The organism is Serratia proteamaculans, from assembly GCF_013337185.1.
Taxonomy (GTDB): Bacteria; Pseudomonadota; Gammaproteobacteria; order Enterobacterales; family Enterobacteriaceae; genus Serratia; species Serratia proteamaculans_D.
The window spans coordinates 1-230,686 of record NZ_SWDE01000004.1; the positions used below are offsets into that span (position 1 = coordinate 1).

The window sequence follows — 230,686 nt, forward strand, 5'->3', positions numbered from 1 at the left end:
TCCCCATGCGAGAGTAGGACACTGCCAAGCATCAAACAAAGTACGAAGCCTCATGCGAAAGCATGGGGCTTTTTACTTTTTCTGTTATTCGGTGTTCAGTTCGAGCATGGATAGGCGAAAAGCCCGTCGGGAACGGGCTTTAACGCCGCTTGCGGCGGCCCCAAAGGGGTGAGTCTCAGGATGAGACGAGTATTGCAGGACACTGCCAGGCATCAATTAAGCCAAGAGGCCATCCGAAAGGATGGCCTTTTTGCTTTGTACCTCGCTAAAACGTGCGGATCCTGCCTATGCCAAGGCAATGAAACATTTTCACCTTCCGGTTGAATGCTCGACATTATGCTAAAAAGACGCTATCTTCGGGCATCTAGAAGTCTAAACGTTTAAATGGATGTGTGAGGGTTAAGCAATGCCGATTCGTGTTCCTGATGAGTTACCTGCAGTCAGTTTTTTGCGCAATGAGAATGTCTTTGTGATGACATCCTCTCGGGCAAAAACACAGGAAATCAGGCCGTTGAAAGTGCTGATCCTCAACCTGATGCCAAAGAAGATTGAGACGGAAAACCAATTTTTACGTCTGCTTTCCAACTCTTCGCTGCAAATTGATATCCAACTGCTGCGTATTGATAGCCGTGAGTCGAAGAACACGCCGGCGGAGCATCTGAACAATTTCTACTGTGATTTTGAAGATATTCAGGATGAGAATTTCGACGGATTGATTGTCACCGGGGCGCCGCTGGGACTGGTCGATTTCTGTGACGTTGCCTACTGGCCACAGATCGAACGGGTGATTGACTGGGCCAAGAATCACGTCACCTCCACGTTGTTTGTATGCTGGGCGGTGCAGGCTGCCTTAAACATTCTGTACGGTATCCCGAAGATGACGCGTGAAGTGAAACTTTCGGGGGTTTATCAGCACCAAACGCTGCAGCAGCATGCCTTACTGACTCGCGGTTTTGATGAAACCTTCCTGGCGCCTCACTCACGCTATGCGGACTTCCCTACGGAAATTATCCGCCAGTATACGGATCTGGATATCCTGGCCGAATCAGAGCAGACCGGGGCTTATTTGTTCGCCAGCAAGGACAAGCGCCTGGCGTTTGTGACCGGCCACCCGGAGTATGATGCGCTAACGCTGGCTGGCGAGTATTGTCGTGATAACGAGGCCGGTCTTAACCCTGTGGTACCGCTGAATTACTTCCCCGATGATAATCCCGAACTCACCCCCAAAGCCTCCTGGCGCAGCCATGGCCATCTGCTGTTTGCCAACTGGCTCAACTACTATGTTTACCAGATCACACCATACGATCTGCGTCATATGAACCCGACTCTCGAGTAACTTTTTTCCCCTTGTTGGCGGCTGAATCGAGGCCGCCGATGTCATCTCTTCCCTATCTGTCTTCCTCATTCCACCCTCTTTTTTAGTAAAAACCATTGTCTTACAACTACTTAAATTTATTTTATCTCTACTGTGGAACCGGTTTCCTTAACAGTTTCTGTTGTTATGTTTATTAACCAATTGATAATAAAAGGTTAATAAAATATTTTTCAATAAAATGGAAATGGTTTTTGATTTTTATTTTTAGTTGAGTATTCTTAGATCCAGAGAGAAGAGATCTGACCAGTTGAGGATCGTTTTATACGCCCTGATCCACACTGATTTCTGATGAAGATGCGCCGGCTTAATGGCAACGGCGGTGCGCAACGATAGGAAGGAGCAAGACAATGACGCAACAGATAGTAGGCACGGAATTAACGTTTACGCAGGGTTTTAGCGCTGCTGAGCGACAGGTGTTGACGGATGACGCGGTCGAATTCCTGGCGGAACTGGTGAGTAAATTTACTCCACAGCGCAACAAACTGTTGGCTGTGCGTGCCTGCTGGCAGCAGAAGATCGATCAAGGCGATCTTCCAGACTTCATTTCGGAAACTGCTTCCATTCGTGAGAGTGAGTGGTCGATCCGCGGCATACCAGAGGATCTTCGCGACCGCCGGGTGGAGATCACCGGCCCGGTTGAACGCAAGATGGTCATCAACGCCCTGAACGCCAATGTGAAGGTGTTTATGGCTGATTTCGAAGACTCACTGGCGCCGAGCTGGGACAAAGTCATCGACGGCCAAATCAACCTGCATGACGCGGTGAACGGCACCATCTCTTACACCAATGAAGCCGGCAAGATTTATCAGTTGAAGCCGAACCCGGCGGTATTGATTGCGCGCGTACGCGGCCTGCATTTACCGGAAAAACACGTGCAGTGGCAGGGGGAAGCGATCCCCGGCGGCCTGTTCGATTTTGCGCTGTATTTCTTCCACAACTATCGTCAATTGCTGGCTAAAGGCAGCGGCCCTTATTTCTACCTGCCAAAAACCCAGTCCTGGCAGGAAGCGGCCTGGTGGTGCGAGGTCTTCAGCTTTGCCGAGGATCGTTTCTCCCTGCCACGCGGCACGATCAAAGCCACGGTGCTGATCGAAACGCTGCCGGCGGTATTCCAGATGGACGAGATCCTGTACCACCTGCGCGATCATATCGTCGGTTTGAACTGCGGCCGTTGGGATTACATCTTCAGCTACATCAAGACGCTGAAAAATCATGCCGACCGGGTATTGCCGGATCGTCAGTCGGTCACCATGGACAAGTTATTCCTTAGCGCCTATTCCCGGTTGCTGATCAAGACCTGCCATAAGCGCGGTGCCTTTGCCATGGGCGGTATGGCGGCGTTTATCCCGAGCAAAGACGCCGAGAAAAATGCCTGGGTGCTGAACAAGGTGCGGGCGGATAAAGAGCTGGAGGCCAATAACGGCCACGACGGTACCTGGGTGGCCCATCCAGGGTTGGCGGATACCGTAATGGAAGTCTTCAGCCGGGTACTCGGTGAGCGCCGTAACCAACTGGAAGTGCTGCGTGAAAATGACGCGCCAATCAGTGCTGCGCAGCTGCTGGAACCTTGTGACGGTGAGCGTACCGAAGCCGGCATGCGCGCCAATATCCGCGTGGCGGTGCAGTACATCGAAGCCTGGATCTCCGGCAATGGCTGCGTCCCGATTTATGGCCTGATGGAAGATGCGGCGACGGCGGAAATTTCCCGTACCTCTATCTGGCAGTGGATCCACCATGAAAAGAGCCTGAGCGATGGCCAACTGGTCACCAAGGCGCTGTTCCGTCAGATGCTGAAAGAAGAAATGTTGGTAGTACGTGAAGAGTTGGGTGAAACGCGCTTTAACGCCGGCCGCTTCGAAGAAGCTGCACGCCTGATGGAACGTATCACTACGCAAGACGAATTAATCGATTTCCTGACTTTACCGGGCTATGAGCTGCTGGCCTGAATCCGTTCCTGACCATTAACCCTACATTATTGAAAAGGATAAAAATTATGTCTACCTCTCGTGCTCAACAGATCCAACAACTGGAACAGGAATGGAAATCGGCTCGCTGGGAAGGTATCACCCGCCCATACAGCGCGGAAGACGTCATTAACCTGCGTGGTTCAGTTAACCCGGCCTGCACCCTGGCACAGAACGGTGCCGCCAAACTGTGGGAACTGCTGCACGGTAAATCACGCAAAGGCTACGTCAACAGTCTGGGGGCGCTGACCGGCGGCCAGGCGCTGCAGCAGGCCAAGGCAGGTATTGAAGCGATTTACCTGTCCGGTTGGCAGGTGGCGGCGGATGCCAACACGGCGTCGGCGATGTACCCGGACCAGTCACTGTATCCGGTCGATTCCGTACCCGGCGTGGTTGAGCGCATTAACAACACCTTCCGCCGCGCCGACCAGATCCAGTGGGCCAACAAAATAGAGCCGGGCAGCAAAGGTTACACCGATTACTTCCTGCCGATCGTCGCCGATGCCGAAGCCGGCTTTGGTGGCGTGCTGAATGCTTTCGAACTGATGAAGGCGATGATTGAGGCCGGTGCTGCCGGGGTGCACTTCGAAGATCAACTGGCGGCGGTGAAAAAGTGCGGTCATATGGGCGGCAAAGTGCTGGTGCCAACCCAGGAAGCGATTCAGAAATTGGTTGCTGCGCGTCTGGCGGCCGATGTGCTCGGCGTGCCGACGCTGGTTATTGCGCGTACCGATGCTGACGCCGCCGATTTACTGACTTCTGACTGCGACCCGTACGACCGCGAGTTTGTGTCCGGTGAGCGCACTGCCGAAGGTTTCTTCCGCACCCACGCCGGTGTCGAGCAGGCGATCAGCCGTGGTCTGGCCTATTGCCCTTACGCTGACCTGGTGTGGTGCGAAACCTCCACGCCGGATCTACAGGCGGCCAAGCGCTTTGCCGATGCAATCCATGCCAAATTCCCGGGCAAACTGCTGGCGTACAACTGCTCGCCGTCATTCAACTGGAAAAAGAACCTGGACGACCAGACGATTGCTCGCTTCCAGGAAGAGCTGTCGGCGATGGGTTACAAGTACCAGTTCATCACGCTGGCGGGCATCCACAGCATGTGGTTCAACATGTTTGACCTGGCGCATGCCTATGCGCAGGGCGAGGGCATGAAGCACTACGTCGAAAAAGTGCAGCAGCCAGAGTTCGATGCCGTGGCTCGCGGTTACACCTTTGCCTCACACCAGCAGGAAGTAGGCACCGGTTACTTCGACAAGGTGACCACCATTATTCAGGGCGGTGCTTCATCGGTTACCGCGCTGACCGGTTCGACGGAAGAACAGCAGTTCTGAGGCGGCAACGCTGACAAGTTGTAACCTGGAGCCTGCTTATGCAGGCTCTATTTTCTGGCGGGAGGTAAGGATGGCGGCAAAACTGGAGCTGTTGATCGCGCAGACGATCCTGCAGGGCTTTGATGCACAGTACGGGCGCTTTCTGGAGGTGACCGCTGGTGCGCAGCAGCGTTTTGAGCGGGCGGACTGGCCGGCAGTGCAGCAGGCGATGAAAAAGCGTATCCATCTGTATGATCACCACGTCGGCCTGGTGGTAGAGCAGCTGAAGTGCATCACCGGGCAACAGTATTTTGATGCAGACTTCCCCAGCCGGGTGAAGGCGGTGTATACCGATCTGCTGCCGGAGTACCCACGTTTTGAGATTGCCGAAAGCTTCTTCAATTCGGTCTACTGTCGGCTGTTCAGGCATCGCGATCTGACGCCGGAAAAACTGTTTGTTTTCAGCTCCCAGCCAGAAGGGCGCTTTCGCGATATCCCACGTCCACTATCACGCGATTTCACCGCCAACGGTGACGTCTCGGCAATGCTGTACAACCTGCTGACCGACTTGCCTCTGCGGTTGCCGTGGGAAAATTTATCGCGCGATATTGATTACATCACGCTGGCCTTGCAGCAGAGTTTCAGCGCGCAGCAATTGGCAGGCGCGACTTTCCAGATCGCCAATGAGCTGTTTTACCGCAACAAGGCGGCCTGGCTGGTGGGGAAATTGCGTGTGGCAGACCGGGTCTATCCTTTCCTGCTGCCGATCCATCACAGTGATTCCGGCGCCTTGTTTATTGATACCTGCCTGACCAGCAAGGCCGAGGCCAGCATCGTATTCGGCTTCGCCCGCTCTTACTTTATGGTTTACGCGCCCCTGCCGGCGGCAATGGTCGAGTGGCTGCGTGAAATACTGCCGGGCAAAACCACCGCCGAGCTGTATATGGCGATTGGTTGCCAGAAGCACGGAAAAACAGAATGTTACCGTGAGTACCTGACGTTTATGAGTGGCTCGCAGGAGCAGTTCATCATCGCGCCGGGGGTGAAGGGCATGGTGATGCTGGTATTTACCCTGCCGTCTTTCGATCGGGTATTCAAGGTGATCAAGGATGAGTTTGCGCCACAAAAAGAAGTGACGCAGGCGCAGGTGATGGCCTGCTACCAACTGGTGAAAGAACACGACCGCGTAGGGCGGATGGCGGATACCCAGGAGTACGAAAACTTTGTTGTCGACAAGGCGCGACTCAGTCCGGAGCTGCTGGCGGAACTGCAGCGCGAGGTGCCGGATAAGCTGGAGGATCTGGGCGATCGCATCGCGATCAAGCATCTGTATATGGAACGACGCATGACACCGCTGAATCTGTATCTGGAACAGGCCGATGAACAGCAGATGCGCGACGCGATAGAAGAATACGGTAACGCCATCAAGCAACTGGCCGCCGCCAATATTTTCCCTGGCGATATGCTGTTCAAGAACTTTGGCGTGACCCGGCACGGGCGGGTGGTGTTCTATGACTACGATGAGATTTGCTACATGACCGAGGTCAACTTCCGCGATATTCCGCCTCCGCGCTATCCGGAAGACGAGTTGGCGAGCGAACCCTGGTACAGTGTGTCACCCAATGATGTATTCCCGGAGGAGTTCAGGCATTTCCTGTGTGGCGATCGGCGCATCCGACAGGTGTTTGAAGAGATGCATCGTGACCTGTTCGAGGCCGATTACTGGCGCGGATTGCAACAGCGCATCCGCGATGGGCATGTGGAAGACGTGTTTGCTTACCGTAAAAAACGGCGTTTCAGCCAGCGTAGTGGTGCGGCGCTGCCCGCGACATCGGCGACTGCATAAGGGCGCGGTTGATTACCGCGCCCGATAAGATTACGCTTTCGCACCCGCAACGGCGGCGCGCGCCAATTCGGTGATGCGGGCGTAGTCACCGCTTTCCAGTGCCTCTGCCGGTACCAGCCAGGAGCCGCCTATGCACAGCACGCTTTTCAGTGCCAGATAGTCACGGTAGTTGTTCGGTGAGATGCCGCCGGTTGGGCAGAAGCGGACCTGTGGGAACGGGCCACTGATGGCCTGTAGCGCTTTCACGCCACCGTTGGCTTCCGCCGGGAAGAATTTAAACTCGCGCAGGCCGTGATCCATGCCCAGCATCAGTTCCGATACGGTACAAATACCGGGAATTAACGGAATCGAACCGGCAGTGGCCGCTTTCAGCAGATCGGTGGTCAGGCCTGGGCTGATGGCGAACTGGGCTCCTGCCTCGGTCACTTCCTGCAGTTGCTGTGGATTAATGACCGTGCCGGCACCGATAATCGCGTCAGGCACTTCTTTGGCAATCGCACGGATCGCGTCCATCGCGCAGGGGGTGCGCAGTGTCACTTCCAATACCCGCACGCCACCGGCGACCAGGGCTTTTGCCAACGGCACCGCATGTTCCAGCTTGTTGATGACGATTACCGGGACCACAGGTCCGGCCATCAGGATCTGCTCTGCGCTTGTTTTCCAATTGTTCATTAACGGTTTTCTCCAGTTATGGCCGCCGCCGTCGGGCTGCACGGCCATGCTATCGGTTAAAATTTAATGCAGCAGGCGCCCTGTTCGGCCCCGGAAAGCTGGCTGCGCAAGGCGCCGAACAGTTCACGGCCACAGCCGATATGTTCTGCGCTCAGGTCGGGTTGATAAGGTGCGCGCTGGGCCAGCAGGTCGGCATCGACCAACAATGCCAGCTCGCCAGTGCGGCCGTTCACGCGGATCAGGTCGCCGTTTTGCACCTTGGCCAGCATGCCACCGGTGTAGGCTTCCGGGGTCACGTGAATGGCGGACGGAACCTTGCCGGAAGCGCCGGACAGGCGGCCATCGGTTACCAGGGCCACTTTAAAGCCACGGTCCATCAATACGCCCAGCGGCGGCATCAGCTTGTGCAGCTCTGGCATGCCATTGGCCTGTGGCCCCTGGAAGCGCACCACCACCACACAATCGCGATCCAGTTTGCCGGCTTCAAACGCCGGAACGATGTCATGCTGGCTTTCAAATACCACTGCCGGCGCTTCGATAATCTGGTTTTCGGCGGGGACAGCCGAGGTTTTCATTACCGCCCGGCCGAGATTACCGGCCAGCACCTTGGTCCCGCCGTGGTGCTCGAAAGGCTCGGCCACGCTGGCGATAACCTTGGCGTCGAGCGACGTTTCCGTGCCCTCACGCCAGGCCAGTTGGCCGTTATCCAGCCAGGGTTCCTGGGTGTAGCGCGTCAGGCCAAAACCGGCCACTGTATGCACGTCTTCGTGCAGCAGGCCGTGTTTCAACAGTTCGCGTACCACCAGGGCAACGCCGCCCGAGGCCTGGAATTGGTTGATATCCGCCGGGCCGTTCGGGTAGATGCGGCATAACAATGGCACCGCGTCCGACAGTTCGGAGAAATCATCCCAGTTGATAATGATGCCGGCGGCGCGAGCCATTGCCACCATGTGCATGGTCAGGTTGGTGGAGCCACCGGTAGCCAACAGCGCAACGATACCGTTCACCACCACCTTCTCATCCACCAGTCGGCCGATCGGCAGATAGTTACCGGCGGTTTCGGTCAGGCGAGTGACCTGACGTGCGGCCGCGTCGGTCAATGCATCGCGCAGGGGGGTATCAGGGTGGACGAAAGAGGCCCCCGGCAGATGCAGCCCCATCACTTCCATCACCATTTGGTTGGTGTTGGCGGTGCCGTAGAAGGTGCAGGTGCCGATGCCATGGTAGGAGGCGGCCTCGGCCTCCAGCAGTGCCAGACGGTCGGCCTTGCCTTCGGCATACAGTTGACGCACCCGGACTTTCTCTTTGTTTGGCAAACCGCTGCTCATCGGGCCGGCGGGGACAAACAGCGACGGCAAATGGCCAAAGGACAGGGCGGACATCACCAGTCCCGGTACGATTTTGTCGCAGATGCCGAGGAACAACGCGCCGTCGAACATATTGTGTGACAGGCCGATGGCGGACGACATGGCGATCACGTCACGACTCATCAGCGACAGCTCCATGCCGTCCTGTCCCTGAGTCACACCGTCGCACATCGCCGGGACGCCACCGGCTACCTGGCCGACAGCCCCTACCGCGTGCAGTGCCTGTTTCAGCTTTTGCGGGTAGTTTTCGTAGGGCTGGTGGGCGGACAACATGTCGTTGTAAGCGGTAATGATGGCGATATCGCTGCGCACCATATTTTTCAGCGCAGTTTTGTCATCCGGCTGGCAGGCGGCAAAGCCATGGGCCAGGTTACCGCAGGCCAACTGCGCCCGATGCACGGTTTGTGAACGCGCGGCTTCAATACGTGCCAGATAGGCGGCGCGGCTCGATTTGGAACGGTCGATGATGCGTTGTGTGACACGGGATAGGGTTGGATTAATCATACCTTCCTCACATGCTATTTGTTATAGACGCCGCCTGTGGCGGTGCCCCCGGTGGTGAATTGCAGCCCTGATGTGCAAGGCCGGGGGCGCTGTTATGTCGTTATAGTGTTTTAAAACAGGGTGAAAGCAATCATGCCGATAATCCCGCCCACGCTACCCAGAATGGTTTCCATCACCGTCCAGGTTTTCAGCGTTTGCAGCTCATTGGCACCGGTAAATTTGCCGAACAGCCAGAAACCGGCGTCGTTGACGTGACTGAGGACGATAGACCCACCGGCAATACAGATAGCCAGCGCGGCCAGTTGTCCGCCGCCAAGCCCCAGTTGGCTGGTCACCGGTAGCACCAGGCCGACGGTAGTCAGGCAGGCCACGGTGGCAGATCCCTGGATCACTCGCACCATGGCGGACAGTACAAAGGCCGCGACGGCGATCGGCAGACCGGTGCCAATCATGGCGTCACCCAATGCCGGGCCGACGCCGGAATCCACCAAAATCTGTTTGAATACGCCACCGGCACCGGTCATCAGCAGAATGATCCCGGCGGGCTGCACTGCCGCAGAGCAGATGGCTAGCGTTTGTTCGTTGGTCATGCCGCGTGGTTTTGCCAGACCATAAATCACGATCAAACAGGCGACCAAAATGGCGATAAACGGGTGGCCAATAAATTCCAGCCACTGTTGTAACTGTGAGCCAGGCGTGACCAGGCGGGCACCAATGGTCTTCATGCCGACCAGCACCAATGGGCAGAGTACCAGCGCCAGGCTAAGGCCAAATGACGGCAGTTTGGCGGTGTTCAGCACCGGTTCGTTTTCATCCGCCGGCATTGACCAGTTAACATAGCGGCTGATAAAGCTGCCGTATAACGGGCCTGCAATCAGCATGCCGAGCACTGCGGCGACCAGACCGATGGCAATCATCCAGCCGAAGTCGGCCTTCATTTGTGAAGCCAGCAACATCGGTACCGGCCCCGGCAGCAAGAACGAAGCGGCGGCGGCGACACCCGCAAACAGCGGGATGGCCAGCTTAACGATGTTGCCGTCGGTGCGGCGCGCCACGGCAAACACGATGCCGATCAGCAGCACCACGGCCACGTCAAAGAACAGCGGCAGGGCGCAGATCAAACCGGCAATACCGAGCGCGTAATGGGCCTTGCTTTGGCCGAAACGTTTCAGCAAATGTGCCGCAATTTGGTCCAGCGCACCGACCTCATGCAGTATCTTGCCGAACATCGCGCCCAGCGCCACCACGATCGCCAGGAAACCCAGCGTATCGCCCATGCCTTTTTGCATGGTATCGGCAATGCGGTCCAGCGGCATGCCGGAGAAGATACCGGCGGCGATAGACACCAGCATTAATGCGACGAAGGCGTGCATACGCGCCTTCATCACCAGAAACAGCAATAAGAGAACAGAGCCGACTGCGGTACCGACCAGCGTTACAGTATTCACGCGCACACGTCCTGTGGCAGGAAGCTTTGGATATGTTTCACCGTATCGGCGATCACCCCTTCCAGCGGCTGGTTGATGTCCACAGACATCACGTCGCTTTCATCTGCGCCCGGTTGTTCCAGTGCAGCAAACTGTGTCACCAGCATCTGCGGTTTGAAGAAGTGACCGTTGCGGGCTGCCAGGCGAGCTTCAATCACCGGGAAGTCACCGTGCAGGTAGATAAACGACAGGTTTCCGTTACCGGCACGCAGGCGATCGCGGTAGTGTTTTTTCAGCGCTGAACAGACGATAACCGAAACATTGTTGGTGCGCTGCATGGCGAAGGCGGCGTCGTTGAGTGCGGCCAGCCAAGGGGCCCGATCGTCATCATTCAACGGTTCGCCAGCGGCCATTTTCAAGATATTACTGCGCGGATGCAGAAAATCACCGTCGAGGAACCCGGCAGACAATTGGCGGGCCGCTGCGGCGGCCACAGCGGACTTGCCGCTGCCGGAAACGCCCATAATGACGTAAATACGGTTCTGATTATTGGTCATGGCTTAGCTCCAAAACGATGAGAGACGTTACCTTATTTTATTTGTTACCGGTAACATGTTATCGGTAACATTGTCGAAGGAACTTTCGTCGGTTGCAATGGGCTTTAGCGGCCAGGATCGTTATCTGTGATCGGCTTCAAGTTTTTATTGAGGGAGAGAAACAGGATCGGTACAGCGATTTACATGCTGACAACAGCAAGGCAGAAGGGGGCAGGGTGCAGAAACTGCACCCTTGGCAAGAGTGATATGCTTAACGCACGCCGCCATATTCCAGGCTGATCTCTTTCGCCGCGTGGATCACCAACGCGCCCAGCTCAGTCACGCGGTTGTCGGTGATGCGAGACACCGGGCCGGAGATGGAGATGGCGGCGAAGGCTTCACGGTGCTCGTCGAAGATGCAGGCCGCTACGCAGCGCAGGCCGAGCGCATGTTCTTCGTCGTCAAAGGAAAAGCCCTGCTTGCGAATTTGCGCCAGCCCTTCCTTCAGGTTGTGCGGCGTCAGGGTATGTTGGGTGTAGGTTTGCATGCCCTTTTTATGCAGCAGTTTGGTGACCTGTTCATCCGGCAGGGTGGAAAGAAAGGCCTTCCCCGCGCCGGAAGCGTGCATCGGCAGTTTACCGCCGATCGGTGCCGACATGCGCATCAACGCGGTGCACTGTACCTGATCGATAATAATCGCCTGATACTCGCTGGTATCCAGCACCGCCAGATTAACCGTCTCGCCGGACTCTTCCATCAGGCGACGCAGCGTTGGGTGCACCATCGCCAACAGATTACGACTCTGTAAAAAGCTGCTGCCGACCACAAAGGCGTGTGAGCCGATGGTCCACAGGCCCAGATCGCCCACCTGCCGCACGAATCCTTGCTGTTGCATGGTGGTCAGCAGGCGGTGGGTGGTGGAGTTTGGCAAGCCGGCCTGTTGGGCCAGATCGGTTAGCGCGACATTGCCCTGGGCTTCGGCAATGTATTCCAATAATTTCAGACCACGGGTCAGCGACTGTACCTGGCCGGTCGCCGCACTGGCGGTCGGGGATGCAGCACGGGGCTTTTTGCCACGTTTGGCAGGAGCAGGGGTGACCATAATTCACATTCCTTTTTCCGTATGATGGAATTCATTTTCGTTTTTTACGTGTGAATTGCAAGCCGTCTATCAGCTCATCGGATCTGTTGCCCAACAACCTGAAAAACTCTCAATCAGCACTCACCCCTTTGCCAGTTCAACCTGTGCTAGGATGGCTCGTTGGTTTTTGCAGCAATTGAGCGATGGGCTGGATCGGTAATTGAAGGGGCTACAGTGACAAATCGAGTAGAACAACTGCGCCGGCAGTTAGCGCAGCGAATTTTAGTGTTGGACGGCGGCATGGGCACCATGATCCAGAGTTATCGTCTGGAAGAAAGTGACTTTCGTGGCGAGCGTTTTGCCGACTGGCAGAGCGATCTGAAAGGCAATAACGACCTGCTGGTGCTGACCAAGCCGGAAGTGATCACCGCCATTCACTACGGCTACCTGGAAGCGGGGGCCGACATTCTCGAAACCAATACCTTCAACTCCACGTCCATCGCCATGGCCGACTACCATATGGAGTCGCTGTCCGCCGAAATTAACTATCAGGCCGCCTGCCTGGCACGAGCCTGCGCCGATGAATGGACCGCACGCACCCCCGAGCAGCCGCGTTACGTGGCCGGGGTGCTTGGGCCGACCAACCGTACCGCCTCTATTTCACCGAACGTCAACGATCCGGCGTTCCGTAATGTTTCTTTTGATGAGCTGGTGGAAGCCTACCGTGAATCAACGCGCGCACTGGTGGAAGGCGGTGTCGATCTGATCATGATCGAAACCATCTTCGATACCCTGAACGCCAAAGCCGCCGCCTTTGCGGTAGAAACCGAATTTGAAGCCCTGGGCGTGGCGCTGCCAATCATGATTTCCGGCACCATCACCGACGCCTCCGGCCGCACCCTGTCCGGGCAGACCACCGAAGCCTTCTATAACTCGATGCGTCACGTCAAGCCGCTGAGCTTTGGCCTGAACTGTGCGCTGGGCCCGGACGAACTGCGCCAATACGTTTCTGAGCTGTCACGCATCTCGGAGAGCTACGTTACTGCCCACCCTAACGCCGGTTTGCCCAACGCCTTCGGTGAGTACGATCTGGATGCGCAAGAGATGGCGAAACAGGTCGGCGAGTGGGCGCAGGCCGGCTTCCTGAATATTATTGGTGGCTGCTGCGGTACCACGCCAGAACACATTGCCGCGATGGTCAAGGCGGTGGCGGGCGTGCCACCGCGCCAGTTGCCGGAGATCCCGGTAGCCTGCCGTCTGGCCGGTCTTGAGCCGTTGAATATTGACGCCAAAACGCTGTTCGTCAACGTAGGCGAGCGCACCAATGTCACCGGTTCCGCCCGCTTTAAGCGGCTGATCAAAGAAGAGAAATACAGCGAAGCGCTGGCCGTTGCCCGCCAGCAGGTGGAAAGCGGCGCACAGATTATCGATATCAACATGGATGAGGGGATGCTCGACGCCGAAGCGGCGATGGTGCGTTTCCTCAACCTGATCGCCGGTGAGCCGGATATTGCCCGCGTGCCGATCATGATCGACTCCTCCAAATGGTCGGTGATCGAGAAAGGCCTGAAGTGTATTCAGGGCAAAGGCATCGTTAACTCAATTTCGATGAAAGAGGGCGAAGAGGCCTTTATTCACCACGCCAAGCTGGTGCGTCGCTACGGTGCGGCGGTCGTGGTGATGGCATTTGACGAAGCAGGTCAGGCGGATACCCGCGAACGCAAGTTCGAGATTTGTCGCCGTGCCTATAAAATCCTGACCGAGCGCGTCGGCTTCCCGCCGGAAGACATTATTTTCGACCCGAATATTTTTGCCGTCGCCACCGGTATTGATGAGCATAACAACTATGCCGTCGACTTTATCGAAGCCTGTGCCGACATCAAAACCCACCTGCCGCATGCGATGATCTCCGGTGGGGTGTCCAACGTGTCGTTCTCATTCCGCGGTAACGATCCGGTGCGCGAGGCGATCCACGCCGTATTCCTGTATCACGCGATCCGCAATGGCATGGATATGGGCATCGTTAACGCCGGGCAGTTGGCGATCTACGACGATCTGAGCGCCGAACTGCGCGATGCGGTGGAAGATGTGATCCTCAACCGTCGCGACGACGGTACCGAGCGCCTGCTGGAGCTGGCGGAAAAATACCGTGGCAGCAAAGATAACGAAGTGGCGGTACAGCAGGCGGAGTGGCGCGGCTGGCCGGTCGAAAAACGGCTGGAATATTCACTGGTCAAAGGTATTACCGAGTTTATCGAACTGGATACCGAAGAGGCTCGCCAGAGGGCGGATCGCCCGATCGAAGTGATCGAAGGGCCGCTGATGGCAGGCATGAACGTGGTCGGTGACCTGTTCGGCGAAGGCAAGATGTTCCTGCCGCAGGTGGTGAAATCCGCCCGGGTGATGAAGCAGGCGGTGGCCTATCTGGAGCCGTACATCGAGGCCAGCAAAGAGAAAGGCACCACGGCGGGGAAAATCCTGCTGGCGACGGTGAAGGGCGATGTGCACGACATCGGTAAAAACATCGTCGGCGTGGTGTTGCAGTGCAACAACTATGAAATTGTCGATTTGGGCGTGATGGTGCCGACGGAGAAAATCCTGAAAACCGCGCGTGAGCAAAACGTCGATATCATCGGCCTGTCGGGGTTGATTACCCCGTCGCTGGACGAGATGGTCAACGTGGCGAAAGAGATGGAGCGACAGGGCTTTACCCTGCCGCTGCTGATCGGCGGGGCCACCACCTCCAAGGCCCATACCGCCGTGAAGATTGAGCAAAATTACAGTGGCTCAACCACCTACGTGCAAAATGCCTCGCGCACCGTGGGGGTAGTGTCGGCACTGCTTTCCGCCACCCAGCGCGATGATTTTGTGGCGCGTACCCGTAAAGAATATGAAACCGTGCGTATCCAGCACGCGCGTAAAAAGCCGCGTACTCCGCCGGTAGATCTGCAAAAAGCGCGCGATAACGCCATGGTGCTGGATTGGGAAAATTACCAGCCGCCGGTGCCGAAAAAGTTGGGGGTTTATCCGGTCGAAGCCGGCATCGAGACGCTGCGTCATTACATCGACTGGACGCCATTCTTTATGACCTGGTCGCTGGCGGGTAAATACCCGCGCATTCTGGAAGATGAAGTGGTGGGTGAAGAAGCCAAACGGCTGTTTGCCGACGCCAACCAGATGCTGGACATGCTGGCCGCCAACGGCAGCCTCAACCCGCGCGGCGTCTACGGCCTGTTCCCGGCCAACCGCGTCGGCGACGACGTTGAGGTGTACCGCGACGAAAACCGTGACGAGGTGCTGGTGGTCAGCCGCCACCTGCGCCAGCAGACCGAAAAAACCGACTTCCCGAACTACTGTCTGGCGGACTTTGTCGCGCCGAAAAGCAGCGGCAAGGCCGACTACTTTGGTGCCTTCGCGGTGACCGGCGGTCTGGAAGAGGATGAACTGGCGGCGGCCTATGATGCGCAGCACGATGATTACAATAAAATCATGGTGAAAGCGCTGTCGGATCGCCTGGCAGAGGCTTTCGCCGAGTACCTGCATGAGCAGGTGCGCAAGCTGCACTGGGGCTTCGCGGCCGAAGAAAACCTGAGCAACGAAGAGCTGATCCGCGAGAACTATCAGGGCATCCGTCCGGCTCCGGGCTATCCGGCTTGCCCGGAGCACACCGAGAAAGCGGAAATCTGGCGCCTGCTGGATGTGAACCGCCACACCGGCATGGTGTTGACCGAGTCCTTTGCCATGTGGCCAGGGGCGGCGGTGTCCGGCTGGTACTTTAGCCATCCGCAGAGCAAGTATTTTGCGGTGGCGCAGCTCCAGCGCGATCAGGTGGAAGACTATGCGGCGCGTAAGGGCATGAGCGTCAGCGAGGTTGAACGCTGGCTGGCGCCCAACCTCGGCTACGACGCCGACTAAATGGCTGATGGGCGCAACATGCGGCGCCCTACCGGCTAATTTCTCTCTCAGGGGCCAACATGTTGGCCCATTTTCTTACCCCTCGTCATTCGCCACCGCCTCCACGTCAATGTGCAGCGCGTCATAACGCCAATATTCCAAATCACAATCAATCACCCGATCGTGCTGATCGCGGTTAACCCGGGTAATAAACAGCGCCGGGCTGCCGTAGGTCACTTTCAGCATGGTGGCCGCTTCCTGCGGCAGCAGGGTGGGCAGCATATCGAAGCGCACTCGCCCATAACGAATGCCGTAGCGTTCGGCGTACAGCCCGGTCAGCGACTGGGTCAAATCTTCGTCCAGGATACCGGCAAAATAGGCGGGATTGAGGTAGTGCTCGCAGTACAACACGGCACGGCCGTCGATATAGCGCAGCCGACGAATGCGGTAGACCTCGCTACCGGGGGGCAGACTCAGCCGTTGGCACAGGCTGCCGTACAGCGGCAGCGTGGTGGCGTCTATCACTTCGGTATGGGCATCACGCCCTTGCTGCTGCGCCATGGCGTGGAAATGGCTGCGTTGCAACGGGTTGTACACCAGCCGGGGCGGCGAAATAAACCAGCCCCGCCTGACCTGACGGTAAATCACCCCCTGCGCCTCTAACTGGCCGAGCGCTTCCTGCAGCGTAATGCGGGTGGTGGAAAACTGTTCGCTCAGGGCTCGCTCGGAAGGCAATTTGCCGTCGGCGTTGAACTCCCCGTCAGCGATACGGTTAGCCAGAGTCTGGCAAATGGTCGCCACGGTTGTTGTTCCTTCACTCATGTAACAGTTGCCCCAATTGAGTGCGCTTTGCCCCGCTAAAGGTAGACCAACGGAAGCTTCGGTGATGCCCGAATGCAATAAAAATGCTGCTTTTTTAGACTGACATATAATTATCACATTCGTCCGTTAGATTGGCTTGGTTCTTGCTGGACTAGTCCAGCCACTTCCACACTACCACCCGGAGCATCAGTTATGAAACGTTTGTGCGCTTCTGTGTTAACCAGTGCCATTATCCTGTCCAGCCAAGCGAGCTGGGCTGCCGATTCCGATCTGGCGGCGCTGGCACAGGCTGCCAAGAAGGAAGGGGAAGTCAACAGCGTCGGCATGCCGGACAGCTGGGCCAACTGGAAAGACACCTGGCAGGATCTATTGAGCAAGTACGGCCTCAAGCATGCCGATACCGACATGAGCTCGGCGCAGGAAATCGCCAAGTTCGATGCTGAAAAGAGCAACGCTACGGCGGATATCGGTGATGTGGGCGCAGCATTCGGCCCGATCGCGGTACAAAAAGGGGTGACCCAGCCGTACAAGCCATCCACCTGGGATCAGGTGCCTGACTGGGCGAAAGACAAAGACGGTCATTGGGCGCTGGCCTATACCGGCACTATTGCTTTCATCATCAACAAGCAACAGGTGAAAGAGATCCCGCATAGCTGGGCGGATCTGCTGAAAGGAACTTATCAGGTCACTATCGGTGACGTGGGCACCGCCTCGCAGGCGGCCAGCGGCGTATTGGCGGCAACTTACGCCATGGGCGGCAATGAGAAGAACCTGAAGCCGGGCCTGGAATTCTTCGGCAAGCTGGCGAAAGCCGGACGTCTGAGCCTGAGCAACCCGGTGATCGCCTCACTGGAAAAAGGCGAAGTGCAGGTCGGCGTAGTCTGGGACTTTAACGGCCTTAACTACCGCGACCAGATCGACAAAACCCGCTTTGAAGTGCTGATCCCGTCCGACGGCTCAATCACCTCCGGCTACACCACCATCATCAACAAATACGCCAAGCACCCGAACGCCGCCAAACTGGCGCGTGAATACATCTTCTCCGACGCCGGCCAGATCAACCTGGCGCGTGGCTACGCCCGCCCTATTCGTGCCGAACATCTGACGCTGCCGGACGATGTCAAAGCCAAGCTGCTGCCGGCCGAACAGTATAAAAACGCTCACCCAATCACCGATCCAGCGGCCTGGGAGCAAAGTGCCAAAACGCTGCCGCGTATGTGGCAGGAAAACGTCATTATGTTTATGCAGCAGTGAGTTAAGCCTTTATGAAAACGATCCTCGTACTGCTGGACGGTTTGAATTATCAGGTGGCGCATGACGCTATGGGCTACCTGCAGGCCGAATGTGCGGCAGGGCGTGGGCGGTTGTATCAGTTGGAGAGCGAGCTACCCTCGCTCTCCCGGCCGCTGTATGAGTGCATCCTCACCGGCGTGCCGCCGGTGGAGAGCGGCGTGGTACATAATCAGGTATCACGCCTCTCGCAGCAGCAAAGCGTGTTTCACTATGCGCGTGCAGCAGGCTTGACCACCGCTGCGGCGGCCTACCATTGGTTCAGTGAGCTGTATAACCGCACCCCGTTTGATGCCGCCCGCGATCGCCATACCGACGATACCGCGCTGCCGATCCAGCACGGCCATTTTTATTACGACGACCGCTACCCGGATTCGCATCTGTTTGACGATGCCGAAAGCCTGCGCCGCCGTCATCAGCCCGATTTCTTGCTGATCCACCCAATGAACATTGATGATGCCGGACACCGCTTCGGCCTGTCTTCGCCGCAATACCGCAATTCGGCGCGCAATGCCGATGGCGTACTGTCGCGCTATTTGGCCGATTGGTTGGCCGACGGCTATCAGGTGATGGTCACCGCCGATCACGGCATGAATGACGATCGCAGCCACGGCGGCGTGCTGCCGGAAGAGCGTCAGGTACCGCTGTTTGTCTTCGGCAGCGCATTTAGCCAAAACGATGCCGACCCGCAACAAACCGACCTGTGCGGCACGTTGTGCGAAGTGCTTCAGGTGTCGCATAACAAGCCGCGTTGCCGTGCGCTGTTGGCATAAGGGTAATTAATGAAAGCCAAGTGGATTGCCGCACTGTGCCTGTTGCCGTTCATCCTGCTGTTTGGGGCGTTCCAAATCGCGCCGCTGGTGTGGATTGCGGTCAGCAGCTTTTTCAGCCAGAGCAGCGGCTGGGGGCTGGGCAACTATGTTGATGTACTGACCTCGCCGTTCTATCTGCAGGCGTTTCAGTTCTCGCTGGAGATTTCCCTCTGGTCGAGCGTCTATGGGCTGCTAATTGCCCTGGTGGGCAGTTACTCACTGCGCCAACTGGGCCAGACGCGGTTCCATGATTTTGTGATGTCGTTTACCAACATGACCAGCAACTTCGCCGGAGTGCCGCTGGCATTCGCCTTTGTCATCCTGCTGGGGTTAAACGGCTGCCTGACGCTATTACTGCGCAAATACGGCCTGATGGAGAGTTTTAACCTTTACTCCAAAACCGGGCTGATCGTGCTCTACACCTACTTCCAGATCCCGCTCGGCGTGCTGCTGCTGTACCCGGCGTTTGATGCACTGCGTGAAGACTGGCGCGAATCGGCGTCGTTGCTCGGTGCCAGCCCGTGGCGCTATTGGCGGCATATCGGCCTGCCGGTGTTGGCACCGGCATTGATGGGGACCTTTGTCATCCTGTTGGCCAATGCGTTGGGTGCCTATGCCACGGTCTATGCGTTGACCACCGGCAATTTCAACGTGATACCGATACGTATTTCGGCACTGGTGGCGGGGGATATCTCCCTCGATCCTAACCTGGCCAGTGCGCTGGCGATGCTGCTGGTGGCGATGATGGCATTTATCACGCTTATCCATCAGTGGCTGCTGCGCAGGAGTTACCTCAATGCACGCTCATAATATTGCGGAGGGCGGCCATGTCGCGTTTTGAAACCGGCTATCACCGCGTAGTGAGCGGCTTGCTGTTGCTGATCCTGCTGTTACCGCTGGCGGCGACGCTGATTTATGCGCTGGCCACCCAATGGGGCGCGACCATAGTGCCGGACGGTTTTACCCTGAAATGGCTGGTGGCGTTATGGAGCGATCCGCGCTTCCTGCTGGCGCTGTGGCACTCGCTGCTGATCTGCTTTGGCACTCTGGTGCTGGCGGTGGTGGTGATTTTGCCGATGATGTTTGTGATTGCTTACTATTTCCCCAAGCTGGATGCGGTGATGAATGTGCTGATCCTGCTGCCCTTCGCCGTGCCACCGGTGGTATCGGCGGTGGGGCTGATGCAGCTGTTCGCCGCCGATCCGCTGCCGTTACTGGGCACGCCATGGATCCTGATCGGCTGCTATTTCTCGATTGCGCTGCCGTTTATTTACCGCGCTATCAGCAACAATATGCAGGCGATTAACCTGCGTGACCTGATGGACGCCGCTCATTTGTTGGGTGCCAGCACCTGGAAAGCGGCGCTGTTGGTGGTGCTGCCGAACCTGCGCAAGGGCGGAATGATTGCCGTGCTGCTGTCGTTCTCTTTCCTGATTGGCGAATTCGTCTTCGCCAACCTGCTGGTGGGCAGCCAGTACGAAACGCTGCAGGTTTACCTGTTTAACATGCGCAACGGCAGTGGCCATTTCACCAGCGCACTGGTCATTTCATATTTCGCCGTGGTGCTTATCGTCACCTGGTTGGCGAATTTGCTGAATAAAAATAAGGGCTAACCCATGGCTTATCTCAACGTTACCCGCCTTAACAAACATTATGGGCAGACCCAGGTGTTTCAGGATATCGATTTCACTGCCGAAGAAGGCGAGTTTGTCACGCTGCTCGGGCCGAGCGGCTGCGGCAAGTCTACGCTGCTGCGCTGTCTGGCCGGGCTGACTTCGGTCGACAGTGGGCAGATCCTGCTGCAGGGGCAGGATCTGGTGCCGGTATCCCCGCAGAACCGCGGGATCGGTATGGTGTTTCAGAGCTATGCGCTGTTCCCGAACATGACGGTTGAAGGCAATGTGGCGTTTGGTCTGAAAATGCAAAAGCTGCCGACCGGGCAGATCCAGCAGCGGGTACAGGAGGTGCTGGCCCTGGTGGAACTGACCGAACTGGCCAGACGCTATCCGCATCAGCTTTCCGGCGGTCAGTGCCAACGGGTGGCGCTGGCGCGATCCCTGGTGACCCGTCCGCGCTTGTTATTGCTCGATGAACCGCTCTCGGCACTCGATGCCCGCATCCGCAAACACCTGCGCGAACAGATCCGCCGGATCCAGCGTGAACTGAACCTGACGGCGATCTTCGTCACCCACGATCAGGAAGAGGCGCTGACGTTGTCGGATCGCATCGTGCTGATGAACAAGGGGCAAATTGTACAAAGCGGCGACGCGGAAACCTTATACACCCAACCGGCCGACGTTTTCGCCGCCGGGTTTATTGGCAACTACAACCTGCTGAGCGCCGAACAGGCGTCGGTTTTGACCGGCAGCACTTATCGCGGTAAGGTGGCTGTTCGCCCGGAATCCATGACTTTACTGCCTGCCGGGCAGGGTATTGCTGCCACTATCCTCAACCACAGCCTGCTGGGTAACGTGGTGCGCTATCGGATTCAGGCCCGCGGTGTGGAGTTGCTGGTCGACGTGCTCAACCGCTCGGTCGAGGATTTGCGGCCTGACGGCAGTGAAATTGGACTACACTTAGAAACTGTTACATTACGGGAAGTTGCATGACATTTTCCCGCTGACAAACGGAATTTTCCTTCCCTTCAGCGGCAGTCTGCACCCCGTTGCCGCTGTTCTGTTCTTTAACGCCCGGCAGAACGGTTGCCTTGCTGGCGTTTAGGGAGCGTATTTTTCGTGTTGACCCTTCTTCATCTGCTTTCTGCGGTGGCGCTGTTGGTGTGGGGTACCCACATCGTGCGCACCGGGATTATGCGGGTCTATGGCGCTAATTTGCGTCGGGTATTGAGCGACAGCGTGCAGAAAAAGCCGCTGGCGTTCGTCTCCGGTATCGGTGTGACCGCGCTGGTGCAAAGCAGCAACGCTACTGCGCTGCTGGTGACCTCTTTCGTCGCACAAGGGCTGGTGGGGCTGACGCCTGCACTGGTGATCATGCTCGGTGCCGACGTCGGTACCGCGCTGATGGCGCGAATACTGACCTTTGATCTCTCCTGGCTGTCTCCGCTGCTGATCCTGGTCGGCGTATTCCTGTTCCTCAGCCGCAAGCAAACTCGGGTGGGCCAAATGGGCCGGGTGTGCATTGGCCTGGGGCTGATTGTTCTGGCGCTGGAGCTGATCGTAGCTGCCGCGACGCCAATCACCCAGGGCGCGGGGGTGAAGGTCCTGTTCTCGTCACTGACCGGCGATGTGATGCTCGATGCCCTGACCGGCGCATTGTTCGCCATTGTCAGCTATTCCAGCCTGGCAGCGGTGCTGCTGACGGCAACCTTGACCGCCTCCGGCGTGATTTCACTGAAAGTGGCGCTGTGTCTGGTGATCGGTGCCAATCTTGGCAGCGGCCTGCTGGCGGTGATTAACACCAGCGGCCAAAATGCCGCCGGCCGTCGGGTGGCGCTCGGCAGCCTGCTGTTCAAGCTGATCGGTTGTGTGCTGGTGTTGCCCTTTGTCTCTTATCTGGCCGATGCGATGGCCCGGCTGCCCGGCGGCAACGAAGAGCTGGTGATTTATTTCCACGTGTTCTACAACCTGATCCGCTGCCTGGTATTGATCCCACTGGCCGGACCGATGGCGCGGCTGTGCGAAACGCTGATCGCCGACGTGGAAGCTGACGATCCCCGCTTGCGACCACGGCATCTGGATGCCAGCGCTCTGGATACGCCGACGCTGGCGTTGGCCAATGCGGCGCGTGAGACCCTGCGCATGGGGGACGTGGTGGAACATATGATGATCCTGCACCGCGAAGTGCTGCACGGCAAGATTGGGCAGGATAAAGAGGTGCGCCGGTTGGACGATGACGTCGATGTGCTGTACACCGCCATCAAGCTGTATCTGGCGCAGATCCAAAAAGAGGAACTGGGCGAAGAGGATTCGCGACGTTGGGCGGAAATCATCGAAATGGCGCTCAACCTGGAGCAGGCCGGGGACATTATCGAACGTATGACCGGCGACATCGCGTCGAAGTCACTGGCGGCGCGGCGGGCATTTTCGGCCGAAGGATTGGCGGAGCTGGACACGCTGTATGAGAGGTTGATTGGCAACCTGCGGCTAAGCCTGTCGGTGTTCCTGTCCGGTGACCTCACCAGCGCCAAGCGGCTGCGACGCTCCAAGCACCGGTTCCGTATTCTGGATCGCCGCTACGCGCATGCGCACGTCGATCGCCTGCACCAACAGAACGTGCAAAGCATCGAAACCAGTTCACTGCATCTGGGGTTGCTGGGTGACATGAAACGTCTGAACTCCCTGTTCGCCGCGGTGGCGTATAACGTGCTGGATCAGGATGAGAAGGATGATGAGCGTGAGTGGGAGGACACCCCTAGCACGCTGTAAAAAATGCCCCCGGCTGAAACCTGCTGCCAACGACATTGCTTAAATAAGCGTCTCCCTCTCCTGGGGGAGAGGGTCGGGGTGAGGGGCTTTCGTGTCGGTGTGCTTCCCCTCACCCTTACCCTCTCCCAAAGGAGAGGGGACCATTTACCGCCAGTTATTTACCCGAAAAAATACCTGCCTTGGCATCGGCGGCCTGGCTATTGATATAGCCGCCGACCGGGGTCTCCAGATTCGCCACGCTTTTACCGGCGATCCCCAGCAGGCCACCGGCAGAGGCTGCCGCATCAAGGTGACCGCCCCCCTGATAACGGCTGCCTGCCACGTCCTGCTGTTCCAGCTTGCCGTTACCCAGCATTACTTCACCCTGCTGGCTGCGGATCTCCCCACCGTTCAGTTGGGTGTTGCCCTGCACGTTCAGCGCCACGCCATTTTTCCCGCTGATAGCGGATTGCACGCCCACCGCATCGTTATTGACTACGTCGGCTTTGACCTTGAACTGGCCCTGTAACCCGGCGGGGCCGGTCAGACTCTCTTTGGACTTGTTGCCGAGGAAGCGAGCGCCGCGATCCCACAGCGGTGCCTGTTCTTTTTCGCCGACCAGAGTTTCCGGCAACGTTACTTTGCCCTCGGCCTTGTTGAAGCTAACCGCGCCGGTGGTGTCCTGTTTGGGATCGAGACGACGGGCCACGCTGTTGTACTTGTCGGTAGTGGCGTCAGCAACCTTGTTGATACCGTCCTCCAGTTTCTCCTTCACTTTACCGGCATAGCGCGGCGTGCCGACTTTCGACAGTTTGGAGGTGATGCTGCTGGCCGGATCGTTGGTGTGGTTCAGACCGACGTCCACATTGACCTTCACGCTGCTTTCGCTGTCTTTGCGGCTCTCGACGCGCAGGTCACCGCCGACGTTGCCTTGTAAGCTATCGGCATCGACCCGGGCACCGGCCAGAGTGGTGTCTTTACCGCTGTTGATCGTCACTTCGTTGGCGTTAATCAGGCTGTTACCCTGGGTAGTTTTCTGCAGCTTATCGACGCCGACTTTTACCCCGGCACCCAGAGTGTGGGTGTCGCTGCCGCTGGTGGCGTCAACCTTGCCGCTGGCATCCTTGTTGAAGGATTGGCCACCTTTGGCGTTCGCTTTCAGCCCCAGATTCCAGTTGTTTTTCTGCTCCTGATTTTGCGTCGACTCCAGCACCACACCGCCATGCTCGGCATTCAGGCCGACGCTGCTGCCCTGGACTTCGGTCCCTTGCAGATGCAGTGCCTGGTCGCCAGTGCCTTTGGCGGTAATGTTCACTGCGCCACCGCTGGTGATTTTACCGCCCTGGTGGGTGGTGGAGGATTCATCGACCCTGGCGATGTCAAATGCGCCGCCGAGGGAAACGCCGCCCGCACTCTTTTTGTCGCTGTCGGTGCTGTTACCGCCAATATCGATATTGCCTGACAGCGTATCGTCCTTGCGCGTCTGGTGCGATTCGGCTGCCTGTAGCGCCACCTTGTCGCCTGCTTTCAAGGTGACGTCCCCCTGACTGGTGACATGACTGCCTTGCAGCGTCAACCCACGACCGGCTTCCAGCTCCACGCCCTGTTGGCCGCTGATCTGGCTGACCTGTGCGCTGCTGCTGTCGCTTTCCCCCACGCTGCGACCGCCGCCCAGCCCGCCGCCGAAGTTTTTGGTTTCCGGAGTGGAGCCGCCTTTGGCCGACACTTTGACATTAAAGTCGTTGTGGCTCTCGTGACTGCGGTCGGTAGCCTGCTCGAAACGCAGGTTGCCGTCTTCAGCTTTCACCTGTGTTTTGCCCTTGCCGGCATCGAGTGAAGTGCCCTGATAAACCGCGTCTTGCTTAACCTGGATGTCGATGCCGTTGGCCGCGGTAATGCCACCGGTGACCGCCTGGCTGGCGCTACTTGCACTGTGTTTGTTGCCGCCGTCACCTTTGGCGTCGACGTTCAGGTCATTGCCGGTGTTGGTGTAAACGCGCACGCTGGCGTTGCCACGGCTATCGCTTTGGCTCTGCTGCTGGTGGTTTTCCGCCGCTTCACTGCGGTGGCTGTCTGCCTTCAGCGTCACACTGCCCTGAGTGGCCTGATATTGGGTCCCGCGATCCTGCAGTTCCCCGGCAGCTTTAACCGCAATCTCCCCGGCCTTGATGTTGCTGACCACCGCCTGCGAATTGCTGCTGCGCTGTTCGCTGCTGCCGCCGTTGGCAGCGACGTCGATGCCGACGTTCGGCAAGCCGATGCTGCCGATATCGTTAATCACACCGTTGGCATCCAGTTTGGCGGCTTTGCCCACTGCGCGTTCAACCGGACGGGTGATGGCGCTGTAATCGACGTTGGCACCGATATCCACGCCAACCTCGGTTTTGCGGGTGTTGCTGCTGGTGCTGTCAGTGGCGGCCAGGTGGGCAACGTTGTTGGCATTCTCCTGATATTTGCCGGCGACCTGATGCTGCGCACCTTGCTGTGTCAGCTGGTCTTTGGCGTTAATGGTCAGATTGCCCTTGATATCGCTGCCCGAGGTAACGGCCTTGCTGCTTTGCGCCTGAGTTTTGCTGTTCTCATAACCGCCTTCAATGCCCGAACCCACTTTATCGATGCCGCCGGTGTAATAGAACCCACCGCCAATTTTGGTTTGCTCGGTGTCGCTGGTGGTCTTGTTGTTTGCTGCCAGGAAGGCGACGTTGTTGCCGCTGACGCTGGCATCACCCTGAGTGGTCACCAGTTTGGAGCCGCTGAAAGTCACGTCTTTATCCGCTTGTAACGCTACGCTGCCGCCACTGAGTATTGAAGACTGCTGCTCACTGCGGGTGGTTTTCTCGCTGTCACTGGTATGTTCAATGCGCAGACCGGCGCGGTATTGCTTATCGCCTTTCTCGTTGGCATAGCCGTTGATCGCCAGCGCCGTTTTCTGCTCATCAATGCGTTGCTGCTGCTCTGCCGCGCTGACGTTGATATTGCCACCGGCCTGGATGTCCAGCTTGCCGGTGCTGGTGACCTTGCTGCCCACCACGTCGGTATCCTGTTGGCTGACCAGTTGCAGGTTGGTATCGGAAACCAGTTCACTGGCGGTGGACTGCTGGTGGCTGTTGTTGGACTTTTGCGAACTGCTGGTGATGTTAAAAGCGGTACCGGTGCGGGCATTGACCTTGTCGATGTTGGTGCTGAGCGCGTTATCAATCCGCAGGCCACCGTTGCTGGCGGTAACAAAACCGCCCTGACTGCCTTTGACCTTGCTGCCGGTAATGGTCACGCCCTGTTTACCGTTCAGCCACAGGGTGCCGTCGGCGGTCAGCTCGGAAGCGTTGCTGACCTCGCGGCGGTGGCTGTTATCTTTATTATCGCCACCGCCGATACCGCCCCAGGAAGTTTTATTGTCACGCACCGATTTGGCGTTAGCGGTTTTTTGCACGTCGATGTTGATCTGATCGTTGGCATTTACCTGCAGGTTGCGTGCGGCATACACTTTTGCTCCCTGGGCCACCAGGCTGTTACCGGCGCTCAGCATCAAGTCGCCACCGGCATGCAGGTCGCTGGCCTTCAGGCTTTCGGTTTCATTGCTGTTGTTCCAACTGCCGGTGCGCAGACTGGAGGTATGGTTACGCTGATAGCCGCGCTCGCTGGTTTTATCCTTCTCGACCAGTCCGGCGATCTGTACATCGCGTTTGGCATCGATTTTCAGCGAGTTACCGGCCCCGACCGTGGCCCCGAGCAGTTTCACATCCTGTGCAGTGGCGGTCAGCGTGGCGTTTTTGCTGGCGCTGACGCTGCTGCCGACCTGCTGGTGCTGCTCATTTTCACGGGTGACGTCGTACTGCCAGGAGTAGAACCATTGGTCGTTGGTATGCCCCTGGGTCTGCTTGAGTTGCTGACCGTCGAGCGTCAGGCTGGCGCCCTGCAAATTAACCTCTTCGCCGCGAATATCGGTGGCGGTCAGGTGGTTGCTGTTATCGGCCAGCAGGCTGATATTTTTGCCTGCCAGCTCGGTGCGGGCCAGCTTTTGGCTGGTGCTGCGGTCGTTGATATAGATACCGCCACGATAGTTTTGGTAGTTCTCACCGCCGTTGCGGCTGCTGCTGTCGTCACTCACCTGGCTTTCTGCACGGATGTCGTAGGCTTTCACCCGGATCTCATCGCTGCCCTGCAGTTTGCCCGCGAGTTTCACGCCGCTGCCGGCTGCGGTGTTAATGATGTTGATGCGTCCGGCCTGCATGCTGCCAAGATAGTAGCTGTCCAGCGCGCTCAGGGGTTGCTCGCTGCTGAGCACTTTCGCTTCGCGTGAGACCCGGTTATTACCGCTGATGGCGTTGATATCCGCCACCATGTTGCCACTTTTCTTATCGAATACCGGAGTGACGATCACCTCGCCCCGGCTGTCGATGCGCGGGGCGATCAAATCCAGCACGCCTCCGGCATTCAGCTTGCCATCCAGACTCAGGGTGTTGCGATTACCCAGCGTGCTGTAGCCCTGCAGCATGCCGTTTTCTACCAGCGGGTTGCCCACCACCAGTGACGAACGGCTGGTATTGATAAAACCGCAGCCGCTGCAACTGATGCCGTTCGGGTTGGCCAGCACGTAGTCGGCTGCCATACCGAAGATTTCCTGCTGACCGTGCAACAACGATGGATTGCGGCTGATCACTTCGTTGAGGATTACGCTGGCCGCCTGGTTGTTCAGGTTCGGGTTGGCCCCCAGCTGACCGGCCAACTGAGACAGTCCGGGGTCGCGCGAGTTATTCAGCACCGCGCCGGGCTGGTTGACGTTGAAATCCTGATATTGGTTATGCGATAGCCCGTGGTCATTCGGCGTGACAATATTGACCACCTGCGCGCCGTTACCGGCGGTGGAAACGCCGGGGCCGTTAGCCCCGTTGGCCGCCACGATCTCGCCGGCATAACCATTGCCAAGTGAGGCGAGAATGATCGCCAGTGAAGCGGCCAACTTGCCCGCTGCCGAAAGCCTGAAGTTATTATTTTTCATCCATGTATCTCCATATATCGCCGTGTGGTACTGCAAAAAATGACTGACTAAAAGGTGTACGAGAAGCGGGCCAGCACCTGGATCGGATCGTCCGGCATGGCGTGGCTGGACAGTAGCCAGCCGCGGCTGGCCTCGATGTCGATGATGGCGCGCTGATAACGCAGGGTGGCCCCGGCACTCAACCCGGCGCTGCTTTGCCAACCCGAGGGGCGGTTATCGCGCGGCAACACCCGGCCGACGTCGCCGCCGAGGCGTGGGGTGAGGGTGCTTTGGCCCAGGTTGAAGCTGCGGGACAGGGTATTTTGCAGGTACCAGCCGTTATCGCCGGACAGCGTGCTGCGGCTGAAACCGCGGATCGCGCTGCGGTCGGTCAGGCTGAGCCATTCCACGCCGGGCAGCCGATCGCGGCTGTATTGCCCATACAGCAGGTTGCTGAGCTGGTAACCGGAACCGGCCAGGGTGAAGCGTTGGGTAAGGTTGGCGAACAGCTTGCCTTTGGTGAATTGGGCATCGGGCAGGCCGGCACCGCCGTGGCTATCGGCCCCAAACCACGGCAATCCTTGTTCTACGCTGAGGTTGGCGCTGACCAGCCCGGTTGGCAGGATCTGCAGGTGATTCACCCCCAGTTCGAACAGGCTGAGCGTCGGGCTGCCGAGGCTGATGCGCACGGTGTCGAAGTAGTTATTGATACGCTTATGGGTCAGTTGGCCGCTCAGGGCATTGATTTGATCGCGATCGCGGTAAAACACATAATCGCCGCGCAGGCCGTATTGCTGGGTCTGGCCATGCAGCTTATAGCTGTTGAACACCAACTGCTGGCGGTTCATGTATTGCGAATAGCTGGCAAAACCGCTGAAGGTGAAGGCGCCATAGGGCAGAGAATAGAGCAGGGTATAGGCGCGGTTGTAGCGCTGCGACGGCTCTTTCAAGGTACCGGCGACGTTCAGGCTGACAAAGTCCGACAGACCGAACGGGCTGTCCAGCGTTGCCGTGCTGCGAGCCAACCACTGGCCGGTATTTTTCTGGCCGTAATTGTCCAGGGTGGCGGACAGCAGCCAGGGCTTGGCATGTTGGTTATGCAAGCGAATAATGGATCCGCCGGTTTGGTTGCCCGGTAATATATCCAGGCGAGTTTTGTTCGATTGCAAACGATTGGCCTGATCCAATCCCTGATCGAGCTGGGTTAATTTCAGCGGCTGGCCTTCCAGTCCGGGGAATAATAATTTGCTGTTAACCCAGCGATCGCCGCCCTCTATTTTCTCGATAAATCCTTCGGTGACCCGCAGACCCAATTCCCCTTCGGCATTAGGGCGAATAAACTGTACGCGGGCGGTGATATAGCCTTTATCAAGGTATAAACGGGTTAATTCGCGTGTCAGACGGTTGATGTCATTACTGCTGATGCAACGCGGTGGCAGTGCGCTGAGCGCCGCCAAATCTTTCGCTGACAGCAGGGTAATGCCTTGCAGATAGACACCATCAATCGGCAAACATTGGGCTGAACGCGGCAATGCCGGGGGCGCGGGTTCGGGGTCTGCCAGTAATTGCTGTTGTTTAAGCTGTTGGTAGCGTCGTTGCTCGATCTGCTGATTCACTTCACGCGTGCCGTCTTGCAGGGCGCGGCGTGATTCGCCCATCGGCGAAAAATGCTCCATTTCCGGCAGGGTAGCGGCGGGGAGCGCAGTGCTGAACAGCAGCACCAGGGCGGCGGTTTTTTTAATCATTTTAATCCATTATGAGAAGCCAGCGGGTGGCCTGCTCAATCCATGAGGTCAAGAAACGGACGGCCAGAGGCCGGCCCGAAACAGCGAGCGACAAGCACATTGCGTGATATCTCGATTTGCCGCAGGCAAATTAAGACGATGGGTATATATCTAAATAATAATTAGGCTGCTTGTTTTAATTTTCAGTTCCGTTGAGTTAATTAACTAAAAAAAGTAATTAACCTGTCCGCTATTTAAACTTTATCGGCACGGATAGGAAGAATCTGAATTTTATTTTGTCCGGGGATAATAAAGGGTGAGGGTAATTCTGACAATCCGACCAGTGGGAAATACGAAATTTCGCAGAAGGTTTGGGGCGCACTCATTTGCGCCCCAGGATGAGATTATTTTTTGCCGATCGGCCGACCGGACCAGTAACCCGCCAGCAGCGAACCGGACAGGTTATGCCACACCGAGAACAGGGCGCCCGGCAGCGCGGCCAGCGGTGAGAAGTAGATTTTGCCCAGCGTTGCCGCCAGTCCGGAGTTCTGCATGCCGACTTCAATCGCCAGCGTACGGCAGGTGGACTCGTCAAAGCCAAACAGCTTGCCGCCCCAGTAACCGCTCAGCAGCCCGATGGCGTTATGCAGGATCACCGCGATGATCACCACCAGCCCGACCGAGGCGATATGGCTTTGGCTGCCTGCGACCACGGCACTGATGATCGCCAAAATGCACACCATCGACAGCGCCGGCAAAATAGGCTCGATGCGTTTGACGGTTTTGGTAAAGGTGTGATGGACGATCAACCCCAGACCAATCGGGATCACCACGATCTGCAGAATGCTCAGCAGCATGCCCATCACATCGACGCTGATCTCGGTATCGACGTATAAGCGGGTCAGCAGCGGCGTGGCGAACACGCCCACCAGAGTGGAAACCGCCGAGATGGTTACCGACAGCGCCACATCGCCTTTAGCCAGATAGATCATGACGTTGGAGGCGGTACCGCTGGCCACGCTGCCGACCAACACCATGCCGGCGGAAAGATCAGGCGGCATATGGAACAGCATCGCCAGCAGCCAGGCGGCCAGCGGCATGATCAGATAATGCAGAAAGATCCCGGCGGCTACCGGGCCAGGCCGGGACAGCACGCGCTTGAAGTCATCCAGCCGCAGCGTGACGCCCATGGCGAACATGATCAACATCAGCAGCGGGCTGACGTAGGGGCCGATACCGGTAAAGCTGGTGGGGGTGAAGTAGGCGGCGACGGCGAGCAGCACCGCCCACAGGGGGAATAATCGGGTAAATTTTGCCAGCATGAATGAGGTTTTCCTTAGCCAAATAGAACGATGGGGTGGAGTTGTGTTTTTTTGCGAGTTCAGCGGACTGAACTCCTACGGTTATGAACTGATTTTTTAGATGTAGGGGCGCAGCATGCTGCGCCCGCAAGGGATGATAATAGTTTATTCGAACAGATTGTGATGCAGGGTGCGTACCACTTGCTCAGCGTCGTTGCCGGGCACCAGGAAGCACAGGTTATAGCTGCTGGCGCCGTAGCAAATCATGCGGATATTGAACGGGTCGAGCACGCCAAACACTTCCTTGCCGACGCCGCAGGCCTGGGAAAGTTTGTTGCCAATCAACGCCACCAGCGCCAGATTTTCTTCCACTTCCACCCGGCACAGTGATGACAGGTCGGTCAGCAACGAGGTGGTCAGCGGGCTGCCACCGGTGTTGGTAGAGCCGGTGGTGTCCATGGTTAGTGCGATACTGACTTCAGAAGTGGTGATCAGATCCACCGAGACATTATGGCGTGCCAGAGTGTTGAACACTTCGGCCAGGAAACCGCGTGCGTGCAGCATGTTGAGGCTGTGCAGTGTCAGCAGGGTTTGCTTGCGGCGCAGTGCCAGTGCGCGGAACAGCGGCGGATTCTCGGTGGTATTACACACCAGGGTGCCCCCGGCGGCCGGATCCTTGCTTGAGCCGACAAACACCGGAATATCGCAGCGCACGGCCGGCAGCAGGGTCGCCGGGTGCAATACTTTCGCACCGAAGGTCGCCATTTCTGCCGCTTCTTCGAAGGTAATTCTGTCAATGCGTTTTGCCGCCGGAACCACGCGTGGATCGGTGGTGTAGATACCCGGCACGTCGGTCCAGATATCCACCCGGCTAACGCTCAGCGCTTCGCCCAGCAGTGCGGCGGTGTAATCGCTGCCGCCACGGCCCAGCGTGGTGGTTCGGCCTTTCGGCTCGCTGCCGATAAAGCCCTGAGTGACCACCAGCGCTTCTTGCAGACGCGGTTTGAGCAGCGATTGGGCTAATTGGCTCAGCGCTGCGCTGTCTGGTGTGGCACGCCCGAAGTGATCATCGGTGTGCATCACTTTACGTACGTCAAACCATTCCGCCTGCACCTGGCGAGCGCGCAGGATCTCCACAAACAGCAGGGTAGACATCAGCTCGCCATGGCTGACCAGTTCATCGGTCAATGCCGCCGAATTTGCCAGCGATGCCGCTTCGGACAGCATGGCGATGTTTTCCAGCATGCGGTCGATTTCTTCGCGCACCACCGCCGGATTGTCGAGACGATCAAGGATGGCGTATTGGATGCGACGGATTTCATCGAGCTGGAAATGGCGTTTGTCGGCATCGCTGCCTTCGGCCAGAGCCACCAACAGGTTGGTGACGCCCGCAGAAGCGGACAAGACCACCAGGCGTACGTCCGGATTGGCGAGTACGACGTCGGCGCTGCGGTTCATGGCTTCATAGTCAGCAACGCTGGTGCCGCCGAATTTGGCGACAACGGTGGAATTCTGGGGTGCTGCTTGGTTCATGTAAAAACCTCGTGTCAGGGTGGCTCTATTCAGAGAGCGCTTTTTTCATAGCCTTGGCACAAGGGAGGAGCGATAAGCAGGGGGCAGACGTAGAGGTTAAAGCTACGATACACCCAGAAGCGCCCCACCTTGCTGATTGCCCCTACGGACAATCCCTGGTGACAACTCAGGGGATTCAGCCCCTGTAGTCGATACGATGAATGCCGCACATCACCTTACCTCGGCGTCGCTCCCCCTCAAGCGTCGTCATTGGACAACGGCTCCTCTGACACTCTACCTGGGCGACGCACCTCTTCTGGCTTGCGCACCGGGTGCGCAAGTAGGCTGTTAGGAATAGCCGGTAATCGCGCTGCTGTCAACGTCCGGACGTTGAGGGATTTTCATCTTGTACCAGCGCAATCAGCGTACAGGGCATCGCCGGAACGAAACCGTTTCCGATGGGGTGCAGTGCGCCGTCCTCCCGTTGGCTGAATAACGGAATAATGCCCTGATTTTTTTCAATATATTCCAGCCAGCCAAAGTTTTCGTTCAGCTTGGTGGCCTTGATGGTGGCGCCATGGGCGATCAGACTGCTCAAGCGGGCGTAGGTGGCTTCCTGATTAAATAAAACTTCATGCCGACGAAAGCGCGAGCTTTCCCCACTGTTGCCGCGGCCTTTCAACGGTGCGCCGGAGCGGATGGCAAACACCTTTCCCTCACCAAAAATATGGCCGAAGTGGTAGACCGCCAGCGCATTTTGATGGCGGTTGGGTGACAGCGCCAACACCTGCGCGGTATCGCTGAGATCAAGATAGTTCTCGGCATGTTCGGAGTAAGCATGCCCATAATAAGCGGGGATGCCTTCCATGCGTGCCTGGCGGTAATATTCCCAACTGCTGTCGGTGACCAGCACCGGGATATTCATTTTGATCAACGCCTGCGCCAGCATGCGCGCCACGCTGTTGGCACCGACAATCAGCACGCCGCGTGGTTTTTGCTGCTGTACCCGCAACCAGCGTGCCATCAGGCTACTGGTCAGGCTTTGCAGCACCACGGTACCGATGATCACGGCGAACACGACGGTCACCAGGCGATCGGCCCCTGGGTAACCGCTGCGTTGCAAGGTCAGGGCGAACAGAGAACTGACCGCCGCAGCGACGATACCGCGCGGCGAGATCCAGCACAGCAGCAGCCGATCGCGCCAGTGCAGGGAGGAGCGCCAGGTCGATACCGCAATACACAGCGGCCGGGCGATAAACTGCACCACCAACAGCAGGCCCAGCAGCGGCCAGCCCATGTTCCACAGTGCCTGGATATCAAGCCGTGCCGCCAAAATGATAAACAGCGCCGAAATCAGGATCGCCGACAGTTCTTCTTTAAACGCCAGGATGTCGCTGGTATCGACATCGCGCATATTGGCCAGCCAGATCCCCATCACCGTGACGGTCAGCAGGCCGGACTCGTCGGCAATGGCGTTTGATACGCCAAAAGCGGTGAGCATAATTGCCAGTACCGCCAGGTTTTGCAGGTAGCGAGGGAGCCAAACACGGCGCAATGCCAGGCCCAACAGGTAACCGAATAGCGCACCGGCCACCAGGCCGACGGCGGCGGTAATGCCCAGGGTGTAGAACAGGTGGGTGTAAGACTCCGAATGCTGTTTCAGGACGATAAATTCAAACACCAGCAGGGTGAAGATAGCGCCGACCGGGTCAATCACTATCCCTTCCCAGCGCAGCACCTGGTTGATATTGGCGTTGGGCCGTACTACCCGCATCAGCGGGGCGATCACCGTTGGGCCGGTGACCACGGTGACTGCGCCGATCAGCGCCGCCAGTTCGGGGGGAAAGTCCAGCAGCCACCAGCAGGCCACACCAATCACCAGGAAGGTCATCAGCATGCCGATGGTCACCAGGTTGCGTACCACGCCACCCAGGCCACGTATTTCCTCGACCCGCAGCGTCAGCGCGCCTTCGAACAGAATAATGGCCACCGACAGCGACACCAGTGGGAACAGCAAATCGCCAAACAGCGCGTCCGGTTGAACCAGATGCACCACCGGCCCCAACACCACGCCAAACACCAACAGCGGCAGAATGGCCGGCAGGCGCAACAGCCAGGCCAACCACTGCGCCAGCAGTGAACTCAAGCCAATAACCACTAACATCAACGGGGCAGATAATTCCATAGTCATGTCCTTCGTGTTTCAAAGCGCAGCCTGCTGGCCGCGCATCCTTCGCCTAATTACGTCAATGACGTGGTGATAATCTGACACAGTTTGGTGACAGTTAACTAACCCTGATAACAGGCTGTTATCCAAAAGTATAGGGGAAGAGCTGAAACGATGCGGCGGCGTTTGACAGTTAGCGCCTATCGCAAGAAAAGAGATCATAATCACAGTCGAACAGGCTACAATCGGACAACCACGTCATCTTTATTCTCAAGCCTAAGAGTGTTGCTATGAAAAATATCAATCCTAGTCAAACCGCTGCTTGGCAAGCCCTGCAGCAACATTTCGAACAGATGAAAGACGTCCAAATCAGCTCACTGTTTGCTCAGGACAAAGAGCGTTTCTCCAAGTTCTCTGCCACCTTCAACGATCAGATGCTGGTGGACTACTCTAAAAACCGCATTAGCGCGGAGACCCTGGAGAAGCTGCAGGCACTGGCGAAAGAAACCGATCTGCAAAGCGCGATCAAATCCATGTTTGCCGGTGAGAAAATCAACCGTACCGAAGACCGTGCGGTGCTGCACGTTGCTCTGCGCAACCGCAGCAATACCCCGATTATCGTGGACGGCAAAGACGTGATGCCGGAAGTGAACGCGGTGCTGGCCAAAATGAAACAGTTCTGCGACCGCGTGATTGGCGGTGACTGGAAAGGTTACACCGGCAAAGCCATTACCGACGTGGTGAACATCGGTATCGGCGGTTCCGATCTCGGCCCTTATATGGCGACCGAGGCGCTACGCCCATACAAAAACCACCTGAATATGCATTTTGTCTCCAACGTTGACGGCACCCATATCGCCGAAACGCTGCAGCCACTGAACCCGGAAACCACCCTGTTCCTGGTGGCGTCCAAGACCTTCACCACCCAGGAAACCATGACCAACGCCCACAGTGCGCGCGACTGGTTCCTGAGCACTGCCGGCGATCAAAAACACGTAGCGAAGCATTTCGCGGCGCTGTCGACCAACGGCAAGGCAGTGGGTGAGTTCGGTATCGATACCGCCAACATGTTCGAATTCTGGGACTGGGTCGGCGGTCGTTATTCCCTGTGGTCGGCGATTGGCCTGTCGATTGCCCTGTCACTGGGCTTTGATAACTTTGAACAGCTGCTGAGCGGCGCGCATGCGATGGACCAACACTTCGCACAAACCCCGGCAGAGAAAAACCTGCCGGTGCTGCTGGCGCTGATTGGTATCTGGTACAACAATTTCTTCGGTGCAGAAACCGAAGCCATCCTGCCTTACGACCAGTACATGCATCGTTTTGCTGCTTACTTCCAGCAGGGCAACATGGAATCCAACGGTAAGTATGTCGATCGCAACGGCAACCCGGTGGATTACCAGACCGGCCCGATCATCTGGGGTGAGCCAGGCACCAACGGTCAACACGCGTTTTACCAGTTGATCCATCAGGGGACCAAACTGGTGCCTTGCGACTTTATCGCACCGGCCATCAGCCACAACCCGCTGAGCGACCACCACGCCAAACTGTTGTCGAACTTCTTCGCACAGACCGAAGCGCTGGCGTTCGGTAAATCGCTGGAAGTGGTAGAGGCCGAGTTTGCCGCGCAGGGCAAAACGCCGGAAGAGGTCAAGCATGTGGCGCCGTTCAAGGTGTTTGAAGGCAACCGTCCGACCAATTCCATCCTGCTGCGTGAGATCACCCCGTTCAGCCTGGGCAGCCTGATTGCCCTGTATGAACACAAGATCTTCACCCAGGGCGCGATCCTGAACATCTTCACCTTCGACCAGTGGGGCGTGGAGCTGGGCAAACAGCTGGCTAACCGCATTCTGCCGGAACTGGCGGGTGACGAAGCGGTCAGCAGCCATGACAGCTCAACCAATGCGCTGATCAACCGCTTTAAAGAATGGCGTTAAGCACTACCCCGAATTGATGCCAATAAAAAACCCGCCGCGGCGGGTTTTTTTACATCTGAATGATTACAGATTGATTGGCACTTCGAAACTGATGCCTGCGCCCACGTCATCGGCGGTGCTGGCGTTGTTATCGGTGTACCACAGGCTGGTATCGAACTTGACCTGCGAGTCGAAGTTGTAGCCCCAGCCCAACTGAATGCCTTTCAGCGTGTCGGATTTCGGGAATGCATGGTTGATAGACTGATTATTTGGGTTCACTTTGGCGTACACCAGGCGGGTGCTCCAACGCTGACCATCATCCAACACCATTTCTACTCGGCCGGACAGCATTTGCCCGTCGCCACCCATTGCATGACCCAGTGGGTAGCCTTGCTGGTAGTAGCCGCCTTTGTAAATGTAGTGATTGTACATAACGTTGTTGGCATTGCCGTTGGAGCGAGTATCAGTGCCCTCAATGTGCCAGTTGATGGTGGTTGGGCCCCATTCCGGGTGGCCTTCCAGACCTAAAAGATAGGCATTGTGCGACGGCAACATGCCGGCTTCATCTTCACCGGTGATTTGGCCGTAGAAGCTGACCGGCAGACCAATCAGCGGCTGCATTTTCAGCTTGAAGTCAAACCCGCCAAGCTGGTTACCCGGATCGTTTTTCGGGTCGCCGGTGTTGTCGTTGCCGGTCACACCGTCCCAGAACGAACTCCAGGAGTGCGGACGGCCATCGCCACCCCACATCATGACGCGTGAAGCGCCCAGCTCAAGGAAGTTGGTCGGCATCATGGTAAAACGACCGCCAATCAGTTTGGTATCAGGCACGGCAGTGTATTGCGACAGCTGGCCGGCGGTAAGCTGGTACTGCCAACGGCCAATCCATGAAAGCCATGGGGTTTCAAACGGCGATTGGTCGGCGCGCTGCAGCATAAAACCGGCTACCGGACGTGCGGCGTCGGAACGGATCAGGCTGCCATCATAGCCCGGGCCCCACCATTGGGACACCTCACCGAAGGACAACCATTGGTTCCAGACTTTAACTGCGCCATAGGAGCCATTCAGGTTGAATTTGGAGCCGTCGCTGACGCGTTGATCGCCCTCGACTGAGCCTTGAACGCGTACGTCCCAGAACTCGCCGTTGGCACCGGCACCGATAGTCAGACTTTGGTCAGCATATTGGTTCTGGCCGAAACCCTGCGGCGTGCCCGGTTTGTCGGTGGCTGCATAGCCGCTGACGCGAATATTGGCTTTTAAGTCACCGACGCGACGTTGAACGCGGTCGAGAACGTTTTTCTCGGTATTGGTTACCGGTTTGGCCTGTGAAATTACGGAGCTGATTTCTTCCTGACTCAGTGGCCAGGTAGACAGGCTGACGTTGATGACGCCACGGTCAGACAGCCAGGCGAGGTCATTACGCAGGTCATTATCAGGGGTTACCAATCCGCTGGCATGGCCGCTCAATGCACAGGTAAACAGGCCTGCGGCGACCAGTCCGTTAAGTTTAGCGCGCATAAATATTCCCTTGTTAATTCGAGTTGTTTGTTTTATGTAAAGATCTATGACCCATCATAGTGGACATTTCAATTTGCTACAAATATATCCATATGAAACATTAAAATGTAACTAATTGAATAATATTTATTTTTTTTAAGTTTCACGCAGATGTTAATTTTTAAGATAATGCCTATGTTAGGATGCGCGAATAATTATAGTGGTATTGATGGGGAATATTTATGGCAAAAACCTCCCGCTCGGTGATGATCGCCAAAGGGTTACAACGGGTGTTGAACGTCGGACTGTTGCTGCTGGCGGCGATCCTGATCGTCTTTTTGGTGAAAGAAACCATTCATTTGGCGAAAGTCTTATTTGTAAACAACGAGGAATCGACGTCCTATTTGCTGATTGAAGGGATAGTGATTTACTTTCTCTACTTTGAGTTTATCGCTTTGATTGTGAAGTATTTTGAATCGGGTTATCACTTCCCGCTGCGCTACTTTATTTATATCGGCATTACCGCGATTATTCGTTTGATCATAGTGGATCATGAAAACCCAATAGACACGTTAATTTATTCTGCCGCGATACTGTTACTGGTGGTGACGCTGTATCTGGCGAATACCGACCGCTTAAAACGAGAATAAATGACATAAAAATGGCGGCCCGTAGGGGCCGCCGAAGACACAGGTATTGATCGGAAAGAACTGAAGTACATCAAGCGCTGTAGGGGCTCCACATGTTGAGCCCGAGAAAAACTAACCTTTCACTCCACCAGCCGTCAGGCCACCGACCAGCCAGCGCTGCGCCAGCAGGAAGACGGCGGTAATCGGAATCGCAGACAGCACCGCCGCAGCGGCAAAATCGCCCCACAAATAGTTCTGCGGGTTCAGATATTGCTGCATCCCAACCGCCAGCGTATAGCTGTTGACGTCGCGCAACAGCAGTGAAGCTACCGGCACCTCGGTGATGGCGGCGATAAACGACAGAATAAACACCACCGCCAGAATCGGTACCGACAGCGGCAACAGCACCAAACGGAAAGCCTGCCACGGGCTGGCGCCGTCCAGTGCCGCCGCCTCCTCCAGAGAGTTATCGATGGTTTCGAAATAGCCCTTGATGGTCCAGACGTGCAGCGCGATGCCGCCCATATAGGCGAAAATGACCCCGCCGTGGGTGTTCAGGCCGATAAACGGAATGTACTGGCCCAGGCGATCGAACAGGGCGTACAGCGCCACCAGTGACAATACCGCCGGGAACATCTGGAAAATCAGCATGCTTTTCAGCAGGGTGCTTTTACCGCGAAAACGCATGCGGGCAAAAGCATAGGCACAGGTGGTAGACAGCGTGACGATGCCAATGGCGGTGATCACTGCGATCTTGATCGAGTTCCATAGCCACAGCAGGACCGGGAACGGCGGTGGAGTGACGCTGCCATCGGCGTGCGTCACGCTCATGCCGAGCGCCAACCGCCAGTGATCCCAGGAAATTTGTTCCGGTATCAGGCTGCCGGTGGCGAAGTTGCCAGATCGCAGTGAGATAGTGACCACCATCAGCAGCGGGAACATGATCAGGGCGATAAAGCACAGCATCAGAGCATGGGTTATCCACAGACGCAGACGCTGGGATTTGGGTTGGACCATAGCCATTATTTTTCTCCCTAGTCGAAGTTCATCTTGCTGGCTTTCAGATTCAGGATCGCCAGAGCGCCTACCAGCAGGAAGATCAGTGTGGCAATTGCTGCCGCCAGCCCGAAGTCCTGTCCGCCGCCGCCTTCAAAGGCGATGCGGTAGGTGTAGCTGACCAGCAGGTCGGTATAACCGGCCGGCGTGGTGGTACCGATCATGTCCGGCCCGCCGTTGGTCAACAGTTGGATCAGCACGAAGTTATTAAAGTTGAAGGCGAAGCTGGCAATCATCAGCGGCGTCAGCGGTTTAATCAGCAGCGGCAGAGTGATGCGGAAAAAGTTCTGCATCGGGGTCGCTCCGTCCATCGCCGAAGCCTCGTACAGGTCGTCCGGGATGGCTTTCAGCAGCCCCATGCACAGGATCATCATGTACGGGTAACCCAGCCAGGTATTGACGATCAAAATCATGCTTTTGGCGGTGACAGGATCGCTGAACCAGGCCGGTTTGATACCGAACAGATGGCTGAGCATCATGTTGATTTCACCGAAGCTTTGGTTGAACAACCCCTTGAAAATCAGAATCGAAATAAACGACGGCACCGCGTAGGGCAATATCAGCATCACGCGATAGACAGCCTTGCCTTTCAGCGCTTCCCACTGCACCACGCAGGCCAGCACCATGCCTACCGCTACGGTGAGGATCACGGTCATCACCGAGAACACGATGGTCCAGATAAAGATCGACACGAATGGCTTCTTGATACCTTCGTCCTGCAACACACGCAGGAAGTTTTTTCCGCCAATGGTAACGGTGTAGCCCGGACTTAGCGTTTCTTTGGCCCAGTTACCGTCGGCATTCACCGCCTGATAAAAGCCAATCTCCGGGTTGGGGCGATATTGAATATGGGTCTGTTGGTCGGTCAGCGCATTGCTGTCCTTATCCAGAGCGTAAAGCGGACTGGTACCAGAAAACTGGCGCAGGGAACTCATGCGCAACTCGCCCCCGTCCGGTAACTGTGCTACCAGTTGGCTCAGTGCCTGACGGTTTTGAGTGATTACCCGCAGCGTGGCGCGTTCGCCTGCCGGTTCGGCGCTTTCTTCGACCAGCTTCAGCGTTTGCGGTGCGTTGGCATCAAAGCTGAAAGGCTGGGAAATCAGCTGTTGGCCGCTGTCCGGGTGGGTTAGCTGCAAAAGCCAGCGTTGGTTTTCCGCCGGATACAGGCCGAAGGTAAAGGTCTTGCCGGTCTGGAATTGACGCTGCATCAGCACCGACTGGGCGCGCTCAAAGGTGAGCTGATTGGTGCTGCTGTAGTTGGTAAAGGCGATGGCGATGGTGCAAATCAGCGGAAACAGGACAAACAGCCCCATGCCGGCGATGCCAGGGTAAACGTAGCGCCAGGCGTAGGCGCGGCGGTTGGCGAAGACGTAAAGCCCGGCGCTGACCAGGATCAGCGTCAGAATGGCAAACAGGTATTCACCCTGTGCATACATCAACACAATCAGATAGCAGGTAACCAGGCTGAACAGGCCGATAACCAGCCATTTCAGTATGTCACTCTGCCACCACTTCGACTTTTTGCGCGCAGGTGAACCGGCGTGAGCTAATTGCATAGGGCGTTCCTTTCTGTGAAGCCACAGCGGGGTGCCTGTCTGCACCCCGCACAACATAGTGTGTTACTTGGTGATACGGGTCTGTACGTCATCCAGCGCGGCCTTCACCGTCTGGCGACCGCTGACGGCGTTGATCACCGCACTGCGTTCGGCATACCAGAAGGCGCTCATCTGCGGGATGTTAGGCATGATTTCGCCGTTCTGGGAGTTCTCCATGGTGGCGGCAATCTTCGGATCTTTCGCCAGTTGTTCCTGATAAGACTTCAGCGCCACCGCGCCCAGCGGTTTGTCTTTGTTGACGTCCGCCAGCCCTTCGTTGGTCAGCAGGTAGTTTTCCAGAAATTCGGTCGCCAGTTCTTTGTTCGGGCTGGCGGCGTTGATCCCGGCGGTCAGTACGCCGACGAAGGGTTTGGAAGGCTTGCCTTTAAAGGTCGGCAGCAGGGTCACGCCGTAGTTGATTTTGCTTTGTTCGATGTTTGACCAGGCCCATGGACCATTGATGGTCATCGCGGTCTGGCCTTTATTGAACGCGGCTTCGGCAATCGAGTAATCGGTATCGGCGTTGATGTGTTTGTTTTTCACCAGATCGACGATGAACTGCAGGCCTGCCTGCGAACCGGCATTGGCGACGCCCACGTCTTTGATGTTGTACTTGCCGTTCTCATACTTGAAGGCGTAACCGCCGTCGGCAGCGATAATCGGCCAGGTGAAGTAGGGTTCTTGCAGGTTCCACATGATGGCGCTTTTACCTTTGGCGCGCAGTTCTTTGTCCAGAGCCGGGATCTCTTCCCAGGTTTTTGGCGCCTGTTTGATCAGGTCTTTGTTATAAATCAACGACAGCGCTTCCACTGCAATCGGGTAGCCGATCAGCTTGCCGTCGTAGCGCACCGCGTCCCAGGTGAAGGGGAACAGTTTGTCCTGGAAGGCTTTGGAAGGATGGATCTCGGCCAGCAGGCCCGACTGCGCGTAGCCGCCAAAGCGGTCATGAGCCCAGAAAATAATATCCGGGCCGTCGCCGGTGGCGGCAACCTGCGGGTATTTCTCTTCCAGCTTGTCCGGGTGCTCAATAGTGACTTTGATACCGGTGTCTTTCTCAAACTTTTTGCCGACCTCGGCCAGGCCGTTATAGCCTTTATCGCCGTTGATCCAGATAACCAGTTTCCCTTCCTCGATCTTGGCGAAGGCGGAAGAGGAAAGCACCAGGGTGGTCAGAGCCGAAAGCACCAGTGTGCGGGCGGTGGTAAAGCTGCGAGTCATAATCCAATCCTTCTTTTTTATGGGCACGTAAATCAAGGAGAGAGGTTTCGCGGTAATAGTGGGTCACAAAGCGACACATTCTCATCCTCCCCCCCTCTACGCCCCACGTCTGTGTAGTGTGATCCAGTTAACATTGCTCTCTATTCTGTGGCGTCAGACACAAAATAGGGGGACGATTTTTGCCAGGCAGATCACAGATTTGTCTTAAGCGTGGAACTTCTCACCGCCGCGGTCGTTCTCTCATCCTCCCATCTCCTCCCCCATGAAAAATCCTGTTACGGATGATTACCCTTTGTGGGGTTTACCGCACTATCGGCCACATTGATTTTCATCGCCACGAGCAGCAGGGAACCGGATTTATGTCGCCAATGCCTACCGCCACTCAGCCCACCCTGTACCGGATCCATCCGGTCAGTTTCCGCGATGGAAACGGGGATGGCGTGGGTGACACCCACGGCATGATTGCGGCGTTGCCCTACCTGAGCACGCTGTCGATTGACGGCCTGGTGTTGCCGCAGGGCTTGGCGGCCCAAGAGGCGGCGGCGGTCGCTGCCCAGGGTTTGGCCCTGTGGTACTGCGACGGGCCAAACCACATTCGTCGCGCCGCTGCTGCGCAACAGTATCTGCGCAGCCCACTGGCGTTGGAGGTCGTGCCCTTCAGCGTGGAGAGGCTGGTTGAGGTGTTGAATGCTCGCCGCACCACGTTGGCAGAAAGCCTGTGGAGCACCGGTGATGCCGACCAGCCTCGGGTGGTCAGCCACTGGGGGCAGGGCAACTTGCGCTCCGCCGATGCCTTTTTGACGCTGCTGGCAATGCTGCCCGCACCCATTTGCCTGTATCAGGGGGAAGAATTGGGCTTGCCGCACGCCGCCGGCCTGCAGGATCCGCTCGGCGCGCAAACGCCGATGCCATGGCATGAAGCCCCTGAGCAAGTGACCGCCGGTGAAATCCACTGGTATCAGCAGGTGGCGATTGAGCATCGCGCGCTGGCTATCAGCCGCCAACAGCATGACCACCAATCCACCTTGCGTTACTGCCAGTCCTTGCTGTCGCTGCGCCGCTTGGCGGTGATCCAGCAGGGGGAACTGAGCGCGGTCAGCCAGAGTAATGGTATCGTTAGATTACTTATTACCCATCAGGATCAATGCCTTGAAGCGCTGATTAACCTGCAGCCTTATACTCAGGCGGCCGCACCGTCTGAGGCGACCTTGCCACTGGCTTGGCAGCACGGTGCGCAGCAAGAGGGTCATCAATGGGTTTTGGCGGGTTTTGCGTCCGCCATTTTTACACGAAATGTTAACTGCGAAAGCAGGGGAGTAACGCATGGCTAGCGTCACATTGCGCAGCGTTTATAAGGCTTTCGGCGAAACGGTGATTTCCAAAGACGTCAATCTGACGATCAACGACGGTGAATTTGTGGTGTTTGTCGGGCCATCGGGCTGCGGCAAATCGACGCTGCTGCGCATGATCGCCGGGCTGGAGGACATCACCTCCGGTGAGCTGATGATCGGCGATAAACGGATGAATGAGGTGCCGCCGTCCGAGCGCGGCATCGGCATGGTATTCCAGTCTTACGCACTGTATCCGCACCTGTCGGTGGCCGACAACATGTCGTTCGGCCTGAAGCTGGCGGGGGCTAAAAAAGCGGAAATCAATCAGCGGGTCAATCAGGTATCGGAAGTGCTGCAACTGGCTCACCTGCTCGACCGGCGGCCGAAAGCGCTGTCCGGTGGGCAGCGTCAGCGGGTGGCGATCGGTCGTACGCTGGTGGCGGAGCCGGACGTGTTCCTGCTCGACGAACCGTTGTCCAACCTCGACGCCGCGCTGCGGGTGCAGATGCGCATTGAGATCTCCCGTCTGCACAAGCGCCTGCAGCGCACCATGATTTACGTCACCCACGATCAGGTCGAAGCGATGACGCTGGCCGACAAAATCGTGGTGCTGGATGCCGGACGCGTCGCTCAGATCGGTAAACCGTTGGAGCTGTACCACTATCCTGCCAACCGCTTTGTCGCCGGCTTTATCGGATCGCCGAAAATGAACTTCCTGCCGGTCAAAGTGACCGCCGTAGAGCCTCAGCAGGTCCAGGTCGAACTGCCTAACAACCAACTGGTGTGGTTACCGGTGGAAGGCACGCAGGTGCAGGCCGGCTCGAATATGTCACTGGGCATTCGCCCGGAACATCTGTTGCCTGGTGATGCCTCTGAAATTCGGCTGACCGGTGACGTACAGGTGGTGGAGCAACTCGGCAACGAGACGCAAATCCACATCCAAATCCCGGCAATTCGTCAAAACCTGGTTTACCGCCAGAACGACGTGGTGCTGGTAGAAGAAGGTGCAACATTCGCCATCGGCCTGCCGCCTCACCGCTGCCATTTGTTCCGTGAAGACGGTACGGCATGTAAACGGCTGCACCAGGAGCCGGGCGTTTAAAGCATCACAGTCTGTATAACAGGAGAATAATGATGACTATCTTGCGCAAACTTCCTCTGGCACTGGCAATCGCCGCTGGTGTTCTCACCACTCAGGCCATGGCCCTTGATTTTAAAGGCTATGCCCGTTCCGGCATCGGCTGGACCGGCAGTGGCGGTGAGCAACAGTGCTTCAAGGCCACCGGCGCCGACAGCAAATACCGTCTCGGTAACGAATGTGAAACCTACGCCGAACTGAAGCTGGGTCAGGAAGTGTGGAAAGAGGGCGACAAAAGCTTCTACTTCGATACCAACCTGGCTTACTCGGTTTCACAACGCTCCGACTGGGAAGACGTGACGCCAGGCTTCCGTGAAGTGAACGTGCAGGGTAAAAACCTGATCGAATGGCTGCCGGGTGCCAATATGTGGGCCGGTAAGCGCTTCTATCAGCGTCATGATGTTCACATGATTGACTTCTACTACTGGGATATCTCCGGTCCGGGCGCCGGTCTGGAAAACATCGATCTGGGCTTCGGCAAGCTGTCTGCCGCCGTGACCCGCAACTCCGAATCCGGTGGCTCTTACGGTTATCTGGATAATGAATGGAAGCAGCGCCCAACCGTCAACGATACCTTTGACGTGCGCCTTGCCGGTCTGGAATTGAACCCGGGCGGTACCCTGGAGCTGGGTCTGGACTACGGCCGTGCTAATGCACAAGATGGTTATAGCCTGGCCGATGGCGCCAGCAAAGACGGCTGGTTGGTGACTGCGGAACATACCCAGAGCATCCTGACTGGCTACAACAAGTTTGTACTGCAATATGCCACCGACTCTATGACCTCACAGAACAATGGTCGTAGCCAGGGCGCCACTATCGACAACAATGGCAAGATGATCCGCGTGCTGGATCACGGTGCCATCGACTTCAACGACCAATGGGCGATGATGTATGTCGCCATGTTCCAGGACATCGATCGCGACAACAACAACGGCACCACCTGGTACACCGTGGGCGTGCGCCCAATGTACAAATGGACGCCTATCATGAGCACCCTGCTGGAAGCCGGTTACGACAACGTGAAATCCCAGCGTACCGGCGATCGCAACGGTCAGTACAAGGTCACCCTGGCGCAGCAGTGGCAGGCGGGCAACAGCATCTGGTCACGTCCGGCTATCCGTGTATTTGCGACCTACGCCAAGTGGGATGAGAAATGGGGTTACGCTACTGCCAGCGATGCAGAGGGCACTCCGGGTCTGAATGCCGGTACCGCCTATAACGACACCAGTATGCACACCTTCAGCCGTGGCAATGACGATGAAGTCACCTTCGGCGCCCAGATGGAAATCTGGTGGTAATGAGATAACGGGGGGAGCCAGGTGCTCTCCCCAACCTGTATTCGCCGACATCGTCTCTCTTGCCTGAGCCACGTCGGTTAGCTTGGGGTATAACAATGAAAAAGAATCTGCTGTCACTCTGCCTGTCACTGGCTCTTACCGTTGGTGCGCCACTGGTGGCCAATGCCGATACGCCAGCCAATGTTTCCGTTGCTCCGGCCATTAGCACTGCCACGCTGCAAAGTTTGCCATGGCAACCGCTGGTGCCGCCGGTCAGCCAGGATGTGAAACTCGATAATGTCAGCCCGCAAATTAATCAGGGTGATATTCAGGGCGCTATCGCCGCCTATACGCTGCCGGCCGATCGCGGTTCGCTGGAAGTCACACTGAGCAGCATCAGCAAGAACAACTCAATTTACGCACCGAGCGTATTGGTACTGGATGAACACCTGCGCCCGGCAGCCTATTACCCGAGCAGCTATTTCCCTTATCAGCCACCGGGTGCGATGTCGTCCGATCGCCTTGAGGGCACGCTGAAACTGACCCCGGCGCTTGGTCAAAAGCAGATTTATTTGCTGGTGTACACCACCCGTCAGGATCTGGCGAAAACCACTCAATTGACTAACCCGGCCAAGGCCTACGCTGCCGGTGTGGGCAACGCGGCGCCGGATATTCCGGATCCGATCGCCAGCCACAGCACCAGCGGCACCATCAAACTGAAGGTCACTGCAGAACAGGGCAGCGGCAATATCATGATTGGCATGCTGCAACCGGCACCGGCGGCGACGCCAGTGGTAGTGGGATCAACCGCGGCGGTTGCTGCAGCACCGACTCCGGCACCGGCTCCAGCCAAACCGGCAGAACCGATGTTGAATGACACCGAAACTTACTTTAACAACGGCATCAAACAGGCGGTGAAGGCGGGGGATATCGATAAAGCGCTGAAACTGATGAATGAGGCTGAAAAACTGGGTTCCACCACAGCGCGTAAAACGTTTATTGGCAGCGTGAAAGGCAAGGGGTAGTACCCGACGCTGCCGATGCTGGCTTGATGATTGGTGCGCCCCGGCGCACCTTTTTTCATTCGCGGGCCAGCGTTTCACCGATCAGCGCCAGCAGGCGAGCATTATCCACCTGCTGCATTATCCGCACCGGCCGACCTTCGGCTTCCGGCATGCCGACCGTCAGGCGCAAACTTTGCGGTCGCCAGCGACGAGAGCTGCCGCGCGTCATGGCACCTTCCAGCGCTACATCGACAAAATACTCTTCCGTGCTGACCAACTGCGGCTCCAGCAACCAGGCAATCACCAGTGCGTCATGGATCCAGCAGCCCGGCAGATGGCGGGTATGGCGGGAGTAGTCGATCCAGGGCTGAGTGGTGGTTCGCAGGTAGCGGCACAGCGGCGTGTCCGGCTGAGTCATCTTTATCAGATCGGCCTGAGTCAGCATGGTTTGCGTGGTGACGTCCAGCGGGGCGAGCGTGATATTGGCACCGCTGGTCAGCACCTGCCGGGCGGCCTCCGGATCCAGGCCGAAATTGGTGTCCTTGATGTAGCCTTCTACGTTGAACACCCCACCCATAATCACGATTTCCTTCACCGCCTGCGCCATCTGCGGGTACAGCTGCAGGGCATGGGCGACGTTGGTCAGCGGGCCGATTGCCGCCAGGGTGATCTCGCCGGGGTGATTGCAGATCAACTCCCCGATCGCTACGGCGGCGTTGGGTGCGGGTATTGTGGTGGCTTGCGGATAAGGCGTATTACGCCACAGTGCGGCTAACTGCGGATCGGTAATCGCCCGATCCAGATGAGTGCGCCAGGGTTCTGGCGCTTCGTTCAATGCTCGCGTTGCGCCTGCCACCACCGGCACCTGATAACCGGTTTGCTGCAACAGATGGCTGGCCACGGCAAAGCCGACGTCGCGCGGCGTATTGCCGGCCACGATGCTGACAAGCTCCAGTGAGAGCTGAGGTTTGGCCGCCAGCGCCAGGGCCAGGGCCAGCCCGTCGTCAACGTTGGCACCGGGAATGCCGTTGCCGGGATCGCAATCAATAATCAAACGCATAGCGGTTACCTGAGTCAATAAACTAGCAGCCGCACGATCGGCGGATATGCAACTGGAAGGTGAATTCGTGTAGCTCCGGCTGCGAAGTACCGGCGGCCAGCATGGCGATGGCTTTTCTGGCCATGGCGTCGATCGGCTGTTCGACCGCGCTGAGCGGCGGCACGCTGAATTCGGATTGCTGGGTGCCGTTAAAGCAAATGATAGCCAGATCGTCCGGCACCCGCAGCTGATGTTCCGCCAGCGCTGACAGACAGCCGAGTGCCTGCTGCTCATTGGAGGTGAATATGGCGCGTGGGCGGGGGCCTTGCAGCATTTTCTGGCTGGCCTGATAGCCGCCCTGGCGGGTATAGGGGGCTTCAAAAATCCATTCTTCACGCGGCGTAATACCCGCCTCAATCAGCGCGTCACGCCAGCCGCTCAGGCGATCTTGTGCGTTGAGCATGGTCAGCGGGCCCACAAAAATGCCGAGCTCCCGGTAGCCGTGCTGCAACAGATGGCGGGTGGCCTGACAGGCGGCGTCGCGTTCATTAACGCGGATGGCACTGATGCCGGCATGGCGGTCGATGGTGTCGATCATCACGCAGGGAGTGCCGGAATGGCGGATCAGATCAAACCAGGGATGGCGATCGACGCTGGTATACAGCAGGCCGTCAACCTGACGGCGTAGCAGGTGGTTAATCAAGTCGTGCTCGTGCTGGCGGTCGTCGCCGGCGTCACCCAACAGCAGCACACGGCCATGATTGAAGGCCTCGCGCTGTAATGCTCGCGCCATTGCGGCAAAAAACGGGTTGGAGATATCGGGAACCACTAATCCATAAGTCAGGGTATTGCCGGAAGCCAGCGCCCGGGCGATGTCGTTCGGCCGGTAACCGGTTTGCTCGATCGCCGCCAGCACCCGCAGACGGGTGGCTTCTGCCACCGGGCGCGGGCCGTTGTTGATCACATAGCTGACTACCGCGACCGAGGTGCCCGCTACGCGGGCGACGTCGGCGCGGGTGATGCGCCGCGCGGATTGATTATCCAAGTTGGGTTCCTGTACGCCCTGATTACACCGCGTCCTGCGGCAGATTAAGATCGCGGCCGCGGGTTTCCGGTGCAAAGAAGGTGGTGATTAAGCCAATGCCTGCCATTACAACAAAATAGCAGGCGACAGGCCACCAGTGACCGAAACCGGCCAGCAGCGCGGTCGCGATCAGCGGTGCGGTCCCGCCGGAGAGGATCGACCCCAGTTCTTTGGCGAAAGCCATTTTTGAGTAGCGGTTTTTGACGCCGAACAGTTCCACGCCATAGGCCGCCTGCACGCCAAAAATGCCCAGGGATGCGATGCACATGCCGACTACAATCACCGAAATCACTATCGCCGGCTCACGGCTGTCGAGCAGCCAGAAGGCCGGGAAGGCGTACAGCACCAGCAACAGACAGAACCAACGGTAGGTGACGCGGCGGCCGAAGCGGTCAGAAAGCCAACCCGCCAGCGGGATCACCAGAAAACCGCACAGTGAGGCGATCATCACCGCCAGTGCCGGCACCGACTTGTCCACCATCAGCACCTTGGCGACGTAACCCACGATAAAACCCTGGCACAGATAGGACGGGCCATTTTCGCCAATACGCAGGCCGAGCATGATCCAGAAGGCTTTGGTGCGTTGCAGGTAGCTGCGGTTATCCGCTGCCACGGGCGTGTTGTCCAGCATGCGCTGACGGTTTTGCTGCAGTTCGCGTTCAAATACCGGGGTTTCGCGCACGTGACGGCGCAGGTACAGAGCGCCCCCGGCGATCAGGATGCTGGCGAGGAACGGAATACGCCAGCCCCAGGCGATCAAATCTGCCTTGTCCAACTGCAACACCAGCAACCAGACCAACGAGGCCAGCAGAGTACCGCTGTTGGAGCCGATCGCAATGATCGAAGCGACCAGACCACGGCGTTTGGCCGGTGCGTATTCTGCCAGCATCACTGCGCCACCGGAAAGCTCGGCCCCGGCCCCGAAGCCCTGAGCAAAACGCAGGATCACCAGACAAATGGGGGCCCAGACGCCGATTTGGGCGTAGGAGGGGATCAGCCCAATCAAGGTGGTAGAGACGCCCATCAGTGCTACCGTGGTGAGCAGCACCACGCGGCGGCCCTTACGGTCGCCAATCCAGCCGAAAACCAACGCGCCGATAGGCCGGGCAATAAAACCGACGGAGTAGGTGGCAAAGCTGGCCAGCAACGCCACCATCGGGGTGGCTTCGGGGAAGAACACGTCGCCGAACACCATGCCGGCTGCCAGGCCATACAGGGCGAAATCGACATATTCCATCGCCGTGCCGAGCCAGCACGAGAAAGTGGCGCGCCAGAATTGACCGCGCCCTTCTTTGGTGGTCAAACGTTCATCGGCCGCCAAGGTTTCGTCGATGGCCTGTGGGGTTGCAAGCGTTGTTTCGCTCATGGCATTGATATCCTCTTTTAGTCTGCGCCACACCTGTAGCGTGATCGCGGTAAAGATGGTTTCCCTGGTGTCGGCAAGAAGGTTTGCTGACAAAGTTTTGGACTGATGGCGATTCAACGCTGCAGTACAAGGGTATCTACGCGCGTAGATAAAACAATGCTGCAGAGGTGAAATTTTGCTGAGGATCACACAATCCCCATCGCGCCGGAGAATGAAGGTAAAGAAAACAGATGGCAGAAAGATGACAAGGCGGTGTTCTTAAGGTGTGAGTTTTGCCGTGCGGCATCCCTCGAATCAGCCTGCCGCTTTTGAATTTCTGCGTTACAATGGGCGCCTGTTAACAGATTGTCTGGTCTGGCACAGCCGCAGGGCGCGGCGTCAGGCATGGAGTAGAACAATGTCAGGCAAGAGGGATTCGATCCTACCGCCGTTGGAGTGGTTATCCGCGCAACATCCTCCGGCACCCGCCGCCGTCAGCGACTGGTTGATGGAGCCAGGATCTATGACGCGCCGCTTTGAACGCCACTGTGGGCGGGTGCACGTCGAACCACAGCGCGAATGTTTTGTTACCCGCGACCAACTGGGGGAAGAGGCAGAACACCTGCCGGACAGTCCGCGCTATTGGCTGCGTGAAGTTGTGCTGTTGGGCGACAACCAGCCCTGGCTATTGGGGCGCACGGTGATCCCGCTGGAAACGCTGACCGGCCCTGATCTGGCGCTGGTTGATTTGGGCACCTTGCCACTGGGCCGCTATCTGTTCAGCAGCGATGAACTGACTCGCGATTACATTCATATTGGTCGGCAAGATGCCCTGTGGGCGCGCCGTTCCCGCCTGCGGCTGGCGGGTAAACCGCTGTTGCTGACCGAACTGTTTTTACCGGCTTCACCGCTGTACGCGACAGGAAGTTCGGTTGCCGAATGATGAGGAGAGAAAAGACCTTGGAAGGAAGCGTGATTCAAAGCAAATGGCAGGCTTATAGCCATCTGATGCGCATTAATAAACCGATTGGTACCTTGTTATTACTGTGGCCGACGCTGTGGGCACTTTGGATAGCGGGACAGGGCGTGCCGTCACTGTCTGTCCTGGTGGTGTTTGTGGCTGGGGTCTTCATGATGCGTGCTGCCGGTTGTGTGGTGAATGATTACGCCGACCGCGCGGTAGATGGCCACGTGAAGCGTACTGCCGGACGTCCAATGCCGAGTGGTCGGGTGAGCGAGAAAGAAGCCAAGGTGCTGTTTGTAGTGTTGGTGCTCGTCTCGTTCGGGCTGGTGCTGACGCTCAATGCGATGACCATCTGGCTGTCACTGGCGGCGCTGGCGCTGGCGTGGGCCTATCCGTTTATGAAAAGGGTCACTCATCTGCCGCAGTTTGTTCTTGGCGCGGCGTTTGGCTGGGGTATCCCGATGGCCTATGCCGCCGTCAGTGAATCCTTGCCATTGAGCTGCTGGGTGTTGCTGCTGGCCAATATTTGCTGGACGGTGGCTTACGACACGCTGTATGCCATGGTTGACCGTGACGATGACCTGAAGATTGGCATTAAATCTACCGCCATTTTGTTTGGCCGTTACGACAAGCTGATTGTCGGTTTGCTGCAGTTCGCTACGCTGCTGCTGCTGCTGTGGGTAGGTTATCTGACGCAGATGAGCGGGGCCTTTTACTGGTCGTTGTTGCTGGCGGGCGCCTTGTTTATCCATCAGCAAAAACAGATTGCCAGCCGTGAGCGTGACGCCTGCTTCAAGGCGTTCATGGATAACAATTATGTCGGGCTGGTGTTGTTTATCGGTATCGCGCTGAGTTACTGGCAGGGTTAAGGCGTCACCGCAATAAAAAAGGCACCCGAGGGTGCCTTTTCATTTTGTATCAATGGATTAGTCTTCTTTCTCTTCCGCTGCGACCGTTTCCGGCAACGCGTTGGTTTCCGCCGGCATACTGACGCTCTCGATGGTCAGCTTGATTTCCGGGGTAATCAAATCGCTCAGCATGTTGTAGACCTCCATGGTGTGCTCACGGACTGCATCGCCGATGTCATTGATGTAGCCTTCTGCACGCAGCGTCGCCACCAGGGTGGAGAACACCGCCTTGTCGAAGAACTCCGGCGCGTTGATGCCATGCAGCACCGACAGACGCTGGGCCATAATGCGGCTCTCTTTCTCCAATGCCCCACGGTTGATGCTTGGGTTGGCACTGAGGATCGACATGGTGATGGCATAGCGCTGCAGCGTTTCACGGACACCGGCGGCCAACAACTGTAGTGGACGGATGCGGGCTGGATTCAGTACCAGACTGTCACCCTTGTCGCAGATCAGTTGCTGGCGGATCATTTCGTCGATCAACGGTCGCAGCACTTCCGGCAGTTGTTCCTTGTCGTTATGCAGGAACAGTTCAGCCTTCAGCATCGGGTAAATCAGGCCAATCTGCCGTAGCAGTTCGGCGCGCGATACCCGGCGGTGGTGCATCACGATAGTGGCGATCAGCGACGGCAGAACCAACAGGTGGTGGATATTGTTACGGTAATAGGTCATCAACACCGCCTGCTCGCGCGGCAGGATGATGATATCGCCGATGTTATCCTTCTCCACCTCGAACTTGTTCATGTTCAGCGCGTGGTCCAGCAGCTCATCCGGCGTCTGGGTTGGAACGGTAACGTCGCCGGCATAAGGCACATTGCGCATCAGTTGCAGATAGCACTCCAACTGCTCAAGCAACTGCTCACGGGTCAGCGAGCGCTGGCGTGAGGCCAGCAGCGCCGTGGAACACAGGTTCATGGCGTTGGCGGCGGCGGCATTGTTGATTCGCACCATAATCTTGGCCGCCAAATCGTTGACCGTCGGCGTTAACCAGCTTGGACGCTGGGCTTCGATCGGGTCAATGGATTCGCGCCACTGTGGCACATTCTGGTTCAGATAAGCGGTCAACGGCAGCGGGTCGCCGAAGTTGACGTAACCCTGGCCGAGATTGCGCAGCTTACGCAGGCCGCGCAGCATCTGCAGCAGGCTTTCTTTTTCCTTGGTCGCGCCACGCAACTCTTTAGCGTAGGTACCCACTTCCATCACGTGTTCGTACCCGATATAAATCGGCACCAGGGTGATAGGACGGCTACCGCCGCGCAGCATCGCCTGAATGGTCATCGACAGGGTGCCGGTCTTCGGCTCCAGCAAACGTCCGGTTCGGGAACGGCCGCCTTCAACAAAGTATTCCACCGAGTATCCGCGGGTAAACAGCTCGCCGAGGTATTCACGGAATACCGTCGAGTACAGCTTGTTACCTTTGAAAGTACGGCGAATAAAGAAAGCGCCCAGGCGACGGAAGATCGGCCCGGCCGGCCAGAAGTTGAGATTGATACCGGCAGCAATGTGCGGCGGGACCAGACCCTGGTGATACAGCACGTAGGACAGCAACAGGTAGTCCATGTGGCTGCGGTGGCAGGGCACATAAACAATCTCGTGGCCGTCCTGCGCCAACTGACGCACGCGTTCGGCGTTAGTGACGTTGATGCCTTGATACAGTCGGTTCCAGGTCCAGCTCAGCACGCGATCGGAAAGGCGCACCGTCTCGTAAGAGAAGTCGGCAGCGATCTCTTCCATCAGCGCAATGGCGTTCTGCTGGGCTTTTTCGTGGGAGATTTTCTTGCTGCGTGCTTCGTCTTCGACCGCTTTTTCGATCGCCTTGGAGGCCAGCAGTTTGTTGAACAGGTCCTGACGGGCCGGCAGGCTTGGGCCGACGGCGGCCAGACGCTGACGCGAGAAGTGCATGCGTGCTACGCGAGCCAGTTTCTGCGCAATGATTTTGTCCGTACCGTGCTCGGTGGCCATGCGGCGCAGCGAAACGGTATTGGAGAAACGGACAAAGCTGTCGCGGCCGAGCCACAGCACGGCGAAGAATTTCTGCACGCCGTTCAGCAGACGCAGATGCGGGGTGCCGTGACCTTCGCGCCCCGGAGAGCGGCCGAACATCACCGAAACCGGCAACATCTGAATGTCGAGATCCGGATTACTGCGGTGCAGATCCAGATAGTCGTGGAACAGTTTTACCGACTCTTCTTTCGGCGTGTAGTAGCGGAATACGCGCGGGCCGTCGTGAATAAACACGTGGCTTGGCAGCACGGTGCCGTCTATCTCCAGCGGATCGAGGGGATCGGGCAGATCTTGCGCCAGGCACTGGGTGCGCAGCGTCAGCAAATCCGCCTTGGAATTATAAGGTAAAACATACAAAATCGGCCGTGAGGGATCCAACCCTAACTCCGTGACCGGATCTGAAGGGATAACCTTACTTCTTACCAACAGTTTAAGTGGTAAATTCAATAGTTTATAATAAATTTTACGCCAACCTGACATAACAACGTGAAGCCTCTTGTTAGCAATGCGTCGCAAGCATACCAGAAACCGGGTAGCAGATCTGTGGTGTTGGAAAACCGAGAGCCGGGAGAGTTTCCTGGCCTAGACTGTTTAATTATGACTTATCTCTGCTAAAGGCACTAAAAAACATGGCAAACCAAGCAACCGGCCTGACCCGTATTATTAAAGCCGCCGGCTACTCTTATAAAGGCTTTTCCGCTGCCTGGCAGCACGAAGCGGCGTTCCGCCAGGAATTGGTGGCGACCGTGCTGGCTATCATACTGGCGATTTGGCTGGACGTGGGTGCGATAGCGCGCATTTTACTGATCGGATCTGTGCTGTTGGTGATGATTGTCGAGATACTCAACAGCGCGATTGAGGCGATTGTCGATCGGGTGGGGACCGAGCATCACGAGCTTTCCGGTCGGGCAAAGGATATGGGCTCGGCGGCGGTCTCACTGGCGATTATTTTGGCGCTGTTCGTCTGGGGTTCGGTGCTGTGGCAGCACTTTGCCTGAGTGGTGGCGTTGCATTGCGACCCGTGTCGCTAATCCCTGATTTTTATTCACTCTTCGGTTCCCAAGCCGCAGTTACCTGTATATACTCACAGCAAGACTGTATAAACAAACAGGGGGGCGGAATGAAAGCACTAACTACCAGACAGCAAGAGGTCTATGATCTGATTCGCGATCATATTTCGTCCACTGGCATGCCGCCAACGCGCGCCGAGATCGCCATGCGTCTGGGGTTCCGTTCGCCAAATGCCGCAGAAGAACACCTGAAAGCGCTGGCGCGTAAAGGCGTTATCGAGATTATCTCCGGCGCTTCGCGTGGCATTCGCCTGCTGATGGAAGATGAAGAGGGTTTACCGCTGATCGGCCGTGTCGCCGCCGGTGAGCCGCTGCTGGCGCAGCAGCATATCGAAGGGCACTACAAGGTCGATCCTTCCCTGTTCAAACCGAGCGCGGATTTCCTGCTGCGGGTCAACGGTATGTCGATGCGTGACATCGGTATTCTTGACGGCGATCTGCTGGCAGTGCATAAAACTCAGGACGTGCGTAATGGCCAGGTGGTTGTGGCACGCATTGAAGATGAAGTCACGGTCAAACGCCTGAAAAAACACGGCAACGTGGTTGAGCTGCTGCCGGAAAACAGTGAATTCCAGCCGATTGTGGTCGATCTGCGTCAGCAGAATTTCACCATTGAAGGTCTGGCGGTCGGTGTGATCCGCAATGGCGACTGGGTTTAATCCTCACGCCTAAACATCGTCCTCTGATTCAAGTCGCCCCAGCTCTGGGGCGATGTCATTTCTGACTGATTAAAACCGCACTGCCACGGGAACATTTCACTATGCGCCTGCTTTCTGCCTTCACCAGCGATACCGATAAAGCCCTGTGGCGCCTTGCGCTGCCCATGATTTTCTCCAATATCACCGTGCCGCTGCTTGGGCTGGTGGATACCGCAGTCATCGGCCACCTCGACAGCCCGACCTATCTGGGGGGCGTAGCGGTTGGTTCCATGGCCACCAGCTTCCTGTTTATGCTGTTGCTGTTTTTGCGCATGAGTACCACCGGGCTGACCGCACAGGCGTTGGGGGCGCAAAATCCGCAGGGTCTGGCGCGAGCCTTTATGCAGCCGTTGTTGCTGGCCGTGTTGGCCGGGGCGGCTATTGTGTTGCTGCGTTATCCGCTGATCGAGTTGGCACTAAAAATCGTCGGTGGCGATGGGGCAGTGCTGGAGCAGGCTCGTTTATTCCTCGAGATCCGCTGGCTGAGCGCTCCGGCGGCGCTGGCCAATATGGTGATCCTGGGTTGGTTGCTCGGTGTGCAATACGTGCGTGCACCGGTGATCCTGCTGATTGTCGGCAATCTGCTGAATATCGTATTGGATATCTGGCTGGTGATGGGACTGGGCTGGAATGTGCAGGGGGCCGCGACGGCGACCGCCATTTCTGAATATGCCACACTGCTGTTGGGATTATGGCTGTCCTGGCGCGTGATGCGCATACGCGGCATTACTGTGCCGATGCTGCGCCAAGCCTGGCGCGGTAATTTGCGGCGTCTGCTGGCGTTGAATCGCGACATTATGCTGCGTTCATTGCTGCTGCAACTGTGTTTTGCCTCGCTGACCATCTTCGGTGCCCGGCTGGGTGGCGAGGTGGTCGCGGTCAATGCGGTGCTGATGAATTTGCTGACCTTCACCGCTTATGCGCTGGACGGTTTTGCCTACGCGGTAGAGGCGCATTCGGGGCATGCCTATGGGGCCCGTGATGATAGCCAACTGCGCAAAGTATGGCGTGCGGCTTGTCGGCAAGCCTGTCTGGTGGCGTTGGGCTTTGGCCTGATCTATGCCGTTGCCGGACAGCAAATTATAGCGGCATTGACCTCTTTACCTGAACTGCGCGCATTGGCGAGCCACTATTTGCCGTGGCAGGTGGTGTTGCCATTGGTGGGGGTATGGTGCTATTTGCTGGACGGCATGTTTATTGGTGCCACCCGCGGCGCAGAAATGCGTAACAGCATGGCAGTAGCCGCCGCCGGTTATGGGCTGACACTGTTTACCCTGCCTGTTCTGGGCAACCATGGATTGTGGCTGGCGCTGGCGGTGTTTCTTTCGCTACGTGGCCTTGCGCTCGGGTGGATTTGGCATTGCCACAGGGTGCGGGGAACCTGGTTTACAGCGGATGCGGTACAGTCAAAAAACGCATAAACATTAATTTTGTTTATGTTTTTATTTATATTAAGTTACATTTTCCTGGACGAATTTGTTTCCGCTTACTTGCTGTTCTATTGGGGTTTTTACTGAATTTTATTGGTTTTGTGAATTTTTATCCTGACTTTTTATTTGTTTTCGCTATCTGTAGCTATAGTTAATCATGTGGCTGGCGGAATAAATTGGAACTGACAATCCTTTTATTCAGGTCAATTGACCGAAATAATTACTCAGTTAAGTCCGGCCACAGGCGTTTAAAACTGACTAATCACAGGTAACGGAGAGGTTATGAACAAAGATCAAGCCGACGGTAACTGGAAGCAGTTTAAAGGGAAAGTGAAGGAACAGTGGGGCAAGCTGACCGATGACGATCTGACGGTCATTGAAGGGAAACGTGAACAGCTTGTCGGTAAAATTCAGGAACGTTACGGCTACCAGAAAGAGGCGGCCGAGAAAGAAGTTAAATCCTGGGAAGACCACAACAAGTATCGCTGGTAGCGCGCTGGGCCGCAGCGGATTGCGGCCATAAGCTACTTTTAAAGTAAAGGCCCGGCGTTTTTATCCCCTTGACGCCAAGCCTGCAGGTACAGGGAGGTACCTGAAAACCCAACCTATTTCTTCTTGATGGCGATGCTGTGATCGTGTTCGCCGCAATCATGCTTGCTGTCACAGGCTTCTACTTCAACGCACCCTGCACACAGGCCATGCGCCTCCACCACGTTATGACGCAGGACAAAACCAGACTCTTTCGCCAGTTTCTGCAACGTCTCTTCGACCCCTTCGGTAGTGCGTTCGGTCACCTGACCACAGCGATCGCAGATAAACAGCGCGGAGGTATGCGTCGGCTGTTCGAAGTGATGGCACAGCACGTAGCTGTTGGCCGACTCCACCCGGTGAATGAAGCCCTGTTCCAGCAGGAAATCCAGCGCACGGTACACCGTCGGCGGTTTGGCCTGGGGTTCGGCGACGCGCAGCAGATCCAGCAGGTCGTAAGCGCTGATGGCACCGGGCTGCTGTGCCATCAGGCGTAACACTTCCAGCCGCTGCGGTGTCAAACGCACATTGCGTTGCTGACAGAGTTGTTCAGCCTGCGCCAGCAGCTTTTCCTGGGTGCTTGAGTTCATGGCAAATTTCCCGGTACGTAAAAAAGCCGATTTTACCATGCTTCAGTCAAATCGCCGAGAGTCGGCCCCTTTTCCGCTGATATGGCGCACTAATCGACTGGTTTACCGCCTGCCGCCGGTCACGAGTGTGACGATGTTCACACTTGGAGAGCCAGAGGCAGTGGATCCTTAGCCGGCAAGTGAGCGTTGCAAGCGCTCTGCCAACGCGGCCATTTCCGGCGCAGGATTATGCCCAATCAGCATAAAACCATGACGGCCGTCGGCCCAGTAGACCACGTTCATCCCCTGGCGACGCTCGCTTTGGGCGGACTGAGGCTTGCCCGGTTGCTGAACAATACACAGCGCCAGCGCGCCGAATTGTGCATCCAGCCAGGTTAATTGAGCGATACGCCGATCGTCGTAAGCCAGCACGCGGGCGTTTTTCAGTTCGGCGCCGCTTAACATTAACTTAGGGACCGAGAGTGCGATGCCCAGCCGATCGCCGGTTTGCTGTAACTGATGGGTAATCTGCGTCGCGGTATCGTCGAAGCCTGCCAGCGTTTCCGGCGTGTAAAGTGCCATATACTGGGCGACTAAACCGCGCCAGTTGTCTTCCGGCTGGCTGAGCTGTAAATAGGCGCGATCGCCTGCGATGCCAAGTGCCAGAAAACCAACCGCGGCGGCGATCAGGCCACGCCGACTGACACCGCGCTGCGGTACTGGGGCGGTAAGGGGGCCTGAGGCGCGCAGACGTTGTACCGGCGCTTCATCAAGCAATGGGGCAAATGCCTGCTTAAAAGGCAGGCTGCTGCGTGCCAGTAACGACAAACGTTCGGCCAGTGCGGGTTCCTCGGTCAGGCGCTGTTCCAGAAGCTGGCGCTGTCGTGGATCCAATTGATTGTCGAGGTAGGCGACCAGCAGCTCGTCCGCAGCGTAGGTTGAGCTCATGATTGTTCTCCTTTTGCCTGGGGTGAACGGGTTTGCAGCACGCTGTCGTTTGCCAATCTCAGGCGTGCCGCTGCCAGACGACTCATGATGGTGCCGATGGGCACGCCAAGCACCTCGGCTGCCTCACGGTAAGACAGCTCTTCCACATACACCAGAAACAGTGTATTGCGCTGCGCCTCCGGCAGCCGGTTAACCCGCTGCATCACCTCATTAGCCCAAATCGGCTCTTCGCTGTTTTCCGACCCGCTCAGTTCGTCGACGTCGACAAAACCCTGTCCCTGGCGGATATGCTGGGCGCGGATCTCGTTAAGCCAGATAGAGTGAAGGATCGCAAACAGCCAGCGGTCCATCCGCGTGCCCACGGCAAACTGTGCGGCGCGTTCCAGCGCCCGCACGCAGGTGGCTTGAACCAAATCGTCGGCAACATCCCGCCGGTGGGAAAGCACCAGGCCATAGCGCCACAGGCGGGAAAGATACTGGCCGATTTCGTTACGGATCGCGTCGCTACTGATGTTTGCCTCCGGGTCAGGCTAGATCATGATTCTGGGTGATGATCGATGGCTGCCGCCAAATCGCGGTACTCTTCACAACCGGTACCGCATAGCGACTGGATCACCTTCAGTTGTTCTTTCGCCAAATCCTGACGGCCCTTGACCATATAGGCTTCACCCAGATATTCACGGACTTTTGGGTATTTCGGATCGAGCGCTACTGATTTTAAATAGTAGCCGATCCCTTCATCGGTGCGGCCGAGCTTGCGGGTGGCGTAACCGCGGTAGTTCAGCGCCACCGCAGTGTTAGGATCCTTCAGGGTATTAAGCACATCCAGGGCTTCCTGATAGCGACCGCTTTTTGCCAGCGCATAGGCATAGTTCGCTCTATCGTTGTCGCCGATCATGCTGCCTTTATCCACCATGCAGGTCTTGGTTTTGGTATCGTATATCTGGCCTTTCGGGCAGGTGGGGGTGGTCTGGCCGCTACCGTCACCGCCCATCGCCAGAGCCGTACCGGAGAACAGCAGAGAGCCGGCAATGACCGGCAGCAGCAGGCGTTTAACGAAACTGTTCATGGTTGTTTCCTCATTGATAAAGGTGCACAACTGCACCCGTGTTGAGAGAACACCTGACCACGCTTTTTTATTCGTTTTTTCGGGGACTTTTTTAACCGGGGGTACAGCGGTTTTCCCAACGCCGTCGATTGTCGTTATAATAGCCGTTTGCGGCAGTACGCCGTTCGTTGAAACCAGACAGAATCAGGTAGCCAGTAACCCAGCATGACGACAGATAACAACGCTTCAAAATACGCCGCCAATCGTTTCTCCATCGCGCCGATGCTCGACTGGACCGATCGTCATTGCCGCTACTTCCACCGCCTGCTGACCAAGGAAACGCTGCTGTACACCGAGATGGTGACTACCGGCGCGATTATCCACGGCAAGGGCGACTATCTGGCTTACAGCGAAGAAGAACATCCGGTGGCGCTGCAACTGGGCGGCAGCGATCCGGCCGCGTTGGCGCACTGTGCCAAATTGGCTGAGCAGCGTGGCTATGACGAGATCAATCTTAACGTCGGTTGTCCGTCCGATCGGGTGCAGAACGGGATGTTCGGTGCCTGTCTGATGGGGCAGGCAACGCTGGTTGCCGACTGCATCAAGGCGATGCGTGACGTGGTGTCGATCCCGGTGACGGTGAAAACCCGTATCGGTATTGACGACCAGGACAGCTATGAATTTCTGTGTGATTTTATCGCCACCGTTGCCGGCCGCGGCGAGTGCGATATGTTCACCATTCATGCGCGCAAAGCCTGGCTGTCGGGCCTGAGCCCGAAAGAGAACCGCGAAGTGCCACCGCTGGACTATCCGCGCGTCTATCAGCTAAAACGTGATTTCCCAGAACTGACCCTTGCCATCAATGGCGGGGTGAAAACTCTGGAAGAGGCTAAGCAGCATCTGCAGCATCTGGACGGCGTAATGATGGGGCGTGAAGCCTATCAGAACCCGGGCATTCTGGCGCGGGTCGACAGTGAACTGTTTGGCCGCCAGACCGAGGTGATGGACAGCGTGGCGATTATTGAGTCGTTGTATCCTTACATCGAACGCGAGCTGTCGAACGGTACCTATTTGGGCCATATCACCCGCCATATTCTGGGCCTGTTCCAGGGGGTGCCAGGTGCGCGCCAGTGGCGCCGCCACCTGAGCGAAAATGCCCATAAGCCAGGAGCCGATGCGCGCGTGGTTGAACAAGCACTGGATTTGGTGCGCTTACCCCGTACCGAGATGGCGTAATCGAAATAAATATCTGACTAAAAGTTAGCGTTTTTGACCAGGCATGTCGCATTATGTGATGTGCCTTTTTTTTAATTTCAATCACTTAGTCTCTACGCCGTTCTGGCACGCTTCTTGTAATAGCTCAGCAGATACTTTGTTTTGCGAAGGAGCAAAATCATGTTGGAACTCTTCTTTCTGGTCGGTTTTGTTGTGATGCTGATGGTGACCGGGATTTCACTGCTGGGCGTGTTTGCCGCGTTACTGGTGGCGGCGGCGTTTATGTTACTCGGTGGGCTGTTTGCGATGGTGATTAAGCTGTTGCCATGGTTAATTCTGGCAGTGGTAGGTGTCTGGATCTATCGTTCGATGCAGAAACCACAAATACGCCGCTACTGATTTTTTGTTGAATAATCAGTCGGTCACACTGAAATCTACGCAACAGACTTGTTCTGAATGCGGCCGCGATCACAGCTTGGTGCTTTAAATGCTAATGCGGCGCATTAGCCATGTTTTTTGCGTTTCTGGGCTGTTAGGATATTTGTCGATGCAGCGATGCGACCGATTTCATCACCGCAAGAGACATTGACCTAATACGAGTGTTGCTCAAGCAACCCGCTGTCTCGGGCGGACTCTGCTCTACCCCTACAAACGCAGTAATAGAAAAGGCTCCGCAAGGAGCCTTTTCTATTGGGCATAATCCAGCATTATCAGGATCTTGGCCAGGTATCGCTTTCGAGTTGCTGAGTACGTTCTATGGTCATAATCAGGTTGCATGATGCCGCATCTGTTGCGTCGCCAGAGCCATGGGGGCCAGCAATCAGTGCATTACACTGACTGTCTTTAAACTTCAGCCAATCTCGTTGCGCCTGGCGCCAGGCTTTCGGTTCTGGGGCGGTAAGCTTGAGAGATTCTTTATAGGCTTTGTTCAGCCGTGCATCCCAAAACTTGAATTCCGCTGCGATGCAGGCCTCAGCACCGCCAGTGCTACCGCCTTGTTTGTCCATGCACTGCAGGTAGGTGGCAGAGTAAGGGTATTTCACCCCTGCACCTTTCTCTGCGTTCTGGGTAGCGGCCTGCGCTGCGGTGACGAATGCAGGGGCTGCGGCGAAAACCAGTGCTGCGGTCAGCATTTTTATTTTCATTTCAGCGTAATTTCCTTATTGAACAACATTAATTGCCAGTGGATCATATTTCATCTCCACTGGTTTTTCGATGCTGCGCAGCACTTTATACTACCTGTTAATTGTAAGGGTATTTGTCTCAGCGACCGGGGATCAACAAGCTTGAACCGCTAGTGTTACGGCTTTCCAGCACCTGATGCGCGCGCTGAGCATCGGCCAACGCAAACTTTTGCTCTTCCTTCACATCGACTTTAATAGCCCCGCTGCCGATCAATGAAAACAGCTCATTGCTGGCATACTGCAGTTCAGCACGGTTGGTAATGTAGCCGTTAAGCGAAGGGCGGGTGACGTACAGCGAGCCTTTTTGGTTCAGCAACGCCAGATCAACCCCGGTGACCGGGCCAGAGGCATTGCCGAAGCTCACCATCAGCCCACGGCGTTTCAGGCTGTTAAGCGAGGCCTGCCAGGTACTTTGACCTACCGAGTCGTAAACGACGCCGACTTTCTCGCCCTGGGTCAGTTCAGACACGCGCTGGGCGATATCTTCTTTATGGTAATTGATGGTTGCCCAGGCGCCGGCGTGCTTCGCCAGCTCGGCCTTTTCGTCGGAGCCAACGCTGCCGATCAGTTTTGCCCCAAGCGCTTTAGCCCACTGGCAGGCAATCAGCCCGACACCGCCCGCGGCGGCATGGAACAGGAACACTTCACCCGGTTGCACCTCATGGGTTTGGCGCAGTAAATAATGCACCGTCAACCCTTTCAGGAAAGAGGCCGCGCCTTGCTCAAAGCTCAGGTTATGCGGCAGCAATGCCACCTTATCCTGCGAAACGTTGTGCACTTCGCTGTAGGCTCCCAGCGTCGACTGGGCATACACCACCCGGTCACCCGGTTTTAGCACGCTGACACCGGCACCGACCCTGGTAACTACCCCGGCTGCCTCGGTGCCCAACCCGCTCGGTAGCCTGGCGGGCGGGTACAGACCGCTACGTACGTAGGTGTCGATATAGTTGATGCCGATCGCCTTGTTCTCGATCTGCACCTCACCGGCTGCCGGGTCTACGGGGGTAAAATCAACGTATTGCAAGACTTCCGGGCCGCCGGTGGCGGAGAATTGAATGCGCTTTGCCATTTCATTACCTCGAGTGGGGGTCTGATTTCACCCTACGCGTTTTAGCATCGGCGATCCAGTTTGCCCTGGGGTGGCTTGATACTTTTTGCATCTGTTATGCGCAGGAATCACAGCTAAAAATCACGTATACTCTCGCGTCAGGATCCTCCATTCGCCACCGGATAAAGAATACGTTTCATGGCAGGAAAAAAACCAACCAACAGAACAAACGCAGACGAAGCCAAAGAGCGCCCAAGAGACCGCCAGATGGAAGGGCTGAAGATGCCGCCACATTCGCTGGAGGCGGAACAGTCCGTGTTGGGCGGTTTGATGCTGGATAACGAACGTTGGGACAACGTGTCCGAACGCGTAGTCTCCAACGATTTCTTCAGCCGCCCGCATCGCCTGATCTTTACCGAGATGCAGCGCCTGCTGGAAATGAGCCGACCGATCGACCTGATCACCCTGTCCGAATCGCTGGAACAGCGCGGTGAACTCGATTCCGTCGGTGGCTTCGCCTACCTGGCCGAATTATCGAAAAACACCCCAAGTGCTGCCAACATCGGAGCTTATGCGGATATCGTGCGTGAACGTGCGGTAGTGCGTGAGATGATCTCGGTGGCCAATGAAATCGCCGACGCCGGTTACGATCCACAGGGTCGCAGCAGTGAAGACTTGCTCGATCTGGCCGAATCCCGGGTGTTCCAAATCGCGGAAAACCGTGCCAGCAAAGATGAAGGCCCGAAAGGCATTGAGCGTATCCTGGAAGACACCGTTGCGCGCATAGAACAGCTGTATCAGCAGCCGCACGATGGCGTTACCGGGGTAGATACCGGCTATCAGGATCTCAATAAGAAAACCGCCGGTTTGCAGAAATCGGATCTGATCATCGTCGCCGCCCGTCCTTCGATGGGTAAAACCACCTTCGCCATGAACCTGTGCGAACACGCCGCGATGACGCAAGAAAAACCGGTACTGATCTTCAGCCTTGAGATGCCAGGCAACCAGATCATGATGCGTATGCTGGCGTCGCTTTCGCGTGTAGACCAAACGCGCATTCGTACCGGTCAGCTCGATGACGAGGACTGGGCACGAATCTCCAGCACCATGGGTATCCTGCTTGAGAAGCGCAATATGTACATTGATGACTCCTCCGGCCTGACGCCAACTGAAGTCCGCTCCCGCGCACGCCGTATTTTCCGTGAACATGACGGCCTGAGCCTGATCATGATCGACTACCTGCAGCTGATGCGCGTGCCGTCCTTGTCTGACAACCGTACGCTGGAGATCGCTGAAATTTCCCGCTCGCTCAAGGCGTTGGCGAAAGAACTGCAGGTGCCGGTGGTGGCGCTGTCGCAGTTGAACCGAAGCCTGGAGCAGCGTGCCGACAAGCGCCCGGTCAACTCCGACCTGCGTGAGTCCGGTTCCATCGAGCAGGATGCCGACCTGATTATGTTCATCTACCGTGATGAGGTTTATCACGAGAACAGCGATCTGAAAGGGATTGCCGAAATTATTTTAGGTAAGCAACGTAACGGCCCAATCGGTTCCGTACGCCTGACCTTTAACGGCCAGTGGTCGCGTTTCGATAACTACGCGGGACCACAATATGATGACGAATAATCAGCTAAGGAACTGAAATGAAAGCGGCAACCGCTGTAATCGACCGCCGCGCTCTGCGACATAATCTGCAACAGGTGCGCCGTCAGGCGCCGCAAAGTCGCCTGATTGCCGTTGTGAAAGCAAACGCTTATGGACATGGCCTGCTGGAAACAGCGCATACTCTGCAAGACGCCGACTGTTACGGCGTGGCGCGTATTGGCGAGGCGCTGATGCTGCGCTCCGGCGGTATCGTCAAACCGATCCTGATGCTGGAAGGCTTCTTCTGTGCCGAAGACCTGCCGGTGTTGGTGGCCAATAACATCGAAACCGCCGTACACAGCATCGAACAGCTTGAAGCGCTGGAGCAGGCCACGTTGGCGCGTCCGGTACCGGTATGGATGAAGCTCGATACCGGTATGCATCGTCTGGGTGTGCGCCCGGAGCAGGCAGAGGCGTTCTATCAGCGTCTGAGTGCCTGCCGTAACGTGGTGCAGCCGGTCAATATCATGAGCCATTTCAGCCGCGCCGATGAGCCTGAGTCGGACACTACGCTCAAGCAAATTCAGTGTTTTGAAAGCTTTGCCGCCGGTAAACCGGGGCAGCGTTCGATCGCCGCCTCCGGGGGCACTCTGCTGTGGCCGGATGCGCACAACGAGTGGGTTCGCCCAGGCATTATCCTGTACGGTGTTTCACCGATGGAAGGCTCTCAGGGCTGTCAGTATGACCTGCAACCGGCCATGACGCTTAAATCCAACCTGATCGCGGTGCGTGAACACAAAGCCGGTGAATCGGTGGGCTACGGCGGCACCTGGGTTAGCGCAGCGGATACCCGTTTGGGCGTGGTGGCAATGGGTTATGGCGACGGCTACCCGCGCAGTGCACCTACCGGGACACCGGTGTGGCTTAACGGCCGTGAAGTGCCGATAGTGGGCCGGGTGTCGATGGACATGATGTCGGTCGATCTGGGGCCGGAGGCTACCGATAAGGTTGGCGATGAAGTGGTGCTGTGGGGCCAGGCTTTACCGGTCGAACGCATTGCCGACTGTACCGGCATCAGCGCTTATGAACTGATTACCAAACTGACGCAGCGCGTGTCGATGGAATACATCGGCGAATAGCCTGTGAGGGGCCAGCGCCTGCCGGCCCCAATCAATAACGCGTTATTTCTTTACCGCCAGCCACCGATCGATAATGCTCTGATACTCACCGGTCGCTTTGGACAGGTGCAGCCACTGATCTACATACAATTTCCAGCTTAAATCATCACGCGGCAGCATGTAGGCCTTCTCGCCGTACTGCATCGGTTTTTTAGGGTTCACCGCGCACAGTTTCGGAAAACGTTTTTGCTGATACAGCGCCTCGGAGGCGTCGGTGATCATGACATCGGCTTTCTTGTCGACCAACTGCTGGAAAATGCCCACGTTATCATGGGTCAGCGTCAGCTTGGCCTTGGGCAGATAGGCATGCACGAAGGCTTCGTTGGTGCCGCCCGCCGGCTCCAGCAGACGCACCGACGGTTTATTGATCTGATTGATGGTGCGATATTTCTTCACGTCAGTGCAGCGTACCAATGGGATCTTGCCGTCGGTATCCAGCATGTCGGCGAAAAATACCTGCCTTTGCCGCTGCAGCGTGACGGAGATACCGCCCATGGCGATGTCGCATTTACCGGCGACGAAGTCCGGCGTCAGGGTTTTCCAACTGGTTTTGACCCATTTCACTTTGGCGCCCAGGCTTTTGGCCAGCGATTCCGCCATGTCGATATCAATGCCTTCATAGCTCCCGTCTTCTTTCAGGAAGGTATAGGGCTTGTAATCGCCGGTGGTACACACTTCCAGTGTGCCCTGCTGGATCACCTTATCCAGGTGCGATTGGGCGCTGGCGCTCCCGGCGGCGACCAGCAGTGCGAAAGGTAATAACTTTTTCATCGGCGTCCTTTTTATACATTCGTGGTTTTATGCGCTCTTTAGCCGTTAATTGTTGCTGACTTGCGCGAGTTACCCATTTTTTATGCCATTAGCAAGGGGAAACGTTCGGCATTGCTGCTGCGCGCTTCACAACCTCGGTGGGGGAAGGGTATCCACAGTCAAAAAACTGATAGGCTGTAACGTCAACATTTATTAACACAGTTTACAGGTGGCTATGTACAACATTGACGATTTTGATATGAAAATCCTGACGCTGCTACAGGCCAATGGCCGTCTGACCAATCAGGAACTGAGCGATCTGGTGGGGTTGTCTGCTTCCCAGTGTTCCCGGCGGCGCATCAGTCTGGAGCAGGCACAGCTGATCCGCGGCTACCATGCACGGCTGGCACCGGAGGCCGTCGGGCTGGGGCTGGTGGGGCTGATAGAAGTGAGCCTGACACACCATGCTCAGGAGCAGATCGACAGTTTCCACCAGATGCTGGAAGAAGTGGACGCCATTCTTGACGCCTATAAAACTACCGGCGATGCTGATTATCTGCTGAAAGTGGCGGTGGCGGACCTGCCGGCGCTGGACGACTTTATCAGTCAGACGCTGTCGCGGCATAAAAGCGTGGCGCATATCAAAACGGCGGTGGTGCTCAACCGAATCAAGGAAAACGGTTTGTTGCCGGTTGCGCGATAAAGCTAAAACCGAACGCCGTTTTCCGTCTATATTAGAGCCTGATGCTGTGCCCCCGAACCCTAATAATCCAGGAGAACAACCCGTGTTTCAGAACGTTGATGCCTATGCAGGTGACCCGATCCTGTCGCTGATGGAAAAATTCAAAAAAGATCCCCGTTCGCACAAGGTTAACCTGAGTATCGGCCTTTACTATGACGAGCAGGGCATTATCCCGCAGATGAAGGCGGTTGCCGCCGCAGAAGCGCAACTGAGCAGCGTGGATCATGGCGCGTCAGTGTACCTGCCGATGGAAGGCCTGCTGCCTTACCGTACTGCCATTCAGCACCTGCTGTTCGGCGCTGAGCACCCGATGTTGCAACAGGAGCGTATCGCCACCATTCAGACCGTGGGCGGTTCCGGCGCGCTGAAGGTTGGGGCCGACTTCCTGAAAAGCTATTTCCCGGATTCGCAGGTGTGGGTCAGCGATCCGACCTGGGAAAACCACATCGCCATCTTTGGCGGTGCCGGCTTCAAGGTTAATACCTACCCCTACTTCGACAGTGAAAGCCTGGGCGTGAAGTTTGACGCCATGCTGAGCGCATTGAAACAGCTGCCGAAGCACAGCATCGCGTTGCTGCACCCGTGCTGTCATAACCCGACCGGTTCTGACCTGACCCATGCTCAGTGGGATGAAGTGGTCAAAGTGATTGCCGAACGTGAACTGATCCCGTTCCTGGATATTGCCTATCAGGGCTTTGGCGGCGGGATTGCCGATGACGCCTATGCCATCCGCACCATTGCTGCGGCCGGTCTGCCATGCCTGGTGAGCAATTCGTTCTCGAAAATCTTCTCGCTGTACGGCGAACGCGTCGGCGGCCTGTCGGTAGTGTGCGAAAGCGAAGAGGCGGCCGGGCGCGTATTGGGTCAGTTGAAGGCTACGGTTCGCCGCAACTATTCCAGCCCGCCGAACTTCGGTGCGCAGGTGGTGGCGAAGGTGCTGAACGATACCCAACTGAAAGCCCAGTGGCTGGCAGAAGTCGAAACCATGCGCACCCGCATCCTTGAGATGCGCAAAACGCTGGTGGAAGCGCTGAAAGTTGCTCTGCCGCAGCGTAACTTCGATTACCTGCTGGAACAGCGCGGTATGTTCAGCTACACCGGTTTCAGCGCAGCCCAGGTCGATCGCCTGCGTGAAGAGTTCGGTGTGTACCTGATCCACAGTGGCCGTGTCTGCATGGCCGGCCTGAACCATAACAACGTGCATCAGGTGGCCGAGGCGTTTGCCGCAGTGCAATAATGTTGTTAGGGTTTGAAGTTCGCAAGGGAGCGATAGCGATATCGCTCCCTTTTTGTTGTCGGTTTGCCGCCGGAGTTGCTGCAAACTGGATAGAGAATATACTGATTGAGGGGCGCTCACTCATGTGGCATCAGCAAACGCTAATCCTCAGCGCAAAAGCGCGTGGTTTTCATCTGGTTACCGAAGAGATTACCGACCAGCTAACCCACTTACACCGCCTGCAAACTGGCCTGTTGCATCTGTTGTTGCAACATACCTCAGCCTCGCTGACGCTGAACGAGAATTGCGATCCTACGGTACGAGCCGATATGGAACAGCATTTCCTGCGTCAGGTGCCAGAGAACGCACCCTATCAGCACGACTACGAAGGGCCGGACGACATGCCGGCACACATCAAATCCTCTCTGCTGGGCACGTCTCTGACGTTGCCTGTCGGTCACGGGCGGCTGATGCTGGGCACATGGCAGGGAATTTGGCTGGGGGAGCACCGCATCCACGGCGGTTCACGCCGGGTTGTGGCCACTTTACAGGGGGAATAACCCAATGAATAACACAGCACTGCTGGAGTACTGCATGGCGAAGCCGGGCGCGGAACAGAGCGACCAGAACCAGTGGCAGGCCAGTCAGATCAAGGTTGGCGACGTGATGTTCGCCATGGTGTGCGAGGTGCAGGGGCGGCCGGCGCTGGCGGTAAAATCCAGCCCGGAACTGGCGGAGAGCCTGCGGGAACACCATCCCGAGATCGTCGCCTGTGAGCGGCTGAACAAAGCGCACTGGAATACGGTGTTTCTTGACGGCAACCTGCCGAACTCGCAGTTTTATACCCTGATCGACAGTTCTTATCAGTTGGTGCTGGAAGGGTTACCTGAACACGTGCGTCAGGAATTGCGCGCTTAAGCGTTGAGGGCAGGCACACTGCCTGCCTTTTTGAGCATCCATCTCCCCATTTCCCTGTCATATTGTGATCGCCATTTGATGCTGGGAACGTTCCCGTTTCATTATTCCACGGGAACGACTAGGCTTTTGAACCATAAACTGCCAGACCAAAGGATGCCGTGAGATGGCCATGAGTGAACAGAAACGCAAGATGATTGCCGGCGAGTTGTATGATGCCGGCGACGAGCTACTGCGCAGCGAGCGTAAGCATGCACGTCAGTTGGTACACCATTACAACCATTCTTCCCCGGATGAGACTGACCTGCGTAAACAGTGGCTGGCAGAGCTGTTGGGTCAGTATCAGGGCGGAACCATCGAGCCGACGTTTCGCTGCGATTACGGTTACAACATCTACCTGGGTAAAAACTTTTACGCCAATTTTGACTGCGTGATCCTCGACGTGTGTGAAGTGCATATCGGTGATAACTGCATGCTGGCGCCAGGGGTGCATATCTACACCGCCACTCATCCGCTGGATGCGGAAACCCGCGTCGGCGGCGCGGAGTTCGGCAAGCCGGTGCGCATTGGCGATAACGTGTGGATTGGCGGTCGGGCGGTGATTAATCCAGGCGTGACTCTGGGGGATAACGTGGTGGTGGCATCCGGGGCGGTGGTCACTAAAGACGTACCGGCCAACTGCGTGGTCGGCGGCAACCCGGCACGGGTGATTAAACAACTGTGAGAAAAAATCGGGCGCCACAGTGGGCGCCCGAAGTGCTTAAGCTCGCAGTGAGTTGATATCCACCACGAAGCGGTATTTCACGTCGCTTTTCAGCATCCGTTCATAGGCCTGGTTGATTTGCTGCATCGGGATCAGCTCGATATCCGAGGTAATACCGTGCTGACCACAGAAATCCAGCATCTCCTGAGTTTCTGCAATACCGCCGATCAGCGAACCGGCGAGGCGGCGGCGTTTCATGATCAGATTAAACACCTGCGGTGACGGGTGATCGTGTTCCGGGGCACCGACCAGCGTCAGAGTGCCGTCGCGGCGCAGCAGATTGAGGAACGGGTTCAGATCGTGCTGTGCTGCGACGGTGTTAAGAATAAAGTCGAAGCTGTTGGTGTGCTGCGCCATCTGTTCTGGGTCGCGGGAAATCACTACTTCGTGGGCACCGAGGCGTTTGGCGTCCTCGACTTTGGACTCGGAGGTCGTGAACAGCACCACATGCGCGCCCATTGCCCGGGCCAATTTGACGCCCATATGTCCTAATCCGCCCAGCCCAACAATACCGACCTTTTTACCGGGGCCGGCACCCCATTGGCGCAACGGGGAATAGGTGGTGATACCGGCGCACAGCAGTGGCGCTACACCGGCCGGATCGAGGTTCTCCGGTACCCGCAGCACAAAGTCCTGGTCCACGGTCATCGCGGTTGAGTAGCCGCCGTAGGTGATGGCACCGGTTTGCCGATCCTGTCCGTTATAGGTGCCGGTAAAGCCGTTTTCACAGTATTGCTCCAGCCCTTCATCACAGCTCGGACAGCTACGGCAAGAGTCCACCATACACCCCACGCCGACCAAATCGCCGACCTGATAGCGTGAAACATGGCTGCCGACGGCGCTCACGCGGCCAACAATCTCGTGGCCGGGCACCACCGGAAAAATCGTGTTGCTCCATTCGTTGCGGGCCTGGTGCAGATCAGAATGGCAGACGCCACAGAACAGAACGTTGATTTGCACATCGTGGTCGCGCAGGGCGCGCGGCGTGTAATCAAAAGGAACAAGCGCTGACTTGGCGTCGTGCGCGGCATAGGCGTGCGTAATGTTCATGGTCACTCCAGTCATCAAAGGGTGGGGAACTACTTCCGGCAGCAGGATGCCGGTGAGGCGCGGCCTGGATACAGCGGGTGGCCACAGAGGGAACATTGATGATAAAAGCTGCGAGCGGGGAGGGAAATGCCTGAAAATGTCTAAATCTTGCCTGTTTCTGTTCAATTTGAGCGAAACAGGTAATAGCGCGGGCCGTCACCGGGACGGCCCGCCGGGCAGGGATTACTTCTTCTTCAGTAACGGCTTAAGGAAGCGCGCGGTATGCGAAGCCTCGCAGTTGGCCACGGTTTCCGGCGTACCGGCAACCAGGATCTCACCGCCGCCGCTGCCGCCTTCCGGCCCCAGGTCGACGATCCAGTCCGCGGTTTTAATCACGTCCAGGTTGTGCTCAATTACCACGATGGTATTGCCCTGGTCGCGCAGCTGATGCAGTACCGCCAACAGTTGCTGGATATCGGCGAAGTGCAGACCGGTGGTCGGCTCATCCAGGATATACAGCGTTTGGCCGGTGCCGCGTTTCGACAGTTCACGCGCCAGCTTGACGCGTTGCGCCTCGCCGCCGGACAGCGTGGTGGCCGACTGGCCGAGACGGATGTACGACAGGCCCACTTCCATCAGGGTTTGCAGCTTGCGTGCCAATGCAGGCACCGCGTCGAAGAATTCGCGTGCCTCTTCGATGGTCATTTCCAGCACTTCGTGAATGCTTTTGCCTTTGTACTTCACTTCCAGCGTTTCGCGGTTATAGCGTTTGCCTTTGCACTGGTCGCACGGTACGTAGATATCCGGCAGGAAGTGCATTTCAACCTTGATCACGCCGTCGCCCTGACAGGCTTCGCAGCGGCCCCCCTTGACGTTAAAGCTGAAGCGGCCTGGGTTGTAGCCACGGCTACGTGACTCAGGCACGCCGGCGAACAGTTCACGCACCGGGGTGAAGATACCGGTGTAAGTCGCCGGGTTGGAGCGTGGAGTACGACCGATCGGGCTTTGATCGATGTCGATTACCTTGTCAAAATGCTCCAGGCCAGTCACTTCGCGGAACGGTGCCGGTTCAGCCAGGGTAGCGCCGTTGAGCTGGCGCTGGGCGATTGGGAACAGCGTGTCGTTGATCAGCGTTGACTTGCCCGAGCCGGAAACCCCGGTAATGCAGGTAAACAGCCCCACCGGCAGCGTCAGCGTCACGTCTTTCAGGTTGTTGCCGCGTGCGCCGCTCAGTTTCAGCACCTTGGTCGGATCGGCCGGTACACGCTGCTCAGGGATGGCAATCTCACGTTTGCCGCTGAGGAACTGGCCGGTCAGTGATTCCGGCTTAGCCATAATGTCTTCGACGGTACCTTCTGCCACCACCTGACCGCCGTGCACCCCGGCACCGGGGCCGATGTCGATCACGTGATCGGCGGCGCGGATGGCATCTTCGTCATGCTCAACCACGATCACCGTGTTACCGAGGTTGCGCAGGTGGATCAGCGTTTCCAGCAGGCGTTCGTTGTCACGCTGATGCAGGCCGATTGACGGCTCGTCCAGTACGTACATCACGCCCACCAAACCGGCGCCGATCTGGCTGGCCAGACGGATACGCTGTGCTTCACCGCCGGACAGGGTTTCCGCCGAGCGCGACAGCGACAGGTAGTTCAGGCCGACGTTCACCAGGAATTTCAGGCGATCGCCAATTTCTTTCAGCACTTTCTCGGCAATCTGGGCGCGCTGGCCGCTGAGCTTCATATTCTGGAAGAAGGTCATGGCGTGGCCGATGCTCAGATCGGAGATTTCCGGCAGCGTGGTGTCTTCAACAAACACGTTGCGCGCTTCTTCGCGCAGGCGGGTGCCGTGGCACGAAGCGCAAGGACGATTGCTGATAAACTTGGCCAGCTCCTCGCGTACCGCGCTCGATTCGGTCTCTTTATAGCGGCGCTCCATATTGTGCAGCACGCCTTCGAACGGATGGCGGCGCACGGTGGTATCACCGCGATCATTGATGTATTTGAATTCTATGGTCTCTTTGCCGGAACCGCTGAGCACCGCTTTCTGCACGTTGGCATCCAGGCTGTTGAACGGCGCTTCGACGTCGAACGCGTAATGCTCCGACAACGAACGCAGCATCTGGAAGTAATAGAAGTTACGGCGATCCCAGCCGCGGATCGCACCGCCGGCCAGCGAAAGCTCAGGATTTTGTACCACACGTTCCGGATCGAAGAACTGCTGCACGCCCAGGCCGTCGCAGGTCGGGCAGGCACCGGCCGGGTTATTGAACGAGAACAGCCGCGGTTCCAGCTCGCGCATGCTGTAGCCGCAGATGGGGCAGGCGAAGTTGGCGGAGAACAGCAACTCATCGGCTTTCGCGTCGTCCATGTCGGCGACGACGGCCGTGCCGCCGGACAGCTCCAGCGCGGTCTCGAACGATTCCGCCAGACGCTGCGACATATCGTCACGCACCTTGAAGCGATCGACCACCACTTCGATGGTGTGTTTTTTCTGCAGCTCCAACTTTGGCGGATCGGAAAGATCGCAGACCTCACCGTCGATACGCGCACGGATATAGCCCTGGGTGGCCAGGTTTTCCAGCGTTTTGGTATGCTCGCCCTTGCGGTCTTTTACCACCGGTGCCAGCAGCATCAGGCGTTTGCCTTCCGGCTGGTTGAGTACGTTGTCCACCATCTGGCTGACGGTTTGCGCCGCCAACGGGACATGGTGCTCCGGGCAGCGCGGTTCGCCGACGCGGGCAAACAACAGGCGCAGGTAATCGTGGATCTCGGTGATGGTGCCGACCGTAGATCGCGGGTTATGTGAGGTCGATTTCTGCTCGATGGAGATCGCCGGTGACAGACCTTCAATGTGGTCGACGTCCGGTTTTTCCATCAGCGAGAGGAACTGGCGTGCATAGGCGGAGAGCGATTCAACGTAGCGACGCTGCCCTTCGGCATACAGAGTATCAAAGGCCAGCGAGGACTTGCCTGAACCGGACAAACCGGTGACGACGATCAGCTTGTCACGCGGGATAATCAGGTTGATGTTTTTGAGATTATGGGTTCGAGCACCACGAACTTCGATATTGTCCATTTACACTTCCCGTCTTGATGATACACCGCGCCTGTCTGGGTGATTTACGGACGATTTTGTGATCGAACGCGCAAAAAACCGGCACAGCCAGTACGAAACGCATAATTATGACACAAAAAAACCTGAATGAATATCCAGTATACGAATGCAACAAGGTCGATCGAAACGACAATTCTGGAATACAATACGCAGTTATCAACACGGGTGTCGTTTCGGGCTGAGCGTGTTAAACTTACTCGTTTATACTGTGTAAAAATCAATCTTCAGGAGAGTTCTCATGGCCAGCAGAGGCGTAAACAAAGTAATTCTGGTCGGGAATCTGGGCCAAGACCCAGAAGTCCGTTACATGCCGAATGGCGGCGCAGTGGCCAACATTACCCTGGCGACCTCCGAAAGCTGGCGTGACAAGGCGACTGGCGAGCAGAAAGAAAAGACCGAGTGGCACCGCGTTGTGCTGTTCGGCAAGCTGGCTGAAGTGGCGGGCGAATATCTGCGTAAAGGTTCCCAGGTGTATATCGAGGGCGCTCTGCAAACCCGTAAATGGACCGATCAGGCTGGCGTAGAAAAATACACCACTGAGATCGTTGTGAACGTGGGCGGCACCATGCAGATGCTGGGCGGCCGTCAAGGCGGTGGCGCACCTGCAGGCGGTGGCCAGGCTTCCGGTGGTCAGGGCGGCCAGGGCGGTTGGGGTCAGCCTCAACAGCCGCAAGGCGGCAACCAGTTCAGCGGTGGCCAGCAGGCTCGTCCAGCGCAAAACAATGCGCCGGCAGCCAGCAGCAACGAACCGCCAATGGATTTCGACGACGATATTCCTTTCTAGGATTTACCTAAGAACATTTAGTAATGAATTATCTATCAAGCCTCTGTTAATACAGGGGCTTTTTTGTTTCTGAAAGAGGCTACCTTCACGCCAAACTCACTGCCCGGCTGGCGCTTCTTGCGGCTTCTCTGCTGCTGGCGCACTTTTGGATTGGTCCATCGCCTGTTGCTTGCGAGTCCGCTGCTCCATGATCAACCGATAAGCGACGTAATATTTGTAGATGTTGCTGACATAGGTCACCGTCTCGGCACCAATCCGTTCGGCGGCCAGGTATTCCACATTGCCAAACCAGATATTGGGGTTAAAGCCACGCTTCTCGGTTTCGGCTCGCAAACGAGCGATGCGTGCTGGGCCTGCGTTGTAAGAGGCGAATGAGAACAGCACTTTGTCGAGGGGCGTCATTGGCTCGTCAGCGTAATAGCGATCTATCATCCAGCGCATGTATTTCACCCCGGCATTGATATTGGGATCCAGTTTGCGGATGTCGCCGACTTTCAGCTCTTTGCCGGTGCCCGGCATCACCTGCATAATACCGATAGCCCCCACCGGGCTGCGGACAGACTGGTTGAGGCGCGACTCCTGATAGCCCTGAGCCACCATCAGTAGCCAGTCCACGTTATAGCGATCGCCATATTTCCTGAACACGTCCACCATCGCCAGAAATTTGGCGCGCTCCTTCTCCGAGGCCGCATTTTTGACATATTTGGCATTTTTCAGGTAGCGCAACAAAATGGTGTTCCCCAGCTTGCTGCCCTGGCGATTCTTCTCTACGAAGCCGTTGAGCAAAGCGAGTAACTGCGGATTATTCTTGCGCACCGCCCAGGCGATATCGGCATCGTCACGCAGCACCACATTTTCGTGCAGCTGAATTTTAGGGAAAACCTGTTTCCAGAATAGCGCTTTATGGCGGTCAACCACGATAAGTGGAATCAGGCCGGCACTCAGCATCTCGATCAAATCCTCATCCTCGAGCGCTTCGGGCGCGGTCTCCAGGATAACGGGAGGACGTGATTCCTGGGCAAAGCGTTTATTCAGGGCTTCAAGGCTTTCGTAATAGCTCGATGAGCGGCGCACGAAGACCGTTTTACCGGAAAGTTGTTCCAGGTTTTCCACCTTGGGCGAGGAGGGGCCAGAAATCAGCAGTTCCTTAACTTTCGGATAAAGGGGCGTAGTGAACGTCACTTGCTCCTGACGTGCAGGAGTCACGGTGAGGTTGGAGGCAGCAATGTCTCCCCGGCCTTCATTGAGGGCATTGAGTAACTGGTCACGAGCTACCGGCACGAAGATGACGCGTACTTTGAGGTGGCGCTGTTTGAGCTTTTTATCCTTCATCAACTTGAGATTAAGGTCGCGCTCGAACTCGATAAATATGTCATGGGTGGCTCCACGCTGGGTGCCATTGGTGATAAAGAAAAAGGTCTTGCTGTAAGTCGTCAATACCCGAATCACCCGTCGGTCGAGCATGCCTGGCAAATCCCCCTGCCAGGGGCGCATGATGTCGTCCATATTGACCTGGAGCGTCTCGGGTTCCTCCTGATCCAGCGTTTTATCCTTTACCGGAGCAGCATAAACTGAACCGGCAAACAGCAGGGCTGTGAGACTCATCAGGCAGGCGATGAGCAATCGTTGGGAAGAGGTGGCGTTCATGGAAGACACTCCGAATGGTGCGTCTTTTCATTGTAGTCAAACCAGGATTATCTGGCGTAAATAGACGGTCGGTTGGATTATCGGGAACGTTAGCGAATCATCTAACGCTTTTAACGAATTTTTATTAATTATTATAAAGGTAGCGATTAAACTGATTACTGTCATGCGACATCAGTGTTGTCAGCTTAGGGTGTACAAAAAGCTTTTCTTTCCCAGCCTGTATTTCCTGTAATACACCGATATCACAGAGCTTTTTTAGGTAATCAGATGCGGTTTGTCGCTTGGCTATACCGCTGTCGACCAAGTTTGTTATTCGGCAGTAGGGTTGCTCAAATATGATATGCACTAGCTCGTGACTGTAGATTTTCGGTAAGCAGTGTTTAATGTATTCATTGGTATGTTCAATAAGAGATCTGACAGCAGCAATTTTCCCAGTAGTCCATTTAGCTGTTTGTTCTACTGCGGTCAGCATGTAAATAATCCAATCTTTCCAATTTCCAGCAATGGTGACCTGCATCAGTGAACGGTAATACTCGCTCTTATGTTGAACGATATAACGGCTTAAATAGAGAATAGGTAGAGTGAGGAGTTCCTGTTCTATCAAATACAGGATGTTAAGGATGCGTCCGGTTCGTCCATTGCCGTCGATGAAAGGGTGTATAGCCTCAAACTGATAGTGCGCAACCGCCATTTTTATCAGGGGGTCAAATCCATCTTCAGCATGAAGGAATTGTTCCCAATTACTTAATAAATCGCGGATTTTCTTCTCACCTACTGGAGGAGTATAGATTACATCTCCGGTACTTTGATTGCTCAATGTAGTCCCAGGTATTTTACGTATATCCATTTTGATGGCTTTTAATCGACTGCAGATTTCAATTGCCGTGTTGGTACATAGTGGCTTATGGGCTAAATGTACAAATCCCTCATAGAGCGCGCTGCGGTAACGTAAGGCCTCTTTAGTTGCAGGATCGGCCATGCTGTCTTCCTGGGAGTATTGAAACAGCCTGTCTGATGTCGTGACTATATTCTCTATCTCTGAGCTATCTTTTGCTTCCAATAGAGGTAATAAATTGATTAGTAAACTTTGGTTTGGCAATAACTCACCTGCCTGTTTAAGCTCAGCTAGCGCGGCTCTGGCGGGAATGCACGCCTTAAAAATCACAATGGATTCAATCAGTTCTACTGATGGGGGGAGTAAAGGTATTGTGTTGAACGGTTGTTCTGGTTGCCATGTCATGTTTGTTTTTCTCAATTTTGTCGACATGAATTTAGTATATGTCGACACTTTAAACACGTAAATAGAACGTGTCGATAAAATAAAAAAAAATCGACACGTGTTAATAACGTGTCGATAGCTTAAACATGATCGTTGAAATTAAGCCGAGAAGCCGCCGTCGATACTCAGGCTGGCACCGGTGATATAACCCGCCTCAGGGCCAACCAGATAGGCGACGAAGCTGGCGATCTCCTCATCCTTGCCGTAACGACTGATCGCCATCATCCCTTTCAACTGTTCGGCGAAATCGCTGTCGGCCGGGTTCATATCGGTATCTACCGGGCCGGGCTGCACGTTGTTAACGGTAATGCCGCGTGGGCCGAGATCGCGAGCCATACCTTTGGTCAGGCCGACCAGAGCAGATTTACTCATCGCATAGACTGCACCGCCGGCAAATGGCATACGTTCGGCGTTGGTGCTGCCAATATTGATGATGCGACCGCCGTCATTCATATGACGGGCGGCCTCCTGGCTGGCGACAAACACGCTGCGAACGTTCACCGCCAGCGTGCGGTCCAGGTCTTCCAGCGGCAGTTCTTCGGTGCTGCCCATCGCCAGCACGCCGGCGTTGTTCACCAAAATATCCAGATTGCCCAGGCTATTTACTGCCTGGCGCACCGCCTGCTGCAGAGCCGCAGCATCGGCACTGTCGGCCTTGATAGCCAGCGCCTTGCCGCCGGCAGCGGTGATTTCACCGACCAGTGCATCGGCTTTACCGGCGGAAGAGACGTAAGTGAAAGCCACGGCGGCACCTTCGCGCGCCAGGCGTTTGGCGATGGCGGCACCGATGCCGCGTGAACCGCCCTGAATGAATGCGACTTTGCCTTGCAGAGAGAGAGTTGCGGACATGATGTTTCTCCAGAGTGGGATTAGGTTAATAAAGCTACCGGTTCAGTATCGGAGAAACGCGGAACGGTAACTAGCCACAAAGAGCTATAATCAGCTTAAACCACTGGTTTGAAATCATCGGAGAAAAATCATGCTCGGCCATCTGGAATGTTTTGTCAGCAGCGCAGAGAGCGGCAGTTTTTCCGCCGCCGGTCGCAAATTGGGGATCAGCTCTGCGGCGGTGGGAAAGAACGTCACCAAACTGGAGACGCTGGTGGGCGTACGGCTATTCCAGCGCAATACTCGCAAATTAACGCTGACCGAAGAGGGCGAACGTTTTTTACAGGAGGTCAGCGGCGGTTTGCTGTCGATCCAGTGCGCATTGAAAAGTTTGAGTAGCAGTGGTGGGGTTGCTGCGGGAACCTTAAAAGTCAGTATGGGTACCGCTTTTGGCCTGCATTTTGTCTTGCCGATGTTGCCGGACTTTCTGGCGCGTTATCCGGCGATTATTCCAGACTGGCATTTTGATAACCGTCAGGTAGATCTGATTGGTGAGCATTTTGATGCGGCAATGGGAGGCGGTATCGAGCTGGCGCAGGGGATGATCGCCCGCGAACTGGCACCGGCACACGGCGTGCTGGTGGCTTCGCCGCAGTATTTGCAACAGCACCCGTCGCTCCAGCAGCCGGAACAGTTGGTGAGTCATGCGGGCATTTTTATTCGCTCACCGCAAACCGGGCGAGTCCGCAACCTGCCGCTGCGCAATGCGGATAACGAGCAACGGGCGCCGAGCATGCAGATAAAAATGACGGTAAACGAGCCGGAAGCGGCGGCACGGGCAGCAGAAATGGGATTAGGCATTGCGCTGATCAGCATGCCGAACGCATTACCTTATCTGGAGAGCGGTCGTTTGGTACGGGTATTGCCAGGCTGGTATGTCGATCGCGGTAGCGTGCATCTCTATTTCCCTACCACCAAGTTCCTTCCCACCAAAACCCGGGTATTTGTCGATTTTATTACCGAACAATTCCGCCTGCAGAAGCTGGCTGCTCGCTTTGATGCACGCTAGAAACAAGAAAAGCCCCTTGCGGGGCTTCATTTCTTCCGTCAGTGACTGTCTGACGATCAGTTGAAGATTTCTGCGGTGCCGTACAGTTTGTTCTGGCCACCGGCGGAGATGATACGGTAAGAGCTGGCGCCTGATGCTGCGGCTTTGTTGGCCAGTTCAGTTTCCAGTGCACTCAGGTTAGAGGCGCCGCTAACGGACACCACACCGATTTTCTGCGCGTCGGCAGCAGGTTGGCTGGTTGGCTGGTCGGCAGCAACGCTGGCGAAAGAGGCGGTAGTCAGCAGCAGTGCAGTAGCAAAAATTTTGATGTTTTTCATGATTCAATCCTCAGGGTATTTTTTAGGTGAGAGGTTGTTGCCTCTCGATGTGGTAGATAATAGGCTGACGCGACTGAATAGAAAATCGGAGAGTTTTGATAATCTCTATCAAATAAACTGACTTATTTTTGAACCCTACGGTTGACGCTGGCGTGCTGGAAAAATCGCCACTACCCTTTGAGTACGCAGCAACCTTAGAGGAGTAAATGGCATGTCAGTCAACGCGTTTATAGGTAGCTGGTCATTGGTGTCTTCTGTCTTCAAAGGGGAAGACGGCAAGGTCAATCACCCGCTGGGCGAGCAGGTGCTGGGTCGCATTAACTACGAACCCAATGGCACCATGGCGGCGCAGCTCTACAGCGCCACCCGGCCACGCTTTGCCGCCGACGATCTGGCGCAGGGCACCGGCCAGGAAACCCACGCCGCCTTTATCAATATGATTTGTTATTTTGGTCGCTATCAGGTGGATGAAAGCGACCAGCGGATAGTGCATCAGGTTGAAGGCAGCTCGTTCCCCAATTGGATCGGTAGCCGGCAGGTGCGCTTTTATCATTTCACCGGCGATCGTCTCCAGCTTCGTACGGTACCGCTGCAGCTAGGCAACGGCGTGCAGGTCGGTGAACTGGTGTGGCAACGGATAGGAGCGCCCTCATGATCATTGTTCACCATCTGAATAACTCGCGTTCGCAGCGCATTCTGTGGTTTTTGGAAGAGTTGGATGTGCCCTATCAGGTGCAGCGCTATCAGCGCGATCCGCAAACCATGCTGGCGCCGCCGGAGTTAAAGAAAATCCATCCGCTGGGCAAGTCGCCGGTGATTGTCGACGGCGATCTGACGCTGGCGGAGTCTGGCGCCATTATTGAATACCTGCAGGAAGCCTACGACGCGCAGGGGCAGTTTATGCCCACCGACTACCACGCCCGTCAGCAGTTCCGATATTGGCTGCATTATGCTGAAGGTTCGCTAATGCCGCTGTTGGTGATGAAGCTGGTATTTAGCCGGTTGGGACAACCGCCGATCCCCTGGTTGTTGCGGCCGGTGGCGGGGGCAATTGGCAAAGGCGTGCAGCGTGAATATCTGGACAAACAGATCGCGCCGCACTGTGATTATCTGGAACAGCACCTGAGCAAAAGTACCTGGTTTGTCGGTAATGAATTCAGCGCGGCGGATATCCAGATGAGCTTCCCGCTGGAGGCGATGGCGGCACGTGGCGCACTGGACGGTTGCCCCAAGCTGCGCGGTTATCTGCAGCGCATTCATACGCGTCCGGCCTACCAGCGGGCGCTGGAGCAGGGCGGGCCATATGACCTGCTGAGCTGAGGCGATGGGCTATACTCGATGAGGTCACCCTTCATCGGAGGTAGCCCATGGCTACGCAAATCTTTGTTAACCTGCCGGTGGGCAATCTGCCCGCCTCCATGACATTTTTCACCGAACTGGGGTTCAGCTTTAATCCCCGGTTTACCGACGATACCGCCGCCTGCATGGTGGTTAGCGACAGTATTTATGTGATGTTGCTGACCCACGACAAATTCAAAATGTTCACCCCGAATCCGATTGTCGACGCCAAAAAATCGACCGAGGTTTTGCTGTGTCTGTCGCAGCCCGACCGGGCGGCGGTGGATGCGCTGGTCCGCAAGGCGATCGCTGCCGGTGGCAATACCTATAATCAGCCGCAGGATTACGGCTTTATGTACGGTCACGGCTTCCAGGATTTGGACGGCCATATCTGGGAACTGATGTACATGGACGAAAAGGCCGCACAGCCCCAGTGACCCTGTTTGCCCTCCGAACGGGGGGCTTTCCCATCAGATTTCCCTATGTGACAAATTTCATATTTTCGATAATGATGGGCCCCAATACTTTTCTGCATAAATTGCCGCGATCTTTGGTTGATCAGAGGGCACAGAAGGCTGGATAATCGTTTGCCTTGAATAAACCACCATAAATCACCCGCCTCATGCCTTGAGAGTTAATCGTTTGCCTTAATAAGCGCCGCCAATGGGCGACGTGAGTGAAAGACCGAAAAGCAAACGATACCCTAGCAAACAGGTGTGGGCGGAATAACAAGCCTTGCAACGGGCTGGCAATGAAACACAGGGGACAGCAAGATGTCGAATTCTCAAGCGAACAACGCCGTTAAACCAAAAGGCGGGCTTGATGGTTATTTTAATATTTCTGCGCGTGGCAGCAGCGTGCGGCAGGAAGTGGTGGCGGGGTTAACTACCTTCCTGGCGATGGTTTACTCGGTGATTGTGGTGCCGAGCATGCTGGGCAAGGCGGGTTTCCCGCCAACGGCGGTGTTTGTCGCCACCTGTCTGGTTGCCGGTCTGGGCTCGTTGCTGATGGGGCTGTGGGCTAATTTGCCTATGGCTATCGGCTGTGCGATCTCACTGACCGCTTTTACCGCCTTCAGCCTGGTGCTGGGTCAGCACATCAGTATTCCGGTGGCGCTGGGTGCGGTATTCCTGATGGGCGTGCTGTTTACCATTATCTCGGTCACCGGTATCCGCGCCTGGATCCTGCGCAATCTGCCGATGGGCGTGGCGCACGGCACCGGTATCGGCATTGGCCTGTTCCTGTTGCTGATCGCCGCTAACGGTGTGGGCCTGGTAGTGAAGAACCCGCTGGACGGCTTGCCGGTAGCATTGGGCGCCTTCACCTCATTCCCGGTGGTGATGACACTGCTTGGGCTGGCGGTGATTTTCGGTTTGGAAAAGCTGCGCGTACCTGGCGGTATCCTGCTGGTTATTATTGCTATTTCGGTGATTGGGCTGGTGTTTGACCCGGCGGTGAAGTATCAGGGGCTGTTCGCCATGCCAAGCCTGGCGGACGCCAACGGCCATTCGCTGATTTTCAGTCTGGATATCATGGGCGCCTTGCAGCCGGTCGTATTGCCGAGCGTATTGGCGTTGGTGATGACGGCGGTGTTTGACGCCACCGGCACCATTCGTGCGGTAGCCGGCCAGGCTAACCTGTTGGATAAAGACGGGCAGATCATCAACGGTGGCAAAGCGCTGACCTCGGACTCCCTGAGCAGCATTTTCTCCGGCCTGGTGGGCGCGGCTCCGGCAGCGGTGTATATCGAGTCGGCTGCGGGTACTGCGGCGGGCGGTAAAACCGGCCTGACCGCGACCGTGGTCGGTCTGTTGTTCCTGATGATCCTGTTCCTGTCGCCGTTATCTTATCTGGTACCGATTTACGCCACCGCACCGGCGCTGATGTACGTCGGCCTGCTGATGCTGAGCAATGTCACCAAGCTGGACTTCGACGACTTTGTTGATGCCATGTCCGGCCTGCTGTGTGCGGTATTTATCGTGCTGACCTGTAACATCGTTACCGGCATTATGCTGGGCTTTAGCGCACTGGTGATTGGTCGTATCTTCTCCGGTGAATGGCGCCGGTTGAATATCGGTACCGTGCTGATTGCCGTGGCGCTGGTGGCATTCTATGCCGGCGGTTGGGCAATCTAATCATGTTGATGTTTCCCCCGTCGCTTTGGCGGGGGATGTTTTATCCCCATTTCTGCTTCAGATAAGTCTCCTTCTGCCGATACTGCATTTTGAATGGCACAACAAGCTTTAACCGCTGTAAAAAAAGTGATCTACTATCGGGCATATTCAGAGATATTTCTGAACCCTGGAGTCTAAGGAAAGCATGGAAATCTTTTTTACAATCCTCATTTTAATTTTGGTGGTCTCCCTGTCCGGGGTGGTGACGCGCATGTTGCCGTTCCAGGTGCCATTGCCGTTAATGCAAATCGCTATCGGGGCCTTGTTGGCCTGGCCGCATTTTGGGCTGCACGTCGACTTTGACCCTGAATTGTTCCTGGTCCTGTTTATTCCGCCATTGCTGTTTGCCGATGGCTGGAAAACCCCGACGCGTGAGTTTTTGCATCACGGCCGTGAAATCCTTGGCCTGGCATTGGTGCTGGTGCTGATTACCGTTGTCGGTGTTGGCTACCTGATTTACGCCATGGTGCCAGGGATCCCGCTGGTGGCGGCGTTTGCCCTGGCGGCGGTACTGTCGCCAACCGATGCCGTGGCGCTGTCCGGCATCGTGGGTAAAGGGCGTATTCCCAAGTCGATCATGGGGGTGCTGGAGGGCGAGGCGCTGATGAACGACGCGTCCGGTCTGGTCTCACTCAAATTCGCCATCGCAGTGGCAATGGGCACCATGGTGTTTACCGTGGGCGGGGCGACGCTGGAGTTCCTCAAGGTGGCGATCGGCGGCCTGCTGGCCGGTGTGGCGATCACCTGGCTTTACAGTAAATCGTTGCGCGTAATGAGCCGCTGGAGCGGCGACGACCCGGCGACGCAAATTGTATTCCTGCTGCTGTTGCCGTTTGCCTCTTATCTGATTGCCGAACATATTGGCGTCTCAGGCATCCTGGCCGCGGTGGCTGCGGGGATGACCATCAGCCAGTCCGGCGTGATCCGCAATGCCCCGCTGGCGATGCGTCTGCGTGCCAACAGCGTCTGGGCGATGCTGGAGTTTGTGTTCAATGGCATGGTGTTCATCATGTTGGGGCTGCAGCTGCCGGGCATCCTGGAAACCTCCATTTTGCAGGCAGAGCTGGATCCGACCATTCAGACCTGGTACCTGTTTGCCGATGTTGCCATTATCTACGCCGCGTTGCTGGTGCTGCGCTTCACCTGGCTGTGGCTGATGAAAAACGCCAGCCGTCGCTTTATGAAAAAACGGCCATTGCAGTTTGGCGATTTCACCACGCGTGAACTGTGGGTGGCGTCGTTCGCCGGGGTGCGTGGGGCGATTACGCTGGCGGGTGTGCTGTCTATCCCGCTGTTGCTCAGTGACGGTTCCGCCTTCCCGGCGCGCTATCAACTGGTGTTTATCGCCGCCGGGGTGATCCTGCTTTCGTTGCTTGTCGGTGTCATGGCGTTGCCGCTGTTGCTGCGCGGCGTACAGGTGGCAGACAAGAGCGTCAGCAAGAGCGAGGAACGGATGGCGATTGCCATGGCTGCCGAGGTGGCGATCGAAAGCATCAACAAAATGGAAGAACGCCTGGCGGTGGATACCGAGGAAAATATCGATCCGCAGGTGTTGAAAGAGATCAGTTCGCGGGTGGTCGGCACGCTGCGGCGGCGCATCACCACCAAAGACGATATCGAAAATGCGCTGATGCTGGAAAACCTCGAGCGGCGTTTTCGCCTGACGGCGCTGCGTGCCGAGCGCGGTGAGTTATATCATCTGCGCGCCACGCAGAAAATCAGCAACGAGACGCTGCAAAAACTGTTGCACGATCTCGACCTGCTGGAAGCGCTGTTGATTGAGCGCGAGGGGTAATGCCAACGGGGCCGCAGACGCGGCCCTGATTATTTGACGGGTGGCCAGAAGTCACGACAGCAGGCGATCCAGGCCTGGGCGCTGTGCGACAGATAACTGCCCTGACGCCAAATTAACCCCACCTTCCATTCCATGCGTGGCTCCAGCGGCAGCCAAATCAGGTTTTCCTTATCCAGCCATTGGCAAACCGGCTCCGGCAGGGTGGCGATGCCAACCCCGGCCTGCACCATCGACGCCAGAAAATCCCACTGCCCGCTGCGAACCGCAATCTGGGGTTCAAAACCGGCCTGGCGGAATGCCGTCATCAGCATCTTGTAGAGCGCGAAGTCCTCGTTATAAAGCAGGATCGGCCAATTGGCCAACTCGGAGATATGGATACTGGTGCGGTTCAGCCAGTGCGGCGTTCGTGGTGCGACCACGCACATGGGGTGGCCGAGCAAGGGCAGAAAGGTCAGTGGCTGAGCGGAGTCGACCGGCAGAATGGTCATCGCCAGATCCAATTCACCGGACATCACCGCCTGTTCGACCGATAACCCGCCCAACTCTGAGATTTTCAGTTCGATACCAGGGTAGGTGTGGCGAAACTGTCGGATCAAATCGGCAATCTGCCGGCCGACCATCGGCGGGATACCGAGCCGCAGCACGCCTTTTTTTACCGAACTGATGTCTTCCAGCTCGGCCTCCAACTGGCGGAATTCATCGATGATGGCCAGACCGCGCTGATACACCGCCTGACCGCTGTCGGTCAGGTGCAGCCTGCGGCCTTCGCGGATCAGCAAGGTGCATTCAAGCTCCTCTTCCAAATGGCGCAGCATTTTGCTGATGGTTGGCTGGGTGACGAACAATTTTTCCGCCGCGCGGGTAAAGCTTTGCTGACGTACCACTTCCACAAAATAGCGTAGGGTGCGGACATCCACGTTGGGTTCTCCTGAGGACATTACCGGCAGGAAATTATTCCCTGATGGCATGATATGGATGATTTTAATTCATTTCATGGGAGGTTTCCTGGCTGCGTATACTGTAAAACGCGAATTTTTGTTTAAGGTCATTTTCCATGTTACTGGCGTTACGCCACGCTGCTCCCAGTTTGCTGGCTCGCTTGCAGGTGCCGATTCAGGTTGTGTTGTACGCGGTGTTGTTTTTGATTGCCGACCGGTTGGTGCAACAGTTCCATTTGCCGCTGCCCGCCAATATTATCGGCATGTTGATGCTGCTGGCGCTGATCTTGCTGCGCATTCTGCCGTTGAGCTGGGTCCGGGCCGGTTCACGCTGGCTGCTGGCCGAGATGCTGCTGTTCTTCGTTCCGGCGGTAGTGGCGGTGGTTAACTATGCCCAGTTGCTGATGGTGGAAGGCTGGAAGATTTTCCTGGTGATTGCGATTAGCACCACGCTGACGCTGGGCGCGACGGGCCTGGTGGTCGATCGGGTCTATCGACTGGAAGTCTGGTTACAACGGCGAAAACAGCGCGATGAATGATTTTATCCTGAGCATTGCCTGCTTTGTGGCGACGTTGGCGCTGTATTTCGCCAATAAAAAACTCTACCGCCGCCGCCGTACCTTGTTGTTAATGCCCTTGGTACTGACGCCCATGATCCTGGTGCTGTTGCTGGTGGTGACCCATATTTCGTACCAGGACTACATTGGCGAAACGCACTGGTTACTTTGGTTGCTGGGGCCGGCCACCATCGCCTTCGCGGTACCGGTATACGAGAACCTGCATATTATCCGCCGCCACTGGCTGTCGCTCAGCGCCGGAGTGCTGACGGCCGTGCTGGTGGCGGTTTACAGCTCGGTGTGGCTGGCGCGCCTGCTGACGCTGCCGGAAGAGGTGCAGCGCAGTCTGGCAGTGCGCTCCATCACCACGCCGTTTGCGCTGGAAGCGGCCAAACAGATGGGCGGGCAGGCAGATCTGGTGGCGCTGTTTGTGGTAATCACCGGGGTATTCGGCATGGCGGTGGGGGATATGCTGTTCCTGCGGCTGGCGGTGCGCAGCAGTCTGGCGAAAGGAGCCGGGCTAGGGGCTTCGTCACACGGTGCCGGTACCGCGAAAGCTTATGAGATGGGGCAGGAAGAAGGCGTGGTTTCCAGCCTGGTGATGATGTTGGCGGGGATTATCACGGTAATTGCCGCACCGCTGATAGGGCAACTGATGTGGTAAGTTTCTGATAATAGGGCCATGTCGGCATGGCCCTCATTATCCGCAACTGTCAGATATTTGCGGCGGTCTTGATCAGTTCCACCACCAACGGGGAAAGCTCGTTACGTAATGCCGCCCGTTCAGACTGGAACAGCGTAGCGGCGTAAAAACGGTGCCCCGGCAACTCGATTGACCGCACGTCACCTTCGCTGTCGCGGCCGCTGATCATCAGCGGATGCTGCTGTAGATCGGCGACAAATTCCGGGTTAACGCCGAAGTTGCAGTGGTAACCTTCGTGCGTTTCCAGCTTGCCATAGACACGGGCAGCCAGCGTATTGGGTTGGAAAATAATGGCACCGCTTTTTTCGACCAGCGAACAGCTCAGTGGGGCAATCACCAGCCTGCCGCCATTGTCGGTTTCTGCATGTCCGGCGTCATGCCAACCCATAACGTTGCGCGCGTATTCCACAATCGCATACTGGAAGCCACCGCAGGAGCCGAGAAAAGGGACGTTCTGCTCACGGGCATGGCGGATCGCCATAAAGGCACCGTCGTCATGATTATACGGGCTGCCGGGTACCACCCAGATCGCATCATAGTCTTGCAGTACTGAGGGGGCGGTAATGGTTTCTGTGGGCAGCCAGTGGGATTGGATATCGACGTTAAGATGTGAGGCGGTAAGCTTGAGAGCAATGGGGATAGCCTGGTGAGAAACGGCCTCGGGTTTGTAGTCACCGACCAGAGCAATGCGAACTTGAGCTTTCATCATTTCCTTTTCCTGTGCGGGTAAAAAAGGAGATTACAGTAAAGCCGATCGCCAATCCGCAGTTTTTTTAAACGCGGCGCACAAAAAAGCCCTGTGTTGGCCGGGCTCGGAAAATCAGGTTTTGGCTTAGTACAGCGACGGCGCGCCGGCCGGGCGGGTTTTGAAGCGACGATGCAGCCACATATACTGCTCTGGTGCGCGCATGATCTCTTTTTCCACCACTTTATTCATGTAAGCCGCGGCGGCGATTTCGTCGCCGATAGGGTAATTTTCCAGTGCCGGTTGGATCAGCAGATCATAACCCCGGCCTTTTTCACGACGGATCAGCACCACAGGCACCAGCGCCGGTTTGGCCATGCGTGCCAGCATATAGGTACCGCTGGTGGTGGCGGCCTGATCGACGGCGAACAACGGAGCGAACACGCTGCCACGTGGGCCGTAGTCTTGATCCGGAGCGAACCAGACGGCTTCGCCACGCTTAAGGGCCTGAACCATACCGCGCAGGTCCTTGCGATCGAGCATCGCCTTGTTGGAACGCATACGGCCTTTGGTTTGCGCCCATTCCATCGCTTTATTGTTGTGCGGGCGGTACATCGCCATCATCGGCTGGCACAGCCCCATGGCACGACCACCCAGCTCCAGCGACATAAAATGCACGCCAATCACCAGCACGCCGCGTTGGTTTTGCTGTGCCGCTTTCAGGTGATTGATGCCGGAAACGTTGAACCAGCGCTTAACGCGTTTATCTGACCAGAACCAGGCCATGCCGGTTTCCAGCAGGCCCATGCCGAGGGATTCGAAGTTGCCAATCACTTTGCGCTCGCGCTGCGTCACATCCATGTCCGGGAAACACAGTTCCAGGTTACGGCGAGTAATGGAAACCCGACGTTTCAGGAAACGCATCGAGGTGCGGCCCATCCATATACCGAGCTTGTGCAGCAGCGGGTAGGGGAGTTGAACCAGTAAGAACAGACAGCCCAGCCCGAACCAGGTAAACCAGTAGCGAGGATGTAGCAGGGCCATTTTGAATTTTTGCGGACGCTTCATATGAACTCATTTATGCATTAAAAGGGGCAGCAATCTGTAACGCACAAAGATCCACTCAATTGCGATACGACCACTCAGACACCCAGACATCACTATCGTTTGGCCAGATTCCATAATTGACCAAATCTTTACACTCGAAGGGCGGTTCGCGTTGCTATCAGGCTTCGGAGGGATGGCTGCAGGCCCGCGAAGGCGGCTCCAGGAATGTATATTGTAACACACAATACGGCCCGACGAGGAGGAGTGGCATGCGAATATTCTCATTCGCATTGACCCGATTTTGAGAAAACCCCAGAAAAGAAAAAGGCGCCGCCCCTTGCGAGGTTGCGCCTTTTCAACATGCCAACTGACTAGTATCAGTTCATGCCGTATTTTTTCAATTTCTTACGCAGCGTACCGCGGTTGATGCCCATCATCAGGGCTGCACGGGTCTGGTTGCCACGGGTGTATTGCATCACCATGTCCAACAGTGGCTGTTCAACTTCAGCCAATACCAGCTCATACAGATCGTTAACGTCTTGACCATTCAGTTGAGCAAAATAGTTCTTCAGTGCTTGTTTCACCGAGTCACGCAGAGGCTTTTGAGTCACTTGGTCCTGTGAGTTCACGGTAGAAACGGTCAGTACGTCAGAATTTACGCGTTGTTCGAACATAGTTCTGTCAGCTCTTTTTTGTTACGCAAGATTTTCGAAATATGCCTCCAACGCCTCCAGCTGTTCGCTGGCATCCTCTATGGCGTTGAATGTGCGCCGAAACTGGTCATTCGGGGCGTGCTCCTGGAGATACCAGGATACGTGCTTACGAGCAATCCGGAATCCCTTGCCTTGGCCGTAAAAGCCGTGCAATTCCCGAATATGCCCTATCAACAAACGCTTAACCTCGCCAAGCGGCGGAGGGGGCAGCAGTTCCCCAGTGTCCAGATAATGCTGGATTTCCCGGAAGATCCAGGGTCTCCCCTGAGCAGCGCGGCCTATCATCAGGGCATCAGCCCCAGTGTAGTCGAGCACTGCTCTGGCTTTATGCGGGTCAGTAATGTCGCCATTCGCGATAATCGGAATGGAAACACTCTGCTTAACTGCCCGAATGCTGTCGTACTCCGCGTCGCCGTTGAACAGGCAGGCACGGGTTCGGCCATGAATAGTCAGGGCCTGTATACCACAGTCTTCGGCCAGTTGGGCAATCTCTACACAGTTACGGTGTTCGGGTTCCCAGCCGGTACGGATCTTAAGTGTTACCGGCACATCCACAGCGTTAACTACCGCGTGGAGGATCTGTTTAACCAGATCCGGGTACTGCAGCAATGCAGACCCTGCAAGCTTCCGGTTCACTTTCTTGGCCGGGCACCCCATATTGATGTCGATGATCTGTGCGCCACTGGCCACGTTAATCCGTGCCGCGGCGGCCATATCATCCGGATCGCATCCGGCAATCTGCACGGAACGGATCCCTGGTTCATCGCTATGGACCATACGCAGACGCGACTTATCCGTCCGCCACACCTCCGGATTGGAGGAGAGCATTTCGGATACAGCCATCCCAGCACCCATTGCATGACATAGGGCTCTAAACGGGCGATCTGTAATGCCGGCCATCGGGGCCGCAATCAAGCAATTTGTAAGCTGGTGGTGTCCAATGCGCATAGACAAAGAGTAACCATACTGTGTCCGCAAGGGCGCGTATATTACGCATTTTTGCGTTGAGATGAAAGGCCAAACTTTGACCAATCAGGCGCTATTCGGCAATAAAAATGCACCTCGTCAGGATCTATAAAAATATTATATATATTTAACAATGAGTTGACGAAAAATGGTCAATTAGTGCTCGATAAAATATTCCCCATACAACAGAATTTTATCTGTAATGAGTCTCGATTCAGCTGGATATCGTCAGCGATATAGGCCATTTGTCAGGGTATTGCGTTGAGAAGGGGCTCAATTACGCTGAAATCGCGTGACGAGGGTTGTAGCTAAAGAGGGGGATTTTCACCACCAGCTATCAAGCCAGCGGTGAAGTTATTCCGACAGCCTTAATCGATGATAACGCGGCCGTTGAGCGGCTGTAGCGGACGATTGTTCGCATGGTGAACTACGGCGCGGAATTGGGCGATCTGCTCGGCAGAGGCGCTGACAGGCTTATCCAGCACCATCCAGCTTACTCCTTCGGAACAAGGGGGCGTGGTTAACGAGCCGCTGAACCGATAGAAGTTAAAGTTTGCGGGGAGCAGCGCCTTGATATCCAGCGGCGTAGTTAGCACAGCGGTCTGATCGACGGTGGTCGGCATCTGCCGCCAGGCCTGCGCCAGTTGCGGGTTGGCTTCGCCTTGCTGGAACATCAATGCCAAGACTGCCAGTGCACCCTCTTGGTCTTTATAGACAAAGTGCGCCTCAAGGGGGAATTGTTTGCCGTCAATTTCGTTTTCGCTGGGGGCGTGGAAGTGAAATTGTTGCAGCGTGAAAGTGTCGTTATCCAGCACTAACGTATTGCCGCCGCTGACGTTTACCTGCACGGTATGGCCGTTATTGACGATCTGCTGCTTGCCCGGTTGGAAAGCCAGTTTCAGTTTGTGGTGCTGGGTTTTCAGAGCACCCTTAACATTAACCGGTGACTGGTTCTTACCGGTTTCGCACAGCGAAAAGTCCGGAGAGAGTTTCCCCCAGTGCGCGGGATCTTCCTGGCCTTCATAACCCCAATGGGCCTGCTCGGTGGCGCTAATTGAAAAACTGGAGACCAGTAAAGCGGCGAGTAGTAATTTCCCTTTCATTGCCAATCCTTATTGAAAAATAGTGAGTATCCTTTGGCGGGCAGCAGCTAAAAAAGCGGCTGTTAACGCGCCTGCAGCATACCTCTGCTTTTCGTCAGGATAAATCAGCGAAATCTCAGGCGGAAAAAAAAACCACCGTAACGGATTAGGTTATCGGTGGTTTTTATCAAAGCAACACTGTCATTATTTGCGTTGGCCGGTGATGCGACACCATTCTTCGCGTTCGGCTACCGGGTCGAGCGTGAATTTATCTTCATAGGCTTGCGCCACGCTCGCTGCCTGGGTAGCCAGCACGCCGGACAGGCCCAGATAGCCACCGGATTTCGGCAGGCAGCCGATCAGCGGGGCCAGTTCACGCAATGGACCGGCCAGAATATTGGCGACGACCACGTCAGCCAGCAGGTCAGCAGGTTGGTCTTTTGGCAGATACAGCTCCAGACGCTCTGAAACGCCGTTACGCTGCGCGTTGTCGCGACTGGCCTGAATGGCCTGGGGATCGATATCGATGCCGATAGCGCGTGCGGCACCGAGCTTCAGGGCGGCAATCGCCAGGATGCCGGAACCACAACCGAAGTCGATAATGGTCTTACCGGCCAGATCCAGGCCATCGAGCCACTGCAGACACAGCGCCGTCGTCGGGTGGGTGCCGGTACCAAACGCCAGGCCCGGGTCGAGCATCACGTTAACCGCATCCGGGTCGGGCACGTCACGCCAGCTTGGGCAGATCCACAGACGCTCGCCGAAGCGCATTGGGTGGAAGTTGTCCATCCACTCACGCTCCCAGTCTTTGTCTTCCAGCTGTTCAATCTTGTGGCGGAAACCGGCGCCCAGCAGTGGATGCTGTTCCAGCATTGCCACCACTTCGGCCATATCGGTTTCAGCGTCGTACAGCCCGATCACATCGGTATCGCCCCACAGCAGGGTTTCGCCCGGCAGCGGTTCGAACACCGGATTGTCGTGGGTGTCCTGAAAGGTCACCGATACTGCGCCGCTTTCAACCAGCGCGTCGCTCAGGTCTTCTGCCTGGCTGCCGGTGGTGTTCAGTTTGAGTTGGATCCAAGGCATAACAATTCTCTTTTAAGAGGGTAATGATGACGCCGTCCGGCGTTTTTCGCCGACGAGGTTACCGATATAAAACGCCAGCAGGCTAAGCAGCAACGAAGGCACAATAGGGTGCAGCCCCGCCAGTTGCAGCTTGACGCTGGCCAATAGCGTATAGCATACCGCACCCGTCACCATTGAGCTAAGCGCTCCCTGCGCGTTGGCACGTTCCCAGTACAGGCCCAGTACCAGCGGCCACAGGAAGACCGCCTCCAGACCGCCGAACGCCAGCAGGTTCAGCCAGATGATCATTTCCGGTGGTCGCCATGCCGCCAGTAGCACCAAAAGCCCGAGGATTAACGTGGTCAGGCTGGAGAAGCGTTTAATCAGGCGTTCGTTCTGCATTTGCTGCGGGCGTACGCCAAGGTAGAGATCTTTAATAATAGTGGCGGAAGATTGCAGCAGCTGGGCATTAATGGTCGACATGATGGCCGCCATCGGTGCGGCCAGGAAGATACCGGCGGCATAGGGTGGCAGCACGGTGATCATCAGCGTCGGGATCACCTGATCGGGGATCTTCAGATCCGGCAACACCGCGCGGCCCAGAGCACCGGCCAGGTGCATACCGAACATCAGCACCGCGACTACCATGGTGCCGAGGATGATGCCGCGGTGTACTGCCTTACTGTCTTTGTAGGAAATACAGCGAACCGCAGTATGCGGCAGGCCAATCACGCCAAAGCACACCAGGATCCAGAACGAGGCCATAAACGGCAGGCTGAGGATCTGCTCACCGCCCTGCGGCGACACCAGCGCCGGGTCAATTTGCTGGAGTTTGTCCACCGCGCTGTGCAGGCCGCCAGCGGCGTGGATCACTGCAACCAGCAACAGCACGGTGCCGATCAACATCACCAGGCCCTGCATGGCATCGTTCAGCACGCTGGCACGAAAGCCGCCAAAGGCGGTGTACAGCGCGATGCTGACGCCAAAGATCAGCAGGCCGGTGTCGTAAGGGATGCCGGCAGCAGTTTCCAGCAGGCGCGCGCCGCCGATAAACTGCACCGTCATCGCCCCCAGGAACGCCACCAACAAACTGAGACTGGCCAGCCAGACTAACAGACGGCTTTGATAGCGGCCGTACAGCATGTCGTTTAAGGTGATGGCGTTGTAGCGGCGCGCCAGAATGGCGAACTTCTTGCCCAGCACCCCGAGTGAAAGCCACACCGCCGGCAGTTGGATCATCGCCAGCAGCACCCAGCCAAGGCCATATTTATAGGCGGCGCCGGGGCCACCGATAAACGAACTGGCGCTGATATAGGTAGCGGTCAGCGTCATGGCCAGCACGAAGCCGCCCATCGATCGGCTGCCCAGGAAGTACTCGCTAAGAAAGTTGCCGGTCTGACGTCGGCTGTAAGCGTAGACCGACAGCCCAAACACCAGCAGCAGATAGCCGACCAGCGGCAGAACGACTTCAGTTTGCATCGCCGTCCTCCAGTGAAATATCACGGAATATGCCGCGTACCATCAGCCAGCACAGGCCGATAAACAGCAGTGGCACCAATAAGCAGGCCATTTCGAACCAGTGTGGCAGGCCGGTAATCCCGGATGCGCTGTCTGGCAGATAGGCCGCCAACGACCAGGCCAGCAGATAGAGCAGCGTCAGACCGAGCGCCCAGCGCGCCTCGCGGTGCGCTTGAATAAAGCGTGTGTCCATCAGTGTTCCCCATAGGTTTACGGTGATGGTTTTGCCAAAGGTAAGGAATTCTACGGCAAGGCCGGATTTTGCCAAGCCGTTACCGTGCCTGAGATGAAAAAGAAAAAGGCCGGTGATTAACCGGCCTTCTGTCAGGCGTTATGAATAGCCTGCCTTAGGTTTCCTGCAGACCGAGCTTCTTCTCCAGATAGTGGATGTTGGTGCCACCGTGCTGGAAGTTTTCGTCGCTCATGATCCGCTGCTGCAGTTCAACGTTGGTTTTGATGCCATCGATGATCAGCTCAGCCAGGGCGTTCTTCATGCGGGCAATCGCCACGTCACGGTTTTCACCGTAAGTGATCAGTTTGCCGATCATGGAATCATAGTACGGCGGTACGGTATAACCGGCGTAAATATGAGATTCCCAACGCACGCCGAAACCGCCTGGCGCATGGAAACGGGTGATCTTGCCTGGGCTTGGCAGGAAGGTGTTCGGGTCTTCGGCGTTGATACGGCATTCCACCGCGTGGCCGTGAACCTTCACTTCATCCTGTTTGATCGACAGCGGCTGACCGGCAGCGATGCGCAGCTGCTCTTTGATCAGATCCACACCGGTGATCATTTCGGTAACCGGGTGTTCAACCTGAATACGGGTGTTCATTTCGATGAAATAGAACTCGCCGTTTTCGTACAGGAACTCGAAAGTACCCGCGCCGCGGTAACCGATCTCAACACAGGCTTTCGAGCAGCGCTCGCCGATGTAACGGCGCATTTCGCTGGTGATGCCTGGTGCTGGAGCCTCTTCAACCACTTTCTGGTGACGGCGCTGCATGGAGCAGTCGCGCTCGGCCAGATAGATGGCGTTACCCTGACCGTCTGCCAAAATCTGAATTTCGATATGGCGTGGGTTTTCCAGGTATTTTTCCATATAAACCATGTCATTGTTGAAAGCCGCTTTGGCTTCAGCTTTGGTCATGGAAATGGATTGTTCGAGGTCTTTGTCGCTGCGCACGACGCGCATGCCACGGCCGCCACCGCCGCCAGATGCCTTGATGATCACCGGGTAGCCGATGCGCTTGGCGAAGGCACGGTTTTTATCCATGTCGTCGGTCAGCGGGCCATCGGAGCCTGGTACGCAAGGCACGCCGGCTTTCTTCATGGCGTTGATGGCAGAAACCTTGTCGCCCATCAGGCGGATGGTTTCGGCTTTCGGGCCGATGAAGATAAAGCCGGAGCGTTCGATCTGCTCGGCGAAGTCGGCGTTCTCGGACAAGAAGCCGTAACCCGGGTGGATCGCCACTGCGCCGGTAATTTCCGCCGCAGAGATGATAGCCGGGATATTCAGATAGCTTTTTACCGATGGCGCAGGACCGATACACACGGTCTCGTCAGCCAGCAGTACGTGTTTCAGATCGCGATCGGCTGTGGAATGCACGGCAACGGTTTTGATGCCCAGCTCTTTACAGGCACGCAGGATACGAAGCGCGATCTCGCCACGGTTGGCGATAACAATTTTATCAAGCATGTTCGCCTCGTTATTCGATGACGACCAGTGGCTCGTCAAATTCTACCGGTTGGCCGTTCTCTACCAGAATGGCTTTCACCACGCCGGATTTATCCGCTTCGATCTGGTTCATCATTTTCATGGCTTCAACGATGCACAGCGTGTCGCCGGCATTCACTTTCTGGCCAATTTCGATGAAGGCTTTCGCATCCGGGCTCGGCGTGCGGTAGAAGGTGCCGACCATTGGAGAACGGACGATGTGGCCACTCATGGCCGCTGGTGCTGCAGGGGTTTCGGCTGGCGCGGCAGCAACGGCAGTAGCCAGTGCTGGCTGCGGCTGTGCCGGCATTGCGTATGCCTGCGGCATCATTGGGTAAGCCTGTGCCGGAGCGGCACGGCTGATGCGAACCGACTCTTCGCCTTCAGAGATTTCCAGTTCAGAAATACCTGATTCTTCAACCAGTTCGATCAGTTTCTTGATTTTACGAATATCCATGAGTGTGATTCCGTACTCTTTTTGCGTAGCAATTAGTGGGTTTTCGACAGACGGTTAACCGCTGCCTGTAAAGCAAATGTGTAGCCATCTGCGCCGAGGCCGCAAATCACACCCACCGCAATATCGGAAAGGTAGGAGTGATGACGGAAAGGCTCTCGGGCATGCACGTTGGAGAGGTGGATCTCGATAAACGGGATCTGCACCGCCAGCAATGCATCGCGCAGCGCCACGCTGGTATGCGTGAACGCGGCAGGGTTGATCAGAATAAAATCTGTGTTGCCGCGTGCCTGATGTATGCAGTCGATAAGCGCATGTTCAGCGTTAGACTGCAGATGGCTCAGGGTAATATCCAGTGCGGATGCCTGGTTTTCCAATCCGTTAACAATCTCTGTTAGCGTCGTGCTGCCGTACTTCTCCGGCTCACGCGTCCCCAGCAGATTCAGATTGGGGCCGTTCAGAAGCAAAATGTGAAACTTATCCGCCATTGTGCTGGTATCTCCGGCAATAAAACCATCATCGTAGAAAATAACCCGATGTCACCGATTTGTCACCTGTTAAGGGGAAAATTCACCCTGAGAACAGAAACAAGGTCGGGCATTATAACGATATCGTAGCAATTCGCAGCTAAATACTGGTCTTATCAGCGAAGATATTCAACCCAAAACCTGCAAACAGACAGGGGTGTTATCGCATTATGAGGGGTAGAACACAGAAAAGTTCCGCCTTTTAACGCCACCAATTGCGGAATTTCTTGTAGCGTAGCGCTAGCAGCACGACGGCCAGCAGGGCATAAATGAAGGGCTGTGGTGAAAAGGTTTTGACCGACCACAGGTAGTGAATCGGTGCCAGGATGGCCACCAGATACACCAGATTATGTAACGTCTGCCATTTGGCCCCCAGTTTGCGCATGGCCCACAACGTCGAGGTTGCCGCCAACGCCAGCAGGATCAGCCAACTGATAATGCCGAGCGTCAGGTAAGGGCGGGTAACCAGTTCACGCCCCAGCAGGCCAATATTGCTCAGCCCCAATTCCAGCGTCGAATAGCTTATCAGATGCAGCGTGCCCCAGGCAAAGCACCACAACCCTACCAGACGGCGGCACCGGATCAACAGAGGCTGGCGGGTGTAGCGTGCCAGCGGGGCGATCATCAAGGTTGCCAGCAACAGTTTCAGCGTCATCCTGCCGGTAAAGTGCTGGATATCCTTGGCCGGATCGGCGCTGAACCAGCCCTGATCCACCGACAATACCAGCCAGAGAAAGGGCAAAAATGCCGCCAGATAAATGGCGACCTTGATCCCTTTGATATGGGTAGGAGTCAAACGCACTTAGAAGTTCTCCCGTAGATTCAGGCCGCGGTACAGCGATGCGACCTGTTCGGCATAGCCATTAAACAGCAGGGTGGGCTGGCGTTTAACGTCCAGAATGCCGCCTGAACCAATAAAACGCTCGGTGGCCTGCGACCAGCGCGGGTGATCGACGTGCGGATTCACGTTGGCATAGAAGCCGTATTCATTAGGTGCCGACTCATTCCAGGTGGTGGGCGGTTGATCGCGCACCAGGCGGATATGGACGATCGACTTTATACCTTTAAAACCGTATTTCCATGGGGTGATCAAGCGCAGCGGCGCACCATTCTGCGGTGGCAATGTTTTGCCGTATACGCCGACGGTCAGCAGCGCCAGCGGGTTCATCGCCTCATCGAGACGCAGCCCTTCGACATAGGGATACTTCAACCCGCCGCCGATAAAGCGGTCTTTCTGGCCGGGCATCTGTTCCGGGTCGTACAACGTCTGGAAGGCGACGTAACGCGCGTTGCTGTTGGGTTCTGCCAGCTTGATCAATTTACCCAATTCAAAGCCAATCCACGGCACCACCATTGACCAGGCTTCAACGCAGCGCATGCGATAGATGCGCTGTTCCAGTGGGAAGCGTTTGATTAAATCATCGATGTCCAGCGTGATCGGTTTGGCGACTTCGCCGTCGATACGTACCTGCCAACCTTCGGTTTTCAACCCGCCGGCATTGGCTGCCGGATCGGCCTTGTCCAGACCGAATTCGTAGAAATTGTTGTAGCCGGTGACTTTATCTTCCGGCGTCAAAGCCAACTGGGCCTGCCAGGCGGCAGGTTTGCTGAACTCCAGTGGTTTACCGGGCGGAGCCTTGGGCCGATCGTGGCCTTTAAACCATGACAGCAAATCGGCCTGCGCATTAAGCGGCAGGGCCAGTGATGCGGCGGTAATGCCTAACGCCTGCAACACTTTACGCCGCTGATAAAACACGCTCTCGGGCGTGACATCGGCCTCAGTTAATTTACGTTGTTTGCTCATACTGTTTTTCTCCACGTATCTGGAGTAAGCATGGCGTGAAACCTGGTCTTATGCGAGAGGCGGCGGGAAAATATGAAATTTCGCAGACGGGATAGGGGCCCCCGTTGTTGGGGGCCGTCAGGCTTAGCGGATTTTCACCAGGGTGCGGCCGGTGACTTTGTTATCCAACAGTGCGGCAGCCGTGGCCGGTGCCTGTTCCAGCGTGATTTCCTGGGTGGCTTGTTGGTAGAAACTGTCCGACAGGATACCGGCCAGACGTTCCCAGGCGGTTTGACGGCGATGCAACGGAGTGTGCACCGAGTCGACCCCTTGCAGACGAACATTGCGCAAAATAAATGGCATCACCGTGGTCGGCAGGTGATAACCGCCGGCCAGGCCGCAGGCGGCGACCGTGCCGTTATAGTTCATTTGCGCCAATACCCGCGCCAGCATAGTGTCGCCGACGGTATCCACCGCACCGGCCCACAGTTGCTTTTCCAACGGGCGCGGAGCTTCGAGATAGCCGTCACGCGACAGCACTTCTTTGGCACCGAGCGCTTTCAGGTAGTCAGTATTGCTTTCCCGGCCGCTGATGGCCGTGACGTGATAGCCCAGCGCCGCCAGAATGGCGACCGCCGTGCTGCCCACGCCACCGCTGGCACCGGTGACCAGAATGTCGCCGTCATCCGGATGTACGCCGCCTTCTTCCAGCGCCATCACGCACAGCATGGCGGTAAAGCCGGCGGTACCGAGGATCATCGCTTTACGCTCATCGAGTCCGTTCGGCAACGGCACCAGCCATTCCCCGGAGACCCTCGCCTGCTCAGCCAGGCCACCCCAGTGGTTTTCACCCACGCCCCAGCCGGTGAGCACCACGCTCTGGCCTTCTTTAAAACGATCGTCGCGGCTTTGGCGCACGGTACCGGCGAAGTCGATGCCTGGCACCATCGGGAAGTTACGCACGATTTTGCCTTTACCGGTGATCGCCAACGCGTCTTTATAGTTAATGCTGGACCAATTAACGTCTACCGTGACGTCGCCGTCGGGCAGTTGGTCACTGTTGATATCTTTGACGCGAGCCAGAGTTTGATCGTCTTGTTGTTCCAATAACAGTGCACGCATGTCACTCTTCCTCTTGTTTGCAATTTTGTCATGGATGGCTGGATCCGATTTAATTGACTATATGCATATAAGAAATTTATGTCCTGATAAAAGGCAAAAAAGGGTGATTGAAGGTTTTCTTCGTTGATGATGCTTGGTAGTTTTAGCGGCATGAACTGCCGGCGGTGATCGTCAAGGATACGCCAGCGATTAATTAAAAATCAGGGTATTGTGTTGGATTCATTTGAGCGAATTCGGGGCCTTTATACGACCAAAGGTGAAAATCCACGTAACCATAACGGACAAGGCACAGGGATGCGATTCACCACCAAGCTCTCTGCATTGATCACCCTGCTTGTTGCTCTGGCGATGTTTTTGATGCTGATGGGCTGCTCGTACAGTTACTTCTACGTCACTCAGGAGAGGCTGGATCGCCGCTTCGATTCGCTGATGACTTCGCTCGATCAGGCGATGTTGCATGAATCACCAGAGGAACAGGAGCAATGGTTACCGCTGGTGATGCGCCCGCTCGGTATTGTGGCCGTCAGTGTAGATACCAGCCATAGCAATCTCCTTTCTTATCATCTGCCAACGGTAAAGCCGTCCTGGGAGTCGCTCAACGACTACCGGCAGGTTTCTCTGCCGCTGATGCAGCATCCCGGCGCTTCGCTACGCATTACCTATATTGACCCTTTCGCCAGCGACGTGCGTTCGTTGCAATCTACTGCGGCTGTCACTTTATCGATCGTCGTGATGGTGGTTATCTTGCTGTTCAGTCTGCGTTGGTTGCGCGATCAGGCAGACGGAGAGGACCGGCTGGAGCGCCGTGCGCGCCGTATTCTTAACGGTGAACGAGAGAGCGTGATGCAGGGGGATGTGCGCGAATGGCCGGCGAACGTCAGCGGTGCGCTCGATCGCCTGCTGGCGGATCTGGCGGAAGCGCGCGAGGAGCGCAGTCGGGTCGATACGCTGATCCGCGCTTTCGCCGCGCAGGACGCCAAAACCGGGCTGAACAACCGGTTATTCTTTGATAACCAACTGACCACGCAGCTGGAAGAGGCAGGTTCGCACGGCATTGTCATGATGGTGCGATTGCCGGATTTCGACACGCTGCGGGAAACCCACGGCAACAGTGCGGTACAGGAACTGATGTATTCGCTGGTCAATCTGTTGTCGACTTTTGTGATGCGCTACCCGGCGGCGTTGTTGGCGCGCTATTTCCATAGCGATTTTACCGTCCTGTTGCCACATCGCACGCTGAAAGAGGCGGACGGCATTGCTTCACAGTTGGTTCATGCCATTGATGCGCTGCCTTCAACGGCGCTTATCGATCGCGAGGCGTTTTTGCATATCGGTATCGTGGCCTACCGCAGCGGACAAAGCACCGAACAGGTGATTGATTATGCAGAGCAGGCTACACGGCATGCCACGCTGCAGGGAGAAAACGGCTGGTATGTTTACGACAGCCAGGTGCCGGAGAAAGGGCGCGGTAGCGTCAAATGGCGCACTCTGTTGGAACAGGTACTGGCACGGGGCGGTCCAAGGTTATACCAGAAACCGGCGGTGACGGTGGAGGGGGAAGTCCATCACCGGGAGATCATGAGCCGGATATACGATGGAACCCAGGAACTGCTGCCATCCGAGTATATGCCGCTGGTCCAGCAGTTGGGCCTGGCGGAAAGTTACGACCGCCAGCATCTGAGTCGTATTCTTCCCTTGCTGGCGCTGTGGCCGGAAGAAACGCTGGCATTTACGCTGTGCGTAGACTCATTATTGCAGCGAACTTTCCAGCGTTGGCTACGTGATAGCCTGCTACAGTGTGAAAAAAGTCATCGTCGGCGAATTCTGATTGAACTTGCAGAGGCAGACGTGTGTCAACATATCGACCGTTTGCGCCCGGTGCTGAGATTGCTCTCAGGATTGGGGTGTCGTCTGGCCGTGTCCCAGGCGGGGTTAACCGTGGTTAGTACCTCCTATATCAAGTCCTTACCGGTGGAACTGGTCAAGCTCCATCCGGGGTTGGTGCGGAGTATTGATAAGCGGGATGAGAATCAGCTGTTCGTTCAGAGCCTGACTGGCGCCTGTGAAGGCACCAGTACCCAGGTTTTTGCCGCCAGCGTGCGGACACGTAATGAATGGCAGACGCTGAAAGATCGCGGGATCCTCGGCGGGCAGGGTGACTTTTTTGCATCGCCGGAACCAATAGATGTAGGGCGTAAAAAATATTCGCGTCGTTATCGCGTTTAACCTGAATGCCGGGCAAAAATTGACGTAGAATGAGCGCCAATTCATCTGGGCTATTTTATCTGTCTTTTTGGGATTATCCCCAAACTGCCTGCGACAATGACGCCTATTTGATATAGGCTCTTGTCAGTCCTTTTCTGTTGAGCGTTGGTAGGTGCTTACCACCAACGGCAATCAGGGAATATGTTAGATTTTATGAGCTGTGTTACGCCGTTTCGTGCGCTGACAGGGTGGTAAACTGAGCCTTTGTTCAGGGAATTCAGGCCTCATCCAATTTCCGTGCATTCGAGCAGAAACAATACAGACTATTTTTCACCGAAGTAGAACATTTTTGCGCCTTGTCGCTGCTTCGTGTGGTTGGTAAAGTAGGCGGATTTTATTTTCCGCCCCCAGCTTGCAGGATTATCCTTTAGTTATGTTTAAGAAATTTCGTGGCATGTTTTCCAATGACTTGTCCATCGACTTGGGTACCGCCAATACCCTGATTTATGTTAAAGGGCAAGGCATTGTACTGAACGAACCTTCGGTGGTTGCCATTCGCCAGGATCGTGCCGGTTCACCCAAGAGCGTTGCGGCCGTGGGTCATGAGGCTAAACAGATGCTGGGGCGTACCCCCGGCAATATCGCGGCTATCCGTCCGATGAAAGACGGCGTTATCGCCGACTTCTTCGTGACTGAAAAAATGCTGCAGCACTTTATCAAACAGGTTCACAGCAACAGCTTCATGCGGCCAAGCCCGCGCGTGCTGGTGTGTGTGCCGGTTGGCGCAACTCAGGTTGAACGTCGTGCCATCCGCGAATCCGCCCAAGGGGCCGGTGCGCGTGAAGTGTTTCTGATTGAAGAGCCAATGGCTGCGGCAATCGGTGCAGGCCTGCCGGTCTCTGAAGCTACCGGTTCAATGGTGGTGGATATCGGTGGTGGTACTACTGAAGTGGCGGTGATCTCACTCAACGGTGTGGTCTACTCTTCTTCCGTGCGCATCGGCGGTGACCGTTTCGACGAAGCCATCATTAATTATGTGCGTCGTAACTATGGCTCACTGATTGGTGAAGCGACTGCCGAACGCATCAAGCACGGTATCGGTTCCGCTTATCCGGGCGATGAAGTGCATGAAATTGAAGTTCGCGGCCGTAACCTGGCCGAGGGCGTGCCGCGCGGCTTTACTCTCAATTCCAATGAAATCCTTGAAGCGCTGCAGGAGCCGTTGACCGGCATCGTCAGTGCGGTGATGGTCGCGCTGGAACAGTGTCCGCCGGAACTGGCTTCCGACATTTCCGAACGCGGCATGGTGTTGACCGGCGGTGGCGCATTGCTGCGCAACCTGGATCGCCTGCTGATGGAAGAAACCGGTATTCCGGTCGTCGTGGCAGAAGATCCGCTGACCTGCGTAGCTCGCGGTGGCGGCAAGGCGTTGGAAATGATCGACATGCATGGCGGCGATTTGTTCAGCGAAGAATAGTCAGCCCCAGGAAGGAGGAATCGTATCGGATGAATGCGCAAAGCGAAAATCAGGTACGGTTCCTCTTTCTGTTGTCGAGGAACACGCATAATTTATGAAGCCGATTTTTAGCAGGGGGCCTTCCCTGCAACTACGACTTTTTTTAGCAGTGATTGTGGCTATCTGCCTGATCGTTGCCGACAGCCGTCTCGGTACGTTCGTGAAAATACGTAACTACATGGACACGGCCGTTAGCCCTTTCTATTTTCTGGCCAATGGGCCGCGTAAGGTTTTGGACAGCGTTTCAGAAACGCTGGCTACCCGCCAACAGCTGGAGCTGGAAAACCGTGCTCTGCGGCAGGAACTGCTGCTGAAAAACAGCGATATTCTACTTCTTGGCCAATTCAAACAGGAAAACGCCCGTTTGCGTGAGCTGTTAGGCTCGCCGCTGCGCCAGGACGAACACAAAATGGTCACCCAGGTGATCTCGACCGGCTCCGATCCTTACAGCGATCAGGTGGTGATCGACAAAGGTTCGGACAACGGCGTTTATGAAGGCCAGCCGGTCATCAGTGATAAAGGCGTAGTCGGTCAGGTCGTCGCGGTGGCGAAAGTCACCAGCCGCGTGCTGCTGATCTGCGATGCCTCACACGCGCTGCCTATCCAGGTGCTGCGCAATGATATCCGGGTGATCGCTGCAGGTAGCGGCTGTGCCGATGATTTACAGCTCGAACATTTGCCGAACAATACCGATATTCGCGTGGGCGATGTACTGGTCACTTCCGGCCTGGGCGGCCGCTTCCCGGAAGGTTATCCGGTGGCGGTGGTGTCCTCGGTTAAAGTGGACAATCAACGTGCTTATACCGTGATCCAGGCACGCCCGACGGCGGGTCTGCAGCGTTTGCGCTATTTGTTGTTGCTGTGGGGCGCTGATCGCAATGGCGATATGCCGTTGCCGCCGGACGAAGTGCACCGTGTCGCCAATGAGCGTCTGATGCAGATGATGCCTCAGGTGCTGCCACCGGCCGATGCCATGGGGCCACAACAGCCTCTGCCGGCACCGGCGACCGGCATTGCTGTGCCACAAACCGCCGCACCGGCCGCGGGAGTCACCCAATGAATCGCTACCGCAGTAATGGGCGCTGGATAATCTGGCTGTCATTCCTGGTGGCGCTGGTGCTGCAAATTATGCCGTGGCCGGAACAGATCTACATGTTCCGTCCCTCCTGGCTGGCTTTGATCCTGATCTACTGGGTAATGGCACTGCCACACCGGGTTAACGTCGGCACCGGCTTTGTGCTGGGGCTGATTATGGATCTGATCCTCGGCTCTACGCTGGGCGTGCGTGCGCTGGCGCTGGGGATCATTGCCTATCTGGTCGCGTTCAAATTCCAACTGTTCCGCAATATGGCCCTCTGGCAACAGGCGCTGATCGTAGTGCTATTGTCACTGGCGATGGATGTTGTGGTGTTCTGGGCCGAGTTTTTGGTGATCAACGTTTCTTTCCGCCCAGAGGTGTTCTGGAGTAGTGTGGTAAACGGCATTCTGTGGCCGTGGTTATTCCTGCTGATGCGCAAAATCCGCCGTCAGTTCGCCGTACAGTAAGGGTATATCAATGACTTCGCTTTATCTGGCCTCCGGTTCTCCCCGTCGACGTGAATTACTGACCCTGTTGGGTGTGCCGTTTGAAATTATCCTGACGGATACCGAAGAACAGCGGCAGGAAGGGGAAGCAGCAGAGGTCTATGTGCGCCGTTTGGCGCAGGATAAGGCCAGGGCAGGCGTGGCGCTGGCCCAGCAGGACTGGCCGGTGCTGGGCGCGGATACCATTGTCGTGCTCAATGGCCGGGTGCTGGAAAAACCCCAAAGCGAAACGCATGCGGCACAAATGCTGGCGGCGCTGTCGGGTAAACAGCATCAGGTGATGACCGCGGTGGCGATCGCCGATCGCCATGACGTTCTGTGCCAGCTAGTGGTGACAGACGTGACATTCCGCAACCTGTCACAACAGGATATCTGCGACTATATTGCAACGGGCGAACCGATGGATAAAGCGGGCGCCTATGGAATTCAAGGAAAGGGTGGTTGTTTCGTCAGGACGATAACCGGGAGTTATCACGCGGTGATGGGCTTGCCGTTGGTCGAAACACATGAGCTGCTCAGTAATTTTGTCGCATTACGTGATGTAAGAACCGGTTGATGGGCGCTGCCATTATCGACCGGCTCTGAGGAGAAGGCATGACAGCTGAGCTACTGGTTAATATCACACCGTCTGAAACGCGGGTTGCCTATATTGATGGCGGCATCCTGCAAGAGATCCATATTGAGCGCGAATCCAAGCGCGGTATCGTCGGCAATATTTATAAAGGACGCGTAAGTCGCGTGTTGCCGGGTATGCAGGCGGCATTCGTCGATATCGGCCTGGACAAAGCGGCCTTCCTGCACGCCTCCGATATCATGCCGCACACCGAATGTGTTGCCGGCGATGAGCAGAAAAATTTCCACGTGCGCGATATTGCCGAGCTGGTACGCCAGGGGCAGGATCTGATGGTGCAGGTGGTGAAAGATCCGCTAGGCACCAAAGGCGCACGCCTGACCACCGACATCACTCTGCCTTCGCGTTACCTGGTGTTCATGCCGGGGGCGGCGCACGTTGGCGTTTCGCAGCGTATTGAAAGTGAAGCCGAGCGCGATCGTCTGAAAAAAGCCGTTGCCGGTTACTGTGATGAACTGGGTGGTTTTATCATCCGCACCGCGGCTGAAGGCATTGGTGAAGAAGAGCTGTCGCAAGATGCCGCCTTCCTCAAACGACTGTGGACCAAGGTGATGGAGCGTAAAAAACGCAACCAGACCAAATACAAGCTGTACGGCGAGCTGGCGCTGGCGCAGCGTATTTTGCGCGACTTCGCCGGTGCGGCACTGGACAGGATCCGCGTGGACTCCCGTTTGACCCACGATCTATTGGTGGAGTTTACCGGTGAGTACATCCCGGATATTACCGCCAAGCTGGAGCTGTATACCGGCAGCCAGCCGATCTTCGACCTGTACGACGTCGAAAACGAGATCCAGCGTGCGCTGGAGCGCAAGGTTGAGCTGAAGTCCGGCGGGTACCTGATCATCGACCAGACCGAAGCGATGACCACCGTGGATATCAATACCGGCGCCTTTGTCGGCCATCGCAATCTCGACGAAACCATCTTCAATACCAATATCGAAGCGACCCAGGCCATTGCCCGCCAACTGCGGCTGCGCAATCTGGGCGGCATTATCATCATCGACTTTATTGATATGAATAATGACGAACATCGCCGTCGGGTGCTGCATTCGCTGGAGCTGGCGCTGAGTAAAGATCGGGTAAAAACCACGATCAACGGCTTCTCTCAGCTAGGCTTAGTGGAAATGACGCGTAAACGTACGCGCGAAAGCATTGAACATGTGCTGTGTCATGATTGTCCTACTTGTCATGGACGCGGCACTTTGAAAACTGTGGAAACCGTGTGCTACGAAATTTTGCGTGAAATTGTGCGCGTGCACCATGCTTATGATTCAGATCGTTTCCTGGTTTACGCCTCTGCGGCGGTGGGTGAGGCGCTGAAAAGCGAAGAGTCCCATGCGTTGGCCGAAGTGGAAATCTTTGTTGGCAAACAGGTCAAGGTGCAGATCGAACCCTTGTACAGCCAGGAACAGTTTGACGTTGTCATGATGTAGTCCGCCTGTTGCGGCCAAAGTCCGATATTGGTGGGGCCCAGCATGCTGGGCCCCCCATGCATAGATATCCCGTTGCCAGGCAGCGGAAGCAAGGAGAACTGCGTGAGGCGACTGCCTGGGATTTTGTTAGCTACAGGCGCCAGTCTGATTGTCATCGTGGCGTTGCTTGTCAGCGGGCTGCGTTTGGCGCTGCCTGAACTGAATAACTACCGCCCGCAACTGTTGGCCAAGGTCGAAAGCCTCTCCGGCGTGCCGGTGCAGATCGACTTTATGCAGGGACGTTGGGAAACCTTCGGCCCGCAGTTGGAAATGCGTAACGTGCGCGCCACGCTACCCAAAAGTAACCTGCATATAGAACGCGTTACGCTGGCGCTGGACGTATGGCAGTCGCTGTTGCACTGGCGCTGGCAGTTCCGCGATCTCACCTTCTACCAACTCCAGTTCGATCTCAACACCACTTTGGGTGGCGAAGAGCATAAGGGCAGCACCATCGAACCGGGTAAAATCAGCGATTTGCTGTTGCATCAGGTCGATCACTTCAACCTGCGTGACAGCCGCCTTTCCTTCCTTACGCCTGCCGGTGCGCGCGCCGAATTCGAGGTTCCACAGCTAACCTGGCTTAACGGCCGCGATCGTCACCGTGCCGAGGGGCAGATCAGTCTGTCGACGCTGAACGGCCAGCATGGTGTGGTTCAACTGCGGATGGATCTGCGTGATAACCAGGGGTTATTGAATGTGGGCACGGTCTATATGCAGGCCGATAATATCGACATGAAGCCCTGGTTCACCCGTTGGTTACGAGCCAATACCGGCCTGGAAAGCGCCGACTTCAGTCTGGCTGCCTGGTTGCAAATACAGAACGGTGAAATTGCCGGCGGCAGCGCGTTGCTAAAGCAGGGTGCGGCCAACTGGAACGTGGGCAAACAACAGCACCGCCTGGACGTGGACAATCTGGCACTGACGCTCAGCCGCCAGGGGACCGGCTGGCAAGTCGAGGTGCCGCAGCTCAACCTGGCCACCGACGGTCAGGCCTGGCCGCAGGGTAAGCTGTCCGGGCTGTGGCTACCGGAAAACACCGAGTTTATGGGGCCGGGACAAACCGAAGAACTGCGCGTGCGAGCGACCAACATTCAGCTTGAACGCTTGTCTGCATTGTTACCGACCTTCTCGTTCCTCAGCCCGGACGTGCTGGAGCGCTGGAACGATCTGCAACCGCAGGGCAAGGTCAATGCATTGGCGTTGGATATTCCGCTGAAACAGCCGGAAAAAACCCGCTTCCAGGCCCGCTGGCAGGACGTCAGCTGGCAGCCGTGGAAGCTGTTGCCGGGGATAAATCATTTCTCTGGCGCGCTGAGTGGCGGCGTAGAAAATGGCCGCCTGCAGCTTGATCTCAACGATAGCACCCTGCCGTACGGCGACATGTTCCGCGCCCCGCTGGAAGTCAGCAGCGCGCGCGGGGCGTTAACCTGGCTGAATAACCCACAGGGCTGGGAGCTGGCGAGTAAAAATCTGGACGTGAAGGCCAAATCGCTGTGGGTTAACGGTGATTTCCGCTACCAGCAGCCGGCCAAGGGTGACCCGTGGCTGAACATTCTGGCCGGTATCCGCCTGTATGATGCCGCAGATGCCTGGCGTTACTTCCCTGAACCCTTGATGGGCAAGCACCTGGTGGACTACCTCAATGGTGCCATTCAGGGCGGGCAGGTGGATAACGCCACGCTGATTTACAACGGTGACCCGCAGCATTTCCCTTACCGTAAACACGAAGGCCAGTTTGAAGTATTTGTCCCGCTGCGCCATTCGACCTTCCAGTTCCAACCGGACTGGCCGGCATTGACCGATCTGGCCATCGATCTCGATTTTGCCAATGAAGGGCTGTGGATGAATGCTCCGCAGACCAAGCTGGGTAAAGTCGATGGCAAAAATGTTACCGCCATCATTCCGGACTACCTGAAAGAGCGCCTGTTGGTTGACGCTGACGTGGCGGGTCAGGGCGCGGAGATTCATGACTATTTCGAGCAGACACCGCTGCATGATTCGTTGGGCGCTGCACTGAATGAGCTGCAGATTGGCGGTAATGTCAGTGGGCGCTTACATCTCGATATCCCCTTGAACGGCGAGCTGGTGCGCGCTACGGGTGAGGTGGCGCTGAACAACAATTCATTGCTGGTTAAGCCGATCGAAAGTGAGCTGAAAAAGGTCAGCGGCAAGTTCCGCTTCGATAACGGCAACCTGACCAGCGATACGTTGTCGGCCAACTGGTTCGGGCAGCCGGTTGCGGTGAATTTCAATACGCTGGAAGGTAAAAGCGACTACAAGGTCAATGTGGGTCTGAAAGCTGACTGGCAGCCGGGTAAATTCCCCGGTATTCCGCAGGAAGTCGCCGATGCCCTGAGTGGCGGCGCGCCCTGGCAGGGCCAGGTAGCCATTACCTTGCCGCATAAGGGCAACGCCAGCTATGACATCGGCATTGATGCGGACCTCAAGAAAGTAAGCAGTCACTTACCCTCTCCGCTGGATAAACCCGCGGGTGAGCCACTGCCATTGAGCGTAAAAGTGAAAGGTGGACTGAATGGCTTCATGCTGACCGGCAGCGCCGGCAAGCAAAACCATTTCAATAGCGAATGGACCTTTGCCAAACAGCAAGTGACGCTGGCACGAGCGGCATGGCAAACCGAAGGCGGTGGAACGCCGCCCTTACCGGCCGGTAAATCCTTGACGCTCAACCTGCCGCCACTGGACGGTGAAAAGTGGCTGGGGCTGATGGCTCCGGCGCTAAAACAAGGTGGCAGTTCGGGCCAGGTGGGCGGCTTCAACTTCCCAACCACCGTAGCGCTGAAAACACCGCAGCTGCTGCTGGGCGGCCAGGCCTGGCACAAGCTGACGCTATCGGCCGAAAAACAGCTTGGCGGCACCCTGGTCAGCGCCAAGGGAGAGGAAGTCGATGGCAGTCTGCGGGTAACGGATCGTGGGCCATGGCGTGCCGATATCAATTATCTTTATTACAATCCGCAGTTTAGCGACAGCAAGGGCACCCCGACCGCGGCAACCAACCCGCTGACGGTGGCAGATAAGGTTTCTTTCCGTGACTGGCCGTCGTTGATGCTGCGCTGCAAGTCGTGCTGGGTGATGGGGCAAAACCTCGGCAAGGTGGAGGCAGATTTGGCCAATCAGGGCGATACCCTGACTCTGGAGCATGGCTTGGTCGATACCGGCAAAGGGCGCATGACTGCCAGCGGCCTGTGGAAGCAGAATGCCCAGGAAGAACGCAGCTCGCTGAAAGGCAAACTGCTGGGTGGCAAAATTGATGAAACCGCCGCTTTCTTCGGCATCACCACGCCGCTGAAAGGCGCGCCTTATGACATTGATTTTGATCTGTACTGGCGTGGCACGCCGTGGAAACCGCAGATGAGTACCCTCAGCGGTGCACTGAAGGTCAATATGGGCAAAGGTGAGATCGACAGTATGGGCGGCGGGCGTGCCGGTCAGTTGTTGCGTTTGGTCAGCGTCGACTCCCTGCTACGTAAGTTGCAGTTCGATTTCAGTGATACCTTCGGCAAAGGTTTCTACTTTGACTCCATCCGCAGCACCGCATGGCTGAAAGATGGCATAATGCATACCGATAACCTGTTGGTTGACGGACTGGCGGCGGATATTGCCATGAACGGTCAGGTCGATTTGGCGCGCAGAAGGATTGATATGGAAGCGGTGGTTGCACCGGCCATTTCGACCACTGTCGGCGTAGCCACGGCGTTCGTGATTAACCCTATCGTCGGCGCGGCGGTGTTTGCTGCCTCGCAGGTATTGGGGCCGCTATGGAATAAGATCTCGCTGATTCGCTACCATATCAGCGGCGATTTGGACCAGCCGAAGGTCAACGAGGTCCTGCGTAAGCCAAAGGAGGATAAGGCGTCATGAAAAGTGCTAACGTTGCGTTGTTACAGTTGTGCAGTGGCGATCGGGTGCGTGACAACCTGGCCCAGATTGAACAGCAGATTAAGCAGCTCAATACCGGGGTAAAACTGGTTATGACGCCGGAGAACGCGCTGTTGTTTGCCAATTCTGCGGCTTATCGTGAACATGCGGAACACCAGGGCGACGGTCCGCTGCAAAATGCGGTGCGTGAGATGGCACGGCGTTATGGCGTCTGGCTGCTGGTGGGGTCGATGCCACTGGTCAGCCGTGAAAACCCTGCGCTGATCACCACCAGTAGCCTGCTGTTTGACGACCAGGGCGAGATCCGCGCGCGTTACGACAAACTGCACATGTTCGACGTGGACATTAACGACTCCCACGGCCATTATCGGGAGTCGGACACCTATCAGCATGGCCAGCAGCTCCAGGTGGTCGATACCCCGGTCGGGCGGCTTGGCATGACCATCTGCTACGATCTGCGCTTCCCGGCGCTGTTCCAGGCGTTACGGGCACAGGGCGCTGAGCTGATTTCCGTACCGGCGGCCTTTACTCGTGTGACTGGTGAGGCGCACTGGGAAATTCTGCTGCGTGCCAGGGCGATTGAAAACCAGTGTGTGATCCTGGCACCGGCACAGGTTGGCAGCCATGGCCCGACTCGTCGCACCTGGGGCCATTCGCTGGCGGTGGATGCCTGGGGCAAAGTATTGGCTGAAAACCCGGATGCGGTATCGGCGTTGAAAGTGCGGGTCGATATTACCGGCCTCAAAACCATTCGCGAGCAAATGCCGGTATTGCAACACAACCGATTCCAGACGTCGCTGACGGCGCCGTTTGAAAACAAATCCTCCATTAAAGAGTGAAAAAATTATGAGCCTGACGTTTGTCAGTGAGCAGTTACTTGCTGCCAATAAGCTGAGCCACCAGGATCTGTTTTCCGTCCTGGGGCAACTGGCCGAACGCCGCCTCGATTATGCCGATCTCTATTTCCAGTCGAGCTACCACGAAGCCTGGGTGATTGAAGACGGTATCATCAAGGATGGCTCTTACAATATCGATCAAGGGGTCGGGGTTCGCGCCGTGAGCGGCGAGAAAACCGGCTTCGCCTATGCCGATCAAATCACCCTGAATGCCTTGCAGCAAAGTGCCCATGCCGCGCGCAGCATAGTCCGTGACAGCGGTAACGGTCAGGTGCATACCCTGGGTGAAATCAGCCATAAGGCGTTGTATCCCCTGCTTGATCCGCTGCAAAGCCTGCCGCGTGAAGAGAAAATCGCTCTGTTGCACCGCGTTGACAAGGTGGCCCGCGCGGCCGATAAACGGGTGCAAGAGGTCAGCGCCAGCATCACCGGCGTGTATGAACAAATCCTGGTAGCCGCCACCGACGGCACCCTGGCGGCGGACGTTCGCCCGTTGGTGCGTTTATCCGTCAGCGTGTTGGTGGAGCAAGACGGCAAGCGTGAACGCGGCTCCAGCGGCGGCGGTGGCCGTTTCGGCTATGACTATTTCCTGGAAATCGCCGATGGCGAAGTCCGTGCCGATGCTTACGCCAAAGAAGCGGTGCGCATGGCATTGATTAACCTTTCTGCGGTGGCGGCCCCGGCAGGCAATATGCCGGTGGTGCTGGGAGCAGGCTGGCCCGGCGTGCTGCTGCATGAGGCAGTGGGCCACGGGCTGGAAGGCGACTTCAACCGTCGTGGCACTTCGGTCTTTAGCGGTCAGATGGGCCAGTTGGTGGCTTCCGAGCTGTGCACCGTGGTGGACGACGGCACTTTGCAGGGGTTACGCGGTTCGTTGGCGATCGATGACGAAGGCGTACCCGGCCAGTACAACATGTTGATTGAGAACGGTATCCTGAAAGGTTATATGCAGGACAAACTCAATGCGCGTCTGATGGGCGTTGCGCCAACCGGTAACGGCCGCCGCGAGTCCTACGCGCACCTGCCGATGCCGCGCATGACCAACACTTACATGCTAGCGGGCAAGTCAACGCCGGAAGAGATCATCTCCAGCGTCGAATACGGCCTGTATGCGCCGAACTTTGGCGGTGGCCAGGTGGATATCACCTCCGGCAAGTTTGTGTTCTCCACCACCGAAGCCTACCTGATCGAAAAAGGCCGCATCACCAAGCCGGTGAAAGGCGCAACGCTGATTGGCTCAGGTATTGAGGCAATGCAGCAAATTTCGATGGTGGGCAACGATCTGGCGCTGGATAAAGGCGTCGGTGTCTGCGGTAAAGAGGGGCAAAGCCTGCCGGTGGGGGTTGGTCAACCGACCCTGAAGCTGGACACCCTGACCGTCGGCGGTACCGCGTAAGTCATACCTTCCAGGGGCCGGTTCACGGCCCCTGTTAGCCTTCGTTTTTGAGGCTCTCATCGCACTAACGACAATTTTCTTCCGTCCGGCCAAAATTAAGAGTGATTCACTGTTTATTTCTGTCAGCGCAAATCAATAAGCTAATTTCACCATTTTCAGGTGACTTTCCGCTGCCTGCTTTAGGAATGTTCCTTCCTAAAGGGTCCAATCAGGGCCGTGGCTAATGGTTCGCATCTTGTTACATTTGCCGTTCTGTCGTTAAAATGCCGAAAAAACACACGGATGATCTTCTGAATGGATTCAGTCACTCAACGGCTCTCGGCAGCTTTGCTGTGCATTTTATTTTCCTCCGCCACCGGCGCTAACCTGCTTAGCCCGGCGGATCGCGACACCATTCAACAACAGCAGCGTGACTTGCTGGAGCAAAACCAGCAGCAGCGGCAGGAACTGCAACGCAGCCTGACGCCGACCCTGCCCGCAACCCCGGCACCCAGCGCCAACACGGGTGGCCCTTGCTTCACCATCAACCGTATTCAACTGGAAGGCGCCGAGCATCTGCCTGCCAGTGCGCAGCGTAAACTCACCCAGAGTTACCTGCAGCAATGCCTGAATCTGGGGCAAATCCAAACGCTGGTGCAGCAGGTTTCCGACTGGTACATCGGCCGTGGTTATATCACCAGTCGTGCATTCCTGACCGAGCAGGATCTGTCGCGCGGCGAACTGCGGTTACTGGTGCTGGAAGGGCGGCTTGAGAAAATCCTGCTGGAGCAGCACGACGACCGCATGCTGAAAATGGCTTTCCCAGGTCTGCAAGGCAAAATCCTCAACCTGCGCGATATCGAGCAGGGCATGGAGCAGATTAACCGTCTGCGCCAGCAACCGGTGCAGATAGAAATCCTGCCCGGCAGCCAACCGGGTTACTCGGTGGTCAATTTAAGCGCCAAACCCGAGTTTCCGCTGATGCTGGGGCTGGGGTTCGACAACAGCGGGCAAAAAAGTACCGGAACCGGGCAGCTCAACGGATCGCTGACCGGTAATAACCTGCTGGGGTTGGCGGATCAATGGTTTGTCGCCGGTGCCCGAAGCAGTGATTTCGCCAACGATCACAACGCGCGCAGTGTGCAGACCGGCGTCAGCCTGCCTTACGGTTACTGGACGCTGGATTACAACTATTCCTACAGCGACTACCTGACCACCATTAACAATCAGGGATTCGACTGGCGCTCCAGCGGTGACAGTCAGACCCATCGCCTGGGCGTTTCGCGGGTGCTGCTGCGTGACGGCGAAATGAAAACCGGCCTGTCGCTGGGGCTGACGCACCGCATCAACCGCAATTATCTTAACGATACCCGGCTGGAAAGCAGCAGCCGCAAGCTGACCAGTGTGACGCTGGGAGTCAGCCATAGCCAGAAACTGCTGGGCGGTTTCGCCACCCTGAACCCGGCCTACAGCCGTGGTGTCCCCTGGTTGGGCGCAGAAAATGACAGCGGAAAAATCAAGGAAGCACCCCGGGCCGAGTTTCACAAGCTTTCGCTTTCCGGCAGCTACTACCTGCCGCTGGCGCAAGATTGGACCTATCTCACCAGTCTTTACAGCCAGTGGAGTAACCACCGTTTGTACGGCAGCGAACGCCTGACGATAGGGGGGGAAAGCTCTGTACGTGGTTTCAAGGAGCAATACCTTTCCGGGGACAAGGGCGGTTACTGGCGTAACGAGGTCAACCGCACGCTGGTGACATTGCCGTACCTCGGCAGTATCAACGCCCTGGCGGCGCTCGACGGTGGCTATTTGCAGCGCGACAAGCTGGATGCCAACGCCTCCGGCACGCTGTGGGGCGGCGCTGTGGGGCTGGGTAGCCGAGGCCGCTATTTCAGCAGCCAACTGACCGTCGGCTGGCCGCTGGCTTATCCCGACTGGCTCAAACCGGATCGGGTCTCGGTTTATTACCGGGTGAATATCGTACTTTAACGCTAATGCACAGGAAGGTTTCAAGGATGAAGCGCACTAAAAATCAACCGCTTAATACATCTCAGCGTCTGTTGAGCTACACCCTGTGCATCTTGTTGGCCGGGCAGCCGCTGCTGCCTGCACTGGCCCAAGGCGTTAACGTGGCCGAGGGCAATACCCGTGTCGATCAGGCCGCCAACGGCGTGCCGGTGGTCAACATTGCCACACCGAATCAGGCTGGCATTTCTCATAATCAATACAACGATTTCAACGTTGGCAAAGAGGGGATGATCCTCAATAACGCCACCGGCCAACTCAACCAGACCCAGCTCGGCGGCCTGATCCAGAACAACCCCAATCTGCAGGCCGGCAAGGAAGCGCAAGGCATCATCAACGAAGTGGTGGCCCCGAACCCTTCACAGCTGCAGGGCTACCTGGAGGTGGCGGGCAAGCAGGCCAGCGTCATGGTTGCCAACCCCTATGGCATCACCTGCGACGGTTGCGGCTTTATCAACACCCCTAACGCGACGCTGACCACCGGCAAGCCGGTGCTGGGTGCCGACGGCAAGCTGCAGGCGCTGGAAGTGACCCAGGGGACCATCACTATTCAGGGCAAGGGGCTCAATGCCGACAGCAGCGACAAATTCGCCCTGATTGCCCGCGCGACCGAGATCAACGCGCAACTACACGCCAAAGACCTCAACATCACTGTTGGTGCCAACCGGGTGGACGCCACCGGCAAGGCCACGGCGATCACCGGTCAGGGCGAAGTTCCCAAAGTCGCCATCGATACCGGTGCGCTGGGCGGCATGTACGCCAACCTTATTCATTTGGTGTCCAGTGACAAAGGGGTGGGCGTCAACCTCGGTAACCTCACCGCGCGTGAAGGCGATATTCAACTGGAGGCCAATGGCCAACTGCGGCTGAACAAAACCCTGGCACAGGGCAACCTGAATGCCACGGCGGCGGGCATCACGCTGAGCGGCAAGCATAAGGCGGAACAGGCGCTTACCCTGAACAGCCGTGGCGACATTGTGATGGAACAGGCCACGCTGAGCGCCAAAGGGGATATGCAGCTGACCGCCGCAGGCAAACTGCAGGCGGGTAAAGCCGATACGGACGGTCGCCTGCAAGTGGATGCCGCCAGCCTGAGCAGCGATAAAAACAGCAGCCTGACGGCCGAAGGGGATATCAACCTGACGCTCAGCGGCGACGGCAACTGGCAGGGCACCCTGACCGCCGGACGCGATCTGCAGTTGCAGGCCAATCATCTGACCAACGCCGGCCAGTTGGCTGCCAATCGCGACAGCCGTGTTAACACACAAAACCTGACCAACAGCGGCCTGATCCAGGCTCAGGGCACGCAGAAACTGACCAGTACCCAACTCGACAATTCGGGGCAGTTGAAAGCGGGCACTGCGCACACCATTACCGCCAACGGTGTCGACAATCAGGGGACAATCACCTCCCTGCAACAACTCGATCTGCGTATTCGCGACCGTCTTAAGGTCGGTGGCTCACTGTCTGCCGATGGCCTGTTAACGGTACAGGCAGGCGAGTTTTTGCTGGCCGGAAGCGCCAGCGGCAAGCAGGGTGTCACCCTTGATCACACCGGCCGGATGAAAACCGAGCTGGGCTCATCGCTGCTGAGCGACGGCAACATCAGCCTCAACGCCGATGATATGCAGCTCGGCGGGCTGCTTTCCAGTGAGCAAGGCCTGACGCTGGAAACGCCAAACCTGCTGTCTACCGCCGGCGCCCGCATCCAGTCCAAACAGGACATGACGATCAAGGTTGCGCAAGACGCGCAGCTGGCCGGCGTATTCAACACGCTGGGGGATTTGAATTTCTCTGCCGCCACGGCGGATAACCGCGGTGACATTGGCGCCCGCTCGCTGGATCTGACGTTCACCAAAACCTTCAATAACGCCGGTAAGTTTGAGGCGGAAAATACAATAACCCTCACCACGCCATCGTTGATCAATTCGGGGGTTATGGTCGCCAAAGGCATCGAGCTTAATGCCGACAGCCTGGACAACAGCGGACGACTGCAGGCGTGGGAAAACGCGAATATCACCAGTAAAGATCTGCAAAACCGCCTGGTGGGCCAGTTGCTGGCCGGTGGCACACTGACGCTGCAGGGCACCGGGCTGAATAATGCCGGCAAGCTGCAGGGCAAGACTGTGGATATTGACGTGCAGCGTTGGGACAACAGCGGCAGTGCGCTGGGCGATGACGGCTTAACCGCCGTGGTTGAGCAGGCGCTGGAAAACAGCGGGCAACTGCTGAGCGAAGGGCCGATGAAACTGACGGCCGCCACGCTGAACAACCCTGGCAAAATACTGAGTGAGGGCGCGTTACAGCTTACTGCCGACAGCGTCAGCAATCAGGGGGAGGCGCAAGGTGCAACCACCACTGTCACCGCCAATTCGCTGAACAACAGCGGCAACCTGATAGGCATACAAAAGCTGGTGTTGCAGCTGGAAAAGGATCTGATCAACGCCACTGGCGGCAAGCTGCTGAGTGACGGTGAACTCACGGCCAGCGCAGCGACGGTTAATAACAGCGGATTATGGCAGGGCGATCTTATTACGCTGACGGCCCAGCAACTGGATCATAAGGGTACGCTAGAGGCGGGGAAAGGGATCTCGCTGGGTCTGAGCGGCGATCTTAATGCTGATGCAGGTAGCAAGATCCTCTCCAATGGTGAAGCGGCAATCAAGGCACTGGCACTGAATAACCAGGGAAGTTGGCAGGCGGGGGCGTTACGTCTGACAGGTGACAGTCTGAGTAATAGTGGAACACTGATTGGTGTTAACTGGCTGGATGCCGAAATAGCAAAAACGACTACGCAGCAAGCTACAGGACAGATGCTAAGTAACGGTGTGCTGAAGCTGAATGCTAATAACATCAGTAATCAGGGGCTGATGCAGGCGGGTGAATTGTTGTTGAAAGCCACCGACCTGACCAACAGCGGGAGGCTACAGGGGCAAACCCACTTCGAGGCCAAGCTGAGCGGCGTATTCAACAACCTGGCAGGCGGCAATGTGCGCAGTTTGGCCGGGCTGCGGATAGAGGCGGACGAACTGAATAACGCCGGAGAACTGCAGGGAGATGGCGGCAGCGTGCTGCAGTTGGATCGTCAGTTGATCAACTCAGGCAACCTGAAGGTTGGCGGTGCCTTGAGTCTGCAAGCGCCAACGCTGAACAACAGCGGTTGGCTACAGGCTAATAGCCTGACGTTTAACGGCACCGAATTGGATAACAGCGGCACATTAAGCACCACCGGTGATAACCAGCTCACGCTCGATAGTCTGAAGAATACGGGGACGTTGCAGGGCGGTAATTTAATCCTGAAGGCGGACAGCCTGGATAACGCCGGCACGCTGCTGGCCACCAGCCAGATGAACCTCAAAGCGCGGCAGATTGATAACCAGAACAGCGGCAAACTGCTCAGCGGTGGCGATACCACACTGGGGGCCAGCCTGCTGAATCAATACGGCCAACTGGTAACGCTGGGCAATATGACTTTGAGTCTGAAAGACGCCTTTACCCAGAGCGGCACCCTGGCGGTGGGCAAAGCGCTGGTCCTGACCAGTGACGGCGATATTCTGCTAAAGGGAACCACTCAAGGCCAGAGTCTGGATCTGCGCAGCGGTGGCCAGTTGACCAACGCAGGCACCTTGCGCGGCGGCAGCGGTGACATGCGCCTGGAAGCGGCCGGGATCACACAAAACGCTACCGCCAGCCTGCAATCGGGCGGGTTGGTGCAATTGCTGAGCCGGGGCGACATCAGCAATGACGGCTTTATCGGTACCGCGGGCGATCTGCTGCTGAGTGCCGCCAACCAGTTGATCAACAGCGGTATGCTGTACGCCGGTGGTGATATGAGGTTGCTGGCGGACCGTATCACCAACCAGCGTGGTGATATTCTAGCGGGCAAAAACCTGTGGATGCAGAAAGACGCCGACGGCAAGGCCAACAGCCAGATCGTCAATACCTCCGGCACTATCGAAACCGAAACCGGCGATATTCATATCAACACCGCGCATCTGCTTAATCAGCGCGATGGGCTGAAAACCTCGGTTACGCAGGAAGATCTGACCAAAAAATACGATTGGCTGAACGGGGCCACGGCCAGTATTCCGCTGAGCTTCTTTAACGATGATGAGTACGGCTACTACACCGTAGATACCATGCGTCAAATGGCGGGGGATGCTGCGCGTGAGGTATACAAGCGGTATACCTACGCCTCACCGTATGCCACCACCAAAGAGTTGGCGTTATCGACCAGCAAGGTGACGGTCAGCAGCACGGGCGGTGCGGCGCGTATTGCCGCCGGTCGTAACATGACGCTGAATGCCACAACGCTGGATAATCTGGCCAGCGATATTCTGGCTGAGGGGGATATTGCGCTCACCGGCAGCACGCTGAACAACCAGTCATGGGCTGCGGGTACAGAAACGCGTTATCAAACCTATACCTATCAAAAACCGCCGTTGCCGGGATCGGATAATAAGCCGAAGGTATCTGCCGTTTCGGCAATCAATGACTACGCCAAAAGCAAAATTGAAGATAAGAATATCCACTATAAAGCCAGCGGAGACGTGCGCACTGAACGCACCGACGACGGTGTCTATCGTTCGGTGATCCAGGCTGGTGGCGCGGTGAACGCCAACTTTAGCGACGATATCGGCAACACCACGCTGACCCCGAACGCCGGCAGCCTCAGCCACACTCTGGCGCGGCCAACGCTGGACAGCCTGCAGCAGCCGGAAGACGTCAAGGGTGTGGAACAACAAGCCCTGGCGAAGGAGCAAAGCGTCGTTTTCGGTACTCCGGAGTGGAAAGACAACCTGCAGGAGGCACTCGGCACGCTCGGCAATAACGCCGTAGACTTGTCAGATTACCCACTGCCAAGCGGTGGCAATGGCCGCTTTGTCGTCACTGAAGATCCGGGCAGCCCCTATCTGATCACCACCAACCCCAAGCTGGACGGTCTGGGGCAGTTGGACGGCAGCCTGTTCAACGATCTCTACGCCATGTTGGGCCAGCAGCCGGGCACTGCCCCGCGTGAAAGCGACAGCCGTTTCACCGATGAAAAGCAGTTTATCGGTTCGGCCTATTTCCTCGACCGCCTGAAATTAAACCCGGATTACGACTACCGCTTCCTCGGGGACGCGGCGTTCGATACCCGTTACATCAGCAACGCGATGCTCAATCAAACCGGCCAGCGCTATCTTAATGGCGTCGGATCCGATCTGGCGCAGATGCAGCAGTTGATCGACAACGCGGCGCGGGCGCAGAGCGGCCTGAACCTGCAGTTCGGCATCAGCCTGACACCGGCACAGGTTTCACAGCTGGAGCACAGCATCGTTTGGTGGGAGAAGGTAACGGTCAATGGTCAGACGGTGCTGGCACCCAAACTCTATTTGGCCAAAGGTGACGTCGCCCCACTGAGCGGCAGCGTGATTGCCGGCAACAAGGTTAACCTGAACGGTGGCAGCATCCGCAACGACGCCAGCACGCTGCAGGGCGGTGAGCGGCTGAACGTCAACAGCCAGGCAGGCATCAGCAATCTTAATCAGGGGATGATCAACGCTAACGATGGGCTGAGTTTGAGCGCTATTGGTGATATCAGCAATATCGGCTCGACCATCAGTGGGCAGCGGGTGCAGCTTGAAAGCCAGGACGGCAGTATTATCAATAAAACTCAGGCCCGCCAGTGGGATGCCACCGGAACCCAGGGGGGCCAGACGTTGACGCGTTCGCGCACGGAAGTCGGTGATACCGCCGTGATCCGCGCCGGGGATACATTGAATATGCAGGCCGGTAACAATATTGATGTTACCGGGGCGCAGGTTACCTCTGGCGGTGCAATGGATCTGCGGGCGGGCGGTGACGTCAACCTGCTTGCCAATAATACGTCTCGCGTCGACAAGTCTGACGGCGGCCGTTGGGGCGGTGGGCTAAAAGAAAGTGAAACCCATGGCAGCCTGGCCACTGAAATCAGCGCTGGTGGGCCACTAAACGTCAGTGCCGGGCAGGATCTGAACCTGACCGCCAGTCAAATCGGCAGCAAGGGCGATGCGGCATTAACAGCCGGACGTGACATCAATCTGCAAACCGCCGAACAGGGGAGTCGTCAGAAAACCAACAATAGCGAGCACATCAGCAGTGGCGCGACGCGTAGCACCCTCACCAGCGGCGGTGATCTGCAGTTGCAGGCCGGACGTGACCTGAATTCACAGGCCGCGGCGCTGGTGGCAGACAACGATGTCGGCCTGCGGGCCGGGCGTGACGTTAACCTCAATACCCAACAAAGCCGGGAATATCAGGAAAGCCACGGCGGTCGCCAACAGCGAGTGAACGAGTCCATACGCCAGCAGGGCACTGAGATTGCCAGCGGCGGCGACACGCGCATTCAGGCCGGACGGGACGCGACCCTCAACGCCACCCAGGCCCAGGCCAGCGGTGACGTGGCGGTGAGCGCCGGGCGTGATATCGCGCTCAATAGCGCCACCGAAAGCGACTACAGCTTCTTCGAAGAGACCAAGGTCAAAAAAGGCCTGATGTCCAAAACCACCACCCATACGGTGGAAGAGGACTACGCCACCCACGAGAAAGGCGGCTTGCTGAGCGGGAACAACGTCTCGCTCAATGCCGGTAACGATCTCAAGGTGCAAGGCTCGACGGTGGTCGGCGACGGCAAGGTAAACCTGCAGGCGGGCAATAACGTCGATATTGTCGCCGCCACCGAGGAGCAATCACGCTACCGGCTGAACGAGAAAAAAACCAGTGGCGTTTTCAGCGGCGGCGGCATCGGCGTGACCTTCGGCAGCAAATCTTCCCGCCATCAGTTGAACGAAGACGGCACCACTCAAAGCCAGAGCGTCAGCACCATCGGCTCTACCGGCGGCGACGTGAATATCGTGGCCGGCGGCAAGGCGCATATCGGCGGCGCGGATGTTATTGCGGATAAGAACCTTAACGTGGTGGCGGGTGAGATCAGTGTCGATCCGGGCAATGATCTGCTGCGGCGTAAAGAGCGTTACGAGCAGAAGCAAAGCGGATTGACGCTGTCGGTCTCCAGTCCTATCACCGATACGTTGCTGGCGATTAATGATTCGCTCAAGCGTGCGGACGATACCGGCGATGGCAGATTGAAAGCGTTGTATGCGGTGCAGGCTGCCCGTGCAGGATGGGTTAACTCGGAAGCCAGTGCCGATCAGGCGCAGGGGCTGGCGAAAGGTGAGCTTTCCAACAGTGTGAAGGTGCAACTGAGTGTTGGAGCAAGCAAGAGCACCTCCGAGTCTGAGCAGGCACAAAATCAGGTACGTGGCAGCAACCTGACGGCAGGCGGCGACGCAACTCTGGTCGCGACTGGGTCGAAAGGCACCAGCGGCGACCTGCATGTCAGCGGTAGCGGTATCACTGGTAACAAGGTGACGCTGGCGGCGAAAAACGATCTGTTGCTGGAGGCGGCTGGCAACAACCGAGAACAGACCAGCAAAAACAACAGCAGCGGCTGGAATGCCGGGGTGCATATTTCACTGGGGCAGGAAACAGGGATTGGCGCCTCGGCCAGTGGTTATCAATCGAAAGGTGCGACAGACGGCAAAAGTACCGATTATGTTAACTCTCGGGTGAATGCAAGGGACGAACTGAGCCTGAGCAGTGGACGTGATACGACGCTTTCCGGTGCGCAGGCGTTGGGTGACAAGATCAAGGTGGATGCCGGACGCGATCTGTCTATCAGCAGCCTGCAGGATACCGATGATTACCACAGTTGGCAGAAGGACGTGAGCGGTGGCGCGAGCTTTACCTTCGGATCGATGAGCGGCTCTGCTTCGGTAAGCATGAACCAGACTAAAATCGACAGTGAATACGCCAGCGTGGGTGACCAAAGCGGTTTATTTGCCGGGGATAAAGGCTTTGATATCAACGTCGGCAACCATACGCAACTGAATGGTGGGGTGATTGCTTCGACGGCGGACAGCATCAAAAACCAGCTCTCTACCGGTACCTTGGGTTGGGATGCCATTGATAACAAAGCGGAGTATAACGCCAGCAGCAGTGGATTCGGTATTTCGACCAGTGGACCAACTGGCGGCGGGCTTGCCAAAGAGAAAGGCAAGGCTTCCGGCACCACGCAGTCGGCCGTCGCCGAAGGCAATATTGATATTCGCAATACGGCGGATCAAACTCAGGATATCGCCGGGTTAAGCCGCGATACGGACAATGCCAATGGCCGCATCGATAAAATCTTCGATGAGGCGAAGGTGAAAGACAATCTGGCGTTTGCGCAGGGTGTGGCTCAGCTCAGTACCCAGTTGGTCAGCGACTACGGTAATCAGCAAATGCTGCAGGCACAGCGTGCAGCGGCGGAGAAACTGAGTGAAGACCCGGCCTACCTGAGTGCCAGTGCGCAGGAACGCCAGAAAATGCTGGAAGCGTCGCCGGAGTATAAGGCAGCGCAGAAAGAGTATGGTGTCGGCAGTGATTTTTGGCTGGCAGGCTCTGCCATCAGTGCGGCCTTGGCGGGGATTAGCGGCGGTGATATTGGCGCTGCTGCCGGTGGCGCATTAGCCCCGTATCTGGCACGAGAGATCAAGGCGAAAACCCAGGGTAACACGGCAGCCAATGCGGCGGCGCACGCGGTAGCCGGGGCATTGGTGGCACTGGTCTCTGGTAACAATGTAGCGGCGGGCGCGGTGGGCGCGGCAAGTGGAGAACTGGCTGCTAAAATTATCAGCGAACAGTATTATGGCAAGGATCCTTCAGCCCTGACGGAAGCAGAGAAGGAAAACGTCAGCGCACTTAGTCAGTTGGCGGCAGGGCTGGCAGGCGGATTGGTAGCGGACAGCACCGCAGGGGCCGTGGGCGGTAGCGTGGCTGGCAAGACGGCGGTTGAGAATAACTATCTGAGCGTGTCTGAAAAGACGGAGTTTGAGATAGCGAAGCAGACTATTCAGAAGAGCAAAGACCCGGCAGAGCGCGAGAAAGCCCAGCAGAAATACGATGCGTTACGTGAAAAAGATATCGCTAGCGACCAGAAGGTGATTGATGCTTGCGGGAATGGAGCCGCAGCCAGTGCAGCCTGTGGTGCGGCGAGGCTGGAGGTTATTACGGCGAAAGGTGAATACGAGAATACCGGTAACTACAACTCGAAAGCCAGCCAGCAGTACTCGGATGCCTACGGTCAGATAGTGAATCTGCTGAATATCACCAGCGTTGATGCACAAAATCAGCAACAGATCCAAGACGCAATGATCAACTTCTTCATGACAACCAAAGGAGTCGATTATGCAACAGCCAAAGATTATGCCGAGCTGAAGCAGGGTGCTGATATCTTTGTTGCTTCATTGACACCTGTATTGGGTGCCGCAGCAGCAAAACAACTGAGTAAGATTGTGGATGCGAATCTGAAAGTTGTCGCGAAAGGAAATGTTGATGGTAGCAAGTTCACTGATACAAATCAGGGAGTAAGACCGTCACAATTAGCTGATTTTAACAAACCGACCTTAATCAATGACGTTGTACAGGCCAAAATAGATAAGCGTCCTGACAAAAATTATCCTAATGGAAATATGGGTACTGCTCATGCAGAAATAGGTGTGATCCAACAGGCCTTTGATAAGGGGATGACCCAAGGGCGCGAAATGGCAATGAGTGTAGCAGGGAAAGAGGTCTGCAACTATTGCTTGAGTGATGTAAGGGTCATGGCAGAAAAAGCAGGGCTTAAATCACTAACAATTTATGAAGAATCAACAGGTAACGTTCTGTTCTGGCAGCAGGGCATGAAAAAAATAGAAAATAAGGGGCCTGCAAAATGATAATAAAATATGAGCTTTCTCGATTATGTTCAGGTGAGGAATATGTCAGAAATGAATCTCCTCAGTGGGCTGATGTGCTCGATTTTTTAAATATTTTGAAGAATAGCAATGGTAGCGTAAACATCAGGATTATTAATGCCCCTGATATCGGGCCAGAAAGACTCAGTGTTGAGGCAGAGAAGGGTTTTTATCTGGTTACTCTATTGGAATATGATGAGTCTGGAGGTGATGTAAGATCCATATGGAATAATACGTCATCATCAGGAGATAGTATCATTATCCTTGGTAATTACTGGCCTGAGCGTCAGCTTACAAAAGATTTCGATCTTGTTGTCAGGATCTTTAAGGAGTTCTTCGATACTGGAAATGTATCAACGGATCTCCTTAACTAAGAAAAAAAACGGCTGCTATGAACTGATCCGGTTTTTTGTTTTTAAGTCTTTAAGTCTTTAAGTCTTTAAGTCTTAAACACCAGACAGACATACTCACCGGTTGCACTGTGGTGACCGCCACTGCGGATAAAAACCGCCTCGATACCACCGGTACCCTGGGCTTCAGCGAGATCCATAAGCAAGGCGATATCTATGGGCTGGAGGCGGCGAAGTATAAGTGCGAAAATGAAATGTTTAAGTTACGTCGATGCAATGTTCCTTGTAGTATTAAGAAGTGGAATTTTGTGAAAATAATTGGATTTTTATTACCATGGTAGGTAAAAATAAATGGCTTCAGAATATTTTTTATATATTAAGTTGGAAAAGTTGTTAGCAGAACAGAAAAATTACTTTTGGTCTAAGAATAATTATAAATTATATAGTACAGGACATCTGAAAGAGTTGACTAGGCACTATAATGGACATATACGAGAAATAGCTGTTTTATGCCTTGGTTTAATTCGTGATGTTTCTGCCTTGCCTGAGCTTATTAATCGTACAAATGATTGGGCAGAGCCAGTGCGAAAATCAGCAAGGCAGAGTATTGAAAGGTTGCTGGTGAGTACTAACTCCGCCGAGTTTGTTAAATGTCTACCGCATCTAATTTGGCTATTAGAATGTCAACGCGATGATCATAGTATATTTGTTTTTAAAATCATGGATTTTTTATCTAGTGAAGAAAATAAATATGCTTTACTGAATGGTTTATCTTCACCTGATAAAATCGTTGCTGAAAGATCATTGTGTATGTTAGTAGATAAAAGTCTATTTTCGCTTGATGTTATTTTTGAGCAAGCTATGTTACATCCCAATCCTATTGTTAGAATGAGAGCAACTGAATATAAATTGGATAGTGGTTGTGATAATAAAGAAAATCATATCAGAGTTATGCTCATTGACTCCTTCTCTCCTATAAAACAGTTTGTCTTGCAATACATGATTAATAATATGGTGAGAGTGCCTGAAGATCTCTGTTTTAGATTACTACTTGATAAAAACTCTCTTGTACGTTCAAGGATACATAAACTAATTGCGAGAAATCAATTTGATATAATCTCTTTCTATCTTGATGTTTTTAATAATTCATCAAATAGTGTAGCAAAGAGGAAGGTTGCACTTTGTGCACTGAACGAGCATCGATATGAAAAAATCATAGAGATTACAGAAAGTAATTTAGAACCAAATTTTATTGGTATTTATATGACATCATTAAAGATTATAGCTCAACATAAAGGAGATGATGCAAGTGGCTTATTATTTGACTCAATGAGCCATCCGCTTGTTGGGATTGTGAAACTATCCTTGAAGTTGATTCTGAAAGAGAAAATAGTCTTTAACCTCATGGATGTACAAAGATTGTTAGATAAATCACCATCACCGTCACACATACCTATTTATTATTCTATGGCTCGTAGTTTAAATAAATGGGATAACTTGATTTTAATTCTTGATAATATAAATATAAATAAAAATGATATTGATTTCACTAAAATACAAATAAATTACTGGGGTGAAAGTTATAATTTTTCTGGTGTTTCACCTTCATATTCACAAAAAATTAAGTTAAAAACTCTTGTCGAGAACATAAATATTCCATTAGTAACTAATAGAGTCTTGTTTTTTTTGGATTAATACTAAACCTGATTATAGTATGATTTATTTTAGTATTAAGCTATTTAGTTTCTCCTCCGCGATAAAACTAGGCCGGGCGGCAATCCAAAAGCACCCGGCCTGTCGCCTTACTATTACCTGTCATATAAGCCGCAGCTTAAACCTTCACGTCCCCAATCCTCTCCAGTGCATCTACCACCAAATCCCAAAACTTATCCTGATCCAGTTTTACTGCCACCTGAGTGTGGCAGTCGGGCGGCGGCGCGGCGCGGAAGTCGGCCACCGTCATTCCCAGCGTCAGGGTGCCGGTCAGTTCGATATCCACCGGGACTTTACGAACAGTCATCACTTCGGGGTCAATCACATAAGCCACCGCGCAAGGATCGTGTACCGGTGGGGCGCTAAAGCCCTGCGCCTGTTGATACATCTTGCCAAAGAACTCAAGCAGTTCGCCGACAAACCTGGCCGGTCCGGTTTGGATAGCGGCAATGTGGGCACAGACTTCTGGCGTGGCGAGCGCCTGATGGGTCAGATCCAGCCCGACCATGGTTAGCGGCCACTTTTCATTGAATACGATGTGTGCGGCTTCCGGATCGATCTTGATATTAAATTCGGCCACCGCGCTCCAGTTGCCCACGTGGTAGCCGCCGCCCATCAGCACCACTTCCTTCACCCGGTCGGCAATGCGTGGTTCTTTGCGCACGGCCATGGCGATGTTGGTCAGGCCACCGGTCGGTACCAGTGTCACGCTGCCCGGCGGGTGAGCCATGATGGTATTGATGATCAGATCAACCGCGTGGCAGGGTTCCAGCGCCAACGTTGGCTCCGGTAATACCGGGCCATCCAGGCCGGATTCGCCATGGATATCGGGTGCGACTTCTATCTGGCGTACCAGTGGCCGTGGGCAGCCGGCAGCAAAGGGTACACCGGTAATATTGGCGATGCGCGCGACGGCCAGCGCATTGCGGGTGACCTTATCCAGCGTTTGGTTGCCCACCACGGTGGTCACGGCCAGCAGATCGATCTGCGGGTTACCCCAGGCCAGCAGCATGGCGATCGCATCGTCATGTCCCGGATCGCAGTCCAGTATGATTTTTTTCATTTTTATTTATTCCTGATGCAGGGAGAGGTCAGCGCAGCATAGCGCACCGCTAGCAGGCGGGGTAATGACCGATAATGCTTTTTGTTAACCACATCAAAGCGTTGCTAATCTTACGGTGTAATTAAACGTAAATCTCCCTCGCCGCACTTTACCCTGGAGTTTACTCCAGGGTTTATTCTGTCACCTAGCGTAAAGCACAGAGGAGAAGCGCGATGAGCCTGTTGAAAAAACTCTTGGGGCAAGGCGATTTTGGTGGTGGGCATCAACGCTCAGGGCATCGCAGTGGCCACCATGGCAACCGCTATAACCAGCACGGCGATCAGGGGCCGCAATGCCTGCAATGCCAGGCACCCAACAAGCCAGGTGCCCGTTATTGCCATCGTTGCGGCCAGCCTTTTGAGACGGCGGCGGCACAATGCAGCGGATGTTCCGCCCCCTTGCCGCCAGGCAGCCGTTTTTGTCAGCAATGCGGCAAGGCCGCTAACGGGGGGCAACCATGACAAAACGTGGATGGAGTGTGGCAGTGCTGTTGGCGGCAATGGCGGTATGGACGCTGCTGGCCTGGGGTGTCTCTGGCGTATTGGGCTGGTTGCCCGCGCTAACGGGGTTGGCGCAGAGCGGCTCGGCACAGTTGGCACCGCAGCTCACCGGGGTGCTCAGCCTGGTGCCACAGGCGCTATTGGATACTTGGCTGCCGCAGTTGCAGCAACTGGGGAACTGGCTGGCGGGGTCTTTCCCACTGCTGCTCACCTGGGTGAAGTACGCCGTCTGGTTAATCTGGGGGCTGGGCATGCTGGCATTACTGGTGCTTGGCGCCTTGGCGCGTCGTGTGCTACTCAGCGATAGCCCTGATAGACTTCCCCCACGCGTTTAAAGTACTCGGTCAGGTAATTGATACACACCTGTACCTTGAGCGGCAGCTTATCTTTCTCGGTGTACACCGCGTACACCGGGCGAGGATCCGAATGGTAGTTTTTGAACAGGATCTCGATCTCTCCGCGTTTGATCTCCTCGATCACCCACATCAACGGCGCATAGGCGATACCGGCTCCGGCTTTCAACCAGCGGATCATGGTCTGTGAATCGTTGGTGACGAAGCGCCCCTGCGGCGCGATGCGCGTGCTGATGCCTTCTGGCGCGATCAGCTCGAACTCGCTATCAGGCCGCACGCTGTATTCCAGCCAGGAAAAATTGACCATATCGCTTGGTTTTAGTGGCGTGCCGTGTTGGCTGAGATAGCTTTTGGCGGCGCACACCACCATCGGCATTGAGCCCAGGCGTTTGGAGAACAGGCTGGAATCCTGCAGCGCACCGGTGCGGATCACCACATCCAGCCCGTCGGCGATCAGATCCGGTGCCGGGATACCGGTCACCAGGTTCACCGTCAGGCCGGGGTACTCTTTGAGCATATCTGCGGTCATGGTTGCCAGCATGTTTTGTGCCATGGTGGATGAGCTACCAATGCGCAGCGTACCGGTCGGCGTATTGTTAAAAGCGTACAGCTGCTCATGCACTTCGCTGACTTCCAGCAGCATGCGGCGACAGCCCTGATAATAGATTTTTCCGGCTTCCGTCAGGCCAATGCTGCGCGTGCTGCGGTTGAGCAGCTTGACCTGCAGCTCATTCTCCAGTTTGGAGACGGTCTGGCTGATAGATGAAACGCTCATATCCAACTGGCGCGCTGCCGCAGTAAATGACCCGCATTCAACCACTTTGGCGAATACCGACATCCGTTTTAGTCTTTCCATTATTCACTCTGGCTTAAAAGTGATTTAGATCACAGATTGTTGATGACTTGATAGTAAGCACGCTAATATAAACAGGTCGGGTGAAAAGACCTTACTAACGCGCGAGTGCGATCGGCAGCGCCATGGTGGCCGATCCCTCCGGTATCCTCGCAGTCCCTATCGCGGATGTACGCTCCAGAGTTTACTCTTATTTCAGGTTCCTGACCTGTCTGGGCCTGAATTTGTGGTGCGTGTCCGCTAAAATGTAAAGAGAATGTGAATGGATATAGGTCTCAAAGCCCGGTGCAGTGAACAATAAGGAAAAATTGATGAGTTTGCTTCCGGTTATGGTCATTTTCGGACTGTCGTTTCCCCCGATATTTTTTGAGTTGCTGCTCTCGCTGGCGCTGTTTTTTTTGCTGCGTCGCCTGCTGCAACCCACCGGGATTTACGATTTTGTCTGGCATCCAGCGCTGTTTAATACCGCGCTGTACTGCTGTTTGTTCTATCTGATTACCTGTCTTTTCGTTTGAGGTCGCTGTGAAAAATTTTTCAATAAAAATAGCCCGGATCGCGATCACTCTGATTCTGGTCCTGCTGGGGATCGTCGCCATATTCAAGGCCTGGGTGTTCTACACCGAATCCCCCTGGACGCGTGACGCCAAGTTTACCGCCGACGTGGTGGCGATCGCCCCGGACGTCACCGGTCTGTTGACCGATGTCCCTCTGGTAGATAACCAGCTGGTGAAGAAAGGGCAGGTGCTGCTGGTGATTGATCAGCCGCGCTACCAACAGGCCCTGGCGGAAGCCAATGCCGATGTCGCCTACTACCAAACGCTGGCGGCAGAAAAAAGACGTGAAGCCGGCCGCCGTGTGCGCCTCGGCGTGCAGGCGATGTCGCAGGAAGAGATCGATCAGGCGAATAACGTTTTGCAAACCGTAGAGCATCAGCTGGCGAAGGCCGTAGCGACCCGTGAATTGGCAAAATTGGATCTGGAACGCACCACGGTGCGCGCACCGGCCGACGGCTGGATCACCAACCTGAACGTACACGCCGGTGAATACATCACCCGGGGTTCAGTCGCCGTAGCGCTGGTGAAGAAAAACAGTTTCTACATTCTGGCCTACCTGGAAGAAACCAAGCTCAATGGCCTGAACAAAGGCGACCGTGCGGAAATCACTCCGCTGGGTAGCAACCGCATTATGCATGGCACCGTCGATAGCGTGGCTGCCGCCGTCAACAACAGCAGCAGCACTGTGAACAGTAAAGGGCTGGCGTCGATCGACAGCAACCTGGAGTGGGTGCGTCTGGCGCAGCGCGTGCCGGTAAAAATCCTGCTGGATGACAAAGATCAATTGCACCCGTACCCGGCTGGCACCACCGCTACCGTGGTGATCACCGGCAAGAATGACCGCGCTACCGACAGCGGCTCACCTTTTGTTCGCTTGATGCATCGGCTGCGTGAGTTCGGTTAATGAATAACCCAACCTTTATCCGGCTGAGATTTGCCTTCAAGCTCAGCTTTGCGGTGGTGTTTGCGCTGTTCGTCGGCTTCCATCTCAATCTGGAAACCCCACGCTGGTCGGCGATGACCGCCGCCATCGTGGCCGCCGGTACGGCCTTTGCAGCGGGCGGCGAGCCTTTTTCCGGCGCTATTCGCCATCGCGGTTGGCTGCGTATTATCGGCACATTTATCGGCTGCTTTGTCGGCATAGCGATTATCGTTACTACGGCGCGTGCACCGGTGGTGATGTTGCTGCTGTGCTGTATCTGGGCCGGTTTTTGTACCTGGCTTTCCTCTCTGGTTAAAGTTGAAAACTCCTATGCCTGGGGCCTGGCGGGTTATACCGCGCTGATCATTATTGTCACCGTTGCCAGCAGTGAAGCGCATCTGCTGGAAGCGCCGCAGTTCGCCATTGAGCGCTGCAGCGAGATCGTGCTGGGGATCGTCAGCGCCGTGCTGGCAGACTTGCTGTTCTCGCCGCGTTCAATCAAGCAGGATATCGACCGGGCGGTGGATAAACTGCTGGTGGATCAGTACCTGTTGATGCAGATGTGCATCAGCAATGCCGAAAAAGAAGATATCGACCGCGCCTGGAGTAATTTGGTGAAGAGCACCACTGCGCTGAACGGCATGCGCAGCAACCTGATGATGGAGTCATCACGCTGGCAAAAGGCGAATCGCCGCATTCTGGCGCTGCATACGCTTTCGCTAACCTTGATTACCCAGGCCTGCGAGACCTATTTAATCCTGTTGAACCACCCGGATGCGCTGAAAGAAAACGTTCGCGAGTTGCTGATGGTACCGGCCCAAACGCCGCAGGAAATCCATAAACGCATGAAGTTATTGCGGCAGGTGCTGACCACCAACCGTACCGACGAGACATTAGTAACCATCACCAGTTGGGTGGGGGCGGCGACTCGCTACCTGCTGCTGGCCAAAGGCGTACACACCAACAGCAGCATCAGTTCGGTAGAAGAAGGGGTGTTGAGCAGTGAGGTGGTGGTTAAACCGACCTCTGCGGAAAGACACCACGCGTTGATTAACGGTCTGCGCACTTTTGTGGCGACGGCCTTTGGCAGCCTGCTGTGGCTGTGGACCGGCTGGACCTCCGGCAGCGGCTTTATGGTGATCATTGCGGTGATCACCTCCCTGGCGATGCGCACCCCGGCACCGCGCATGGTGGCGATGGACTTTATTCTGGGCATGCTGGCGGCGATCCCGGTCGGCTCACTTTACTTTATGGTGATCCTGCCGGCGACTCAGCAAAGTATTTTACTGCTGTGCCTCAGTCTGGGCCTGCTGGCGTTTTTCATCGGTATCGAAGTGCAGAAACGGCGGTTGGGCTCGCTCGGCCTGCTGGCGGGGACCATCAATATTCTGGTACTGAGCAACCCGATGGAGTTCAACGTCACGCAGTTCCTCGATGGCGCACTCGGCCAGTTCCTCGGCAGCTGTGTGGGCCTGATGGTGCTGCTGCTGATCCGCGATAACTCGCGTGAACGTACCGGTCGCACCTTGCTGAACCAGTTTGTCGGCAGCGCGGTATCGGCACTGACCACCAAGGCTTCACGCCGTCAGCAAAACCACCTGCCTGCGCTGTATCAGCAGTTGAACCAACTGCTGATGATGTTCCCGAACGATATTGCCAAGTACCGCTTGGCGCTGAACCTGATCATCGCTCACCAGCGTATGCAGCGAGCTGAGATCCCGGTCAGCGAGGAGCTTTCGGCTTTCCATAAGCAGATCCGCAATACCGCCGACCACATGGTCTCGGCGAAAAACGACGTAAAACGTGCTTATTATTACGACCGGCTGTTGAGCGAAATGAACGATTATCAGCAGAAACTGGTGGATTATCAGGCCCCGCTCAGCGTCACCGGGCCGGTAAAACGTCTGGCCGACATGCTGTATCGCTATCGCCACGCCCTGATTGACTGATACCTCAAATACCCTTGCCGGGGCTATACTTGCCTGAGATAGCCCCGTTTCAGAGTTGCACTGAGTGCCTGACCGGCTGCAAAATGGCATGATTAGCTTGAACGGGTGATGCAAAGTTGTTCGGCGCGCTTTCCCTGAAGTGAAAACGTTACATGCCAGTCATCTCTGCTTCATCCTTTTCATCTATAAATCCAACCAGCATGGGTGCTGATGCACCCCTGTCGGCCATAAATCAGGGACAGCAATGAACAAGCGGATCCTCGTGGCGATCGTTATCGCCGTAGTGATAGCCGGTTTTAATGCACTGCGCAGTAACGATCGGGTGATTGCCAACGTACCGGCGGTGGCCGAAGGTCAGAGTATTGACCAACTGACGCAGCAGCAAAGGGTGGTGAGCTATCTGCAGCAGCACCAGCGGCTGCCGGACTATTACATCACCAAGAAGCAGGCGCGTGAACAGGGATGGGATGCACGTAACGGCAATCTGTGTTCGGTGTTGCCGGGCAAAGCGATTGGCGGCGATCGTTTCTCAAACCGTGAAGGGCAACTGCCCACGGCCCGCAGTCGGGTCTGGCATGAGGCGGATATCAATTATCAATGCGGGCGGCGCGGCGCCGATCGCTTGCTGTATTCCAGCGATGGCCTGATTTTTGTCACGCGTGACCATTATAAAAACTTCATTCGGGTGGAGTGAGCTTGATGGCAAAAGTAGAGTTCGATTTTAATCAGATTAACGATTTGCCGACTTTTTACCGCGACTTCGCGCATAAGTTTGCGCTGGATGAGGCCTTTGGTGCCAATCTGGACGCATTGTGGGACGTGGTGACTGCGGACATCGGTTTGCCGGTGGAGATAGAATTCACCCATCTCAATGCCCGTAGCAAACGTCGCTTTGGCGCGATTATCCTGTTGTTCGAAGAGGCGGAGGAAGAGCTGGAAGGCAACCTGCGTTTCAATATCCGTGAAAGCACTGGTGAACCTGCACATCACCGGGGATGAACTGGGTTCATCCCGTGGTGACGGCGGCGATCATTCGGCGGTCTCGGCCAGATCGCGCAGGTACTGGAAGATTTGACGGTAGGCTTTCGGCGGCTTGTTAGCGGCTTTCTCTTTCTGGGCGTTACGCACCAGTGAGCGCAGCTGCTGGCGATCGGCTTCCGGATACAGCGCCAAAATCGGCGGGATCGCGTCATCACCTTCTTCGACCAGGCGGTCACGTAATGCTTCCAGCTTGTGGAACAGCGAAACCTGTTGGTTATGGCGGTTCTTCAGCTTGTCGAGCGCGGTTTGAATCGGCTCTACGTCGCGGGCGCGCAACATCTTGCCAATCAGCTGCAGCTGACGGCGGCGACCTTCTTTTTTGATCTTCTGCGCCAGGTCAATCGCAGCGCGCAAATCTTCATCCAGCGGGATGCGTTCCAGCGCGTTCTTGCCCAACTCGACCAGTTCAACACCCAGGTCTTTCAGCGCTTCGGCATCACGTTTAATTTCACTTTTACTGACCCAGATAATCTCGTCATCTTCCTCGTCAATGTTCTCCGGGACATCGTCGAGCCAGTCTTCAGGCTGTTTGTTCATGGTAGGCTCCGTTAAAAAGAGGCTAATCCTAACAGGTTGCCGGCTTTATGCGAAATTCCACGCGGTTCCTGTTAGACTCAAACGTATAAATCTCATGATTTTTGCGCGTGACTCCGCGCGCAACCACGCCGCCACGGCACTTTTCTCAACGATTTTCTGATTAAGTATGGCAGATTGATGAAAGTAGTCACTCAAGTTGCACAGCAGCGCAAGGCGCTGGAACAGGCCGTCTCACAGGCTTTGGAACTGGCGCGTGCCGGTTCTGATGCGGCAGAAGTTGCCGTGACCAAATCTACCGGTATCAGCGTCAGCACCCGCTTTGGCGAGGTGGAGAACGTTGAATTCAACAGCGATGGCGCGTTGGGTATTACCGTCTATCACCAGCAACGTAAAGGCAGTGCTTCATCTACCGATCTCAGCCCGGACGCTATTGCTCGCACCGTGCAGGCGGCGCTGGATATCGCCCGTTATACCTCGGTGGATCCTCACGCCGGCCCGGCGGAGAAAGACCTGCTGGCATTTGACGCGCCGGATTTGGATCTGTTCCACCCGGCAGAGCTGGATGCCGACCGCGGTATCGAGCTGGCTGCCCGCGCCGAACAGGCGTCTCTGGCGGCGGACAAGCGCATCACCAATACCGAAGGCGGCAGTTTCAACAGCCACTACGGCATCAAAGTGTTCGGCAACAGCCACGGTATGTTGCAAAGCTATTGTTCCAGCCGACATTCGTTGTCGAGCTGTGTGATCGCCGAGCAAGGAGGTGATATGGAGCGTGATTACGCCTATACCATCGGCCGTGCGATGAGCGATCTGGAAAGCCCTGAATGGGTGGGTCAGGAATGTGCCCGTCGCACCTTGTCACGCCTGTCTCCGCGCAAGCTGTCGACCATGACTGCTCCTGTGCTGTTTGCTTCTGAAGTGGCGACCGGCCTGTTCGGTCACCTGGTTGGTGCTATCAGCGGCAGCAGCGTTTACCGTAAATCGACCTTCCTGCTGGATTCGCTGGGCAAGCAAATCCTGCCGGAGTGGCTGACCATCGAAGAGCATCCGCATCTGCTGAAAGGGCTGGCTTCCACGCCGTTCGACAGCGAGGGCGTGCGTACTCAACGGCGTGATATTGTCAAAGACGGCGTGCTGCAAACCTGGCTGATGACCAGCTATGCGGCGCGTAAGCTCGGCATGCACAGCACCGGCCATGCGGGCGGCATCCATAACTGGCGTATTGCCGGGCAGGGTAATGACTTTGCCGGCATGTTGAAACAGTTGGGGACCGGCCTGGTGGTCACCGAACTGATGGGCCAGGGCGTCAGCGGTATTACCGGTGACTACTCGCGCGGCGCGGCTGGTTTCTGGGTGGAAAATGGTGAGATCCAATATCCGGTCAGCGAGGTAACCATCGCCGGTAACCTGAAAGATATGCTGCGCAATATCGTCAGCGTGGGCAGCGATATCGAAACCCGCAGCAATATCCAGTGTGGTTCCGTGTTGTTGCCGGACATGAAAATCGCCGGTCAGTAAATCTGCTTACGGCTGGCCGCTCCGGTTGCCAGCCGCATCACTCTCCCTTCCCCGTTTTAACCTTGCTTACAAATCTTCGGTTTCGGTTTTCAGCCCTCTTGCCTATGGTTAGGCTGGGTTAAATAAAACGATACCCGTCATCTTTCAAGCCGCAGCGTTGTTACCTGCACTCGCTCACCCCAGTTACTTACTCGAGTAAGCGCCAGGGGATGAGCGAGCTGGGCGCCTAGCTGCAACTTGAAAGCTATAGGGTATATAACTGGAAGGTGAGCAAGTATGTCGAACAAACTGAAAGCGCTGTTGGCGTTGGCATTATTGGGTGCCAGTTCACTGGCGGTCGCGGCCGATCTGGCCGACGATATGGATACCATCGCAGGCAATTACAAAAAGGTGCTGAGCACCGACTCTACCGATACCCTCAAACAAAGCTTGCAGAATATGCGTGCCGCGGCGGTGGATGCCAAGCAAAGCAAGCCGCCAAAAATGGAAGACAAGGCCAACGATAGCCCAGAGATAAAAGAATTCCACCACGGGCTGGATACGCTGATCGGCCAGATCGATCAGTCGCTGGCGTTGGCTAATCAGGGCAAGCTGGCCGAAGCCAAACAGGTCGCCCAGGGTTTCAAGCAAACCCGCGACACCAACCACAAAAAATTCCGCTAAGCCCTTTCGCGCCGTTCTGAGGCCAGATAACAGGACGGCGCCTGCCCCAGCACGCGGCGAAACATGGTTGCAAACGCCGCGCTGCTTTCATAGCCCATTTCCAGCGCCACCTGAGTCACACTGTTACCTTCGGCCAACCGGGCCAACGCCAATACCACGCAGGCCCGCTGACGCCATTGTGAAAATGACATGCCGGTTTGATCCCGGAAAAAGCGGCTGAAGCTGCGGATACTCATGTACAGGCGTTTCGCCCATGCCTGCGGTGAGTCGTGTGCGTCAGGTTGCTGCAGAAAGCCCTGGCACAGTTCCTCCAGGCGCCGGTCGGCAGGCAGTGGGATGTGCAGAGGCAGGGACTGCAGATGGGCAAGCTCATGCAACAACAGACTAACCAATGCGCCGTCACGGCCTTGCTGCTGATACTCCAGTGGCATATCGACCGCCGCCATCAATAGTTGGCGCAGCAGCGGTGTCACGCTAACCACCTGGCAAACCTGCGGCTGAGAGGCCGGCAGTGCCGTTGGCTCAATGTACAGGCTGCGGGTGGTGACGCCGACCATCCTCACCTCGTGCGGCATCTGTGGCGGCAACCACACGGCCCGCTGCGGGGGGACAAGCCAGTTCCCCTGGCGGGTAAAGACGTGCATGACACCGGTGGCGCCATACAACAGCTGAGCGCGTCGGTGGCTGTGCATCGGCAGCAGATAACCTGCGGGGTAGTCATTCCCGATGGCAATCACCGGTCTGGGTACCTGGTCGAGGTCATCAATACGTAGGTTACGCATAAAACCTGTTATTGAGCAGTTTGGCCGAAACGCAATGATAGTTGGCCTGTCATATGAAGCAAGCCAATAGCCATCGTTTTATTCTGCCTTCCGACATTTTTACTCAGGGGGGCACTTGAGGCTATGGCAGATATCATTCTCGTATTGTTAACCGGGTTTATTACCGGCATCACCACCATTTTGTTCGGTTTTGGCGGTGGGTTCGTAGTCGTTCCCTTTGTTTATCATCTGGTTGCGGCTTCGGGAGAACACACTGGTCAGGCGATGCATATCGCGGTAGCGACCTCGACGGCGGTAATGATCCTGAATTCGGGTTATGCCACCTTCACCCACTGGCGTAGCGGTAACCTGCTGCGTGAAACCATTGTTCCGTTGATTTATTTTATCGGCATTGGCGCTGCATTGGGGGCTTTTGCCTCCAGTTTGCTGGAGGACGCGGTAGTTCGGCTGCTGTTCGTTATTTATATGCTGGTGACAATCGCAGATTGCCTGTTCAGACAGGGCTTTTTAGTCAAGCCGGCTCGCGCGGTGCTGTCAAAGATGACCCTGTGGGTTGGTGGTCCGGTCATCGGGGTGATTGCTACCCTACTCGGCGTAGGGGGGAGCGTGCTGACCGTGCCTTTATTGCGTCGGCATGGCTACGAAATGAAGCATTGCGTCAGCGCGGCCAATCCGTTGTCGATCCCGGTCGCCGTCATTGGGGCATTGATGTATATCGGATTGGGCTGGAAGGAAATGAGCGGGCCGCAATACCTGGGTTATGTCAATCTCACCCTGCTGGGTATGTTGGTGGTGGCGGGTATTGTGGGGATAATGTTTGCCAAAAGATGGCTGCCGAAGGTCAACGACAGGTTGCATGCCAGAATTTATGTATTGCTGCTGATCCTGGTTTTGATCGCCATCAGTTTGTAAGACACAGAAAGGGCGGCAGGATACCGCCCTGATAACCGCTTAGCGGTGGTATTCACCCGCCGCTTCCGGCTGGTACAACAGTTCCAGCACTTCGATACGAGCTTCCTCACCGTTCGGCAACTGCCAGGTAATCTGGTTACCTATGTGCATGCCCAGCAGGGCTGCCCCCAAAGGTGCCATTACCGAAAGCTGTTCGTGGCTGTCCTTCAGCGAAGCCGGATAAACCAGCGTCCGCACGTGTTCTTCTGCAGTATGCAGATCGCGGAAACGCACGCGGCTGTTCATGGTCACCACGTTGGCTGGGATCTGGGACGGCGGCAGAATTTCGGCGCGATCCAGCTCGATGTTCAGCGCGGTAGCGACATCGGTGTTGGCAAAGGCCGGTTGTGCCAATAGCGCATCCAGGCGCTCCGCATCCAGCTCATTAATAGTAATGGTTGGTTTGGTCATTCTCCACTCTCCAGTCAAATCAAAGGGCGTCAGGTTACGCGCCCATAAATTCGGAAAAACAGCACAAAAGCAACACCCCCGCGCCAGAGGAGCGGGGGTGTTGTTGATGTCGAATTGTCTTACCGATAGTAGGCGGTTAGGCGGGGAAAAGAAAGAGATCCCGATCACGAAGCTTTTCACCACCGCTGGGCGAACTGGAAACAGTTTGTGGCGTTATCTTTTTGTAATTTAATTAAATTATCTGGCAAAAGCTTATTTTGCGAAATGGATCCCTGACGGTCACTGAATTTCCACTTCCAACTGGAAAAAAACAGGCTACACAGAAAATCTTCCCGGGGTTAGGGTAAAGGCATCAGAGAAGGCGGGTTATTCAGGTGATGCCGTGCAATTGACCGAATCATGTTTGGATCTAGGGGTACTGAAAAGTGAATGATGGATCTGTTGCGATAGAAAATAGTGAGCAACCCGATGTCAGCCTGGCCGGGACAATCACCGAACAGGTGCTGGCAGGTATTACCGAGATGCTAAACGCCGAGGGTATTTATACCAACGCGGTACAGCAACAGATGCTGGAGTCGCATATTCGTGCCATGGTGCTACGCTCAATAACCGGCGAGCCATTACCGGAAGTCGATAAATCACTGTTTGATGAAATTTCGGCGGAATCAATGCAAATGGCCGAGCGGGTAGTGGGGCAATTTGCCACTTTACCGATCGAAGAGGCTTATTTGCTTTCCGTCCATTTTGAAGTGGCGAAAGATAATAACCAATAGCAGTTAACGAATTAATTTAATCAGGAGAAATACCATGGGTCAGATTACCGTAGTGATTGGCGATCGTTTGGGTAAAGGTCAGAAAGTGGGTCAGGGCATTGAAAATGCAGGCGGAAAAGCCATTGTGATCCCTGGCGTGGCGGCGGATATGAAGCTGGGCGACGTAATGAAAGCGGAAGGTGCACAGCTGGGTATTTCTTTCTGCGGCAGCGGCGGTGCAGGGGCCATTACCGCTCAGACCAAATACGGCTACAAAGCCAAATACGGCATGCGCTCGATTGATGAAGGCGTGACGGCAATTAACGAAGGCTGCACCGTATTAGGCTTCGGTTTTATGGATAAAGAAGAGCTGGGGCAAAGGCTGGTTGAGGCCTACGTTAAAAAACACGGCAATCCGTAATGAAAGAACAATATACAACGTCGGTAAAGGTGGAGGGTAAGGGCGACAGCAAAGCGAAAGCTTTTGCTTCCGCCTTGGCCAACGTGCAGGGCGCGGTATTAAAATCCACCAGTAATATTCTGCTGCGTATTGAACCGCAGGATGTCAGCGTATTAAGAGCGGAAGAGAAAATAACAAAAGAAAAGTTTCTATTCTTCTTTCTGCCGCGCGAAAGAAAGAATTATTCCGTATCTCTGGAAATAACCGTGAACGTGACAATCATCAATACAGAAAAAGTTGTCTTCGTCACGAAATAAAAACGTTAGCATAAATCAAAGGGTATACTGATGTTTTTAATCATCTTATTTAAGTCGCTTATTATCGGCGGACTGGTGGGGGTTGGCGTAGGGGCCGGCGCCGCACGCATGTTCCATGCCCCAACCACTCAGGGCATGGGCGCTTTCCGTACCTTGGGCGAGCTGAACTCCTGCGAGGGCGATCCGGCTTCCCATTTCTCATTCGGTCTGGGCTTCTTCTTCAACGCCTGGGCGTCTTCCGTGGCGGCCGGGGCCTTCACGCAGGACGTTGACCACCGCATCATCCCACACTGGGGGGCGGCAGCGTTGATGGTCAAAAACCGCAACCTGGCGCAAACGCTGCACGACCCGAAAAAAATGGCTATCGCCTGCGGCATTATCGGCATGCTGGTGGTGGCTTTCCTCAACACCACCGCTTCTGCAGTGCCTGCTGCGCTGCAGGTCACGGCGATTAAAGTGTTGGTGCCGGCAGCTAACCTGCTGGTGAACACCGTGATGCCGGTGATCTTCTGGCTGGCGGCTATCGACGCCGGGCGTCGCTCCGGTTTCTGGGGCACCATCTTCGGCGGCCTGGCGCAGCTGATCATGGGCAACGCCGTACCGGGTCTGGTGCTGGGTATCCTGATCGGTAAAGGCGTGGAAGAGAGCGGCTGGAACAAAATCACCAAGATCATGATGGCCGTGATCGTGCTGTTGTTCGTGCTGAGCGGTTTCTTCCGCGGCTTCGACATGAAAGTCCTCGAGTCCTTCAGCCTCGGCGTGCCGGGCTGGCTGGATGCCATTCACAATACCCTGAGCGGTAAATAAGGAGCTGGATGATGGAAGAACAAACCCAAAAAGGCTTCTGGTATGCCGACTGGTCATTCCCGATTTTTGTTGGCCTGCTCTCGTCCGGCGTGTTCGCCGGGACGCACATGTACTACCTGTACGGCATCGGTGCCTTTAACGAAGTGGCCTTCGTTTCCATGCTGCGGGCTGGAATGGATACCGGCGTTTATGGTGCGGTGGCGGCATTTGGTGCCAGCTTCCTGTTTGCGCGCATCATCGAAGGCTCGCTGGTGGGGATCCTGGACATCGGTGGTGCAATCCAGACCGGTGTTGGCCTGGGAGTGCCGGCACTGTTGCTTGGGGCTGGCATTATCTTCCCGGTTGCCAACTTTGCCGCCTCGCTAATCACCGGCCTGGTGATAGGTCTGGCGATTGGCTACCTGATCATTCTGGCGCGTAAATTTACCATCAATCAGAGCAACTCCACCTACGGGGCGGACGTGATGATGGGCGCAGGTAACTCCTCCGGTCGTTTCCTGGGGCCGTTGATCATCCTGTCGGCGATGACCGCCTCGATTCCGATTGGTATTGGTTCACTGCTCGGCGCACTGCTGTTCTATATCTGGAATAAGCCAATCACTGGCGGGGCGATCCTCGGGGCGATGCTGTTAGGGGCTATTTTCCCGGTAGCCATCGCTTAAATGCCACTGTGATTGTTGGGGAGCGGCACGCCGCTCCCCTGCTTGAAAAGGAGTAATGCAGTATGTATGACTTAGTAATCAGACGCGCCAGACTGGCGGATGACCGACTGGTCGATTTGGCGGTTCAGGACGGCAAGATTGCCGCGGTCGGGCAACTGGCTGAAGACGTTCGCGCGCATCGGCTATGGGATCTGGCGGGCAATCACCACCTGAGTGCCGGCTGGATCGACTCCCACGTGCATTGTTACCCCTCTTCGCCGATTTACCATGACGAACCGGATTTGGTCGGCACCGCCTGTGGCGTCACCACGGTGGTCGACGCCGGTAGCACCGGCACTGACGATGTAGATACGTTTTATGCACTGACGCGCCGTGCCAAAACCAACGTTTTTGCCTTCCTGAATATTTCGCGTATCGGTCTGCTGCGACAGAACGAACTGGCAGACCTGGCCGATATCGACAAGCAGAAAGTCGGCCAGGCAATAAGTGAACACCCGGGCTTTATCATTGGCATCAAGGCGCGCATGAGCAGCAGCGTGGTTGGCCAGAATGGCACCCGGCCGCTGGTGCTTGCCAAAGAGATCCAACAGGAAAATAACCAATTGCCGTTGATGGTGCATATCGGCAATAACCCACCGGATCTCGATGAGATAGCCGATCTGCTGACCCGTGGCGACATTATCACCCACTGCTACAACGGCAAACCAAACCGCATTCTGACCCCGGCGGGCACGCTGCGTGAGTCTATCCAGCGTGCGCTGCAGCGCGGTGTGCTGCTCGACGTTGGCCACGGCAGTGCCAGCTTCAGCTTTGAGGTCGCCCGGCAGGCGATAGCCTTGGGCATTTTGCCGCATACCATCAGTTCCGATATTTATTGCCGCAACCGCATGGCCGGGCCGGTACACAGCCTGGCGACGGTGATGTCCAAATTCTTCAGCGTCGGGCTGTCGCTGCCGCAAGTGATCGCCTGCGTGACTGAGAATGCCGCGTCGGCGCTACGCCTGGTCAATAAGGGCCGGCTTGAAGTGGGTTGCGACGCCGATTTCACCCTGTTTGATCTCCGCCAGGGGCCGCAGGTGTTTGCCGATTCAGAAGGGCAATCGGCAGCCGGCCAACAGTTGCTGGTTCCGCTGGCCGCGGTGGTGGCCGGGGAAATCCTATTAACCGATGAAGGGAAAGCCGCTCATGTCTTCGATTTATGAAAAATATAATTTAAAACAAGTCATTAATACTTCAGGTCGCATGACCATGCTCGGCGTGTCCACACCGCGTCAGGACGTCATTGATGCGGTTGACTATGGCCTGAATCACTATTTTGAAATCAAGGATCTGGTCGACAAGACCGGCGCCTATATCGCCAATCTGTTGAATGTCGAAGATGCGGTGATCGTTTCCTGTGCCTCGGCAGGCATCGCCCAATCGGTGGCGGCACTGATCGTCAAAGACAACGCCAACCTGCTGGTGAATTTGCACTCTGCGCCGATTAGCGTACCGCGCGAAATCGTATTGCCGCGTGGCCATAACGTCAACTTCGGCGCGCCGGTCGACACCATGGTGGCGCTGGGTGGCGGCAAAGTGGTCGAGGCGGGTTATGCCAACGAGTGTTCTGCCGAGCAGCTCGAAGCCTGCATCACGCCGCAGACCGCCGCTATTCTCTATATCAAGTCGCACCACTGCGTGCAGAAAAGCATTCTTTCCGTTGAACAGGCGGTGGTGGTGGCGCGCAAGCATAGCCTGCCACTGATCGTCGACGCCGCGGCGGAAGAAGATTTGCTGTGTTACTACCAGATGGGGGCCGACCTGGTGATTTACAGCGGTGCCAAAGCCATCGAAGGCCCAACCAGCGGGTTGGTGATCGGCAAGAAGCAATACGTCGAGTGGGTGAAGCTGCAATCCGGCGGCATCGGCCGGGCGATGAAAGTGGGCAAAGAGGGCATCCTCGGCCTGACGCAGGCGATCGAAAGCTATCTGACGTTGGAGAAAACCACCGGTCAGCAAATGGTGGAAAGAATGACGCCGTTTATCGACAGCCTGAACACCCTGACCGGCATCAGCGCCAAAACCGTCTGGGACAGTGCCGGCCGCGATATTGCGCGGGCAGAGATCACCTTTGACGAAGCGGTGCTCGGACGTTCTACCTACGACATCGTGCAGGCGCTGAAAACCGGCGATATCGCTATCTACTTCCGCGGCTATAAGGCCAACGAAGGCAAGATTGAAGTGGATGTGCGCAGCGTTGATCAGCAACAGCTGATGACCGTCTTCACCTGTATTAAAAATCTGTTCACGGAGAAACAAGCATGAAGCTGCAACCTAACTACTATCGCGATCGCGTGTGCCTCAACGTCTTGGCCGGCTCGAAAGACAATGCGCAGGACATTTATTCGGCGGCGGAAGGGCATGTGCTGGTGGGCGTTCTGTCTAAGAACTACCCGGACGTCGACAGTGCAGTGGCAGACATGCAGCGCTATGCGCGGCTGATTGAGAATGCGCTGTCGGTGGGATTGGGCGCGGGCGATCCGAAACAGTCGTCGATGGTCAGTCTGATTTCTCAGCAGGTGCAGCCACAGCACGTAAACCAGGTGTTTACCGGTGTCGGTGCCAGCCGCGCACTGCTGGGCCAAAATGACAGCGTGGTCAATGGCCTGGTGTCACCCACCGGCCGCGTTGGCTGGGTGAAGATCTCGACCGGCCCGCTGAGTGCTGCGGCACCGGACGGCATTGTGCCGGTGGAAACCGCCATTGCCCTGTTAAAAGATATGGGCGGCAGCTCAATCAAATATTTCCCGATGGGCGGGCTGGCGTGCAAAGAAGAATACCAGTATGTGGCCCAAGCCTGCGCAGAACATGACTTTATGCTGGAGCCGACCGGCGGCATCGATCTGGAAAATTTCGAGCCGATCGTCGAGATCGCACTGGCTGCGGGTGTGAAACGGGTGATCCCACATATCTACAGCTCCATCATCGATTCTGCCACGGGCAACACTCGCCCGCAGGACGTTAAAACCTTGCTGGCAATCACCAAAAAGCTGGTCGGGTAAACGCATTATCGGATGACGTAAGGCAGGGAGGCGACAGGCTTTGTATCCACCGGCGCGGGCATTCCGCGCCGCTATCTATCATAAGGATAACTATGCGAAACTGGCAGTCTCCAACCCTACGCACCGCGTTAACCCTGGCGCTACTGGCGATGACCAGCCCGGTGCTGCATGCTGAGGATGCTATGAAATCTACGTCATCTCATTTTGCTTATATCGGTACCTACAATCCTAACGGTGAAGGCGTTTATCGGGTGCAGGTCGACTCGGCCAGCGGTGCGTTGAGCGGTAAAACGCTGGTCAGCAAGCAGGCCAACCCGGCACAGCTCACCGTGGATGCCAAAGGCCAGACGCTGTATGTTGCCAGCGAAGTGGCAGATTTTAACGGCACCAAACACGGCGGCATCATCGCTTACCGCATCAATCCATCCGATGGCAATCTGACTCAGCTCAATCAGGTCGATTCCCAAGGCGCGGGGCCGGTATATCTTTTTCCGACGCCCAATGGCCGTTATCTGCTGGTAGCGAACTACGTCAGCGGCACCGTGGCGGCTTTCCCGGTAGAGAGCGACGGTAAACTGGGCAACGCCAGCTCGGTACAGCAACAGCAAGGGCCCGCAGGTGCCGGTAAGCCGGAGGGCGCGGTAGAAGGCAGTTTTGCCATCAGCGATCACAACGGGCCGCATGCGCATATGATCGCCAGCGATCCGAGCGGCAAGTTTGTGTTTTCTACCGATCTGGGGCTGGATCGGATCTACCAGTGGCGCTTTGACGATGCCAGTGGCCAACTGACGCCGAACGATCCACCGTGGATCGCTGCATCTTCTGCTGGTGCCGGCCCGCGTCACTTTGTCTTCCATCCGGACGGCAAAACTGTGCTGCTGGTGAACGAAGAGGCTTCAACGCTGACCAGCTACCGTTTCGACAGCCAAAAAGGGACTTTGAAACAGTTACATGTTGTTTCTTCGCTGCCTGCCGATTATAAGGGGACCAACTTTGCTGCCGGGTTGGTTCTGAGCGCAGACGGGAAAAATCTGTATGTCGCCAACCGGCTACATAACAGCATTGCGCAGTTCAGCGTCGGCAGCGATGGCGAGTTGCACGCGGTGGCGGAAACCTGGACGCGCGGCGATTATCCACGCTCCCTGACGCTAAGCCCGGACGGGCGTTATCTTTATGCCATGAACCAACGCAGCGATAACGTCACCCGTTTTGGCGTGGATAAGGCCAGCGGCAAACTCAGCTTTGTTGAAGGCTATACGCCGGTGGGCAGCCCCTCGCAAATGGTGTTCTTGCCGGTGGCGAAGTAACCCGTTGCCCGCCTGATTCCCCAGGCGGGCACCTTAATTGACGGAAAGAGAATGGTGCGATTTCCCTACCCGCGTTTGGCCTATCTGTTTGATGCTTTGCAGTCTGAGACTTTGCCACAGGAAGAACTGGCGAAGCGCTTCGCCGTGTCCACCCGAACCGTGCGTGCCGACATCACCGCGCTGAACGATATTCTGGAAAACTATGGCGCTCACTTTGTGCATAGCCGTGGGGCGGGTTATCGCCTGCAGGTCGATGACGCCGCGTTGTTTAGCGCCCTGCAGCATCAGGAACGTAAAAAACACGCCACGCCACGCAGCGCCCAGGAGCGGGTGCACTATCTGCTGATTCGTTTTTTGACCTCAGCCTTTTCTCTGAAGCTTGAAGATTTAGCCGATGAATGGTTTGTCAGCCGCGGCACGCTGCAAAACGACATGGCTGAGGTGAGAGAGCGTCTGGCGCACTACCAGTTGACCATTGAAACCAAACCGCGTTACGGCATGAAGCTGTTTGGTTCAGAGATGGCGATCCGCGCCTGTCTGACCGATCTGTTATTCCAGTTGCATCTGGCCGATGCCGAAAATCCACTGCTCAACAATGAGATCCTGCGGCAACCGCAGGTGGTGACCTTTGCCGGTTTGCTGCATCCGTTGCTGTCGCAATATGCCATTCGTCTGACGGACGAAGGTGAGCAGTATCTGATTTTCTACTGTGCAGTGGCGCTGCGACGCATTACCGATGGTTATCCGCTGCCGGACTTTGACGTTGAGGACGGGGATGACGCGGTGCGCAAGGTGTCGACCTGGCTGGCCGGGGAACTGCGCAAAGCCAGTGGCAAAGAGATATCGATAGCGGAAGAGGCCTACCTGCGGGTGAACATCGCCGCGCGGCGGGTGCAGGAGGTGCAACCGACCGAGATCAACGCCGACGATGAAGAAGCGCTGGTGGATTACATTCTGTCGTATATCAACGCGCACTATAACTACAATCTGCAGGGCGACAAGCAGCTGCGCGCCGATCTGCTGACCCATATCAAGACCATGATCACCCGGGTGAAATACCAGATTAATATCCCCAACCCGTTGCTGGCGAACATTAAACAGCACTATCCGATGGCCTATGACGTGACGCTGGCCGCGGTCTCCAGTTGGGGAAAATACACGCCTTATACCCTGAGTGAAAACGAGATTGGTTATCTGGTACTGCACATTGGCGTTGGGCTGGAGCGGCATTACAACATCGGCTATGAGCGACATCCGCAGGTGATGCTGGTGTGCGATACCGGTAACTCGACGGTGCGGATGATCCAGGCGCAGATCGCGCGCAAATATCCGCAGTTGGTGATGACGCGTATCGTTTCACTGCGTGATTACGAGGTGCTCAACCATATCGACGAAGACTTCGTTATTTCCAATGCGCGGGTCAGCGAAAAGAACAAGCCGGTGGTGGTGATGTCGCCGTTCCCGACCGAATACCAGCTCGAACAGCTTGGCAAACTGGTGCTGGTGGATCGCACCAAGCCCTATATGCTGGAGAAGTTCTTCGACGCCGAGCATTTTATGTTGGTCAACGAGCCGCTGACCCAGGCGGAATTATTCCAGCAGGTGTGCAGCCAGCTTGAGCAAGAAGGCTATGTTGGCGAAGATTTTTACCCTTCAGTGGTGGAGCGCGAGGCGATTGTTTCTACCCTGCTGGGCGAAGGGATCGCATTGCCGCACTCGCTGGGGTTGCTGGCGAAGAAAACCGTAGTGGTGACGCTGCTGGCGCCGCGGGGGGTGGTCTGGGGTGAAGGTGAAATTGCTCACGTGATTTTCCTGCTGGCAATCAGCAAGAGCGATTACGAAGAGGCGATGGCAATCTACGATCTGTTCGTCACCTTTGTGCGCGAACGTTCGATGACTCGTCTGTTGGGCAGTGACAATTTCGACAGCTTCAAGGCGGTGGCGCTGGACTGTTTAAGCCGGATCTAGTGGGGAACTTCAGGGGATAAGTAAGAGGGTGCCGTATGCGACACCCCAAGCTACTAGTCTTCGTCAAAACCTGAATTGATCAACTCAATGACCGCCGCCAGTGCTTTCGCTTCATCCGGGCCGGTGGCTTCCACTTCGATATGACGACCCTGCGCGGAGTCCAGCATCAGCAGCGCAATCACGCTGCTGGCTTCGGCCTCGGTGCCGCTGTCGTTGCGTAGCATCACCTCGGCATCAAAGCTCTGCACCAGCTCAAACAGCTTCATCGCCGGGCGTGCGTGCATGCCCAGCTTGTTTTTGATTTCAACCGTTTGTTTGACCGTCATTGTTTGCGTTTTTCCAGCGTGCGGTGGCGTGACTGCACGTTTTTGCCGCGTGAGCGGAAGTAGTCGGCCAACTGTTCTGCCACGTAGACTGAACGGTGCTTACCGCCGGTACAGCCAATGGCGACCGTCAGGTAGCTGCGGTTGTTGGTTTCCAGCATCGGCAACCACTGTTCGAGATAGCTGCGGGTCTGGTAGATAAAGTTGTGCACTTCAGTGTGGCGATCGAGGAACGAGGCGACGGGTTTATCCAGGCCGGTCATCGGACGCAGTTTCGGATCCCAGTGCGGGTTAGGCAGGAAGCGTACGTCGAACACGTAGTCGGCGTCGATTGGGATACCGTGCTTAAAGCCGAAGGATTCGAACACCATGGTCAGCTCGCGCTCGCGTTTGCCCAACAGGCGGGTACGCAGCATTTCGGCCAGCTCATGCACTGACATTTCCGAGGTATCGATGATCAGATCGGCCCTGGAGCGCAGTGGCTCAAGCAGGTCGCTCTCTTCATCGATGGCGCTTTCCAGCGACAGGTTCTTGCTCGATAGCGGGTGCAGACGGCGAGTATCACTGTAGCGGCGGATCAGCGTATTACGGTCGGCATCGAGGAACAGCAACTGCGGCGAAAAGCTGTCCGGCAGTTGGGTCATCGCATATTCAAACACTTCCGGCGATTCCGGCATGTTACGTACGTCGATGCTTACCGCAGCGGAGCTATTGCGTTCCGCCAGCGTATTGGCAAGCTGCGGCAGCAGTACCACGGGCAGGTTATCAACGCAGTAAAAACCCATGTCTTCCAGCGCCCGCAAGGCGACGGATTTCCCTGAACCGGAACGGCCGCTGACAATCATCAGCACCATGTGGCAACTCCCCCTGGCATCTCAGTGGCGTTTATCGCCACCGTTAGAAACTTTAGGATCCCTGTCCGAACCGGGACCCATCGTGGCTAAACAGTATCGTTATCCGGGCTGGAAGTCACGCCAGCCGGGCGTTACTCGGTGATGATTTGGTAAAGCTCTTCGTCACTTTGCGCCGCACGCAGGCGGCGGCATACGGTTTTGTCGGCCAGGCGCTTGGCGACCAGCGACAGAGTATGCAAATGAGTTTTACATTGGTCGGCCGGTACCAGTAAGGCAAACAGCAGATCGACCGGCTGGTTATCAATGGCGTCAAAGGCGATAGGTTGGTCGAGACGGATAAACACGCCAACGGCCCGCAGTGTGTCCTCTTCCAGTTTGCCGTGGGGAATAGCGATACCATTGCCGATACCGGTACTGCCCATGCGCTCGCGGGTGAGAACCGCGTCAAACACCACCTGTGATGACAGGTTGAGCTGTTTTGCGGCCAGTTCGCTGATAATTTCCAAAGCCCGTTTCTTGCTGGTGCAATGGACGGAGCTTCTGGTGCACTCGATGTTTAACACCGAGCTTAATTGCATTGTTTCGTTGTTCATCTCATCTTCACTTAAAACCACACCAGCAAGCAGGAGGCTTGTGAGGTGATTTTTCGCCTTGTTTAACCCTTGATGGCTTATCGGCGCGATACCCATACAGGTAACGCGCCGATGGCCGAGGCTACGTTTGAGCCGTACCCGCTGACGGAAACGGCCCAGAATGTCAGTGTTGTTTCAGTTTGTCTTTATGTTTGTTCAATTGACGCGCCAGTTTGTCGATCAGGGAGTCAATTGCGGCATACATGTTCTCGTCTTCCGAGGTGGCGTGCAACTCGCCTCCATTCACGTGCACCGTCGCTTCCGCAATCTGCTGCACTTTTTCCACACTAAGTACGACATACACCTGATTTATGCGGTCAAAATACTGTTCGAGTTTGGCGAACTTGGTGTTCACGAACTCGCGCAAAGGTTCGGTGATTTCGATGTGGTGTCCGGTAATGTTGAGCTGCATAATGTCTTCCTTCTCAATAGAGGTCAAACCAACTGTTTACGTTGGTTGGACGGCGGGATGGACAAAGACTCTCGGTACTTGGCGACGGTGCGCCGCGCCACGATGATCCCCTGATCGGAGAGCAGGGTGGCCAGCTTGCTGTCGCTGAGCGGTTTGGCGGGGTTTTCCGCCGCGATCATTTTCTTCACCACTGCCCGGATCGCCGTAGAGGAGGCTTCGCCCCCGCTGTCGGTATTCACATGGCTGGAGAAGAAATATTTCAATTCGAAAATGCCGCGCGGACTGTGCAAAAACTTCTGCGTGGTCACACGTGAAATTGTCGATTCATGCATCTCCACAGCCTGGGCGATATCTGCCAGCACCATGGGCTTCATAAATTCTGCACCCTGTTCAAAAAACGCCTGTTGCTGCTCGACGATGCAGCGCGAAACTTTCAGCAGAGTGTCGTTTCGGCTTTCCAGACTTTTGATCAGCCATTTCGCTTCCTGCAAATTGCTGCGGATGTACTGGCCGTCACTGTCGTTACGCGCGCTATTGCCCATCGCCGCGTACTGCTGGTTGATCTTCAAGCGTGGAATGCTGTCGCTGTTGAGTTCGACCGTCCAGACATCCTGCACTTTGCGCACCAGCACGTCCGGGATCACATACTCGGATTCGCCGGTGTTGATCGACTGACCCGGACGGGGATCCAGTGACTGGATCAGCAACATCGCTTCTTTCAGTGTATCTTCTTTTGAGCGCGTTGTTCGCATCAGGCTGCGAAAGTCGTGGTTAGCCAGCAGGTCCAGATGCTCGCTGATGATCAGCCGTGCTTCAGCCAGATAGGGCGTGTCTTTGGCGTACTGGGAAAGCTGAACTAGCAGACAATCGCGCAGGTCGCGCGCGGCGACGCCAACCGGATCAAAACGCTGTACGCGCTTCAATACCGCTTCGACTTCGTCCATTGTCACATTCTCGTCACCCAGGCTCTCCAGAATGTCTTCCAGCGGCACGGTGAGATAGCCGGTGTCATCAACGGCGTCGACGATTGAGGTGGCAATGGCGGCATCGGTATCGGAAAACGGCGTCAGATCCACCTGCCACATCAGGTAATCCTGCAGGGTCTGGGTGGTCTCGCCCTGATAAACAGGGAGCTCATCGTCATTGTAATCGGTGCGGGTACCTGACGGCGTGCCGGCGGTGTAGATTTCGTCCCAGGTGGCGTCGAGCGGCAGCTCTTCGGGCATGTCCTTTTGTTCCAACGCCTCGCGGGTATCCAAACCTTCGGTTTCGACAGTTTCTTTGGCGTCGACTTCTTCGTGCAGGTCGCTCTGTTCAAGCAATGGGTTGCTCTCTAACGCCAGCTGTATCTCCTGCTGGAGCTCAAGCGTGGACAACTGCAGCAGGCGGATAGCCTGCTGGAGCTGGGGGGTCATGGCCAGTTGTTGGCTAAACCTGAGTTGCAAACCTTGCTTCATATTCTTCAGTCTACTTCCGTTAACAGTCGTCCATCAGGACGCGCTGGCACTCAGAGGCGGAATTCTTCGCCCAGATAAACGCGTTTCACCTGCTCATCGGCCAGAATAGCATCCGGCGTGCCGTGGGCAATCAGTTTGCCCTGGCTGACGATATAGGCGCGTTCACACACGTCCAGCGTTTCGCGCACGTTATGGTCGGTGATCAGCACGCCCAGGCCGCTGTCACGCAAGTGCTCGATAATTTTTTTAATGTCGATAACGGAAATCGGGTCAACCCCTGCGAACGGCTCATCCAGCAGGATGAATTTCGGGTTGGCTGCCAGCGCACGGGCGATCTCGACGCGGCGGCGTTCACCACCGGACAGCGCCTGGCCCAGGTTGTCGCGCAGGTGAGTGATATGGAATTCTTCCATCAGTTCTACCGCACGGTCGGCTCGCTGCTCGCTGCTGAGATCTTCACGGATCTCCAGCACGGCCATCAGGTTGTCATACACGCTGAGGCGGCGGAAGATGGATGCTTCCTGCGGCAAATAGCCGATGCCACGGCGTGCACGGGCGTGCAGCGGCAGCAGACTGATGTCTTCTTCGTCAATCACGATACGCCCGGCATCACGCTGAACGATACCCACCACCATGTAGAAGGTGGTGGTCTTGCCGGCGCCGTTTGGCCCCAGCAGGCCGACGATCTCGCCGGATTTCACTTTCAGGCTGACGTCTTCAACAACTTTGCGGCCCTTGTAGGCTTTCGCCAGGTTTTCTGCGATGAGTGTAGCCATAAGTGATTAGTTACTCTTCTTTTGCCCGTTTTTGTCTTGCAACTGCGACGGTACCAGGACCGTAGTCACGCGTTTGCCTTTGTCGCTAAACGCCTGCATTTGCTGCTGTTGCACCAGATAGGTGATGCGATCGCCTTTTACGTTGCTGTCGAGCTGTTCCAGATAGGCGTTCCCGGTCAGGGTCACCAACTGCGACGCCACATCGTAACGAACCTTCTGCGCATGGCCTTTCACCGGCTTGCCGTTGTCTTGCATCTGATAGAAGGTCACCGGGTTGCCAAAGGCTTCGATATAAGTTTTGTTCTGATCGCCGCCTGGCCTGGTCACCACAACCTTGTCGGCCTTGATATCGATAGTGCCTTGCTTGATCACCACGTTATCGGTAAAGGTGCTGACGTTGCTCTGCATATCCAGAGACTGTTTCAGCGAGTCGATGCTTACCGGTTGGCTGGAGTCGGACTTCAGCGCCCAGGCAGGGGCGCTGGCGGCCAAAATCAAGCTGCCGATCAATAGATTACGGCTTTGTTTGTTGGTTCTGAATTTCATAGTTGGTCTTAACCTTATCAATCAGCTCAGCGGTTTTGGCCCGCAGGTTCCCACGCATTTTCATGCCGTTAGAGGTGAAGTTCGTCCCATAGAGTGTCACTTCGTCGTCCGAAGCCACATCCTGGGTCACCAGGTTCACCTGAGCATTGTCTGTTTTAATTTTTTCCAGCTGTGAGGTGGTGGTCAGGCTGTTCACCTCGACATGGCCGTAAAGATACAGCATCCGGTCTTTAGTCAGTTTGGCGCGATCGGCGCGAACTGACCAGGTGGCCACCGCGTTTTCATCAAACAGCGTCATCACTGGCTGGGTAAACCAGCTTAATTCGTCGGCTTCATAGTACTTCACGTCTTCCGCCACCAGCTTATAGCTCAGCTTGCCGGTCGGATTGTACACTATGGTGACCGTGTGCTGGCTCTGATAAGTCGGGTCCTGGCTGTTAACCGGCCCCGGCGTGGCATCATCATTGACATCCGTCATGTTCCAGCCAATCAGCGCCAATGCGATCACCGCCAGCAGGATGGTGATCCAAAGTTTGGTTTTACTCATATCGACAGCCCTTTGGCGTCCTCCAGCTTGTTCTGAGCCAAAAGAATAATGTCACACAGCTCGCGCACCGCGCCGCGGCCGCCGGCAATGCGGGTAATATAGTGGGCGCGTGGCAGCAGCAGAGGATGTGCATCTGCCACCGCGACCGACAGGCCAACCTGAGCCATCACCGGCCAGTCGATCAGGTCGTCGCCAATATAGGCTACCTGATCTGCCGTTAGCGACAGTGTATCCAACAGTTCGCGGAAGGCCAAAAGCTTATCGGATTGCCCCTGGTAAAGGTGGGTAATACCGAGGGTATTCGCGCGGTCTTCCAGGAGCTTGGCGGAGCGGCCGGTAATAATGGCCACTTCAATACCCGAGGTTTTCAGGCAGCGAATGCCGTAACCGTCGCGTACGTTAAACGCTTTTAATTCTTCGCCATTGTTGCCCATGAAAATCAGGCCGTCTGACAGCACGCCATCGACATCACAAATCAGCAGGCGGATTTTACCGGCGCGAGCCATGACCTCTTGTTCTACTGGCCCGTAGCAGGTTTCAACCAGACTCATTGAGTTCTCTTCCATAATTAAACGACGCCGGCGCGTAGCATGTCATGCATATGTACCACACCCAGCAACTGGTCGCCATCGGCAACCAGCACCGAGGTGATATGGCGTTGCTGCATCAGGTTCAGCGCGTCGACCGCCAGCAGGTTCGGACGCACCCGCACGCCACCGAGCGTCATAACATCGACAATTTTGGCCTCGTTGAGATTGATGCCCATATCAAAAATCCGGCGCAGGTCACCATCGGTAAAGATACCGGCGATCTTCATCAGGTCGTCACAGATGACCGTCATGCCCAGATTTTTGCGGGTGATTTCCAGCAGCGCGTCGCGCAGCGATGCATCGGCGCTGACGTGGGGAATTTCATCGCCGCTGTGCATGATGTCGCTCACGCGCAGCAGCAGTCGGCGGCCCAGAGCGCCGCCAGGGTGTGACAACGCAAAGTCTTCCGGCGTGAAACCGCGGGCTTTCAGCAGGGCAACGGCTAACGCATCGCCCATCACCAGGGTGGCGGTGGTGCTGGTGGTCGGTGCCAGGCCGAGCGGGCAGGCTTCTTGCGGCACCTTGATGCACAGATGAATATCCGCCGCTTTGCCCATCGAACTTTCCGGGTTGTTGGTCATGCAGATCAACGGGATTTGCTGGCGCTTCAATACCGGGATCAGCGCCTGGATTTCGTTGGACTCACCGGAGTTGGAGATGGCGAGCACGATATCCTGTGCAGACACCATGCCGAGGTCGCCGTGGCTGGCTTCCGCAGGGTGAACAAAGAACGAAGGCGTGCCGGTGCTGGCGAAGGTGGCGGCAATCTTGCAGCCGATATGGCCGGATTTACCCATGCCCATCACCACCACTTTACCGGTGCATTCGGCGATCAATTCGCAGGCGCGGGTAAAGTCTGCATTGATGTATTGATCGAGCTGGGCCAGCCCGTCACGCTCAATCTGCAGCACTTCTTTGCCTGCCTGCTGAAAATCAAAGCCTGGTTGCAACTGAATATTCGACATGCTCATTCCCGTCGGTTTAGCCGAAAGTACTGAAAGGGTTAAAAAACAGCACCGCAAGATACGCAATAAAGCCACATAATAACAGAGCCCCTGCCAGATGACCGATACGATGTTTACGCCCAACGCACAGGGCGGTGAGCACAATGCTGACCGCCAGCATCACCCAGTAATCGCGGTGGAAGGCGGCGCCATCGACGCTGCCCGGGGACAATAGGGCGGGGACACCCAGTACTATCACCGTATTGAAAATGTTGGAGCCGATGATATTGCCAATTGCCATATCATCCTCACCCTTTAGTGCTCCGGCGATGGAGGTGGCCAGTTCCGGCAGGCTGGTGCCGACAGCGATAAGGGTCAGGCCGACCACCAGCTCACTCATACCGAAGAAGTGCGCAATCACCGTGGCGTTATCGACCACCATTTTGGAAGACAGCGGCAGAATGATAAACGCCAGCACCAGCCACAGCACCGCCACGGTGTTGCTGCTGTCCTGCGGCAGCTCGGCCATTTGTTCCAGGGTCAGGCTGTCGCTGCCTTCTCGCTGCGCCAGCCGGGCAATTTTCAGCATTAACAGAATGAAGACGGCGGCGGCGGCCAGCAGCACCACGCCATTCAGCCGGCTCAGCGTGCCGTCCATCAGCACAAAACCGCACAATACTGTGACCGCCAACATCAGCGGCAGTTCGCGCCTCAATACTTCAGAACGCGCAGCCAGCGGGTGGATCAGTGCGGCAACACCAAGGATCAATAGAATATTGGTGATGTTGGAACCTATTACGTTTCCGACCGCCATATCTATTTGCCCGTTCAGCGCGGCGGTGGTCGAAACAAACAGTTCCGGCAGCGAAGTGCCGATACCGACGATGGTTATGCCGATAATCAATGGTGGCACACCAAGTGAACGAGAAATCACCGCAGCACCGTAAACTAAGCGGTCTGCGCCATACACCAGTAAAAATAAACCAACGATTAATAAAACTATCGCGAGAAACATGCAGGGTCCTTTGTTGGGTATTATCCCGGTTCGTTGGTTAAAAGCCGTCATTCGGCTATCTTGCTTTGCCCTCCGTTGCGCAGGCTAAAGCCGCAGCAACGGGATTTCCCGGCTAATATATGAACACTTTCGTTTTTTTTCGTTATGGTGCCAATTTTGACCGGGTGGCGCGTAAAAGTAAAACCTATGGCACCATTGGTAACGAAATGCCGGTAAGTTTTTGTAAAGATGAGACGCATTGCGCCCGTTGCTTTAACATCGCGGGTAGATTTAGCAAAAATAAGCCGCAAAGGATCCATTAACATGCACCAGAAGGCAGAGAATCTGGTCGAAGTTCGCGACATGACTTTCTCTCGCGGCGATCGACTAATATTCGAAGACATCAACCTGACGGTTCCCCGTGGCAAGGTGACGGCGATCATGGGGCCGTCCGGTATTGGTAAAACAACGCTGCTGCGTCTGATTGGCGGCCAGTTGACACCGGACAGCGGTGAGATCTGGTTTGATGGCGACGACATCCCCGCCTTGTCCCGCCATCAGCTGTATGAAGCCCGTAAGAAAATGAGCATGCTGTTCCAGTCTGGCGCGCTGTTCACCGATCTGACGGTGTTTGAAAACGTGGCTTATCCGCTGCGTGAGCACAGCCGCTTACCGGAGCCTATTTTGCGCAGTACGGTAATGATGAAGCTGGAGGCGGTCGGACTGCGTGGCGCGGCCGAGCTGATGCCCAATGAGTTGTCCGGCGGAATGGCGCGGCGTGCGGCGCTGGCGCGGGCGATTGCGCTCGACCCGGAGATGATCATGTTCGACGAGCCTTTCGTCGGCCAGGATCCGATCACCATGGGCGTGTTGGTTAAGTTGATCGATGAGCTCAATCATGCGCTGGGCATCACCTGTATTGTGGTTTCGCACGATGTGCCGGAGGTGCTGAGCATCGCCGACTACGCGTACATTGTTGCCGATCATCGGGTGATTGCCGAAGGCACGGCGCAAGAATTACAGAACAATCCTGATGCACGCGTGCGCCAGTTCCTGGATGGTATTGCCGATGGGCCGGTGCCTTTCCGTTATCCGGCCGGCGATTACCAGGCCGAGTTGTTAGGTTTAGGGAGTAAATAAGCTGATGTTATTACAGGCGTTAGCGTCGTTAGGACGCCGTGGCATCAACACCAGCGCCAGCTTTGGGCGCGCCGGATTGATGCTGTGGGGCGCGCTGGTCGGGCGGCCCGAGCCGCGCAAACAGTGGCCATTGCTGCTTAAGCAAATGCACAGTGTGGGCGTGCAATCACTGTTGATTATCATGGTTTCCGGGTTGTTTATCGGCATGGTACTGGGGCTACAGGGCTATTTGGTGCTTACCACCTACAGTGCCGAAGCCAGCCTGGGCATGATGGTGGCGCTGTCGCTGTTACGTGAACTGGGCCCGGTGGTGACGGCACTGCTGTTTGCCGGTCGTGCCGGTTCCGCGCTGACGGCCGAAATTGGCCTGATGAAAGCGACCGAACAAATCTCCAGCCTGGAAATGATGGCGGTCGACCCGCTACGGCGTATTGTCGCGCCACGCTTCTGGGCCGGTTTGATCAGCATGCCGTTGTTGACGCTGATCTTTGTCGCCATTGGTATCTGGGGCGGTTCGATAGTCGGCGTAGATTGGAAGGGCATTGACGGTGGCTTCTTCTGGTCGGCGATGCAGGGAGCGGTAGAGTGGAAAAAAGACTTGCTCAACTGCCTGCTCAAGAGCGTGGTATTTGCCATCACCGTGACCTGGATTGCCATCTTCAACGGGTATGATGCAGTACCGACCTCTGAAGGGATTAGCCGGGCAACGACCCGTACCGTGGTACATTCGTCACTGGCGGTGTTGGGATTGGATTTCGTGCTGACAGCACTGATGTTTGGGAATTGATTCGATGCAAACGAAGAAGAGTGAAATCTGGGTTGGGGCATTTATGCTGATTGCGCTGTGCGCCGTCGTGTTTTTGTGCCTGCAAGTGGCAAACATTAAGTCGATCGGTAACGAACCGACATACCGTATTTACGCGACCTTCGATAATATCGGTGGTCTGAAAGCACGTTCACCGGTGAAAATCGGCGGCGTGGTGATTGGTCGAGTGGCCAATATCTCGCTCGATCCTAAAACTTATACGCCGCGCGTTGCCCTGGATATCCAGGAGAAATTCAATCAGATACCGGATACCAGTTCGCTGGCGATCCGCACCTCCGGCCTGCTGGGGGAGCAATATCTGGCACTGAACGTCGGTTTTGAAGATCCGGATATGGGGACTACCATCCTGAAAGATGGCGGTACTATTCAGGACACTAAATCAGCCATGGTTCTGGAAGATCTGATCGGCCAGTTCCTGTATAAGAGCGGCGGCCAGAATGATACGGACAAGGCAGGCGATGCGCCTGCTGCCGGTGCTGCGCCGCAACCTGCCGCCCCTATTCATTAAAAGAGGAAACCTGCATGTTTAAACGTTTACTTATGGTTGCTCTGCTGGTGGTTGCGCCACTGGCAAATGCGGTGGATCAAACCAATCCTTACAGCCTGATGCAAGATGCGGCTCAGAAGACCTTTAACCGTCTGAAGACCGAGCAGCCAAAAATCAAGCAGGATCCCAACTACCTGCGTACCGTGGTGCACCAGGAATTGATGCCGTTTGTACAGGTCAAATATGCCGGTGCGCTGGTGCTGGGCCGTTATTACAAAGAAGCGACCCCGGCGCAGCGTGAAGCTTACTTCACCGCATTCCAGGCTTACCTGGAACAGGCCTACGGTCAGGCGTTGGCGATGTACCACGGCCAGACTTACCAGATCGAACCTGAAAAGCCGCTGGATAATGCCGATATCGTCGCCATCCGCGTGACCATCATTGACCAGGGCGGTCGTCCGCCGGTGCGTCTGGACTTCCAGTGGCGCAAAAACAGCAAGACCGGTTACTGGCAGGCGTATGACATGATCGCCGAAGGCGTCAGCATGATCACCACCAAGCAAAACGAGTGGGCATCTACCCTGCGTACCCAAGGGATTGACGGTCTGACCAAACAACTGCAGGCGGCGGCGCAGCGTCCAATCACGCTGGATCAGAAAAACTGATGACCGCACTCAGCTTTGAATCGCAGCAGCAGACTCTGATCCTGCGCGGTGAACTGGATCGGGAAACTCTGTTGCCGCTGTGGGAACAGCGGGAAACGTTGTTGGCGGATAAAACCGTGCTCGACGTTACGCAATTGCAGCGTGTGGACTCTTCCGGGCTGGCATTGCTGGTACATCTGCGTGAACAGCAGCGTCAGCACGGCGTGGAATTAAAAATTTCTGGTGCCAGCGATCGCCTGAAAACCTTGATCACGCTGTACAACCTGCAAGCAATAATGCCTGTCGATACCGCTGGTTAGCCCGACTTTCGACTGGCTAAAGACGGTTTCTCCTCAGAAAGCCCCTGTTACACAGGGGCTTTTTCTTTAGTTTAAGAAAACGTCTGATTCCACTAAGATGTCAGGCTGATTATGATCCTTTTGATGCAGAACTGGATACTATGGAAAATAACGAGATTAAAGACGTGCTGATGCGAGCATTGGCACTGGATGAAGCACATGTTACCGGAGATGGTAGCCACTTTCAGGTGATCGTGGTCGGCGAACTGTTTGCCGCCATGAGCCGCGTCAAGAAACAACAGACGGTGTATGCACCGCTGATGGAATACATTGCGGACAACCGAATTCATGCCTTGTCGATCAAGGCGTACACCCCAGAAGAGTGGCAGCGAGACCGCAAACTCAACGGATTTTAAGGCTGTTTGCCCAGCGGGGCGGGCAGCGTCAGTTTAGATAATAGAGAGTAGTCAAATGGATAAATTTCGTGTGCAGGGCCGGACCCGCCTAAGCGGTGAAGTTGCTATTTCCGGGGCCAAAAATGCCGCCCTGCCGATCCTGTTCGCCGCATTATTAGCGGAAGAGCCGGTCGAGCTGCAGAATGTCCCGAAGCTGAAGGACATCGATACCACCATTAAGCTACTCAACCAGTTGGGCACCAAGATTGAGCGTAACGGTTCCGTATTCGTTGATGCCAGCGGCGTGAACGAATTCTGCGCGCCGTATGACCTGGTGAAAACCATGCGTGCTTCTATCTGGGCTTTGGGGCCGCTGGTCGCTCGTTTTGGTCGCGGTCAGGTTTCCCTGCCGGGTGGTTGTGCGATCGGCGCACGTCCGGTTGATCTGCATATTACGGGTCTGGAACAGCTGGGCGCGGAGATCAAACTGGAAGAAGGTTACGTAAAAGCTTCCGTTGACGGTCGTCTGAAGGGTGCACACATCGTGATGGACAAGGTGAGCGTTGGCGCTACCGTGACCATCATGAGCGCCGCCACCCTGGCGACCGGTACGACCGTGATTGAGAACGCCGCACGTGAGCCGGAAATTGTCGATACTGCCAACTTCCTTAACACGCTGGGTGCAAAAATCACCGGCGCCGGCAGTGACCGCATCACCATCGAGGGCGTTGAGCGCCTGGGCGGCGGCGTTTATCGCGTTCTGCCGGACCGTATCGAAACCGGTACCTTCCTGATCGCTGCTGCGGTTTCCGGTGGCAAAGTGATGTGCCGTGATACCCGTCCCGATACGCTGGATGCCGTGCTGGCCAAACTGCGTGAAGCCGGTGCGGATATCGAAGTGGGCGAAGACTGGATCAGCCTGGACATGCACGGCAAGCGTCCGAAAGCGGTGACCATTCGCACTGCGCCGCACCCGGGGTTCCCGACCGACATGCAGGCCCAGTTCAGCTTGCTGAATCTGGTTGCGGAAGGCACCGGTGTGATCACCGAGACCATCTTTGAAAACCGCTTTATGCACGTGCCAGAATTGATCCGTATGGGCGCACACGCTGAGATTGAGAGCAATACCGTGATTTGTCACGGCGTTGAGCAACTGTCCGGTGCTCAGGTCATGGCGACCGATTTGCGCGCTTCAGCCAGTCTGGTGATTGCCGGCTGCATCGCCGACGGCGTGACCGTTGTTGACCGTATCTATCATATTGACCGCGGCTATGAGCGCATTGAAGACAAGCTGCGTGCGCTGGGTGCCAATATCGAGCGTGTGAAAGGCGAGTAATCTGTTGGATGCTGGGGGCTAACCCGGCGCAATGCAGTATTGGAGGGCTCGGCGTTGCCGGGCCCTTTTTAATTGCTGTCTTCCGGGAATTCACCCACGGTCATCTTCAAGGTTATGCGTTTGCCTTCGCGCAACACAATCACCGGAATTTCAGTACCAGGGCGGATCTCCGCCACCTGGTCCATGGTTTCCAGCACCGATACCGCCGGTTTGTTGTCGACATTGATGATTACGTCGTTGATATGGAAGCCGGCGTTACCTGCCGGCCCATTCGGCGTAATTTCGGTCACGATAATGCCTTGCAGGCGATCGATGCCGGAGTTGGATGAGCGCAGGGGAATAATCTCTTTACCCTGAATACCGAAATAACCGCGGATGACGCGGCCGTCACGGATCAGTTTGTCCATAATCTTGGTGGCCAACTCGATGGGAATGGCGAAGCCCAAGCCTTCCGGCGTTTCCCCGTCGGTGATTTTATCGTAGGTCAGGGTATTGATGCCGATTAACTCGCCCAGCGAGTTGACCAGCGCACCGCCCGAGTTGCCGCGGTTAATCGAGGCATCGGTCTGCAGGAAAGTCTGGCGACCTGTGGTGCTCATACTGATGCGACCGGTGGCACTGAGGATCCCCTGAGTGACGGTCTGACCGAGATTATAGGGGTTGCCGATCGCCAGCACTATGTCACCCACGTGCGCGGTGCGGGCGTCGTTGTAGGGGATCACCGGCAGGTTGCCCGGATCTATTTTCAGCACTGCCAGATCGGTCAGGCTGTCAGAGCCGACCAGCAACGCTTCATAGCGGCGGCCATCCTGCAATACGACAGTGATTTGCTGTGCATCTTTGATTACGTGCCGATTGGTCAGGATATAACCGCGCTCGTTCATGATCACGCCAGACCCCAGAGACAGTACGTTGGCGGCGCCATTCATATTGCGGTTGTAGATATTCACCACGGCAGGCGCGGCGCGGCGCACCGCCTTGTTGTAACTGACCGGCGTTTCATCACGGGTACTTTCATGTTTTTCTGCGAACAGGGTATTGGAAGAACGTAGCACGGGCAGGGCTGCCAGCAGCAGGCCGGCAACGATTAAACCAATAACGACGGAACGCAAGAGCTTAGCAAACATGGAGTTTTAGTACGTGAGATGAAAGATACACGGAGGATAGCATGAGAATACCGGGCGCAGTATGTCACCGGGCCCGGTTTTTAAACAAATTACCGATTAACGCAACAGCAGATAAATGGTTTCGCCGCCGCGCACGATGTTCAGTGCCATCACCGGTGGCTTGGCTTCCAGCACCTTGCGTAAGGTCGTGATGTTTTCAACGCGCTGACGGTTGACGCCAATGATCACATCGTCTTTCTGCAACCCGATCTGCGCGGCTACAGAGCCTTTATCGACTCTGTCGATCTTCACGCCCTTGTCGCCACTTGGAATGGCACCGTTGCTCAGTGAAACGCCCTGCAGAGCCGGCGAAAGCGTTTCGGCATTGGTGGAGGCACCTTCACTGTTATCCAGGGTGACGGAAACTTCCTGCGGCTTACCGTCGCGCAGCAAACCAACCTTGATGGTTTTGCCAGGAGCCGTGGTTCCGACCTTGGCACGCAGTTCGGCGAAGCTGCTGACCGACTTGCCATCGACAGAAACCAGAATGTCACCGGCTTTGATACCGGCCTTGGCAGCGGCAGATTTCGGCAGGACTTCACTGACGAAGGCGCCACGCTGGGCATCTGTATTAAAGGCTTTGGCCATATCGGCAGTCATTTCACTGCCTTTAATGCCCAGCAGGCCGCGTTTCACTTCGCCAAATTCAATCAATTGCTGGCTGAGGTTCTGCGCCATGTTGCTCGGAATGGCAAAGCCGATACCCACGTTGCCGCCGCTTGGCGCCAAAATGGCGGTGTTGATGCCGATCAACTCACCCTTGAGGTTAACCAGTGCGCCACCGGAGTTGCCGCGGTTGATGGAAGCATCGGTCTGAATGAAGTTTTCCAACCCTTCCAGGTTCAGACCGCTACGACCCAGTGCAGAGATAATACCGGAGGTCGCTGTCTGGCCGAGGCCGAATGGGTTGCCGACGGCCACGGCGAAATCGCCGACCCGCAGTTGATCGGAGTCCGCCATTTTTATCGCGGTCAGGTTTTTCACATCGCTGAGCTGCAGCAGGGCGATGTCGGACTGTTCGTCACGTCCCAACAACTTGGCATCCACTTCGCGCCCGTCATTCAACTGCACGCTGATTTTGTCGGCGTTGTTGATCACGTGGTTGTTGGTCAGCACATAGCCTTTGGCGGCGTCGATGATCACGCCAGAGCCCAACCCTTCAAACGGGCGTGAGCTTTGTTGCTGCCCAGGACCACCGGGGCCGAAGAAGCGTTTGAGCTCTTCCGGTACCTGCTGGCGCTGTACCTGGGTGCCTTCCACATGCACGCTGACGACAGCGGGCAAGACTTTTTCCAACATCGGCGCCAGGCTTGGCAGCGGCTGCCCCTGCACGGCGACGGGCATCGCCGCGCTGGCTGCCGGTACGGAGGTCAGTGTGAGGCCAATACTCATTGCCAATGCACTAAGAATTAACGACTTTTTGTTCATTGATTATAACTCTCTCAATACCTGCCGGTGAAAGGGTGATGATAATGCAGCAGCAATACCATAGTGAAGGGTAAGACCGTGAATTTGCGTGAAAAGTTCACTCAGGCGCCAGCTTTAAGGATAGCTCGGCATGGGGAAGAAAAAGCATGGGGGAGCAAAAGCCCGTGGAACTGGCCCACGGGCTAAGAGCGGCGTTTAGTCGCGGCGTGGACGTTCGCCACGCAGCAGGCCTGATGCGCCTTCTGAGTAATCGCGCGGCATCTCTACCGGCGTCTGATCGTTATCCGCTTCGGCTTCGGTCAGGCGATAGCGGAACGGGTTTTCCTGCATTGGCAGGTCCGGCAACAGGTTGTTGGAGCTTTTCGCCATGTGTTGATACAGCTGGCGATAGTCGCGTGCCATATTGTCCAGCAGCTCGGCGCTGCGGGCAAAGTGGCCGACCAGCTCCTGACGATACTCTTCCAGATCGGTTTTGCTCTTGTCCAACTCGTTCTGCAAAACTTGTTGTTGACGTAATTTACGGTTACCAAAACGCATCGCTACCGCACCAATGACGATACCGACCACCAAACCAATCAGCGCATACTCCCAGGTCATGATGACTCCTATTTTGACTTCGTTGTTCCGCAGGGATTTTTCACTTAATAATATCCACTATAACCGTTAACCTTGTCCGAGTGGAATCCTGATGAGCCATGACCTGATTTCTTCAGGGTTTTCAGCGCCGCCCTGAGCGGGTATTTGTAGCGATAAGGGCGCGAAGCCACCCAAAGTTGCCGCGAAAATGGGCTAAATAATTTCTAAGCGTTGTGAAGGAACATCGAACAGATGCAGGCACAATCACCGTTATCACGCTACCAGCGGCTGCTTGCTGCGGGAGAATACCAGGCCGATGAAGTCCAAATGAAGGCCGTGACTCAACTGGATCATATCTATCAGGCATTGCAGCAGACGCCTGTGGTCAGTGCGCCGGCCGTGGGCCTGCGCGGCAAGCTGAACCGTTGGCTGGGCAAGAGCAATGAAACGACTCAGCAGCGTCCGGCCCAGGGCTTATATATGTGGGGCGGCGTTGGACGCGGCAAGACCTGGCTGATGGACATGTTCTTCCAGAGCCTGCCGGGGGATCGCAAGCTGCGGCTGCATTTCCACCGTTTTATGCTGCGGGTGCACGAAGAACTGACCGAACTGCAGGGGCAGGAAAACCCACTTGAAATCATCGCTGATGGTTTCAAGGCGCAGACCGACGTGCTGTGTTTCGACGAGTTCTTTGTTTCCGATATCACCGACGCCATGCTGTTGGCAACGCTGTTGCAGGCGCTGTTTGCCCGTGGCATCACGCTGGTGGCAACCTCCAATATTCCGCCGAACGATCTGTACCGCAACGGCCTGCAGCGGGCGCGCTTCCTGCCGGCGATCGATCTGATTAACGAATTCTGTGACGTGATGAATGTCGACGCCGGTATTGATTATCGCCTGCGCACTTTGACTCAGGCACATTTGTATTTGACGCCGCTTGATGAACAGACCCGGCTGACCATGGACCGGATGTTTGTGAAGCTGGCCGGCAAGCAAGGAGAGGCGGCGCCGATATTGCAGATCAATCATCGGCCGTTGCAGGCGATCAACGCGGTAGACGGCGTGCTGGCAGTCGATTTTCACACGTTGTGCGAAGAGGCGCGTAGCCAGTTGGACTATATTGCCCTGTCGCGCCTGTACCACAGCGTGATCCTGTATAATGTGCGGGTGATGGGGCCGCTGAAGGAAAATACTGCGCGTCGCTTCCTGGCATTGGTCGATGAATTTTACGAACGTCACGTCAAACTGGTGATCGCTGCCGAAGCGTCGATGTTCGATATCTACCAGGGCGAGCGGCTGAAGTTCGAGTACCAGCGCTGCCTGTCGCGGCTGCAAGAAATGCAGAGCGAGGAGTATCTGAAGTTGCCGCATCTGCCGTGACGTCCAGGGGACCCAGACCGCTGGCGTCCCCGGTTTTCCGCCATTGGCGTTTAATTGCGTTTCTATTCAAAAAGCGTTCGATCTTTGTGAGCGACTTCTCTATAATCTTGCGACCCCACGTTACAACAAAGTTTTTTTCCCAAAAACTTTTTAGTGCCGGCAATGGCTATTCGAAGGGGTAGGTTTGCTGGACTTGTATGGTCGTGTGAGCCTCAACTGTTTTCGAGCGTTTGGGTGTTCACCAACGTGTAACTAATTATTGGGTAAGCTTTCTAATGAAAACTTTTACAGCTAAACCAGAGAGCGTAAAACGCGACTGGTACGTTGTTGATGCAGATGGTAAAACTTTAGGCCGTCTCGCTACTGAACTGGCTCGTCGTCTGCGCGGCAAGCATAAAGCGGAATACACCCCGCACGTTGATACCGGTGACTACATCATCGTTCTGAACGCAGAAAAAGTTGCTGTAACCGGCAACAAGCGTACAGACAAAGTGTATTACCGTCACACCGGCTACGTCGGTGGTATCAAGCAAGCGACCTTTGAAGAGATGATTGCCCGCAACCCAGAGCGTGTGATTGAAATCGCGGTTAAAGGCATGCTGCCAAAGGGTCCGTTGGGTCGTGCAATGTTCCGTAAACTGAAAGTTTACGCGGGCACCGAGCACACTCACGCGGCACAGCAACCGCAAGTTCTTGACATCTAATCGGGATTATAGGCAATGGCTGAAAATCAATACTACGGCACTGGTCGCCGCAAAAGCTCCGCCGCTCGCGTTTTCATCAAGCCGGGCAGTGGTAACATCGTAATTAACCAGCGTAGTCTGGAACAGTACTTCGGTCGCGAAACTGCCCGCATGGTAGTTCGTCAACCGTTGGAACTGACCGACATGGTTGGTAAGTTTGACCTGTACATCACCGTTAAAGGTGGTGGTATCTCTGGTCAGGCTGGCGCTATCCGTCACGGTATCACCCGTGCACTGATGGAGTACGACGAGACTCTGCGCGGTGAATTGCGTAAAGCTGGCTTCGTTACTCGTGACGCCCGTCAGGTTGAACGTAAGAAAGTCGGCCTGCGTAAAGCACGTCGTCGTCCGCAGTTCTCCAAGCGTTAATTTTTTACTGCCTCGGCAGTGGAATTTACGCCAAAAACCCGGTGCTTCACCGGGTTTTTTTATGCCTGAAAATCAACTTGTCGCTACTAAAATCTTTGGTATATCAGACAATTCAATACGAAATCACCGCACAGCCCCCACAAAACAAGCAAAATCTGGTAAACTATCATCCACTTTTGCGCCTGTTCGCCATGCAGCAGTTATCAGTCTACCTCCGAGGCCGTTTTTCTGACCTAAGGTTTCGCTGCAAGTTGCTGGCCTGCGGTCAAGATCATTCAGGATAGCAGCCTGTCAGTTGGCTATTCGCAGTATTTTCTAGATAACTTGGAGGTTTTCATGGCTGTCGCTGCCAACAAACGTTCGGTAATGACGCTGTTCTCTGGCCCGACCGACATTTTTAGCCATCAAGTACGTATCGTACTGGCGGAGAAAGGTGTCAGCGTTGAGATTGAGCAGGTTGAGTTGGATAACCTGCCGCAGGATCTGATTGACCTCAATCCGTACCAGACGGTGCCTACCCTGGTCGATCGCGAACTGACCCTGTATGAATCCCGTATCATCATGGAATACCTCGATGAGCGTTTCCCGCACCCACCATTGATGCCGGTCTACCCGGTTGCTCGTGGTGAGAGCCGCCTGATGATGCTGCGTATCGAGAAAAACTGGTATTCGCTGATGTACAAAATCGAGCAGAGCAACGGTCAGGAAGCTGAATCAGCTCGCCGTCAACTGCGCGAAGAACTGCTGGCGATTGCCCCTATCTTTGGTCAGACCCCGTACTTCATGAGCGAAGAGTTCAGCCTGGTGGATTGCTACCTGGCGCCGCTGCTGTGGCGTTTGCCGCAGTTGGGCATTGAACTGAGCGGTGCCGGTTCCAAAGAGCTGAAAGGCTACATGACTCGCGTGTTCGAGCGTGACGCCTTCCTGGCCTCCCTGACCGAAGCCGAGCGCGAAATGCGCCTGCAGACTCGGGGCTAAGCGTTATGGATATGTCTCAGATGACTCCGCGCCGTCCGTATCTGCTGCGAGCTTTCTATGACTGGCTGTTGGACAATCAGTTGACACCGCACCTGGTGGTGGATGTGACGCGTCCTGACGTTCTGGTGCCTATGGAATTCGCCCGTGATGGTCAGATCGTTCTGAACATCGCGCCGCGTGCAGTGGGCAACCTGGAGTTAGGCAACGACGAAGTGCATTTCAACGCACGTTTCGGTGGTGTACCGCGTGAAGTCTCGGTGCCAATGGCAGCGGTGCTGGCGATATATGCCCGTGAAAACGGCGCAGGCACCATGTTCGAACCGGAAGCTGCCTATGAAGTGGAAGGCACGTTTGAAGGTTTGGACAATGAGACGATCCCTTCGGAAAGCCTGATGTCGGTGATTGATGGCGATCGCCCCGATCTGGATGAAGGTAACGATCCAGACGACGAGCCGCCACCGCCACCACGTGGTGGCCGCCCGGCACTGCGCGTGGTGAAATAATCCCGCAGCGGTGAACAGTAAAGGTCGCTTCGGCGACCTTTTTTATGGCTTGCGATCCGGGAAACCGTCAGCTTTTCAGTGACGCAATGCAGGCATCTCGCGGGGCGCTGAGGTCTCCGATACGCACGGTGGTGAGTGCGTGGGTCGCGCGCTGTTTAAACGAGGTAATGGCTGTGTCGCCTTGCACTTCAGGGGGCGCGGTACAGATGTCGTTGATGGGCAGGTTATTGCCCTTGTCGAGGGCATGCAGCACCGCGGCCGGGTTGTAGGCCAATGCAAAGGACAGGGCGGATTTGATGTCGGTGGTGAAGGCTGCGTTACCGCCATCGGCCAGTTTGGGGGCCAGCGCGATCCAGCTGTCGTCACCCAGTTTGATGCTGTTTTCTACCGCCGCAAGCTGGCCTGCCTTGGCCAGTTGAGCGACTACCGGTGCCGCACCGCGTGCTTCAATATTGTAACCCACTTCTTGCGGATCCAGCGACGAAGCCAGTGAGTTGAAGCTGACAACCAGCAGAGCGCCGGTTAACAAGGGAATAGGCAATTTCATGGTGAACTATCCTTATCAAGATATCAGGCACGACCGCGCCAGTCAGTGATGCTAACTGAATACTATAGCGCTTCAGGCGTTGTGCTGTGGGGGAGGTTGTTACAAAGCGTGTGGTTGACGAGGAAAAAACGAAGGGCCCGGCAGATCAACTGCGGGCCCTTTGGGGAAAAGCGAGCGGAAGATTAGACTTCCAGGTAGCTCATGATGCCATCGGCGGCTTTACGGCCTTCGGCAATCGCCGTCACCACCAGATCCGACCCGCGCACCGCATCGCCACCGGCGAAGATTTTCGGGTTGCTGGTCTGGAAGGCATTATCGGTGCTTTCCGGCGCCACAATGCGGCCCTGCTTGTCGAGCTCAACGTCGTGCGCGGCCAACCAGTCCATCTGGTGCGGACGGAAACCAAAGGCCATAACCACCGCATCGGCATCAATGATGTGCTCGGAACCTGGCACCTGCTCAGCAATCTGGCGGCCGTTGGCATCCGGTGCACCCAACTGGGTACGAACCATTTTCACTCCGGCCACGCGACCGGCGCTGTTGAGTTCGATGCTCAGCGGCTGCAGGTTGAATTTGAAATCAACCCCTTCCTCACGCGCGTTTTTCACTTCGCGTTTGGAGCCCGGCATGTTGGCTTCATCACGGCGGTAGGCGCAGATAACGTCGGTTGCCCCCTGACGGACAGAGGTACGCACGCAGTCCATCGCGGTGTCACCACCGCCCAGCACCACCACACGTTTACCTTCCATGCTGACATAAGGCTCGTGCTGCTCGGCCTGATAGCCCATCAATTGCTTGGTGTTGGCGATCAGGAACGGCAGGGCGTCATAGACCCCCGGCGCATCCTCGTTCTCCAGGCCGCCACGCATTGACTGGTAGGTACCGACGCCGAGGAACACCGCGTCAAACTCACTCAGCAGCGTCTCCATGGTGATGTCTTTGCCCACTTCGGTATTGAGTTGGAACTCAATGCCCATCTCGCTGAAGATGCCACGGCGTTTCACCATCACTTCTTTTTCCAGCTTGAAGGCCGGGATCCCGAAGGTCAGCAGGCCGCCAATCTCCGGGTGACGATCGTAGACCACCGCTTTCACGCCGTTACGGGTCAGCACATCGGCACAGGCCAGACCGGCCGGGCCGGCACCTATAACCGCCACGCGTTTGCCGGTAGGCAGCACGTGGGACATGTCTGGTTTCCAGCCCATCTCAATCGCTTTATCGCTGATATAGCGCTCGATGTTGCCGATGGTCACCGCACCGAACTCATCGTTCAGAGTACAGGACCCTTCACACAGACGATCCTGCGGACAGACGCGCCCGCACACTTCCGGCAGGCTGTTGGTCTGGTGTGCCAGATCCGCGGCCTCCATGATGCGGCCTTCATTCGCCAGCTTCAGCCAGTTCGGGATGTAGTTGTGAACCGGACATTTCCATTCGCAATAAGGGTTACCGCAGGACAGACAACGGTCCGCCTGCGCCTTCGCCTGACTTTCCGAAAACGGCTCGTAAATCTCTACAAACTCAATTTTACGGATCTTGAGCGGTTTCTTTGGCGGATCAACGCGCTGCAGGTCGATAAATTGATAAACATTCTGACTCATTAATGACCTCTTACTGCGCCTGAACCCGCAACTCGGCGGCGGTTCGACTACGGTGACCCAACAATGCTTTGACATCACTGGACTTCGGCTTGACCAGAGCGAACTTCGGTGCCCATTCCGGCCAGTTGGCCAGGATCTCTTCCGCACGCGAAGAACCGGTCGCCTGGACGTGCTCGGTAATCAAGCCGCGCAGGTGCTCTTCATGGATAGCCAGTTGTTCGACATCCAACACTTCCACCAACTCTGGATTCACACGTTTGCGGAACTCGCCGTCTTCATCCAGAACATAGGCGAAGCCGCCGGTCATGCCCGCACCAAAGTTGATGCCGGTTTTGCCCATGACGCAGACAATACCGCCGGTCATGTATTCACACCCGTTGTCACCGATACCTTCGACGACGGTAATGGCACCGGAGTTACGCACGGCAAAGCGTTCGCCAGCACGGCCAGCGGCGAACAACTTACCGCCGGTCGCGCCATACAAACAGGTATTGCCGATGATGCTGGCTTCGTGACTGCGGAACGCAGAACCTATCGGCGGACGCACCGCGATACGGCCACCGGCCATGCCTTTACCGACGTAGTCGTTGGCGTCGCCGGTCAGGGTCAGTTCAACCCCACCCGCATTCCAGACGCCGAAGCTCTGGCCTGCGGTACCGGAGAAGTACGCCTTGATCGGGTCGGCCGCCATGCCCTGATCGCCGTGCACGGTTGCGATAGCCCCGGATAGGGTAGCGCCCACGGAACGGTCGGTATTGCGGATATCAAAGTAGAAAGCCTTGCTTTGTCTGGCTTCGATATGCGGTTGCGCCTGCGCCAGCAGATCTTTGTTCATCAACCCCTGGTCGAACGGCGGGTTGCTGCTTTCGGTGCAGTACAGCGCCTTGCCCGGATGCGGCGTGGCGGTTTTCAGCAACGGCGACAGATCCAGCTTGTTCTGCTTGGCAGAAATGCCGTCCAGCTCGGTCAGGAACTCGGTGCGGCCAATCAGATCTACCAGTTGGCTGACACCCAGTTGCGCCATAATCTCGCGGGTTTCACGCGCGATAAACTGGAAGTAGTTGGTCACACGTTCCGGCAGGCCGTGGTAGTGATCGCGGCGCAGTTTTTCATCCTGAGTTGCTACGCCGGTTGCGCAGTTATTCAGGTGACAGATACGCAGATATTTACAGCCCAGCGCCACCATAGGGCCGGTGCCGAAGCCAAAGCTTTCCGCGCCGAGGATCGCCGCTTTGATGATATCCACGCCGGTTTTCAGGCCGCCGTCTACCTGCAAACGGATTTTATGGCGCAGTCCGTTAGCCACCAGCGCCTGCTGGGTTTCCACCAGGCCCAGCTCCCACGGACAGCCGGCGTATTTCACCGAAGACAGCGGGCTGGCACCGGTACCGCCGTCGTAGCCGGCAATGGTGATCAGGTCGGCATAGGCTTTCGCCACGCCGGTGGCGATGGTGCCCACGCCCGGTTCTGACACCAGTTTCACCGAAATCATCGCCTTCGGGTTGACCTGTTTCAGGTCGAAAATCAACTGTGCCAGATCTTCGATCGAGTAGATGTCGTGGTGCGGCGGTGGCGATATCAGGGTCACGCCCGGAACCGAGTAACGCAGCTTGGCGATATACGGGGTCACCTTGTCGCCCGGCAACTGGCCGCCTTCACCTGGCTTGGCCCCTTGCGCCACTTTAATTTGGATCACATCGGCATTCACCAGGTAGGCTGGCGTTACACCGAAACGGCCGGATGCCACCTGCTTGATGCGTGACACCTTGTTGGTGCCATAACGTGCCGGATCTTCGCCGCCTTCGCCGGAGTTGGAGAAGCCGCCGAGGCTGTTCATGGCAATCGCCAGCGACTCATGCGCTTCCGGACTCAGAGCACCGATAGACATGGCCGCGGTATCGAAGCGTTTGAACAGCGATTCTGCCGGTTCAACCTGATCGACCGGAATTGGCGTGCCTTTCGGCGTGATGGCCAACAGGTCGCGCAGCATCGCCACCGGGCGTTCATTCACCAGCTTGGCATATGCCTGATAGTCACTGTAATTTCCGCTGTGGACCGCGGTTTGCAGTGTGCTCACCACGTCAGGGTTGTACGCATGGTACTCACCGTCGTGGACGAACTTCAGCAGGCCGCCCTGTTCCAGCGGTTTGCGTTTCAGCCACGCACGCTTGGAAAGGTTTTGCAGATCCTGTTGGATATCACTGAAGCTGGCACCGCCGATACGACTGACCACGCCCTGGAAGCACAGATCGGACAGATCGCGATGCAGACCGACGGCCTCGAACAGTTTGGCGCAGCGGTAAGAGGCAATCGTCGAGATGCCCATTTTGGACATGATCTTGTACAGGCCTTTGTTGATGCCGTTACGGTAGTTCAGCATCACTTCACGGTATTTCTTGTCGATCGCCTGGGTATCTACCAGTTTGGCCAGGGTTTCGTAAGCCAGGTACGGATAGACCGCCGTTGCGCCGAAGCCGAGCAGCACGGCGAAATGGTGCGGGTCGCGGGCGCTGGCGGTTTCAACAATGATGTTGGCGTCACAACGCAGGCTCTTCTCTACCAGACGGGTCTGGATCGCCCCTACGGCCATAGGCGCAGGTACCGGCAGACGGCTGGTGGAGATCGCGCGGTCGGACAACACCAGCAGCACGGCGCCGTCGCGGACTTTGCGTTCCGCTTCGTCGCACAGGGCGCGGATGGTCTGCTCCAAATCCTGCTCCACCGGATCAAAGGTCAGATCGAGCGTATCGGCGCGATAGTATTCGCCTTCCAGCGTGGTGAGCTGTTTGAAGTCGGAGTACAGCAGGATCGGCGATTTGAAGCTTAAACGGTGTGCCTGGCCTTCGGCCTCGCAGAACACGTTCATTTCGCGGCCGATGCTGGTCGCCAGCGACATCACATGCGCTTCACGCAGCGGGTCGATCGGTGGGTTGGTCACCTGGGCGAACTGCTGACGGAAATAGTCATAAATAATGCGCGGACGGCTGGAGAGCACGGCAAACGGGGTATCGTCCCCCATTGAACCTGTGGCTTCCTGGCCAATTTCACCCAGCACGCGGATCACCTGATCCAGTTCTTCGCTGCTGTAGCCAAACTGCTTCTGGTAAGTCTCAAGCTGCGAGTCGTCCAGTTCACGGCTGCCAACCTGATCGGCCGGCAGGTCTTCGAATGGCACCAGACGCTTGACGTTCTTTTCCATCCACTCTTTATACGGGTGGCGACTTTTCAGATCGTTATCGGTCTCGGCGGAGTGCAGGATCCTGCCGCTGCGGGTGTCGATCACCATCAGTTCGCCAGGGCCTACGCGGCCTTTCTCAACCACTTCATCGGGCTGGTAGTCCCAGATACCGACTTCCGAGGCGCAGGTAATCAGCTTGTCTTTGGTGATGACGTAGCGTGCCGGACGCAGACCGTTACGGTCAAGGTTACAGGCAGCGTAGCGGCCGTCGGACATCACGATGCCGGCAGGGCCGTCCCACGGCTCCATATGCATCGAGTTGAAGTCGAAGAAGGCGCGCAGGTCGGTATCCATATCCGGGTTGTTCTGCCAGGCCGGTGGCACCAGCAAACGCATGGCACGGATCAGATCCATCCCGCCCGCCAACAGCAGTTCCAGCATGTTATCCAGTGAGCTGGAGTCGGAACCGGTTTCGTTAACGAACGGCGCAGCCGTCTGCAAATCCGGGATCAGTGGCGTCTGGAATTTATAAGTACGGGCCCGCGCCCACTGACGGTTGCCGGTGATGGTGTTGATCTCGCCGTTGTGCGCCAGATAGCGGAACGGCTGTGCCAGCGGCCAGCGCGGCACGGTATTGGTGGAAAAACGCTGATGGAACAGGCAGATGGCCGATTCCAGACGCAAGTCCGCCAAATCAAGATAGAAACGCGGCAGATCCGCAGGCATGCACAGGCCTTTATAGATCGTCACCAGATTCGAGAAGCTGCAGACGTAGAAGCTGTCGTCCTGGACGCGCTTCTCGATACGGCGACGCGCGATAAACAGGCGGCGTTCCATATCACGTGGACGCCAACCGGCCGGGGCGTTAACGAAGATTTGTTCAATGCGTGGCAGAGAAGAGAGGGCGATCTCACCCAATACGTCCGGGTTGGTCGGCACTTCACGCCAGCCGACGACCGACAGCGTTTCATTCTGCAGCTCTTCTTCGACAATGCGGCGGCTGGCACGGGCTTCCTCTTCGTTCTGGCTGAGGAACATCATGCCAACGGCGTAGTTCTTGGCTAAACGCCAGCTGCGCTCTTCCGCCACCATGCGGAAAAAGCGGTCGGGCTTTTGCAATAACAGGCCGCAACCGTCGCCAGTCTTGCCGTCAGCAAGGATTGCGCCACGGTGCTGCATACGGGCCAGTGCGTGAATAGCGGTACGCACCACCTTATGGCTAGGTTCGCCTTCTATGTGGGCGATCAGGCCGAAACCACAGTTGTCCCGCTCTTGGGATTTATCGTACAACATATCAGTGAACCTCCCCAGGCTCTGCGTGACTCTCACAACCCACTGCGAGCGGCTTCTTAATTTCAGGCAGAAGTCCAATCAGCAAGGTTAATAGCGCCGATCTGCTTTTCCGCCCTCCGTTAATGGCCTCTCGTGACGGTTCTCACAAGTGGTAAATGACTTGTTTTAAGAGGGAGTCTTAAATTACTGCATAAATATGACGAGACGTTTGCCCGTCCAGAAAGCTTCCAGCGGACTTCCAACTTAGCGAGAAAGAATACGCAGGTCAACTATAGGCCTAAGGGGGTTTCTTATGGGATTTATTGCACTCAATTTATTGATATTTAATATGTTATATCAGTTTTTGAGCTTACGCAGAAGAGCTGTAACCCCCGGAGAAATGTGAGCTGTCTCACTATAGTGCAACGCCTGAATCTCTGCACCATGCTAGTGCGGGTGGGAATGTCGGAGTTTTATTCTAATAAGTCATTCTTTTTCGTTGTTTATAACTATTTTTCATCGCTTTGTCATATTGACGTGAACGGTTGCGTGAGGATAAGAAAAATTCATCTCGGGCAGAGTGATTTTATTTGCATTTATAATGAATAGTTATGCTTGGTGAAGCCTTGCGGGGAAAGCGTTGATCTCTGTCATCGCGGGAAAAGCCGTTTCTTATTAGCATCACGGGCTTTGAGCACAGAGACCTCCAAGATTATGCAGTTGCCGCAATTAGTCAATATGTTTGGCGCCGATCTTCAGCGCCGCTACGGTGAAAAGATCCATAAACTCACGCTGCATGGCGGTTTCAGTTGCCCGAACCGCGATGGCACGCTGGGGCGCGGCGGCTGTACCTTCTGCAATGTGGCCTCTTTCGCCGATGAACAGATGCAGCAGCAAAGTATCGCCGAGCAGTTGGCACTGCAGGCGCTCAGAGTCAATCGCGCCAAGCGCTATCTGGCCTATTTCCAGGCCTATACCAGTACTTATGCCGAAGTGAGCCTGCTGGCACAGATGTATCGGCAGGCGCTGGCGCAGGCGGATATGGTCGGTATCTGCGTCGGCACGCGTCCGGACTGTGTGCCGCCCGCCGCGCTGGATCTGTTGGCGGGTTACCTTGAACAGGGCTATGAGGTGTGGCTGGAGCTGGGGCTACAGACCGCGCACGATAAAACACTGAAACGCATCAATCGCGGCCATGATTTCTCCTGTTATCAGCACACCGCCCGGCTGGCACGTGAACGCGGGTTGAAGGTCTGCAGCCACCTGATTGTTGGGCTGCCGGGGGAAACGGCCGCAGACCATCTGGCGACCCTGCAGCGGGTGGTGGACAGCGGCGTGGACGGCATCAAGCTGCATCCGCTGCATATCGTGACCGGCAGCACCCTGGCGCGGGCCTGGCAGGCTGGGCGTTTGCCTGAATTGGCGCTCGAGGAGTATGCCCGCAGCGCCGGTGAGATGATCCGCCATACGCCGAAAGAGGTGGTGTATCACCGTATCTCCGCCAGCGCACGCCGGCCGACGCTGTTGGCACCATTATGGTGCGAAAACCGGTGGAACGGCATGCAGGCGGTGGGGGGCTATCTGCAACACCATGGCGGCCAGGGCAGCGCATTGGCAGAAAAGCAGCAATATCGCCCTTGCGCACTGTTTTGATTTGCAATCTTTCCCACACTTCGGCGTTTGCTTTCTTATCTCCTCGGGGTTTTACGGTATGATTTACAAGATTCTGTCTGATGGGAGCGGCTATGAAGCAAATCCGGGTGTTAGCCCAGTACTACGTTGATTTAATGGTAAAACTGGGGCTGGTGCGCTTTTCGCTGCTGCTGGCATCGGCGCTGGTGGTGCTGGCGATGGTGGTACAGATGGCGGTCACCATGCTGCTGCGCGGGGAAGTAGAAAGCATCGACGTGGTGCGTTCCATCTTCTTCGGCCTGCTGATTACGCCGTGGGCGGTCTACTTTCTTTCGGTGGTGGTCGAACAGCTTGAGGAGTCACGCCAGCGCCTGACGCGGCTGGTGGATAAGCTTGAAGAGATGCGCCACCGCGACCTGGAGCTGAACCAACAGCTCAAGGACAACATCAGCCAACTGAATCAGGAAATTGCCGACCGTATCAAGGCGGAAGAAGAACGTCAGCAGGTGATGGACAAACTGACGGGAGAGATGGAGCAGCGCGAACTGGCGCAGATCGAACTGGGCCAGCAGTCGGCGTTATTGCGTTCCTTCCTCGATGCCTCACCGGATCTGGTCTATTACCGCAATGAAGACAAAGAGTTCTCCGGCTGTAACCGGGCGATGGAACTGCTGACCGGCAAAAGCGAAAAGCAGTTGATCGGTCTGACCCCCTTTGACGTCTATGGTCAGGAAATTGCCGAGAAGGTGATCGAAACCGACGAGAAAGTGTTCCGTCACAACGTCTCACTGACCTACGAACAGTGGCTGGTTTACCCGGATGGTCGCAAGGCCTGTTTTGAGCTGCGCAAGGTGCCGTTTTACGACCGCGTGGGCAAACGCCACGGCCTTATGGGCTTTGGCCGCGATATAACCGAGCGTAAGCGCTATCAGGACGCGCTGGAGAACGCCAGCCGGGACAAGACCACCTTTATCTCAACGATCAGCCACGAGCTTCGTACGCCGCTTAACGGCATCGTCGGCCTGAGTCGCATTCTGCTCGACACCGAGTTAAACGATGAACAGCTGAAATACCTCAAAACCATCCATGTCAGCGCCATCACGCTGGGTAATATCTTTAATGACATTATCGAGATGGACAAACTCGAGCGTCGAAAAGTGCAGCTCGACAATCAACCGGTGGACTTTACCGGCTTCCTGGCCGATCTGGAAAACCTCTCCGGCCTGCTGGTACAGCCGAAAGGACTGCAGTTTGTGATGGAGCCGCAACAACCGCTGCCGCAACAAATTATTGCCGATGGCACCCGCCTGCGGCAGATCCTGTGGAACCTGATCGGCAACGCGGTGAAGTTTACCCCGCAGGGGCAAATCGTGGTGCGCGTGCGGCGTGAAGAGCAGGATCGGCTGGTGTTTGAAGTGGAAGACTCCGGCATGGGTATTCCGCAGGATGAACAGGACAAGATCTTCGCCATGTATTATCAGGTGAAGGATCAGCACGGCGGCCGTCCGGCGACGGGAACCGGCATTGGGCTGGCGGTTTCCAAGCGTCTGGCGCAGAGCATGGGCGGTGATATCACCGTCAGCAGCGTGCAGGGGCAGGGTTCTTGCTTCACCTTATCCATCAAGGCACCGGCGGTGCAGGAAGCGGAAAGTGAAACCGCAGTCGAAGAGGAACTGCCATTGCCGGCGCTGCATATCCTGCTGGTGGAAGATATTGAGCTGAACGTGATTGTGGCGCGTTCGGTGCTGGAGAAGCTGGGCAACAGCGTTGAAGTGGCGATGAACGGCCAGGATGCGCTGGCCATGTTTGATCCGGACGAGTTCGATCTGGTGCTGCTGGACATCCAGTTGCCGGATATGACCGGGCTGGATATTGCCCGGATACTGCGTGAGCGCTATGCCGGGCAGGCCCTGCCGCCGCTGGTTGCGCTGACTGCCAACGTGCTGAAAGACAAAAAAGAGTACCTGGACGCGGGAATGGACGATGTGCTGAGCAAGCCGCTGTCGGTACCGGCGCTGACCAAAGTGATTAAACAGTACTGGGATCATCAACCCTCTCACACCACAAAGAAAACGGAGCAAAAGACGATGAAGATTAATGAGTCTTTACTGGATACCACCATGCTGGAACAGTATATGGACCTGGTGGGGCCGCAGTTGATTCATCAGAGCCTGGAGATGTTTGAGCAGATGATGCCGGGTTATCTGGCGGTGCTGGATTCCAACATGACGGCGCGCGACCAGAAAGGCATCACGGAAGAGGGGCATAAAATCAAAGGGGCCGCCGGCTCGGTTGGCCTGCGTCATCTGCAACAGATTGCACAGCAAATTCAAACCCCGACGCTGCCGGCGTGGTGGGATAACGTGCAAGATTGGGTTGATGAGTTGAAGCAGGAATGGCGCAATGATGTGCAGGTACTGCGTGAGTGGGTAGCGGAAGCTGAAAAAAAATGACCCCGACCTAGGCCGGGGTGCGCGAATATTGCGCCAACACCAGGGAAATTGTGAACCTGCGTATTGGTTTTAATGTTCTGGTCGAGCAGGTTGTAGATAATTCCTAAACATCATACAGCCAACAACATAGCAAATGTAAGCGCTCTTGTTAGAAGATTCATTAAAATGTGTGATGTAGATTAGTGTTTGTCAACTCAGAGCACTTACCAGTTGACAGTAGCGACAGGAGGAAGGGTGATGAAAAACGTTGGCGTAGTGCTGAGTGGCTGTGGGGTTTATGACGGTACGGAGATCCATGAAGCCGTCCTGACGCTGCTGGCGTTGGACCGGGCGGGGGCGCAGGCGGTGTGCTTTGCCCCTGATAAACCTCAACTTCATGTTATTAATCATTTATCTGGCGATGAAATGCCGGAGAGTCGCAATGTTTTAGTGGAGTCCGCACGCATTGCCAGAGGCAACGTCCAGCCGCTTTCGCAGGCCGACGCCAGCCAACTCGATGCCCTGATCGTCCCCGGTGGCTTTGGTGCGGCAAAGAACCTCAGCAGTTTTGCCAGTGAAGGGGCGGAATGCTGGATTGATAAGGATTTGGCCAAGTTAACGCAGCAAATGCATAAGGCAAATAAACCAATCGGTTTTATGTGTATTGCGCCTGCCTTGCTGCCGAAGTTATTGGATCAACAAGTGCGGCTGACCATTGGCAACGATCCCGATCTTGGTGAAGTGATTGATGCCATGGGCGGTGAGCCGGTGATTTGTCCGGTTGATGACATCGTAGTGGATGCTGAGAACAAAGTGGTGACTACGCCGGCCTATATGCTGGCGAAATCGATCGCTGAGGCGGCCAGCGGAATTGATAAGCTGGTTTCACGGGTGCTGGATTTGACTGAATGAGAAAATCTGCGGGCAAATCGATCTTTTCCCGGCCCTGGTTTTGGCTGAAACGCGGATTAATTACGGTGGTTGGCGCGTGGCTACTGGGGATCGTCGTCTTCGCCTTTCTGCCAGTGCCTTTTTCTGCGGTAATGGTTGAACGGCAGGTCGGTGCCTGGCTGAGTGGCGATTTTGGCTATGTGGCGCATTCCGACTGGGTGTCGATGGACGATATTTCCCCGCAGATGGCATTGGCGGTGATGGCGGCGGAAGATCAGAAATTCCCGGATCACTGGGGGTTTGACGTGACGGCGATAGAAAAGGCGCTTAGCCACAACGAACGCCGGCCAACACGCATCCGTGGTGCCTCTACGCTGTCCCAGCAAACGGCGAAGAACCTGTTCCTGTGGGATGGCCGCAGCTGGCTGCGTAAAGGGTTGGAGGCCGGGCTGACATCGGGGATTGAGCTGGTGTGGACCAAGCGACGGATCCTGACGGTTTATCTGAACATCGTGGAGTTCGGCGACGGTGTCTTCGGTGTTGAGGAAGCGTCACAGCGCTTTTTCAATAAACCGGCCAAACGTCTGACGGCCTCAGAGGCGGCCTTGTTGGCGGCAGTATTGCCCAACCCGCATCGCTTCAAAGCCAATGCGCCTTCCGGCTACGTGGTACAGCGGCAGCAGTGGATCATGCGCCAGATGCGTCAGTTGGGTGGCGAAGGGTTTCTGAAAGAAAATAATCTGGATTGAGTGAGCTGATGCCCTCTCCCGTGGTAGAGGGCATCAGACCATTTTACTTCACATAGGTAAAGGCGGTGGTGACGTGTTTCACGCCGCCGACCTGGCTGGCAGTCTGCGCTGCAGACTGCGCTTCCTGTTGTGTGACCAGACCCAACAGGAACACTTCACCATTTTCGGTGGTGACTTTCACATTGGATGACTTCACCGCATCGCTGGCGAGCAATTGTGAACGTACCTTGGTGGTGATCCAGGTGTCGGAAGACGCGGTGCTCAAACTGACCGGCGTACCCTGGCGGACCTCGTTATACACTTCGGTAGTGCCTTCAACACCCATCGCGATTTGCTTGGCGCGGGCGGCCAGATCGGTATTCGGCGCCTGGCCGGTCAGCAGCACCTTACCCTGATAGGCGGTCGCAACCACCCGGGCATCTTTCTTCAACTGCTGATCTTTACTCAGGGCGTTTTCAACCCGGGCTTCCAGCGTGCCGTCGTCTACCTGAGTCCCGACGCTACGTGGGTCGGTGGCAGTTTTGGTGGCAACGGCGGCGCTGCCAACGACAACGCCTGCAATACAGCCTTGTAACAGCAGGGCGCTGGACAGCACTGCAAATGTGGCTTTCAGCTTCATTTCAGTTCCTTATTCATTCGTCCTGGTGGGGAAACAACGTACTATCTATCAGGTCGCATAGGCAATTTACGGTAAGCATATGCATTTCCTGAATACGTGCACTGCGGTGTGATGGAATGCGGATCTCGACATCCTGCTGGCCGAGCAAGCCGGCCAGTTCACCACCGTCATAACCGGTCAGTGCGACAATGGTCATGTCGCGTGTCACCGCGGCTTCGACCGCTTTCACAATATCACGGCTGTTGCCGCGGGTGGAAATAGCCAGCAATACGTCGCCGGCATGGCCGAGTGCGCGCACCTGTTTGGCATACACTTCGTCGTGCAGCCGATCGTTGGTGATCGCCGTCAGCACCACGTTATCGGCATTCAGCGCAATGGCCGGCAGGCTTGGGCGCTCGGTTTCAAAGCGATTGATCATGCTGGCGGCGAAATGCTGCGCGTTGGCTGCCGAAGTGCCGTTGCCGCAGCACAGAATTTTATTACCGTTAAGTAAGGATTGAACCAGCGTCATCGCGGCACGCGAGATGGCGTCGGGCAAAGCCTCCGCCGCCGCAATCTGGGTTTGGATGCTTTCGGTAAAACAGGCTTTAATTCTATCCAGCACGTTGTATTAATCCACTAAGTCAAAGGGCCGGTCTGCACCGGTAAACCACGATTAATCCGCATTGAAGGCGTTGGGTATCCATTCTAACTGGCTACCGGTGATGGCCAAAACATCAAAACGGCAAGACGATGTGTCAAAACTGGCTCCGCGTCCCGCCAGCCAAACGGCGGCGGCATGCAGCAACCGCTGCTGCTTGCGATAAGTGACGCTGGCAGCCGCACCGCCAAAAGCATCACTGCGACGGTAGCGGACTTCAACGAACACCCAGGTTTGACCATCGCGCATGATGAGATCGAGCTCACCGCCGCGCAGCGCCACATTGGCGGCGCAGAAGGTGAGCCCGGCGCGTTCCAGATAGTGGCGGGCCTGTAACTCATAGCCCGCCCCTATGGCGCGTTGACTCAAGAGACCGGAACGACCGTGCCCTGACGGTATTGCAGCCAAGGCAGCTTTCTGTTGATCACACAGCCTGGCGCGGCGGTGAGTACGCCAGTGGTGCCGGAGACCTGGAAGCCAGGCAACTGGCGCATTTCAGCAAAGTGGTTGGACAATGTCCAGGCATCCATCCCCATTGCGTACAGACGCACCAGCGAATAATCGTTGCGGAACTGGCTGCTTGCCTGCTGCAACAACTGCGGGTTAGCGCCGGCCAACAATGGAATATCACTGAACTGCAGTCCTTCCATTTCCAGGCGGAAGTCCGGGCCGGCTCCGGCCTGGTAGCTGCGGGAGCTGGCGTACATTGCCGGCTTGCTGCGCGAATTGGTAGCCATGTCGATCATCGGTTTGATCAGCGTCAACTGGGACTGAGTGGCGACGATATACACCGAGTCTACGCTGCCACCGCTGGTTGCTGGCGTATCGCTTGGTGGTGCCGGAATAGTCAGCCCGGCAATGGTCACCGCCTGCGGCGCTGGTGCAGCGGAGATTGGCGTACCGGACATGCGAATGCCGCCGCTGTTGACCATCTGGCGCAGTTCACTGGCGGAACCGATACCTTGCTGCAGCACGGTTTGGCCACCCAGCTTCTGCCACTCCTGGTTAAAGGCTTTGGCAACGCGATCGCCGAAGGCACCGCGTGGGATCAGCAACAGCGGCTGCCGCTTCTGCTGTTCCCAAATGTGACGGGCTGCATCACGCGCTTCGTCTTCCGGTGAAAGCGCGAAGTAACAGATGTTCGGGTTATCTTTCGGCGTTTCCGGTTGATTGAGCGCCAGCACGTTCAGCGTAGTGGTGCTGCTAGCCAGTTGATCAACGTTTTCTTTCAGCAACGGGCCGACCACCAGGGTCGCACCATCCTGCTGTGCCTGCGTCAGCAACGCGGCCAGCGGCTGGCTGGAGGTATCATACACCTTAATCTGTGCGTTAGCGGCCTGTGGCGGTGTAATTGGCGCAGTGGAAGGTGCAGAAGGCTGGGCGGTGGTCACCGGGGCTGCATCTGGTGCCGAGGTGCTTACCGCGCCATTGGCATTTTGATCGGTTGATGCGGGCTGCGCTGCCTGCTCAGATACGCTGGCAGGTTGCTGTTGCTGAACCGGCGTAGAAGGCGTCACGCCATTTTTAGCCGCTTCAAAGCCTTTTTGGATCGCGTCGGCGAACACTTTGGCCTGGCCGTTCAACGGCAGCAGCAGGGCGATTTTCGACGTGGAAGCCTGGGTAAAGTTCAGCACCTGGTTCAACTGGGTCGGTAGCGTTTTTGCCGCCGGGTTCTGCGGATAGCGGTTCTGCCAGTCTTTAATCCCGGCCTTCAGCAGGTCAGGATCCTGTTTGTTGTCCTGATATACCCGCAACAGATCCAGCCAGCCTTGCAGCACATTTTCATTGGCGTTGATCACCAGGCTGTTCATGTCCTGTGGCGTCAGTTGCAACAGCGACTGCCAGGTTTGATCCAGGTTGCTTTGATGTGCCTTGCCGGTCAGCAATGGCTCTTGTGCAATGTAAGCGCGGATCAGCGGCAGGGAAGGTTTGCCCTGATTGGCCGCGATCTGCGCCTGGTAGAAGCGCACCAGCTGGTTGGCCGATAGCGAGCCGCTATCGATATGGCCCAGCGTACTGCGAGCGCTGACATAGCTTTTGTTCGCTACCTGCAGTTCTGCGGTCAGCAACTGGCTTTCCGCCTGCTGCACGCTGCTGAGGTTTTTCGGCAGTTGGTTCAGTTGTTCACTGGCCTGCGGCAGTTTCCCTTCACGTAACAACGCGCGAATAGCAAGTAATTGCCAGTCAGCCTTGTTATCATTGCTGCTTTGCTGCAACTGCTGCAGATAGTAATCGGAACTGGCGCTCGCTTCGTCCTGTATATTGGCAGGCGGCGTCTGCGGGGCCTGACTCGGACAGCCTGCAAGGAAAAGGGCTGCTGCGATAACTGCGGTCAGTCGGACAGGCTTTGAACGCCCTGCTTTGGTACGAACGAATGTTGAGGAAAGCATACTGTATCCAGTGATGTTTTTTTCAAGATGCTCAATATTAAATCGGCAACCCGGATGAAACAATGAATCAACACCAACAATCAGTCATTTCTGCATCAACGCTGTATGTGGTGCCCACCCCAATCGGCAATTTAGGGGATATTACCCACCGTGCGTTAGAGGTACTGAAAAGCGTTGATCTGATTGCGGCGGAAGACACGCGCCATACCGGGTTGCTGCTGCAACACTTTGCGATTAGCGCGCGGTTGTTTGCGCTGCATGACCATAACGAACAACAAAAGGCCGATCAACTGTTGGCGAAACTGCAGGAAGGCCAGAGCATTGCGCTGGTATCCGACGCGGGTACGCCTTTGATCAACGATCCTGGTTATCACCTGGTGCGCCGTTGCCGTGAAGCCGGCATTCGCGTGGTGCCGTTGCCCGGAGCCTGTGCGGCAACTACCGCACTCTGTGCCGCCGGTTTGGCTTCAGACCGCTTCTGCTACGAAGGGTTCCTGCCGGCGAAAACCAAGGGGCGTAAGGATACGCTGATGGCGCTGGCAGAGGAACCGCGCACGTTGATTTTCTACGAATCCACCCACCGCTTGCTGGAAAGTTTGCAGGACATGGTCACCGTCTGGGGGCCGCAACGTTATGTGGTGCTGGCGCGCGAGCTGACCAAAACCTGGGAGTCCATCACCGGTGCGCCGGTGGGTGAACTGCTGGCCTGGGTGCAGGAAGACGAAGTCCGACGCCGGGGTGAAATGGTATTAATCGTTGAAGGCCACAAGGCGCAGGAGGATGCATTGCCGCTGGAGGCGCTGCGTACCCTGGCATTGCTGCAAAAAGAACTGCCGTTGAAAAAGGCAGCGGCACTGGCGGCGGAGATCCACGGCGTGAAGAAAAATGCGTTGTATAAATACGCGTTAGAGCAACAAGAACAGTAAAGCGGTTGACCTGCCGTGAGCGCAACGCTACTATCCGCGCCGGAGTTGACCAGACAGTCGCCGCTTCATTGCCGTCCCTTTCGGGGGAGACAGATGGAGGGGAGGAAAGTCCGGGCTCCATAGGGCAGGGTGCCAGGTAACGCCTGGGAGGCGTAAGCCTACGACTAGTGCAACAGAGAGCAAACCGCCGATGGCCCGCGCAAGCGGGATCAGGTAAGGGTGAAAGGGTGCGGTAAGAGCGCACCGCGCGACTGGCAACAGTTCGTGGCACGGTAAACTCCACCCGGAGCAAGGCCAAATAGGGGTTCACATGGTACGGCCCGTACTGAACCCGGGTAGGCTGCTTGAGCCAGTGAGCGATTGCTGGCCTAGAGGAATGACTGTCCACGACAGAACCCGGCTTACCGGTCAACTCCCTCTATAAAGAAAACCCCGCGTGACGCAAGTTACGCGGGGTTTTTTCCTTTCTGGAAGCCCATCACACCGGCAAATCGATCAGCAGCGCGCGCAGCGGTGTCTCGGCGCGGATGGTCAGGCGGTTTTCTTCGTGGATAAACGCCCCATCGCCGCAGGTCAGGTATTGGCTGTCGTTGCGCTCGCCATGGGCTTTAATGGTACCGTGGATCGATTGCAGGTACGCCCGAGGTCCGTTGAGCGCCAGCGTCTGCTGTTCGCCCGGTTGTAAATCCAGATGGTGGATCCACACCTGTTGACGCAGTTGCAGGCTGCCCTGAGCACCGTCTGGAGAGGCCAGCAGGGTCAGCCCGGCCTCTGGCAACATCAGGCGCTGTACGCGTTCGTTGTTGCGCTCTGGGCAGGCATCCAGCCACAGCTGCAAACGGGTCAGCGGTGTATCACTGCTGATGTTCTGCTCGCTGTAGCTCAGTCCCGGCTGGGTAGCCAGCAACAAAGCCTCACCGGCCTTGGCGCTGACCGTATTGCCTTCGCTGTCGCGGTATTCCGCTTTACCTTGCAGGATTAAATTCAGGATATCCACGCTGGGATAGGTGCGTGGCTGGAAAGACGCACCCGGTGCCAGCACCTCCTGATTTAACACCCGCAGTGAGGCGTAACCCATCAGCTTGGGATCGAAGTAGTGTCCAAAAGAAAAGGTGTAGCGAGCCTGCAGCCAACCAAAGTCAGCTTGCCCGCATTGTTGTGCTGTTCTGCATGTAATCATGGCAATCGGCTCTCTAAATTCATTATCTAGATGGTAAGCATCTGGACGGCGGATTGTTAGCCAGTTAATCTGGTCGGTATATTCAAATTTCCTGACAGAGAGATTCGATGGCCAGAGATCGGGCGTTAACGCTTGAAGCGTTAAGGGTTATGGATGCGATCGACCGACGTGGCAGCTTCGCTGCGGCAGCCGATGAGCTGGGGCGTGTGCCTTCGGCGCTCAGCTACACCATGCAAAAATTGGAAGAAGAATTGGATGTGGTGCTGTTTGATCGCTCCGGCCACCGCACCAAGTTCACCAACGTCGGACGCATGTTGCTTGAGCGTGGACGGGTGCTGCTGGAGGCGGCAGACAAGTTGACCACCGATGCAGAAGCGCTGGCACGCGGCTGGGAAACTCACCTGACTATTGTCAGCGAGGCGCTATCGCCACCGAGCAAATTGTTTCCGCTGGTCGATAAGTTGGCGTTGAAGGCCAACACTCAGGTGTCGATCTTCACCGAAGTGTTGGCGGGAGCCTGGGAAAGGCTGGAGCAGGGGCGCGCCGATATCGTTATCGCTCCGGACATGCATTTTCGCGCGTCGTCCGAAATCAACACCCGCAAGCTGTACAAGGTGATGAGCGTGTATGTGGCCGCACCGAACCATCCCATTCATCTGGAGCCGGAGCCGCTGTCTGAAGTGACGCGCGTGAAGTACCGAGGCATTGCGGTAGCGGATACTGCGCGTGAGCGTCCGGTGTTGACCGTGCAATTGTTGGATAAACAGCAGCGTCTGACGGTCAGCACCATTGAGGACAAGCGCCTGGCTTTGCTGGCCGGTTTGGGCGTGGCGACCATGCCTTACCCGATGGTCGAGAAAGACATCGAAGAAGGGCGTTTACGCGTGGTGGGGCCGGAATACAGCCGCGAGGCTGATATTATCATGGCCTGGCGACGTGACAGCATGGGGGAGGCGAAAGCCTGGTTCCTGCGCGAAATTCCGCGGCTGTTCGCCCAACTGGAACGCCAGTAAAACTCCCCTTCGCCATTAAGCAAAGAGGAGGAGTGCGTTAACCGAAGCGCCGGTCACGGCCGTGTGGTTCATCCAAATCTTGCGCCGGCCCGATAGAAATAATGCCGTGCGGATTAATGGTGGCGTGGCTGCGGTAATAGTGATTGCGGATGTGCGGCAGACTGACCGTTTCGGCAATGCCCGGCATTTGGTAGATGTCACGCAGGAAGCCGTACAGGTTGAGGTAATCGCTGATACGGTGTTTGTCACATTTAAAATGGGTGACATACACCGGATCGAAGCGTATTAGCGTGGTCCACAGGCGCAGGTCGGCCTCAGTCAGGCGATCGCCCGTCAGGTAACGCTGTTGCCCCAGTATCTGCTCCAGTCGTGCCAGCGCGTCAAATACCCCGTTGACCGCTTCGTCATAGGCTTCCTGGCTGGTGGCAAAACCGGCCTTGTAGACACCATTATTCACCTGGTCATAAATCCAACCATTCAGTTCATCAATTTTTCCGCGCAGCTCGGTGGGGTAATAGTCACCGGCGCGCGCGCCAACACCATCAAATGCGCTGTTGAACATGCGAATGATATCGGCGGATTCATTGCTGACAATGGTCTGTTGCTGTTTGTCCCACAGCACTGGCACCGTTACACGACCGGTGTAGTGTTTGTCGGCACGCAGATAAAGTTGGTAGAGGAAGTCCGAGTGGTACAGGCTGTCGCCGGTGGCTTCAGGGAAGTCGGTGCCGAAGGTCCAGCCATTTTCCAGCATCAGCGGATGTACCACGGAAACAGGAATGAGTGACTCCAGCCCTTTCAATTTGCGCATCAGCAGGGTGCGGTGTGCCCAGGGGCAGGCGAGTGAAACGTACAGGTGATAACGATCTTGCTCCGCTTGAAAACCTCCAACTCCATGTTCGCCCGGCAGACCGCCTGCGGTCACCCAATTGCGGAACTGAGAGGTTGAGCGTTTGAAACGGCCTCCGGTAGATGAGGTGTCATACCAGATGTCTTGCCAAACGCCATCGACGAGTTGTCCCATGAGAGTCTCCTTCGTGTCCGAGTGAAAAAACAAAAGGGCCCGACATGCGGGCCCCTGAGTCGGTGTTAAAACCTTACCACTTTTTGTTCAAAAGACGGTCGATGCTGAAACCGCCTGGGCCGGCAACGGCCAGTACGATGAAGCCGCCGGCGATGGTCAGGTTTTTCATGAACATCAGCTGGTTTACGCCATCCGCAAAGTTAGTATGGAACAGTAACGCGGTCAGGATGGTAAAACCTGCGGTAAACAGTGCCACGGTGCGGGTCAGGAAACCGAACAAAATTGCCAGACCGCCGCCAAATTCCAGCAGGATGGTCAGTGGCAGCAAGAAGCCAGGTACGCCCATCGATTGCATATACTGTTGGGTACCGGCATAGGCATCACCCATTTTGCCGTAGCCTGCCACGATAAACAGGATTGGCATCAGAATACGAGCAACCAGCAAACCTGCATCTTCTAATTTTTTCATCATTTACTCCAAAGTGATTTTGTTTGCCAGTTTTGGCGTTTGTCATGTTAGTGAGCGGTATGCCGGGTCTCTGACCCTGTCCTGCCCGTTCCTTATTGATGGAGTGAATGTTAATCGGGATGCGTACGCTTTGTTAGCAAGTAAAACTGTCGTATTTTTTCAAAAAAACTGAATCTTTAGCCTGCTAACAAATCGTGGGGAATCAGAAAGTTGCCCAGCCTTCACCGGCAGAAACGCAAAGTCTCTGTGAAAAGGCGGGCAAAACATCGGAAGTATTGATGGAATTGTGGAAGGTTACTTGCTGGAAAAAGTTTTCTGGATCAAGCGGATAGTACCAAAGGCACCAAAAGCGCGGCGTGACCAGCGAATCAGCTTGCTGGGATGGCGGATGCCGTACAACGCCATCACGCTGGAGCCGACCACCAGATATTTACGCAGGCCGAAAAGGGTTTGCCAACCGCGATCGATGCGCTCGGTCTTTTCCAGCCACAGGGTTTTGTTTTCGGCAAGATCCAGCCTTTGTTGCTGGATCTTGCCGATCAGCTTCTCTTTTCTCCATTCCAGATAGCGGCGGCGATTCATTTTTCACCTTCCAGCTCGGAACGGTCGATTTCCAACTGCTTGCGTGTCGCACCCAGCAGCGTGGAGCGGCGGGCTTTGACCAGTGTCCAGATAGCGCCAACCACGGCAAGGAACAACAGCACCCCGGTAGTCGCACCTAATGCCATCACACGGTAAACAGGATCGATAGCCCAGAAAATCAGGATCAGCAGGCTCATCAGGCCGAATGCGGTGAAGAGCAGGGTCATGCCGGCCATAATCAGCAACTGAATGAGGTTGGCTTTCTCCTCTTCCAGCTCGACCACGGCCAGGCGAACCCGGGTTTCCACCATACCGACCAGAATAGTGATGATGCGCTGAGCGACATCCAGGACCCCTTTAGCGGGGCCCTGTGCACGAACTTGCGGTTGTTCTGCCATAATTAGCGGCGCGCTAGCAGAACGCCCAGCACTACGCCGACCGCAGCGCCGATACCGATACCGGTCCAGGGATTATCACGAACGTAATCATCCGCCTGGCCGGCGATTTGTTTGGTCTGGGAAGCAATCTTGTCCCCGGCATCGCTCAGACGTACGCGGGTATCTTTCAATGCGCTTTCGGCTTTGGAACGCAGCTTTTCCAGTTCAGCTTTTGGCTTATCGGTGGAAGAGTTCAACACCTCTTCCAGCGTATCGGCTAAGGATTTAAGTTCAGCGCGTAAGTTTTCTGCATTTGAATCATGTGCCATGTGATTATTCCTTAACGTTAACTTCGACAGACTTTCAACATAGCGGATTTTTTCGCCGGAGCAAAGGGCGGATGGGTAGCTGATATCACTAAGCATCCATTTTATACGCAATAATAATCCCGTGTGGCGTGGCTCTCAGCGATAAATCCGCTGGTGTAAAAAAATTATTCCGCCTGAGCCTGTTTCAGCTCGGCTTGAGCTTCAGCCAGCTTTTTCTGCTTCTTGGCCACTTTCTCCAGGTTGCCGGTCTGCTGGGCTTCTTTCAGCTCCTGCTGACGCTCGGCAACCTTGCTTTGTTTCTCATCGATTTTTTTCTGACGATCGGCCTGCAGGCTGGCTGGTGTGCAATGGGTTTGCACCTCGCTCAATGCCGTCTTCAGCCCGGCCACACGTTGAGTATTGCCGTGTTGGGTGGCGTAATCGATCTGCTTTTGAATTTCTTGCGCCTTGGTCACACAGCCGTTTTCTGCTGCGAACGACAGTGCCGGTAGGGCGAATAATGGGAGAGCCAGTAAAATGGCTGGGCGTAATTTCATACTATCAGTTCCTTATTAATGGGATGCATTGGCATGCATCCTCTGTTCCTGACTGCCCAAAAAGGCAGTGCGACAGGAGTCTACGCAGCTGACTGACGCTAACCTTTAGCATAGTCACAGATCACGCAGACCCCCAAAGAATCCGCCCCAGTTCGGTAGTGATCGGTGAATAATTGAACAGGGAGGGCAAATGAAAGGAAAACCCTTCATGTGAAGGGGGTATTATCCCAGATTGAGTGGGGCGCGTGCAAATTCACGCACCCAATGGGTAGGCACAGGGGATTCGCTCAGGGCGATGATGTAGCCCGGCGGTAGAATATTTTGCAATGCTTCGCGCGCCAGCAACTGTTGTTCCGGCGAGTCCAGACGGATCACCAGGCCATCGCCTTCCGGGGTGATGCTTTTGATGCGAATACCGCGCTGATCCAGCCTTTGGTAGACATAAAAACCGTCAGGCAGCGAAAGGCCTTGCTGGCCTGCACGGATGCGCAGTTCGCTTTCGGTACGCACCATGCAGGGCACCAACAGCGTGGCGAGCGCCAGCAAAGCTAGCGCAATCAGCAACACGTACTGCCAGCGCGGGCGCTTGGTCATCACGCCCCTTTCCCCTGATCCTGGCTATCGGCGCGTTTCTTGCGCCACAGTACGATCAATGAGCCGACCAGCCCGACCACCAGCAACACCAATGGCAGTAGCATCAGGCAGAACATCAGCTGGTCTTCATACTTGCGGAACACCGGAGTTTTACCCAGCGCAAAGCCCAGCGAGGTGAGGATCACCACCCACAGCAAACCGCTCATCCAGTTAAAGAACTGGAAACGTGCGTTACTCAGGCCGGAGAGCCCGGCAATGGTCGGCAACAGGGTGCGGACAAACGCCAGGAAACGACCGACCAGCAGAGCGGAAAGCCCGTGGCGGTGGAACAACTGATGGGCGCGCTGATGATAGTGCGCCGGCAGATGGGATAGCCAGCCCTGCACGGTTCGGGTATTACCGAGCCACTTGCCCTGTATGTAACTGACCCAGCACCCCAGACTGGCGGCGACGGTGAGGATAAAAATGGTGAGCGGGAAATTCATGGTGCCTTTGGCGATCAGCACGCCAACCAGGATCAGCAGGCTGTCACCCGGCAGAAACGCCGCCGGCAACAGGCCATTTTCCAGGAACAGGATCAAAAACAGCAGGCCGTAGAGCGTCCAAACCAGCGAAGGGTTCGCCAGCGTCTCAAAATCCTGCTGCCATAAGGCATGTAACAGTTCTTTAATGATGTCCATCCGGTGTTCCTAAAACGTCATTGTTTGTTTTTGTCTCAGCGGCGGATCGGGAGTGGGCGCAAAGCGCGCGGGCGATCCTGGCTGCTGATAATGATGAAACGGCGTTGCTTTTTAGTGGTTTCTAATCGGTGCGACACCGGTCAAGAGTGGTAAGTCAGCGTGCCACGATAAAGCATATTACTTTCTTTCCAGCCACCCAGCCTGCTTTGCTGCTGTGAGGTATGCAGCGTCCAGTTCATCTGGGCAAGCCGGTTTGGCGCAGGTGATTTCTGGCGCGGGAGTCGAGTGCTGTGACCCAACTCTGTGGCTAACGAATAAACCGGCAGCAGTTGGGCGGGGGCGGGTAGCGAGCCGGGGTAAGAATGTACCCGCGGTAGCAGCAGCGGCATTTTACCTGGCGCTTTACGTCGCAGTTCTGCCGGTGACCGGTAAACCGGGTCATCAGGGGAAAACACCGACTCGGCGAGCGATGGCTGACCGTTCAGTGCTGTGGGAATAGCCTTGGAAGACGCCGCGCATAGCTTTTGGCCGGAGACCGAACCGGTCCAGCAAAAAAGAGCAATAAGCATGGCAAACAACCAGCGCATGTATTCGCGTCCCGCCCCGTAGCAGAGGGTAAAAAGTGGCTCAACTTTACCAAAATAGCACGATTGGCAACAGGGAAATCTACGTTGCCAGCGGTGAAATACTACACGGCAAATCGCCGTTCAGGCATCGATTCAGCGGATTTTACAATACCTGACATAACACTACGGTTTTTGACCGCCTGCGCTATTTATTTTCTGCGGCCACGCCGTCCAGATGAACCACCGGATTATCGGCGAACAGATAGCGGTCAGCGTTATATTCAAAATCGTCGCTGGTGGCGTTGAACAGCATTTGCTTGGTATTTTCCAGATGCTGCCACATGGCCAGTTTGGCGGCGTAAGGATCTTTACGTATCAATGCCTTGAGGATCTGATCGTGATCGTCACACCAGCTGGCGATCGAGCGGTGGTCGATATGCTCGTGCAGCTTGATCCAGTAAGGGTTATTTACGCGCTGCACCCACATTTTTTCCACGATGGTGGCCATCGCCGTATTCTGGGTAGCCAGTGCCACCTGAACATGGAATTTCAGATCCCACTGGGAATCACGGAAGCGATCTTCTTTACGCGCCTGTTCCTGGATCTCCATCAACTGAACAATGTCCTGTTTGGTGACCTGGGTGGCGGCGAATTCGGCAATGTTGCTTTCAATCAGCTGGCGTGCCTGCAGCAGTTCAAACGGCCCGGCGGTGGCAAACTCAATGCTGTCGCCCGGCACCACCAGATTTTTTTGGTGGTTGGACATCACGTGGATCCCGGAGCCTTTGCGCACGTCAACATAGCCTTCCACTTCCAGCATGATGATCGCCTCCCGCACGACGGTGCGGCTGACGTTCATCTCTTCGGCAATATAGCGTTCGGCTGGCAGTTTATCGCCCACCGGATAGCGGCCGCTTTCAATACGCTGCTTAAGTTCGGCGGCCAGTTGCTGATACAGGCGTCTGGTTTCAGTGAATTCCATAGTGAATGCTCTTAGGGTAGGGAGGGGCGCGTAACCATGGATTTGTTATACCACTTATCCGGCAGAGCTACCAGTGGCTGCGGGAACGCCCGGCACGGTGGCCGGGCGGTGGGGTTAACTGCGTGCAGAGGCCGGTTGTAGCGGATCTTCTTCCGGCTGGGAGGCCGGTCGATTTTGCAGAATGGTCCAGATGGCGATGGCACCGAGAATATCGAATACCGACAGCGCGGCGAACAGCGGGCTGAAGCCCAGGGTATCGGCCAATGCACCGACCACCAGGGCAAACATGGTGCTGGCGGTCCAGGCGGCCATGCCGGTCAGGCCGTTGGCGGTGGCCACTTCGTTGCGACCAAACACGTCAGAAGACAGGGTAATCAGCGCGCCAGACAGCGCCTGATGGGCAAAACCACCGACGCACAGTAGCGCGATAGCTGCATAAGGGCTGGTGAACAAACCGATCATGCCAGGGCCAATCATCAGCACCGCACCCATAGTGACCACCAGTTTGCGTGAAACGATCAGGTTCACCTTGAAGTGCTTTTGGAAAAATGGTGGCAGGTAGCCACCCACGATGCAGCCGAGATCGGCGAACAGCATCGGCATCCAGGCGAACATGGCGATCTCTTTCAGGTTAAAACCATAGGCTTTGAACATGAATAACGGGATCCAGGCATTGAAGGTGCCCCAGGCAGGCTCAGCCAGAAAACGCGGTAGTGCGATGCCCCAGAACTGGCGGTTGCGCACAATCTGCCAGGCGGACATTTTCTTGGCGTTGTCGGTTTGGTGCTGCGCTTCCTGGCCCTCCAGGATGTAATCGCGTTCCTCACTGCTGAGTTTCTTCTGGTCTTTCGGATGCTTATAGAAAATCAGCCAGCAGATGGCCCAGATCAGGCTCAGTACGCCGGTGATGATAAATGCCATTTCCCAACTGTGTGCCACTATGGCCCAAACCACCAGTGGTGGAGCGAGCATGCCGCCGATCGACGATCCGACGTTGAAGTAGCCAACGGCAATTGAACGCTCTTTGGCCGGGAACCACTCGCTGCTGGCCTTGAGCCCGGCGGGGATCATCGCCGCCTCTGCCATGCCGACAGCGCCGCGTGCCAGTGCCAGCCCGCCCCAACTGTTGGCGAGCGCGGTGCCCATACAAAACAGCGCCCACAGAATGGCGAACATGGCATATCCCACCTTGGTACCCAATACGTCCAGTACGTATCCCGCCACCGGTTGCATCAGGGTGTAACAGGCTGAGTAGGCCGCGACAATGTATGAGTATTGCTGCGTGGTGATATGTAAGGTGCCTTCCAGCGTTGGTGCCGCCACGGCGATGGCGTTACGGGTCAGGTAGCCCAGCACGGTGCCAACGGTCACCAGCCCAATCATGTACCAGCGTAACCCTTTAATTTTACGCATCCAAAATATCTCCCAGTCTTCAATAGGTGGCGCCAAGATGGCGGCAGCGTTTTAGGGGGCTCCCCCCTTTTCGTTGTTCTGCGCCGGCCTGTCCGTCACCGACGTATTCCCGCCGCATGAACGACTGGGTGGCGAGACAATAACTTGTCATACAGATTTAAAAGTTGAGTGATATCACAAAAGCCATTTTTCAATTGGGCAATACTGATTGCTGGATAATTATGCGATTCAGGCGGCTTTTTGCCGTAAAACTGCCGGTTAACGGCCTTTTATGGGCGATGGCGCTAAAGCAGAGAGTGATATTTTGCTGGACGCTCAGTTAAATTGGTGTGATAACTTTGTCGCATTGGACACAGTGCCGAACGGCAAGCAAGGTGAGGAGCCAAAAAAGATGGCGACGTTTTTAAGCGAAGATTTTCTGTTGAGCAGCGAATTTGCCCGACGTTTGTATCATGACTATGCGGCAGACCAGCCGATCTTTGACTATCACTGTCATTTACCGCCGGAGCAGATCGCCGAGAACACCCGCTTCAAAAATTTATATGAGATCTGGCTAAAGGGCGATCACTATAAATGGCGGGCGATGCGTACCAACGGCGTGGCTGAACGGCTGTGTACCGGCGATGCCGGTGACCGTGAAAAATTCGATGCCTGGGCCGCCACCGTGCCGCACACCATAGGTAACCCGCTGTACCACTGGACCCATCTGGAGCTGCGTCGTCCGTTTGGGATTACCGGCACGCTGCTTTCCCCAACGACGGCGGACGATATCTGGCAGCGCGGCAACGCCTTGCTGGCGCAGGATGATTTCAGGGCGCGTGGCATCATGCAGCAAATGAATGTGAAGATGGTTGGTACTACCGACGATCCGATCGACGATTTGCGCCACCATAAAGCGATTGCGGCTGACACTAGCTTCGATATCAAGGTGTTGCCAAGCTGGCGACCGGACAAGGCGTTCAATATCGACGCGCCGGGTTTCAATGATTACCTGCAAAAACTGGAAGCGGCAGCGGATATCAATATTGGCCGTTTTAGCGCGCTGTGTGACGCGTTGAAAAAACGCATGGATCATTTTGCCGCCCATGGCTGCAAAGTGGCTGACCATGCGCTGGACGTGGTGGTGTATGGCGAAGCGGACGAAAGCACATTGGACGCGATTTTAACGGCGCGCCTGAGTGGCAAGCTACCGACGCCGGAGCAGAGCGCCCAGTTCAAAAGCGCGGTGCTGCTGTTCCTGGCCGCTGAATATCAACGTCGCGAATGGGTACAGCAGTATCACATTGGCGCGCTGCGTAATAATAACAGCCTCATGCTGGCTAACGTCGGCCCGGATATCGGCTTCGACTCGATTAACGACCGGCCGCTGGCGGAGCCGCTTTCTCGCCTGCTGGACGCCCAGTCACGTCAGGGCGGCCTGCCGAAAACCATTCTGTATTGCCTAAACCCGCGCGACAACGAAGTGATCGGCACCATGGTCGGCAACTTCCAGGGCGAGGGCACGCCGGGCAAAATGCAGTTCGGCTCCGGCTGGTGGTTTAACGATCAAAAAGACGGTATGCAGCGGCAGATGACACAGCTGGCGCAACTGGGCCTGCTGAGCCGTTTTGTCGGCATGCTGACCGACAGCCGCAGTTTCCTGTCTTATACCCGCCATGAATACTTCCGCCGCATCCTTTGCCAGATGATTGGTGGCTGGGTGGAGAACGGGGAGGCACCGGCGGATATCACCCTGCTGGGTGAGATGGTGAAAAACATTTGCTTCGACAATGCCAAAAACTATTTTGCCATTGAACTGGCGTAGCCGTTGCCCGAGGTGGGTTTATGCAAAGCATGGTAAAAATTCATTCGCTGGATAATGTTGCGGTAGCGCTGCGCGATCTGGCCGCCGGTGAAACGCTGGCGCTGGAGACGCAGACTATTCATCTGATGCAACCGGTGACGCGCGGGCACAAGTTTGCCCTGCAGCCGATTGCCGTCGGTGAGGCCATCACCAAGTACGGTTTGCCTATCGGCCATGCGCTGGAGGCCATAGCGCCGGGTGAACATATTCACTCGCAAAATGCCAAAACCAACCTGAGCGATCTCGACAGCTATCAGTATCAACCCGCTTTCCCGACGTTGCCGCCACAGGCTGCGGATCGTGAGGTGCAGCTTTACCGCCGTAACAGCGGGGAGGTGGGGATCCGCAATGAGCTGTGGATCGTGCCGACCGTTGGCTGTGTCAACGGTATTGCCCGGCAAATCCAGCAGCGTTTTCTGAAGGAAACTCAGGACGCGCAGGGGATCGACGGTGTGCACCTGTTCAGTCATCCGTTTGGTTGCTCGCAACTGGGTCAGGATCACGAGAACACGCGCACCATGCTGCAAAACATGGTGCGCCATCCGAACGCCGGGGCGGTGTTGGTGATTGGCCTCGGGTGCGAGAACAATCAGGTGGATGTCTTCCGCAGTACGCTGGGCGCTATCGATGAGCAACGGGTGCGCTTTATGGTGTGCCAGCAGCAGGACGATGAGGTCGAGGCCGGGCTGGAGCAGTTGCATGCGCTGTATCAGGTGATGCGCGACGATCGCCGCCAGCCGGGCAAGCTGAGCGAGTTGAAGTTCGGACTGGAGTGTGGTGGTTCGGACGGTCTGTCGGGCATTACCGCCAACCCACTGCTGGGGCATTTTTCTGATTATCTGATCGCCAACGGCGGTACCACGGTATTGACCGAAGTGCCGGAGATGTTTGGTGCCGAACGGATCCTGATGAGCCGCTGTCGCGATCGGGAGACCTTCGAGAAGACCGTCAGCATGGTGAACGACTTCAAACAGTACTTCATCGCCCATAATCAGCCGATTTATGAAAACCCTTCACCGGGCAACAAAGCCGGCGGCATTACCACGCTGGAGGAGAAATCCCTCGGCTGCACGCAGAAAGCCGGGCAGAGTCAGGTGGTGGACGTGCTCAAGTATGGCGAACGCTTGCGGCAGCCTGGCTTGAACCTGCTCAGTGCGCCAGGCAATGACGCGGTGGCAACCAGCGCGCTGGCCGGGGCCGGTTGCCATATGGTGTTGTTCAGCACCGGACGCGGCACGCCTTATGGCGGCTTTGTTCCGACGGTGAAACTGGCCACCAACAGCGAACTGGCGGCGAAGAAACCCCACTGGATTGATTTTGACGCAGGTCGATTGATCCATGGCACCCCGATGGAGAGTCTGCTGGAACAGTTTGTCGACCTGATCGTGGCGATTGCCAATGGTCAGGCGGCACGTAACGAAGTGAATGATTTTCGTGAGTTGGCGATTTTTAAAAGCGGGGTGACCTTGTAGGGCCGTATTATCGAGACCAAAAAAAGGCGCCCGATAACGAGCGCCTTTTTGAGTAAGCCTGGAAATTAACGTACCTTCAGCGGATCTTCATCTGCCAAACGTTGGTCTTCCGCCTGGCAAGCTGCTGCGGTGAACAGGACGTCGGTAGAAGAGTTCAGCGCGGTCTCGGCGGAGTCTTGCAGCACGCCGATGATAAAGCCGACGGCGACCACCTGCATGGCCACGTCGTTCGGAATGCCGAACATGTTACACGCCAATGGGATCAGCAACAGCGACCCCCCAGCCACACCTGAAGCGCCGCAGGCGCAGACGGCAGCCACGATGCTCAGCAGCAGCGCGGTCGGCACGTCAACCGGGATCCCCAGAGTATGCACCGCCGCCAGCGTCAGTACGGTAATGGTGATCGCCGCACCGGCCATATTAATGGTCGCGCCTAATGGGATAGAAACCGAATAGGTGTCTTCGTTCAGATTCAGCTTTTTGCACAGCTCCATATTCACCGGAATATTGGCGGCCGAGCTGCGGGTGAAGAACGCGGTCACGCCGCTTTCACGCAGGCAGGCGAACACCAGCGGGTAAGGATTGCGGCGGATTTTCCAGTAAACGATCAGCGGGTTCAGCACCAGTGCCACCAGCAACATACAGCCGATCAGCACCACCAGCAGTTGGGCATAACCCCACAGCGCACTGAAGCCGGTTTCTGCCAGCGTCGAAGCCACCAGGCCGAAGATGCCGAGCGGGGCGCAGCGGATCACTGCACGCACCACCATGGTGACGGCATGTGACAGATCGTTAATCAGTGATTTGGTGGTGTCAGAGGAGTGGCGTAGTGCCAGCCCCAGGCCCACAGCCCAGGCCAGAATACCGATATAGTTAGCGCTAATCAGCGCCTGGAACGGGTTGGCCACCACGCTCAACAGCAGGCCTTTCAGCACTTCAATAATACCGCCCGGCGGGTTGATGTCGGTATTGCCTGCTACCAGTGCCAGATTGGACGGGAACATAAAGCTGAGTACCACCGCCACCAGCGCCGCAGCGAAAGTGCCCAGCAGGTAGAGGAACAGGATCGGCCGGATATTGGTTTTCTGCCCGTGCTTGTGATTGGCGATTGAGGCCATTACCAACACCAGTACCAATACCGGAGCCACTGCTTTCAGTGCGCCAACGAACAGCGCGCCCAGCAAGCCGACTGCCGAAGCCGTTGCCGGTGAGACCAGCGCAACGATAATACCGGCCACCAGGCCGACCATGATTTGTTTGACCAGACTGCCCTGAGTGATCTTCTGTAATAGTTTTTGCATAGTGCTTTTTCTTCCCGATGATGTTGCTTACAGCTTTATCTCGGCGGGAACCTCGCCGGACAACTTTTATTTGAATCTGTAACCAGGTGTGTTTGCCAAATCAGTATTCAGTAAACCAGGGGGGTTGGAAAGGGCCAGCGGTGAAATTCTGAGGGCGGATCAACTCTTGATAACATACTGGTTACATTTGTGTGATCGCAATAACGTTTGGCGTTTTAGGCGAATTGCCAAACAATCACGGGGCGACTAGCGCCCCGGATAACAGATTATGGTGCTTTATTATTCGCCAGGCGGTCATTCCGGCGGTTAACCCAGGCGTTGATCAACAGCGTCAGCGTCAGGATACTGGCGACGACACCGAGCGAAACACCGATCGGAATGTGGAATAAATCGATAATCAGCATTTTGACGCCGATAAACATCAGGATCAGCGACAGGCCATATTTCAGCATCGAGAAGCGTTCTGCCACGTTAGCCAGCAAGAAGTACATGGCGCGCAGCCCCATGATGGCAAACAGGTTAGAAGTCAGGACGATGAACGGGTCGGTGGTCACGGCAAAGATCGCCGGGATGCTGTCGACCGCAAAGATCACATCGCTCAGTTCTACCAGGATCAGCACCAGCACCAGCGGTGTAGCAAACAGCAGGCCGTTGCGGCGCACGAAGAAGCGCTCACCTTCCAGATTATCGGTCATGCGCAGATGGCTGCGCAGCCATTTCACCAGCGGCTTGTCGCCAATTGCTGCGCCATCTTCCTTCGCCAGCGCCATCTTGATACCGGTAAACAGCAGGAAAGCGCCGAACAGGTACAGCAGCCACTGGAACTGGGTCACCAGCCAGCTACCGGCGAAGATCATGATGGTACGCAGTACGATCGCGCCCAGTACGCCAAAAATCAGCACCCGGCGTTGCAGGTTTGCCGGCACGGCAAAGTAGCTGAACAGCATCAGCCAGACAAAGACGTTATCAACCGCCAGCGCTTTTTCGATCAGGTAGCCGGTGAGGAAGGCCAGCGCCTGAGTATCGGCAACGGCACGCCCGGCGGTTTGGTTCAGGTAGTACCAGAAACCCAGGTTGAACAGCAGAGAAAGGCTGACCCACACCAGCGACCAACTGGCGGCCTGCTTCAGCGTCATGGTATGTGCGCCTTTGCGGCCCTGCAGCAGCAGGTCAATTGCGAGCATCACAACTATGATGGCGGCAAAGCTGCCCCATAACCAAGGTGTGCCAACGGTATTCATCATCAGTGGTATCCTTCAAAAACAAAAACGGCCAACGTCGGAAGACGCTAGCCGCTCTTATGAACGCTGCAAGCAAACCTCGCCTTCCGGCAAGGTCTCACTTACAACGTTGATGAAGGTGCACCTTGGTGCTCCCTGACATCAGGTTGCCCGGTAACCGGGTGCTTGCGCACCGTAATGACGATTAACCGGCAATGAAGTTACTCCCCTTTGCACGGCAGAAAGTAATGCAAAATGTGTCAGCGGTCAACGTTTATTGCGTTACCCGGCCAGGGCTTTTTGTGCCCCCAGGCTGACGACAAACCCTTGCAGCAGCAGCCGGCTGAAGGGCGTGTCGCTAACCTGCTGTTGCTTAAGCTGATACTCCGCCTGTTGCTGTGGATACAGCTCGCCGAGCCAGCTCAGATACTGGTGCATCACCGCGCCATTAAACTCTGGGTGGAACTGGGTGGTCAGCACGTTATCGCCATAACTGAGGATCTGAAAAGCATCCTGCTGTGAACGTGCCAGTACGACGGCACCGGCAGGGGGCGTTAATACGCTCTGCGAGTGGATCAGATTGGCCTTGAAGCGCGGCGGCAGCATCGCCATCCGCCGGTCATGGGCGGCGGCGGGCAACAGTTCGATATCCAGTGTGCCGACCTCCATACCCTGCGGGTGATAGCCAACTTCCCCGCCAAGCGCATAGGCCAGCAACTGATGACCGTAGCAGGCGCCAAAAATCGGCAGTTTGATCAGCATCGCCTGACGCAGCCATTCTGCGGCCTGTTCGCTCCATGGCAGTTGCTCGGTGACCATCGCCGGTGAACCGGTGATCACCACGCCAGAGTAGTGTTGCGGCGGCAGCGGCTGTTGGCCGGCGGGTAGGTGCACGATCTGTACGCGATCGGCGTCGATATTCCCCTGTTGCAGGAACATACCGTCGAAATTAGCTTTTTCGTTGCGGATAACTTCCGGTGCGTCGCCGGTTTGCATCAGTAATAACGGTTTCATCTCATTCTCCGTCGGCAGGAAACACTACGCCGGTCTGGCGGCGGATTTCGGTCAGCAGGCGGGCGATAATCAGCGAGTTTTCCAGCCCCGGGTGTTCAACCTGCCGTTTCTCCACCAGTCCGGCGAACACTTGCGCTTCGTATAGCATGGTATTGATATGCTGCGGCTGGCTCAGATCCTGACGTTGGCCACCGCGTGGCGTCAGCACCACGCCCTGACACTCCGAGATTTTCTCAATCACCAGCGTGCCTTCTTCGCCCTGGATCTCGCTCGGGATATCCGAGTTGCTGACCTTGGAATGGGAGATTGTCACATCGAAGTCGCCGTAGTTGAGGCAGGCGGTGCCGTGCGCATCAACGCCGGTATCCAGCAAGCTGGCGCTGGCGATCACCGATTTTGGCTCGCCAAACAGCGCCACGGCACTGGCCAGGCAGTAATAACCAATGTCCATAATTGAACCGTTGGAAAACTGTGGATTGAAGGTGTTTGGATTTTCACCGGCAAGATAGCGTGGGTAGCGTGAAGAGTATTGGCAGTAGTTGATAAAGGCTTTGCGCAGCCGGCCGATTTTCGGCAGCGTTTGCTGCAGGGTCAGGAAATTGGGCAGGTGGGCGCTTTTAAAGGCTTCGAACAGCACCACCTGATTTTCGCGCGCACAGGCCACCAGCTTTTCGGCTTCGCGCAGGTTGGACACCAGCGGCTTCTCGCAAATTACGTGTTTTTTATGGCTGAGGAACAGCAACGCTTGCTGGAAGTGCAGGCTATTGGGGCTGGCGATGTAAACCGCGTCGATAGCGTCTGACTGGGCCAGTGCCTCCAGGGAATCGAAAAACAGACTGACGGGGTAGTTGGCACCAAATGCCTGCGCCTGTTCCAGCTTGCGCGAATAGACGGCGGTCAGCTTCAGCTTGCCGCTTTCGTGAGCGGCGTCGATAAAGCGTTCCGTAATCCAGTTGGTACCAACAACGGCAAAGCGAATCATAGAGTTCTCCGGTTCCCAGACGTAAGAAATCAGAGTATCACAGGGACTCGTCAGGTATACAGATTGCCAAACACCGACAGGTGGGTCAGATACAACCGGGTATCGAACTCCAGTTGGTGGTAGTTGGGCTCCATATGGCAACACAGGCTGTAGAAAGCCTTGTTGTGGTCTTTTTCTTTCAGGTGCGCCAGTTCATGCACCACGATCATGCGCAGAAACGGCTCCGGTGCCAGCTTGAATACTGTCGCCACGCGGATTTCCGCCTTGGCCTTCAGCTTGCCACCCTGCACGCGGGAAATGGCGGTGTGCATGCCGAGCGCATGTTTCATCACCTGGATTTTACCGTCGTAGGCCACCTTGCTCAGCGGCTGGGCGTTGCGCAGGTACTGGTTTTTCAGATCGACAGTAAACTGATAAAGCGACTTGTCGGTGGTGCAGTCGTGCACCTGCGGATAGCGCTGTAACAGCACCTCACCCAGGCGTTGCTGGTCGATCAACTGTTGCACCTGGCTTTGCAGATGATCAGAGTAACCCTGCAGGTAAGTCAGTTCGATTTCACGCATGAGTAATATTACGCCCCAGTATTTCCATAATCGGGCGCAGTCGCTCGCGCTGTATATTCGCCTGTCGGGCTTCCCAGCGATCGTGGGCCGCCTGCAGGTTTAGCCAAAAGTCTGCCGTGGTTTCAAAAAGATCGGCAAACAGGTTGGCCTCCGCAACGCTGAGACGGCGATGCCCATTGCATAAGCGGTTTACCGTAGCGCGAGTGACGCCCAAGACCTTGGCCAGATCCTCCTGGCCGATACCCAGCGGTGTTAAGTACTCTTCTTGCAGCACTTCCCCCACCGTAGTGGGTTTTCGGCTTGTGGTCTCTAACATATATTCTCCGTTGCCTAGGTATCTTGATGTGGGTCCAGGTAAATCTGCTCGGCGGCATCATTGCGCCAGCGGAACATTAAGCGCCATTGAATATTAACCCGCATACTGGACCAACCTTGAAAGGTGCCGGACAGGCGTTTGTAGTAATTGCCGGTCGGATTATGTAAATCACACTCTTTTTCAGCGGCGGCCAGCATATCGAGTTTTCTGGCTAGTTGGCGTTCAATGGTCGAAGGAATCAAACGATCGTGTCGACCCTCCTGATAGAATTGCGCCAAATATTTGTCTCGGAAAGACGAAATCATTTCCTTCCCCATTCCATTGGGTCAATGAGTGTAACATTTAAAGTTACATTGCGTCGGATTAAAAATTGCTCAATACAGATTAAGCGGAAGGAATGCTATAGCTATCAGCGGCGAAAAGCGGGTTTGGCTTTCCGCTATGCGAGTGAATGCGCAATTTATCCGAAAAAACATTTTACTGGCGGACGTTTTTAGGGGATAAACAGCCCAAATTTTATCAGTCAGGAGGGGCAATGAGCCAACTCGATCTGGGAACACAGCAACTTGAGCTGGAACGTTATCCCCAACAGGAAGAATCCACCCAACTACAGGCGTGGGAAGCGGCGGATGAATATCTGCTGCAACAGCTTGAAAATGTAAACATTGGCGATCGTCCGGTGCTGATTTTCAACGACAACTTCGGCACCCTGGCCTGCGCACTGCACGGTCACCAGCCTTACAGCATCAGCGATTCCTATATGAGCCAGTTGGCCACGCGCCATAATCTGAAGCTCAATGAATTGGATCCGGAGCAGGTTACGCTGCTGGACACCCTGGCCGAATTGCCGGCGTCACCGGCGGTGGTGCTGATCCGCATTCCTAAAGCGTTGGCACTGCTGGAGCAGCAACTGCGTGCGCTGCGCGATGTAGTGGCACCAGACACGGTGATCATCGCCGGGGCCAAAGCGCGCGACGTGCATACCTCAACCATGCAGCTGTTTGAAAAGGTGCTCGGCCCCACTCGCACCAGCCTGGCATGGAAGAAAGCGCGGTTGATCCACTGTGAAGTCGCAGACATCGTGCCACCGGCAGCGCCGGTAACCACCAACTGGGTGCTCGACGGCACCGATTGGGTGATCCACAACCATGCTAACGTGTTCTCACGCAGCAACCTGGATATTGGCGCGCGCCTGTTCCTGGATCACCTGCCGCATGACATTGAAGGCCACATCATCGATCTGGGTTGCGGTAACGGTATCATCGGCATGGCCGCATTGATGCAGAACCCGCAGGCGCAGGTGAGCTTTGTTGATGAGTCTTATATGGCGGTGGCCTCCAGCGAACTGAACGTGGAACATAACCTGCCGCAGGATATGGATCGTTGTCAGTTTGAAGTGAACAACTCGCTGGCGGGGATTGAACGTGAAAGCGTGCAGGCGGTACTGTGTAACCCACCGTTCCACCAGCAGCATGCCATCACCGATCACACCGCCTGGCAGATGTTCTGTGATGCCAAGCGTTGCCTGCAGGTGGGTGGCGAGCTGCGCATTGTCGGCAACCGCCATCTGGATTACCACCAGAAGCTGAAACGTTTGTTCGGCAACTGCACCCTGATCGCTTCCAACAAGAAGTTCGTGATCCTCAAAGCGGTGAAATCCGGCGCACGTTACTGATTGGCGCCCCGTAAGGTTTGCCATTTATCATTAATATCTCTTTGAATTTCCTTGGCTAATGCGGTTGGTATACCAACCGCATTAGCCTGTTGTTGGAAATTGCTTGCCACGCTGTAAATCTCCTCGGCTATTTTCATTGCGGCTTTGGCATTGGCCAACCCAGCCTGCCCAGCCATCATCGCCATGGCCGATGCGGTAATTTGCGAACCGTTACCGTTAAAAGCCGTCATATGTCCACCATAAGGCGATGGGCTATAAACGATGTCATAGCAGGGGGATAGCCGCCAACTGTCGTGATCATCCGCCAGAAAGGCAAAGTTTTTGGCATGGTCATCCTGATTCACCGTCAGATAATTGAACAGGGCCCGGCGTAGTAGCTTTTTAGCTTCTTCAACACCACAGAGTATTCGGGTCGCTTTAATCAGGTCGACATAATCTAATGAAGGTTCACGAAAAGGGGCATCCAATAATCCGCTGGCAGAAATCATGTGCCGACGGCCATGGTCGCCCACGCAGTCAAAGCGTTCTTGCTGAAGCCAATGACGGTCTTTGCCGATATCGATCAAAGTAAAGTCTGCGACTTCAATACCGGCTTGCCGCGCCATCATCATATAAACGTATTCGATCTGGCTTTCACGATGCCCAAGGGCAAATTTCTCGGAAGTTAGCTTTACCAAAAGCTTCTTGCCGACAGCATCCTGTTGGCTGGAAAAAGTACCATCAGCTAAGCGAGTGACGCTTAATTTTGGCCGTGCGCCCCCCGATCCCCCGGCATCCATCAAATGAGCAATCAGGTGCGATTCCGTCCCTTCAAACTCCTTAACGGCCTCATTCCCCAGTGTTATCAAGGTTAACTCTTGATTATTCTCCTGCTGGGAGAATGGCAAGTCAGGTTCATAAAACAAAGCACCAAACCCACGTTCACCGGTGAAGGCCAACCTTTCCAATACGCTAATTGTTCTGGGGTTGTAACCATTTTGTCGAAATACCCGGTCCATCAAATAAAGCCCCCAACCGTCCGGCAGGCTATCGGCAAAAACGCCCTGTAACCCGTAATGTGGCTGTTTTGGCGCCTGATGCAAAAAGTTATCCCAGGGCAAATTGAAGGGGGAAAGTGAACTCTGATGTGAGGCTAAATAGCTTTCGTCGTAACGGAAATAAACACCGGTGGCATTTTCTGCCAGTTGCCCCACATTTTGTACATAGCCATCGCTCAGGCGACGTTTTACCAGCAGAGGGATATCAAGCATTTTTCAATACCTCCTCGATAGTTTGCGGTCTATGGTGGGTTTTGGTCAGTTGATGAAGTTCATTCAGATTGCCAAGAGCGTCATAGAGCATCAGGAACTGACGCAATGAGATATTGCCGTCGGCTTCAAACTTGCGGATGGTACTATTGGGGACGCCAGAAATTTTAGCCAAGGCGGCGACGGATAATTTACGGTGTTTACGCAATTGCCTCAGGTAATCCTGCAGGGCGAGTTGCGTATCGTAGGGAGTATGTAGGGAAATCATGGTGCACCTATGACGACCTTAATTGCTACTATTATAGCAATTAAGGTCATATACAGGCATTTTTTGCTACTATAATGGCAATTTTTTATAACGCCATCGCCAGCCGCGTGCCCTGATCGATAGCGCGGCGGGCATCGAGCTCGGCGGCGACGTCCGCTCCACCAATCAAATGCACCGTTTTGCCCATCTCCAGCAGCGGCTGTTGCAGCTCGCGGCGCGGTTCCTGCCCGGCGCAGATAATCACCGTGTCTACCGGCAGGCAACTTTCCTGTTCGGCTCGTGAAATATGCAGGCCTTTATCATCAATGCGTTGATAATTCACGCTGTTGAGCATTTTCACGCCGCGCATCGCCAGACTGGTGCGGTGGATCCAACCGGTGGTTTTCCCCAGGCCTTCGCCCACTTTGCTGGTCTTGCGTTGCAGCAGATAAATCTGCCGGGCTGCGTGCGTAGCTACAGGCCCTTCGGCTGCCAGACCGCCGCGATGGTTAAGCTGGCCGTCGATGCCCCATTCACGGTTAAACTCGGTCTGATCCAGGCTGCTCGACACGCCGTGCTGGCTGAGGTACTCGGCGGTATCGAAGCCAATGCCGCCGGCACCGATAATCGCTACCCGCTGGCCGACCGGTTTTTTGTCGCGTAGCACGTCCAGATAGGTCAAGACTCTGGCGTTATCGATGCCGGGGATCTCCGGGGTACGCGGCACGATGCCGCAGGCGAGGATCACTTCGTCAAATTCCGCCAAATCGGCTGCCTTCACCCAACTGCCCAGTTTTAGCGTTACCTCCAGCAGTGCCAGTTGGCGGCGGAAGTAGCGCAGGGTTTCATGGAATTCCTCTTTGCCGGGGATCTGTTTGGCAATATTGAACTGGCCGCCAATCTGATCGGCGGCGTCAAACAGCGTCACCCGGTGGCCACGGCTGGCGGCGGTGGTGGCAAAGGCCAGCCCGGCAGGCCCGGCGCCGATCACCGCCAGTTTCTTCGGTTTTTCTGCTGCGACCAGTGGCATTTCGGTTTCGCGGCAGGCACGTGGATTAACCAGGCAAGAGGTGAGTTTGCCTTCAAAAATCTGGTCGAGGCAGGCTTGGTTACAGCCAATACAGGTATTGATCTCGTCGGCGCGGCCTTCGGCGGCTTTTTGCACAAAGGCAGCGTCGGCCAGGAACGGACGGGCCATCGACACCATATCGGCGCAGCCGTCTGCCAGCACTTGCTCCGCTACCGCCGGATCGTTAATGCGGTTGGTGGTGATCAGCGGAATGCGCACTTTGCCCATCAGTTTACGGGTCACCCAACTGAAACCGGCGCGTGGCACCATGGTGGCGATGGTCGGAATACGCGCCTCATGCCAGCCGATGCCGGTGTTGATAATCGTTGCGCCCGCCTGCTCAACCGCCAGCGCCAACTGCTCGATCTCCTGCCAGCTGGAACCGTCCTCCACCAGATCCAGCATCGAAAGACGGTAAATCAGAATGAAGTCGCTGCCGACGGCCTGCCGCACGGCCCGGACGATCTCCACGGCAAAACGCATGCGGTTGCTGAAGCTGCCGCCCCATTGGTCGTCACGCTGGTTGGTGCGCGACACCAGAAATTGGTTGATCAGATAACCTTCGGAACCCATTACCTCGACGCCATCGTAACCGGCCTGTTGCGCCAGTGCCGCACACTGGGCGAAGTCGGCGATGGTCTGCATGATCTCCGCCTCGCTCATCGCAGTGGGGGCGAAGGGGTTGATCGGTGCCTGCAGCGCGGAGGGCGCGACCGGCTGCGGCTGATAACTGTAGCGACCGGCGTGCAGGATCTGCAGCGCAATTTTACCGCCGGCCTGATGGACGGCCTCGGTGACGATACGGTGGTGGCTGACCTGCTGCGGCTGGCTTAGGGTAGAACCGCCGCGATACACCACGCCTTTTTCATTGGGGGCGATACCGCCGGTGACGATCAGCGCTACGCCAGCCGCTGCGCGCTCGGCATAGAAAGCGGCCATACGTTCGGGGCCATTGGGCAGTTCTTCCAGGCCGGTGTGCATCGATCCCATCAGCACCCGATTTTTCAGGGTAGTGAAGCCGAGATCCAGCGGCGCCAGCAGGTGTGGGTAGTTGCTCATTGCAGTCTCCATCGCGTCTTTCATCGTTATTATTATGTGCGACCAAGTGGTCGGATGAGATAAATCTAGCCGTTGTCACTGCCGTTGGGAATCTGCATTGCGCTGAATGTGATAGATGTCATGAATCTTTCTTGCTGTTTGCATAGTGAACAGCAAATCGGTTAGCATTTGCGCGTTGAAATTCCTTCTCTCTGCGGAGCCATTACCGAAAATGAACACACACGCCTGCTGATATCTTGTCCCACGTTGCGCACATCGGTGCCTTGTGGGGATGTTTTGATCTCATTCAGGAGTGCTTATGGCTCATTTTACGCAGCCCCCTTATCTCGTTTTACATCAACTGACCTGCCAGTTTTCTGACGGCGAAACGCTGTTCGGCCCGCTGGATCTGACTTTCGATCAACAACACTGTGGCCTGGTTGGGCGTAACGGCGTCGGCAAAACTCGTCTGCTACGGCTGATTGCCGGGCTGGATTTGCCGGGTAGCGGCCATGTTGAATCTCATGCTTCACTGGCCTACGTGGCGCAGCAGCCGGATATCGTTCCCCAGACCACGCTGGCGCAGCTGCTCGGCTACGGCGAGATCTTTGCCGCTTTGGCCCGTCTTGAGCAGGGGCGGCCGCAAGCGGAAGATATCGATCGTCTGGAAGGGCAGTGGGATCTCAGCGATCGTCTGCAGGCGGCTTTTAGCGCTGCCGGGCTGCCGGTATTTGATCCGAAGCGGCCAGCGAGCGATCTTAGCGGTGGTGAACGGATGCGTGCCGCCTTGTGCGGGGCGATGCTGGGTGGGGCGGACTTCCTGCTACTGGACGAACCGACCAACCACCTTGATACCCGCGCTCGCGACTGGCTGTATCAGCAGTTGGAAAGCTGGCGTGGCGGTTTGCTGGTTGCCAGCCACGATCGGCAACTGCTGGCGCGCATGCAGCGTATTGTCGAACTGACCCCCGCTGCATTGCACAGCTACGGCGGTAATTACCAGGATTATCGCCGCCAGCGTGACCTGGAGCAGCAGGCTGCGCGTGCCGGGCTGGAACATGCGCGTCAGGAACGTCGGCGCACCCGCGCCCGGCAGCAGAAAGAGCATGACATCAGCCAACGGCGTTCCGCGCAGACGCTAAAAGCCGTCGATACGCTGAACATCGCCTCTTTTGAGCGGGTGGCCTACAAGGCGGCGGCCAAAGAGAGCCTGGGTACGCTGCGCAAGCAGCATCAGGAGCAGAAAGGCTCCCTCGATGCCGCAGTGCATGAAGCCTGGCAGCGGGTGGAAGAAGACAGCCCGGTGATGCTGACCCTGCCGGGCAGCGCGGTGGCGGCGGGCAAACAGGTACTGGTGCTGGAACAGCTGCAACTGCCCTTTATCGCTATGCCGCCGCTGGATTTACGCATCGATGGCCCGATGCGCGTGGCGTTAACCGGCCCGAACGGCTGCGGTAAAACGACCTTGCTGAAGGTGATCCTGGGGCAGTTGGCCGCCAGAGCCGGTTGTTGCCATTGCTCGCTATCGACGGCTTATCTTGATCAAAACCTTTCGCAGCTCGATCTGTCGCTTTCGGTGGTTGAGCATCTTGGCCTGCAGGATTCGCCGCTCAATGAGGGCAGGATGCGCAGCCAGTTGGCGCAGTTGCAGCTAAACGCCGAGCGCGTACTGTTGCCCCTGGCGGCGCTGAGTGGGGGGGAACGGCTGAAAGCGGCGCTGGCTTGCATGCTGTGGCGGCAGGAACCGGCGCAGTTGCTGTTGCTGGATGAACCGACCAACCACCTGGATCTCGCATCGTCACTGGCGATCGAGGCCGCATTGGCCAGTTTTCCCGGCGCGATGCTGGTGGTCTCCCATGATGAGGCGTTTTTGCAGGCATTGAAATTAACTCATCGCTTGCAATGGCAGCAGGAAGGGTGGCAATTGCAGAGCCTTTGATGGAAGAGCGCGTTCAGGGACGGATGCATTCCAACAGCAGGGTAAAGGCGGCGGCCATTTGTTCTTCCGGCACGCAGGCAAATCCCATCAGCAGGCCGCGGCGATGGTTAGGTAACATGTAGTAGCGGGACAGCGGCCGCACCAGCACGCCGCGTTGGTTGGCGGCGGCGGCGATCGCCACGTCGTCCGCCTCGTCCGGCAGGTTAAGGATCAGGTGCAGGCCGGCGTTGTTGTTGAACTCGCTCAACGCCTGTTTGCCCAGGTGCTGTTCGATCAATGCGGTCAGAAATGTCCGGCGGCGGGCATACAGCAACCGCATGCGACGAATATGCGCGGTGTAGTGACCTTCCTGAATAAACTGCGCCAATGCGGTCTGGATCAGCAGATGACCGCCGCGGTACAGCTCGGCATGGGCGGTTTTCAATGCCGCGACCAGCGGCTTTGGCAACACCACGTAACCCAGCCGCAGCGCTGGGTACAGCGTTTTACTGAAGGTGCCGATATAGATCACCGGCGCGTCGGCTTCCAGCCCCTGCAATGCCGGGATCGGCTGGCCGGAAAAGCGGAATTCACTGTCGTAGTCATCCTCAACGATCCAACTGCCGCCGTTACGTGCCAGTGCCAGCAAGCGTTGTCGCCGTGCCAGACTCATCACCGAACCCAGCGGATATTGGTGCGACGGAGTGACAAATATCAACCGTGGTGCAGCGGTAGGTTGCTCCGGCGGTACCATACCGGCCTCATCAACCTCCAGCGGGCAGATATTCACGTCGTTCATTCGCAGGATATTGCGGATCCCCCAATAGCCAGGCTCTTCAATCCACGCGTCGTCGCCCGGATTGCACAGCAGCCGCGTCACCAGATCTATTGCCTGATGGATGCCCTCGGTAATCAGAATTTGCTCCGGTGAGCAGCGTACCGAACGCGCCACGCGCAGATAATCCACCAGCGCATGTTGCAGTTCCGGGCTGCCACCCTGGTTGCTGTAGGTCAGTTTCTGCGGGGCAGGGCGACGGCTAATACGTGCCTGGATCTTGCTGAATAACTGATGAGGGAAGGCATTCACATCGGGTACGCCGGGGATAAACGCGCCCCATTGTTTGGGGCTGGCGCTGGCGTGATGCAACAGAGCAGCACCCCGGGCCGACAGCTCAATACGCCGTTGTTCCCCGTCACTGCCGGCAGGGGCGCTGGCAGTGGATAAACAACTGTCCGGCACGGTTTCGGCGACGAATGTGCCACTTCCGGCGCGTGCCAAAACATATCCTTCTGCCAACAATTGTTCGTAAACGGTTAAAACGGTGTTACGTGAAAGGCTAAGCTCCTGCGCTAAATCGCGTGAGGCGGGCAGGCGGCTGGAGGGCGGCAGGCTACCGTCCAGAATGCTGGTGCGGATCGCATTATAGAGCCGCTTATGCAGCTTATCCTCCGGCTGTTCGCCGAGACGTTGCAATAACAGGTCGCCACTCAGTGAGCGCAATTGGATCCCTCAATTAATCGTAACTGGCTCTCGATTATAGGGCCACATCCTGTGTAAATAAACGTCATTGTTTCACAAATGTGAACGAAACGTACAGATGGCACCGATCGGAGAGAACAACATGAAAAACGCAGAATTGAACCAACGTCGTCAGGATGCTACCCCACGTGGGGTGGGTGTCATGTGCGGTTTTTACGCTGAGCGTGCAGAGAACGCCACGCTGTGGGATGTCGAAGGCAATGAAGTCATCGATTTCGCCTCGGGTATTGCCGTATTGAATACCGGCCACCGTCACCCGAAAGTGATCGCCGCGATTGAAAAGCAACTAAAGGCCTTCACCCACACCGCTTACCAAATTGTTCCTTACGAAAGCTACGTTACGCTGGCGGAACGCATTAATCAGCGCGCGCCAATTGAAGGCCCATGTAAAACCGCCTTCTTCACCACCGGTGCCGAAGCGGTAGAGAACGCGGTCAAAATTGCCCGTGCTCATACCGGTCGTCCGGGCCTTATCACCTTTGGCGGCGGCTTCCACGGCCGTACTTACATGACCATGGCGCTGACCGGCAAAGTGGCACCTTACAAACTGGGCTTTGGGCCATTCCCTGGCTCGGTGTTCCACGGCCAGTACCCGAATGAGTTGTACGGCGTGACCACCGAAGACGCGATGAACAGCCTGGAACGCATTTTTAAAGCGGATATCGATCCCAAGCAGGTTGCGGCTATCGTGCTGGAGCCGGTGCAGGGCGAGGGCGGTTTCAACATCGCCCCGGCCGAGTTTATGCAAGCGCTGCGCACGCTGTGTGACGAGCACGGCATTCTGCTGATTGCTGATGAAGTGCAGACCGGCTTTGCCCGTACCGGCAAGCTGTTTGCCATGGATCATTACAGTGTGAAACCCGATCTGATCACCATGGCGAAAAGCCTGGCGGGCGGTATGCCGCTGTCGGCGGTGGCAGGGCGTAGCGAGGTGATGGATGCCCCGGCTCCGGGTGGGCTGGGCGGTACCTATGCCGGTAACCCACTGGCGGTGGCGGCCGCGTTGGCGGTGTTGGAAGTGATTGAAGAAGAGCAGCTGTGCCAACGTTCGCAGCGCCTGGGCCAGCATCTGGTGGAAGTGTTGCAGCAGGCGCGCCAGACCAGCCCGGCGATCGTGGATATCCGCGCGCAGGGTTCGATGGTGGCCGTGGAGTTCAACGATCCAACCACCGGCAAGCCTTCGGCGGAGATTACCCGTCAGGTGCAGCAGAAAGCGCTGGCAGAGGGCCTGTTGTTGCTGAGCTGCGGCGTGAACGGCAACGTGATCCGTTTCCTGTATCCGCTGACCATTCCGGAAGACCAGTTCACCAAGGCGCTGGGTATTCTTTCCCGCGCGCTGGCCCAATAAGGAGTGCGTGGCAATGAAATTGAATAATCCCGAGCTGCTGCGCAGCCAGTGTCTGATTAACGGTGAGTGGTGTGATGCGCTGAGCGGCAAACGTGAAGTGGTGATCAACCCGGCGACCGGCGTCGAACTGGCCAGTATTCCGCTGGTCAGCGGTGAAGAAACCCAACAGGCGATTAACGCGGCGCAGGTGGCGCAGCAAGGCTGGAAGCAACTGACCGCCAAGCAACGGTCCACCCTGCTGTTGGCCTGGGCCGACAAGATAATGGTGGCCCAGGAAGATTTGGCGCAGCTGATGACCGCTGAACAGGGCAAGTCATTGGCGGAAGCGCGTGGTGAAGTGGCCTATGCCGCGTCGTTTATCACCTGGTTTGCCGAAGAGGCCAAACGGGTCGACGGTGCAGTATTGCAGGCGCCGCTGGCCTCACAGCGTCTGGTGGTGGTCAAGCAACCCATTGGCGTTTGTGCGGCGATCACCCCCTGGAACTTCCCGGCGGCGATGATCACCCGCAAGGTGGCACCGGCGCTGGCGGCCGGCTGCGCGATTATCGTTAAACCGGCCGAACAAACGCCACTGACCGCGCTGGCGTTGGGCAAGCTGGCGCAGGATGCCGGCATTCCGGCGGGCGTTTTGCAGATTGTCACCGGTGATGCCGCTCAGGTGGGCAAGGTGCTGTGCGACAGCCCGGTGGTGCGCAAGTTGAGCTTTACCGGTTCGACCGAGGTCGGCCGCATTCTGATGGCGCAGTGCGCGCCAACCATCAAAAAACTGTCGCTGGAACTGGGCGGCAATGCGCCGGTGATCGTCTTCGATGACGCCAACCTGGACGCGGCAGTCGCTGGCATTATGGCCTCCAAATTCCGCAACAGCGGCCAGACCTGCGTCTGCGCCAATCGTATCTACGTGCAGGACGGCATTTATGACCGACTGGTGGACAAACTGGTGGCGGCGGTTGAACAGCTGAAAGTCGGCGACGGCAGCCAGGAGGGCACCACTCAGGGGCCACTGATCGACCAGGACGCGGTGGAAAAAGTGCAGAGTCACATCGACGATGCGTTGATCAAGGGGGCGCAGATTGCTATTGGCGGTCAGCCACACGCGCTGGGGCGTACCTTCTTCCAGCCAACGGTCGTGACCGGCGTGACGCAGAAAATGCGTTTCGCCAAAGAAGAAACCTTTGGCCCGGTAGCGCCGCTGTTCCGTTTCCATGATGAGGCAGAAGCCATCGCCATGGCCAACGATACCGAATTCGGCCTGGCTGCCTATCTGTTTACGCAGAACGCCTCGCGTCAGTGGCGTGTGCCGGAAGCGCTGGAGTACGGCATGGTCGGCATCAATACCGGACTGATTTCCAACGAAGTCGCGCCGTTTGGCGGCGTGAAACAGTCAGGGCTCGGACGTGAAGGATCGCGTTACGGGATTGAAGAATATCTGGAGTTGAAATACCTGTGTATCGATGTGAGCTGTTAACCACCGGGAAATTAACCGATCCCGGTGGCCTGGGCTGCCGGGAGACAAAGGATGCTGTATGTCTGCTGAAAATACCTCTATTTCTCCGGCGCTTGCCGCCGGGGTGCGAGCACCTGCACCCACCAAATCACTGAGTTTCCTCGAAGGGGTGGCGATGATTGTCGGCACCAATATTGGTGCCGGCGTGCTGTCCATCGCTTACGCCTCCAGTAAGGCGGGTTTTTTACCGCTGTTGTTCTGGCTGGTACTGGTCGGCAGCCTGACCACCATCACCATGCTGTATGTCGCCGAATCCACCCTGCGCACCCGTGCGCACCTGCAATTAAGCGGGCTGGCGAAACGTTATGTCGGCGGTATCGGTGCCTGGCTGATGTTTGCCTCGGTTTGCGTTAACAGCGTCGGGGCGCTGACCGCCTATATGACCGGCAGCGGCAAACTGCTGCAATCCCTGTTTGGTATCTCACCGGCGATCGGCAGCCTGCTGTTTTTCGTACCGGCGGCGGGGGTGTTGTACCTGGGGCTGAAGGCGATTGGCCGCGGTGAAAAGTTTATCAGTATCGGCATGGTAGTGATGCTGACCGCTTTGGTGGCGGCCACACTGCTCAAAGATACCAGCCAGATGCGCAACCTGCTGGACGGTGACTGGCGCTTTATGGTGCCGGTATTCAACGTGGTGGTGTTCTGCTTCTCGGCGCAATATATCGTGCCGGAAATGGCGCGCGGTTTCTCGGACAAACCGGAGCAGCTGCCCAAGGCGATTATGGTCGGTATGGCGGTGACCTTTGTGTTGCTGGCGGCGGTACCGATGTCGGTCATTGCCCTCAGTGGATTGGATGGCATTTCTGACGTGGCGACCATTTCCTGGGGCCAGGCATTGGGGCAATGGGCGTTCTTCTCCGCAAATATCTTCGCCCTGTGCGCGATGCTGACCTCTTACTGGGGATTGGGCGGCAGCTTCCTGACCAATATTTTCGACCAGTTCAGACTGGGTAATGACGAACAGCCGCTGCGCCGTTTCGGCGTGTTGATGCTGGTGGTGTTGCCCCCCTTCGTGCTGGCTTACAGCGGGCTGGTGTCATTCGTTAACGCACTGTATTTCGCCGGGGTATTCAGCGGGGTGATCCTGTCGATTATGCCGATGCTGATCCTGCGCGGGGCGCGCAAGCACGGTGACCAGACGCCACGCTGGCAGTGCAGCTGGATCACTCACCCGCTGTTACAGATTTGCATTGTGCTGCTGTATCTGGGCAGTGCGGTGTACGCCATTGCGTCGTTGTTCGGCTATCTGCCCTCTGGATGGTGAATTGCCTTCCCTCAAGAAGTGATGTTGTTTCTCGATAATTGAGAACGGCGGCGTCGTGGCCGCCGGTTTTTTACCCGCGCATTTTCTCCGGCAGCGCCAACCAGGCCTGCACCGAAGGACGTTGCCACTGTTTTTGCGCATAGTGGCGAATGTTTTCCGGCACCGCATCACCGTGTATCACCAGCCGATTGAGCATCAACGCCAGATCCGTATCGGCAATGCACCATTCCCTGAACAAATTATCCTGGCCGTGACTCAGCAGTTTTTCGACGGCGGCGATCAGCTTGTTGGCGTCAGCCTGTGCGGCGGCGGACAGCGGGGGAAACTTGCCCTTGCCGAAAACGGCCTCGGTAGAGCGTTCGGCGCGCAGGCCCTGCAGATCGCTGCGTAGCCATGCCTGGACTTCCCGGGCCTTGGCGCGTTGTTTCACGTCGCGCGGATACACCGGATGGGCCGGGTGGATCTCATCGAGATATTCATCAATGGCCGAGGACTCCGAGAGTTGAAACTCGCCGACCACCAGCGTAGGGACTCTACGTGTCAATGACAGCGCTGTGTAGCTTGCCGCTTTGTTTTCCCCTTGTGACAGGTCGACCGGCTTAACGGTGAAGGGAATGCCTTTCTCCGTCAGGGTAATAAACGCCGACATGGCATAGGGGCTGAAAAAGTTGGCATCGGTATAGAGTTCGACAATCGGCTGAGACATTGGGTTTTCCTCAAGGCAAAGGGCTGCGAACTTTGATAATTGACGAGCAGTGGCTAAAGATCAATCTGTTAACAGAAAGTTATTTCAACGGTGAGCCGTGCTACGGGCGAGGGTTGCCGACGCTGTGATATATTTGTTGCCATTAAGTTGAGTTTGGCAGCGTGAAGTAACATGAAGCAGCAGTGGATAGAGAGTTTGAAACTGGGGTGTGCACGTTTGTGGCCGCACCCCTTGGCCGTAGGCAAAAAAGAGATATTTCTTTCCAGCGTTGGCGCCGGGTTGGGGCTGATGATTGCCGGCTGGATCAGCCATTTTGTACTGGGTGAGGTGAACCTGTGGTTTATCGCGCCGATGGGGGCATCTGCCGTGCTGCTTTTTGGCGTGCCGAACAGTCCGCTGGCGCAGCCATGGTCTATTGTTGGTGGCAATATGTCGGCCGCCGCGGTGGGGGTCAGCACCGGCCTGCTGATAGCCGATCCCGGCCTGGCCTGTGGGGTGGCTGCGGCATTGGCGATTGGGTTAATGTTCAAACTGCGTTGTCTGCATCCTCCCGGTGGCGCAGTCGCGCTGACTGCGATCCTCGGTGGGCCGGGCATTCACCAATTGGGTTATAGCTTCGTGCTGTATCCGGTGTTGCTGAACTCGGTGTTATTGGCGGTGTTGGCGATTATCTTCAATAACCTGGCCGGTCGACGCTACCCGCATCCCCTGGCCTCCGCCGAGGCCAAACCAGCCAATCTGCCGATCGATGCGGTGTCTATTACCCGCGCCGACTTGCATCAGGCACTGATGCAGGGCGAACTGTTTGATATCGACGAAGACGACCTGCAGGAAATCCTGCTGCGTGCTGAACAGCTGGCGCACCAGCGGCAGAACGGTGGCGCCTGATTAGGCTAGCGGGCGGAAACAAAAAAACCACCTTCAGGAAGGTGGCTGGCATTGCTTATCCGTTAAGAATGAGCTGTTTTTGCTGTTGGAACTCTTCATCCGTCAGAACACCATCTGCTTTGAGCTTTGCCAAACGCTCAATTTTCGCGATGACATCATCTTGATTTACCGCTACTGGTTGAGGATTGGTCTGCGTAGACTGAGCAGCATTATTGCGTGTTTCATTTACTAAATTTGTAAAAGGAATAACGGAAGCTTTTATCACGTTTTTGATGGTGTAGTTTTGGCCACTTGTTGAGATAGTGATCTCACCAAATAGTAAGCCCGTTTTACCCCCTACGCTGACGATGTTTTGCAGATTTACATCAACCTGTTTAACGCCGAAGAACATTCCTTTATCAAGAAAAATTACGCGTTTATTGGTGAGGGTGATGAGCCAGGTGTTCCCATCCATTTGCCCGCTTGCGATGGCCAGCGGTGTTTCTCCAACGTTGAGAATTTCAGGAAGGTGAAAGAACTCTTTTTTAGTGCCAAAAGATACATCGGAAACAACCGATGCCAGGCGCTTCATTTCTGCTTTTAGCTGATCTTTAGAGGCTGTTTTGTAGTCAATCATGGTAACTCCCTGTCTTATTTAATGGTTAATACAACTTTTCCGATAATTGCTATATCGTCAATCGAATAATCGAAAGCTATCTTACCATCGCTGACTCGTAGTTTTTTGACTGGGATTCTGCTCAACGTTCGGACGCTTGTTTTTCCCTCAATATTTATCAGCCATTCATCGACCTAAACTTCAGTGAAGTTCTGCCCAACAATGTATTGCGCTTGTCGCCCAACACACCGATAGGGTATCTGGGAATTCGCTTACCAGGCTGGAACATTACTAACATCTGGGGTGTATTAAGCAATGGGAGCCGGTCAATCGTGGTGTCCTGCAAAATCATGCATGACACTCTATGGAGGCAAAAAACAAAAAAGCCACCTCGTTAGAAGTGGCTTAATATGCTGTTATATCAGCGAAAATTTGGTGGCCCCTACTGGACTTGAACCAGTGACCAAGCGATTATGAGTCGCGTGCTCTAACCAACTGAGCTAAGGGGCCAAGCGGCGAGATTATACGGTAATCCTCCGGCGCAGGTCTACTGTTAACCATCTGTATGTTGCTTTTCTGCGCAGTTCTAGCCTGTTGTAATTACTGGCGGATTTTGCGATAACCGCTGTAAATCCCTTTAATGGACTCTCAAACCCTATGGAACTCCTGGCACCCAACCTGCGGGTCGTGTTTTGCGGTATCAACCCCGGCCTGTCCTCGGCCCACCAGGGCTACCCCTTTGCTAACGGCAGTAACCGCTTCTGGAAGGTGGTGCATCAGGCGGGCTTTACCGACACTCAGTTAGCGCCGGAGCAATGGCAACAGCTGCAGGATACCGGTTGTGGTATTACTGCGTTGGTGGCGCGGCCCACGGTGGCGGCCAGTGAGGTGACGCGTGAGGAGTTGCTCAGCGGTGGTGAGGCATTAAAGGAAAAAATCCTGCGCTACCAGCCGCGTGCGCTGGCGATTTTGGGCAAGCAGGCGTTCAGCAGTGCCTTCGGGGTACGTAATGCGTCCTGGGGACGTCAGGAAATGACGATCGGTAAAACTGAGGTGTGGGTGCTGCCGAACCCCAGCGGATTGAACCGTGCCACGCTGGAGCAGCTTACGGAGAGCTATCGCGAGCTGTTCCTGGCATTGAAATAAGCCCGATGGATTTTAGGCAATAAAAAACCCCGGCAAGCCGGGGTTTTTTGCGAGCAGCTAAACCTTAGTCGTCCAGGAAGCTACGCAGCACTTCGGAACGGCTTGGGTGACGCAGTTTACGCAGCGCTTTGGCTTCGATCTGACGAATACGCTCACGGGTAACGTCGAACTGTTTGCCCACTTCTTCCAGCGTATGGTCGGTGTTCATATCGATACCGAAACGCATACGCAGCACTTTCGCTTCACGGGCGGTCAGGCCAGCCAGGACGTCGTGCGTGGCAGAGCGCAGGCTCTCTGAGGTAGCAGAATCCAGCGGCAGCTCGAGGGTGGTATCCTCGATGAAATCGCCCAGATGTGAATCTTCATCATCACCGATCGGCGTTTCCATGGAGATCGGCTCTTTGGCGATCTTCAGCACTTTGCGGATTTTGTCTTCCGGCATCAGCATGCGTTCAGCCAGCTCTTCCGGCGTCGGTTCGCGGCCCATCTCTTGCAGCATCTGGCGCGAAATACGGTTGAGTTTGTTGATGGTCTCAATCATATGCACCGGAATACGGATGGTACGCGCCTGGTCGGCGATAGAACGGGTGATAGCCTGACGGATCCACCAGGTGGCGTAAGTAGAGAACTTATAACCACGACGGTATTCAAACTTGTCTACCGCTTTCATCAGACCGATGTTGCCTTCCTGGATCAGATCCAGGAACTGCAGACCGCGGTTGGTGTATTTCTTGGCGATAGAAATAACCAGACGCAAGTTGGCTTCAACCATCTCTTTCTTCGCACGGCGGGCTTTCGCTTCACCGATAGACATGCGACGGTTAATGTCCTTCACCTGCTCGATGGTCAGGCCGGTCTCTTCTTCGATCTGACGCAGTTTCTGCAGGCTGCGCTGGACGTCATCCGCGACGTCTTTCAGCTTTTCTGACCATGGCTTGGCCATTGCCAGTGCGGCTGCGAACCAGGTATCGCTGGTTTCGTTGCTGGAGAACAGGGTAACGAAGTTTTTCTTCGGCATTTTGCACTGCTCAACGCACAGTTTCATGATGATACGTTCTTGAGTACGAACGCGGTCCATCATGATGCGCATGCTGTTGACCAGGAAGTCGAACTGTTTTGGCACCAGGCGGAACTGCTTGAACACTTCAGACAGCTTCAGAATTTCTTCTGCTGCGCTGGCGTGGCTGCGGCCGTTCTTTTTGATGACTACACGAGTTGCTTCATACTGATCGCGCAGATCGGCGAATTTCTGACGAGCCAGCTCTGGATCGATGCTGTTGTCATCTTCTTCTTCGTCTTCGTCGTCTTCTTCTTCGTCATCTTTCTGCTCTTCGGTCGACAGCTCAGAACCGACGTGCGTTGCGGTAGGAGCGATGTCTTCTTCCGCATTAGGATCGACGAAGCCGGTGATCAGATCGGACAGGCGAGCTTCGCCTGCTTCGACGCGATCGTACTGCTCCAGCAAATAGGTAATGGCTTCCGGGTACTCGGCAACTGAGCACTGAACCTGGTTGATGCCGTCTTCAATACGCTTGGCGATGTCGATTTCGCCTTCGCGCGTCAGCAGTTCAACGGTCCCCATTTCACGCATGTACATGCGCACCGGGTCGGTGGTACGGCCAATTTCAGACTCAACGCTGGACAACACTTGAGCAGCCGCTTCAGCCGCATCATCATCGGTATCGGTGGTGTTCTCGGCCAGCATCAGGTCATCGGCGTCCGGTGCTTCTTCCAGCACCTGGATGCCCATGTCGTTAATCATCTGGATGATGTCTTCGATCTGGTCGGAGTCGACGATATCTTCCGGCAGATGGTCATTGACCTCAGCATAGGTCAGATAGCCTTGCTCCTTACCACGGGTGACAAGTAGCTTTAGCTGTGACTGCGGGTTTTGCTCCATAAGACGGTATCCACACTTCAGAGTATTGGGGGTTGGTGTCGGTCGGCGAAACCGCCAACAATAGCATTTGGGGCGTTTTTGTTGTTGCCGCGGCCCACTGTGGCGGCATATTGCAGGGCTCTGCCCTCGCATTTATCGGCACTTAAGCCGTTTAGGTATTCAGTTTTTCTTCGCTAGCACTTGGTTAAGAGAACGGACTTCTTCACGTTCTTCCGGGCTGAGGCCGTGCGTTCTGGCCTGGGCGATCAATGTCTCCAGCCGTTGCTCCAGTACCGAGTCATATAGGCTGGCCAAGGTGTCCAAAAAGGTCTGTTCGACCCTTTCCTCAACGATCATATGGTTCCATGTCGCCAAGGTTTCAAGTTGCTGGCTCAATTTGTTGTCGCGATACTGCTCCAACAACTGGCCGGTAGTCAGGCCTGGCTGAGCTAAACAGGTCTGCACCAACTCGACAAACAGCGGTAAACCGGCCTGTTTGGTCTGCTCCAATCCCTCGAGTGAAGGGATAAGTGTAGCCAACTGCGGATTTTGTACCAGTAACCCTATTAGTATACGCATGGTTGTGCGTTTTAGCTGGGGCGCCTGATAGGTATTCGCATTTTCAGCCTGTTTGGGCATCAGCTTGTCTAGCTGGCTGTCATCGAGCAGGCCAAGCTTGCTGCCGAGCTGTTGACGCAGGTACAAGCGCAACGTTTCGCCCGGCACCTGAGTAATCAGCGGTAGCGCCAGCGTGCTCAGCTTGGCGCGGCCGTCCGGGCTGCTCAGATCAACCTGTGGCATCAAGGTTTCGAACAGGAAAGTGGAAAGCGGCTGCGCCAGCTCCATCCGTTGTTCGAAGGCCTCTTTGCCTTCTTTGCGTACCAATGTGTCCGGATCTTCGCCATCAGGCAAAAACATAAACCGCAGCTGACGCCCGTCATTGAGATAGGGCAGCGCGGTTTCCAGTGCGCGCCAGGCCGCTTCACGACCGGCCCGGTCACCGTCATAGCAACAGACTACGTTGTCGGTGGCGCGGAACAGCAGCTGAATATGTTCAGCCGTCGTTGAGGTTCCGAGCGAGGCGACGGCATAATCGATGCCGTATTGCGCCAACGCCACCACGTCCATATAACCTTCCACTACCAGCAAACGCTGCGGGGTAGGGTGGTTCTGCTGCGCTTCATACAGGCCGTACAATTGACGACCCTTGTGGAATACTTCGGTTTCCGGCGAGTTCAGGTATTTCGGCATGCCGTCACCCAACACGCGCCCGCCAAAGGCGATCACTCGCCCACGTTTGTCGCGAATAGGGAACATTACGCGTTCACGGAAACGATCGTACGAGCGTCCTTGATCGTTAGTCACCAGCATACCGGCATCGTTCAATGCACTACGGCTGTCGGCGTCGCGACCAAAACGCTTTAAGGCATTATCCCAACCGGCAGGAGCAAAGCCGATGGCAAAATGGCGGATAACATCGTCACTCAACCCGCGCTGTTGCAGATAATTCCGCGCCGGCGTACCGGAAGGTTGATGCAGTGACTGTTGATAGAACGAACTGAGCTGTTCCATCAGTTGATACAGGCTTTGGCGCTGATGACGTTCGATTTGGGTCGGTCCGGAACCTGCCTCGTAAGGCACTTCCAGTCCGTGCATGGTTGCCAGCTCTTCGATGGTTTCGACAAACTCAAGTCGGTCGTAATTCATCAGAAAGTCGACGGCGTTACCGTGCGCACCACAACCAAAACAGTGATAAAACTGCTTTTCACCATTAACGGTAAATGAAGGCGTTTTTTCGTGGTGGAACGGACAGCACGCGTGATAGTTCTTGCCCTGCTTCTTGAGCTTTACCCGGGCGTCGATCAGATCGACGATGTCGGTGCGAGCCAGCAAGTCATTGATAAATACACGCGGAATTCGTCCAGCCATAAGCCCTTACTTTACTAGCCTATAAACGAGAACAAGCCGCGCATTCCTTTCGGAAAGCACGGCCTTCGTATGCAACTACTCGGTCTGCGCGATTTTTAAAATCAGAAATTCACGCGGCGGGGTTGCCCCCGAAGAATTAATACAGACGAGTGCGGCGTGCGTTTTCGCGAGCCAGTTTCTTCGCGTGACGTTTCACAGCAGAAGCTTTAGCGCGCTTACGTTCGGTAGTCGGTTTTTCATAGAACTCACGACGACGAACTTCAGCCAAAACGCCCGCTTTTTCGCAAGAGCGTTTGAAACGACGCAGAGCAACGTCAAATGGCTCGTTTTCACGTACTTTAATTACAGGCATGTGCCTCTCACCTCAATAAAATTCGGTTTGCTGCTGGCCAAGCGCCAGCAATTTCAAAATGGTGCGGAATTTTACTTCAACGGATGCTGCTTTGTAAAGCACCACAGCAAATTGAAACCTGCGGCCACCCTGGTAAAACATGCGCAATTTTGCATCGGGCGCTGATTATAGACTAATCAGAAAAAAATGCTCGTTTTTAATCAAACCGGCATTTACTGCTGGAATCATCAACATAGCCCAAAGTGGCCGACAAGATGCGCCGCACTGGCGGTAAATCGGCCTGTTTGTGCTAAACTGGCGGCCGCACGTGAATGATGGGAAATGTAATGCGAGTACTGGGTATAGAAACTTCCTGCGATGAAACCGGAATTGCAGTGTATGACGATCAGGCCGGTTTATTAGCCAATCAATTGTACAGCCAGGTGAAGCTGCACGCCGACTACGGCGGTGTGGTGCCGGAACTGGCTTCCCGCGATCATGTGCGTAAAACCGTGCCCCTGATTCAGGCGGCATTGAAGGAAGCGAACCTGACCGCGGCCGATATCGACGGCGTTGCCTATACCGCCGGGCCAGGCCTGGTGGGTGCACTGCTGGTTGGCGCGACCATTGGTCGTGCGCTGGCGTTTGCCTGGGGCGTACCGGCAGTACCGGTGCATCACATGGAAGGCCACCTGCTGGCACCGATGCTGGAAGACAATCCACCGGCGTTCCCGTTTGTCGCGCTGCTGGTTTCCGGCGGCCATACCCAGTTGATCAGCGTGACCGGCATTGGTCAATACGAACTGCTGGGCGAATCGGTCGACGATGCGGCGGGTGAAGCCTTCGACAAAACGGCCAAGCTGTTGGGGTTGGACTATCCCGGCGGGCCAATGCTGTCGAAAATGGCGCAGCAGGGTACCGCAGGCCGTTTCACTTTCCCACGGCCAATGACCGATCGGCCGGGGCTGGATTTCAGCTTCTCCGGCTTGAAGACCTTTGCCGCCAATACCATCCGTTCCAACGGTAATGACGATCAAACTCGTGCGGACATTGCCCGGGCGTTTGAAGATGCGGTAGTGGATACGTTGGCGATCAAATGCAAACGTGCGCTGGAACAAACCGGTTTCAAACGACTGGTTATGGCCGGCGGCGTCAGTGCCAACCGCACGCTACGGACCAAAATGGCGGAAATGCTGCACAAACGCGGCGGCGAGGTGTTTTATGCCCGTCCGGAATTCTGCACGGATAACGGTGCCATGATCGCTTATGCGGGTCTGGTGCGGTTGCAGAGCGGTGCCAATCCGGAACTGAGCGTTTCGGTGCGACCGCGTTGGCCACTGGCTGAATTGCCTGCAGTATAAATAGTCGAAAGGCCGGAGATCTCCGGCCTTTTTAATTACTCTTCTTTCTTCTCTTCCTGTTCTGCCGCGTCGGTTTTCTTCTTGCGGAAGACACCCCAGATTTTCCCTTCCTGGCCACGCCACAGGCGCTGAATATTGTCGTGGTGCCGCATCAGGATCAAACACGACAGCATCGCTACCGGGAAGGTGAACTGCGGTTTGAACCACCAGACGTAGAACGGAGCAATCAGCGCGCTGATAATCGCCCCCAGCGAAGAATAACCGCTGAGCAGCACGGTCAGCAGCCAGGTACCGGTCATCAGGCCGGTAAGATCCCAGCCGATCGGTGCTATGGCACCAAACGCGGTTGCCACGCCCTTACCGCCGCGGAAGTGGAAGAACACCGGGTAAATATGCCCCAGACAGGCGGCGATCGCCGTCAGGCCCAGATACAGCGGCGGGACATCAAGTTTGTATGCCAGCCAGACCGGCAACATCCCTTTGAGAATATCGAATACCAGCACCGCCGCCGCAGCTACGCGCCCGCCGATACGCAGGACGTTGGTCGCTCCTGGATTCCCTGAGCCATTTTCACGCGGATCGGGCAGCCTGGCGATCCGGCAAACCAGGATCGCACTGGAAACTGAGCCACACAGATACGCGAAGATAATCATGCCAAGCGCGGTAGCACTCATAACGCGGTTCCGTTTAATAAGGGTCGTTTTACTCTCAACATATATGGATAATACTCATATTCCGCTGGAAGTGGTATCCGGCAAGGCCAAAAACAGAGAATGACGTGATGGATATCGTATTTATAGAAGAGCTTACCGTAATTACTACCATTGGCGTTTATGACTGGGAACAAAACATTCGCCAGAAGCTGGTGTTCGATATCGAAATGGGCTGGGACAACCGCCAGGCGGCCGCCAGTGACGATGTGAATGACTGCCTTAGCTACGCCGATATCAGTGAAGCCATCATCCAGCACGTGGAGCCCAATCGCTTTGCGTTGGTGGAGCGGGTTGCTGAGGAAATATCTGAAATATTACTCCAGCGCTTCAATTCCCCGTGGGTCCGTATTAAGGTCAGCAAACCGGGCGCTGTTGCACATGCCAGCCGGGTTGGGGTGATCATTGAACGTGGCACCCGGCCGGCGTGACGTTCTGTCATACCTGTGCAACTTAAGACCGTTAACCTGGTCTGAACCTGAGAATTGTTTTAGCGGCAATGTATTGAACACTGCCGCTTTTTTATGTTTATAGCCGTACATTTATAGGGTGATCGAAGCACATGGCGGACATGCATTCACTGTTTATTGCGTTTGTTCTTGGGGTGGTCGAAGGGTTAACTGAATTTTTACCGGTGTCTTCAACCGGGCACCTGATCATTGTCGGCGAGTGGCTGGGCTTCACTGGCGATAAGGCCAAAACTTTTGAGGTGATCATCCAGCTGGGGTCGATTCTGGCAGTGGTGGTGATGTTCTGGCGTCGCTTGTTCGGGCTGATCGGCATTCATTTCGGTGGTAAGCCGGTTGAGCACGAAGGCAAAACGTCGGGCCATTTGAAACTGGGCCATATTCTGCTGGCGATGATCCCGGCGGTGGTGCTGGGGCTGCTGCTTCATGACTTTATCAAGTCGCTGTTCGAGCCGAAAAATGTGATGTATGCGCTGGTGGTGGGTGGTTTCCTGCTGCTGGCCGCGGAATGGTTCAAGCCGAAAAAACCGAGTGCCGAAGGGCTCGATGACATCACCTACCGCCAGGCGTTTATGATTGGTTGCTTCCAGTGTCTGGCTCTGTGGCCGGGCTTCTCCCGTTCAGGCTCCACCATTGCCGGTGGCATGCTGGTGGGCGTGAATCGTTACGCGGCTGCGGAGTTCTCTTTCCTTCTGGCGGTGCCGATGATGATTGGTGCCAGTGCGCTGGATTTGTATAAGAGCCTGCACTTCCTGACGATGGGCGATTTACCGATGTTTGCGGTCGGCTTTGCCACTGCCTTCGTAGTCGCGCTGATCGCGATCAAGACCTTCCTGTCGCTGATCAAACGCATCTCGTTTGTGCCGTTCGCCATCTACCGCTTTATCGTGGCCGGCGTGGTTTACATGGTCTTCATGTAAGCGGCACCGCAATAAAAAAACCCGCGCTGCGGGTTTTTTTATGCCTGATCGAGAGGGATATCCTGGGTTTGTTTCCACTCGGCCAGTGCCTGTTGGCGGCGGCGCTTTAGCTCGTCGCGGATCGCCAGCCCTTGCAGGCCACTGGCTACCACCTCTTTGACCGACACCGCATTTGCTACCTGAAACGCCTGGCGCAGGTAATCGCCCTGAGGATAAGGGTTGTTTTCAAAACCGGTACGGCCGCGGGCGTCGGCTTCGCTGGTGAGGATCATCTGTTCCAGCC

209 protein-coding genes, 1 tRNA gene, 1 other RNA gene and 1 riboswitch (1 of these 212 cut by a window edge) are annotated in these 230,686 nt (G+C 56.0%); of the genes, 105 read left to right on the plus strand and 106 right to left on the minus strand.

Features of this window, described 5'->3' with window-relative positions:
* Positions 1-406: 406 nt before the first annotated feature.
* From metA to aceK, 4 genes are all read left to right on the plus strand, one after another.
* Positions 407-1,336, plus strand: coding sequence for a homoserine O-acetyltransferase MetA (metA, locus tag FCL49_RS16235; RefSeq protein ID WP_099065617.1), 930 nt, complete (start codon positions 407-409; stop codon positions 1,334-1,336).
* A 386-nt stretch (positions 1,337-1,722) separates the two neighbouring features.
* Positions 1,723-3,321 (plus strand): malate synthase A, encoded by a 1,599-nt coding sequence (gene aceB, locus FCL49_RS16240; protein ID WP_174354357.1) that lies wholly within the window; start codon positions 1,723-1,725, stop codon positions 3,319-3,321.
* A 47-nt stretch (positions 3,322-3,368) separates the two neighbouring features.
* Positions 3,369-4,676, plus strand: coding sequence for an isocitrate lyase (gene aceA, locus FCL49_RS16245; RefSeq protein ID WP_135318285.1), 1,308 nt, complete (start codon positions 3,369-3,371; stop codon positions 4,674-4,676).
* Positions 4,677-4,746: 70 nt separating this feature from the next.
* Complete coding sequence (gene aceK, locus FCL49_RS16250; RefSeq protein ID WP_153858785.1) at positions 4,747-6,501, plus strand: bifunctional isocitrate dehydrogenase kinase/phosphatase; 1,755 nt, start codon at positions 4,747-4,749, stop codon at positions 6,499-6,501.
* Between the two features lie 30 nt (positions 6,502-6,531).
* Here aceK and FCL49_RS16255 read toward each other — a convergent pair whose 3' ends face one another.
* From FCL49_RS16255 to iclR, 5 genes are all read right to left on the minus strand, one after another.
* Entirely contained in the window at positions 6,532-7,173 is a 642-nt protein-coding gene (locus FCL49_RS16255) for a bifunctional 4-hydroxy-2-oxoglutarate aldolase/2-dehydro-3-deoxy-phosphogluconate aldolase (RefSeq protein ID WP_174354358.1), read from the minus strand.
* 56 nt (positions 7,174-7,229) lie between these two features.
* Entirely contained in the window at positions 7,230-9,044 is a 1,815-nt protein-coding gene (gene edd, locus FCL49_RS16260; RefSeq protein ID WP_174354359.1) for a phosphogluconate dehydratase, read from the minus strand.
* A 110-nt stretch (positions 9,045-9,154) separates the two neighbouring features.
* The gene (gene gntU, locus FCL49_RS16265) at positions 9,155-10,492 is read right to left on the minus strand and encodes a gluconate transporter (RefSeq protein ID WP_174354360.1); all 1,338 of its coding nucleotides are present in this window, start codon (positions 10,490-10,492) and stop codon (positions 9,155-9,157) included.
* Complete coding sequence (gene gntK, locus FCL49_RS16270; protein ID WP_037426661.1) at positions 10,489-11,028, minus strand: gluconokinase; 540 nt, start codon at positions 11,026-11,028, stop codon at positions 10,489-10,491. The genes gntU and gntK overlap by 4 nt, the downstream gene beginning before the upstream one ends.
* Before the next feature lie 250 nt (positions 11,029-11,278).
* Positions 11,279-12,109, minus strand: a complete 831-nt coding sequence (gene iclR / locus FCL49_RS16275) for a glyoxylate bypass operon transcriptional repressor IclR (RefSeq protein ID WP_012147185.1) — start codon at positions 12,107-12,109, stop codon at positions 11,279-11,281.
* A 198-nt stretch (positions 12,110-12,307) separates the two neighbouring features.
* Here iclR and metH point away from each other — a divergent pair, with 198 nt between their 5' ends.
* On the plus strand, positions 12,308-16,003 hold the full coding sequence (gene metH / locus FCL49_RS16280; protein WP_438827234.1) for a methionine synthase: 3,696 nt from the start codon (positions 12,308-12,310) through the stop codon (positions 16,001-16,003).
* Positions 16,004-16,078: 75 nt separating this feature from the next.
* On the opposite strand, the gene FCL49_RS16285 is transcribed toward metH, so the two are convergent.
* Complete coding sequence (locus tag FCL49_RS16285) at positions 16,079-16,804, minus strand: UTRA domain-containing protein (protein WP_174354362.1); 726 nt, start codon at positions 16,802-16,804, stop codon at positions 16,079-16,081.
* A gap of 192 nt (positions 16,805-16,996) precedes the next feature.
* On the opposite strand from FCL49_RS16285, the gene FCL49_RS16290 reads away from it, so the two are divergent.
* From FCL49_RS16290 to FCL49_RS16315, 6 genes are all read left to right on the plus strand, one after another.
* Complete coding sequence (locus FCL49_RS16290; RefSeq protein WP_174354363.1) at positions 16,997-18,058, plus strand: ABC transporter substrate-binding protein; 1,062 nt, start codon at positions 16,997-16,999, stop codon at positions 18,056-18,058.
* 11 nt (positions 18,059-18,069) lie between these two features.
* Positions 18,070-18,867, plus strand: coding sequence for an alkaline phosphatase family protein (locus FCL49_RS16295; RefSeq protein WP_174354364.1), 798 nt, complete (start codon positions 18,070-18,072; stop codon positions 18,865-18,867).
* A 9-nt stretch (positions 18,868-18,876) separates the two neighbouring features.
* Complete coding sequence (locus FCL49_RS16300) at positions 18,877-19,716, plus strand: ABC transporter permease (protein WP_153858799.1); 840 nt, start codon at positions 18,877-18,879, stop codon at positions 19,714-19,716.
* A 17-nt stretch (positions 19,717-19,733) separates the two neighbouring features.
* On the plus strand, positions 19,734-20,519 hold the full coding sequence (locus tag FCL49_RS16305; protein ID WP_174354365.1) for an ABC transporter permease: 786 nt from the start codon (positions 19,734-19,736) through the stop codon (positions 20,517-20,519).
* Between the two features lie 3 nt (positions 20,520-20,522).
* The gene (locus tag FCL49_RS16310) at positions 20,523-21,515 is read left to right on the plus strand and encodes an ABC transporter ATP-binding protein (RefSeq protein WP_174354366.1); all 993 of its coding nucleotides are present in this window, start codon (positions 20,523-20,525) and stop codon (positions 21,513-21,515) included.
* Positions 21,516-21,641: 126 nt separating this feature from the next.
* Positions 21,642-23,291: a Na/Pi cotransporter family protein gene (locus tag FCL49_RS16315; protein WP_174354367.1), complete on the plus strand. Its 1,650-nt coding sequence runs from the start codon at positions 21,642-21,644 to the stop codon at positions 23,289-23,291.
* A 154-nt stretch (positions 23,292-23,445) separates the two neighbouring features.
* On the opposite strand, the gene FCL49_RS16320 is transcribed toward FCL49_RS16315, so the two are convergent.
* The 5 genes from FCL49_RS16320 to FCL49_RS16340 all read right to left on the minus strand — a co-directional run bounded on the left by FCL49_RS16320 (position 23,446) and on the right by FCL49_RS16340 (position 34,970).
* Positions 23,446-28,269, minus strand: a complete 4,824-nt coding sequence (locus FCL49_RS16320) for a hemagglutinin repeat-containing protein (protein ID WP_174354368.1) — start codon at positions 28,267-28,269, stop codon at positions 23,446-23,448.
* A gap of 47 nt (positions 28,270-28,316) precedes the next feature.
* Positions 28,317-29,993 carry a ShlB/FhaC/HecB family hemolysin secretion/activation protein gene (locus FCL49_RS16325; protein ID WP_174354369.1) on the minus strand — a complete coding sequence of 559 codons (1,677 nt, stop codon included), beginning with the start codon at positions 29,991-29,993 and terminating at the stop codon, positions 28,317-28,319.
* A 383-nt stretch (positions 29,994-30,376) separates the two neighbouring features.
* Positions 30,377-31,294: a ketopantoate/pantoate/pantothenate transporter PanS gene (panS, locus tag FCL49_RS16330; RefSeq protein WP_174354370.1), complete on the minus strand. Its 918-nt coding sequence runs from the start codon at positions 31,292-31,294 to the stop codon at positions 30,377-30,379.
* 144 nt (positions 31,295-31,438) lie between these two features.
* Positions 31,439-32,806: a lysine-sensitive aspartokinase 3 gene (gene lysC / locus FCL49_RS16335; protein ID WP_174354371.1), complete on the minus strand. Its 1,368-nt coding sequence runs from the start codon at positions 32,804-32,806 to the stop codon at positions 31,439-31,441.
* A 109-nt stretch (positions 32,807-32,915) separates the two neighbouring features.
* A riboswitch (Lysine riboswitch) is annotated at positions 32,916-33,109 on the minus strand.
* Positions 33,110-33,161: 52 nt separating this feature from the next.
* Positions 33,162-34,970, minus strand: coding sequence for a cation:proton antiporter (locus tag FCL49_RS16340; RefSeq protein ID WP_174354372.1), 1,809 nt, complete (start codon positions 34,968-34,970; stop codon positions 33,162-33,164).
* 272 nt (positions 34,971-35,242) lie between these two features.
* Between FCL49_RS16340 and pgi the strand changes: the two genes are divergently transcribed.
* Complete coding sequence (pgi, locus tag FCL49_RS16345; protein ID WP_174354373.1) at positions 35,243-36,889, plus strand: glucose-6-phosphate isomerase; 1,647 nt, start codon at positions 35,243-35,245, stop codon at positions 36,887-36,889.
* Positions 36,890-36,952: 63 nt separating this feature from the next.
* Here the strand turns inward: pgi and FCL49_RS16350 are convergent, their stop codons facing one another.
* A complete protein-coding gene (locus FCL49_RS16350; RefSeq protein ID WP_174354374.1) occupies positions 36,953-38,386 on the minus strand; it encodes a capsule assembly Wzi family protein in 1,434 nt (477 codons plus the stop codon).
* A 221-nt stretch (positions 38,387-38,607) separates the two neighbouring features.
* Between FCL49_RS16350 and psiE the strand changes: the two genes are divergently transcribed.
* The gene (psiE, locus tag FCL49_RS16355) at positions 38,608-39,015 is read left to right on the plus strand and encodes a phosphate-starvation-inducible protein PsiE (protein WP_012147169.1); all 408 of its coding nucleotides are present in this window, start codon (positions 38,608-38,610) and stop codon (positions 39,013-39,015) included.
* Between the two features lie 111 nt (positions 39,016-39,126).
* On the opposite strand, the gene malG is transcribed toward psiE, so the two are convergent.
* The 3 genes from malG to malE all read right to left on the minus strand — a co-directional run bounded on the left by malG (position 39,127) and on the right by malE (position 42,863).
* Positions 39,127-40,017, minus strand: coding sequence for a maltose ABC transporter permease MalG (malG, locus tag FCL49_RS16360; protein WP_012147168.1), 891 nt, complete (start codon positions 40,015-40,017; stop codon positions 39,127-39,129).
* 11 nt (positions 40,018-40,028) lie between these two features.
* Entirely contained in the window at positions 40,029-41,606 is a 1,578-nt protein-coding gene (malF, locus tag FCL49_RS16365) for a maltose ABC transporter permease MalF (protein ID WP_174354375.1), read from the minus strand.
* Between the two features lie 63 nt (positions 41,607-41,669).
* Complete coding sequence (malE, locus tag FCL49_RS16370) at positions 41,670-42,863, minus strand: maltose/maltodextrin ABC transporter substrate-binding protein MalE (RefSeq protein ID WP_037416088.1); 1,194 nt, start codon at positions 42,861-42,863, stop codon at positions 41,670-41,672.
* A 359-nt stretch (positions 42,864-43,222) separates the two neighbouring features.
* On the opposite strand from malE, the gene FCL49_RS16375 reads away from it, so the two are divergent.
* The 4 genes from FCL49_RS16375 (at position 43,223) to malM (ending at position 47,634) form a co-directional block, all read left to right on the plus strand.
* Positions 43,223-44,194 (plus strand): alpha-amylase family glycosyl hydrolase, encoded by a 972-nt coding sequence (locus FCL49_RS16375; RefSeq protein WP_174354376.1) that lies wholly within the window; start codon positions 43,223-43,225, stop codon positions 44,192-44,194.
* A complete protein-coding gene (gene malK, locus FCL49_RS16380; protein ID WP_174354377.1) occupies positions 44,187-45,296 on the plus strand; it encodes a maltose/maltodextrin ABC transporter ATP-binding protein MalK in 1,110 nt (369 codons plus the stop codon). Before FCL49_RS16375 ends, malK begins: the two co-directional genes overlap by 8 nt.
* Positions 45,297-45,328: 32 nt before the next feature.
* The gene (locus FCL49_RS16385) at positions 45,329-46,630 is read left to right on the plus strand and encodes a maltoporin (protein ID WP_302479877.1); all 1,302 of its coding nucleotides are present in this window, start codon (positions 45,329-45,331) and stop codon (positions 46,628-46,630) included.
* A 95-nt stretch (positions 46,631-46,725) separates the two neighbouring features.
* Entirely contained in the window at positions 46,726-47,634 is a 909-nt protein-coding gene (gene malM, locus FCL49_RS16390; protein WP_174354379.1) for a maltose operon protein MalM, read from the plus strand.
* Between the two features lie 55 nt (positions 47,635-47,689).
* Here the strand turns inward: malM and FCL49_RS16395 are convergent, their stop codons facing one another.
* Genes FCL49_RS16395 through FCL49_RS16405 form a run of 3 tightly spaced genes read right to left on the minus strand, consistent with a single transcriptional unit; the run spans position 47,690 to position 51,102 of the window.
* Positions 47,690-48,673 carry a nucleoside hydrolase gene (locus FCL49_RS16395; RefSeq protein ID WP_174354380.1) on the minus strand — a complete coding sequence of 328 codons (984 nt, stop codon included), beginning with the start codon at positions 48,671-48,673 and terminating at the stop codon, positions 47,690-47,692.
* Positions 48,674-48,695: 22 nt separating this feature from the next.
* On the minus strand, positions 48,696-49,697 hold the full coding sequence (locus FCL49_RS16400) for a LacI family DNA-binding transcriptional regulator (RefSeq protein ID WP_174354381.1): 1,002 nt from the start codon (positions 49,695-49,697) through the stop codon (positions 48,696-48,698).
* 22 nt (positions 49,698-49,719) lie between these two features.
* Positions 49,720-51,102, minus strand: coding sequence for an MFS transporter (locus FCL49_RS16405; RefSeq protein ID WP_174354382.1), 1,383 nt, complete (start codon positions 51,100-51,102; stop codon positions 49,720-49,722).
* Between the two features lie 397 nt (positions 51,103-51,499).
* Here FCL49_RS16405 and ubiC point away from each other — a divergent pair, with 397 nt between their 5' ends.
* Complete coding sequence (gene ubiC / locus FCL49_RS16410; protein WP_174354383.1) at positions 51,500-52,024, plus strand: chorismate lyase; 525 nt, start codon at positions 51,500-51,502, stop codon at positions 52,022-52,024.
* The gene (gene ubiA, locus FCL49_RS16415) at positions 52,021-52,914 is read left to right on the plus strand and encodes a 4-hydroxybenzoate octaprenyltransferase (RefSeq protein WP_174354384.1); all 894 of its coding nucleotides are present in this window, start codon (positions 52,021-52,023) and stop codon (positions 52,912-52,914) included. Before ubiC ends, ubiA begins: the two co-directional genes overlap by 4 nt.
* 57 nt (positions 52,915-52,971) lie before the next feature.
* Here ubiA and plsB read toward each other — a convergent pair whose 3' ends face one another.
* The gene (gene plsB, locus FCL49_RS16420; RefSeq protein ID WP_174354385.1) at positions 52,972-55,437 is read right to left on the minus strand and encodes a glycerol-3-phosphate 1-O-acyltransferase PlsB; all 2,466 of its coding nucleotides are present in this window, start codon (positions 55,435-55,437) and stop codon (positions 52,972-52,974) included.
* A 149-nt stretch (positions 55,438-55,586) separates the two neighbouring features.
* On the opposite strand from plsB, the gene FCL49_RS16425 reads away from it, so the two are divergent.
* The 4 genes from FCL49_RS16425 to FCL49_RS16440 all read left to right on the plus strand — a co-directional run bounded on the left by FCL49_RS16425 (position 55,587) and on the right by FCL49_RS16440 (position 58,647).
* On the plus strand, positions 55,587-55,955 hold the full coding sequence (locus tag FCL49_RS16425) for a diacylglycerol kinase (RefSeq protein ID WP_012147155.1): 369 nt from the start codon (positions 55,587-55,589) through the stop codon (positions 55,953-55,955).
* 122 nt (positions 55,956-56,077) lie between these two features.
* Entirely contained in the window at positions 56,078-56,686 is a 609-nt protein-coding gene (gene lexA, locus FCL49_RS16430) for a transcriptional repressor LexA (RefSeq protein ID WP_012147154.1), read from the plus strand.
* Between the two features lie 101 nt (positions 56,687-56,787).
* Complete coding sequence (gene dinF, locus FCL49_RS16435; protein ID WP_174354386.1) at positions 56,788-58,146, plus strand: MATE family efflux transporter DinF; 1,359 nt, start codon at positions 56,788-56,790, stop codon at positions 58,144-58,146.
* A 291-nt stretch (positions 58,147-58,437) separates the two neighbouring features.
* Positions 58,438-58,647, plus strand: coding sequence for a CsbD family protein (locus FCL49_RS16440; RefSeq protein WP_012147152.1), 210 nt, complete (start codon positions 58,438-58,440; stop codon positions 58,645-58,647).
* A 113-nt stretch (positions 58,648-58,760) separates the two neighbouring features.
* Here FCL49_RS16440 and zur read toward each other — a convergent pair whose 3' ends face one another.
* The 4 genes from zur to FCL49_RS16460 form a co-directional block, all read right to left on the minus strand.
* Entirely contained in the window at positions 58,761-59,273 is a 513-nt protein-coding gene (zur, locus tag FCL49_RS16445; RefSeq protein ID WP_012147151.1) for a zinc uptake transcriptional repressor Zur, read from the minus strand.
* A 168-nt stretch (positions 59,274-59,441) separates the two neighbouring features.
* A complete protein-coding gene (locus tag FCL49_RS16450) occupies positions 59,442-60,200 on the minus strand; it encodes an anti-sigma factor family protein (protein ID WP_174354387.1) in 759 nt (252 codons plus the stop codon).
* Positions 60,197-60,646, minus strand: a complete 450-nt coding sequence (locus tag FCL49_RS16455) for an RNA polymerase sigma factor (protein WP_261152274.1) — start codon at positions 60,644-60,646, stop codon at positions 60,197-60,199. Before FCL49_RS16455 ends, FCL49_RS16450 begins: the two co-directional genes overlap by 4 nt.
* An 89-nt stretch (positions 60,647-60,735) precedes the next feature.
* Positions 60,736-61,269, minus strand: coding sequence for a tetratricopeptide repeat protein (locus tag FCL49_RS16460; protein ID WP_174354388.1), 534 nt, complete (start codon positions 61,267-61,269; stop codon positions 60,736-60,738).
* A gap of 204 nt (positions 61,270-61,473) precedes the next feature.
* On the opposite strand from FCL49_RS16460, the gene dusA reads away from it, so the two are divergent.
* Positions 61,474-62,484, plus strand: coding sequence for a tRNA dihydrouridine(20/20a) synthase DusA (gene dusA / locus FCL49_RS16465; RefSeq protein WP_174354389.1), 1,011 nt, complete (start codon positions 61,474-61,476; stop codon positions 62,482-62,484).
* Positions 62,485-62,643: 159 nt separating this feature from the next.
* Complete coding sequence (gene pspG / locus FCL49_RS16470; protein WP_174354390.1) at positions 62,644-62,862, plus strand: envelope stress response protein PspG; 219 nt, start codon at positions 62,644-62,646, stop codon at positions 62,860-62,862.
* A gap of 311 nt (positions 62,863-63,173) precedes the next feature.
* Here pspG and FCL49_RS16475 read toward each other — a convergent pair whose 3' ends face one another.
* Positions 63,174-63,608: a lysozyme inhibitor LprI family protein gene (locus tag FCL49_RS16475; protein WP_174354391.1), complete on the minus strand. Its 435-nt coding sequence runs from the start codon at positions 63,606-63,608 to the stop codon at positions 63,174-63,176.
* Positions 63,609-63,726: 118 nt separating this feature from the next.
* Positions 63,727-64,716 (minus strand): quinone oxidoreductase, encoded by a 990-nt coding sequence (locus FCL49_RS16480; protein WP_174354392.1) that lies wholly within the window; start codon positions 64,714-64,716, stop codon positions 63,727-63,729.
* Positions 64,717-64,893: 177 nt separating this feature from the next.
* Here FCL49_RS16480 and dnaB point away from each other — a divergent pair, with 177 nt between their 5' ends.
* Positions 64,894-66,318, plus strand: a complete 1,425-nt coding sequence (gene dnaB / locus FCL49_RS16485; protein WP_012147143.1) for a replicative DNA helicase — start codon at positions 64,894-64,896, stop codon at positions 66,316-66,318.
* Positions 66,319-66,335: 17 nt separating this feature from the next.
* Positions 66,336-67,415: an alanine racemase gene (gene alr / locus FCL49_RS16490; protein ID WP_174354393.1), complete on the plus strand. Its 1,080-nt coding sequence runs from the start codon at positions 66,336-66,338 to the stop codon at positions 67,413-67,415.
* Between the two features lie 42 nt (positions 67,416-67,457).
* Here alr and FCL49_RS16495 read toward each other — a convergent pair whose 3' ends face one another.
* Positions 67,458-68,225 carry a transporter substrate-binding domain-containing protein gene (locus FCL49_RS16495; protein ID WP_174354394.1) on the minus strand — a complete coding sequence of 256 codons (768 nt, stop codon included), beginning with the start codon at positions 68,223-68,225 and terminating at the stop codon, positions 67,458-67,460.
* A 214-nt stretch (positions 68,226-68,439) separates the two neighbouring features.
* Between FCL49_RS16495 and FCL49_RS16500 the strand changes: the two genes are divergently transcribed.
* The 5 genes from FCL49_RS16500 (at position 68,440) to maa (ending at position 71,801) form a co-directional block, all read left to right on the plus strand.
* Positions 68,440-68,907 carry an Lrp/AsnC family transcriptional regulator gene (locus tag FCL49_RS16500; protein ID WP_012147140.1) on the plus strand — a complete coding sequence of 156 codons (468 nt, stop codon included), beginning with the start codon at positions 68,440-68,442 and terminating at the stop codon, positions 68,905-68,907.
* Between the two features lie 82 nt (positions 68,908-68,989).
* On the plus strand, positions 68,990-70,183 hold the full coding sequence (locus FCL49_RS16505) for an amino acid aminotransferase (protein ID WP_174354395.1): 1,194 nt from the start codon (positions 68,990-68,992) through the stop codon (positions 70,181-70,183).
* A gap of 122 nt (positions 70,184-70,305) precedes the next feature.
* Positions 70,306-70,722 (plus strand): secondary thiamine-phosphate synthase enzyme YjbQ, encoded by a 417-nt coding sequence (locus FCL49_RS16510; protein WP_017894193.1) that lies wholly within the window; start codon positions 70,306-70,308, stop codon positions 70,720-70,722.
* Positions 70,723-70,726: 4 nt separating this feature from the next.
* Positions 70,727-71,080 (plus strand): MmcQ/YjbR family DNA-binding protein, encoded by a 354-nt coding sequence (locus FCL49_RS16515; protein WP_135318239.1) that lies wholly within the window; start codon positions 70,727-70,729, stop codon positions 71,078-71,080.
* A 163-nt stretch (positions 71,081-71,243) separates the two neighbouring features.
* On the plus strand, positions 71,244-71,801 hold the full coding sequence (gene maa / locus FCL49_RS16520; RefSeq protein ID WP_012147136.1) for a maltose O-acetyltransferase: 558 nt from the start codon (positions 71,244-71,246) through the stop codon (positions 71,799-71,801).
* Between the two features lie 36 nt (positions 71,802-71,837).
* Here the strand turns inward: maa and FCL49_RS16525 are convergent, their stop codons facing one another.
* Both FCL49_RS16525 and uvrA read right to left on the minus strand, forming a co-directional pair.
* Positions 71,838-72,890 carry an NAD(P)-dependent alcohol dehydrogenase gene (locus FCL49_RS16525; protein WP_174354396.1) on the minus strand — a complete coding sequence of 351 codons (1,053 nt, stop codon included), beginning with the start codon at positions 72,888-72,890 and terminating at the stop codon, positions 71,838-71,840.
* Between the two features lie 222 nt (positions 72,891-73,112).
* Complete coding sequence (uvrA, locus tag FCL49_RS16530) at positions 73,113-75,944, minus strand: excinuclease ABC subunit UvrA (protein ID WP_174354397.1); 2,832 nt, start codon at positions 75,942-75,944, stop codon at positions 73,113-73,115.
* Positions 75,945-76,221: 277 nt separating this feature from the next.
* On the opposite strand from uvrA, the gene ssb1 reads away from it, so the two are divergent.
* Positions 76,222-76,767: a single-stranded DNA-binding protein SSB1 gene (ssb1, locus tag FCL49_RS16535; RefSeq protein ID WP_085119715.1), complete on the plus strand. Its 546-nt coding sequence runs from the start codon at positions 76,222-76,224 to the stop codon at positions 76,765-76,767.
* A 96-nt stretch (positions 76,768-76,863) separates the two neighbouring features.
* Here the strand turns inward: ssb1 and FCL49_RS16540 are convergent, their stop codons facing one another.
* From FCL49_RS16540 to FCL49_RS16550, 3 genes are all read right to left on the minus strand, one after another.
* Positions 76,864-78,414 carry a lytic transglycosylase F gene (locus tag FCL49_RS16540; RefSeq protein ID WP_174354398.1) on the minus strand — a complete coding sequence of 517 codons (1,551 nt, stop codon included), beginning with the start codon at positions 78,412-78,414 and terminating at the stop codon, positions 76,864-76,866.
* 124 nt (positions 78,415-78,538) lie between these two features.
* Positions 78,539-79,654, minus strand: coding sequence for a protein adenylyltransferase Fic (gene fic, locus FCL49_RS16545; protein WP_174354399.1), 1,116 nt, complete (start codon positions 79,652-79,654; stop codon positions 78,539-78,541).
* A gap of 138 nt (positions 79,655-79,792) precedes the next feature.
* Positions 79,793-80,542, minus strand: a complete 750-nt coding sequence (locus FCL49_RS16550) for a 3-oxoacyl-ACP reductase family protein (protein WP_174354400.1) — start codon at positions 80,540-80,542, stop codon at positions 79,793-79,795.
* A gap of 130 nt (positions 80,543-80,672) precedes the next feature.
* Here FCL49_RS16550 and FCL49_RS16555 point away from each other — a divergent pair, with 130 nt between their 5' ends.
* Positions 80,673-81,590, plus strand: a complete 918-nt coding sequence (locus FCL49_RS16555; RefSeq protein ID WP_174354401.1) for a LysR family transcriptional regulator — start codon at positions 80,673-80,675, stop codon at positions 81,588-81,590.
* Between the two features lie 56 nt (positions 81,591-81,646).
* Here the strand turns inward: FCL49_RS16555 and bhsA are convergent, their stop codons facing one another.
* Positions 81,647-81,907, minus strand: a complete 261-nt coding sequence (gene bhsA / locus FCL49_RS16560; protein WP_012147129.1) for a multiple stress resistance protein BhsA — start codon at positions 81,905-81,907, stop codon at positions 81,647-81,649.
* A 211-nt stretch (positions 81,908-82,118) separates the two neighbouring features.
* Here bhsA and FCL49_RS16565 point away from each other — a divergent pair, with 211 nt between their 5' ends.
* From FCL49_RS16565 to FCL49_RS16585, 5 genes are all read left to right on the plus strand, one after another.
* Positions 82,119-82,562, plus strand: coding sequence for a lipocalin-like domain-containing protein (locus FCL49_RS16565; protein WP_174354402.1), 444 nt, complete (start codon positions 82,119-82,121; stop codon positions 82,560-82,562).
* Entirely contained in the window at positions 82,559-83,227 is a 669-nt protein-coding gene (locus FCL49_RS16570) for a glutathione S-transferase family protein (RefSeq protein ID WP_174354403.1), read from the plus strand. Before FCL49_RS16565 ends, FCL49_RS16570 begins: the two co-directional genes overlap by 4 nt.
* A gap of 47 nt (positions 83,228-83,274) precedes the next feature.
* The gene (locus FCL49_RS16575) at positions 83,275-83,682 is read left to right on the plus strand and encodes a VOC family protein (protein ID WP_174354404.1); all 408 of its coding nucleotides are present in this window, start codon (positions 83,275-83,277) and stop codon (positions 83,680-83,682) included.
* Positions 83,683-84,018: 336 nt separating this feature from the next.
* Positions 84,019-85,380, plus strand: coding sequence for an NCS2 family permease (locus FCL49_RS16580; RefSeq protein ID WP_174354405.1), 1,362 nt, complete (start codon positions 84,019-84,021; stop codon positions 85,378-85,380).
* 184 nt (positions 85,381-85,564) lie between these two features.
* On the plus strand, positions 85,565-87,214 hold the full coding sequence (locus FCL49_RS16585) for a Na+/H+ antiporter (protein WP_174354406.1): 1,650 nt from the start codon (positions 85,565-85,567) through the stop codon (positions 87,212-87,214).
* Between the two features lie 29 nt (positions 87,215-87,243).
* Here the strand turns inward: FCL49_RS16585 and FCL49_RS16590 are convergent, their stop codons facing one another.
* Positions 87,244-88,131, minus strand: a complete 888-nt coding sequence (locus FCL49_RS16590; RefSeq protein ID WP_174354407.1) for a LysR family transcriptional regulator — start codon at positions 88,129-88,131, stop codon at positions 87,244-87,246.
* 137 nt (positions 88,132-88,268) lie between these two features.
* Here FCL49_RS16590 and FCL49_RS16595 point away from each other — a divergent pair, with 137 nt between their 5' ends.
* Both FCL49_RS16595 and FCL49_RS16600 read left to right on the plus strand, forming a co-directional pair.
* On the plus strand, positions 88,269-88,691 hold the full coding sequence (locus FCL49_RS16595) for a CidA/LrgA family protein (RefSeq protein ID WP_174354408.1): 423 nt from the start codon (positions 88,269-88,271) through the stop codon (positions 88,689-88,691).
* Positions 88,684-89,373 carry an LrgB family protein gene (locus tag FCL49_RS16600; protein ID WP_174354409.1) on the plus strand — a complete coding sequence of 230 codons (690 nt, stop codon included), beginning with the start codon at positions 88,684-88,686 and terminating at the stop codon, positions 89,371-89,373. Before FCL49_RS16595 ends, FCL49_RS16600 begins: the two co-directional genes overlap by 8 nt.
* Positions 89,374-89,422: 49 nt before the next feature.
* Here FCL49_RS16600 and FCL49_RS16605 read toward each other — a convergent pair whose 3' ends face one another.
* The 14 genes from FCL49_RS16605 to acuI form a co-directional block, all read right to left on the minus strand.
* Positions 89,423-90,121 (minus strand): CTP synthase C-terminal region-related (seleno)protein, encoded by a 699-nt coding sequence (locus FCL49_RS16605; RefSeq protein ID WP_438827232.1) that lies wholly within the window; start codon positions 90,119-90,121, stop codon positions 89,423-89,425.
* Between the two features lie 123 nt (positions 90,122-90,244).
* Positions 90,245-91,165 (minus strand): kdo(2)-lipid IV(A) palmitoleoyltransferase, encoded by a 921-nt coding sequence (gene lpxP, locus FCL49_RS16610; protein ID WP_174354410.1) that lies wholly within the window; start codon positions 91,163-91,165, stop codon positions 90,245-90,247.
* 356 nt (positions 91,166-91,521) lie between these two features.
* A complete protein-coding gene (gene fis, locus FCL49_RS16615) occupies positions 91,522-91,818 on the minus strand; it encodes a DNA-binding transcriptional regulator Fis (protein WP_000462905.1) in 297 nt (98 codons plus the stop codon).
* Positions 91,819-91,839: 21 nt separating this feature from the next.
* Positions 91,840-92,805 carry a tRNA dihydrouridine synthase DusB gene (gene dusB, locus FCL49_RS16620; protein ID WP_174354411.1) on the minus strand — a complete coding sequence of 322 codons (966 nt, stop codon included), beginning with the start codon at positions 92,803-92,805 and terminating at the stop codon, positions 91,840-91,842.
* Between the two features lie 386 nt (positions 92,806-93,191).
* Complete coding sequence (locus tag FCL49_RS16625) at positions 93,192-93,926, minus strand: carbonic anhydrase (RefSeq protein WP_174354412.1); 735 nt, start codon at positions 93,924-93,926, stop codon at positions 93,192-93,194.
* A 183-nt stretch (positions 93,927-94,109) separates the two neighbouring features.
* A complete protein-coding gene (gene prmA, locus FCL49_RS16630) occupies positions 94,110-94,991 on the minus strand; it encodes a 50S ribosomal protein L11 methyltransferase (RefSeq protein WP_135318220.1) in 882 nt (293 codons plus the stop codon).
* A gap of 12 nt (positions 94,992-95,003) precedes the next feature.
* Positions 95,004-96,449 carry a sodium/pantothenate symporter gene (gene panF, locus FCL49_RS16635; RefSeq protein ID WP_174354413.1) on the minus strand — a complete coding sequence of 482 codons (1,446 nt, stop codon included), beginning with the start codon at positions 96,447-96,449 and terminating at the stop codon, positions 95,004-95,006.
* On the minus strand, positions 96,439-96,681 hold the full coding sequence (locus FCL49_RS16640) for a YhdT family protein (RefSeq protein WP_020832087.1): 243 nt from the start codon (positions 96,679-96,681) through the stop codon (positions 96,439-96,441). The genes panF and FCL49_RS16640 overlap by 11 nt, the downstream gene beginning before the upstream one ends.
* A gap of 154 nt (positions 96,682-96,835) precedes the next feature.
* Positions 96,836-98,185, minus strand: coding sequence for an acetyl-CoA carboxylase biotin carboxylase subunit (accC, locus tag FCL49_RS16645; RefSeq protein ID WP_012147113.1), 1,350 nt, complete (start codon positions 98,183-98,185; stop codon positions 96,836-96,838).
* Between the two features lie 10 nt (positions 98,186-98,195).
* Entirely contained in the window at positions 98,196-98,660 is a 465-nt protein-coding gene (accB, locus tag FCL49_RS16650; RefSeq protein ID WP_012147112.1) for an acetyl-CoA carboxylase biotin carboxyl carrier protein, read from the minus strand.
* Between the two features lie 32 nt (positions 98,661-98,692).
* Entirely contained in the window at positions 98,693-99,145 is a 453-nt protein-coding gene (aroQ, locus tag FCL49_RS16655) for a type II 3-dehydroquinate dehydratase (RefSeq protein WP_012147111.1), read from the minus strand.
* 241 nt (positions 99,146-99,386) lie between these two features.
* The gene (gene msrQ / locus FCL49_RS16660) at positions 99,387-99,986 is read right to left on the minus strand and encodes a protein-methionine-sulfoxide reductase heme-binding subunit MsrQ (RefSeq protein WP_012147110.1); all 600 of its coding nucleotides are present in this window, start codon (positions 99,984-99,986) and stop codon (positions 99,387-99,389) included.
* Positions 99,987-100,988, minus strand: a complete 1,002-nt coding sequence (gene msrP, locus FCL49_RS16665) for a protein-methionine-sulfoxide reductase catalytic subunit MsrP (protein ID WP_174354414.1) — start codon at positions 100,986-100,988, stop codon at positions 99,987-99,989.
* A gap of 123 nt (positions 100,989-101,111) precedes the next feature.
* Positions 101,112-102,089 (minus strand): acrylyl-CoA reductase (NADPH), encoded by a 978-nt coding sequence (acuI, locus tag FCL49_RS16670; RefSeq protein WP_174354415.1) that lies wholly within the window; start codon positions 102,087-102,089, stop codon positions 101,112-101,114.
* 294 nt (positions 102,090-102,383) lie between these two features.
* Between acuI and csrD the strand changes: the two genes are divergently transcribed.
* From csrD to FCL49_RS16735, 13 genes are all read left to right on the plus strand, one after another.
* Positions 102,384-104,315, plus strand: coding sequence for an RNase E specificity factor CsrD (gene csrD, locus FCL49_RS16675; protein WP_174354416.1), 1,932 nt, complete (start codon positions 102,384-102,386; stop codon positions 104,313-104,315).
* A 412-nt stretch (positions 104,316-104,727) separates the two neighbouring features.
* Positions 104,728-105,771: a rod shape-determining protein MreB gene (mreB, locus tag FCL49_RS16680; protein ID WP_012147106.1), complete on the plus strand. Its 1,044-nt coding sequence runs from the start codon at positions 104,728-104,730 to the stop codon at positions 105,769-105,771.
* A 94-nt stretch (positions 105,772-105,865) separates the two neighbouring features.
* The gene (gene mreC / locus FCL49_RS16685; protein WP_174354417.1) at positions 105,866-106,870 is read left to right on the plus strand and encodes a rod shape-determining protein MreC; all 1,005 of its coding nucleotides are present in this window, start codon (positions 105,866-105,868) and stop codon (positions 106,868-106,870) included.
* Positions 106,867-107,355 carry a rod shape-determining protein MreD gene (gene mreD / locus FCL49_RS16690; protein WP_012147104.1) on the plus strand — a complete coding sequence of 163 codons (489 nt, stop codon included), beginning with the start codon at positions 106,867-106,869 and terminating at the stop codon, positions 107,353-107,355. The genes mreC and mreD overlap by 4 nt, the downstream gene beginning before the upstream one ends.
* Positions 107,356-107,365: 10 nt before the next feature.
* Positions 107,366-107,950, plus strand: coding sequence for a Maf family protein (locus FCL49_RS16695; protein ID WP_174354418.1), 585 nt, complete (start codon positions 107,366-107,368; stop codon positions 107,948-107,950).
* Between the two features lie 38 nt (positions 107,951-107,988).
* A complete protein-coding gene (rng, locus tag FCL49_RS16700; protein WP_012147102.1) occupies positions 107,989-109,458 on the plus strand; it encodes a ribonuclease G in 1,470 nt (489 codons plus the stop codon).
* Between the two features lie 102 nt (positions 109,459-109,560).
* Complete coding sequence (gene yhdP / locus FCL49_RS16705; RefSeq protein WP_174354419.1) at positions 109,561-113,376, plus strand: AsmA2 domain-containing protein YhdP; 3,816 nt, start codon at positions 109,561-109,563, stop codon at positions 113,374-113,376.
* Positions 113,373-114,233 (plus strand): deaminated glutathione amidase, encoded by an 861-nt coding sequence (gene nit1 / locus FCL49_RS16710; RefSeq protein WP_174354420.1) that lies wholly within the window; start codon positions 113,373-113,375, stop codon positions 114,231-114,233. Before yhdP ends, nit1 begins: the two co-directional genes overlap by 4 nt.
* Before the next feature lie 7 nt (positions 114,234-114,240).
* Positions 114,241-115,686 carry a metalloprotease TldD gene (gene tldD, locus FCL49_RS16715; RefSeq protein WP_174354421.1) on the plus strand — a complete coding sequence of 482 codons (1,446 nt, stop codon included), beginning with the start codon at positions 114,241-114,243 and terminating at the stop codon, positions 115,684-115,686.
* Positions 115,687-115,980: 294 nt separating this feature from the next.
* A complete protein-coding gene (locus FCL49_RS16720) occupies positions 115,981-117,654 on the plus strand; it encodes a ShlB/FhaC/HecB family hemolysin secretion/activation protein (protein ID WP_174354422.1) in 1,674 nt (557 codons plus the stop codon).
* A 26-nt stretch (positions 117,655-117,680) separates the two neighbouring features.
* Positions 117,681-127,469 (plus strand): hemagglutinin repeat-containing protein, encoded by a 9,789-nt coding sequence (locus tag FCL49_RS16725; protein WP_174354423.1) that lies wholly within the window; start codon positions 117,681-117,683, stop codon positions 127,467-127,469.
* A complete protein-coding gene (locus FCL49_RS16730) occupies positions 127,466-127,861 on the plus strand; it encodes a DUF6911 family protein (protein ID WP_174354424.1) in 396 nt (131 codons plus the stop codon). The genes FCL49_RS16725 and FCL49_RS16730 overlap by 4 nt, the downstream gene beginning before the upstream one ends.
* A 327-nt stretch (positions 127,862-128,188) precedes the next feature.
* A complete protein-coding gene (locus FCL49_RS16735) occupies positions 128,189-129,532 on the plus strand; it encodes a HEAT repeat domain-containing protein (RefSeq protein WP_174354425.1) in 1,344 nt (447 codons plus the stop codon).
* A gap of 136 nt (positions 129,533-129,668) precedes the next feature.
* Here the strand turns inward: FCL49_RS16735 and uriH are convergent, their stop codons facing one another.
* Positions 129,669-130,613 carry a nucleoside hydrolase gene (uriH, locus tag FCL49_RS16740; RefSeq protein WP_174354426.1) on the minus strand — a complete coding sequence of 315 codons (945 nt, stop codon included), beginning with the start codon at positions 130,611-130,613 and terminating at the stop codon, positions 129,669-129,671.
* Positions 130,614-130,825: 212 nt separating this feature from the next.
* Between uriH and FCL49_RS16745 the strand changes: the two genes are divergently transcribed.
* Both FCL49_RS16745 and FCL49_RS16750 read left to right on the plus strand, forming a co-directional pair.
* Positions 130,826-131,113: a zinc ribbon domain-containing protein gene (locus FCL49_RS16745; RefSeq protein ID WP_174354427.1), complete on the plus strand. Its 288-nt coding sequence runs from the start codon at positions 130,826-130,828 to the stop codon at positions 131,111-131,113.
* The gene (locus FCL49_RS16750; protein WP_174354428.1) at positions 131,110-131,487 is read left to right on the plus strand and encodes a hypothetical protein; all 378 of its coding nucleotides are present in this window, start codon (positions 131,110-131,112) and stop codon (positions 131,485-131,487) included. Before FCL49_RS16745 ends, FCL49_RS16750 begins: the two co-directional genes overlap by 4 nt.
* Here FCL49_RS16750 and aaeR read toward each other — a convergent pair.
* Entirely contained in the window at positions 131,450-132,361 is a 912-nt protein-coding gene (aaeR, locus tag FCL49_RS16755) for an HTH-type transcriptional activator AaeR (protein WP_174354429.1), read from the minus strand. The two genes, FCL49_RS16750 and aaeR, sit on opposite strands and share 38 nt — an antisense overlap.
* 308 nt (positions 132,362-132,669) lie before the next feature.
* On the opposite strand from aaeR, the gene aaeX reads away from it, so the two are divergent.
* The 5 genes from aaeX to FCL49_RS16780 all read left to right on the plus strand — a co-directional run bounded on the left by aaeX (position 132,670) and on the right by FCL49_RS16780 (position 136,782).
* A complete protein-coding gene (aaeX, locus tag FCL49_RS16760) occupies positions 132,670-132,873 on the plus strand; it encodes a p-hydroxybenzoic acid efflux pump operon protein AaeX (protein ID WP_012147087.1) in 204 nt (67 codons plus the stop codon).
* A gap of 7 nt (positions 132,874-132,880) precedes the next feature.
* The gene (gene aaeA, locus FCL49_RS16765; RefSeq protein ID WP_135318193.1) at positions 132,881-133,816 is read left to right on the plus strand and encodes a p-hydroxybenzoic acid efflux pump subunit AaeA; all 936 of its coding nucleotides are present in this window, start codon (positions 132,881-132,883) and stop codon (positions 133,814-133,816) included.
* A complete protein-coding gene (gene aaeB, locus FCL49_RS16770) occupies positions 133,816-135,783 on the plus strand; it encodes a p-hydroxybenzoic acid efflux pump subunit AaeB (protein ID WP_174354430.1) in 1,968 nt (655 codons plus the stop codon). The genes aaeA and aaeB overlap by 1 nt, the downstream gene beginning before the upstream one ends.
* A 244-nt stretch (positions 135,784-136,027) precedes the next feature.
* Positions 136,028-136,477 (plus strand): ribonuclease, encoded by a 450-nt coding sequence (locus tag FCL49_RS16775; protein ID WP_153858864.1) that lies wholly within the window; start codon positions 136,028-136,030, stop codon positions 136,475-136,477.
* 5 nt (positions 136,478-136,482) lie between these two features.
* Positions 136,483-136,782, plus strand: a complete 300-nt coding sequence (locus FCL49_RS16780; protein WP_174354431.1) for a barstar family protein — start codon at positions 136,483-136,485, stop codon at positions 136,780-136,782.
* Between the two features lie 30 nt (positions 136,783-136,812).
* On the opposite strand, the gene yjgA is transcribed toward FCL49_RS16780, so the two are convergent.
* Positions 136,813-137,361: a ribosome biogenesis factor YjgA gene (gene yjgA / locus FCL49_RS16785; RefSeq protein WP_012147082.1), complete on the minus strand. Its 549-nt coding sequence runs from the start codon at positions 137,359-137,361 to the stop codon at positions 136,813-136,815.
* Between the two features lie 177 nt (positions 137,362-137,538).
* Between yjgA and pmbA the strand changes: the two genes are divergently transcribed.
* Complete coding sequence (pmbA, locus tag FCL49_RS16790; protein WP_153858866.1) at positions 137,539-138,879, plus strand: metalloprotease PmbA; 1,341 nt, start codon at positions 137,539-137,541, stop codon at positions 138,877-138,879.
* A 276-nt stretch (positions 138,880-139,155) separates the two neighbouring features.
* A complete protein-coding gene (cybC, locus tag FCL49_RS16795; RefSeq protein WP_174354432.1) occupies positions 139,156-139,542 on the plus strand; it encodes a cytochrome b562 in 387 nt (128 codons plus the stop codon).
* Here cybC and FCL49_RS16800 read toward each other — a convergent pair.
* On the minus strand, positions 139,539-140,324 hold the full coding sequence (locus FCL49_RS16800) for an AraC family transcriptional regulator (RefSeq protein WP_174354433.1): 786 nt from the start codon (positions 140,322-140,324) through the stop codon (positions 139,539-139,541). The genes cybC and FCL49_RS16800 overlap by 4 nt on opposite strands.
* Before the next feature lie 123 nt (positions 140,325-140,447).
* Here FCL49_RS16800 and FCL49_RS16805 point away from each other — a divergent pair, with 123 nt between their 5' ends.
* Positions 140,448-141,236 (plus strand): sulfite exporter TauE/SafE family protein, encoded by a 789-nt coding sequence (locus tag FCL49_RS16805; protein ID WP_174354434.1) that lies wholly within the window; start codon positions 140,448-140,450, stop codon positions 141,234-141,236.
* A gap of 39 nt (positions 141,237-141,275) precedes the next feature.
* Here the strand turns inward: FCL49_RS16805 and rnk are convergent, their stop codons facing one another.
* Positions 141,276-141,686 (minus strand): nucleoside diphosphate kinase regulator, encoded by a 411-nt coding sequence (gene rnk / locus FCL49_RS16810; protein WP_174354435.1) that lies wholly within the window; start codon positions 141,684-141,686, stop codon positions 141,276-141,278.
* Between the two features lie 425 nt (positions 141,687-142,111).
* On the opposite strand from rnk, the gene FCL49_RS16815 reads away from it, so the two are divergent.
* The 10 genes from FCL49_RS16815 to FCL49_RS16860 all read left to right on the plus strand — a co-directional run bounded on the left by FCL49_RS16815 (position 142,112) and on the right by FCL49_RS16860 (position 150,940).
* Positions 142,112-142,459 (plus strand): glycine dehydrogenase, encoded by a 348-nt coding sequence (locus tag FCL49_RS16815; protein ID WP_167519928.1) that lies wholly within the window; start codon positions 142,112-142,114, stop codon positions 142,457-142,459.
* Positions 142,460-142,493: 34 nt separating this feature from the next.
* A complete protein-coding gene (locus FCL49_RS16820) occupies positions 142,494-142,859 on the plus strand; it encodes a glycine-rich SFCGS family protein (protein WP_012147075.1) in 366 nt (121 codons plus the stop codon).
* Entirely contained in the window at positions 142,859-143,155 is a 297-nt protein-coding gene (locus FCL49_RS16825; RefSeq protein ID WP_061807823.1) for a DUF4312 family protein, read from the plus strand. The genes FCL49_RS16820 and FCL49_RS16825 overlap by 1 nt, the downstream gene beginning before the upstream one ends.
* Before the next feature lie 30 nt (positions 143,156-143,185).
* Complete coding sequence (locus FCL49_RS16830; RefSeq protein WP_012147073.1) at positions 143,186-143,962, plus strand: DUF4311 domain-containing protein; 777 nt, start codon at positions 143,186-143,188, stop codon at positions 143,960-143,962.
* A gap of 11 nt (positions 143,963-143,973) precedes the next feature.
* A complete protein-coding gene (locus FCL49_RS16835; protein ID WP_037416299.1) occupies positions 143,974-144,624 on the plus strand; it encodes a DUF4310 family protein in 651 nt (216 codons plus the stop codon).
* A 62-nt stretch (positions 144,625-144,686) separates the two neighbouring features.
* Complete coding sequence (locus tag FCL49_RS16840) at positions 144,687-145,826, plus strand: amidohydrolase/deacetylase family metallohydrolase (RefSeq protein ID WP_174354436.1); 1,140 nt, start codon at positions 144,687-144,689, stop codon at positions 145,824-145,826.
* On the plus strand, positions 145,810-146,928 hold the full coding sequence (locus FCL49_RS16845) for a DgaE family pyridoxal phosphate-dependent ammonia lyase (protein ID WP_174354437.1): 1,119 nt from the start codon (positions 145,810-145,812) through the stop codon (positions 146,926-146,928). Before FCL49_RS16840 ends, FCL49_RS16845 begins: the two co-directional genes overlap by 17 nt.
* Positions 146,925-147,665 carry a 2-dehydro-3-deoxy-phosphogluconate aldolase gene (gene dagF / locus FCL49_RS16850; RefSeq protein ID WP_174354438.1) on the plus strand — a complete coding sequence of 247 codons (741 nt, stop codon included), beginning with the start codon at positions 146,925-146,927 and terminating at the stop codon, positions 147,663-147,665. The genes FCL49_RS16845 and dagF overlap by 4 nt, the downstream gene beginning before the upstream one ends.
* Before the next feature lie 92 nt (positions 147,666-147,757).
* Positions 147,758-148,972 (plus strand): lactonase family protein, encoded by a 1,215-nt coding sequence (locus tag FCL49_RS16855; RefSeq protein WP_174354439.1) that lies wholly within the window; start codon positions 147,758-147,760, stop codon positions 148,970-148,972.
* Positions 148,973-149,023: 51 nt separating this feature from the next.
* Entirely contained in the window at positions 149,024-150,940 is a 1,917-nt protein-coding gene (locus FCL49_RS16860) for a BglG family transcription antiterminator (protein WP_174354440.1), read from the plus strand.
* Between the two features lie 53 nt (positions 150,941-150,993).
* On the opposite strand, the gene npr is transcribed toward FCL49_RS16860, so the two are convergent.
* The 12 genes from npr to FCL49_RS16920 form a co-directional block, all read right to left on the minus strand.
* The gene (gene npr / locus FCL49_RS16865; protein WP_012147066.1) at positions 150,994-151,266 is read right to left on the minus strand and encodes a PTS phosphocarrier protein NPr; all 273 of its coding nucleotides are present in this window, start codon (positions 151,264-151,266) and stop codon (positions 150,994-150,996) included.
* Positions 151,263-152,117 carry an RNase adapter RapZ gene (gene rapZ / locus FCL49_RS16870; RefSeq protein WP_012147065.1) on the minus strand — a complete coding sequence of 285 codons (855 nt, stop codon included), beginning with the start codon at positions 152,115-152,117 and terminating at the stop codon, positions 151,263-151,265. The genes npr and rapZ overlap by 4 nt, the downstream gene beginning before the upstream one ends.
* A gap of 131 nt (positions 152,118-152,248) precedes the next feature.
* Positions 152,249-152,710, minus strand: a complete 462-nt coding sequence (ptsN, locus tag FCL49_RS16875) for a PTS IIA-like nitrogen regulatory protein PtsN (RefSeq protein ID WP_012147064.1) — start codon at positions 152,708-152,710, stop codon at positions 152,249-152,251.
* Positions 152,711-152,873: 163 nt separating this feature from the next.
* Positions 152,874-153,161, minus strand: coding sequence for a ribosome hibernation promoting factor (gene hpf / locus FCL49_RS16880; RefSeq protein ID WP_012147063.1), 288 nt, complete (start codon positions 153,159-153,161; stop codon positions 152,874-152,876).
* A 23-nt stretch (positions 153,162-153,184) separates the two neighbouring features.
* A complete protein-coding gene (rpoN, locus tag FCL49_RS16885) occupies positions 153,185-154,618 on the minus strand; it encodes an RNA polymerase factor sigma-54 (RefSeq protein WP_174354441.1) in 1,434 nt (477 codons plus the stop codon).
* A 50-nt stretch (positions 154,619-154,668) separates the two neighbouring features.
* Positions 154,669-155,394 (minus strand): LPS export ABC transporter ATP-binding protein, encoded by a 726-nt coding sequence (gene lptB / locus FCL49_RS16890; RefSeq protein WP_135318176.1) that lies wholly within the window; start codon positions 155,392-155,394, stop codon positions 154,669-154,671.
* Positions 155,395-155,400: 6 nt separating this feature from the next.
* Positions 155,401-155,940 carry a lipopolysaccharide ABC transporter substrate-binding protein LptA gene (gene lptA / locus FCL49_RS16895; protein ID WP_135318175.1) on the minus strand — a complete coding sequence of 180 codons (540 nt, stop codon included), beginning with the start codon at positions 155,938-155,940 and terminating at the stop codon, positions 155,401-155,403.
* Entirely contained in the window at positions 155,909-156,487 is a 579-nt protein-coding gene (gene lptC, locus FCL49_RS16900) for an LPS export ABC transporter periplasmic protein LptC (protein ID WP_135318174.1), read from the minus strand. Before lptC ends, lptA begins: the two co-directional genes overlap by 32 nt.
* Positions 156,484-157,038, minus strand: a complete 555-nt coding sequence (gene kdsC, locus FCL49_RS16905; protein WP_135318173.1) for a 3-deoxy-manno-octulosonate-8-phosphatase KdsC — start codon at positions 157,036-157,038, stop codon at positions 156,484-156,486. Before kdsC ends, lptC begins: the two co-directional genes overlap by 4 nt.
* A gap of 17 nt (positions 157,039-157,055) precedes the next feature.
* Positions 157,056-158,042, minus strand: coding sequence for an arabinose-5-phosphate isomerase KdsD (kdsD, locus tag FCL49_RS16910; protein ID WP_135318172.1), 987 nt, complete (start codon positions 158,040-158,042; stop codon positions 157,056-157,058).
* 16 nt (positions 158,043-158,058) lie between these two features.
* Positions 158,059-159,036 (minus strand): calcium/sodium antiporter, encoded by a 978-nt coding sequence (locus FCL49_RS16915; RefSeq protein WP_174354442.1) that lies wholly within the window; start codon positions 159,034-159,036, stop codon positions 158,059-158,061.
* Positions 159,037-159,083: 47 nt separating this feature from the next.
* The gene (locus FCL49_RS16920) at positions 159,084-159,335 is read right to left on the minus strand and encodes a hypothetical protein (RefSeq protein WP_174354443.1); all 252 of its coding nucleotides are present in this window, start codon (positions 159,333-159,335) and stop codon (positions 159,084-159,086) included.
* A 4-nt stretch (positions 159,336-159,339) separates the two neighbouring features.
* Here FCL49_RS16920 and mlaF point away from each other — a divergent pair, with 4 nt between their 5' ends.
* The 7 genes from mlaF to murA all read left to right on the plus strand — a co-directional run bounded on the left by mlaF (position 159,340) and on the right by murA (position 164,142).
* A complete protein-coding gene (mlaF, locus tag FCL49_RS16925; protein WP_135318170.1) occupies positions 159,340-160,155 on the plus strand; it encodes a phospholipid ABC transporter ATP-binding protein MlaF in 816 nt (271 codons plus the stop codon).
* A gap of 4 nt (positions 160,156-160,159) precedes the next feature.
* Entirely contained in the window at positions 160,160-160,942 is a 783-nt protein-coding gene (gene mlaE / locus FCL49_RS16930; RefSeq protein ID WP_012147055.1) for a lipid asymmetry maintenance ABC transporter permease subunit MlaE, read from the plus strand.
* 4 nt (positions 160,943-160,946) lie between these two features.
* Positions 160,947-161,489 (plus strand): outer membrane lipid asymmetry maintenance protein MlaD, encoded by a 543-nt coding sequence (gene mlaD, locus FCL49_RS16935; protein ID WP_135318169.1) that lies wholly within the window; start codon positions 160,947-160,949, stop codon positions 161,487-161,489.
* 14 nt (positions 161,490-161,503) lie between these two features.
* On the plus strand, positions 161,504-162,133 hold the full coding sequence (mlaC, locus tag FCL49_RS16940) for a phospholipid-binding protein MlaC (protein ID WP_135318168.1): 630 nt from the start codon (positions 161,504-161,506) through the stop codon (positions 162,131-162,133).
* On the plus strand, positions 162,133-162,432 hold the full coding sequence (gene mlaB / locus FCL49_RS16945) for a lipid asymmetry maintenance protein MlaB (RefSeq protein ID WP_153858882.1): 300 nt from the start codon (positions 162,133-162,135) through the stop codon (positions 162,430-162,432). The genes mlaC and mlaB overlap by 1 nt, the downstream gene beginning before the upstream one ends.
* 140 nt (positions 162,433-162,572) lie before the next feature.
* Positions 162,573-162,827 carry a BolA family iron metabolism protein IbaG gene (gene ibaG, locus FCL49_RS16950; protein WP_012147051.1) on the plus strand — a complete coding sequence of 85 codons (255 nt, stop codon included), beginning with the start codon at positions 162,573-162,575 and terminating at the stop codon, positions 162,825-162,827.
* A gap of 55 nt (positions 162,828-162,882) precedes the next feature.
* Entirely contained in the window at positions 162,883-164,142 is a 1,260-nt protein-coding gene (murA, locus tag FCL49_RS16955; RefSeq protein WP_012147050.1) for a UDP-N-acetylglucosamine 1-carboxyvinyltransferase, read from the plus strand.
* A 68-nt stretch (positions 164,143-164,210) separates the two neighbouring features.
* Here murA and degS read toward each other — a convergent pair whose 3' ends face one another.
* The 3 genes from degS to zapG all read right to left on the minus strand — a co-directional run bounded on the left by degS (position 164,211) and on the right by zapG (position 167,333).
* Positions 164,211-165,269 (minus strand): outer membrane-stress sensor serine endopeptidase DegS, encoded by a 1,059-nt coding sequence (gene degS / locus FCL49_RS16960; RefSeq protein ID WP_153858883.1) that lies wholly within the window; start codon positions 165,267-165,269, stop codon positions 164,211-164,213.
* A 96-nt stretch (positions 165,270-165,365) separates the two neighbouring features.
* A complete protein-coding gene (degQ, locus tag FCL49_RS16965) occupies positions 165,366-166,736 on the minus strand; it encodes a serine endoprotease DegQ (protein WP_174354444.1) in 1,371 nt (456 codons plus the stop codon).
* Positions 166,737-166,931: 195 nt separating this feature from the next.
* Positions 166,932-167,333: a Z-ring associated protein ZapG gene (zapG, locus tag FCL49_RS16970; RefSeq protein WP_012147047.1), complete on the minus strand. Its 402-nt coding sequence runs from the start codon at positions 167,331-167,333 to the stop codon at positions 166,932-166,934.
* A 231-nt stretch (positions 167,334-167,564) separates the two neighbouring features.
* Here zapG and zapE point away from each other — a divergent pair, with 231 nt between their 5' ends.
* The 5 genes from zapE (at position 167,565) to sspB (ending at position 171,285) form a co-directional block, all read left to right on the plus strand.
* On the plus strand, positions 167,565-168,692 hold the full coding sequence (gene zapE / locus FCL49_RS16975; protein ID WP_174354445.1) for a cell division protein ZapE: 1,128 nt from the start codon (positions 167,565-167,567) through the stop codon (positions 168,690-168,692).
* Between the two features lie 275 nt (positions 168,693-168,967).
* The gene (gene rplM, locus FCL49_RS16980) at positions 168,968-169,396 is read left to right on the plus strand and encodes a 50S ribosomal protein L13 (RefSeq protein WP_012147045.1); all 429 of its coding nucleotides are present in this window, start codon (positions 168,968-168,970) and stop codon (positions 169,394-169,396) included.
* A gap of 15 nt (positions 169,397-169,411) precedes the next feature.
* The gene (rpsI, locus tag FCL49_RS16985) at positions 169,412-169,804 is read left to right on the plus strand and encodes a 30S ribosomal protein S9 (protein WP_012147044.1); all 393 of its coding nucleotides are present in this window, start codon (positions 169,412-169,414) and stop codon (positions 169,802-169,804) included.
* Between the two features lie 336 nt (positions 169,805-170,140).
* Positions 170,141-170,782, plus strand: a complete 642-nt coding sequence (sspA, locus tag FCL49_RS16990) for a stringent starvation protein SspA (protein WP_012147043.1) — start codon at positions 170,141-170,143, stop codon at positions 170,780-170,782.
* A gap of 5 nt (positions 170,783-170,787) precedes the next feature.
* Positions 170,788-171,285, plus strand: coding sequence for a ClpXP protease specificity-enhancing factor (gene sspB, locus FCL49_RS16995; protein WP_174354446.1), 498 nt, complete (start codon positions 170,788-170,790; stop codon positions 171,283-171,285).
* Between the two features lie 67 nt (positions 171,286-171,352).
* Here the strand turns inward: sspB and FCL49_RS17000 are convergent, their stop codons facing one another.
* The 3 genes from FCL49_RS17000 to gltB all read right to left on the minus strand — a co-directional run bounded on the left by FCL49_RS17000 (position 171,353) and on the right by gltB (position 177,904).
* On the minus strand, positions 171,353-171,832 hold the full coding sequence (locus FCL49_RS17000) for a hypothetical protein (protein ID WP_174354447.1): 480 nt from the start codon (positions 171,830-171,832) through the stop codon (positions 171,353-171,355).
* 182 nt (positions 171,833-172,014) lie between these two features.
* Positions 172,015-173,433, minus strand: coding sequence for a glutamate synthase small subunit (locus tag FCL49_RS17005; protein WP_135318161.1), 1,419 nt, complete (start codon positions 173,431-173,433; stop codon positions 172,015-172,017).
* A gap of 10 nt (positions 173,434-173,443) precedes the next feature.
* Positions 173,444-177,904 carry a glutamate synthase large subunit gene (gene gltB, locus FCL49_RS17010; RefSeq protein ID WP_174354448.1) on the minus strand — a complete coding sequence of 1,487 codons (4,461 nt, stop codon included), beginning with the start codon at positions 177,902-177,904 and terminating at the stop codon, positions 173,444-173,446.
* A 693-nt stretch (positions 177,905-178,597) separates the two neighbouring features.
* Here gltB and FCL49_RS17015 point away from each other — a divergent pair.
* The 4 genes from FCL49_RS17015 to mtgA all read left to right on the plus strand — a co-directional run bounded on the left by FCL49_RS17015 (position 178,598) and on the right by mtgA (position 183,587).
* The gene (locus tag FCL49_RS17015; protein ID WP_174354648.1) at positions 178,598-179,536 is read left to right on the plus strand and encodes a TIGR01212 family radical SAM protein; all 939 of its coding nucleotides are present in this window, start codon (positions 178,598-178,600) and stop codon (positions 179,534-179,536) included.
* A gap of 92 nt (positions 179,537-179,628) precedes the next feature.
* Positions 179,629-181,968: an aerobic respiration two-component sensor histidine kinase ArcB gene (gene arcB / locus FCL49_RS17020; RefSeq protein ID WP_174354449.1), complete on the plus strand. Its 2,340-nt coding sequence runs from the start codon at positions 179,629-179,631 to the stop codon at positions 181,966-181,968.
* Between the two features lie 237 nt (positions 181,969-182,205).
* Positions 182,206-182,859: an isoprenoid biosynthesis glyoxalase ElbB gene (elbB, locus tag FCL49_RS17025; protein WP_174354450.1), complete on the plus strand. Its 654-nt coding sequence runs from the start codon at positions 182,206-182,208 to the stop codon at positions 182,857-182,859.
* The gene (gene mtgA, locus FCL49_RS17030; protein WP_174354451.1) at positions 182,856-183,587 is read left to right on the plus strand and encodes a monofunctional biosynthetic peptidoglycan transglycosylase; all 732 of its coding nucleotides are present in this window, start codon (positions 182,856-182,858) and stop codon (positions 183,585-183,587) included. Before elbB ends, mtgA begins: the two co-directional genes overlap by 4 nt.
* Positions 183,588-183,630: 43 nt before the next feature.
* Here the strand turns inward: mtgA and dolP are convergent, their stop codons facing one another.
* The 4 genes from dolP to FCL49_RS17050 are packed head-to-tail and all read right to left on the minus strand — an operon-like array spanning position 183,631 to position 187,236.
* A complete protein-coding gene (dolP, locus tag FCL49_RS17035) occupies positions 183,631-184,206 on the minus strand; it encodes a division/outer membrane stress-associated lipid-binding lipoprotein (protein WP_174354452.1) in 576 nt (191 codons plus the stop codon).
* Between the two features lie 13 nt (positions 184,207-184,219).
* The gene (gene diaA / locus FCL49_RS17040) at positions 184,220-184,810 is read right to left on the minus strand and encodes a DnaA initiator-associating protein DiaA (RefSeq protein ID WP_004948462.1); all 591 of its coding nucleotides are present in this window, start codon (positions 184,808-184,810) and stop codon (positions 184,220-184,222) included.
* A gap of 51 nt (positions 184,811-184,861) precedes the next feature.
* Positions 184,862-185,215 carry a YraN family protein gene (locus FCL49_RS17045; protein WP_012147034.1) on the minus strand — a complete coding sequence of 118 codons (354 nt, stop codon included), beginning with the start codon at positions 185,213-185,215 and terminating at the stop codon, positions 184,862-184,864.
* Positions 185,212-187,236, minus strand: coding sequence for a penicillin-binding protein activator (locus FCL49_RS17050; protein WP_174354453.1), 2,025 nt, complete (start codon positions 187,234-187,236; stop codon positions 185,212-185,214). Before FCL49_RS17050 ends, FCL49_RS17045 begins: the two co-directional genes overlap by 4 nt.
* A gap of 62 nt (positions 187,237-187,298) precedes the next feature.
* Here FCL49_RS17050 and rsmI point away from each other — a divergent pair, with 62 nt between their 5' ends.
* Both rsmI and rnpB read left to right on the plus strand, forming a co-directional pair.
* Positions 187,299-188,162 carry a 16S rRNA (cytidine(1402)-2'-O)-methyltransferase gene (gene rsmI, locus FCL49_RS17055; RefSeq protein ID WP_012147032.1) on the plus strand — a complete coding sequence of 288 codons (864 nt, stop codon included), beginning with the start codon at positions 187,299-187,301 and terminating at the stop codon, positions 188,160-188,162.
* A 41-nt stretch (positions 188,163-188,203) separates the two neighbouring features.
* Positions 188,204-188,582, plus strand: an RNA gene (gene rnpB, locus FCL49_RS17060) — RNase P RNA component class A.
* Positions 188,583-188,640: 58 nt separating this feature from the next.
* Here rnpB and FCL49_RS17065 read toward each other — a convergent pair.
* Entirely contained in the window at positions 188,641-189,342 is a 702-nt protein-coding gene (locus tag FCL49_RS17065; protein WP_174354454.1) for a pirin family protein, read from the minus strand.
* A 107-nt stretch (positions 189,343-189,449) separates the two neighbouring features.
* On the opposite strand from FCL49_RS17065, the gene FCL49_RS17070 reads away from it, so the two are divergent.
* Positions 189,450-190,355: a LysR family transcriptional regulator gene (locus FCL49_RS17070; RefSeq protein WP_174354455.1), complete on the plus strand. Its 906-nt coding sequence runs from the start codon at positions 189,450-189,452 to the stop codon at positions 190,353-190,355.
* A gap of 37 nt (positions 190,356-190,392) precedes the next feature.
* On the opposite strand, the gene FCL49_RS17075 is transcribed toward FCL49_RS17070, so the two are convergent.
* The 11 genes from FCL49_RS17075 to FCL49_RS17125 form a co-directional block, all read right to left on the minus strand.
* Complete coding sequence (locus FCL49_RS17075) at positions 190,393-191,379, minus strand: glutathione S-transferase family protein (RefSeq protein WP_174354456.1); 987 nt, start codon at positions 191,377-191,379, stop codon at positions 190,393-190,395.
* A 73-nt stretch (positions 191,380-191,452) separates the two neighbouring features.
* Positions 191,453-191,848, minus strand: a complete 396-nt coding sequence (locus tag FCL49_RS17080; protein ID WP_112363736.1) for a DoxX family protein — start codon at positions 191,846-191,848, stop codon at positions 191,453-191,455.
* Positions 191,849-192,142: 294 nt separating this feature from the next.
* Positions 192,143-192,430: a YqjK-like family protein gene (locus tag FCL49_RS17085; RefSeq protein ID WP_174354457.1), complete on the minus strand. Its 288-nt coding sequence runs from the start codon at positions 192,428-192,430 to the stop codon at positions 192,143-192,145.
* On the minus strand, positions 192,427-192,828 hold the full coding sequence (locus tag FCL49_RS17090; RefSeq protein WP_135318149.1) for a phage holin family protein: 402 nt from the start codon (positions 192,826-192,828) through the stop codon (positions 192,427-192,429). Before FCL49_RS17090 ends, FCL49_RS17085 begins: the two co-directional genes overlap by 4 nt.
* Before the next feature lie 2 nt (positions 192,829-192,830).
* Positions 192,831-193,136, minus strand: a complete 306-nt coding sequence (locus FCL49_RS17095; RefSeq protein WP_004948431.1) for a DUF883 family protein — start codon at positions 193,134-193,136, stop codon at positions 192,831-192,833.
* A 164-nt stretch (positions 193,137-193,300) separates the two neighbouring features.
* Complete coding sequence (locus FCL49_RS17100; protein ID WP_135318148.1) at positions 193,301-193,672, minus strand: DUF1090 domain-containing protein; 372 nt, start codon at positions 193,670-193,672, stop codon at positions 193,301-193,303.
* Between the two features lie 222 nt (positions 193,673-193,894).
* Complete coding sequence (gene mzrA, locus FCL49_RS17105; RefSeq protein ID WP_135318147.1) at positions 193,895-194,266, minus strand: EnvZ/OmpR regulon moderator MzrA; 372 nt, start codon at positions 194,264-194,266, stop codon at positions 193,895-193,897.
* Positions 194,266-194,946 (minus strand): DedA family protein, encoded by a 681-nt coding sequence (locus FCL49_RS17110; RefSeq protein WP_135318146.1) that lies wholly within the window; start codon positions 194,944-194,946, stop codon positions 194,266-194,268. Before FCL49_RS17110 ends, mzrA begins: the two co-directional genes overlap by 1 nt.
* A gap of 140 nt (positions 194,947-195,086) precedes the next feature.
* On the minus strand, positions 195,087-195,533 hold the full coding sequence (locus tag FCL49_RS17115) for a hypothetical protein (protein ID WP_174354458.1): 447 nt from the start codon (positions 195,531-195,533) through the stop codon (positions 195,087-195,089).
* Positions 195,534-195,717: 184 nt separating this feature from the next.
* Positions 195,718-196,494, minus strand: coding sequence for a transcriptional regulator ExuR (gene exuR / locus FCL49_RS17120; RefSeq protein ID WP_135318144.1), 777 nt, complete (start codon positions 196,492-196,494; stop codon positions 195,718-195,720).
* Positions 196,495-196,608: 114 nt separating this feature from the next.
* Entirely contained in the window at positions 196,609-197,907 is a 1,299-nt protein-coding gene (locus FCL49_RS17125; RefSeq protein WP_174354459.1) for an MFS transporter, read from the minus strand.
* 391 nt (positions 197,908-198,298) lie between these two features.
* On the opposite strand from FCL49_RS17125, the gene uxaC reads away from it, so the two are divergent.
* Positions 198,299-199,711 (plus strand): glucuronate isomerase, encoded by a 1,413-nt coding sequence (gene uxaC, locus FCL49_RS17130; protein WP_174354460.1) that lies wholly within the window; start codon positions 198,299-198,301, stop codon positions 199,709-199,711.
* Between the two features lie 20 nt (positions 199,712-199,731).
* Positions 199,732-201,222, plus strand: a complete 1,491-nt coding sequence (locus tag FCL49_RS17135) for a UxaA family hydrolase (protein ID WP_174354461.1) — start codon at positions 199,732-199,734, stop codon at positions 201,220-201,222.
* Positions 201,223-201,287: 65 nt separating this feature from the next.
* On the opposite strand, the gene sstT is transcribed toward FCL49_RS17135, so the two are convergent.
* The 7 genes from sstT to FCL49_RS17170 form a co-directional block, all read right to left on the minus strand.
* Positions 201,288-202,523 (minus strand): serine/threonine transporter SstT, encoded by a 1,236-nt coding sequence (gene sstT, locus FCL49_RS17140; protein WP_174354462.1) that lies wholly within the window; start codon positions 202,521-202,523, stop codon positions 201,288-201,290.
* A 266-nt stretch (positions 202,524-202,789) separates the two neighbouring features.
* On the minus strand, positions 202,790-203,767 hold the full coding sequence (locus FCL49_RS17145; RefSeq protein ID WP_112363732.1) for a TerC family protein: 978 nt from the start codon (positions 203,765-203,767) through the stop codon (positions 202,790-202,792).
* A 258-nt stretch (positions 203,768-204,025) separates the two neighbouring features.
* The gene (locus FCL49_RS17150) at positions 204,026-204,757 is read right to left on the minus strand and encodes a glutamine amidotransferase (protein ID WP_174354463.1); all 732 of its coding nucleotides are present in this window, start codon (positions 204,755-204,757) and stop codon (positions 204,026-204,028) included.
* A gap of 1 nt (position 204,758) precedes the next feature.
* Positions 204,759-205,739 carry a Gfo/Idh/MocA family protein gene (locus tag FCL49_RS17155; protein ID WP_174354464.1) on the minus strand — a complete coding sequence of 327 codons (981 nt, stop codon included), beginning with the start codon at positions 205,737-205,739 and terminating at the stop codon, positions 204,759-204,761.
* A 50-nt stretch (positions 205,740-205,789) separates the two neighbouring features.
* On the minus strand, positions 205,790-206,302 hold the full coding sequence (locus tag FCL49_RS17160) for a M48 metallopeptidase family protein (protein ID WP_174354465.1): 513 nt from the start codon (positions 206,300-206,302) through the stop codon (positions 205,790-205,792).
* On the minus strand, positions 206,295-206,618 hold the full coding sequence (locus tag FCL49_RS17165) for a HigA family addiction module antitoxin (RefSeq protein WP_135318136.1): 324 nt from the start codon (positions 206,616-206,618) through the stop codon (positions 206,295-206,297). Before FCL49_RS17165 ends, FCL49_RS17160 begins: the two co-directional genes overlap by 8 nt.
* A 14-nt stretch (positions 206,619-206,632) precedes the next feature.
* Positions 206,633-206,923 (minus strand): type II toxin-antitoxin system RelE/ParE family toxin, encoded by a 291-nt coding sequence (locus tag FCL49_RS17170; RefSeq protein WP_061807849.1) that lies wholly within the window; start codon positions 206,921-206,923, stop codon positions 206,633-206,635.
* A 230-nt stretch (positions 206,924-207,153) separates the two neighbouring features.
* On the opposite strand from FCL49_RS17170, the gene rlmG reads away from it, so the two are divergent.
* Positions 207,154-208,293: a 23S rRNA (guanine(1835)-N(2))-methyltransferase RlmG gene (gene rlmG, locus FCL49_RS17175; protein ID WP_174354466.1), complete on the plus strand. Its 1,140-nt coding sequence runs from the start codon at positions 207,154-207,156 to the stop codon at positions 208,291-208,293.
* Here the strand turns inward: rlmG and FCL49_RS17180 are convergent.
* The 3 genes from FCL49_RS17180 to FCL49_RS17190 all read right to left on the minus strand — a co-directional run bounded on the left by FCL49_RS17180 (position 208,287) and on the right by FCL49_RS17190 (position 211,915).
* Positions 208,287-209,543, minus strand: coding sequence for a type II toxin-antitoxin system HipA family toxin (locus tag FCL49_RS17180; protein WP_174354467.1), 1,257 nt, complete (start codon positions 209,541-209,543; stop codon positions 208,287-208,289). The genes rlmG and FCL49_RS17180 overlap by 7 nt on opposite strands.
* The gene (locus FCL49_RS17185; protein ID WP_174354468.1) at positions 209,536-209,808 is read right to left on the minus strand and encodes a helix-turn-helix domain-containing protein; all 273 of its coding nucleotides are present in this window, start codon (positions 209,806-209,808) and stop codon (positions 209,536-209,538) included. Before FCL49_RS17185 ends, FCL49_RS17180 begins: the two co-directional genes overlap by 8 nt.
* A gap of 85 nt (positions 209,809-209,893) precedes the next feature.
* Positions 209,894-211,915 (minus strand): FAD-dependent oxidoreductase, encoded by a 2,022-nt coding sequence (locus tag FCL49_RS17190; protein WP_174354469.1) that lies wholly within the window; start codon positions 211,913-211,915, stop codon positions 209,894-209,896.
* 298 nt (positions 211,916-212,213) lie between these two features.
* Here FCL49_RS17190 and FCL49_RS17195 point away from each other — a divergent pair, with 298 nt between their 5' ends.
* Positions 212,214-213,833 carry an ABC-F family ATP-binding cassette domain-containing protein gene (locus FCL49_RS17195; protein WP_174354470.1) on the plus strand — a complete coding sequence of 540 codons (1,620 nt, stop codon included), beginning with the start codon at positions 212,214-212,216 and terminating at the stop codon, positions 213,831-213,833.
* A gap of 13 nt (positions 213,834-213,846) precedes the next feature.
* Here the strand turns inward: FCL49_RS17195 and FCL49_RS17200 are convergent, their stop codons facing one another.
* On the minus strand, positions 213,847-215,313 hold the full coding sequence (locus FCL49_RS17200) for a PLP-dependent aminotransferase family protein (RefSeq protein WP_174354471.1): 1,467 nt from the start codon (positions 215,311-215,313) through the stop codon (positions 213,847-213,849).
* Between the two features lie 121 nt (positions 215,314-215,434).
* Between FCL49_RS17200 and FCL49_RS17205 the strand changes: the two genes are divergently transcribed.
* Genes FCL49_RS17205 through FCL49_RS17215 form a run of 3 tightly spaced genes read left to right on the plus strand, consistent with a single transcriptional unit; the run spans position 215,435 to position 219,471 of the window.
* On the plus strand, positions 215,435-216,700 hold the full coding sequence (locus tag FCL49_RS17205) for a 4-aminobutyrate--2-oxoglutarate transaminase (RefSeq protein WP_174354472.1): 1,266 nt from the start codon (positions 215,435-215,437) through the stop codon (positions 216,698-216,700).
* A gap of 13 nt (positions 216,701-216,713) precedes the next feature.
* Complete coding sequence (locus FCL49_RS17210; RefSeq protein WP_174354473.1) at positions 216,714-218,168, plus strand: NAD-dependent succinate-semialdehyde dehydrogenase; 1,455 nt, start codon at positions 216,714-216,716, stop codon at positions 218,166-218,168.
* A gap of 58 nt (positions 218,169-218,226) precedes the next feature.
* Positions 218,227-219,471, plus strand: coding sequence for an aromatic amino acid transport family protein (locus FCL49_RS17215; protein ID WP_174354474.1), 1,245 nt, complete (start codon positions 218,227-218,229; stop codon positions 219,469-219,471).
* A gap of 70 nt (positions 219,472-219,541) precedes the next feature.
* Here the strand turns inward: FCL49_RS17215 and yfcF are convergent, their stop codons facing one another.
* Positions 219,542-220,177: a glutathione transferase gene (gene yfcF / locus FCL49_RS17220; RefSeq protein ID WP_174354475.1), complete on the minus strand. Its 636-nt coding sequence runs from the start codon at positions 220,175-220,177 to the stop codon at positions 219,542-219,544.
* A 171-nt stretch (positions 220,178-220,348) separates the two neighbouring features.
* On the opposite strand from yfcF, the gene FCL49_RS17225 reads away from it, so the two are divergent.
* Positions 220,349-221,065: an HPP family protein gene (locus FCL49_RS17225; protein ID WP_174354476.1), complete on the plus strand. Its 717-nt coding sequence runs from the start codon at positions 220,349-220,351 to the stop codon at positions 221,063-221,065.
* Between the two features lie 55 nt (positions 221,066-221,120).
* Here FCL49_RS17225 and FCL49_RS17230 read toward each other — a convergent pair whose 3' ends face one another.
* The 3 genes from FCL49_RS17230 to FCL49_RS17240 form a co-directional block, all read right to left on the minus strand.
* The gene (locus FCL49_RS17230) at positions 221,121-221,681 is read right to left on the minus strand and encodes a PH domain-containing protein (RefSeq protein ID WP_174354477.1); all 561 of its coding nucleotides are present in this window, start codon (positions 221,679-221,681) and stop codon (positions 221,121-221,123) included.
* A gap of 14 nt (positions 221,682-221,695) precedes the next feature.
* A complete protein-coding gene (locus tag FCL49_RS24695; protein WP_254611103.1) occupies positions 221,696-221,806 on the minus strand; it encodes a hypothetical protein in 111 nt (36 codons plus the stop codon).
* Positions 221,807-222,093: 287 nt separating this feature from the next.
* A tRNA-Ile gene (locus tag FCL49_RS17240) sits at positions 222,094-222,170 on the minus strand.
* Between the two features lie 147 nt (positions 222,171-222,317).
* Between FCL49_RS17240 and mug the strand changes: the two genes are divergently transcribed.
* Entirely contained in the window at positions 222,318-222,806 is a 489-nt protein-coding gene (mug, locus tag FCL49_RS17245) for a G/U mismatch-specific DNA glycosylase (protein WP_174354478.1), read from the plus strand.
* A gap of 64 nt (positions 222,807-222,870) precedes the next feature.
* Here the strand turns inward: mug and rpoD are convergent, their stop codons facing one another.
* The 3 genes from rpoD to rpsU all read right to left on the minus strand — a co-directional run bounded on the left by rpoD (position 222,871) and on the right by rpsU (position 226,966).
* Positions 222,871-224,706, minus strand: a complete 1,836-nt coding sequence (gene rpoD / locus FCL49_RS17250) for an RNA polymerase sigma factor RpoD (RefSeq protein ID WP_017894063.1) — start codon at positions 224,704-224,706, stop codon at positions 222,871-222,873.
* Between the two features lie 159 nt (positions 224,707-224,865).
* Positions 224,866-226,614: a DNA primase gene (gene dnaG / locus FCL49_RS17255; protein ID WP_153858920.1), complete on the minus strand. Its 1,749-nt coding sequence runs from the start codon at positions 226,612-226,614 to the stop codon at positions 224,866-224,868.
* 136 nt (positions 226,615-226,750) lie between these two features.
* The gene (gene rpsU / locus FCL49_RS17260) at positions 226,751-226,966 is read right to left on the minus strand and encodes a 30S ribosomal protein S21 (RefSeq protein ID WP_001144069.1); all 216 of its coding nucleotides are present in this window, start codon (positions 226,964-226,966) and stop codon (positions 226,751-226,753) included.
* Between the two features lie 326 nt (positions 226,967-227,292).
* On the opposite strand from rpsU, the gene tsaD reads away from it, so the two are divergent.
* Positions 227,293-228,306: a tRNA (adenosine(37)-N6)-threonylcarbamoyltransferase complex transferase subunit TsaD gene (tsaD, locus tag FCL49_RS17265; protein ID WP_135318122.1), complete on the plus strand. Its 1,014-nt coding sequence runs from the start codon at positions 227,293-227,295 to the stop codon at positions 228,304-228,306.
* 35 nt (positions 228,307-228,341) lie between these two features.
* Here the strand turns inward: tsaD and plsY are convergent, their stop codons facing one another.
* A complete protein-coding gene (gene plsY / locus FCL49_RS17270; protein WP_153858922.1) occupies positions 228,342-228,980 on the minus strand; it encodes a glycerol-3-phosphate 1-O-acyltransferase PlsY in 639 nt (212 codons plus the stop codon).
* 107 nt (positions 228,981-229,087) lie between these two features.
* On the opposite strand from plsY, the gene folB reads away from it, so the two are divergent.
* Together folB and bacA are read left to right on the plus strand one after the other, a co-directional pair.
* Positions 229,088-229,447: a bifunctional dihydroneopterin aldolase/7,8-dihydroneopterin epimerase gene (gene folB / locus FCL49_RS17275; protein WP_174354479.1), complete on the plus strand. Its 360-nt coding sequence runs from the start codon at positions 229,088-229,090 to the stop codon at positions 229,445-229,447.
* A gap of 131 nt (positions 229,448-229,578) precedes the next feature.
* Positions 229,579-230,403, plus strand: a complete 825-nt coding sequence (gene bacA / locus FCL49_RS17280; RefSeq protein WP_174354480.1) for an undecaprenyl-diphosphate phosphatase — start codon at positions 229,579-229,581, stop codon at positions 230,401-230,403.
* Between the two features lie 38 nt (positions 230,404-230,441).
* Here the strand turns inward: bacA and FCL49_RS17285 are convergent, their stop codons facing one another.
* On the minus strand, positions 230,442-230,686 hold the final stretch of the coding sequence (locus FCL49_RS17285; RefSeq protein WP_174354481.1) for a multifunctional CCA addition/repair protein. Its footprint extends 1,000 nt past the window's final position; the window shows 245 of its 1,245 coding nt (coding positions 1,001-1,245); its start codon lies off the right edge, out of view; the stop codon is at positions 230,442-230,444.

Bases quoted from the DNA above. Each gene is read 5' to 3' on its own strand.
- metA (WP_099065617.1), top strand. From the start codon at position 407: ATGCCGATTCGTGTTCCTGATGAGTTACCTGCAGTCAGTTTTTTGCGC.
- aceB (WP_174354357.1), top strand. From the start codon at position 1,723: ATGACGCAACAGATAGTAGGCACGGAATTAACGTTTACGCAGGGTTTT.
- aceA (WP_135318285.1), top strand. From the start codon at position 3,369: ATGTCTACCTCTCGTGCTCAACAGATCCAACAACTGGAACAGGAATGG.
- aceK (WP_153858785.1), top strand. From the start codon at position 4,747: ATGGCGGCAAAACTGGAGCTGTTGATCGCGCAGACGATCCTGCAGGGC.
- FCL49_RS16255 (WP_174354358.1), bottom strand. From the start codon at position 7,173: ATGAACAATTGGAAAACAAGCGCAGAGCAGATCCTGATGGCCGGACCT.
- edd (WP_174354359.1), bottom strand. From the start codon at position 9,044: ATGATTAATCCAACCCTATCCCGTGTCACACAACGCATCATCGACCGT.
- gntK (WP_037426661.1), bottom strand. From the start codon at position 11,028: ATGACCAATAATCAGAACCGTATTTACGTCATTATGGGCGTTTCCGGC.
- iclR (WP_012147185.1), bottom strand. From the start codon at position 12,109: ATGGTCACCCCTGCTCCTGCCAAACGTGGCAAAAAGCCCCGTGCTGCA.
- FCL49_RS16285 (WP_174354362.1), bottom strand. From the start codon at position 16,804: ATGAGTGAAGGAACAACAACCGTGGCGACCATTTGCCAGACTCTGGCT.
- FCL49_RS16290 (WP_174354363.1), top strand. From the start codon at position 16,997: ATGAAACGTTTGTGCGCTTCTGTGTTAACCAGTGCCATTATCCTGTCC.
- FCL49_RS16295 (WP_174354364.1), top strand. From the start codon at position 18,070: ATGAAAACGATCCTCGTACTGCTGGACGGTTTGAATTATCAGGTGGCG.
- FCL49_RS16300 (WP_153858799.1), top strand. From the start codon at position 18,877: ATGAAAGCCAAGTGGATTGCCGCACTGTGCCTGTTGCCGTTCATCCTG.
- FCL49_RS16305 (WP_174354365.1), top strand. From the start codon at position 19,734: ATGTCGCGTTTTGAAACCGGCTATCACCGCGTAGTGAGCGGCTTGCTG.
- FCL49_RS16310 (WP_174354366.1), top strand. From the start codon at position 20,523: ATGGCTTATCTCAACGTTACCCGCCTTAACAAACATTATGGGCAGACC.
- FCL49_RS16320 (WP_174354368.1), bottom strand. From the start codon at position 28,269: ATGAAAAATAATAACTTCAGGCTTTCGGCAGCGGGCAAGTTGGCCGCT.
- FCL49_RS16325 (WP_174354369.1), bottom strand. From the start codon at position 29,993: ATGATTAAAAAAACCGCCGCCCTGGTGCTGCTGTTCAGCACTGCGCTC.
- panS (WP_174354370.1), bottom strand. From the start codon at position 31,294: ATGCTGGCAAAATTTACCCGATTATTCCCCCTGTGGGCGGTGCTGCTC.
- lysC (WP_174354371.1), bottom strand. From the start codon at position 32,806: ATGAACCAAGCAGCACCCCAGAATTCCACCGTTGTCGCCAAATTCGGC.
- FCL49_RS16340 (WP_174354372.1), bottom strand. From the start codon at position 34,970: ATGGAATTATCTGCCCCGTTGATGTTAGTGGTTATTGGCTTGAGTTCA.
- pgi (WP_174354373.1), top strand. From the start codon at position 35,243: ATGAAAAATATCAATCCTAGTCAAACCGCTGCTTGGCAAGCCCTGCAG.
- FCL49_RS16350 (WP_174354374.1), bottom strand. From the start codon at position 38,386: ATGCGCGCTAAACTTAACGGACTGGTCGCCGCAGGCCTGTTTACCTGT.
- psiE (WP_012147169.1), top strand. From the start codon at position 38,608: ATGGCAAAAACCTCCCGCTCGGTGATGATCGCCAAAGGGTTACAACGG.
- malG (WP_012147168.1), bottom strand. From the start codon at position 40,017: ATGGCTATGGTCCAACCCAAATCCCAGCGTCTGCGTCTGTGGATAACC.
- malF (WP_174354375.1), bottom strand. From the start codon at position 41,606: ATGCAATTAGCTCACGCCGGTTCACCTGCGCGCAAAAAGTCGAAGTGG.
- malE (WP_037416088.1), bottom strand. From the start codon at position 42,863: ATGACTCGCAGCTTTACCACCGCCCGCACACTGGTGCTTTCGGCTCTG.
- FCL49_RS16375 (WP_174354376.1), top strand. From the start codon at position 43,223: ATGTCGCCAATGCCTACCGCCACTCAGCCCACCCTGTACCGGATCCAT.
- malK (WP_174354377.1), top strand. From the start codon at position 44,187: ATGGCTAGCGTCACATTGCGCAGCGTTTATAAGGCTTTCGGCGAAACG.
- FCL49_RS16385 (WP_302479877.1), top strand. From the start codon at position 45,329: ATGACTATCTTGCGCAAACTTCCTCTGGCACTGGCAATCGCCGCTGGT.
- malM (WP_174354379.1), top strand. From the start codon at position 46,726: ATGAAAAAGAATCTGCTGTCACTCTGCCTGTCACTGGCTCTTACCGTT.
- FCL49_RS16395 (WP_174354380.1), bottom strand. From the start codon at position 48,673: ATGCGTTTGATTATTGATTGCGATCCCGGCAACGGCATTCCCGGTGCC.
- FCL49_RS16405 (WP_174354382.1), bottom strand. From the start codon at position 51,102: ATGAGCGAAACAACGCTTGCAACCCCACAGGCCATCGACGAAACCTTG.
- ubiC (WP_174354383.1), top strand. From the start codon at position 51,500: ATGTCAGGCAAGAGGGATTCGATCCTACCGCCGTTGGAGTGGTTATCC.
- ubiA (WP_174354384.1), top strand. From the start codon at position 52,021: ATGATGAGGAGAGAAAAGACCTTGGAAGGAAGCGTGATTCAAAGCAAA.
- plsB (WP_174354385.1), bottom strand. From the start codon at position 55,437: ATGTCAGGTTGGCGTAAAATTTATTATAAACTATTGAATTTACCACTT.
- FCL49_RS16425 (WP_012147155.1), top strand. From the start codon at position 55,587: ATGGCAAACCAAGCAACCGGCCTGACCCGTATTATTAAAGCCGCCGGC.
- lexA (WP_012147154.1), top strand. From the start codon at position 56,078: ATGAAAGCACTAACTACCAGACAGCAAGAGGTCTATGATCTGATTCGC.
- dinF (WP_174354386.1), top strand. From the start codon at position 56,788: ATGCGCCTGCTTTCTGCCTTCACCAGCGATACCGATAAAGCCCTGTGG.
- FCL49_RS16440 (WP_012147152.1), top strand. From the start codon at position 58,438: ATGAACAAAGATCAAGCCGACGGTAACTGGAAGCAGTTTAAAGGGAAA.
- zur (WP_012147151.1), bottom strand. From the start codon at position 59,273: ATGAACTCAAGCACCCAGGAAAAGCTGCTGGCGCAGGCTGAACAACTC.
- FCL49_RS16450 (WP_174354387.1), bottom strand. From the start codon at position 60,200: ATGAGCTCAACCTACGCTGCGGACGAGCTGCTGGTCGCCTACCTCGAC.
- FCL49_RS16460 (WP_174354388.1), bottom strand. From the start codon at position 61,269: ATGAACAGTTTCGTTAAACGCCTGCTGCTGCCGGTCATTGCCGGCTCT.
- dusA (WP_174354389.1), top strand. From the start codon at position 61,474: ATGACGACAGATAACAACGCTTCAAAATACGCCGCCAATCGTTTCTCC.
- pspG (WP_174354390.1), top strand. From the start codon at position 62,644: ATGTTGGAACTCTTCTTTCTGGTCGGTTTTGTTGTGATGCTGATGGTG.
- FCL49_RS16475 (WP_174354391.1), bottom strand. From the start codon at position 63,608: ATGAAAATAAAAATGCTGACCGCAGCACTGGTTTTCGCCGCAGCCCCT.
- FCL49_RS16480 (WP_174354392.1), bottom strand. From the start codon at position 64,716: ATGGCAAAGCGCATTCAATTCTCCGCCACCGGCGGCCCGGAAGTCTTG.
- dnaB (WP_012147143.1), top strand. From the start codon at position 64,894: ATGGCAGGAAAAAAACCAACCAACAGAACAAACGCAGACGAAGCCAAA.
- alr (WP_174354393.1), top strand. From the start codon at position 66,336: ATGAAAGCGGCAACCGCTGTAATCGACCGCCGCGCTCTGCGACATAAT.
- FCL49_RS16495 (WP_174354394.1), bottom strand. From the start codon at position 68,225: ATGAAAAAGTTATTACCTTTCGCACTGCTGGTCGCCGCCGGGAGCGCC.
- FCL49_RS16500 (WP_012147140.1), top strand. From the start codon at position 68,440: ATGTACAACATTGACGATTTTGATATGAAAATCCTGACGCTGCTACAG.
- FCL49_RS16510 (WP_017894193.1), top strand. From the start codon at position 70,306: ATGTGGCATCAGCAAACGCTAATCCTCAGCGCAAAAGCGCGTGGTTTT.
- FCL49_RS16515 (WP_135318239.1), top strand. From the start codon at position 70,727: ATGAATAACACAGCACTGCTGGAGTACTGCATGGCGAAGCCGGGCGCG.
- maa (WP_012147136.1), top strand. From the start codon at position 71,244: ATGGCCATGAGTGAACAGAAACGCAAGATGATTGCCGGCGAGTTGTAT.
- FCL49_RS16525 (WP_174354396.1), bottom strand. From the start codon at position 72,890: ATGAACATTACGCACGCCTATGCCGCGCACGACGCCAAGTCAGCGCTT.
- uvrA (WP_174354397.1), bottom strand. From the start codon at position 75,944: ATGGACAATATCGAAGTTCGTGGTGCTCGAACCCATAATCTCAAAAAC.
- ssb1 (WP_085119715.1), top strand. From the start codon at position 76,222: ATGGCCAGCAGAGGCGTAAACAAAGTAATTCTGGTCGGGAATCTGGGC.
- FCL49_RS16540 (WP_174354398.1), bottom strand. From the start codon at position 78,414: ATGAACGCCACCTCTTCCCAACGATTGCTCATCGCCTGCCTGATGAGT.
- fic (WP_174354399.1), bottom strand. From the start codon at position 79,654: ATGACATGGCAACCAGAACAACCGTTCAACACAATACCTTTACTCCCC.
- FCL49_RS16550 (WP_174354400.1), bottom strand. From the start codon at position 80,542: ATGTCCGCAACTCTCTCTCTGCAAGGCAAAGTCGCATTCATTCAGGGC.
- FCL49_RS16555 (WP_174354401.1), top strand. From the start codon at position 80,673: ATGCTCGGCCATCTGGAATGTTTTGTCAGCAGCGCAGAGAGCGGCAGT.
- bhsA (WP_012147129.1), bottom strand. From the start codon at position 81,907: ATGAAAAACATCAAAATTTTTGCTACTGCACTGCTGCTGACTACCGCC.
- FCL49_RS16565 (WP_174354402.1), top strand. From the start codon at position 82,119: ATGTCAGTCAACGCGTTTATAGGTAGCTGGTCATTGGTGTCTTCTGTC.
- FCL49_RS16570 (WP_174354403.1), top strand. From the start codon at position 82,559: ATGATCATTGTTCACCATCTGAATAACTCGCGTTCGCAGCGCATTCTG.
- FCL49_RS16575 (WP_174354404.1), top strand. From the start codon at position 83,275: ATGGCTACGCAAATCTTTGTTAACCTGCCGGTGGGCAATCTGCCCGCC.
- FCL49_RS16580 (WP_174354405.1), top strand. From the start codon at position 84,019: ATGTCGAATTCTCAAGCGAACAACGCCGTTAAACCAAAAGGCGGGCTT.
- FCL49_RS16585 (WP_174354406.1), top strand. From the start codon at position 85,565: ATGGAAATCTTTTTTACAATCCTCATTTTAATTTTGGTGGTCTCCCTG.
- FCL49_RS16595 (WP_174354408.1), top strand. From the start codon at position 88,269: ATGTTACTGGCGTTACGCCACGCTGCTCCCAGTTTGCTGGCTCGCTTG.
- FCL49_RS16600 (WP_174354409.1), top strand. From the start codon at position 88,684: ATGAATGATTTTATCCTGAGCATTGCCTGCTTTGTGGCGACGTTGGCG.
- FCL49_RS16605 (WP_438827232.1), bottom strand. From the start codon at position 90,121: ATGATGAAAGCTCAAGTTCGCATTGCTCTGGTCGGTGACTACAAACCC.
- lpxP (WP_174354410.1), bottom strand. From the start codon at position 91,165: ATGAAGCGTCCGCAAAAATTCAAAATGGCCCTGCTACATCCTCGCTAC.
- fis (WP_000462905.1), bottom strand. From the start codon at position 91,818: ATGTTCGAACAACGCGTAAATTCTGACGTACTGACCGTTTCTACCGTG.
- dusB (WP_174354411.1), bottom strand. From the start codon at position 92,805: ATGCGCATTGGACACCACCAGCTTACAAATTGCTTGATTGCGGCCCCG.
- FCL49_RS16625 (WP_174354412.1), bottom strand. From the start codon at position 93,926: ATGAAAGGGAAATTACTACTCGCCGCTTTACTGGTCTCCAGTTTTTCA.
- prmA (WP_135318220.1), bottom strand. From the start codon at position 94,991: ATGCCTTGGATCCAACTCAAACTGAACACCACCGGCAGCCAGGCAGAA.
- panF (WP_174354413.1), bottom strand. From the start codon at position 96,449: ATGCAAACTGAAGTCGTTCTGCCGCTGGTCGGCTATCTGCTGCTGGTG.
- FCL49_RS16640 (WP_020832087.1), bottom strand. From the start codon at position 96,681: ATGGACACACGCTTTATTCAAGCGCACCGCGAGGCGCGCTGGGCGCTC.
- accC (WP_012147113.1), bottom strand. From the start codon at position 98,185: ATGCTTGATAAAATTGTTATCGCCAACCGTGGCGAGATCGCGCTTCGT.
- accB (WP_012147112.1), bottom strand. From the start codon at position 98,660: ATGGATATTCGTAAAATCAAGAAACTGATCGAACTGGTTGAAGAATCA.
- aroQ (WP_012147111.1), bottom strand. From the start codon at position 99,145: ATGGCGGATAAGTTTCACATTTTGCTTCTGAACGGCCCCAATCTGAAT.
- msrP (WP_174354414.1), bottom strand. From the start codon at position 100,988: ATGAGCAAACAACGTAAATTAACTGAGGCCGATGTCACGCCCGAGAGC.
- acuI (WP_174354415.1), bottom strand. From the start codon at position 102,089: ATGCGTGCACTGTTATTGGAACAACAAGACGATCAAACTCTGGCTCGC.
- csrD (WP_174354416.1), top strand. From the start codon at position 102,384: ATGCGATTCACCACCAAGCTCTCTGCATTGATCACCCTGCTTGTTGCT.
- mreB (WP_012147106.1), top strand. From the start codon at position 104,728: ATGTTTAAGAAATTTCGTGGCATGTTTTCCAATGACTTGTCCATCGAC.
- mreC (WP_174354417.1), top strand. From the start codon at position 105,866: ATGAAGCCGATTTTTAGCAGGGGGCCTTCCCTGCAACTACGACTTTTT.
- mreD (WP_012147104.1), top strand. From the start codon at position 106,867: ATGAATCGCTACCGCAGTAATGGGCGCTGGATAATCTGGCTGTCATTC.
- FCL49_RS16695 (WP_174354418.1), top strand. From the start codon at position 107,366: ATGACTTCGCTTTATCTGGCCTCCGGTTCTCCCCGTCGACGTGAATTA.
- rng (WP_012147102.1), top strand. From the start codon at position 107,989: ATGACAGCTGAGCTACTGGTTAATATCACACCGTCTGAAACGCGGGTT.
- nit1 (WP_174354420.1), top strand. From the start codon at position 113,373: ATGAAAAGTGCTAACGTTGCGTTGTTACAGTTGTGCAGTGGCGATCGG.
- tldD (WP_174354421.1), top strand. From the start codon at position 114,241: ATGAGCCTGACGTTTGTCAGTGAGCAGTTACTTGCTGCCAATAAGCTG.
- FCL49_RS16720 (WP_174354422.1), top strand. From the start codon at position 115,981: ATGGATTCAGTCACTCAACGGCTCTCGGCAGCTTTGCTGTGCATTTTA.
- FCL49_RS16725 (WP_174354423.1), top strand. From the start codon at position 117,681: ATGAAGCGCACTAAAAATCAACCGCTTAATACATCTCAGCGTCTGTTG.
- FCL49_RS16730 (WP_174354424.1), top strand. From the start codon at position 127,466: ATGATAATAAAATATGAGCTTTCTCGATTATGTTCAGGTGAGGAATAT.
- FCL49_RS16735 (WP_174354425.1), top strand. From the start codon at position 128,189: ATGGCTTCAGAATATTTTTTATATATTAAGTTGGAAAAGTTGTTAGCA.
- uriH (WP_174354426.1), bottom strand. From the start codon at position 130,613: ATGAAAAAAATCATACTGGACTGCGATCCGGGACATGACGATGCGATC.
- FCL49_RS16745 (WP_174354427.1), top strand. From the start codon at position 130,826: ATGAGCCTGTTGAAAAAACTCTTGGGGCAAGGCGATTTTGGTGGTGGG.
- FCL49_RS16750 (WP_174354428.1), top strand. From the start codon at position 131,110: ATGACAAAACGTGGATGGAGTGTGGCAGTGCTGTTGGCGGCAATGGCG.
- aaeR (WP_174354429.1), bottom strand. From the start codon at position 132,361: ATGGAAAGACTAAAACGGATGTCGGTATTCGCCAAAGTGGTTGAATGC.
- aaeX (WP_012147087.1), top strand. From the start codon at position 132,670: ATGAGTTTGCTTCCGGTTATGGTCATTTTCGGACTGTCGTTTCCCCCG.
- aaeB (WP_174354430.1), top strand. From the start codon at position 133,816: ATGAATAACCCAACCTTTATCCGGCTGAGATTTGCCTTCAAGCTCAGC.
- FCL49_RS16775 (WP_153858864.1), top strand. From the start codon at position 136,028: ATGAACAAGCGGATCCTCGTGGCGATCGTTATCGCCGTAGTGATAGCC.
- FCL49_RS16780 (WP_174354431.1), top strand. From the start codon at position 136,483: ATGGCAAAAGTAGAGTTCGATTTTAATCAGATTAACGATTTGCCGACT.
- yjgA (WP_012147082.1), bottom strand. From the start codon at position 137,361: ATGAACAAACAGCCTGAAGACTGGCTCGACGATGTCCCGGAGAACATT.
- pmbA (WP_153858866.1), top strand. From the start codon at position 137,539: ATGAAAGTAGTCACTCAAGTTGCACAGCAGCGCAAGGCGCTGGAACAG.
- cybC (WP_174354432.1), top strand. From the start codon at position 139,156: ATGTCGAACAAACTGAAAGCGCTGTTGGCGTTGGCATTATTGGGTGCC.
- FCL49_RS16800 (WP_174354433.1), bottom strand. From the start codon at position 140,324: ATGCGTAACCTACGTATTGATGACCTCGACCAGGTACCCAGACCGGTG.
- FCL49_RS16805 (WP_174354434.1), top strand. From the start codon at position 140,448: ATGGCAGATATCATTCTCGTATTGTTAACCGGGTTTATTACCGGCATC.
- rnk (WP_174354435.1), bottom strand. From the start codon at position 141,686: ATGACCAAACCAACCATTACTATTAATGAGCTGGATGCGGAGCGCCTG.
- FCL49_RS16820 (WP_012147075.1), top strand. From the start codon at position 142,494: ATGGGTCAGATTACCGTAGTGATTGGCGATCGTTTGGGTAAAGGTCAG.
- FCL49_RS16825 (WP_061807823.1), top strand. From the start codon at position 142,859: ATGAAAGAACAATATACAACGTCGGTAAAGGTGGAGGGTAAGGGCGAC.
- FCL49_RS16830 (WP_012147073.1), top strand. From the start codon at position 143,186: ATGTTTTTAATCATCTTATTTAAGTCGCTTATTATCGGCGGACTGGTG.
- FCL49_RS16835 (WP_037416299.1), top strand. From the start codon at position 143,974: ATGGAAGAACAAACCCAAAAAGGCTTCTGGTATGCCGACTGGTCATTC.
- FCL49_RS16840 (WP_174354436.1), top strand. From the start codon at position 144,687: ATGTATGACTTAGTAATCAGACGCGCCAGACTGGCGGATGACCGACTG.
- FCL49_RS16845 (WP_174354437.1), top strand. From the start codon at position 145,810: ATGTCTTCGATTTATGAAAAATATAATTTAAAACAAGTCATTAATACT.
- dagF (WP_174354438.1), top strand. From the start codon at position 146,925: ATGAAGCTGCAACCTAACTACTATCGCGATCGCGTGTGCCTCAACGTC.
- FCL49_RS16855 (WP_174354439.1), top strand. From the start codon at position 147,758: ATGCGAAACTGGCAGTCTCCAACCCTACGCACCGCGTTAACCCTGGCG.
- FCL49_RS16860 (WP_174354440.1), top strand. From the start codon at position 149,024: ATGGTGCGATTTCCCTACCCGCGTTTGGCCTATCTGTTTGATGCTTTG.
- npr (WP_012147066.1), bottom strand. From the start codon at position 151,266: ATGACGGTCAAACAAACGGTTGAAATCAAAAACAAGCTGGGCATGCAC.
- rapZ (WP_012147065.1), bottom strand. From the start codon at position 152,117: ATGGTGCTGATGATTGTCAGCGGCCGTTCCGGTTCAGGGAAATCCGTC.
- ptsN (WP_012147064.1), bottom strand. From the start codon at position 152,710: ATGAACAACGAAACAATGCAATTAAGCTCGGTGTTAAACATCGAGTGC.
- hpf (WP_012147063.1), bottom strand. From the start codon at position 153,161: ATGCAGCTCAACATTACCGGACACCACATCGAAATCACCGAACCTTTG.
- rpoN (WP_174354441.1), bottom strand. From the start codon at position 154,618: ATGAAGCAAGGTTTGCAACTCAGGTTTAGCCAACAACTGGCCATGACC.
- lptB (WP_135318176.1), bottom strand. From the start codon at position 155,394: ATGGCTACACTCATCGCAGAAAACCTGGCGAAAGCCTACAAGGGCCGC.
- lptA (WP_135318175.1), bottom strand. From the start codon at position 155,940: ATGAAATTCAGAACCAACAAACAAAGCCGTAATCTATTGATCGGCAGC.
- lptC (WP_135318174.1), bottom strand. From the start codon at position 156,487: ATGAGTAAAACCAAACTTTGGATCACCATCCTGCTGGCGGTGATCGCA.
- kdsC (WP_135318173.1), bottom strand. From the start codon at position 157,038: ATGAGTCTGGTTGAAACCTGCTACGGGCCAGTAGAACAAGAGGTCATG.
- kdsD (WP_135318172.1), bottom strand. From the start codon at position 158,042: ATGTCGAATATTCAGTTGCAACCAGGCTTTGATTTTCAGCAGGCAGGC.
- FCL49_RS16915 (WP_174354442.1), bottom strand. From the start codon at position 159,036: ATGTTTCTCGCGATAGTTTTATTAATCGTTGGTTTATTTTTACTGGTG.
- FCL49_RS16920 (WP_174354443.1), bottom strand. From the start codon at position 159,335: ATGGATCCTTTGCGGCTTATTTTTGCTAAATCTACCCGCGATGTTAAA.
- mlaF (WP_135318170.1), top strand. From the start codon at position 159,340: ATGCACCAGAAGGCAGAGAATCTGGTCGAAGTTCGCGACATGACTTTC.
- mlaE (WP_012147055.1), top strand. From the start codon at position 160,160: ATGTTATTACAGGCGTTAGCGTCGTTAGGACGCCGTGGCATCAACACC.
- mlaD (WP_135318169.1), top strand. From the start codon at position 160,947: ATGCAAACGAAGAAGAGTGAAATCTGGGTTGGGGCATTTATGCTGATT.
- mlaC (WP_135318168.1), top strand. From the start codon at position 161,504: ATGTTTAAACGTTTACTTATGGTTGCTCTGCTGGTGGTTGCGCCACTG.
- mlaB (WP_153858882.1), top strand. From the start codon at position 162,133: ATGACCGCACTCAGCTTTGAATCGCAGCAGCAGACTCTGATCCTGCGC.
- ibaG (WP_012147051.1), top strand. From the start codon at position 162,573: ATGGAAAATAACGAGATTAAAGACGTGCTGATGCGAGCATTGGCACTG.
- murA (WP_012147050.1), top strand. From the start codon at position 162,883: ATGGATAAATTTCGTGTGCAGGGCCGGACCCGCCTAAGCGGTGAAGTT.
- degS (WP_153858883.1), bottom strand. From the start codon at position 165,269: ATGTTTGCTAAGCTCTTGCGTTCCGTCGTTATTGGTTTAATCGTTGCC.
- degQ (WP_174354444.1), bottom strand. From the start codon at position 166,736: ATGAACAAAAAGTCGTTAATTCTTAGTGCATTGGCAATGAGTATTGGC.
- zapG (WP_012147047.1), bottom strand. From the start codon at position 167,333: ATGACCTGGGAGTATGCGCTGATTGGTTTGGTGGTCGGTATCGTCATT.
- zapE (WP_174354445.1), top strand. From the start codon at position 167,565: ATGCAGGCACAATCACCGTTATCACGCTACCAGCGGCTGCTTGCTGCG.
- rplM (WP_012147045.1), top strand. From the start codon at position 168,968: ATGAAAACTTTTACAGCTAAACCAGAGAGCGTAAAACGCGACTGGTAC.
- rpsI (WP_012147044.1), top strand. From the start codon at position 169,412: ATGGCTGAAAATCAATACTACGGCACTGGTCGCCGCAAAAGCTCCGCC.
- sspA (WP_012147043.1), top strand. From the start codon at position 170,141: ATGGCTGTCGCTGCCAACAAACGTTCGGTAATGACGCTGTTCTCTGGC.
- sspB (WP_174354446.1), top strand. From the start codon at position 170,788: ATGGATATGTCTCAGATGACTCCGCGCCGTCCGTATCTGCTGCGAGCT.
- FCL49_RS17000 (WP_174354447.1), bottom strand. From the start codon at position 171,832: ATGAAATTGCCTATTCCCTTGTTAACCGGCGCTCTGCTGGTTGTCAGC.
- FCL49_RS17005 (WP_135318161.1), bottom strand. From the start codon at position 173,433: ATGAGTCAGAATGTTTATCAATTTATCGACCTGCAGCGCGTTGATCCG.
- gltB (WP_174354448.1), bottom strand. From the start codon at position 177,904: ATGTTGTACGATAAATCCCAAGAGCGGGACAACTGTGGTTTCGGCCTG.
- FCL49_RS17015 (WP_174354648.1), top strand. From the start codon at position 178,598: ATGCAGTTGCCGCAATTAGTCAATATGTTTGGCGCCGATCTTCAGCGC.
- arcB (WP_174354449.1), top strand. From the start codon at position 179,629: ATGAAGCAAATCCGGGTGTTAGCCCAGTACTACGTTGATTTAATGGTA.
- elbB (WP_174354450.1), top strand. From the start codon at position 182,206: ATGAAAAACGTTGGCGTAGTGCTGAGTGGCTGTGGGGTTTATGACGGT.
- mtgA (WP_174354451.1), top strand. From the start codon at position 182,856: ATGAGAAAATCTGCGGGCAAATCGATCTTTTCCCGGCCCTGGTTTTGG.
- dolP (WP_174354452.1), bottom strand. From the start codon at position 184,206: ATGAAGCTGAAAGCCACATTTGCAGTGCTGTCCAGCGCCCTGCTGTTA.
- FCL49_RS17050 (WP_174354453.1), bottom strand. From the start codon at position 187,236: ATGCTTTCCTCAACATTCGTTCGTACCAAAGCAGGGCGTTCAAAGCCT.
- rsmI (WP_012147032.1), top strand. From the start codon at position 187,299: ATGAATCAACACCAACAATCAGTCATTTCTGCATCAACGCTGTATGTG.
- FCL49_RS17065 (WP_174354454.1), bottom strand. From the start codon at position 189,342: ATGATTACATGCAGAACAGCACAACAATGCGGGCAAGCTGACTTTGGT.
- FCL49_RS17070 (WP_174354455.1), top strand. From the start codon at position 189,450: ATGGCCAGAGATCGGGCGTTAACGCTTGAAGCGTTAAGGGTTATGGAT.
- FCL49_RS17075 (WP_174354456.1), bottom strand. From the start codon at position 191,379: ATGGGACAACTCGTCGATGGCGTTTGGCAAGACATCTGGTATGACACC.
- FCL49_RS17080 (WP_112363736.1), bottom strand. From the start codon at position 191,848: ATGAAAAAATTAGAAGATGCAGGTTTGCTGGTTGCTCGTATTCTGATG.
- FCL49_RS17085 (WP_174354457.1), bottom strand. From the start codon at position 192,430: ATGAATCGCCGCCGCTATCTGGAATGGAGAAAAGAGAAGCTGATCGGC.
- FCL49_RS17090 (WP_135318149.1), bottom strand. From the start codon at position 192,828: ATGGCAGAACAACCGCAAGTTCGTGCACAGGGCCCCGCTAAAGGGGTC.
- FCL49_RS17095 (WP_004948431.1), bottom strand. From the start codon at position 193,136: ATGGCACATGATTCAAATGCAGAAAACTTACGCGCTGAACTTAAATCC.
- FCL49_RS17100 (WP_135318148.1), bottom strand. From the start codon at position 193,672: ATGAAATTACGCCCAGCCATTTTACTGGCTCTCCCATTATTCGCCCTA.
- mzrA (WP_135318147.1), bottom strand. From the start codon at position 194,266: ATGACCAAGCGCCCGCGCTGGCAGTACGTGTTGCTGATTGCGCTAGCT.
- FCL49_RS17110 (WP_135318146.1), bottom strand. From the start codon at position 194,946: ATGGACATCATTAAAGAACTGTTACATGCCTTATGGCAGCAGGATTTT.
- FCL49_RS17115 (WP_174354458.1), bottom strand. From the start codon at position 195,533: ATGCGCTGGTTGTTTGCCATGCTTATTGCTCTTTTTTGCTGGACCGGT.
- exuR (WP_135318144.1), bottom strand. From the start codon at position 196,494: ATGGAATTCACTGAAACCAGACGCCTGTATCAGCAACTGGCCGCCGAA.
- FCL49_RS17125 (WP_174354459.1), bottom strand. From the start codon at position 197,907: ATGCGTAAAATTAAAGGGTTACGCTGGTACATGATTGGGCTGGTGACC.
- uxaC (WP_174354460.1), top strand. From the start codon at position 198,299: ATGGCGACGTTTTTAAGCGAAGATTTTCTGTTGAGCAGCGAATTTGCC.
- FCL49_RS17135 (WP_174354461.1), top strand. From the start codon at position 199,732: ATGCAAAGCATGGTAAAAATTCATTCGCTGGATAATGTTGCGGTAGCG.
- sstT (WP_174354462.1), bottom strand. From the start codon at position 202,523: ATGCAAAAACTATTACAGAAGATCACTCAGGGCAGTCTGGTCAAACAA.
- FCL49_RS17145 (WP_112363732.1), bottom strand. From the start codon at position 203,767: ATGATGAATACCGTTGGCACACCTTGGTTATGGGGCAGCTTTGCCGCC.
- FCL49_RS17150 (WP_174354463.1), bottom strand. From the start codon at position 204,757: ATGAAACCGTTATTACTGATGCAAACCGGCGACGCACCGGAAGTTATC.
- FCL49_RS17155 (WP_174354464.1), bottom strand. From the start codon at position 205,739: ATGATTCGCTTTGCCGTTGTTGGTACCAACTGGATTACGGAACGCTTT.
- FCL49_RS17160 (WP_174354465.1), bottom strand. From the start codon at position 206,302: ATGCGTGAAATCGAACTGACTTACCTGCAGGGTTACTCTGATCATCTG.
- FCL49_RS17165 (WP_135318136.1), bottom strand. From the start codon at position 206,618: ATGTTAGAGACCACAAGCCGAAAACCCACTACGGTGGGGGAAGTGCTG.
- FCL49_RS17170 (WP_061807849.1), bottom strand. From the start codon at position 206,923: ATGATTTCGTCTTTCCGAGACAAATATTTGGCGCAATTCTATCAGGAG.
- rlmG (WP_174354466.1), top strand. From the start codon at position 207,154: ATGAGCCAACTCGATCTGGGAACACAGCAACTTGAGCTGGAACGTTAT.
- FCL49_RS17180 (WP_174354467.1), bottom strand. From the start codon at position 209,543: ATGCTTGATATCCCTCTGCTGGTAAAACGTCGCCTGAGCGATGGCTAT.
- FCL49_RS17185 (WP_174354468.1), bottom strand. From the start codon at position 209,808: ATGATTTCCCTACATACTCCCTACGATACGCAACTCGCCCTGCAGGAT.
- FCL49_RS17190 (WP_174354469.1), bottom strand. From the start codon at position 211,915: ATGAGCAACTACCCACACCTGCTGGCGCCGCTGGATCTCGGCTTCACT.
- FCL49_RS17195 (WP_174354470.1), top strand. From the start codon at position 212,214: ATGGCTCATTTTACGCAGCCCCCTTATCTCGTTTTACATCAACTGACC.
- FCL49_RS17205 (WP_174354472.1), top strand. From the start codon at position 215,435: ATGAAAAACGCAGAATTGAACCAACGTCGTCAGGATGCTACCCCACGT.
- FCL49_RS17210 (WP_174354473.1), top strand. From the start codon at position 216,714: ATGAAATTGAATAATCCCGAGCTGCTGCGCAGCCAGTGTCTGATTAAC.
- FCL49_RS17215 (WP_174354474.1), top strand. From the start codon at position 218,227: ATGTCTGCTGAAAATACCTCTATTTCTCCGGCGCTTGCCGCCGGGGTG.
- yfcF (WP_174354475.1), bottom strand. From the start codon at position 220,177: ATGTCTCAGCCGATTGTCGAACTCTATACCGATGCCAACTTTTTCAGC.
- FCL49_RS17225 (WP_174354476.1), top strand. From the start codon at position 220,349: ATGAAGCAGCAGTGGATAGAGAGTTTGAAACTGGGGTGTGCACGTTTG.
- FCL49_RS17230 (WP_174354477.1), bottom strand. From the start codon at position 221,681: ATGATTGACTACAAAACAGCCTCTAAAGATCAGCTAAAAGCAGAAATG.
- mug (WP_174354478.1), top strand. From the start codon at position 222,318: ATGGAACTCCTGGCACCCAACCTGCGGGTCGTGTTTTGCGGTATCAAC.
- rpoD (WP_017894063.1), bottom strand. From the start codon at position 224,706: ATGGAGCAAAACCCGCAGTCACAGCTAAAGCTACTTGTCACCCGTGGT.
- dnaG (WP_153858920.1), bottom strand. From the start codon at position 226,614: ATGGCTGGACGAATTCCGCGTGTATTTATCAATGACTTGCTGGCTCGC.
- rpsU (WP_001144069.1), bottom strand. From the start codon at position 226,966: ATGCCTGTAATTAAAGTACGTGAAAACGAGCCATTTGACGTTGCTCTG.
- tsaD (WP_135318122.1), top strand. From the start codon at position 227,293: ATGCGAGTACTGGGTATAGAAACTTCCTGCGATGAAACCGGAATTGCA.
- plsY (WP_153858922.1), bottom strand. From the start codon at position 228,980: ATGAGTGCTACCGCGCTTGGCATGATTATCTTCGCGTATCTGTGTGGC.
- folB (WP_174354479.1), top strand. From the start codon at position 229,088: ATGGATATCGTATTTATAGAAGAGCTTACCGTAATTACTACCATTGGC.
- bacA (WP_174354480.1), top strand. From the start codon at position 229,579: ATGGCGGACATGCATTCACTGTTTATTGCGTTTGTTCTTGGGGTGGTC.